201 protein-coding genes and 13 pseudogenes (1 of these 214 running past the window's edge) are annotated in these 230,686 nt (G+C 60.9%); 118 read left to right on the top strand and 96 right to left on the bottom strand.

Translation table 11 applies throughout. The features are described from left to right. Both IPP03_09690 and IPP03_09685 read right to left on the bottom strand, forming a co-directional pair. Positions 1–174: pseudogene (locus tag IPP03_09690) on the bottom strand (Na/Pi cotransporter family protein); it reaches 1,625 nt to the left of the window's first position. 28 nt (positions 175–202) lie between these two features. Further along, the gene (locus IPP03_09685; GenBank protein MBL0352909.1) at positions 203–667 is read right to left on the bottom strand and encodes a universal stress protein; all 465 of its coding nucleotides are present in this window, start codon (positions 665–667) and stop codon (positions 203–205) included. Between the two features lie 454 nt (positions 668–1,121). On the opposite strand from IPP03_09685, the gene IPP03_09680 reads away from it, so the two are divergent. Beyond that, complete coding sequence (locus IPP03_09680) at positions 1,122–2,891, top strand: DUF21 domain-containing protein (protein ID MBL0352908.1); 1,770 nt, start codon at positions 1,122–1,124, stop codon at positions 2,889–2,891. A gap of 15 nt (positions 2,892–2,906) precedes the next feature. Continuing rightward, positions 2,907–4,166 carry an HlyC/CorC family transporter gene (locus IPP03_09675; protein MBL0352907.1) on the top strand — a complete coding sequence of 420 codons (1,260 nt, stop codon included), beginning with the start codon at positions 2,907–2,909 and terminating at the stop codon, positions 4,164–4,166. Between the two features lie 251 nt (positions 4,167–4,417). Here IPP03_09675 and IPP03_09670 read toward each other — a convergent pair whose 3' ends face one another. From IPP03_09670 to IPP03_09660, 3 genes are all read right to left on the bottom strand, one after another. Beyond that, entirely contained in the window at positions 4,418–5,680 is a 1,263-nt protein-coding gene (locus tag IPP03_09670; GenBank protein MBL0352906.1) for a sodium:proton antiporter, read from the bottom strand. Between the two features lie 308 nt (positions 5,681–5,988). After that, positions 5,989–6,378, bottom strand: a complete 390-nt coding sequence (locus tag IPP03_09665) for a type II toxin-antitoxin system death-on-curing family toxin (GenBank protein MBL0352905.1) — start codon at positions 6,376–6,378, stop codon at positions 5,989–5,991. Then, positions 6,375–6,599, bottom strand: coding sequence for an AbrB/MazE/SpoVT family DNA-binding domain-containing protein (locus IPP03_09660; protein MBL0352904.1), 225 nt, complete (start codon positions 6,597–6,599; stop codon positions 6,375–6,377). Before IPP03_09660 ends, IPP03_09665 begins: the two co-directional genes overlap by 4 nt. Before the next feature lie 135 nt (positions 6,600–6,734). Here IPP03_09660 and IPP03_09655 point away from each other — a divergent pair, with 135 nt between their 5' ends. The 4 genes from IPP03_09655 (at position 6,735) to IPP03_09640 (ending at position 9,538) form a co-directional block, all read left to right on the top strand. Next, positions 6,735–7,889, top strand: coding sequence for a pyridoxal phosphate-dependent aminotransferase (locus tag IPP03_09655; protein ID MBL0352903.1), 1,155 nt, complete (start codon positions 6,735–6,737; stop codon positions 7,887–7,889). Between the two features lie 76 nt (positions 7,890–7,965). Further along, on the top strand, positions 7,966–8,394 hold the full coding sequence (gene mscL / locus IPP03_09650) for a large conductance mechanosensitive channel protein MscL (protein ID MBL0352902.1): 429 nt from the start codon (positions 7,966–7,968) through the stop codon (positions 8,392–8,394). Between the two features lie 314 nt (positions 8,395–8,708). Further along, complete coding sequence (locus IPP03_09645) at positions 8,709–9,104, top strand: IS630 family transposase (protein MBL0352901.1); 396 nt, start codon at positions 8,709–8,711, stop codon at positions 9,102–9,104. A 194-nt stretch (positions 9,105–9,298) separates the two neighbouring features. Further along, on the top strand, positions 9,299–9,538 hold the full coding sequence (locus IPP03_09640; GenBank protein ID MBL0352900.1) for a universal stress protein: 240 nt from the start codon (positions 9,299–9,301) through the stop codon (positions 9,536–9,538). A gap of 128 nt (positions 9,539–9,666) precedes the next feature. On the opposite strand, the gene IPP03_09635 is transcribed toward IPP03_09640, so the two are convergent. The 4 genes and pseudogenes from IPP03_09635 to IPP03_09620 all read right to left on the bottom strand — a co-directional run bounded on the left by IPP03_09635 (position 9,667) and on the right by IPP03_09620 (position 12,767). Next, positions 9,667–10,017: a hypothetical protein gene (locus tag IPP03_09635; GenBank protein ID MBL0352899.1), complete on the bottom strand. Its 351-nt coding sequence runs from the start codon at positions 10,015–10,017 to the stop codon at positions 9,667–9,669. A 7-nt stretch (positions 10,018–10,024) separates the two neighbouring features. Next, the gene (locus tag IPP03_09630; GenBank protein MBL0352898.1) at positions 10,025–10,405 is read right to left on the bottom strand and encodes a P-II family nitrogen regulator; all 381 of its coding nucleotides are present in this window, start codon (positions 10,403–10,405) and stop codon (positions 10,025–10,027) included. Further along, on the bottom strand, positions 10,405–12,111 hold the full coding sequence (locus tag IPP03_09625; protein ID MBL0352897.1) for a DUF1538 domain-containing protein: 1,707 nt from the start codon (positions 12,109–12,111) through the stop codon (positions 10,405–10,407). The genes IPP03_09630 and IPP03_09625 overlap by 1 nt, the downstream gene beginning before the upstream one ends. A 61-nt stretch (positions 12,112–12,172) precedes the next feature. Next, positions 12,173–12,767: pseudogene (locus IPP03_09620) on the bottom strand (class II aldolase/adducin family protein). 76 nt (positions 12,768–12,843) lie between these two features. Between IPP03_09620 and IPP03_09615 the strand changes: the two are divergent. Together IPP03_09615 and IPP03_09610 are read left to right on the top strand one after the other, a co-directional pair. Further along, the gene (locus IPP03_09615; GenBank protein ID MBL0352896.1) at positions 12,844–13,389 is read left to right on the top strand and encodes a winged helix-turn-helix domain-containing protein; all 546 of its coding nucleotides are present in this window, start codon (positions 12,844–12,846) and stop codon (positions 13,387–13,389) included. Continuing rightward, positions 13,317–13,658, top strand: a pseudogene (locus tag IPP03_09610) (transposase). The gene IPP03_09615 and the pseudogene IPP03_09610 overlap by 73 nt, the downstream one beginning before the upstream one ends. 255 nt (positions 13,659–13,913) lie before the next feature. Here the strand turns inward: IPP03_09610 and IPP03_09605 are convergent. Further along, on the bottom strand, positions 13,914–14,054 hold the full coding sequence (locus IPP03_09605; GenBank protein MBL0352895.1) for a hypothetical protein: 141 nt from the start codon (positions 14,052–14,054) through the stop codon (positions 13,914–13,916). A gap of 24 nt (positions 14,055–14,078) precedes the next feature. On the opposite strand from IPP03_09605, the pseudogene IPP03_09600 reads away from it, so the two are divergent. Continuing rightward, positions 14,079–14,372, top strand: a pseudogene (locus tag IPP03_09600) (aminotransferase class I/II-fold pyridoxal phosphate-dependent enzyme). A 517-nt stretch (positions 14,373–14,889) separates the two neighbouring features. Then, positions 14,890–15,249 (top strand): annotated as a pseudogene (locus IPP03_09595) (transposase). Between the two features lie 773 nt (positions 15,250–16,022). Here the strand turns inward: IPP03_09595 and IPP03_09590 are convergent. The 7 genes and pseudogenes from IPP03_09590 to IPP03_09560 form a co-directional block, all read right to left on the bottom strand. Next, positions 16,023–16,460, bottom strand: coding sequence for a hypothetical protein (locus IPP03_09590; protein ID MBL0352894.1), 438 nt, complete (start codon positions 16,458–16,460; stop codon positions 16,023–16,025). Positions 16,461–16,472: 12 nt separating this feature from the next. Next, on the bottom strand, positions 16,473–16,874 hold the full coding sequence (locus IPP03_09585; protein ID MBL0352893.1) for a CBS domain-containing protein: 402 nt from the start codon (positions 16,872–16,874) through the stop codon (positions 16,473–16,475). Between the two features lie 72 nt (positions 16,875–16,946). Beyond that, positions 16,947–17,294 carry a transcriptional regulator gene (locus IPP03_09580; GenBank protein ID MBL0352892.1) on the bottom strand — a complete coding sequence of 116 codons (348 nt, stop codon included), beginning with the start codon at positions 17,292–17,294 and terminating at the stop codon, positions 16,947–16,949. Beyond that, positions 17,291–18,793, bottom strand: coding sequence for a DUF1538 domain-containing protein (locus tag IPP03_09575; GenBank protein ID MBL0352891.1), 1,503 nt, complete (start codon positions 18,791–18,793; stop codon positions 17,291–17,293). Before IPP03_09575 ends, IPP03_09580 begins: the two co-directional genes overlap by 4 nt. Positions 18,794–19,098: 305 nt before the next feature. Next, positions 19,099–20,103, bottom strand: coding sequence for a hypothetical protein (locus IPP03_09570; protein ID MBL0352890.1), 1,005 nt, complete (start codon positions 20,101–20,103; stop codon positions 19,099–19,101). Between the two features lie 66 nt (positions 20,104–20,169). Further along, a complete protein-coding gene (locus IPP03_09565) occupies positions 20,170–21,372 on the bottom strand; it encodes a DUF2252 domain-containing protein (protein ID MBL0352889.1) in 1,203 nt (400 codons plus the stop codon). A 369-nt stretch (positions 21,373–21,741) separates the two neighbouring features. Further along, a pseudogene (locus IPP03_09560) lies at positions 21,742–22,968 on the bottom strand (integrase). A 57-nt stretch (positions 22,969–23,025) separates the two neighbouring features. On the opposite strand from IPP03_09560, the gene IPP03_09555 reads away from it, so the two are divergent. From IPP03_09555 to IPP03_09495, 13 genes and pseudogenes are all read left to right on the top strand, one after another. After that, a complete protein-coding gene (locus IPP03_09555; protein MBL0352888.1) occupies positions 23,026–24,558 on the top strand; it encodes a MarR family transcriptional regulator in 1,533 nt (510 codons plus the stop codon). A 193-nt stretch (positions 24,559–24,751) separates the two neighbouring features. Further along, positions 24,752–26,145: pseudogene (locus tag IPP03_09550) on the top strand (IS1380 family transposase). A 320-nt stretch (positions 26,146–26,465) separates the two neighbouring features. After that, positions 26,466–27,595, top strand: a protein-coding gene (locus tag IPP03_09545; GenBank protein MBL0352887.1) for an IS3 family transposase whose coding sequence is annotated in 2 segments (ribosomal slippage) — positions 26,466–26,715 and positions 26,715–27,595 — 1,131 coding nt in all. Because the reading frame shifts where the segments join, the coding sequence is not laid out codon by codon here. A 385-nt stretch (positions 27,596–27,980) separates the two neighbouring features. After that, positions 27,981–28,640, top strand: a complete 660-nt coding sequence (locus IPP03_09540) for a DUF47 family protein (GenBank protein MBL0352886.1) — start codon at positions 27,981–27,983, stop codon at positions 28,638–28,640. 21 nt (positions 28,641–28,661) lie between these two features. Further along, the gene (locus IPP03_09535; GenBank protein MBL0352885.1) at positions 28,662–30,149 is read left to right on the top strand and encodes an anion permease; all 1,488 of its coding nucleotides are present in this window, start codon (positions 28,662–28,664) and stop codon (positions 30,147–30,149) included. 406 nt (positions 30,150–30,555) lie between these two features. Next, complete coding sequence (locus IPP03_09530; GenBank protein MBL0352884.1) at positions 30,556–30,696, top strand: hypothetical protein; 141 nt, start codon at positions 30,556–30,558, stop codon at positions 30,694–30,696. A 137-nt stretch (positions 30,697–30,833) separates the two neighbouring features. Further along, positions 30,834–31,688, top strand: a complete 855-nt coding sequence (locus tag IPP03_09525; protein MBL0352883.1) for a transposase zinc-binding domain-containing protein — start codon at positions 30,834–30,836, stop codon at positions 31,686–31,688. 207 nt (positions 31,689–31,895) lie between these two features. After that, a complete protein-coding gene (locus tag IPP03_09520; protein MBL0352882.1) occupies positions 31,896–33,266 on the top strand; it encodes an HlyC/CorC family transporter in 1,371 nt (456 codons plus the stop codon). Next, positions 33,267–34,514: an HlyC/CorC family transporter gene (locus tag IPP03_09515; GenBank protein MBL0352881.1), complete on the top strand. Its 1,248-nt coding sequence runs from the start codon at positions 33,267–33,269 to the stop codon at positions 34,512–34,514. A gap of 275 nt (positions 34,515–34,789) precedes the next feature. Further along, a complete protein-coding gene (locus IPP03_09510) occupies positions 34,790–36,283 on the top strand; it encodes a TrkH family potassium uptake protein (protein MBL0352880.1) in 1,494 nt (497 codons plus the stop codon). A 459-nt stretch (positions 36,284–36,742) separates the two neighbouring features. Continuing rightward, entirely contained in the window at positions 36,743–37,015 is a 273-nt protein-coding gene (locus tag IPP03_09505; protein MBL0352879.1) for a DUF4212 domain-containing protein, read from the top strand. 78 nt (positions 37,016–37,093) lie between these two features. After that, positions 37,094–38,836 carry a cation acetate symporter gene (locus IPP03_09500; GenBank protein ID MBL0352878.1) on the top strand — a complete coding sequence of 581 codons (1,743 nt, stop codon included), beginning with the start codon at positions 37,094–37,096 and terminating at the stop codon, positions 38,834–38,836. Between the two features lie 134 nt (positions 38,837–38,970). Next, a complete protein-coding gene (locus IPP03_09495) occupies positions 38,971–39,408 on the top strand; it encodes a hypothetical protein (protein MBL0352877.1) in 438 nt (145 codons plus the stop codon). Positions 39,409–39,673: 265 nt separating this feature from the next. Here IPP03_09495 and IPP03_09490 read toward each other — a convergent pair whose 3' ends face one another. Continuing rightward, complete coding sequence (locus IPP03_09490) at positions 39,674–39,832, bottom strand: hypothetical protein (GenBank protein ID MBL0352876.1); 159 nt, start codon at positions 39,830–39,832, stop codon at positions 39,674–39,676. A 36-nt stretch (positions 39,833–39,868) separates the two neighbouring features. Here IPP03_09490 and IPP03_09485 point away from each other — a divergent pair, with 36 nt between their 5' ends. Next, complete coding sequence (locus tag IPP03_09485) at positions 39,869–40,348, top strand: hypothetical protein (GenBank protein MBL0352875.1); 480 nt, start codon at positions 39,869–39,871, stop codon at positions 40,346–40,348. Positions 40,349–40,773: 425 nt separating this feature from the next. Here the strand turns inward: IPP03_09485 and clpB are convergent, their stop codons facing one another. From clpB to IPP03_09440, 9 genes are all read right to left on the bottom strand, one after another. Next, complete coding sequence (gene clpB / locus IPP03_09480) at positions 40,774–43,368, bottom strand: ATP-dependent chaperone ClpB (GenBank protein MBL0352874.1); 2,595 nt, start codon at positions 43,366–43,368, stop codon at positions 40,774–40,776. Between the two features lie 107 nt (positions 43,369–43,475). Then, on the bottom strand, positions 43,476–43,931 hold the full coding sequence (gene moaE, locus IPP03_09475) for a molybdopterin synthase catalytic subunit MoaE (GenBank protein MBL0352873.1): 456 nt from the start codon (positions 43,929–43,931) through the stop codon (positions 43,476–43,478). A gap of 2 nt (positions 43,932–43,933) precedes the next feature. Further along, complete coding sequence (gene moaD / locus IPP03_09470; protein ID MBL0352872.1) at positions 43,934–44,182, bottom strand: molybdopterin converting factor subunit 1; 249 nt, start codon at positions 44,180–44,182, stop codon at positions 43,934–43,936. Further along, entirely contained in the window at positions 44,179–45,384 is a 1,206-nt protein-coding gene (locus tag IPP03_09465) for a molybdopterin molybdotransferase MoeA (GenBank protein MBL0352871.1), read from the bottom strand. The genes moaD and IPP03_09465 overlap by 4 nt, the downstream gene beginning before the upstream one ends. After that, positions 45,378–45,884, bottom strand: coding sequence for a molybdopterin-guanine dinucleotide biosynthesis protein B (mobB, locus tag IPP03_09460; protein ID MBL0352870.1), 507 nt, complete (start codon positions 45,882–45,884; stop codon positions 45,378–45,380). The genes IPP03_09465 and mobB overlap by 7 nt, the downstream gene beginning before the upstream one ends. Positions 45,885–45,901: 17 nt before the next feature. Next, the gene (locus tag IPP03_09455) at positions 45,902–47,035 is read right to left on the bottom strand and encodes a hypothetical protein (GenBank protein ID MBL0352869.1); all 1,134 of its coding nucleotides are present in this window, start codon (positions 47,033–47,035) and stop codon (positions 45,902–45,904) included. Next, the gene (locus IPP03_09450) at positions 47,032–48,867 is read right to left on the bottom strand and encodes an ATP-dependent DNA helicase (GenBank protein ID MBL0352868.1); all 1,836 of its coding nucleotides are present in this window, start codon (positions 48,865–48,867) and stop codon (positions 47,032–47,034) included. Before IPP03_09450 ends, IPP03_09455 begins: the two co-directional genes overlap by 4 nt. A gap of 262 nt (positions 48,868–49,129) precedes the next feature. Further along, entirely contained in the window at positions 49,130–49,591 is a 462-nt protein-coding gene (locus IPP03_09445; protein ID MBL0352867.1) for a hypothetical protein, read from the bottom strand. A gap of 140 nt (positions 49,592–49,731) precedes the next feature. Next, entirely contained in the window at positions 49,732–50,676 is a 945-nt protein-coding gene (locus IPP03_09440) for a TerB family tellurite resistance protein (GenBank protein MBL0352866.1), read from the bottom strand. A 226-nt stretch (positions 50,677–50,902) separates the two neighbouring features. On the opposite strand from IPP03_09440, the gene glpK reads away from it, so the two are divergent. Continuing rightward, positions 50,903–52,390: a glycerol kinase GlpK gene (gene glpK / locus IPP03_09435; protein MBL0352865.1), complete on the top strand. Its 1,488-nt coding sequence runs from the start codon at positions 50,903–50,905 to the stop codon at positions 52,388–52,390. An 84-nt stretch (positions 52,391–52,474) separates the two neighbouring features. On the opposite strand, the pseudogene IPP03_09430 reads toward glpK, so the two are convergent. Together IPP03_09430 and glnE are read right to left on the bottom strand one after the other, a co-directional pair. Further along, positions 52,475–53,626, bottom strand: a pseudogene (locus tag IPP03_09430) (MBL fold metallo-hydrolase). An 80-nt stretch (positions 53,627–53,706) separates the two neighbouring features. Further along, positions 53,707–56,403, bottom strand: a complete 2,697-nt coding sequence (gene glnE / locus IPP03_09425; protein ID MBL0352864.1) for a bifunctional [glutamate--ammonia ligase]-adenylyl-L-tyrosine phosphorylase/[glutamate--ammonia-ligase] adenylyltransferase — start codon at positions 56,401–56,403, stop codon at positions 53,707–53,709. Positions 56,404–56,505: 102 nt separating this feature from the next. On the opposite strand from glnE, the gene IPP03_09420 reads away from it, so the two are divergent. Genes IPP03_09420 through IPP03_09395 form a run of 6 tightly spaced genes read left to right on the top strand, consistent with a single transcriptional unit; the run spans position 56,506 to position 63,964 of the window. Beyond that, positions 56,506–60,384: a TIGR02099 family protein gene (locus IPP03_09420; protein MBL0352863.1), complete on the top strand. Its 3,879-nt coding sequence runs from the start codon at positions 56,506–56,508 to the stop codon at positions 60,382–60,384. Further along, a complete protein-coding gene (locus IPP03_09415; GenBank protein ID MBL0352862.1) occupies positions 60,381–61,187 on the top strand; it encodes a carbon-nitrogen hydrolase family protein in 807 nt (268 codons plus the stop codon). The genes IPP03_09420 and IPP03_09415 overlap by 4 nt, the downstream gene beginning before the upstream one ends. Positions 61,188–61,197: 10 nt before the next feature. Then, on the top strand, positions 61,198–62,643 hold the full coding sequence (gene tldD, locus IPP03_09410; protein MBL0352861.1) for a metalloprotease TldD: 1,446 nt from the start codon (positions 61,198–61,200) through the stop codon (positions 62,641–62,643). Positions 62,644–62,670: 27 nt separating this feature from the next. After that, the gene (locus tag IPP03_09405) at positions 62,671–62,904 is read left to right on the top strand and encodes a hypothetical protein (protein ID MBL0352860.1); all 234 of its coding nucleotides are present in this window, start codon (positions 62,671–62,673) and stop codon (positions 62,902–62,904) included. Positions 62,905–62,906: 2 nt separating this feature from the next. Next, positions 62,907–63,188, top strand: a complete 282-nt coding sequence (locus IPP03_09400) for a hypothetical protein (GenBank protein MBL0352859.1) — start codon at positions 62,907–62,909, stop codon at positions 63,186–63,188. After that, positions 63,185–63,964, top strand: coding sequence for a type IV pili methyl-accepting chemotaxis transducer N-terminal domain-containing protein (locus tag IPP03_09395; GenBank protein MBL0352858.1), 780 nt, complete (start codon positions 63,185–63,187; stop codon positions 63,962–63,964). The genes IPP03_09400 and IPP03_09395 overlap by 4 nt, the downstream gene beginning before the upstream one ends. Positions 63,965–64,029: 65 nt before the next feature. Here IPP03_09395 and IPP03_09390 read toward each other — a convergent pair whose 3' ends face one another. Both IPP03_09390 and IPP03_09385 read right to left on the bottom strand, forming a co-directional pair. Further along, positions 64,030–64,254: an alkylphosphonate utilization protein gene (locus tag IPP03_09390; GenBank protein MBL0352857.1), complete on the bottom strand. Its 225-nt coding sequence runs from the start codon at positions 64,252–64,254 to the stop codon at positions 64,030–64,032. An 11-nt stretch (positions 64,255–64,265) separates the two neighbouring features. Continuing rightward, the gene (locus IPP03_09385) at positions 64,266–65,954 is read right to left on the bottom strand and encodes an STAS domain-containing protein (GenBank protein MBL0352856.1); all 1,689 of its coding nucleotides are present in this window, start codon (positions 65,952–65,954) and stop codon (positions 64,266–64,268) included. Positions 65,955–66,048: 94 nt separating this feature from the next. Between IPP03_09385 and IPP03_09380 the strand changes: the two genes are divergently transcribed. Then, complete coding sequence (locus IPP03_09380; protein MBL0352855.1) at positions 66,049–66,243, top strand: CopG family transcriptional regulator; 195 nt, start codon at positions 66,049–66,051, stop codon at positions 66,241–66,243. Positions 66,244–66,249: 6 nt separating this feature from the next. Here IPP03_09380 and IPP03_09375 read toward each other — a convergent pair whose 3' ends face one another. Continuing rightward, complete coding sequence (locus IPP03_09375; protein ID MBL0352854.1) at positions 66,250–66,570, bottom strand: hypothetical protein; 321 nt, start codon at positions 66,568–66,570, stop codon at positions 66,250–66,252. A gap of 233 nt (positions 66,571–66,803) precedes the next feature. Here IPP03_09375 and IPP03_09370 point away from each other — a divergent pair, with 233 nt between their 5' ends. From IPP03_09370 to IPP03_09335, 8 genes and pseudogenes are all read left to right on the top strand, one after another. Next, entirely contained in the window at positions 66,804–67,151 is a 348-nt protein-coding gene (locus IPP03_09370; GenBank protein ID MBL0352853.1) for a hypothetical protein, read from the top strand. Further along, on the top strand, positions 67,148–67,303 hold the full coding sequence (locus IPP03_09365; GenBank protein MBL0352852.1) for a hypothetical protein: 156 nt from the start codon (positions 67,148–67,150) through the stop codon (positions 67,301–67,303). Before IPP03_09370 ends, IPP03_09365 begins: the two co-directional genes overlap by 4 nt. 88 nt (positions 67,304–67,391) lie before the next feature. Beyond that, positions 67,392–68,924 (top strand): MarR family transcriptional regulator, encoded by a 1,533-nt coding sequence (locus IPP03_09360; protein ID MBL0352851.1) that lies wholly within the window; start codon positions 67,392–67,394, stop codon positions 68,922–68,924. Positions 68,925–69,545: 621 nt separating this feature from the next. Continuing rightward, positions 69,546–69,773, top strand: a pseudogene (locus IPP03_09355) (sulfurtransferase TusA family protein). A gap of 34 nt (positions 69,774–69,807) precedes the next feature. Next, positions 69,808–70,275: a DsrE/DsrF/DrsH-like family protein gene (locus tag IPP03_09350; GenBank protein ID MBL0352850.1), complete on the top strand. Its 468-nt coding sequence runs from the start codon at positions 69,808–69,810 to the stop codon at positions 70,273–70,275. A 140-nt stretch (positions 70,276–70,415) separates the two neighbouring features. Continuing rightward, positions 70,416–71,018 (top strand): DUF4202 domain-containing protein, encoded by a 603-nt coding sequence (locus IPP03_09345; protein MBL0352849.1) that lies wholly within the window; start codon positions 70,416–70,418, stop codon positions 71,016–71,018. Beyond that, complete coding sequence (gene cobA, locus IPP03_09340) at positions 71,018–72,403, top strand: uroporphyrinogen-III C-methyltransferase (protein MBL0352848.1); 1,386 nt, start codon at positions 71,018–71,020, stop codon at positions 72,401–72,403. Before IPP03_09345 ends, cobA begins: the two co-directional genes overlap by 1 nt. An 875-nt stretch (positions 72,404–73,278) precedes the next feature. Then, positions 73,279–73,500 (top strand): hypothetical protein, encoded by a 222-nt coding sequence (locus IPP03_09335; protein MBL0352847.1) that lies wholly within the window; start codon positions 73,279–73,281, stop codon positions 73,498–73,500. 120 nt (positions 73,501–73,620) lie between these two features. Here IPP03_09335 and metG read toward each other — a convergent pair whose 3' ends face one another. Continuing rightward, entirely contained in the window at positions 73,621–75,711 is a 2,091-nt protein-coding gene (gene metG / locus IPP03_09330) for a methionine--tRNA ligase (protein ID MBL0352846.1), read from the bottom strand. A 126-nt stretch (positions 75,712–75,837) separates the two neighbouring features. Here metG and apbC point away from each other — a divergent pair, with 126 nt between their 5' ends. From apbC to IPP03_09310, 4 genes are all read left to right on the top strand, one after another. Continuing rightward, positions 75,838–76,929, top strand: coding sequence for an iron-sulfur cluster carrier protein ApbC (gene apbC / locus IPP03_09325; protein MBL0352845.1), 1,092 nt, complete (start codon positions 75,838–75,840; stop codon positions 76,927–76,929). Positions 76,930–77,350: 421 nt separating this feature from the next. Beyond that, positions 77,351–77,848 carry a hypothetical protein gene (locus IPP03_09320; GenBank protein ID MBL0352844.1) on the top strand — a complete coding sequence of 166 codons (498 nt, stop codon included), beginning with the start codon at positions 77,351–77,353 and terminating at the stop codon, positions 77,846–77,848. A 250-nt stretch (positions 77,849–78,098) separates the two neighbouring features. Continuing rightward, positions 78,099–78,665: a dCTP deaminase gene (locus IPP03_09315; protein ID MBL0352843.1), complete on the top strand. Its 567-nt coding sequence runs from the start codon at positions 78,099–78,101 to the stop codon at positions 78,663–78,665. A 73-nt stretch (positions 78,666–78,738) separates the two neighbouring features. Then, the gene (locus IPP03_09310; GenBank protein MBL0352842.1) at positions 78,739–80,967 is read left to right on the top strand and encodes an arginine/lysine/ornithine decarboxylase; all 2,229 of its coding nucleotides are present in this window, start codon (positions 78,739–78,741) and stop codon (positions 80,965–80,967) included. Between the two features lie 416 nt (positions 80,968–81,383). Here the strand turns inward: IPP03_09310 and IPP03_09305 are convergent, their stop codons facing one another. Continuing rightward, positions 81,384–82,598: an IS4 family transposase gene (locus tag IPP03_09305; GenBank protein MBL0352841.1), complete on the bottom strand. Its 1,215-nt coding sequence runs from the start codon at positions 82,596–82,598 to the stop codon at positions 81,384–81,386. Between the two features lie 577 nt (positions 82,599–83,175). On the opposite strand from IPP03_09305, the pseudogene IPP03_09300 reads away from it, so the two are divergent. The 3 genes and pseudogenes from IPP03_09300 (at position 83,176) to IPP03_09290 (ending at position 85,187) form a co-directional block, all read left to right on the top strand. Next, positions 83,176–83,535 (top strand): annotated as a pseudogene (locus IPP03_09300) (transposase). Between the two features lie 230 nt (positions 83,536–83,765). Further along, positions 83,766–84,080, top strand: coding sequence for a putative addiction module antidote protein (locus IPP03_09295; GenBank protein ID MBL0352840.1), 315 nt, complete (start codon positions 83,766–83,768; stop codon positions 84,078–84,080). 294 nt (positions 84,081–84,374) lie between these two features. After that, positions 84,375–85,187, top strand: coding sequence for an IS110 family transposase (locus tag IPP03_09290; protein ID MBL0352839.1), 813 nt, complete (start codon positions 84,375–84,377; stop codon positions 85,185–85,187). 439 nt (positions 85,188–85,626) lie between these two features. On the opposite strand, the gene IPP03_09285 is transcribed toward IPP03_09290, so the two are convergent. Beyond that, positions 85,627–87,720, bottom strand: a complete 2,094-nt coding sequence (locus IPP03_09285; protein MBL0352838.1) for a hypothetical protein — start codon at positions 87,718–87,720, stop codon at positions 85,627–85,629. Between the two features lie 297 nt (positions 87,721–88,017). Here IPP03_09285 and IPP03_09280 point away from each other — a divergent pair, with 297 nt between their 5' ends. The 4 genes and pseudogenes from IPP03_09280 (at position 88,018) to IPP03_09265 (ending at position 92,815) form a co-directional block, all read left to right on the top strand. Further along, complete coding sequence (locus tag IPP03_09280) at positions 88,018–89,403, top strand: IS4 family transposase (GenBank protein MBL0352837.1); 1,386 nt, start codon at positions 88,018–88,020, stop codon at positions 89,401–89,403. A gap of 11 nt (positions 89,404–89,414) precedes the next feature. Further along, positions 89,415–90,092, top strand: a pseudogene (locus tag IPP03_09275) (IS630 family transposase). Positions 90,093–90,703: 611 nt separating this feature from the next. Continuing rightward, positions 90,704–91,393 (top strand): DUF2939 domain-containing protein, encoded by a 690-nt coding sequence (locus IPP03_09270; GenBank protein ID MBL0352836.1) that lies wholly within the window; start codon positions 90,704–90,706, stop codon positions 91,391–91,393. Positions 91,394–92,113: 720 nt separating this feature from the next. Further along, positions 92,114–92,815, top strand: a complete 702-nt coding sequence (locus IPP03_09265; protein ID MBL0352835.1) for a zinc ribbon domain-containing protein — start codon at positions 92,114–92,116, stop codon at positions 92,813–92,815. Between the two features lie 215 nt (positions 92,816–93,030). Here the strand turns inward: IPP03_09265 and IPP03_09260 are convergent, their stop codons facing one another. Next, positions 93,031–94,221, bottom strand: coding sequence for a hypothetical protein (locus IPP03_09260; GenBank protein ID MBL0352834.1), 1,191 nt, complete (start codon positions 94,219–94,221; stop codon positions 93,031–93,033). A gap of 90 nt (positions 94,222–94,311) precedes the next feature. Between IPP03_09260 and IPP03_09255 the strand changes: the two genes are divergently transcribed. The 8 genes from IPP03_09255 to IPP03_09220 all read left to right on the top strand — a co-directional run bounded on the left by IPP03_09255 (position 94,312) and on the right by IPP03_09220 (position 106,123). Next, positions 94,312–95,427 carry a hypothetical protein gene (locus IPP03_09255; protein MBL0352833.1) on the top strand — a complete coding sequence of 372 codons (1,116 nt, stop codon included), beginning with the start codon at positions 94,312–94,314 and terminating at the stop codon, positions 95,425–95,427. A gap of 50 nt (positions 95,428–95,477) precedes the next feature. Then, the gene (locus IPP03_09250; protein MBL0352832.1) at positions 95,478–95,897 is read left to right on the top strand and encodes a zinc-ribbon domain-containing protein; all 420 of its coding nucleotides are present in this window, start codon (positions 95,478–95,480) and stop codon (positions 95,895–95,897) included. 193 nt (positions 95,898–96,090) lie between these two features. Next, positions 96,091–96,663 (top strand): aminodeoxychorismate/anthranilate synthase component II, encoded by a 573-nt coding sequence (locus IPP03_09245; protein ID MBL0352831.1) that lies wholly within the window; start codon positions 96,091–96,093, stop codon positions 96,661–96,663. Further along, positions 96,660–97,685 carry an anthranilate phosphoribosyltransferase gene (gene trpD / locus IPP03_09240; protein MBL0352830.1) on the top strand — a complete coding sequence of 342 codons (1,026 nt, stop codon included), beginning with the start codon at positions 96,660–96,662 and terminating at the stop codon, positions 97,683–97,685. The genes IPP03_09245 and trpD overlap by 4 nt, the downstream gene beginning before the upstream one ends. Beyond that, positions 97,685–98,476, top strand: a complete 792-nt coding sequence (gene trpC, locus IPP03_09235) for an indole-3-glycerol phosphate synthase TrpC (GenBank protein MBL0352829.1) — start codon at positions 97,685–97,687, stop codon at positions 98,474–98,476. Before trpD ends, trpC begins: the two co-directional genes overlap by 1 nt. Positions 98,477–98,688: 212 nt before the next feature. Beyond that, positions 98,689–100,752, top strand: coding sequence for a site-specific recombinase (locus IPP03_09230; protein MBL0352828.1), 2,064 nt, complete (start codon positions 98,689–98,691; stop codon positions 100,750–100,752). 18 nt (positions 100,753–100,770) lie between these two features. Further along, positions 100,771–102,465 (top strand): outer membrane protein assembly factor, encoded by a 1,695-nt coding sequence (locus tag IPP03_09225; protein ID MBL0352827.1) that lies wholly within the window; start codon positions 100,771–100,773, stop codon positions 102,463–102,465. Between the two features lies 1 nt (position 102,466). Further along, positions 102,467–106,123, top strand: a complete 3,657-nt coding sequence (locus tag IPP03_09220) for a translocation/assembly module TamB domain-containing protein (protein ID MBL0352826.1) — start codon at positions 102,467–102,469, stop codon at positions 106,121–106,123. On the opposite strand, the gene IPP03_09215 is transcribed toward IPP03_09220, so the two are convergent. The 8 genes from IPP03_09215 to IPP03_09180 all read right to left on the bottom strand — a co-directional run bounded on the left by IPP03_09215 (position 106,112) and on the right by IPP03_09180 (position 117,518). Further along, on the bottom strand, positions 106,112–108,466 hold the full coding sequence (locus IPP03_09215) for a mechanosensitive ion channel (GenBank protein ID MBL0352825.1): 2,355 nt from the start codon (positions 108,464–108,466) through the stop codon (positions 106,112–106,114). The two genes, IPP03_09220 and IPP03_09215, sit on opposite strands and share 12 nt — an antisense overlap. A gap of 226 nt (positions 108,467–108,692) precedes the next feature. Beyond that, the gene (locus IPP03_09210; protein MBL0352824.1) at positions 108,693–109,073 is read right to left on the bottom strand and encodes an NUDIX domain-containing protein; all 381 of its coding nucleotides are present in this window, start codon (positions 109,071–109,073) and stop codon (positions 108,693–108,695) included. Between the two features lie 5 nt (positions 109,074–109,078). After that, on the bottom strand, positions 109,079–109,426 hold the full coding sequence (locus IPP03_09205) for a hypothetical protein (GenBank protein MBL0352823.1): 348 nt from the start codon (positions 109,424–109,426) through the stop codon (positions 109,079–109,081). Between the two features lie 338 nt (positions 109,427–109,764). After that, entirely contained in the window at positions 109,765–111,183 is a 1,419-nt protein-coding gene (locus IPP03_09200) for an efflux transporter outer membrane subunit (GenBank protein ID MBL0352822.1), read from the bottom strand. Beyond that, complete coding sequence (locus tag IPP03_09195; protein ID MBL0352821.1) at positions 111,176–114,349, bottom strand: multidrug efflux RND transporter permease subunit; 3,174 nt, start codon at positions 114,347–114,349, stop codon at positions 111,176–111,178. Before IPP03_09195 ends, IPP03_09200 begins: the two co-directional genes overlap by 8 nt. Before the next feature lie 6 nt (positions 114,350–114,355). Further along, complete coding sequence (locus IPP03_09190) at positions 114,356–115,582, bottom strand: efflux RND transporter periplasmic adaptor subunit (protein ID MBL0352820.1); 1,227 nt, start codon at positions 115,580–115,582, stop codon at positions 114,356–114,358. 562 nt (positions 115,583–116,144) lie between these two features. Further along, complete coding sequence (locus IPP03_09185; protein MBL0352819.1) at positions 116,145–117,173, bottom strand: hypothetical protein; 1,029 nt, start codon at positions 117,171–117,173, stop codon at positions 116,145–116,147. A 96-nt stretch (positions 117,174–117,269) separates the two neighbouring features. Further along, the gene (locus tag IPP03_09180; GenBank protein ID MBL0352818.1) at positions 117,270–117,518 is read right to left on the bottom strand and encodes a hypothetical protein; all 249 of its coding nucleotides are present in this window, start codon (positions 117,516–117,518) and stop codon (positions 117,270–117,272) included. Positions 117,519–117,611: 93 nt separating this feature from the next. Here IPP03_09180 and IPP03_09175 point away from each other — a divergent pair, with 93 nt between their 5' ends. Then, positions 117,612–118,733 carry an AraC family transcriptional regulator gene (locus tag IPP03_09175; protein ID MBL0352817.1) on the top strand — a complete coding sequence of 374 codons (1,122 nt, stop codon included), beginning with the start codon at positions 117,612–117,614 and terminating at the stop codon, positions 118,731–118,733. 195 nt (positions 118,734–118,928) lie between these two features. On the opposite strand, the pseudogene IPP03_09170 reads toward IPP03_09175, so the two are convergent. The 3 genes and pseudogenes from IPP03_09170 to IPP03_09160 all read right to left on the bottom strand — a co-directional run bounded on the left by IPP03_09170 (position 118,929) and on the right by IPP03_09160 (position 121,124). After that, positions 118,929–119,126 (bottom strand): annotated as a pseudogene (locus tag IPP03_09170) (tyrosine-type recombinase/integrase). 52 nt (positions 119,127–119,178) lie between these two features. Then, the gene (locus tag IPP03_09165; protein ID MBL0352816.1) at positions 119,179–120,378 is read right to left on the bottom strand and encodes a hypothetical protein; all 1,200 of its coding nucleotides are present in this window, start codon (positions 120,376–120,378) and stop codon (positions 119,179–119,181) included. Positions 120,379–120,458: 80 nt separating this feature from the next. Then, entirely contained in the window at positions 120,459–121,124 is a 666-nt protein-coding gene (locus IPP03_09160) for an adenylate cyclase (GenBank protein MBL0352815.1), read from the bottom strand. On the opposite strand from IPP03_09160, the gene IPP03_09155 reads away from it, so the two are divergent. Further along, positions 121,123–121,434: a hypothetical protein gene (locus IPP03_09155; GenBank protein MBL0352814.1), complete on the top strand. Its 312-nt coding sequence runs from the start codon at positions 121,123–121,125 to the stop codon at positions 121,432–121,434. The two genes, IPP03_09160 and IPP03_09155, sit on opposite strands and share 2 nt — an antisense overlap. Here the strand turns inward: IPP03_09155 and IPP03_09150 are convergent. Next, positions 121,401–122,894 carry a Ppx/GppA family phosphatase gene (locus IPP03_09150; GenBank protein ID MBL0352813.1) on the bottom strand — a complete coding sequence of 498 codons (1,494 nt, stop codon included), beginning with the start codon at positions 122,892–122,894 and terminating at the stop codon, positions 121,401–121,403. The two genes, IPP03_09155 and IPP03_09150, sit on opposite strands and share 34 nt — an antisense overlap. 396 nt (positions 122,895–123,290) lie before the next feature. Here IPP03_09150 and IPP03_09145 point away from each other — a divergent pair, with 396 nt between their 5' ends. The 6 genes from IPP03_09145 (at position 123,291) to fabI (ending at position 131,049) form a co-directional block, all read left to right on the top strand. After that, the gene (locus IPP03_09145; protein ID MBL0352812.1) at positions 123,291–124,403 is read left to right on the top strand and encodes a hypothetical protein; all 1,113 of its coding nucleotides are present in this window, start codon (positions 123,291–123,293) and stop codon (positions 124,401–124,403) included. Between the two features lie 710 nt (positions 124,404–125,113). Then, the gene (locus IPP03_09140; GenBank protein ID MBL0352811.1) at positions 125,114–125,464 is read left to right on the top strand and encodes a carboxymuconolactone decarboxylase family protein; all 351 of its coding nucleotides are present in this window, start codon (positions 125,114–125,116) and stop codon (positions 125,462–125,464) included. A gap of 427 nt (positions 125,465–125,891) precedes the next feature. After that, positions 125,892–128,084: a DUF3141 domain-containing protein gene (locus IPP03_09135; GenBank protein MBL0352810.1), complete on the top strand. Its 2,193-nt coding sequence runs from the start codon at positions 125,892–125,894 to the stop codon at positions 128,082–128,084. A gap of 40 nt (positions 128,085–128,124) precedes the next feature. Then, positions 128,125–129,069, top strand: a complete 945-nt coding sequence (locus tag IPP03_09130; protein MBL0352809.1) for a phosphate acetyltransferase — start codon at positions 128,125–128,127, stop codon at positions 129,067–129,069. Beyond that, positions 129,066–130,250 (top strand): acetate/propionate family kinase, encoded by a 1,185-nt coding sequence (locus IPP03_09125; protein ID MBL0352808.1) that lies wholly within the window; start codon positions 129,066–129,068, stop codon positions 130,248–130,250. Before IPP03_09130 ends, IPP03_09125 begins: the two co-directional genes overlap by 4 nt. 16 nt (positions 130,251–130,266) lie before the next feature. After that, complete coding sequence (gene fabI, locus IPP03_09120) at positions 130,267–131,049, top strand: enoyl-ACP reductase FabI (GenBank protein ID MBL0352807.1); 783 nt, start codon at positions 130,267–130,269, stop codon at positions 131,047–131,049. 40 nt (positions 131,050–131,089) lie between these two features. On the opposite strand, the gene prmC is transcribed toward fabI, so the two are convergent. From prmC to IPP03_09105, 3 genes are read right to left on the bottom strand one after another with little or no spacing between them, the layout of a single operon-like run. Beyond that, positions 131,090–132,238, bottom strand: a complete 1,149-nt coding sequence (gene prmC, locus IPP03_09115) for a peptide chain release factor N(5)-glutamine methyltransferase (GenBank protein ID MBL0352806.1) — start codon at positions 132,236–132,238, stop codon at positions 131,090–131,092. Then, positions 132,235–133,317 (bottom strand): peptide chain release factor 1, encoded by a 1,083-nt coding sequence (gene prfA, locus IPP03_09110; protein ID MBL0352805.1) that lies wholly within the window; start codon positions 133,315–133,317, stop codon positions 132,235–132,237. Before prfA ends, prmC begins: the two co-directional genes overlap by 4 nt. A 33-nt stretch (positions 133,318–133,350) precedes the next feature. Then, the gene (locus tag IPP03_09105; GenBank protein ID MBL0352804.1) at positions 133,351–134,601 is read right to left on the bottom strand and encodes a glutamyl-tRNA reductase; all 1,251 of its coding nucleotides are present in this window, start codon (positions 134,599–134,601) and stop codon (positions 133,351–133,353) included. 377 nt (positions 134,602–134,978) lie between these two features. Between IPP03_09105 and IPP03_09100 the strand changes: the two genes are divergently transcribed. The 5 genes from IPP03_09100 to msrA all read left to right on the top strand — a co-directional run bounded on the left by IPP03_09100 (position 134,979) and on the right by msrA (position 139,226). Continuing rightward, complete coding sequence (locus IPP03_09100; protein MBL0352803.1) at positions 134,979–136,199, top strand: MFS transporter; 1,221 nt, start codon at positions 134,979–134,981, stop codon at positions 136,197–136,199. 2 nt (positions 136,200–136,201) lie between these two features. After that, positions 136,202–136,660, top strand: coding sequence for a single-stranded DNA-binding protein (gene ssb, locus IPP03_09095; GenBank protein MBL0352802.1), 459 nt, complete (start codon positions 136,202–136,204; stop codon positions 136,658–136,660). 128 nt (positions 136,661–136,788) lie between these two features. Continuing rightward, on the top strand, positions 136,789–137,796 hold the full coding sequence (arsS, locus tag IPP03_09090) for an arsenosugar biosynthesis radical SAM protein ArsS (GenBank protein MBL0352801.1): 1,008 nt from the start codon (positions 136,789–136,791) through the stop codon (positions 137,794–137,796). Between the two features lie 303 nt (positions 137,797–138,099). Then, positions 138,100–138,600 carry a peptide-methionine (R)-S-oxide reductase MsrB gene (msrB, locus tag IPP03_09085; protein ID MBL0352800.1) on the top strand — a complete coding sequence of 167 codons (501 nt, stop codon included), beginning with the start codon at positions 138,100–138,102 and terminating at the stop codon, positions 138,598–138,600. After that, positions 138,597–139,226, top strand: coding sequence for a peptide-methionine (S)-S-oxide reductase MsrA (gene msrA, locus IPP03_09080; protein MBL0352799.1), 630 nt, complete (start codon positions 138,597–138,599; stop codon positions 139,224–139,226). Before msrB ends, msrA begins: the two co-directional genes overlap by 4 nt. Before the next feature lie 272 nt (positions 139,227–139,498). Here msrA and IPP03_09075 read toward each other — a convergent pair whose 3' ends face one another. The 3 genes from IPP03_09075 to IPP03_09065 form a co-directional block, all read right to left on the bottom strand. Continuing rightward, positions 139,499–142,648: an SIR2 family protein gene (locus tag IPP03_09075; GenBank protein ID MBL0352798.1), complete on the bottom strand. Its 3,150-nt coding sequence runs from the start codon at positions 142,646–142,648 to the stop codon at positions 139,499–139,501. 384 nt (positions 142,649–143,032) lie between these two features. Then, on the bottom strand, positions 143,033–145,312 hold the full coding sequence (selD, locus tag IPP03_09070) for a selenide, water dikinase SelD (protein ID MBL0352797.1): 2,280 nt from the start codon (positions 145,310–145,312) through the stop codon (positions 143,033–143,035). A gap of 3 nt (positions 145,313–145,315) precedes the next feature. Then, a complete protein-coding gene (locus tag IPP03_09065; protein ID MBL0352796.1) occupies positions 145,316–146,305 on the bottom strand; it encodes a TIGR04348 family glycosyltransferase in 990 nt (329 codons plus the stop codon). A 16-nt stretch (positions 146,306–146,321) separates the two neighbouring features. On the opposite strand from IPP03_09065, the gene IPP03_09060 reads away from it, so the two are divergent. Next, the gene (locus IPP03_09060) at positions 146,322–147,470 is read left to right on the top strand and encodes an SUMF1/EgtB/PvdO family nonheme iron enzyme (GenBank protein MBL0352795.1); all 1,149 of its coding nucleotides are present in this window, start codon (positions 146,322–146,324) and stop codon (positions 147,468–147,470) included. 8 nt (positions 147,471–147,478) lie between these two features. On the opposite strand, the gene egtD is transcribed toward IPP03_09060, so the two are convergent. From egtD to IPP03_09040, 4 genes are read right to left on the bottom strand one after another with little or no spacing between them, the layout of a single operon-like run. Further along, positions 147,479–148,429 (bottom strand): L-histidine N(alpha)-methyltransferase, encoded by a 951-nt coding sequence (gene egtD / locus IPP03_09055; GenBank protein MBL0352794.1) that lies wholly within the window; start codon positions 148,427–148,429, stop codon positions 147,479–147,481. Beyond that, positions 148,426–149,025, bottom strand: coding sequence for a hypothetical protein (locus IPP03_09050; protein MBL0352793.1), 600 nt, complete (start codon positions 149,023–149,025; stop codon positions 148,426–148,428). Before IPP03_09050 ends, egtD begins: the two co-directional genes overlap by 4 nt. Further along, positions 149,025–150,365 carry an ATP-grasp domain-containing protein gene (locus IPP03_09045; protein MBL0352792.1) on the bottom strand — a complete coding sequence of 447 codons (1,341 nt, stop codon included), beginning with the start codon at positions 150,363–150,365 and terminating at the stop codon, positions 149,025–149,027. The genes IPP03_09050 and IPP03_09045 overlap by 1 nt, the downstream gene beginning before the upstream one ends. Next, positions 150,362–150,907 (bottom strand): hypothetical protein, encoded by a 546-nt coding sequence (locus tag IPP03_09040; protein MBL0352791.1) that lies wholly within the window; start codon positions 150,905–150,907, stop codon positions 150,362–150,364. The genes IPP03_09045 and IPP03_09040 overlap by 4 nt, the downstream gene beginning before the upstream one ends. 181 nt (positions 150,908–151,088) lie before the next feature. On the opposite strand from IPP03_09040, the gene IPP03_09035 reads away from it, so the two are divergent. The 7 genes from IPP03_09035 (at position 151,089) to IPP03_09005 (ending at position 159,190) form a co-directional block, all read left to right on the top strand. Then, on the top strand, positions 151,089–153,233 hold the full coding sequence (locus tag IPP03_09035; GenBank protein ID MBL0352790.1) for an FAD-dependent oxidoreductase: 2,145 nt from the start codon (positions 151,089–151,091) through the stop codon (positions 153,231–153,233). A gap of 4 nt (positions 153,234–153,237) precedes the next feature. After that, on the top strand, positions 153,238–154,062 hold the full coding sequence (locus IPP03_09030) for a DUF547 domain-containing protein (protein MBL0352789.1): 825 nt from the start codon (positions 153,238–153,240) through the stop codon (positions 154,060–154,062). A gap of 10 nt (positions 154,063–154,072) precedes the next feature. Then, positions 154,073–154,867, top strand: a complete 795-nt coding sequence (locus IPP03_09025) for a lipo-like protein (protein MBL0352788.1) — start codon at positions 154,073–154,075, stop codon at positions 154,865–154,867. A gap of 20 nt (positions 154,868–154,887) precedes the next feature. Next, a complete protein-coding gene (locus tag IPP03_09020) occupies positions 154,888–155,610 on the top strand; it encodes a DUF3047 domain-containing protein (protein MBL0352787.1) in 723 nt (240 codons plus the stop codon). 13 nt (positions 155,611–155,623) lie between these two features. Next, positions 155,624–156,334 carry a TIGR04283 family arsenosugar biosynthesis glycosyltransferase gene (locus IPP03_09015; protein ID MBL0352786.1) on the top strand — a complete coding sequence of 237 codons (711 nt, stop codon included), beginning with the start codon at positions 155,624–155,626 and terminating at the stop codon, positions 156,332–156,334. Continuing rightward, on the top strand, positions 156,315–156,959 hold the full coding sequence (locus IPP03_09010) for a TIGR04282 family arsenosugar biosynthesis glycosyltransferase (GenBank protein MBL0352785.1): 645 nt from the start codon (positions 156,315–156,317) through the stop codon (positions 156,957–156,959). Before IPP03_09015 ends, IPP03_09010 begins: the two co-directional genes overlap by 20 nt. 347 nt (positions 156,960–157,306) lie before the next feature. Further along, positions 157,307–159,190: a KUP/HAK/KT family potassium transporter gene (locus tag IPP03_09005; protein MBL0352784.1), complete on the top strand. Its 1,884-nt coding sequence runs from the start codon at positions 157,307–157,309 to the stop codon at positions 159,188–159,190. Between the two features lie 9 nt (positions 159,191–159,199). Here the strand turns inward: IPP03_09005 and IPP03_09000 are convergent, their stop codons facing one another. The 3 genes from IPP03_09000 to IPP03_08990 form a co-directional block, all read right to left on the bottom strand. Next, complete coding sequence (locus tag IPP03_09000; protein ID MBL0352783.1) at positions 159,200–160,306, bottom strand: diguanylate cyclase; 1,107 nt, start codon at positions 160,304–160,306, stop codon at positions 159,200–159,202. A 13-nt stretch (positions 160,307–160,319) separates the two neighbouring features. Continuing rightward, the gene (locus IPP03_08995; GenBank protein MBL0352782.1) at positions 160,320–160,820 is read right to left on the bottom strand and encodes a bifunctional heptose 7-phosphate kinase/heptose 1-phosphate adenyltransferase; all 501 of its coding nucleotides are present in this window, start codon (positions 160,818–160,820) and stop codon (positions 160,320–160,322) included. Between the two features lie 85 nt (positions 160,821–160,905). Then, the gene (locus tag IPP03_08990) at positions 160,906–161,814 is read right to left on the bottom strand and encodes a MerR family transcriptional regulator (GenBank protein ID MBL0352781.1); all 909 of its coding nucleotides are present in this window, start codon (positions 161,812–161,814) and stop codon (positions 160,906–160,908) included. A 131-nt stretch (positions 161,815–161,945) separates the two neighbouring features. Between IPP03_08990 and IPP03_08985 the strand changes: the two genes are divergently transcribed. From IPP03_08985 to IPP03_08940, 10 genes are read left to right on the top strand one after another with little or no spacing between them, the layout of a single operon-like run. Then, positions 161,946–162,479: a glutathione peroxidase gene (locus tag IPP03_08985; GenBank protein ID MBL0352780.1), complete on the top strand. Its 534-nt coding sequence runs from the start codon at positions 161,946–161,948 to the stop codon at positions 162,477–162,479. Between the two features lie 32 nt (positions 162,480–162,511). Further along, on the top strand, positions 162,512–163,312 hold the full coding sequence (locus tag IPP03_08980; GenBank protein MBL0352779.1) for a GTP cyclohydrolase I FolE2: 801 nt from the start codon (positions 162,512–162,514) through the stop codon (positions 163,310–163,312). A 9-nt stretch (positions 163,313–163,321) separates the two neighbouring features. Then, the gene (locus IPP03_08975) at positions 163,322–164,632 is read left to right on the top strand and encodes an FAD-dependent oxidoreductase (GenBank protein MBL0352778.1); all 1,311 of its coding nucleotides are present in this window, start codon (positions 163,322–163,324) and stop codon (positions 164,630–164,632) included. 7 nt (positions 164,633–164,639) lie between these two features. Next, positions 164,640–165,413 (top strand): DUF1365 domain-containing protein, encoded by a 774-nt coding sequence (locus IPP03_08970; protein MBL0352777.1) that lies wholly within the window; start codon positions 164,640–164,642, stop codon positions 165,411–165,413. Next, on the top strand, positions 165,410–166,594 hold the full coding sequence (locus IPP03_08965; GenBank protein MBL0352776.1) for a class I SAM-dependent methyltransferase: 1,185 nt from the start codon (positions 165,410–165,412) through the stop codon (positions 166,592–166,594). The genes IPP03_08970 and IPP03_08965 overlap by 4 nt, the downstream gene beginning before the upstream one ends. Then, the gene (locus tag IPP03_08960; GenBank protein ID MBL0352775.1) at positions 166,563–167,099 is read left to right on the top strand and encodes a chalcone isomerase family protein; all 537 of its coding nucleotides are present in this window, start codon (positions 166,563–166,565) and stop codon (positions 167,097–167,099) included. The genes IPP03_08965 and IPP03_08960 overlap by 32 nt, the downstream gene beginning before the upstream one ends. 1 nt (position 167,100) lies before the next feature. Continuing rightward, a complete protein-coding gene (locus IPP03_08955) occupies positions 167,101–168,321 on the top strand; it encodes an MFS transporter (protein ID MBL0352774.1) in 1,221 nt (406 codons plus the stop codon). 1 nt (position 168,322) lies between these two features. After that, on the top strand, positions 168,323–168,844 hold the full coding sequence (locus IPP03_08950) for a DUF3833 domain-containing protein (GenBank protein ID MBL0352773.1): 522 nt from the start codon (positions 168,323–168,325) through the stop codon (positions 168,842–168,844). After that, positions 168,841–169,596, top strand: coding sequence for an SDR family NAD(P)-dependent oxidoreductase (locus IPP03_08945; GenBank protein MBL0352772.1), 756 nt, complete (start codon positions 168,841–168,843; stop codon positions 169,594–169,596). Before IPP03_08950 ends, IPP03_08945 begins: the two co-directional genes overlap by 4 nt. Position 169,597: 1 nt before the next feature. After that, positions 169,598–170,020, top strand: coding sequence for a nuclear transport factor 2 family protein (locus IPP03_08940; protein MBL0352771.1), 423 nt, complete (start codon positions 169,598–169,600; stop codon positions 170,018–170,020). A 72-nt stretch (positions 170,021–170,092) separates the two neighbouring features. Here IPP03_08940 and IPP03_08935 read toward each other — a convergent pair whose 3' ends face one another. Both IPP03_08935 and IPP03_08930 read right to left on the bottom strand, forming a co-directional pair. Next, on the bottom strand, positions 170,093–170,560 hold the full coding sequence (locus tag IPP03_08935) for a DUF1499 domain-containing protein (protein MBL0352770.1): 468 nt from the start codon (positions 170,558–170,560) through the stop codon (positions 170,093–170,095). Positions 170,561–170,826: 266 nt separating this feature from the next. Next, positions 170,827–172,029, bottom strand: a complete 1,203-nt coding sequence (locus IPP03_08930) for an IS4 family transposase (protein ID MBL0352769.1) — start codon at positions 172,027–172,029, stop codon at positions 170,827–170,829. A 374-nt stretch (positions 172,030–172,403) separates the two neighbouring features. Here IPP03_08930 and IPP03_08925 point away from each other — a divergent pair, with 374 nt between their 5' ends. Continuing rightward, positions 172,404–172,871 (top strand): phosphate-starvation-inducible PsiE family protein, encoded by a 468-nt coding sequence (locus IPP03_08925; GenBank protein MBL0352768.1) that lies wholly within the window; start codon positions 172,404–172,406, stop codon positions 172,869–172,871. Between the two features lie 224 nt (positions 172,872–173,095). Beyond that, the gene (locus IPP03_08920) at positions 173,096–174,481 is read left to right on the top strand and encodes an IS4 family transposase (protein ID MBL0352767.1); all 1,386 of its coding nucleotides are present in this window, start codon (positions 173,096–173,098) and stop codon (positions 174,479–174,481) included. Between the two features lie 94 nt (positions 174,482–174,575). Here IPP03_08920 and IPP03_08915 read toward each other — a convergent pair. The 4 genes and pseudogenes from IPP03_08915 to IPP03_08900 all read right to left on the bottom strand — a co-directional run bounded on the left by IPP03_08915 (position 174,576) and on the right by IPP03_08900 (position 179,647). Next, positions 174,576–175,590, bottom strand: a pseudogene (locus tag IPP03_08915) (type I restriction enzyme HsdR N-terminal domain-containing protein). 330 nt (positions 175,591–175,920) lie between these two features. Further along, complete coding sequence (locus IPP03_08910; GenBank protein ID MBL0352766.1) at positions 175,921–177,519, bottom strand: malate synthase A; 1,599 nt, start codon at positions 177,517–177,519, stop codon at positions 175,921–175,923. Positions 177,520–177,561: 42 nt separating this feature from the next. Next, positions 177,562–178,743: an IS4 family transposase gene (locus IPP03_08905; GenBank protein MBL0352765.1), complete on the bottom strand. Its 1,182-nt coding sequence runs from the start codon at positions 178,741–178,743 to the stop codon at positions 177,562–177,564. Positions 178,744–178,810: 67 nt separating this feature from the next. Next, complete coding sequence (locus tag IPP03_08900; GenBank protein MBL0352764.1) at positions 178,811–179,647, bottom strand: sulfite exporter TauE/SafE family protein; 837 nt, start codon at positions 179,645–179,647, stop codon at positions 178,811–178,813. 111 nt (positions 179,648–179,758) lie between these two features. Here IPP03_08900 and IPP03_08895 point away from each other — a divergent pair, with 111 nt between their 5' ends. Together IPP03_08895 and IPP03_08890 are read left to right on the top strand one after the other, a co-directional pair. Beyond that, positions 179,759–180,661 (top strand): LysR family transcriptional regulator, encoded by a 903-nt coding sequence (locus IPP03_08895; GenBank protein MBL0352763.1) that lies wholly within the window; start codon positions 179,759–179,761, stop codon positions 180,659–180,661. Between the two features lie 7 nt (positions 180,662–180,668). Then, positions 180,669–181,022: a YbaN family protein gene (locus IPP03_08890; GenBank protein MBL0352762.1), complete on the top strand. Its 354-nt coding sequence runs from the start codon at positions 180,669–180,671 to the stop codon at positions 181,020–181,022. Positions 181,023–181,025: 3 nt separating this feature from the next. Here the strand turns inward: IPP03_08890 and IPP03_08885 are convergent, their stop codons facing one another. From IPP03_08885 to IPP03_08855, 7 genes are all read right to left on the bottom strand, one after another. Further along, positions 181,026–181,538, bottom strand: coding sequence for a DNA-deoxyinosine glycosylase (locus IPP03_08885; GenBank protein MBL0352761.1), 513 nt, complete (start codon positions 181,536–181,538; stop codon positions 181,026–181,028). 52 nt (positions 181,539–181,590) lie between these two features. Next, a complete protein-coding gene (locus IPP03_08880; protein ID MBL0352760.1) occupies positions 181,591–183,027 on the bottom strand; it encodes a hypothetical protein in 1,437 nt (478 codons plus the stop codon). A 425-nt stretch (positions 183,028–183,452) separates the two neighbouring features. Continuing rightward, a complete protein-coding gene (gene aceA, locus IPP03_08875) occupies positions 183,453–184,751 on the bottom strand; it encodes an isocitrate lyase (protein ID MBL0352759.1) in 1,299 nt (432 codons plus the stop codon). Between the two features lie 349 nt (positions 184,752–185,100). Further along, positions 185,101–185,397, bottom strand: coding sequence for a hypothetical protein (locus tag IPP03_08870; GenBank protein ID MBL0352758.1), 297 nt, complete (start codon positions 185,395–185,397; stop codon positions 185,101–185,103). Continuing rightward, positions 185,339–185,521, bottom strand: a complete 183-nt coding sequence (locus tag IPP03_08865) for a hypothetical protein (protein ID MBL0352757.1) — start codon at positions 185,519–185,521, stop codon at positions 185,339–185,341. Before IPP03_08865 ends, IPP03_08870 begins: the two co-directional genes overlap by 59 nt. A gap of 24 nt (positions 185,522–185,545) precedes the next feature. Then, positions 185,546–185,959 (bottom strand): nucleoside diphosphate kinase regulator, encoded by a 414-nt coding sequence (gene rnk, locus IPP03_08860; protein MBL0352756.1) that lies wholly within the window; start codon positions 185,957–185,959, stop codon positions 185,546–185,548. 132 nt (positions 185,960–186,091) lie between these two features. Beyond that, the gene (locus tag IPP03_08855; protein MBL0352755.1) at positions 186,092–187,624 is read right to left on the bottom strand and encodes a MarR family transcriptional regulator; all 1,533 of its coding nucleotides are present in this window, start codon (positions 187,622–187,624) and stop codon (positions 186,092–186,094) included. 57 nt (positions 187,625–187,681) lie between these two features. On the opposite strand from IPP03_08855, the gene IPP03_08850 reads away from it, so the two are divergent. Then, positions 187,682–187,960 carry a hypothetical protein gene (locus tag IPP03_08850; protein MBL0352754.1) on the top strand — a complete coding sequence of 93 codons (279 nt, stop codon included), beginning with the start codon at positions 187,682–187,684 and terminating at the stop codon, positions 187,958–187,960. A gap of 264 nt (positions 187,961–188,224) precedes the next feature. On the opposite strand, the gene IPP03_08845 is transcribed toward IPP03_08850, so the two are convergent. The 5 genes from IPP03_08845 to clpS all read right to left on the bottom strand — a co-directional run bounded on the left by IPP03_08845 (position 188,225) and on the right by clpS (position 195,810). Next, the gene (locus IPP03_08845; GenBank protein ID MBL0352753.1) at positions 188,225–189,619 is read right to left on the bottom strand and encodes an IS1380 family transposase; all 1,395 of its coding nucleotides are present in this window, start codon (positions 189,617–189,619) and stop codon (positions 188,225–188,227) included. Between the two features lie 114 nt (positions 189,620–189,733). Then, a complete protein-coding gene (gene mgtA / locus IPP03_08840) occupies positions 189,734–192,475 on the bottom strand; it encodes a magnesium-translocating P-type ATPase (protein MBL0352752.1) in 2,742 nt (913 codons plus the stop codon). A gap of 213 nt (positions 192,476–192,688) precedes the next feature. Next, a complete protein-coding gene (rraA, locus tag IPP03_08835) occupies positions 192,689–193,180 on the bottom strand; it encodes a ribonuclease E activity regulator RraA (GenBank protein ID MBL0352751.1) in 492 nt (163 codons plus the stop codon). Positions 193,181–193,243: 63 nt separating this feature from the next. Next, positions 193,244–195,502, bottom strand: coding sequence for an ATP-dependent Clp protease ATP-binding subunit ClpA (gene clpA, locus IPP03_08830; protein MBL0352750.1), 2,259 nt, complete (start codon positions 195,500–195,502; stop codon positions 193,244–193,246). Beyond that, positions 195,502–195,810 carry an ATP-dependent Clp protease adapter ClpS gene (gene clpS, locus IPP03_08825; protein ID MBL0352749.1) on the bottom strand — a complete coding sequence of 103 codons (309 nt, stop codon included), beginning with the start codon at positions 195,808–195,810 and terminating at the stop codon, positions 195,502–195,504. Before clpS ends, clpA begins: the two co-directional genes overlap by 1 nt. Before the next feature lie 261 nt (positions 195,811–196,071). Here clpS and IPP03_08820 point away from each other — a divergent pair, with 261 nt between their 5' ends. Then, positions 196,072–196,275: a cold-shock protein gene (locus IPP03_08820; protein MBL0352748.1), complete on the top strand. Its 204-nt coding sequence runs from the start codon at positions 196,072–196,074 to the stop codon at positions 196,273–196,275. 112 nt (positions 196,276–196,387) lie between these two features. On the opposite strand, the gene moaC is transcribed toward IPP03_08820, so the two are convergent. Further along, positions 196,388–196,897 (bottom strand): cyclic pyranopterin monophosphate synthase MoaC, encoded by a 510-nt coding sequence (gene moaC, locus IPP03_08815; GenBank protein MBL0352747.1) that lies wholly within the window; start codon positions 196,895–196,897, stop codon positions 196,388–196,390. 64 nt (positions 196,898–196,961) lie between these two features. On the opposite strand from moaC, the gene IPP03_08810 reads away from it, so the two are divergent. The 3 genes from IPP03_08810 (at position 196,962) to IPP03_08800 (ending at position 199,891) form a co-directional block, all read left to right on the top strand. Next, complete coding sequence (locus IPP03_08810; protein ID MBL0352746.1) at positions 196,962–198,410, top strand: M48 family metallopeptidase; 1,449 nt, start codon at positions 196,962–196,964, stop codon at positions 198,408–198,410. 37 nt (positions 198,411–198,447) lie between these two features. Further along, positions 198,448–198,675, top strand: a complete 228-nt coding sequence (locus tag IPP03_08805; protein ID MBL0352745.1) for a sulfurtransferase TusA family protein — start codon at positions 198,448–198,450, stop codon at positions 198,673–198,675. A gap of 361 nt (positions 198,676–199,036) precedes the next feature. After that, complete coding sequence (locus tag IPP03_08800; protein ID MBL0352744.1) at positions 199,037–199,891, top strand: aminotransferase class IV; 855 nt, start codon at positions 199,037–199,039, stop codon at positions 199,889–199,891. 237 nt (positions 199,892–200,128) lie between these two features. Here IPP03_08800 and IPP03_08795 read toward each other — a convergent pair whose 3' ends face one another. The 4 genes from IPP03_08795 to IPP03_08780 form a co-directional block, all read right to left on the bottom strand. Next, on the bottom strand, positions 200,129–203,053 hold the full coding sequence (locus IPP03_08795) for a valine--tRNA ligase (protein ID MBL0352743.1): 2,925 nt from the start codon (positions 203,051–203,053) through the stop codon (positions 200,129–200,131). Positions 203,054–203,118: 65 nt separating this feature from the next. Next, complete coding sequence (locus tag IPP03_08790) at positions 203,119–203,478, bottom strand: hypothetical protein (protein MBL0352742.1); 360 nt, start codon at positions 203,476–203,478, stop codon at positions 203,119–203,121. 10 nt (positions 203,479–203,488) lie between these two features. Next, positions 203,489–203,911, bottom strand: a complete 423-nt coding sequence (locus IPP03_08785) for a DNA polymerase III subunit chi (GenBank protein MBL0352741.1) — start codon at positions 203,909–203,911, stop codon at positions 203,489–203,491. Next, positions 203,908–205,404, bottom strand: a complete 1,497-nt coding sequence (locus IPP03_08780; GenBank protein MBL0352740.1) for a leucyl aminopeptidase — start codon at positions 205,402–205,404, stop codon at positions 203,908–203,910. Before IPP03_08780 ends, IPP03_08785 begins: the two co-directional genes overlap by 4 nt. A 71-nt stretch (positions 205,405–205,475) precedes the next feature. Here IPP03_08780 and lptF point away from each other — a divergent pair, with 71 nt between their 5' ends. Further along, positions 205,476–206,558, top strand: coding sequence for an LPS export ABC transporter permease LptF (gene lptF, locus IPP03_08775; protein MBL0352739.1), 1,083 nt, complete (start codon positions 205,476–205,478; stop codon positions 206,556–206,558). Further along, positions 206,558–207,643, top strand: a complete 1,086-nt coding sequence (gene lptG / locus IPP03_08770; protein MBL0352738.1) for an LPS export ABC transporter permease LptG — start codon at positions 206,558–206,560, stop codon at positions 207,641–207,643. The genes lptF and lptG overlap by 1 nt, the downstream gene beginning before the upstream one ends. 10 nt (positions 207,644–207,653) lie before the next feature. Here lptG and IPP03_08765 read toward each other — a convergent pair whose 3' ends face one another. The 4 genes from IPP03_08765 to IPP03_08750 are packed head-to-tail and all read right to left on the bottom strand — an operon-like array spanning position 207,654 to position 209,540. Beyond that, positions 207,654–208,073, bottom strand: coding sequence for an RDD family protein (locus IPP03_08765; protein MBL0352737.1), 420 nt, complete (start codon positions 208,071–208,073; stop codon positions 207,654–207,656). Beyond that, positions 208,073–208,627, bottom strand: coding sequence for a DUF3106 domain-containing protein (locus tag IPP03_08760; protein ID MBL0352736.1), 555 nt, complete (start codon positions 208,625–208,627; stop codon positions 208,073–208,075). Before IPP03_08760 ends, IPP03_08765 begins: the two co-directional genes overlap by 1 nt. Then, the gene (locus tag IPP03_08755) at positions 208,597–208,980 is read right to left on the bottom strand and encodes a DUF3619 family protein (protein ID MBL0352735.1); all 384 of its coding nucleotides are present in this window, start codon (positions 208,978–208,980) and stop codon (positions 208,597–208,599) included. Before IPP03_08755 ends, IPP03_08760 begins: the two co-directional genes overlap by 31 nt. Next, positions 208,977–209,540 carry an RNA polymerase sigma factor gene (locus IPP03_08750; protein MBL0352734.1) on the bottom strand — a complete coding sequence of 188 codons (564 nt, stop codon included), beginning with the start codon at positions 209,538–209,540 and terminating at the stop codon, positions 208,977–208,979. Before IPP03_08750 ends, IPP03_08755 begins: the two co-directional genes overlap by 4 nt. 122 nt (positions 209,541–209,662) lie before the next feature. On the opposite strand from IPP03_08750, the gene ilvB reads away from it, so the two are divergent. The 5 genes from ilvB (at position 209,663) to IPP03_08725 (ending at position 215,380) form a co-directional block, all read left to right on the top strand. After that, positions 209,663–211,363: a biosynthetic-type acetolactate synthase large subunit gene (gene ilvB, locus IPP03_08745; GenBank protein ID MBL0352733.1), complete on the top strand. Its 1,701-nt coding sequence runs from the start codon at positions 209,663–209,665 to the stop codon at positions 211,361–211,363. Between the two features lie 19 nt (positions 211,364–211,382). Continuing rightward, positions 211,383–211,874 (top strand): acetolactate synthase small subunit, encoded by a 492-nt coding sequence (ilvN, locus tag IPP03_08740; GenBank protein MBL0352732.1) that lies wholly within the window; start codon positions 211,383–211,385, stop codon positions 211,872–211,874. A gap of 23 nt (positions 211,875–211,897) precedes the next feature. After that, a complete protein-coding gene (gene ilvC, locus IPP03_08735) occupies positions 211,898–212,914 on the top strand; it encodes a ketol-acid reductoisomerase (protein ID MBL0352731.1) in 1,017 nt (338 codons plus the stop codon). A 155-nt stretch (positions 212,915–213,069) separates the two neighbouring features. Next, positions 213,070–213,822 (top strand): CDP-diacylglycerol--serine O-phosphatidyltransferase, encoded by a 753-nt coding sequence (gene pssA / locus IPP03_08730; protein ID MBL0352730.1) that lies wholly within the window; start codon positions 213,070–213,072, stop codon positions 213,820–213,822. Between the two features lie 16 nt (positions 213,823–213,838). Continuing rightward, positions 213,839–215,380 (top strand): 2-isopropylmalate synthase, encoded by a 1,542-nt coding sequence (locus IPP03_08725; GenBank protein ID MBL0352729.1) that lies wholly within the window; start codon positions 213,839–213,841, stop codon positions 215,378–215,380. A 24-nt stretch (positions 215,381–215,404) separates the two neighbouring features. Here the strand turns inward: IPP03_08725 and IPP03_08720 are convergent, their stop codons facing one another. Further along, entirely contained in the window at positions 215,405–215,773 is a 369-nt protein-coding gene (locus IPP03_08720; protein ID MBL0352728.1) for a DUF2069 domain-containing protein, read from the bottom strand. Beyond that, positions 215,770–216,366, bottom strand: coding sequence for an NAD(P)H:quinone oxidoreductase (gene wrbA, locus IPP03_08715; protein ID MBL0352727.1), 597 nt, complete (start codon positions 216,364–216,366; stop codon positions 215,770–215,772). The genes IPP03_08720 and wrbA overlap by 4 nt, the downstream gene beginning before the upstream one ends. Before the next feature lie 21 nt (positions 216,367–216,387). Here wrbA and IPP03_08710 point away from each other — a divergent pair, with 21 nt between their 5' ends. Continuing rightward, positions 216,388–217,248, top strand: a complete 861-nt coding sequence (locus IPP03_08710; protein MBL0352726.1) for a YihY family inner membrane protein — start codon at positions 216,388–216,390, stop codon at positions 217,246–217,248. Here the strand turns inward: IPP03_08710 and IPP03_08705 are convergent. Next, positions 217,193–218,722: a hypothetical protein gene (locus tag IPP03_08705; protein ID MBL0352725.1), complete on the bottom strand. Its 1,530-nt coding sequence runs from the start codon at positions 218,720–218,722 to the stop codon at positions 217,193–217,195. The genes IPP03_08710 and IPP03_08705 overlap by 56 nt on opposite strands. 187 nt (positions 218,723–218,909) lie before the next feature. Here IPP03_08705 and rpsP point away from each other — a divergent pair, with 187 nt between their 5' ends. From rpsP to rplS, 4 genes are read left to right on the top strand one after another with little or no spacing between them, the layout of a single operon-like run. Next, complete coding sequence (rpsP, locus tag IPP03_08700) at positions 218,910–219,164, top strand: 30S ribosomal protein S16 (protein MBL0352724.1); 255 nt, start codon at positions 218,910–218,912, stop codon at positions 219,162–219,164. 25 nt (positions 219,165–219,189) lie between these two features. Beyond that, positions 219,190–219,687, top strand: coding sequence for a ribosome maturation factor RimM (gene rimM, locus IPP03_08695; GenBank protein MBL0352723.1), 498 nt, complete (start codon positions 219,190–219,192; stop codon positions 219,685–219,687). Next, positions 219,687–220,448, top strand: coding sequence for a tRNA (guanosine(37)-N1)-methyltransferase TrmD (gene trmD / locus IPP03_08690; GenBank protein MBL0352722.1), 762 nt, complete (start codon positions 219,687–219,689; stop codon positions 220,446–220,448). Before rimM ends, trmD begins: the two co-directional genes overlap by 1 nt. 26 nt (positions 220,449–220,474) lie before the next feature. Beyond that, a complete protein-coding gene (gene rplS, locus IPP03_08685) occupies positions 220,475–220,852 on the top strand; it encodes a 50S ribosomal protein L19 (protein ID MBL0352721.1) in 378 nt (125 codons plus the stop codon). 105 nt (positions 220,853–220,957) lie between these two features. Here rplS and IPP03_08680 read toward each other — a convergent pair whose 3' ends face one another. Genes IPP03_08680 through IPP03_08665 form a run of 4 tightly spaced genes read right to left on the bottom strand, consistent with a single transcriptional unit; the run spans position 220,958 to position 224,770 of the window. Then, positions 220,958–221,758: a GTP cyclohydrolase I FolE2 gene (locus tag IPP03_08680; protein MBL0352720.1), complete on the bottom strand. Its 801-nt coding sequence runs from the start codon at positions 221,756–221,758 to the stop codon at positions 220,958–220,960. 17 nt (positions 221,759–221,775) lie between these two features. Continuing rightward, on the bottom strand, positions 221,776–223,632 hold the full coding sequence (gene dxs, locus IPP03_08675) for a 1-deoxy-D-xylulose-5-phosphate synthase (protein ID MBL0352719.1): 1,857 nt from the start codon (positions 223,630–223,632) through the stop codon (positions 221,776–221,778). Positions 223,633–223,640: 8 nt separating this feature from the next. Next, the gene (locus IPP03_08670) at positions 223,641–224,507 is read right to left on the bottom strand and encodes a polyprenyl synthetase family protein (protein ID MBL0352718.1); all 867 of its coding nucleotides are present in this window, start codon (positions 224,505–224,507) and stop codon (positions 223,641–223,643) included. A gap of 23 nt (positions 224,508–224,530) precedes the next feature. Further along, on the bottom strand, positions 224,531–224,770 hold the full coding sequence (locus IPP03_08665) for an exodeoxyribonuclease VII small subunit (protein MBL0352717.1): 240 nt from the start codon (positions 224,768–224,770) through the stop codon (positions 224,531–224,533). A gap of 189 nt (positions 224,771–224,959) precedes the next feature. Between IPP03_08665 and IPP03_08660 the strand changes: the two genes are divergently transcribed. Genes IPP03_08660 through IPP03_08640 form a run of 5 tightly spaced genes read left to right on the top strand, consistent with a single transcriptional unit; the run spans position 224,960 to position 227,578 of the window. Next, positions 224,960–225,100 carry a hypothetical protein gene (locus IPP03_08660; protein ID MBL0352716.1) on the top strand — a complete coding sequence of 47 codons (141 nt, stop codon included), beginning with the start codon at positions 224,960–224,962 and terminating at the stop codon, positions 225,098–225,100. A gap of 36 nt (positions 225,101–225,136) precedes the next feature. Further along, entirely contained in the window at positions 225,137–225,988 is an 852-nt protein-coding gene (locus IPP03_08655; GenBank protein ID MBL0352715.1) for a DMT family transporter, read from the top strand. 30 nt (positions 225,989–226,018) lie between these two features. Next, positions 226,019–226,369, top strand: coding sequence for an STAS/SEC14 domain-containing protein (locus tag IPP03_08650; GenBank protein MBL0352714.1), 351 nt, complete (start codon positions 226,019–226,021; stop codon positions 226,367–226,369). After that, positions 226,366–227,283 carry a sulfurtransferase gene (locus IPP03_08645; GenBank protein MBL0352713.1) on the top strand — a complete coding sequence of 306 codons (918 nt, stop codon included), beginning with the start codon at positions 226,366–226,368 and terminating at the stop codon, positions 227,281–227,283. Before IPP03_08650 ends, IPP03_08645 begins: the two co-directional genes overlap by 4 nt. A gap of 31 nt (positions 227,284–227,314) precedes the next feature. After that, positions 227,315–227,578 carry a hypothetical protein gene (locus IPP03_08640; protein ID MBL0352712.1) on the top strand — a complete coding sequence of 88 codons (264 nt, stop codon included), beginning with the start codon at positions 227,315–227,317 and terminating at the stop codon, positions 227,576–227,578. Positions 227,579–227,688: 110 nt separating this feature from the next. Here IPP03_08640 and queG read toward each other — a convergent pair whose 3' ends face one another. Next, complete coding sequence (queG, locus tag IPP03_08635) at positions 227,689–228,780, bottom strand: tRNA epoxyqueuosine(34) reductase QueG (GenBank protein ID MBL0352711.1); 1,092 nt, start codon at positions 228,778–228,780, stop codon at positions 227,689–227,691. On the opposite strand from queG, the gene tsaE reads away from it, so the two are divergent. Together tsaE and IPP03_08625 are read left to right on the top strand one after the other, a co-directional pair. Further along, positions 228,775–229,290: a tRNA (adenosine(37)-N6)-threonylcarbamoyltransferase complex ATPase subunit type 1 TsaE gene (gene tsaE / locus IPP03_08630; GenBank protein ID MBL0352710.1), complete on the top strand. Its 516-nt coding sequence runs from the start codon at positions 228,775–228,777 to the stop codon at positions 229,288–229,290. The genes queG and tsaE overlap by 6 nt on opposite strands. Continuing rightward, positions 229,224–230,561, top strand: coding sequence for an N-acetylmuramoyl-L-alanine amidase (locus IPP03_08625; protein ID MBL0352709.1), 1,338 nt, complete (start codon positions 229,224–229,226; stop codon positions 230,559–230,561). The genes tsaE and IPP03_08625 overlap by 67 nt, the downstream gene beginning before the upstream one ends. Positions 230,562–230,686 lie beyond the last annotated feature (125 nt).

Below are 230,686 nucleotides of genomic sequence, written 5' to 3'. Positions count from 1 at the left end.
CAGGGCGAGGCCGCCGAGCAACTCCGTCGTCATGCCACCCCAGTTCATTCCGGCAGCTTCCTCGCCAGCGGCGAGCGCCGGCCAGGCGATGACGCCAAGAACCGAGCCGACGATGCAGAGCGCGATCAGCGCGCCAGTGTTCGCGGGATATTGTTTCAGATACGTGTTCAGCATGACTCGGGGCTCCTCCGATTGTTTCGACTCAGCGTTTTGGTTGTTCCTTGACGATGGTGACCGGCAGCTTGGCGAGGCCAAGAACCTGCTCGGCGACTGATCCCAGCAGCAGATGCTTCAGGCCGGTGGCGCCCTGGCTGCCCATCACTATCATTCTCGCCTTCTCTTTCTCGGCCACCTGCAGAATGCGGGTGACCGGGATGCCCTTGACCAACAGGAGTTCCGGCTTTTGCAGCGCCTTCCGCTCAGGATTCCGCATGGCTACCTTGGTCATGAATTCGTCGAGCATTTCGGCGGCGATGTCTTCCATCAGGGTCAGCGTCTTCTTGCGCGTCATGCGGGCATAGTAGCCAGGCATGTTCAGCGGGTCGTGCACGACGTGCAGAACCACCAGCCGCGCCCCCAGCCCGTCTGCTAGATCGCTCGCCAGCAGCAGCGCCGCCTCCGAATAGGCGGAGAAATCGACCGGAACAAGTAGCGGCCTACCCGTCATCCTCACCCGACTACTACCACTCTTCTCTTCCTCTGACATCGGTAGATCTCCTTTCACGTAAATGCGGACATGCCCGGCCAAACGCCTCGCCCCCGCGACAGAGCGCCCCGGCCGTCATCTTGAATGCTGATCTTGCGTGCCGTCTACCCCAATTCTAAAAGCGATACAGCATCTTCCCCGCGAATAAGGAATTTTACCTTACCGAGAGAAGGGGCAAACCCTCGGCGGCATCGCGGAGTTCGCCGGTCGGCGCCGACGGAAATGCCCGGCGGCAGCGGGAGTAAAGTCGATGGAGTGCGGGAACCGGGCGCATGCCCCCTTGTTCCTTTATCTGATTGCACCTATCCTTCGCTTTTTGTGCCGCTGCAGGGGACCAAGGAGCGAAGGTGGCCCTGATGGCCGGCGCTTCCGAATTCTTGCTCGTCAACAGCAATTCCTGAGGTGGGGGGATTTCATGGACTGGGAATGGTTCAGCATATCGTCAATCAACTGGGAACTCACGATCCGCATTCTGGTTCAGTGCGTGCTCTTCGGCATGTCGGCGTTTTTCTCCGGTTCTGAAACCGCCCTGTTTTCGCTGAGTCGCGTCGATCTTCAGAAGTTGCGCAATTCGCGCAATCCCTATTCCGAGAGCATCCACGCCATGCTCGACGAGCCACGACGACTGATCGTCTCGCTGCTCTGCGGCAACGAACTGGTGAACATCGCGGCAGCGGCCAACATGACCATGATCCTCGTTCACGCGTTCGGCGAGGCGGATGCCGGCTGGATTAACATCGTCGTCATGGTGCCGCTTTTGCTGCTGTTCGGCGAAGTGACACCGAAAACGATAGCCGTCAATTTCCCGGTCAAGTATGCGACCCAGCTCTCGGCCCGTATCCTGCCGAAATGGATACTGATCGTCACCCCCCTGCGCAACGTGGTTCGCATGGTAGCCGACCGCGTCACGACCTTCGTCGTCGGCGAGCACGTCGGACGCGAGAACATCCTCAAGGCCGACGAACTGCGAACGCTGATGGCCGACAGCGAGGAGACGGGCGTCATACAAGCCTCGGAACGGGTACTGATCGACAAGGTGCTCGAGGCCGCCGAAACCGACGTCGCCCGGATCATGACCCCAGGCCCACAGATTCGCTCCCTTGACGGCGGTCTGCCCGTTAAAGACATGATCGAGGTGTTTCGCGGCTATCGTCATCCGCGCGTCCCCGTCTACCGTGGTCACTGGGACAATGTCATCGGCTTTCTGCATGCCGACGATCTACTGCGCCGGATCAATGCCGATGCCGACCGCTCCAAGATAAAGCTCAAGGAAATCCTCAAACCGGCGCACTTCGTCCCGCCAACGAAGAAAGTCGATGAGATGCTCGAGTACTTCCAACGTTTCAATACCCGCGCCGCCGTTGTCATCGGCGAGTATGGCGAGGTGCTCGGCATCGTCACCATGAAGGACGTGCTCAGCTTCATCTTCGGCGAAATCTCGGGCACGATGCGTGGGCAGCAGTACTACCGGGAAAAGGGCAGCAACAGCTTTACCGTCCCCGGTTACATGCGCCTGGCTGATCTGCGCACCCTTACCAATTTCGACATCGAGGATCCGCTGATGAATACCATCGGCGGCGTGGCCCTGGTCCTCTTCGGTCGCCTGCCGCGGGTCGGCGAGAAGGTCTTTTTCGCCGATTATGAGATCACAATCAAGGAGGTGAGCAGGACGCGCATCACCAAGGTCCGTGTCGCGCATGGTCGCACGCCGGATGAACCGGAGATCGTCGAAGACGAGCCGCTGGAATTGGAAAGCGTCGCCGAACCGATGCCTGAAGATTCGCCGGCAACGCAGGAACGGGAGCACGAGGTGTTCGACGAGTACGAACACGATCTTCTGAATGAACCGACCGAGGAATGTCAGAAACGGTCGGTGGATGACCCCGCGCTGAGTAATGCAGCGACCGACAAAACCGCGGACATCGTGGAACGGTCGGTGGATGACCCCGTGCCGAGCAATGCAGCGACCGACAAAGCCGCGGACATCGTGGAACAGTCGGTGGATGACCCCGTGTCCAGTGATGCAGCGACCGACAAAGCCGCGGACATCGCGGAACAGTCGGTGGATGACCCCGTGCCGAGCAATACAGCGACCGACAAAGCCGCGGACATCGTGGAACAGTCGGTGGATGACCCCGTGCCGAGCAATGCACCGACCGACAAAGCCGCGGACATCGCGGAATAGGCAAGGAGAAAAGCGATGGGACACATCTTTGAACTGCTGGTAATCCTGGTTTTCCTGGTGCTCAAGGGTTTCTTCTCGGGGTCTGAACTGGCAATGGTCAATTCCGACAAGATTCGTCTGCGCCATGAAGCCAGGAACGGAAATGCCGGAGCCAAACTGGTCCTGAGCCTGTTCCGCGCCCCGGACGTGATGCTCGGGACGACGCTTGTCGGCACCAATATCGCGACGGTAACGATCACCACCATGGGTACTCTGCTCTTCATAGACCTGCTTGGGGAAAGCGGCGATCTGGTTTCGGTGCTGGTGTTTACGCCGTTCCTGCTGATCTTCGGTGAAATCGTGCCCAAGAGCATCTTCCAGCAGAAGGCCGATACGATCGTCACCAGGGTCATCTACCCGCTGCGCTTCTTCTCCTATGCGTTCTATCCGGTGATTTTCGTCTTCAGCCGTATCGCGCGCGTTGCCGCTCGCCTCTTTGGCGGTGCGACGTCCGGGGCCAGCGGCTTCATAACCAAGGATGAGTTGCGCGTGCTGATCGATGTCTCGGAAACTTCCTCGGACAGTGCCGCCACGACCAAGCAGCGCATTCGTCGTATCTTCCGATTCGCCGACACCACCGTTGGCGAGGTAATGACGCCGCTGGCCGAGGTCACCGGTCTCAACGAACTTCGCGGGATGAGACAGGCGGTCCGCCGCGTCTGGGATTCCGGGTTCAATCGCCTGCCGGTTTTTCGCGGCAACATGACCAACGTGACCGGAGTGCTGACGCTGAGCACGTGGGATCTGCTGTTGCCCGACATTCTGCAGCGGCCGATCGCCGACTTCGTCAAGCCCGCTCTCTACCTGACACCCAAGCAGCGGCTGGACCAGGTGCTGCCGCTACTTCGCGCGCGCACGGATCACATGGCCATTGTCGTCGATGAATTCGGTTCGGCAACGGGCATCCTGTCGATGGAAGACATCTTCGAGGAGGTTGTCGGCACCGTGGATACGGGCTTTGACTTCGACTCCATGAAGCCGCCAAGCCGTTCGGCCATCGAGTCGGTGAATGAAGAGACCTACCTGGTCAGCGGGAGGGCGCCGATTTCGGAACTCAACGACTCGCTGAACCTCAACCTGCCGGCTGGCGAGGTGCATACGATCGCTGGCTTCCTCATCAGCCGCCTACGGCACATTCCAGCGGTGGGCAACGAGGTCGTGGAAAACGGTTATCGCTATACGGTAGCCGAAGCCGATGGGCGCACCGCGACCAAGGTGCGCATCGAGCGGGTCTAGGGGAGCCTTCGGGCAACACCGGCCATCGACAAGTTCAGGCCGACCGGCCTAAACCGGGCCTGTGCCGTTTCTTGTGCAGCGGCCAGGGAAAGGTGTGCAAATGGTTGAGCATTCCAGCCGCAAGACAGGCCATCGCGACGAAGTTTCGACGCAGCGATAGCCGCATGGGCGGGCGCATTGTCAGCAACTCCCAGGCACGGGATCCTTTCCAGAGTGGAGTGAATTTCCTATCCTTCGACGTATCCGCCAACCTATCTTTCCAGCAATCCGAGCCGGTCGCCCAGCCACTTGGTGGTGGTGGCCTGGATAATGATCGTCATCAGCACGGCGATGAAGGTCACCGAGGCGATCATGTCAGCCATCGGCGCCTTGAGGCCGACCAGGATGCCGGCCAGCGCGGCCGGAATGACCCCGGTTTCACGAGTCCAACACATGAAGAGTAGTTCGTTCAGCGTCCATTTGGCGCGCCAGTCGGGCGCAGCGCACAGAAACACGGTGAGCGGGCGCGCCACCAGCATGAAGAAGGTGACGATGATCACGCCGCTGGCCAGATACTTGTTCATCAGCGCGAAGTCCACTTGGCTGCCGAGCAGAATGAAGATGAACATACGCATGATGAAGGCGGTGGTGAGGATGAAATGTTCGAGCAATTCTTCCTCCTCGCCTTCCATCCGGAAGCCGAACATTTCCTTGTTGCCGAGCATGATGCCGAACACGAAGACCCCCATGAAGCCCGAGGCATGCATTCCATCGGCGCTCAAGTAGGCGCCGATCACCGCCATCAGGCTGACCACCGGCGCGTATTCGGCGAGGTAGTCGAACTTTTCATGCGCTATCAGCCAGGCCGCCAGGTAGCCCAGTACGCCGCCGGCCAGGATACCCAAAACTGATTCCTTGATCAGTTTTACGGCGGCGTCGGCCAGCGAGAATTCCCCCTGACCCATGGCGATCCCCAGGATGGTTAAGGTGATGATGGCGCCCATCGCGTCGTTGAAAGCCGATTCGCTCATCACGGTCTGCGCCACCTTGGCCTTGATCTTCACTTGCTTGAAGACAGGCACCAAGGTCGCCGGGTCGGTCGAGGCGATGGTCGCGGCCAGCAGGAGGGCGACAATCAGTGGTACGCCGAGCACGTAATGCGCGACCAGGCCGGTAGCGAAGGTGGTGATCAGCACGCCCAGCGTGGACATGACCAAAATGGTGATCCAGACTTCCTTGAGTACCTTGAGGCGCAGGGTGGCGCCGCCGTCGAACAGGATATAGCAGGAGCCGAAGATCAGTATCAACTGGTTGAGCGCCGAGTCCGCCTTGATGTTGATCACGCCGATGGTGTCGGTACCCAGCAGATGACCCGCGACTTCGGGGCCCATCAGCATGCCGGCGAGCAGAAAGGTCACCACGTCGGGAACCTTGATCTTCTGCGCCAGAAAAGCGCACAGAGTGCCGATGGAGAGGATTTCTCCGAATTCCACAAGCACGTGCTTGGCGATGTCGATCGAGTTACCAGCGTCCACTTCACTCTCCGCGCACGAAAAACAACTTGTGAGTCTAGCGATATCATGGCGCTGCCGCAATGTCGCCAACGAAGGCAAGAGCTCGAGCGGCCGCCGCTTCAGAGAATCCAGAACATTGACACGCCGGCAACCAGGGTTACAGGGTAGCGCTACGAGCACCGTCTCCATGCGCGCCGGCGCCCAGTGCGGAGACGCGCAGTCAGTTCAGTGCGTGCGGCAAGCGGGTCTGGTCGATGATGATGGTGATCGTCCCCTGCTCAGGGCCGGCGCGCAGGCTGCGGGTCCGGGATGCAGTCGATGTTCATTATTCAGACAGTCGCGGTATTCGTGCGCAGCCAGGCGGCGAATGCAGATTCAGGCAAGTCGCCGGCCGCCAGGGAGAGCATGGTACTGACGCAGTTGGCATCGTCAGCCTGCAACTGGTAGCCGTTGAGTGCAAGAAAAAGCTCGGTACAGACAAATGCGGTACGTTTATTGCCGTCGATGAAAGGATGATTGCGTGCGATACCGAAGCCATAGGCGGCCGCCAGCGCAGCAGCGTCGGCCTCACTATCGTAGGCGGCCAGGTTGAGCGGACGCGCCAAGGCTGAGGCCAGCAAGCCGGCGTCGCGCACGCCGGTCGCCCCGCCATGCCCGGCGAGTTGCGCTTCGTGAACTGCCCAGACGACGGATTCTTCAATCCACGTCCAGTTGTTCATTTAGCCAGCTCATGCAGCACGTTGCGCCGCGCTTTCATGATCTTGCGAGCGGCTTCCATCTGCTTTTCGAAGGCCGGGTCGAAGGGCGTCAGGCGCACTCCATCAGGTGATTCGGTCACATAGACGGTGTCACCTTTTTCTACATGCAGCTTGGCCAGCAGTTCCTTGGGCAGCACGACACCCACCGAATTGCCGATCTGTGTCAGTTTGAGCGCGAACATGGCAGCTTCTGTTTGTTATAACGTATGTAATACTACGGCACTTTCAAGCTTGTGGTTGCCTGCCGGGCTGGCTTGGCGCATGATTTTCACCTCTTTTTCACGGTCGACCGCGACCGTAGGGAGTGCAAGGCCAACATGCAAACCCCGATACATATCGACTCCCGCTTCCCTGCCATGGGGACGACCATTTTTACCGTGATGTCGCGCCTCGCCGCTGAGTGCGGGGCAATCAACCTGTCACAGGGCTTTCCCGATTTCCAGGCCGAACCGGCGCTGTTCGACGCCATGCACCACCACATGCTGGCCGGACGCAACCAGTACGCACCGATGGCCGGCATGCCGGAACTGCGCCAGGCTATCGTCGACAAGGTCGCCGGCCTGTATGGGGCGCGTTTCGATGTCGACAGCGAGGTGACAGTCACCGCCGGCGCGACGCAAGCGATCTTCACTGCAATCGCCGCCTTCGTGCGGCCGGGTGACGAAGTGATCGTTTTCGAGCCGGTTTACGATTCCTACGTGCCGGCCATCGAAACCGTGGGTGGCACGGCGGTTTTCGCACAACTGCAATTCCCCGATTACGCGCCGGACTGGGTTCAGGTGGCGCGGCTGATATCGCCGAAAACGCGGATGGTCATCGTCAATTCGCCACATAACCCGACCGGTAGCCTGCTGACTGCGGTCGACCTGGAAAAGCTGGCCGAATTGCTGCGTGGCACCGATATCGTTGTCCTTTCCGACGAGGTCTACGAACACATCGTATTTGATGGTGAGCGGCACGCTAGCCTGTGCGGCCATGCCGAACTGGCGCCGCGCAGCATCGTCGTTTCCAGCTTCGGCAAGACCTATCACATTACCGGCTGGAAGATCGGTTACGTCGTTGGCCCGGCAGCACTCATGGCCGAGTTCCGCAAGGTGCACCAGTTCAACGTCTTTACCGTGCACACGCCGTCGCAACTGGCGCTCGCCGACTACATGCAGGACGCCGCGCGCTACCTCGGGCTGGCGGCCTTCTACCAGGAAAAGCGCGATTTCTTCCGCCGCTTGCTGGCCGATACGCGGTTCGAGATCCTGCCCTGTCGCGGCACCTATTTCCAGCTGGCGCGCTACAGTGCAATTTCCAATCTTCCCGACTGCGCCTTTGCCGAATGGCTGACCCGCGAGATCGGGGTCGCAGTGATACCGGTTTCGGTGTTCAACGCCGATGGCCGGGATGATCGCGTCGTGCGCTTCTGCTTTGCCAAGCGTGAGGAAACCCTGGTCGTGGCCGGGGAGCGTCTGCGGCGGCTGTGAAAGGGTGTTGACGCAGGACGGTGACGCGTCAATAATCCAGCCACCATAAAACTAGCAAGGCAGAAAGGAATCCGTCATGAGTATGCTTCAGGAATTCAAGGAGTTCGCGGTCAAGGGCAATGCGATGGATCTCGCGGTCGGCGTCATCATCGGCGGCGCCTTCGGCAAGATCGTGGACTCGATCGTCGGCGACCTGATCATGCCGCTGATCTCGCGCGTCACCGGCCGGCTGGATTTTTCCAACCTGTTTTTCGTACTCAGCGACAACCCAAATAAACTGACAACGCTGGCCGACATCAAGACCGCTGGAATTCCGGTATTCGCCTACGGTTCATTCCTGACCATCCTGGTCAATTTCATCATCCTCGCCTTCGTCATTTTCATGATGGTCAAGCAGCTCAATCGCCTACGCAACGCAGAACCGCCGGCGCCGGAACCCGAAGCCCCGGCCACGCCGGAAGACGTCATCCTGCTGCGCGAGATTCGCGATTCGCTGAAGAAGTAATCGGTTGCCGGAATCACAGGAAAGCCGCTTTCAGCGGCTTTTTTTGTGCCCCGGCGCTACGGATATCCACCGCCTCGGAATGCTCGCTTCGGGGCGGTATTGACGAAATAATTCCATTTCCAGGTTGGCGCAAGCTGGCGCCAGACAAGCGACATCCGCAAAGTGATCCGACCGCGCAGGAGGCGCGGAAAAAAACTCCCCGACACCCTTGGCGAACTCCGGAGAGATTTCGCTCAAGGAACCCCGATCTGTCTGATGTTTCAGGACGAAGCGCGCTTCGGGCACCCCAACCCATTCGACCGTTGTGCCGGGCCATGCTCACCCACCAATACACCTACGCCTACGCGGCCGTCGATGTGGATACGGGCGAGCTTGACTCGCTGATCTTGCCGCACGTCAATACGCCGTGCATGCAGCTATTCCTCGACGAAGTGGCGGCACGCCATCCGATGGATCGGATCGTCATGGTCCTTGACGGTGCGGGCTGGCATGCCAGCCAAGCACTCAGAACACCCGAAAACATACACCTGTTACCGTTGCCTCCCTATGCCCCTGAACTCAACCCGGTCGAGCATCTCTGGGATGAACTGCGCGAGAAGTTCTTCCACAACCTGGCCTTCGATAGCATCGATGCACTTGAAGATCAGCTCGAATCGAGCCTCAAAATCCTTGAATCAGAGCACCAGCGTGTCCGCTCAATCGGACACTAGCCGTGGATCGCTAATGCATTAAGGAAGCGCTGATTTATTCCAAAATTGTCATTCCGGCGAAGGCCGGAATCCAGAAAAATCAACGGCCTGGACCCCGGCCTTCGCCGGGGTGACGAATAAATCGGCGTTTCCTTAACGAATTAGAAACGGAATCACGTGCCGGAACGCGAGATCGAAAGCCATGCAGGAAACACGTGGCGGCGAAGCCCCTGCGCTCGGCGCGCGCCTTGCTCGACCAGGCTGGCGTTCCTGATACCGCTGCGCTGCTTATTGGACCGATTACCGAGACGGCCGCCCGCTACGCCAAGGAAAATGGCTGTGACAAGGTATTCATCGGCAGGCGTGGCCTGGCCGGCATTAAAGGCGCCTTGATGGGGTCGGTGACGACGCGCCTGCTGCAGCTGACCGGCCTGCCAGTAACACTGATCAAGTAATCTCGCTCCCCTACGGCATTGTCACGGTGGCCATGCCAGCGAACAGGCGGCACCAATCGACGCGGCGCCAAGCCAGAGAGAGCGTTCGTGTTCCCGGATTGACGGCTTGATTGCTGTGGCCAGGGTTGCTACCAATCGGCCAGGTCTAGCGGCATCATCGGGTGTCCGCGCAAGATCTTTTCCATGAAAACCATTCCGGTCCCCAGTTCGCCGATATGACCCTCACTGAAGACGCGGTCAAAGACGCTGTCGGCATGTTCGGCCTCGGTGAGCACGATGAGAACGTCGCGTTCACTGGAAAAAAGCTGTCCCGTGCGCATTCGACGTTTGCCCACGCCGCGCGCATGATGGTGCGACACCGACAACACGCCGGGGGCCTCGGCCAGCGCCTTGAGTAGTTTCAGGCCGCTGCCCGGCTTTACGATCGCCGTGATCAGGCTCTTCTCTATTTCGCGTCCGATGTGACCGAGTGCGCTCATCGCCGCATCACTTCCGCGAATCGAAATGAAGGCCGAAGCGGGCGGCAACCTCGTGCGGAACATAGGTGGCCATCTTTTCGATCGGCGACATCCACAGGATGCCCATACCCGGAGTGTCGATCTTGGCGGCGACGAAAATACGCTCAAAAATATTGTCTGCCTGATCGGTGGGTACGACAATGTAGATGACTTCCTTCTGGGCATTGATTGCCAGGCCGAGAATGCCGAGGCGTTTCTGGCGTACGCCCGTCCCTTGGGCGTGAAAGATGGTCGCTCCCTGAGCGCCGGCATCCTGGGCTACCTGAACGACCTTTTCGGCACTGCCACGCTGGACAATCGCGGTGATCAATACCGCATCGGTCAGAACGATCATTTCACTCTGGCTCATCAACTTCCCTTTGCGTTGCTGTAAACCGGTTCGCGGTTGCGCCAGTCGATCCAGAGACCGGCGGCAAGCACGCTGATGATTGGTCCCGCCGAGCACATGGCGAGGATGCCGAAACCTTCCGGAGCGCCGACCGCTTCAGCCAGGCCAATGCCGAGGGCCAGAAGCAGCGGGACGGTGATCGGGCCGGTAGTCACACCGGCGCTGTCCCAGGCGAGATTGACGACCTCCTCGCGTGAAAAAACCGTCAGGCCGAGAGCGACGGTGTAGGCGCCAACGACCAGCCAGGCCAGCGGCAGGTCGAAGAGGATCCGTGCCACGCCCAGGGCGGCTCCGAGGCCGACGCCGATGGCAACCGATCGCAGCAGAAGGCGTTTCTTGAAAGCGCCGTTGGTCAGGTTTTCGACGGTGATTCCCATCGCGTTCAGTGCCGGTTCGGCAATGGTCGCGCCGTAGCCGATGCAGAAGGCGAACACCAAGGTCATGGTCAGCCCGAGGAAACGCGGGTAGAGCGCCGGTGCCCCCGTTTTGCGGTTTGGCGAAAATGCCCAGGGCACGTTGTTGCCAGCTTGGTTGCCGAGTTCGACCAAGCCTGCAGTCAGGCCGATGTTGAAGAACATCATGCCGATCAAGGCGAAGCTGATGCCATAGATAACGATCTGCCGGCGCTTGATCGGCGTCCGCAATAGATAGTGCTGGACGATGAAGAGCAGCAGGACCAGCGGCAGAATCGAGCGGGCGGCGCCGAGCAGATCGGTGACCGGCGGCTCCTCATACCAAGCCTTCGCCACCTGGGTGACTGCGGTGACCGGAGGCAGACTCTCGCCGGAGAGGTAGATTGCGGTGCTGAGAACGAAGATGATCGGGAACAGCGATGCCAGCGTGACGATACCGAAGCCCGACAGCGGGTTCTCGCCACGCCCGGCCGAGGCTGCGACGCCGATGCCTATGGCAAGGACAAGAGGGACGGTTACCGGCCCGGTGGTGATTGCCCCGCAATCCCAGGCCAGCCCGAGCACGCGCTCGAGCCCGGGCTGCCCGGCGGCGTAGGCGGTCAGCCCAAGGCAGACCGGAACGATGATCAAGACGAGGGTTTTCATCTGCCAGCCGAACATGAGGCGTAGCAGCCCGAGAGCGACGGCGCACCCGACGCCGACGGCGACGGCCAGCACCAAGGCGCCGGCCCAGTCGCCCAGCAGGGCCTTGAGAAGGGCGGCGCGCGCCTCGGAGACGGACGCTCCGGCCACCTGCAACGCACCGATTGCCGGTTCGGCAAAGGTTGCGGCGGTGCCGAGCATCGCCCCGAAAGCCAGGATCGTCGCGGCGCTCGACCGCCCGGGCATCAGGAAGCCGATATTTTCGGCAAATGGCATCAGGCCCAGCTTGACACCTTCCATGAACAGCATCAGACCGATCATCACGGCACTGATGCCGAGAGCGATCATCTCCGCCTCTTCCGGCGTGGTACGCAACGCCAGGGCCTGAAAGCCGACCAGCATCAGCGCCAGCGGTATTACCGACCGCATCTGCTCGGCGAAACGCACCGTTACGTAAGGCGTTACCAGACGGTGGATATCCAGTGGCCGCAACGTGGCGCGCCGGCTCGGCAAGGAGCGTTCGGCAGAAATGACCTCGCTGTAACTGATATGCCGGTGATGGCGGCGAACCGCCCCAAGATACTGGCCGTAACGGATATTCTTGTTGGACATGCACGACCCTGACGTGAATCGAACCCCATTCTGCCACAAGCGCCGGTATTGGTCTTGCACCCTATTGTTGGCCGTACCGCGAAAATGCTTCCCGCACCGGGTGCATTTCGTCCGGCGTCAGCAGCACTGGCTCGCCCGTATTGCTTGCAAAGGTCTTCGAGTTCGCAGGCCAGCACCAGTGTCGCGTCGGGATCGCTCCCGGCGACCAGCAGGCCATGATTGGCGAGCAGGCAGCCCTTGCGTCCTGCGAGAGCGGTCATTGCTGCGGTCGACAGCGCCTGCGAGCCAAAAATGGCGTAACCGGCGCAGCGCTTGGTGTCGCCGCCGAAGCGCGTGATCAGTTAATGGAAGGGCGGGATGTCGTGGCGCAGGCAGGGGAGGCTGACGGCGAACGGCGCGTGCGCGTGCAGTACGGCACCGACTTCCGGTCGCGTGGCGTAGAGGTCCCGATGGAAGCGCCATTCCGAAGACGGGTTGCGCCGGCCGCGATGGGTGCCGTCGAGTGCCATCAGCGGTATGTCTTCGGCCACCAATGTTGCGTAGGGTATGCCGGTCGGCGTGATGAAAAAGCCTTCGCCAGTGCGCACGCTGACATTGCCTGCGGTGCCGCGGCCAAGTCCGTTGGAGCCGATGGTGCGCAAGGCAGTGGCGATCAAGGCGGTGCACGGGTCATTCCATTTTCACACCAATTAAGCAATAATAAGTGCATCTCAATGAGATCTGAGGTGTGGCATGGGAAGGCCGTTCAAGGGAGAGGGGTCGGTAGCGGAGGCGCTGAAGATTGTCAAAGAAGCCAAGAGTGTGGAACAACTGCGCCAGGCCCAAGCGGTTGTTCTGCCGTTGTGCTACGGTTTGAATCTTGAGCAGACCGCCGCGGTGATCGGTGTTTCGCTCAGTTGGGCCTCACGATTACGCAACGCGTTTCTGGCTGGACATCGGGTAGGCGGTGAATCGGAACCTGCACGAGGCGGACGCCACCGGGAGAATTTCACCCGAGCGCAAGAAGCCGAACTGTTGAAACCCTTTTTCGACCAAGCGGCCAAGGGCGGTATATTGGTCGTCAGTCAGATCAAGCCGGCCCTGGAGAAAGCGCTGGGACGCCCGATGGCGCTGTCCTCCGCCTACAACGTGCTGCATCGCAACGGTTGGCGCAAGCTGGCGCCAGACAAGCGACATCCGCAAAGTGATCCGACCGCGCAGGAGGCGTGGAAAAAAAACTCCCCGACACCCTTGCCGAACTCCGGAGAGATTTCGCTCAAGGAACCCCGATCCGTCTGATGTTTCAGGACGAAGCGCGCTTCGGGCGCATCAACGATGTGCGTCGTGCCTGGGCGCCCCAACCCATTCGACCGTTGTGCCGGGCCATGCTCACCCACCAATACACCTACGCCTACGCGGCCGTCGATGTGGATACGGGCGCGCTTGACTCGCTGATCTTGCCGCACGTCAATACGCCGTGCATGCAGCTATTCCTCGACGAAGTGGCGGCACGCCATCCGATGGATCGGATCGTCATGGTCCTTGACGGTGCGGGCTGGCATGCCAGCCAAGCACTCAGAACACCCGAAAACATACACCTGCTACCGTTGCCTCCCTATGCCCCTGAACTCAACCCGGTCGAGCATCTCTGGGATGAACTGCGCGAGAAGTTCTTCCACAACCTGGCCTTCGATAGCATCGATGCACTTGAAGATCAACTCGAATCGAGCCTCAAAACCCTTGAATCAGAGCACCAGCGTGTCCGCTCAATCGTACACTGGCCGTGGATAGTTAATGCATTAACGAATTAGAAACGGAATCAGTCATGAGCGGCCTCCGGATAGAAGCACCGCCAATCCGTTGTCGCTCGCCGGGCCGGCGCCGAGTTCGGTGATGACCGCCTTGGTCAGCCAGCCGGGTGTGACGTCAAGGGCCGGGTTGGCGACATCATCACTGCCAGGCAACTGGCGCAGCAGCGACGGTTGGTGATGTCGCGCCTGGCGGCCGAGTGCGGGGCGATCAACCTGTCGCAGGGCTTTGCCGATTTCCAGGCCGAACCGGCTCTGTTCGATTCCATGCACCGTCACATGCTGGCCGGGCGCAACTCGTACGCGCCGATGGCCGGCATGCCCGGGCTGTACCAGGCTATCGTCGACAATGTCGCCAGCCTGTATGGGGCGCATTTCGATGTCGACAGCGAGGTGACAGTCACCGCCGGCGCGACGCAGGCGATCTTCACGGCGATCACCGTATTCGTCAGGCCGGGTGACGAAGTGATCGTCTAATTCAATTTCCACACCAATTAAGCAATAATAAGTGCATCTCAATGAGATCTGAGGTGTGGCATGGGAAGGCTGTTCAAGGGAGAGGGGTCGGTAGCGGAGGCGCTGAAGATTGTCAAAGAAGCCAAGAGTGTGGAACAACTGCGCCAGGCCCAAGCGGTTGTTCTGCCGTTGTGCTACGGGTTGAATCTTGAGCAGACCGCCGCGGTGATCGGCGTTTCGCTCAGTTGGGCCTCACGATTACGCAACGCGTTTCTGGCTGGACATCGGGTAGGCGGTGAATCGGAACCTGCACGAGGCGGGCGCCACCGGGAGAATTTCACCCGAGCGCAAGAAGCCGAACTGTTGAAACCCTTTTTCGACCAAGCGGCCAAGGGCGGTATATTGGTCATCAGTCAGATCAAGCCGGCCCTGGAGAAAGCGCTGGGACGCCCGATGGCGCTGTCCTCCGCCTACAACGTGCTGCATCGCAACGGTTGGCGCAAGCTGGCGCCAGACAAGCGACATCCGCAAAGTGATCCGACCGCGCAGGAGGCGTGGAAAAAAACTCCCCGACACCCTTGCCGAACTCCGGAGAGATTTCGCTCAAGGAACCCCGATCCGTCTGATGTTTCAGGACGAAGCGCGCTTCGGGCGCATCAACGATGTGCGTCGTGCCTGGGCGCCCCAACCCATTCGACCGTTGTGCCGGGCCATGCTCACCCACCAATACACCTACGCCTACGCGGCCGTCGATGTGGATACGGGCGCGCTTGACTCGCTGATCTTGCCGCACGTCAATACGCCGTGCATGCAGCTATTCCTCGACGAAGTGGCGGCACGCCATCCGATGGATCGGATCGTCATGGTCCTTGACGGTGCGGGCTGGCATGCCAGCCAAGCACTCAGAACACCCGAAAACATACACCTGCTACCGTTGCCTCCCTATGCCCCTGAACTCAACCCGGTCGAGCATCTCTGGGATGAACTGCGCGAGAAGTTCTTCCACAACCTGGCCTTCGATAGCATCGATGCACTTGAAGATCAACTCGAATCGAGCCTCAAAACCCTTGAATCAGAGCACCAGCGTGTCCGCTCAATCGTACACTGGCCGTGGATCGTTAATGCATTAACGAATTAGAAACGGAATAACAGAATAAATCGCGTCATCACGCTGCAAAACATCCTCGGTGAAGTGGCGCGGGGAAATTTGAGCCGGACCCTCAACGAGCCAGGGAACAACCCGCTGTTCGTGCCACCCAGCCAGCCAGTGGACGGGCTGCTGGATATCCTGCGGGCGAACAGGGATCGACTGATTGTCGTGGTCGAAGAGTTTTGGTGACCTGCTTGGCATCTTCACCCTGGAGGACGTGCTCGAGGAGCTGGTCGCCGAGATCCATGATGACCAGGAAGCCGTGCGAGGGTGATGTCCACCGCTGACCGGGGGCCGAGCGTGATTCATCTGATGCCGAGCTTGAACGCGAAGAGCGTTTGGCAGGGAGGGATTGAGCGTCCCGGTCGCGCTGGATCGGGCAGCCCACCCAAACCATGGATGATGGTTATGACCGGCCGGCCTGGTGCGTTGTCGGGTGACGCCACTTCTCTCACTGCCGCGCCTGCACGGAGGGTGAGGAGCGGCCAGACGGAGACGACGACGAGCAGGATCCGCCCTTACTCGCCGACGCTGACTCGCAGTGGAGCGGTTTCCTTGTAGATCAGCGTCTGCGGCCCCTTGCTCGAGACCGTGATGATCCGCGTTCCGGGCGGATAGATCAGGTGGTAAGTCAGGAACATGTGCACCGTTTCGGCGTTAACCAGGAGGTCGAGTAGCGCGGCGTAGCCGGGGTGCCCGCAAACCTCGGCGTCGCGGTATTCCAGTTCGCCCAGACGTGCCGCTCCTTGCCGGACGATCACCCGGTGTTTCCTGGAGCCGAACAGCTCGCGGATCAGCATGTTGCGGATCTCGGGCGCGGCGATCGCGCCGACGCAGCGCTCCCCGAGCAGCCACTCGACCGCCCGCCCTTCGCCGCCCTGATCGGGCACGTGATCGCCAAAGGTCTGGCACCAGCTTGGAAAGTAGGATCGGTAGCGGCGGACTTCCCTGTCCATAAACTTGGCCTCCTAGTGATCCTGCTCGCGCAACGCCCGGTCGATGAGGCTGCTAACCACATCGGTGATCGAGACGAAGCCCTGCAATTCGTTGTTGTCGATGACCAGCACCCTTTTCGCCGAGTACTGGATCATCAGTCGTGCCAGATAACGGATTTCGAGATACTGCGAGACCTGGAGCGCCGGCTTCTGGGCGATGTCGTAAACATTGAGCAGATCGATGTCGCCGTCGTCGGCGATTACCGCCTTGGCGATGTCACGATAGGAGATCAGGCCGTAGGCGTCGCCGGTATGGCGCTTTTCGACGACCAGCGACTTGACGCCGTACTCCTTCATCTGCATCAGTGCCTCGCGCACCGTGGCTAGCGGGCTGATGGTGACGACATCCGTTTTCATGATTCCGGCAACCAGCATGGGACAACTCCTTCAGTCAACAAGCATTTTCAGAACGGGCAACACGGTCCCAAAGGGGCGGGCGCGAAGCGCTCATAGTGTATCCGCGACTTCGCGCCGGAAGCTCTCCATCTGCGCCAGCCCGATGCCGATCACGCTGCCCAGCGGCAGCGAAAAGGCCAGCCCGCCACCCGACAGGTCCAGCTTCATCTCGATCTTGACCGCCTTGAGCATACGCATCGCCAGCTGTTTCTCGACGACGCACAGCAGCAACGATTCACGGCGTTCGAGGCCGAGGCCGAGAAAGGTCTTGCGCTCATTCTGGCGCAACCCCTTGCCCTTGATGATGGTGATGCCGGTGGCGCCGGCCTCCTTGAGAATCCTGACCGCCGGGTTCTCGTCTTCTTCCGGAACAATCAGCACCACAGCAGAGAATTTCATGAATGTTTCTCCTTGACAGGTTTCCTCGAGCGCAGCCACCAAGTGGCAAGCATGCCATAGGACATGACGATGATCATCGGCAGCAGCGAGGCGAAGGCGATCAAACCGAAACCGTCGATCATCGGGTCGCGACCCGGCGTGCGTTCGGCCAGGCCGACCCCGAGCGCGGTGACCAGCGGTACGGTCACCGTCGACGTCGTCACGCCGCCGCAGTCATAGGCAATCGGCACAATGAATTTTGGCGCGAACGGAGTCATCGCAAGCACCAGCAGGTAGCCGGGAATCAGCCACCAGGCGATGTTGGCCCCGTCGATGATGCGCGCGCAGCCGATGACGATGCCGATGCCGACGCCGATAGACACCAGCGCGCGCAGCCACAGGCCCTTCAGCTGGCCCAGGCTGACCTCGTCTGCCTTGATCGACAGCGCGATCAGCGCTGGCTCAGCCATCGTCGTCGCGAAGCCGATCAGGAAGCCGTAAAGGTAGACCGCCCACATCGGAATGCCGTCGCGCATCAAGCCGTTGGTCATCTCGTCGCCGAGCGGGAAGAGCCCGACCTGCAGCCCTTCGTCGAACAGGAAGAGACCGACGGCCACCAGGGCCATGCCCACCGCAAGTCCCTTCGGGTCGGCCAGCGGCCGGCGCAGGATGACGAAGCTCGAAAAGAGGACCACGGCGATGATCGGCAGCAGGTTCCTGACCATGATCAGGAAATCGATTAGCATCGCGACCACCGCGTAGCGGTGCTGATCGTCGGTCGGCATCAGCAGCACGGCGGTCCCGTACTCGTCCGGCACGAAGAACAGAATGCCGTAGATCTGGATGATGATTATCGGCGCCAGTGCCCCGAAGGCAATCAGGCCGAAGCCATCGAGCAGGGGATTTCGGCCACGGATGCTGGTGGCCAGACCGACGCCGAGGGCGGTCAGTAGCGGCGCGGTGACGGTCGACGCGACGACGCCACCGGAATCGAAAGCGAGGCCGACCAGTTGCGGCGGCGAGAACGCTGTCAGGGTGATGACGGTCAGGTAACCGGGAATCAGATAGTTGCCGATCGGATAACCGAGAACGATGCGCCAGACCCCGACCACTACCGCCAGGCCGACCCCGAGCGCTGCCACCATGCGCAGGGTCAGCGCACCCATGCTGCCGCCCGAAACTGCCTCCGCCTTGTAGGCGACGGCCATGAGCGCCGGTTCGGCGGCGACCGATGCGAAGCTGATGCAGAAGGCAAACAGCATCAACCACAGGAACGAACCGCGGCGGGCGAAGTCGAAGGCCATCGTCTCGCCGGCAGGAAAGATCGCGGCGTCGAGACCCTTGACGAACAGCGCCAGGCCGAGGAGGACGACGGCGAACCCGCCGATCAGCGCGGCCGGGCTGTCCGGCATGCGCTGGATGAAGAACGCCTGGAAGATGACCACCACGATCAGGGTCGGGGCGAGGTCGCGCGCCGCTTCGTGCAGAAGTTCGCGAATGACGCGAAGCAGCGATCCCATGCCTTCCCGCTCAGTCCGGCGGCCGGCAGCGCTTGCCCGGCATCAGGTCAGGGTGCTGGCATTCGGGTCTCGCCGACCCGATGGCACAAGCGTGTGGGGAGTGGGGGAGAGTGACCAGGGTCGCCATAGGAAAGAATCATGGCGGAGATCGCCGATTGCCGCAAGGCCAGGTGCCCGATTTTCCGCTGCATTTCCGGGCTGCTGCCGGCCGCGTGCAAGAATGCTCGCGCGTTGTGGTAAGGACATGATCGCCCTGCTGCGCATGGGCAGCATCCACGAGACTTCAGAACCGTGATCTGGCGAATCTAGACAAGCTCCGCCCGCATCAGTTCTGCCCGCATGTAGGCATAGAACACCGGTGCGACGGCAATTCCCGGGATGCCAAACGCCGCTTCCATGACCAGCATGGCGAGCAGCATTTCCCAAGCCCTGGCGCTGACCTGATGACCGAGAATCTTGGCTGACAGGAAGTATTCGCCCTTGTGCAGGACGACCAGGAATGCCAGTGAAGCGAGCGCGGCGCTGAACGACACCGAGGCGCTGACCAGGACGATGATGGTGTTGGAGATCAGGTTCCCGACGACCGGGAGAATCCCGACGATCAGGGTGACGGCTAGCATCGTCTTGACGAAGGGTAGATGAATCCCGGCCGTGGGCAGGATAATCGCCAGATAGATGCCGGTCAGGATGGTGTTGATCAGGGAGATCTTGCCCTGGCCGATCACCACGCGGCCAAAGGCGTTATGGAAGATCGTTGCGCGCTCGCGCAGGGCTTTCGCCAGCGGCTTGCGGTCGGGCACTTCCCCGGCTCCGCTGACCGCGATCATGGCGCCGAGGATGCCACCGATCAGGATGTGCACAAAGGCCACGCCAAGTTCCCGGCCGACGCCCTGCACCTCGGTGCTGTGCACATGGAGCCATGCAACAACCGCGACCTTGATCTCGTCGTTGGAAGCTGGCAGCCGTTCGGTGATCCAGGCCGGGAGCGCCGCATTGGCCCCGTCGATGATTTCCGCCAGCTTCGCCCACAACTGCGGCAGCCCCGCCGTGTCGCCGCTCTTCAGGTGATAGAGCAAGGCAAAGGCGGCGCCGCTGACCGCCGCCACGACCACTGCGGCGACGATGGCGGTCGCTGCGATCCGTGCCATCCGACCGGAGAACAATCGGGCCAGCAGCGGCGCGAGCTTGTTGATCAGCGTATGGACCAGCATGCCGGCAAACAGGGCGGAAACGAGTTTGAACTGGACGGCGCCAATAAGGATCGCCGCGGCGATCACGTAGCTGGCGATCTGGACAGGGGTGGGTTTCATCGGTCGCTGCATAGTCATGAAGTCAATGGTCGCCGGCGCGCCATTCCTCGCTGTTGAATTGGCCGATCAAAGCTTGAAAGCGCCACTATCGAACGCGTGGATATAGGTATTCCAGTCCCTTTCCACAAGTTCGGCGCAATGCTCGGCCGCGTCCAGCAGCTCGCCACGCCAGTTGTGACGCTCGCCGAAATCAATCAGTTCATCGGCAATCGCCGATCCGTCACGGCCGCTGCTGCGCAGTTGCCCCCAAGCGACGATTTCCCCCATCGTCTTGATGACCGCTTGCAGACGAGCGATCTGTCGGTTCCAGTGATCCAGCGCAACGCGGTCCTCCGAAGGCTGCAATCCGCGCAGGACGTAGGACGTCCGGCCGATGCTGACCGGTTGCAGAAACGCCATCGAGGTTGCCTGCACCTGTCGCTGTATCGCAACAATACGTTGCGCTTCGGACTTCCAGCGGGGCTGTTTGGCTTTCAGATGTGGTGTGAGAGCCGAGGGCCGGGATTCTTTCAAATCGAGCAGATAATTGCCGTCGGGTGAACCCTTCCCCTCGACCACAATTATGTAGCGATCGACGCCGAGACTGCCGTTCCCTGCGATGCGCCGGGCAATATCGATGGTTTTGTAGAACCCCGGGTTTGGCTGGGTGGCGGCAAATTCCTTCATGAAGCGAGAAATCTTTTCTCGCTGCCTGTCATTCGCAGGGAGGGCTTTCCGGCCATCCAGCCGGATCGGACGTTTCGCTCCCCGGCGCTCGGTCCGGCTGTCGAGAAATGCGGGACGCGGTCGATTCTGCACGCTTTCGAGCAGTTGCAAGACCATGCCGTCGGCAGTTTCACGCTCGACCCAGCGCGCCTTTCCCTCAGTCAGTGCGGTAGCGTAGGCATCAACAAATACTTTGCAAAGGGTAATCGCCTGTGGTCGCGAGACCTGCAAACACTTCGCCCAGATCAGGATGCTGGCGAGAAAGCGCACCAATTCCCACGTCGCCGGAGCGAGTGCGCCTTCGTCGAAGTCATTGAAGTCGAAATAGACGAGGCGGTTGTCTCCCTTGTAACTGCCGAAGTTCTCAAGATGCAGATCGCCGCATACCCACGTGAGTGGCGCGCGCTCGAACAAGCGGCCACCGGGCAGCCGGTTATAAAAAAGATGGCAGGTCGCCCGCAGGAACACGAACGAATTGCTCCGCATGTTGGTGTACTTCATGGCCAGCCGTTCCGGATCGCGTCCGGTGTTGAATTTCTGAATGGTGCGAACGATATCCATGATGGCATTTCTTCAAGTTGGCAAGGAGACAAACCAAGTCAGCAATCGCCATCTTAACGACTTTGGTCAACTGCGGTGATGATGCGCAGCCTTGAAGCAGCACTGCCAAGCCAGGCGTGAAACCCGAGGTTGAATCCCCTGTCGCGCAGCAGGTTGGTCGAGAGCGAGCATCTGACGAGGCGGACTGCGTTCGCGCGGTCGATACGACATAGTAGTTTCCAATCCGGGTTTGAGTCTGGGCGCTCGGTTTTGACTTTGAATCCCAAGTAAAAAGATCTGGCATTTGGCGGGGCAGTGGGTATGTGTGAAGGTCGCCGACAGGCGAGCTATCCACATATCCACTGCCCCCCGGCTTGATGCTTTTATCGTCAGTCAGGCAGCCGATTTCGGTCGGTTGAAAATGGTTTTGAAGAGTACCGAACGCGCTTTGTTCATGCGCTCTACGGCCTCATTGTCGGTTATCGCGCACGCCTGTGTGTCCAGATTCTTGAACGTAAGCCTTGGCTTCAGATAGCCCTCGGCATTCGGTAGCGATTTGAACTTCTCGTAGGGTGTCATCATCAGCTTGTACGGATAGCGTTTGCGCTGCTTGCCCTTGGCATCGGTGATGGTTTCGGCGAACAGGCAGGGGCGGTGAAAGTTGTTGTAGGGATTCAGGTAATCGCGGCAGAAGTCATCCACGAGTGCGGCGAAGTGCTGCGGGATGTGGCTGTCCCTCAAGGGGGCTTCCTTCGGGGCGAACCCCAGATGCTTGCGCACGGTGGCGCCGTTCTTCGACTCGGCCCGAGCATTATCGTTACTGGGCCGGGAACGCGACTTGGTCTGCTCCTCAATCAGCAGTTTATTGAGCAGTTTGGCGACGTCCCGCTTGATGTACTCGGAGCCGTTGTCGGTATGGAATCCCTGGATGACGAATGGCAAGCCCTGGAGCAGGGCTTCGAGCACCGGGATGAGGAAGGCTTCGCTGATGCGCTCGCAGGTGGCGACGCCCTCGTACTGGGTGATGCAATCGACGGCATTGATGTGATACACCCCCTTCACGTGGTCCTGATCGCCCTGGTGCACACTGTCGACTCGCAGGTAGCCGGGGTGGTTGTTCGGCGCCGGCGCCCGGCGTTCGCCGATCGGCACGGTGACCGCTCGGGTCTTGGTCCACACCTGCCGCTGCTGCACATGGCGGGGGCGCTGGCGCAGGTTGTATAGGTGCGCTACCGAGATCGTCGCCAGGCGCTGGTACCGTGCATCGCCAAACAGGTGACAGGCGCGCTCCATGAGCTTCTTGGTTGCCGGACCCGAGAGCGTGCCATGCAGCGTGTCGGTCTGTGCCAACAGCAGTACACCGGCGCTGCTGTAGATCGAGGCAGAGCGGGTGCGCGACCCTTGGTAGCGTTTGGCCAGTTTGCCCCGCTCGCCGCCACGCTTCACCAGTCGGGCGATCTATTGGCGAGAGTAGCCGCTGACACGCTCCAGAAAGCGCAGAACAATCGCTTTGTCGGCTCGCTTCAGCCGGCCGTAGCCAAACCGCTTGACGGGCCGCGCGATGATGTCGTATCGCTCGTCTGCCACCGCCGCAAAACCCATCGCCACGGTGCCTGCCAATAGCCCCTAAGCCGGACGAGCCGGAACCAAACAGGTATTACGATAGAAGCCTGACGAATGACCGAGGAGGCGATCATGTTGGCGATGGCTCTGGCGGAACGATACGCGACGAACATGCATGGTGTGCTTTCGTGCTTTGACCGGATCATTATCACCGGCACGCTGCCTGGTGCGTGCTACGCGGCAGGAATGACGAGTTATTTGTACACGCACGGAATTCGGGTATTCGACTACCCGCGATTTGCCGAGCCGCTGCGAGATCGCATTCGTGAGCGTGCGCAGGAGGTGTGTCTGGCGGCGGGTATTGAAATCGAGCACGTCAGCAAAAGCCATATTCGCAAGGAAGAGTTGGTCGCGCGAGTGCTCGCCGGTCGCGGCGACGCACCGGGTTTGGTGCATGTGCTCTCGGCCATGGAAGCCTGTCCGAGCTACAAACCGTGGCATGACAAAGGCAGTGGCAAGACTTACCTGCGCCCCGATCAAGGCAAGTGCCTGCACGACTACTTCTATTTCATCGACGAGGAACTGGGGTTGTGCTACCTGCGTGTGCCGACGTGGGCACCGTTCGGGTTGCAGTTCTACTGTAATGGTCACAGCGCTCTGGCAAGAACTCTGACGCGAGAAAGGATCGACTTCCTCCAGCAGGACAACGCCTTCCTGCGTGTCGCCGACATCGCGCAGGCGCAGGCGCTGGCGGATGCGTTCAGTCCCGACGTACTTCACCCGCGACTGGATCGCTATGCGCAGTGGTTGTGCCCAGTGCTTGACGTCTTTGGATCCTCGTATCACTGGAGCCTGCGCCAAGTCGAATACTCCACCGACCTGATGTTTCGCAGTGAGCAGATATGGGTTCCACTGTATGACGCCATTTCGCGCCAAGCGGTCTTGGCCGCCAACGCAGAACGCGTCTCCAGCTTTCTGGGCAAGAAGGTCACGCCACAACTGGCCCAGGAGATCGGTTCCCGGTTGTCCACCCGTATCGAGGGGCGCTGCATCAAGCACACCATGGGCGCCGCTGGCGTCAAGGTGTATGACAAATTCTCCCGCGTACTGCGGGTCGAAACGACCGTCAATGACGTGAGTTTCTTCAAACACCACCGCAAGGTGGAACACAAGGACAGGCACGCCACCCGAGAATTGGCGCCCCTGAAGAAGACAATCTATAGCCTGATCGACCTGCGCGACATCCTGCTCGGCTGCAACCAACGTTACCTGGCGTTCCTCTCCAGCCTCGATGACCCCAGTGCCGGCGAGCGTGACTTGGAGCGATTGAGCATGCCACGGTTGGGGGCGGCTCCCGGTGTCAAAGGGGTGAACTTCTTTGATCCTGCCGAGAAAGCCTTGCTGCAAACCATGCAACGCGGCGAGTTCAACATTCACGGTTGGCGTCGTGCCGATCTTCTCAGCTATCTGAAGCTCACTCCGTCCGCCATGTCGCGCCAACTTGCCCGACTGCGTACGCTCGGCTTGATCAAGAAAGTCACTCATACCTATCGCTACTACCTCACTCGATTGGGACGTTCAGTCGTCGCTGCGGCCTGCTCATTGACCCGCTTCAACATAGTGCCAACCATGGCTTGCGCATCCTGAATTCTTCTCATGATTTGTGATGATTGAACTGGTTAGTGACTAAGTCCCCCAGGGTGCGCAACTGCTTATCGTTCATATCGATCACCATGCTTAGCCCGAATTTTTCATAAAAGCAGGCGAATCTCGTTTAACCCATTGATATAATTGGGGTTACGCCAATAACGCTTCGTAAGAAGCCTAAACGAGACCGCCCATGGACAATTCTATCCCAACCCAGCTTCGCTTTCCCGCCAGCGCCGGATTTACGATCCGGGCAGAGTTTGACGGCGGGGCGATGTCCTCCGACTTTGGCGCACTCCTGTTGCGTGGCATCGACCTGCAAATCGGCCTGATTCCCCGCCTGGTCAGCGCGATTCACGACAAACGCCACGCCTCGTACATTGACCATCCGCTGGCCGACCTGCTTCGTCAGCGGATATTCCAGACCGCCAGCGGCTACGCCGACGGTAATGACGCCAACACGCTGCGGCGCGATCCGCTGTTCAAACTGGCGGTCGGTCGTGCCCCGCTGGGCGAGGGAAATGACCTGGCCTCCGGCCCCACGCTCTCCCGGCTCGAGAACAGCGTATCGCGCAAAGACATTTACCGCCTGGCCAAAAGCTTCGTCGACGCCTTCATCGCCAGCTACGCCCAAGCGCCTGCCGTGATCGTGCTGGATATGGATCACTCTGAGGATGCCACTCACGGGCAGCAGGAACTGGCGTTCTACAACCACCACTACGGCAATCATTGCTACCTGCCGTTGTTCCTCTTCGAAGGACTCTCCGGGAAGCTGATCACCGCCGTCCTGCGTCCGGGCAAGCGTCCCACCGGTAAAGAGAATGCGGTCATCATCAAGCGCGTGCTGCACCTGCTCCGCCAGGCCTGGCCCGAGACCCACATCCTGCTGCGCGGGGATGGTCACTTCGCGAATCCCGAACTGATGACCTTGTGCGAGTCCGATCCGCATCTGGACTTTCTCTTCGGCCTGGCCGGCAACCAGGTGCTCTCGCCCAAGGCCGAGCCGCTGCTGAAGAAAGCCCGTGCGCTGCACCAGACACACAGCGCCAACGCCCAGCGCCTGGGGAACGCCGAGCCTGCGGCGACACGACTGTACGACGATATCGAGTATCAGGCGGGCTCGTGGCCCAAGGCTTACCGCGTGGTGGTCAAGGCCGAGGTGATGGCCTTGGGTGACAACCCGCGGTACGTGGTGACCTCGCTGTCCGACCCGACGCCTGATGTGCTTTACAAAGAGCTGTACTGTGCTCGAGGGCAGGACGAGAACTTCATCAAGGCGGTGAAGAACGACTTGGCCAGTGACCGGACCTCCGATCATGCCTTCCTCGCCAATCACCTGCGGCTGTTCTATTCGTGTGCGGCGTATGGGTTGATTCACGGCTTGCGCGAGAACACGCTGGTGCATACGGAACTGGCCAAGGCGCAACCGCTGTCGATTATCCTGAAACTCTTTAAGTTGGCGGTGCGCGTGGTGCAGTACAAGGATCGGATCAAGCTGTCCTTGCCTACGTCGTGTCCGATGAAGGGGTGCTGGCGCGGGTGACCGAGTTGCTTTACCTCGTCCCGCGCCCGCCGGCGCCGGCCTGATCGACTCGGCGACGCCGTCTCATGCTGCCGACTCGAATCCGCTTGAGCGGAGGTGAGGTCTCGCCAGCGCTCTGTCCAGGGATCGATGGCGGCAGGGTGTGATGCCCAAAAGTTGGGGTATTTGGCCGATCGTGGCGGGTTGGCAGCAAAATTCGCAGCAAGCTGACTCGCATCACGGCTGGAATGGCACGACATTGACATCGCGCGGCGGGTTTATGAAACATCCGGGTTAGAGCCGGCCCCAGAAATTCGGACAGTGGGATAAGTGATAGCCTTGCTCAATCGCAGGCCGGATAGCGGCCGAAAAGAGGAGCAAGAAGATGACGAGAAGGAAGCGGCGGAATCACTCGCCGGAGTTCAAGGCGAAGGTGGCGATGGCGGCCATCAAGGGCGACAAGACGCTGGCCGAGATGGCGCAGCAGTTCGATGTTCACCCCAACCAGATTACCGACTGGAAGACACAGTTGATGGAGCGTTCGTCAGTCGTGTTTGGCGACACGACCGCCAAGGAGAAAGACCCGGACATTCTGGCCATGGAAGCAAAGATTGGTCGCCTGAGTCTGGAAAATGATTTTTTAGAAGGCGCGCTCACCAAGGCGGGACTGCTGAGCGCAAGACGATGATTGACCGCAGCCACACCCTGCCGGTAGTCCGGCAATGCCGGATTCTCGGGCTTGCCCGGTCGACCGCCTACTACACCCCGGAACCTGTCTCGTCCGCCGATCTGGCGCTGATGCGCCGCATTGATGAATTGCATCTGGAGCACCCGTTCGCTGGCAGCCGGATGCTGCGCGACCTGCTGCGCCTGGAAGGCCATTCCATCGGCCGCAAGCACGTGCGCACGCTGATGAAAAAGATGGGGATCGAAGCACTTTACCGGAAACCGAACCTTTCCAAACGGCATGATGCCCACCTGATCCATCCCTATCTGCTCAGGGACCTGGTCATCGACCGCCCCAATCAGGTTTGGGCCACCGACATCACGTACATTCCGATGCGCCGGGGCTTCGTCTATCTGGTCGCCGTTATCGACTGGTGCAGCCGGAAAGTCCTCTCCTGGCGGTTATCCAACACGCTGACCACGGATTTCTGTCTGGAGGCGGTCAGCGAAGCCATCTTGCATTTCGGCAAGCCGGATATCTTCAACACCGATCAGGGGAGCCAGTTCACCAGCAGCGATTTCACCGGGTTGCTGAAGGATAACGGAATCCGGATCAGCATGGATGGCAAGGGCTGCTGGCGTGACAACGTCTTTGTCGAACGACTCTGGAAAAGCGTCAAGTACGAGGAGGTCTATCTCAAGGCTTACGACACGGTGGCCGATGCCAAGGCCAACCTGGGGCGCTACCTGGATTTCTACAACGCCCGCCGACCGCATCAAACCCTTGACGGTAAAATGCCGGATACGGTCTACGTCGAAAACCTGCCAAAAGAGACGTTCGCAGCATGACCACCGCGTTACCCACCGCGCCGTCAGCCTACGGTCTAAACGGACCTTCGGCCGCCGTCACCGTGGATAACGCTACCCCGCAGGGCTCCACCTATCTCCGTCGAAAAACTGTCCAAGCAAACGGGACCAGCTCTCTTCGCAGTTTGATCGATCTTAGCTGCCTGCTCAGCCTCAAGCCCCGTTGGAATCACGTCCCCCGTTCAGACTCATGCCCCAATTGGATAACGCGCAAGATTGACCATGGCTGAAACACAAGACATACTGCGGAAGTGGCCTTGAATTTCCTATCCTTCCTTATCATCTGGAATGTGAGGCAACGGAGACACTTCGAGGGCGAATTTAAATTATCCGGGCATTTTCCCGCGTACAACAAAAGGAGAACCTGATGGACAAAAGCAAGCTTCGCCTATTCCACTCCACCAAAGAAGTGGAAGCGCACTTTGATTCGTTTTTGGACACGATCTCCCAAGGGGGGCTCTCGTTCCGCTCAGGGATAGCAGCGTTTCTGGAGTCGGCAGGGAACGGCGACATGGCGGCCAAGGTGAGGCAGATCAATGACCTGGAGCACCAAGGGGACGAACTGCGCCGCCAGGTCGAGCACGAACTCTATACCCTGGCGCTGATCCCCGATTTCCGTGGCGACGTGCTGAGCCTGCTCGAGGATCTGGACGGTCTGCTCAATGTCATGAAGGAGACGATGGGGTCGATCGACATCGAAAGGCCCGCTTTTCCCGAGGAACTGCACGCCGATCTGCGGCAACTTGCCGAAAGCGTCATGTTGGCGGTGGAGAGTGCGGTACTGGCGTCCCGCGCCTTCCTGCGCGACATTCAGTCGGTTCGTGATCACCTGCACAAGGTAATGTTCTATGAAAAGGAAGCGGATCGCCAATCGGACAAGCTGAAACGCGCCGTCTTCGCCTCTTCGCTGCCGCTGGTCGAGAAGTTACACCTGCGCCGCTTCATCGACACGATCGACCATATCGCGGATGAAGCCGAGGACGTCGCCGACTGGCTGGCGATCTACACCATCAAGCGCTTGGACTAAGGTCAGGGAGAAGCCCAAATCATGGATCCTACGATATTTCTCTACCTGTCCAGCGGCTTGTTCCTGGGTTGGTCGCTGGGGGCCAACGATGCCGCCAACGTGTTCGGTACGGCGGTCGCTTCGCGGATGGTCAAGTTCCGTACGGCGGCGATTATCCTGACCATCGGCGTGATTCTCGGCGCCATCGTCAGTGGCGCCGGGGCGGCGCACACCTTGTCGAAGCTCGGTTCGATCAATGCGCTGGGCGGCGCCTTCATGGTCGCATTTTCGGCCGCGGCAGTCGTCGCCTGGATGACCATCGTCGGGTTGCCGGTATCGACCACCCAGGCTGTTGTCGGAGCGATCATCGGCTGGAACCTGTTCACCGGTTCGGTCACTGACTACAGCGTCTTGAATACCATTGCTGCCACCTGGATCGCCAGCCCGCTGCTCACCGGCTTTTTCAGCTACTTCATCTACAAGGGGGTGATGAAGCTGCTCGAGCGGACGAAGATTCATATCATCCGCCTCGACGCCATGACCCGCATCGGACTGGTCATCGCCGGCGCCTTGGGCTCCTACTCGCTGGGCGCCAACAACATTGCCAACGTTATGGGCGTGTTCATCGGCGCGAATCCTTTCGTCGATTTGCGCGCCGGGGCATTCGAGTTCTCCGGTCTGCAGCAGCTGTTCCTGCTCGGCGGCTTGGCGATCTCGGTCGGCGTCTTCAGCTATGCCAAAAGGGTGATGATGACCGTGGGAACGTCAATCGTCCCGCTGACGCCGGTCGGTGCTTTTGTCGTGATCATCGCCACCTCCTTGGTGCTTTTTCTCTTCGCCTCGGAAGACCTGGAGTATGCCTTGGCGTCAATTGGCCTGCCGACCATCCCTCTGGTGCCGGTATCGAGTTCGCAGGCGGTCGTCGGCGGCGTCATCGGGATCGGGCTGATCAAGAACGCCAAAAACATCAAGTGGAGCGTCGTCGGCCGCATTACCATCGCCTGGGTTCAGACGCCGGTCATCGCGGCACTAGTTTGCTACGTCTTCCTCTTCTTTCTGCAAAACGTCTTTGGCCAAACGGTCTACAACCCGTCGGAATACCGTCTCTCGGAACCGGTGCTGGTCCATCGCGGCGATGCTGGCGACACCAAGGCGCTTTCCGAGGTTGTGGGCAAGAGCTTTTCCACGTCGGGCGCACTCAAGAGCGCGATCAACAAGGCGAAGCCCGATCTGGATTCTCAGACCGTGCTGAAGATTGTCGACGACTCGCTGGTCGAGGTAATCACCGTCGATCCAGCCAAATTCAAGGATCTGGAAAAGCTGAACGTGATTGACGCCGAGCGCCTGGACGCCTTGCGCACGCTGAGCGGCAAGACCTTCACTTACCGTTGGCAACTGATTGAGGCCTTGGCAGATGCGTCGCCCGAGTGGAAGCTGAAGGAAAAAACAGTCGTCAACAAGCCATACAACAGGGAGATCCAGAAAGACCTCGACCTGGTGATGGATGCCTACGTCGCCAAGATGAAATAGGCCGCCTCTACGGCAAGCAGCAGGGGGCCGGACATCGGCTCCCTGCTGCTTTTCCTGATGGTCGCCGGAACGAATGCTTCTCACGCACCTTGTCGCGTCGCTTACGCGTCGTCGTCTCTGGCCAGGGGAGAACATGTTTGTTGTCGCAACTTCAGTATCGCTCCCCGACATTGCCAAGGCCATTGACAAGACCGGCCCGCGTCTGGAGAGCGCGCGCGGACGTCTCGGACACGGGCCCCGCGCTGCCGGCTGCATCACGTGCAGCCTTCGCTGCTGGCAGCGCCGCGCTCGCGGGATCGCGCAACCTTCCTGATTGATGGCCACTGAACCGCACCGGCCAACAGCAGCCTTGAACTCCGGCGCCGCTCGGGCGCGGCTGGAGGCCCCAAGCGCAGGGCAGGTCACCTTGGACCTGTTGCTGCGCTCGCCGAGCGACGATGTTCACAGCCCCTTCGTAACGCTGGATCGTGCTTACGCCTATGTGCCCACATCACTCTGCGAACGGAACGGCGACGAGAATGAGGAAAAAGCTGCCAAGGACGGATGAGGCGTCATTGTCGGGATACACCTCGCCAGACGATCTATCTCGACGATCCCGTCGCAGCGAACCCCTCGCGTTTGTCGCAGAATCGAACCTCACTGCGCTTGCGCACCAGAAGCACGCCCACGTTGGCGGTCGCCTGGATGCCTGCTCAGCCGCCTAGCCATTGGCGCCGACTGCTGTTTGCCGACGACAGCAAGCGCAAGTTCAGGGCCGACTACCTGACCCGGCAGGTATGGGTGTGGAATGGCCACTCGCCTGCGGCCACCCCTAGCACCTTCTGGTACGCAGAGCAATTGACGGCGCGACGTTCCGGTTCTGCCTGGCCAACGCCAAACCTGACCTGCGGCATCCTCGCCCATGGCTTTGCCCGCGGCCGTTGTGCCGAGTGTGACCAGGATTTTCTCGTTGCCTACTCCTGCAAGGGACGCGGTATCTGTCCGTCCTGCAATACCCGGCGCATGGTGGAGACCGCCGCCCATCTGGCCGACCACGTCATCCCGCCACCACGCAAACATCGTCATCGCTACGTCGGGGTGCTGGCACCGAACTCGCCACTACGGGCAGCAGTCACTACACTGGCGCAGTCGGCCGGAATCGGCAGCACCCCGGTTGCTGCCGGTTCCGGCGTGCACACTGGGCCAATTGCGCCACTCGCTGCATCGACCGACGAACCGCTGCATCGCAAAGTGGCGCGCTACGCATGGGCGCTGGTATTGGCGCGTATCTGTGAGGTGTTGCCGCTGGGGTGCCCGAAGTGCGGCGGCCAGATGAAGATCATCGCCTTCATCACCGAGGCGGTGGTGATCCAGGAGATTCTCGGTCATCTGGGTGAGCCGACCTCATTGCCACGCCTGCTACCGGTCCGCGGGCCGCCGCAGTGGGAGATCGCGGGCGTCGCGCCGCACGAGAGCGATCCGCAAGTGCAACCGGCACCGCACCATGCCGCGAAGCAAATCCCCTGGCGGGGCGAGTTCGATCAGCGCATCGCGTGGTAGGGCAACAGACGAACAGACGTCGCTCGTCGGAGGGCAACTCGCGCCTGAGGCCACCTGCGCGGCAAATTTCCGCCGCCCAAGTGGCCTCAGGCACAGACAGCGGGCATGCAGTGGCGGGTTTTTCAGGTTTATTTGACTTCAGACTCATACCCCATTGGATAATGCTGGCATTTGACCCAGTCCGTGCTCTACCACATAATCTGACACATGGATGCTGCACTCTGGATCGAACTGGCCGTTTTTGTCGTCCTGCTCTGTTTTTCGGGTTTTTTCTCGAGCACCGAAACATCGCTGTTCTCTTTGAGTTCGTTCCAGCTCGATCAGATGCGCGCCGCCAAGCATCCGCGCATCGGCCTGATTGAGCGGCTGCGCAGCGAGCCGCGACGACTGATCGTCACCATCCTGATCGGCAACGAATTTGTCAACGTCTCGGCATCGGTGATCTCGGCGGCAATGATCATCCACCTGTTCGGCGCCGAGAACGAGATGATCAATCTGCTGGTCATGGTGCCGATACTCCTGCTGTTCGGCGAAATTACCCCGAAGGTGCTGGCGATCCGTAACAATGTCGCCTTCGCCAGCTTCGAAGCACGGCCGATCGATCTCTTTGCCCGTCTCATAACGCCATTGCGTGAGGTCATCCGCTACGTCTCCGACTTCTTCATTACCCTCATCGTCGGCAAGCAGCGCTCGCAGGGCAACCTGGTCACCAAGGACATGCTGCGCACGCTGGTGCATGATGCGCTCGGCGAAGGCGCCCTCGACAGCGACGAAGCGCAATACATCGAGAAGATCTTCGAGTTCGGGAACAAATCGCTGCGCGACATCATGCGGCCGCGCTCCGACATCCAGTTTCTCTCCGCCGAGGTGCCAATGGCCGATCTGCTCGTCAAGATCAAGGCCGCCCGCCAGTCGCGTTACCCGGTTTTCAAGGGGCGTCGCGATGCCATCCTCGGCATCCTCTACACGCGCGACTTGCTCGGCGTCGATCTCGCCAAGCTCGAGCGCGACCCGCAGGGGGTACGCAAGCTGTTGCGGCAGCCGCATTTCTTCCCCGAGTCGAAGCCGGCGCTGGAACTGTTCCACACCTTTCGCCAGCGCAAGCTGTCATTCGCGCTGTGCGTGGACGAGTACGGCGGCGTCACCGGCCTGGTGACCATGGAGGATCTGCTCGAGTGCGTCTTTGGCGAGATCGCCAGCCCGTCCGACTCCGCAGTCGTCAGCCCGCAGGCTGTCAGCGAACTCGCCGATGGGCGCCGATTGATCGACACCAGCATCTCGCTCGCGGACTTCAACCGTGAGTTCGCGGTCAGCCTCGCCAGCGAGGAAGTTGAAACCCTCGCCGGGGCGCTGCTCGAGGCTTTCGGCGAACTTCCGGCGGGAGGCGCGACGATAGACCTCTGCGGGCTCAGTTTCACCGTCGACGGCGTCGAGCACAACCGCATCACCCGCGTCCTTGTCGAGCGCCCGCCGGAAGAGGTTGCCAGCCCCGGCATCGCCGTCGCCTGGGAGACGGTCAACGCGGCCGCCGCGGAAGATGTTGCGGCCGAGGCGCCGCGCACGAAGGATGGCGCCTAGATGTCGGATATCTGGATCACGGTCCTGCTGATGGTCGTTTTCCTGATCACCGAAGCATTCTTCTCGGGATCGGAACTCGGTGTTGTCAGCGCCGACCGCATGAAGCTTCGCCACGCCGCCGCCAAGGGCTCGCGCGGCGCGCGCCTGGCCCTGGAGATGCTCGAGAAGAGGCCGGAGTGGCTGCTGTCGACGACCCTGGTCGGAACCAATATTGCGGTGGTCGCCAACTCGACGATCGCCACCTCGCTGATGATCGAGATCTTCGGCGAGGCCGGCGGCTGGCTCGCGGTGGTGCTCGTTGCCCCGCTGATCTGGGTTTTCGGCGAGATTGTCCCGAAAAGCGTCTTCCAGCAGCGTGCCGATACGATCACGCCCTACGTGATCTACGTCTTACGCTTCTTCTCGATCATTTTCTCGCCGATCCTGATCGTCTTCGTCACGCTGTCGAAATTCCTCTCGCGACTCGCCGGCGCGCGCGATGACCACAATCCCTTCACCCTGCGCGAGCAGATCCAGAGCATGGTGCAGATGCCGCCGCAGGAGGGCGGCGACATTCAGGCGACCGAAAAAACGATGATCAGGCGCATGTTCAATTTCTCGGAAACCACGGTTTACAAGGTCATGGTGCCACTGATCGACGTCACCGCCGTCGACCGGAAATGTACCGTCGGCCAGGCAGTACGCCTGGCGGTGGACAGTTCGCATGCCCGCCTGCCGGTCTACGATGGCCGGATCGACCGTGTCATCGGCGTCCTCAACACGATGGACCTGCTCGGCGTGGATGCAGCCGCGCCGATCGAACCCTTCATCTGCCCGACGCGCTACGTTCCGATGAGCAAAAGCGCCGAGTCGATGCTCGTTGAACTGCGCAAGGACGGTGACGCGATGGCAGTGGTCATGGACGAATTCGGCGGGGCCGAGGGCATCGTCACGATCGAGGACATCATCGAGGAGGTGGTCGAGGATATCGAGGACGAATACGACCGCCAGGAAAAACCGGCCGGCTGGCTGAAAAGGCTTGGCCATCATGACTACCTGGTCAGCGCTCGCGCCCACCCGGCGATGCTGAACGAAAAGCTCGGGCTGAAGCTGCCCGGCCAGGGCAGCTACGACACGCTCTCCGGCTTCATCCTCGAGTTCGCCCACGAGATCCCGGCGCCCGGCACGACGATCGAAGTCGAAGGCATCAAATTTACTGTCCAGCGCGCGACGCCGCAGGTCATCCAGGAAGTGCAGATCCGCTGGTAGTGGCGGCTTGTCGTGTTGAACAGCCGCCGACCCTGCCGGCGGCCCCGTGCAGGACCCGTAGTGCGCGGTGGCGCGGGGCAATGGCGGGTTCGTGCCCGCCGCCAATCAGCTTTCTGATTGACTGTGACGGGGGCACGGTAATATCCTTCTGCTTCGGCAGGCAGCCCGATGAGGGGGGGGCTCAGCCGTTGGCAGAGATCCGTTGCGTCCCGCTTGCCGTAATGTCTTCTCGTGCCGTGAGGTTTCCAGGCTTTTTCGAGCACCGCGCTCCGCGCATGCGGGTTCGTTCGTACGGTAAAGGGGGGCGCGTGATCAGCCGCTTTGCGTCCGTATTCTACATACTTGGCATTCTGATCGCCGGCTTCGGCGCCCTGATGCTGATTCCGCTCGCCATTTCCTGGTTGACCGCCGATGGCGCCCACAGCGCTTACGACGAGGCCGTGCTGATCACCTTCGCGACGGGAGCGCTCCTGGCGCTTTCGGTCCGCGGGAAAAGACGCGAAATGCAAGTGCGCGAGAGCTTCCTTCTGGTCGCGCTGATCTGGTCGTTGCTCCCGGCTTTCGGCGCGCTGCCGCTCTATCTGCACATCGACGGCCTGTCGTGGACCGACGCCTATTTCGAGGCGGTTTCGGGGTTGACCGCAACCGGAGCGACGGTGCTTTCCGGGCTCGACGCATTGCCGGTGTCGATCAACTTCTGGCGTACCTTCATGCATTGGGTTGGCGGCCTCGGCGTCGTCGTTCTCGCGGTGGCCATCCTGCCGCTGCTGGGTATCGGCGGACGCAGCATGTTCAAGGCCGAAACGCCGGGGCCAATGAAGGATTCACGGGTCACGCCACGTATTACCGAAGCCGCCAAGGGGCTCTGGGTGGTCTACGTGATCCTCACGGCCGCATGCGCCGTGGCACTTCTCCACGCCGGGATGGACCCCTGGGATGCGTTGATGCATGCCTTCTCGGTCATGGGACTCGGCGGTTTCTCGACAAAGGATGCCAGCCTGGGCCACTTCAACAGCCTGGAGATAGAACTGGTGGTGATTTTCTTCGCACTGCTCGCCGGCATCAACTACACCACCCACTTTCTCGTTTTCACGAAACGCTCCCTGCACCCCTACCGTGTGGACGTCGAGGCGCATTATTTTCTTGCTGTCCTGGCGCTGAGTTCTGTCCTGCTGTCGCTCTGGCTGATGCCGGACGCAATCTACGGCGATTTCCTGACAACGCTGCGTTATGTTGCCTTTCATTCGGTTTCCGTGGCCACCTCGCTCGGCTTTGCCACCACCGACTACGGACAGTGGCCCATTTTCGCGCAGATGTGGATCCTGTTTCTCTGTACTTTCGCCGCCTGCTCGGGTTCAGCCGGCGGCGGAATCAAGATGATCCGTGCGGTGATCCTCTACAAGCAGGTGTTCCGCGAGCTGATGCGCGCCATGCATCCACGCAGCGTGCTGAACGTGCGCTTCGGCAGGATGACGATTCCCGATACTGTCCTGCACTCCATCCTCGGCTTCATGTTCATCTACGTGGTCACCACCGTTTCGCTGACGCTGCTGCTGATGGCGACCCGTCTCGACCCCGTCACCTCTCTCTCGGCGGTCGTCGCCTGTCTCAACAACACCGGACCCGGCCTTAACCTGGTCGGGCCGTCCACGACCTATGCCGTGCTGACCGACTTCCAGACCTGGGTATGTACCTGGGCGATGCTGCTCGGACGCCTCGAGATCTTCACCCTGCTCGTCGTCCTGATGCCCGCATTCTGGCGGCGCTAGAAAGCAGCCTCCGCTATCGCCAATGTCGGGTTTGCCATGCCCGCGCCGGACGGCGGGCCGGAAGCCGCCGCTGTCGTTCCGGTGCGCCGCCGATTGTCGCTCCACCCGGCTCCGCGTCCAGAATTTCCTCAAAAACCGCAATGGGGTTCCGAAAGATCAAGAAACCGCAGATCTTGTAAGGGTATTGTAAGAATCATCGTCCACTCTGATTCTGAAGCGTCTCGCCGAGACCGCAAAAATCACCTAATCAACGACCCTGGCGGGAACTTCGATAGCGAAGTGCTGAGCAGTCCGGAGACTGGAACATCCGGTCAGCGACAAGAGAAACAGTCGTTCGTGGGAAGTGCCCCTCGATTACGGATTTCGCAGTAGCTTTTTGCGAAACAGGCGTCGTGCCTCGGGTCTCCCCTCCACGCGCGGTCATGAGTCTTTCATTGCACACCAGAAGGAGGAGTCACCATGTCTAATTCCATTCATGCAACAAAGGAACTACAGGCGTACTGGAAGGAAAACCTGACCTTGATCAGTATTCTTCTGATCATCTGGTTCGCGGTGTCGTACGGGTGCGGCATCCTGATCGCCAATCAACTCGATGCCTATCACATCGGCGGCTTCCCGCTCGGTTTCTGGTTCGCCAATCAGGGATCGCTGATCACCTTCGTCGTTCTGATCTGGGTTTACGTGTGGAAAATGGACCGGCTCGACATCAAATACGGCGTCGAAGAAAAATGAATCCATCCTCGCCGCGCACCGCGCACCGCGCGCTGTGACGGTCTTGCATGATTTACGAATCGATGAGGGGACAATGAAATGAGTATTCTTACCTGGACATGGATCCTTACCGGCGCCAGTTTCGCCGTGTATATCTACATCGCCTACTGGGCGCGGGCAAAATCGACCGGCGATTTCTATGTCGCCGAAAAATCGGTTCCGCCGCTGCTGAACGGAATGGCGACCGGCGCCGACTGGATGTCGGCGGCGTCGTTCATCTCGATGGCGGGCCTGATCTCCTTCCTCGGACGCGACGGCTCGTATTACCTGATGGGCTGGACCGGCGGTTACGTTCTGCTGGCGATGCTGTTCGGTCCCTACCTGCGCAAGTACGGCAAATTCACGGTACCCCAGTTCATCGGCGACCGTTACTATTCCGATACGGCGCGCGTCATTGCGCTGGTCTGCGCCATCTTCGTTTCATTCACCTATGTCGCCGGCCAGATGCGCGGCGTCGGTGTGGTCTTCTCGCGCTTCATGGACGTCAGCATCAACACTGGCGTCATCATCGGCATGGCTCTGGTCTTCTTCTATGCCACGCTGGGAGGAATGAAAGGCATCACCTATACGCAGGTTGCGCAGTACGTGGTGCTGATCTTCGCCTACCTCATTCCGGCGATCTTCATCTCCATGCAGTTCACCGGCAATCCGATTCCGCAAATAGGCTACGGGTCGGCCATAACGGCCGAGGGCGCGAAACTGCTGGGCAACCCCGCGGACCAGGGGCGATACCTGCTCGATGTCCTGAACCACCTGAACACCGATCTCGGCTTTGCCGCGTACACCAGTGGTCAACGGCCGATGATCGACGTCTTCTTCATCACCTTCTCGCTGATGATCGGGACCGCCGGCCTGCCGCATATCCTGATCCGCTTCTTCACCGTTCCCAAAATGCGTGACGCCCGTTCATCCGCGGGCTGGGCACTGATCTTCATCGCCCTGCTGTACACGACTGCGCCGGCGGTTGCCGCCTTCGCCCGGACCAACTTCATCAAGACCATCAACAACGTCGAGTATGTGCAGGCACCTTCCTGGTTCAAGAACTGGGAAAAGACCGGGCTGGTTGGCTGGAAGGACAAGAATGGCGACGGCATCATGCAGTATCGCCCCGGCAAGTGGGACGATCCGAAGAGCGCCAACGAAGTCAAGATCGACCAGGACATCATGGTGCTGGCCAATCCGGAAATCGCCAACCTACCGAACTGGGTCGTCGGTCTGATCGGCGCCGGCGGCCTGGCTGCCGCCCTGTCGACCGCGGCGGGCCTGCTGCTGGTGATATCGGCGGCGATCTCGCACGATCTGATGAAGAATATCGTCAAGCCCAGCATGTCGGAACGAGAAGAACTGTGGTGGGCGCGCGGCGGTGCCGGCGTGGCGGTTGTCATCGCCGGTCTGTTCGGCATCTACCCGCCAGGATTCGTCGCCCAGGTGGTCGCCTTCGCCTTCGGTCTGGCGGCAGCGTCGTTCTTCCCGGCAATCCTCATGGGCATCTTCAACAAGAAGATGAACAAGGAGGGCGCGATTTCGGGCATGGTCGTCGGCATTGTCGTTACTGCGGGCTATATCTACTACTACAAGTACGGGAATCCGGCCGCCAACAACGCCGCCGGCTGGTGGATGGGTATCTCGCCCGAAGGCTTCGGCACCGTCGGTGCGGCGCTAAATTTCGTTGTCGCTTACGTCGTCAGCAAGTTCACACCGGCTCCGGCGGAGGACATCCAGGAACTGGTAGGAAGTCTCCGTTACCCGGGCAAGCTGGTAGTCCCACCAACCAGCCATTGATCGACGTTACCACCTGAAGTGTGACGATGGCGGCAGCCGGAAGCGGCGGCCGCCATTTTTTCTGGTACCGAATGAGCCATCAAAGGAGTTGCGCAATGCGTGTGACCGCGGATCCGCTTCAAGGCAGGGATAACATGATCAAGCGTCTGAACAAATACGTCCTCAAGGCGATTTTCGGCATACGCTTCCGTTCGGTCGCCGCCGTCTTTCTCGGCGCCAGCGCCGGCTTGAGCCTGACGTCGACGGTACTCCCGACGGTTATCGAACTCGCGGGAGCGAGCGACAGTTTTTCAGCGCGCCTGGAACTGTCTGGCCTTGCCGTATACGCCATCATGCTGTGGGGGGTCGGGGGCTGGGCCGCGCGGAAAGCGGGGGGCGTCCTCGGAGGGGCGATCGTCCTTGGCCTGGTGGGGTTGATCAGCGCGGCCGTGTTCTCCGCCATGGCCTTGGGCACCGGGGCACAATTGCTGCTGCTCTGTGCGGCGGCGGGAATGGCCTATGGAACCTTTGGCGGGATGCTGATTGCCGCCGCCCTTCGCGAACCGAATGTCGCCGTATCCCGGACTGAGTAGCGACCAGATCATGCGGGTGCGCTGAGATATTCGTCACCCCGACGAAAGCCGGGTCCAATTGGTTGTCGTTCCGGATTCCGGCCCGCGCGGAAATGACGATTCCGCATTGAATCGCACATTCCCGGCGGCCACATCCACCAATTTGGCCACAGCATCATGATCGTCATCGTAGCTCCGCGCATGATCTTCATCGAGACGGGCTTCGGCTCCTTGACCGCGACGCCGGGGGGCAAGTCATGACGGCGCTCCTTCCGCCGCTGCTCCGCTACGGGGCGTCAGCGAAGCCTGCCGGCCGCTGCTGGCCAGGGAACTCGATCGCATCGCCGCGACAGCTCCGTTCGATGAAACCCCGGCGAGCCGCCTGACCGGGATTTTCGCCGAGGCCGACATTCTCTTCTTCCGTCACGGCAAGATCATTTGCCACCTGGAGATCGCCGAGAACGGGACCAGACTCTGGGTCGTGCGCCAAGGCAGCGTTCACGCAACACCCCACGACGATGGGCAGTCCCAGGCATCGGCCACGGAACTGCTGCGTGCCGGAGCGATCTTCCCGTTCGAGTACGCACTGTCCGGAGCCCCCGCACTGCGCGTCTATTCCGCCGCCGAGGACAGTTCCCTGTGGGAGATCAGCGGCGAAGTCCTGCAAGCACTGCTTTCCGAACCCGCCGTACTGCGCTGGATCGTGCAGCGGCTGCAGGAAGCGAAGGTCAGTCTCCGCCAAACCGGCGCCGAAGTGCGGCGCGGCCGTCAGGCAAGCGATCAGGCGCTGGCTCTCCCGGCGTCGACGGCGGGCAGCGAGGAAATTGTCTGCATCCCGACACGGACTGTCGTCAGTGAGGTCGCCGCTTTGATGGGCGCGCAGAGGGTCGGTGCCGTTGCCGTTGGTTCACCAAAGGCCATCACCGGTAGGGCCGCTGGGTTGATCTCGCGGCGGTGCTGAACGGCGCCATCGGCAAAGAGATGGGCGAGGTTGCTTCGCTGAATCGTTGGGAGAAGCGCCTGATGGTCGACGTCGTCGGGGGACACTCGGCGGTGCGCGACGTGTTCGTAATGACGCAGCTTCTCGAGATCGCCCTGGCGGTTGCCGAGGAACGCGACATCCCGACGCTCGACGGTCTGCTTGCCGAACACCGCTCCCGCGTCTGGCTGTACGGAGAGTATTCCCGGCGACAAGGAGTAACCGGTTCGATTGTTTCCGCGCCGGCCCACGACTGCCTTGTTGCCGGCCCCACAATTCCGGAATCAGGAACGAACCCGCCTGGCAGTCAGAGCCTGTCGCAAATGACGTCCGCCGGCATGCCCGTCGCTGCCGGAGCTGGCGAGGGCGACCCGTGCCGGTGGTCACCGGCCGTGGTCATCCTCGCGTCAGACCTTCGCGAAGCGCATGATCCCGCCCGTAGCCGGGTCGCAACTGACGCGAATCGTATCCCTGGCGGCAAACCTGCCTTCGAGGATGGCCTTGGCCAGCGGATTCTCGATCTGCTGCTGAATGGCGCGCTTGAGCGGCCGGGCACCGAACACCGGGTCGAAACCGGCCTGGGCCAGTTCGGCCAGCGCGCTGTCGTCGACCACCAGCCCCATTTCGAGCTGGCCCAGCCGCTTTTTGAGATAACCAAGCTGGATCCTGGCGATGCCGGCGATGTGCTTTTCGTCCAGCGCGTGGAAGACCACCACCTCGTCGATACGGTTGATGAACTCCGGCCGGAAGTAGCTCTTGACCTCGGCCATCACCGCCATCTTGATCACGCCGTAATCGTCGCCGGCCATCTGCTGAATCATCTGGCTGCCGAGGTTGGAGGTCATGACGATCACCGTGTTCTTGAAATCGACGGTGCGCCCCTGGCCATCGGTCATCCGCCCGTCATCCAATACCTGCAACAGCACGTTGAAGACGTCCGGGTGCGCCTTCTCGACCTCATCGAGCAGGATCACGGAATAAGGCTTGCGGCGCACGGCTTCGGTCAGGTAGCCACCCTCCTCGTAGCCGACATAGCCCGGCGGCGCGCCGATCAGGCGGGCGACCGAATGCTTCTCCATGAACTCGCTCATGTCGATGCGGATCAGGTGATCCTCGGCATCGAACATGAACTCGGCCAGCGCCTTGCACAGCTCGGTCTTGCCGACGCCGGTCGGGCCAAGGAAGAGGAAGGAACCGTAAGGCCGGTTGGGGTCGGACAGGCCGGCGCGCGAGCGGCGAATGGCATCGCCGACCAGGCGCACCGCTTCGTCCTGGCCGACCACCCGCTTGTGCAGACGCTCTTCCATGTGCAGCAGCTTTTCACGCTCGCCCTGCATCATCTTGCTGACTGGAATTCCGGTGGCGCGTGAGACCACCTCGGCAATTTCCTCAGCACCGACATGGGTGCGCAGCAACTTGTTTTTTGGCGAATTTTCGCTGTTGACCGCCGAATCGGCCGCCTTCAACTGGGCGTCGAGCTGCGGCAGTTTGCCGTATTGAAGTTCTGCGACCTTGTCGAGCTTGCCTTCGCGCTGCAGTTTGACGATCTCGGCTTTGACCCGGTCGATCTCTTCCTTGATCAGCGCCGAGCCGAGCACCGCCGATTTCTCCGATTTCCAGACTTCTTCGAGGTCGGAATATTCCTTTTGCAGCTTGATAAGCTCTTCCTCGATAAGCGCCAGACGCTTCTTCGAGGCTTCATCCTTCTCGCGTTTCACCGCCTCACGCTCGATCTTCAACTGGATCATGCGCCGCTCGAGCTTGTCCATCGACTCCGGCTTGGAGTCGATTTCCATCTTGATGCGCGCCGCCGCCTCGTCGATCAGGTCGATCGCCTTGTCCGGCAAAAAGCGGTCGGTAATGTAGCGGTGCGACAGCTCGGCAGCGGCAACGATGGCCGGGTCGGTGATGTCGACGCCGTGGTGCAGTTCGTACTTTTCCTGCAGGCCGCGCAGGATGGCGATGGTCGACTCGACGCTTGGCTCCTCGACCAGCACTTTCTGGAAACGGCGTTCGAGCGCCGCATCCTTCTCGATGTACTTGCGATACTCGTTGAGTGTCGTGGCGCCGATGCAGTGCAGTTCTCCGCGCGCCAGCGCCGGCTTCAACATGTTTCCGGCATCGATCGCGCCTTCGGCCTTGCCGGCGCCGACCATGGTGTGCAGTTCGTCGATAAACAGGATGATCTTGCCTTCTTCCTGCGAAACTTCCTTCAACACCGCCTTCAGCCGCTCCTCGAATTCGCCGCGATACTTGGCGCCGGCCAGCAGGCCGGCCATGTCGAGGACCAACACCTTCTTGCCCTTCAGTGTATCCGGCACCTCGTCATTGACGATGCGCTGGGCCAGGCCTTCGACGATGGCGGTCTTGCCGACACCCGGTTCGCCGATCAGCACCGGATTGTTCTTGGTGCGGCGTTGCAGGATCTGCATGGCGCGGCGGATTTCGTCGTCGCGGCCGATCACCGGGTCGAGCTTGCCCTGCGCGGCGCGCTCGGTGAGGTCGATACAGTATTTTTTCAGGGCCTCGCGCTGGCCTTCTGCTTCCTGCGAATCGACACCCTGGCCGCCGCGCACGGCCATGATCGCTGCCTCGATGGACTTGCGGCTGAGGCCGTGTTGCCTGGCGATGCGACCGGTTTCGCCCTTGTCGTCGGTCAGCGCGAGCAGGAACATCTCGCTGGCGATGAACTGGTCGCCGCGCTTTTGCGCTTCCTTGTCGGTCAGGTTGAGCAGGTTGCCGAGGTCGCGACCGATCGACACCTCGCCGCCATGACCTTCGACCTTGGGCAGCCGGGTCAGCGCCTGACCCAGATCCTTCTTGAGGGCCGGCACATTGACACCGGCGCGGGCCAGCAGCGACGAAGTGCCGCCATCGTCCTGGTTGATCAGCGCCAGCAACAGGTGCTGCGCTTCGATGAACTGCTGGTCGCCGCCAACGGCCAAGCTCTGGGCATCGGCCAGCGCCTGCTGGAACTTGGTGGTGAATTTGTCGATACGCATGAAGTTCTCCGGGTAAGGATATTCTGATGCCCTTCAGATGAGGCCGCTCACGCGAATTTCAATGTTTGAATTTAGGCGCGCCATTCAAACATCATGGCGCCGGACGGCTATTGTTTCTGCCAGCGCGCCGCCGCCGTATCATCGCTGTCGCGGGCGTCCACCCAGTGCGCGCCATCGGCCGTTGCCTCGCGCTTCCAGAACGGGGCGCGCGTCTTCAGGTAATCCATGATGAATTCGCAGGCAGCGAAAGCATCGCCGCGGTGGGCGCTGGTAACGGCGACCAGCACGATCTGATCGCACGGCTGCAGGCGGCCGACGCGATGGATGACCAGCGCGCCGTAGAGGTCCCAGCGCGATTTCGCCTCGTCGACGATGGCGGCGAGCGCATTCTCGGTCATGCCGGGATAGTGCTCCAGCGTCATTTCGGAAACGCCGGTGCCGTGACTGACGTCGCGCACCAGCCCGATAAAGCTGGCCAGCGCACCGATCCGGGTATCACCGGCGCGCAGCGCCGCCAGTTCGGCGCCGACGTCGAAATCTGCTTCCTGGACGCGGATTGTCACGGTCAACCGCCGGTTACCGGTGGGAAAAAGGCGACCTCGTCGCCATCGGCGACCACCGCATCAAGCGCCGCTATATCCTGATTGACCGCGCAGCGCAGGTTCGTGGCACTGCCCAGCCGCGCGTGGCCCTGCCCGGCCAGCCAGTCGCGCAGGCCACCGACCGTGCTGACGCCGGCCGGCAACTCCACCGTCTCGCTGCCGGTGCCGAGCGCTTCCTTGAGGCTGGCGAAGTAAAGAACCTTGACGCTCACGACAGCAGTTCCGCAAACGGCACGAAGCGCACGCTATCGCCGCACTTGAAGGCCAGCGCCGGCGGGTTCATGACCAGGCCGTCGCCCCAGCATAGCGAGGTGGCAATACCGGAACCCTGATACGGGTAGAGCTCGACGCCGCCTTGATCGTTGATCCGGCCACGCAGGAACTCGGTGCGCATGTCGGGACGCAGCCAGTCGGAATCGGCACGCATGGCGTAGGAACGCAGCGCCACGTCGCTGACGCCCTGCAGGCGCAGGACGAAGGGACGAACCATAACCATGAAGGTGACGAAGGCCGAGACCGGGTTACCCGGCAGGCCGATGAACCACGCCTTGCCGCCCTCACGGCGCACCTCGCCGAAAGCCAGCGGCTTGCCCGGCTTGATGGAGATTTTCCACATGTCGATCTGGCCCTCAGCCTCGACCGCCGGCCGGACGTAATCTTCCTCGCCGACCGAAACGCCACCGCTGGTAACGATCAGGTCGTTGTCGACTGCCGCGCGACGCAGCGCGCCGCGCGTCGCGGCGAGCGTGTCGGGCACGATGCCAAGGTCGCGCACCTCGCAGCCGATGCCTTCAAGCAGGGCGCGCAGGGCATAGCGGTTCGAGTTGTAAATGGCGCCCGGCGGCAAGGGCTCGCCCGGCTGCACCAGCTCGTCGCCGGTGAAGAAGACGCCGACCCGAATCCGGCGATAGACCGGCAGTTCCGGCAGCCCGGCCGCCGCCGCCAGCGCAATGTCCTGCGGGCGCAGCTTGATGCCGGCCTGAAGGATCTCGGCACCGATGGCGATATCCTCGCCGGCGCGGCGGATGTTTGCCCCGGCGCGCGGCACCTGGTTGATGACCACGCCAGCATCGCCATGCGCGCACAGCTCCTGCATGACTACGGCGTCGGCGCCGGCTGGTACGGGTGCACCGGTAAAGATGCGCGCCGCGGTACCCGGCTGCAAGGCGGTGCCGACGGTGCCGGCAGGGATGCGCTGGCTAACTGGCAGGCAGACGCCGGCAGCGGTGACGTCAGCGGTACGTACGGCGTAGCCATCCATCGCCGAATTGTCGAGCGGCGGGACCGCCACGGTCGACCGCTGGGCGACGGCCAAAACGCGGCCGGCGGTGGCCGTCAGTGGCTGCGAGCGGATTTCCTCGACCGGCTGGGCGGCGGCGAGCAGTTTTTCCAGGGCTTGTTCATAACTCAGCATGGGCGCTCCTGCAGTTGGAGAGTGGTCATCACGAAGCCGGCGATGGCAGCAACGTCGTCGAGCGCCAGGCGCGGCAGGCTGGTGGCGATCTCGGCATCGGTCGCCACGGCGACGATGTCGCGGCGTTCGGGAAACAAGGGCGGCTTGCCGTTCTCCGGACGATAGACTTCGAGTTTGGGTATCGGTTCCTGCTTGAAACCCTCGATCAGCACCAGATCGCAGGGTGCCAGGCGAGCCAGCAGTTCGTCGAGGGATACGTCGGATTCGGCGCGCCGCTCGTGCATCAGCGCCCAGCGGTCGTTGCACGAGAGCAGCACCTCGCTCGCCCCGGCCTCGCGGTGACGATAGGAATCCTTGCCCGGACGGTCGATGTCGAAACCGTGATGGGCGTGCTTGATCACCGAGACACTGAGGCCGTGCGCCGTGAATTGCGGGATCAGTTTTTCCAGCAGGGTCGTCTTGCCGGAGCCGGAGTAACCGGCGATGCCAAATACTTTCATGGTCGGATTCTACCCGTTCAGGCGACGAATACTGGCGCAAAGCCGCCGCCCGGCGTGCGGAAATTGGTCGTCTGGCCCTGGTAGAGGCGGGCGGAAACCAACTGGATGCGCCGGTCGTAAACGACACAACGGAGGTCCGCCTTCATGCGCTGTTCGGTCGCGTCGACTATCACGACATGTTCCGACGGTGGGGCGATTTCCTGCGCGATGTAGCCGCCGTGCAGGATTTCCTCGAAGACCCGCCGCGTCAGCTTGTCACCGCGATATGCAGCGCGGCTGCCGAAACCGGTGGGCGGCTTGAAGAACCAGCGTTTGCGCCCGGCCCAGAAAATGGCCTCTTTTTCCGGGTCGACCGCGACAGTCCGCGGAATGCCGGCCAGCAGGGTGCGCTGCGTTTCTTCGGCGACACCAAGATGGCGTAGCGCGGTGGCGTCGGACAACAGCATCAGGTTGCGCTTGTCGGCGTAGAGGGCATGCGCCGGCGGATGCGGTGTGAGCACGACACCGCCGGCCTCGAAAACCGCCCGCAAATCGGCGTTGACCGTGGCATCCAGCGCAAAATCGGTGAGCCGGTTGTAGATCAAGTCGACCGGCTCGTCAGCGTGCAACAGGCGGTTGTCGTCGCGCACCAGGTCGCGCGGGTCGGCGATCACGGCGGCGATGCCGTGCTCCTCGAACAGTTCGACGAAAAGCGCAAATTCCGTCGCAAGAAACTGCTCGGACGGGGTTTCGTCGACGATGGCGATGCGCCGCAACGGTGCGTTGCCCCGCTCGAGCCGCCATTCCTCACGAAACATCGCAACGAATGCCTCCTTGACCCGCCGGCCCTCGGCGGCTCGCCCGTGCGCCGCGAGCAGGTAGGCGTTGATCAGCCCGCCGCCGGCGTTGGTGTTGATCTCGATCAGCTTGGGGCCGTCTGCCGCCAGATGGAAGTCGTAGCCGAGAAAGACGCCGCGTGCCGCGACCGGGCAGCGGGCGACTTGCGGCGCCCAGGCGAGGACGCGCGAGCGCCAGGCTGGCAAGGCGACAACCGATTCGATGGCGGCGATGATCTCGGCCATCGCGTTCACCGTCGCCGCATCGATGGTGATGGCGGCGTCGGCGAAGAGTTGCGGCTGCTCAGCGCGCAGCTTGTCGAAGATCGATTTCATCGGCCGGCAAGAAAATCGATGACGTCGGAGAGTTCCCTGGTGCGCCGCATCGGCGGCAGACTTTGCCAAATGCGGCGGCCATAGGGCTTCGACAGAAGTCGCGGATCGCAGATCATCAGCACGCCGCGGTCGGCTTCGTCGCGGATCAGCCGGCCGGCACCCTGTTTGACATTGATGACGGCGCGCGGTAACTGGTATTCCATGAAGGGATTGCGCCCCTGCTGCCGCATCTGCTCGATGCGCGCCGCGAGCACCGGGTCGTCGGGCGGCGCGAACGGGATCTTGTCGATGACGACCAGCGACAGCGCCTCGCCGCGCACGTCGACGCCCTCCCAGAAGCTCTGGCTGCCGACGAGGACGGCATTGCCGAGGTGGCGAAAGCGTCGCAGCAGATCGTTCTTGCTGCCTTCGCCCTGCAACAGCAGCGGCAGTTCGTGGCCCTCGTCCTCGAAGCGCGCCTTGAGGAGTTCGTGGGTGCGGCGCATCGCGCGCAGGCTGGTGCACAGGAAGAAGGCCCGGCCGCCCGAGGCGAGCAGCGCTGGAAATGCGGCGTCGACGATGGCATCGGTATACCCGAAGGAATTCGGCTCGGGCATGCCGAGCGGCGCGTAAAGCACCGCCTGCCTGGCGTAATCGAAGGGGCTTTCCCAGCACGCCGTTTCCGGCTCGCCGAGACCGAGTTCGCTGCAGTAGTGCTGGAACCTGCCCTGCACGGCGAGCGTCGCCGAGGTGAAAATCCAGGCGCGCGGGTGGCCGCCCATCTGCTTCTTGAAAATCTCGGCGACATCAAGTGGCGTCGAATTGAGTTGCAGCGAATGAGTGTAGGCCTCCCCCCAGCGCACGTAGCCGTCGCTGGTCTTCTGCCATTCGGCAATGCGCGCCACAAGTTCGAGCGCGCGCTGCCAGCACTTCTCCAGCCCTTCGGCGCGCTGGGCCTGGGTTTCCAGGATGGCGGCGAACTTCGCGATCTCCTCCTCCAGCGATTTGAGGGCCGGGGCAAATTCTGGACTTTCCAGCAGTTGACCGCAGGCGAAGCGCCCGGCATCGATGCCGACCGCCAGCCGCAGATCCCTGGCGACCTTTTCCACATCGCGGCTGCCCGTTTGCAGTTCGAGGCAGTCACGGGCATTGGCCAGCCCTTCGGAGCGCGCGTCGCGCACCAGATCGAGAACCTGCGCGGTCGACACGGTGTCGCCGAAGAACAGCGTGGCGACTTCCGGCAACTGGTGCGCCTCGTCGAAGATCACCGTGTTGCAGGCCGGTAGCAGTTCGGCCATGCCCTCGTCGCGCAGCATGACGTCGGCGAAAAACAGGTGGTGATTGACGACGACCAGATCGGCGGCCATCGCCTCACGCCGCGCCTGCATGACGAAGCAACCCTTGTAGTCGGGGCAATCCTGGCCGAGGCAGTTTTCACGGGTCGAGGTGGCGTGGTTCCAGACCGGCGAGTTCTCCGGGACGTCCGGACATTCGGCCTTGTCGCCACTGCGCGTGACCTTGGCGAAAACCGCGATGCGGCGCGCGTTGGCGGCATCCTCGCGGGTCAGGAAGCGGCCATCGGCGAGCGCGCGCCCGAGATGATAGGGGCAGACGTAGTTGGCGCGCCCCTTGAGCAGCGCGATGCGGACCGGCGCCTTGAGCGCTGCGCGCACCATCGGCAGATCCTTGTTGAACAACTGGTCCTGCAGGGTCTTGGTGCCGGTCGAGACGATGACCTTGCCGCCCGATTGCAGCGCTGGCACCAGGTAGGCAAAGGTCTTGCCCGTGCCGGTGCCGGCCTCGGCGATGAAAACCGAACAGCTATTGATGGCGGCGGCGATGCGCTCGGCCATGTCGACCTGCTGCGCGCGAACGCGGTAGCCGTTGATGGCCCGCGCCAGCGGGCCGTCGGGAGAGAATGTTTGCTGGAGGGAGGACAAGTGGGGTGCACCGGAAAAGTCCGGGAGAATCTTAGCAGATCGGCCTCCCCGCGGTTGGGCATTCCCGCTTCGTGATCCCCGTGTCGTCAGCGCGGGATTCGCATCGGCCGGGGGTCAGGCGCATCGCCCGCCCTGAGACGGACGATGGTTGACCAACTGAGCGGCAGCCGGATTCTCAGGCGGGAAGGGCGTGCCACGAGTTGTGCGCAGCGATGCGGTTGCCGCCCGCCGCCGCCGCGGAGATCCGATCCGGGTCGATAGACCAGTGCTTCAGTGTCCGCGCAATCAACTCGGCCTCGCCTGGGGCGAGATGGCGGTCGGCATGAACGATATCCATCATCGCGCGCAGCGTCTTCTTCCGCAGGAGAGGATTCCGGACTTCGTCCAGCATGCGGTCAATGGTGTCGTCATCGATGTCGAGCTCCTCGGTAGTCATGCGCCGTCCGGTGCGTAGCATGTCGGCGCAGAAGCCGTGGAAGACGTCGTCGAAGCGCCGGGAATCGAGACCGAGGCTGGCGACGGTCCGCTTGTCGTCGAGCAGGCTCAGCTCGCTGGTGTCGATGATTCCGTCGGCCAACAAGGCAAGCACGACCAGCCGACCCATGGCTTGCGGGCTGTCGAAAGGGTAGTGGCGCATGATGAGTGTCCTTTGCGGTGGGTGGTCGAGGCTTGCCGTGTCACGGTGCGGACAGGCGGGCCCATGGTGTCGGTGAATGGTTTGATCGAAGCGGATGTGTCGCTATTCTGAGCGACTGACGGAATTCCCGGACACTGGTTTCAGATGCCCTTGCCGCCAACCATGGCCATGATCTGACCCGCGTCGAGCGTCTTCGCCTTCTGCTGGATCTGCGGCAGATACTGGCTCTGCAATTGCTTGGCCGGGCCGAGCAGGTTCTGGAAACTTTCCTGCAACAACTGCGCGCTCATCTCGCGGCCGCCAGCATAGTAGCGTTTCGCGACCTGGCCGAGGGCATAGGTGCTGGCGAAGGAAAAGGCGATACCGGTGGCCGCGCTGCCGATCCTGCCGACAGTCTTTCCGGCGACCTTGCCGAGCAGGCCGCCGAGCAACTTGCGACCGAACTGTTCAAGGTATTGCGAGGTCAGGCCGACGCCAACGGTGGCGAGAAACTCCCTGATGTGCCCCTGATCGAGTTCGTGACCATGGGCTTTGCCGATGCGATAGACCATCTTGATCTGCAACGGGATGATGGCGACCGAGGCCCACGACTGCGGTAGCAGTTCGAGGGCGCCGTTGAGGATGGCGTAGTTCAGGATGGTTTTGTCGAGTTCCGCGTCGTTGACCGCGGCCGCCGCCGTGATAACCGGGTCGGCTGCAAGCACCGACGTGGCGGCGCTCACGGCCACGCTGTCGGCCTGGAGTTCCGCTGCGGCGCATTGCGCATCGCCGGAGAGGCCGAGCAGGGTCTTCAAGTCGGTAAGAAAGCGTTTCTCGCTGTCGCCCTGCACGCCATCGGCATCGCAGACGCAGACGGCCATTTCATAGGCGAACTGGCGTTGCCCGAGGTCATCGAGCGCCTTGGTGGCATCGGCCAGGGTGATGCGTTTGAGGAGAATATCCTGATAGAGCCTGGGCAAGTCGGGAGTGTCGGCACCCATGGTTTCGGCGAAGCGTCGAATGTGCTCGCGTTCGCGGTCGTCGTTGCTTCCATCCGCGAAGGCGGCGAACAGGCTGATTGCGAGAATGGCGTTGTCGGAATTCATGGGTTTTCCTTCAGGAGCGGGCGGGGAGTATTGTCGCGGTGTGCCGCCCGCGAATGTTAGGTCTTTATGTAACGATCTGAATCCTTTCGTGTTTGCGCGACCGTCACGAAAGTTGGCGAGTTCGCCAGGACAATGAGCGACGGCTGCTTTTGCGGCGGTTCCCCGTGCAAGGTCTCCATGGTGAATAATGCACCCATCGCAACGAACCGAGACGGAAGACATGACGATGAAATACGTGCTTGCCCTCGACCAGGGCACCACCAGTTCGCGTGCCATCCTGTTCGACGCCGGAGGCAAGCCCGTTTCCACCGCGTGGCGCGAACTGACCCAGCATTTTCCGCAGCCGGGTTGGGTCGAGCACGATCCTGACGAGATCTGGCAGACGCAGCTTGCCTGCGGGCGCGAGGCGCTGGCCGGGGCCGGGATCGCGCCGGGCGATGTGGTGGCCATCGGCATCACCAATCAGCGCGAGACCACCTTGCTGTGGGACCGTGCCAGTGGTCGCCCGCTGGCGCGCGCCATCGTCTGGCAGGACCGGCGCACGGCCGGGCGTTGCGCGGAATTGAAAGCTGCCGGCCACGAGGCGCTGTTCCGCGAGCGAACCGGGCTGCTGCTCGACCCCTATTTCTCGGGAACCAAGCTTGCCTGGCTGCTCGCCGCGATTCCCGGGGCGCGCCAGCGCGCCGAACGCGGCGAGCTAGCCTTCGGCACGGTCGATAGCTGGTTGGTGTGGCAGCTCACCGGCGGGCGCCGGCATGTCACCGATCCCTCTAACGCATCGCGCTCGCTGCTCTTCGAAATCCGCCGCGGCGCATGGGACGACGAACTGCTCGGACTGCTCGACATTCCACGCGCGCTGCTGCCCGAGGTGGTTCCCGGTAGCGGGGCGATTGCCGTTTGCGATCGTGAATTTTTCAGCGCGGAAATTCCCATCGCCGGGATTGCCGGCGATCAGCAGGCGGCCACTTTCGGCCAGGCCTGCTTCACCCCGGGCATGGTCAAGAATACCTATGGCACCGGCTGCTTCATGCTGATGAACACGGGGGTCACCGCGACACCCTCGACCCGCGGCTTGCTGACGACGGTCGCCTGGAGCAACGGTGGCGGGACAACTTTCGCGCTCGAGGGCAGCATCTTCATGGCTGGCGCCATCACCCAGTGGCTGCGCGACGGCCTCGGCATCATCAAGAGTGCAGGGGAAATCGAGGCGTTGGCCGCCAGCGTCCCCGATAGCGGCGGTGTGTATATGGTGCCGGCCTTTTCCGGGCTTGGCGCACCGTGGTGGGACCCCGGCGCGCGCGGCACCTTGCTCGGCATGACGCGCGGCACCACCCGCGCCCACATCGCCCGCGCCGCACTCGATGCCATCGCCTTGCAAAGCGCCGACCTGGTCGGCGCCATGGTTGCCGATTCGGGAATCGCCTTGGCCGAACTGCGCGTCGACGGGGGCGCCGCGCGCAACGACCTGCTGATGCAACTGCAGGCCGATCTGCTCGGGGTGCCCGTCGCCCGCCCCCGGGTTACCGAAACCACGGCGCTCGGCGCCGCCTATCTCGCCGGGATCGGGGTCGGCCTGTGGGCCGGCGAGGAAGAAGTTGCCGCGCAATGGCGGCTGGAAAGACGTTTCGAACCCGGAATCGCCGCTGCCGAGCGCGCCGAGAGAAGCGAGCGCTGGCGTACCGCAGTTGCCGTGGCCCGGCGCTGGCAAGCCTGACCGGTCAACGTTGCGGTCAGTGAGGCCTGCGCAAACAGCCGATTGTTCGCTTCAGATGGTGACGCGCTCGCCGGGGTGTGGCGGTCACACGTCTAACCAGCCCAGCTGGTCGCGGATAGCCGCCGCGAAATTGGCCGACGCCGCCGCCTCGCCGTGGACGACGAAGGTTTGCCGCGGCGGCTTGTGGAAGCCGCGCAGCCAGGTAAACAGCGCCCCTGGTCGGCATGTGCCGACAACCCGCCGATGGTGTAGATACGCGCCCTGACCGGAACTGGTTCGCCGAAGGTGCGCACCAGCCGCGCTCCGTCGACCAGGCGGCGCCCGAGCGTGCCCGCCGCCTGGAAGCCGGCGATCAGGATGCTGCATTCGCCGCGTGGCAGGCTTTCGCGCAGGTGATACTTGATCCGTCCGGCCTCGCACATGCCGCTGGCCGAAATGATTACCGCGTCGCCGCATTGGCCATCGGCTAGTCGACATTGACCTTGAGCCGCGAGAGACGCGTGCGGCGCGGGTACGCGCGGGGGCGGCAACGATTTCATCCTCGGTTTCCGGCAGCGAACGATGCTGGCGGTCGCCGTACGTGGACTCGATGAGTAGCTGGTCGGCTTCCGGCACCACCGGGTCAGGGTCGCACAGCACCGGGCGACCGGACATGCCGAGGTCGCCGGAGAATACCAGCGTGCGCGGGCGCCCTTCGTCGCCGTCCGTTATCTCCAGCCAGGCAGAACCGAGAATGTGACCGGCGTCATGGAAGCAGACCTTGACCGCCTCCGCCGGGGCAAGCGTTTCGCGATAGGCGACGGGGCGCAGCAGTTTGAGTGCCGACAGTGCCTCGGCCGCCGTGTTCAGCGGCGCCGGGATGCCGCGTTCGCTCTTGCCGCGGCGGTGGTGGTGGCGCAACTGCCACTCGGTCTCCATTTCCTGAATGTGCGCGCTGTCCGGCAGCAGCACTTCGAGCAGATTGATGGTGGCCGGCGTCGCCTAGATCGGACCGCGGAACCCGAGGACCGCCAGGCGCGGCAGCAGGCCGGAATGGTCGATATGGGCTTGTGTGAGGAGGACGAAATCAATTTCCCGCACGTTGCAGCCGAAATTCAACGTCCACAGGTTCTTGCTACGCGCTTCCGCCCCACCCTGAAACATGCCGCAGTCGACCAGAAACCGGGTATTTCCCGTTTCCACCAGGGTGCATGAACCGGTCACTTCGCCGGCCGCACCGAAAATGCTCACACGCATGCTTGTTTCCTCCTGTTCTTGCCAAGCATGAACTTCACATATTGGAAACGCAACGCCCGAAGCGGACACGCGACTCTCGGCTACTTGCCGAAAACGGTCTGCCACAGCATGCTGACCGCGGCAATGTGCCTAGCGATTCCGTTCCGATCGACACAGCCCCTGCGGTTGGCGCTGAGACGCTTGATGTGTTGCAGGCGGCGGAATTCGCGGTAGGCGTCGCCGGCGGCCGTCGCCTGGTCGGCGGGGATCAGGCCAAGCTCGGCGGCGATCCGCAGCAGGGCGATGTTGCCGAGGTTGCCGGTCAGGCGCTGATGTTGGTGGGCGTGGCCGAGCACCAGATACTGGACGACGAACTCGACGTCGATGAGGCCGCCGGAATCATGCTTGAGGTTGAACTCCGTCTCGCTCTCCGAGGCGTGGGCGTCAACCATCTTCCGGCGCATGGCGACGACTTCTTCCTTGAGCTTGGCCAGATCGCGCCGTTGGCAGAGGATTTCGCAGCGGATTTCCTCGAAGCGGGCGCCGACCGCCGGGTCGCCGGCACAGAAGCGGGCGCGGGTCAGTGCCTGGTGTTCCCAGACCCAGGCATTCCTGAGCTGGTAGTTGCGGAAGGAGTCGACCGAGACGGCAAGCAGGCCCGAATCGCCATTGGGACGCAGACGGACGTCGGTCTCGAACAGGATGCCGGCCGAGGTCTGGCTCGCCAGCCAGGTGTTGAGGCGCTGGCCGAGGCGGGCATAGTTCTCGCCGGCCTCGGGGTCAGGGTCGTCGTAGAGGTAGACGAGATCGAGGTCGGAGGCGTAGCCGAGTTCCTTGCCGCCGAGCTTGCCATAGCCGATGACGGCGAACCTGGGCGTTTCGCAATGGCGGTTCCTGAGCTTGCTCCAGACCAGCGGCAGCGTTTCCTGAACGATGGTGTCGGCCAGTTCGGTCAGGTGGTCGGAGAGCCTCTCGATGGTCTGCAGACCTGCGAGATCCTGGGCCAGCAGGCGGAAGATCTGCGCATGATGCATTTCGCGCAAGATGTCCATTTCCCGTTCGGTGTCGCCGGCATGGGCGGCCAGATTGTGCCTGAGATTCTCGCGGAAGGCGTCCCAGTCGGTCGCCATGTCGTAAAGGCGCGGGTCGAGCAGTTCGTCGAGCAGCAGCGGGTGGCGCCCTAGGTAGTCGGCGGCCCACGACGAGGCGCAGACCATGTCGGCGACACGACGCAGCGCCATCGGGTACTGCTGCAGCAGTGCCAGGTAGGCGCCGCGGCGGCTCACGGTTTCGACAAAATTCAGGCAGCGGACCAAGGTCGTGTCGGGGTCGCTGGTCGTTGCTGCCGCCTCGATCAGTCGCGGCCCGATGGCATCGAGGCGCGAGCGGTTGGCCGAGGCGAGTTGCACGTAGCGGCTCGAGGCGCGTAACGCGGCGAGGCGGAAAATGGTGTCCCGCGGTTGACGATAGCCGAGTTCACCAAGTGATTCGATGGCCGTGTCGTCGTCGATCTGGCCCAGCCAGAGGCCGGTCAAGGGGTGTTCGCCGGCTTCCGGATCCGAGAATATCTCCTCGAAATGGCGGTTGACCCTGTCGCGATGGTCATCGAGCACGGCCAGCAGCGAAGGCCAGTCGGGAAATTCCATGCTGCGGGCGACGCTCGCGCGGTCGGCGGGATTTGCCGGAAGCATGTGCGTCTGCCGATCCTCGATGTACTGCAGGCGGTGTTCGAGCCGACGCAGGAAGATGTAGGCGGCGCGCAATTCGTCCTCGGCGGTGGCGGGGATCAGCTGGCGTTCCGCCAGCAGCGCGAGGACCTGCAGTGTCGGGCGGATCTGCAGCGCCGGGTCGCGTCCGCCGCGAATGAGCTGGAAAACCTGGGCGATGAACTCGATCTCGCGAATCCCGCCGCGCCCGAGCTTGATGTGGTCGGCCATGTCCTTGCGCGCCACCTCGCGGCGAATCTGCGCGTGCAGGTCGCGCATCGCGTTGATGGCGCCGAAATCGAGGTACTTGCGGAAGACGAACGGGCGGGCGATCTTCTGCATTGCTGCCACCCACTCCGGCTGCAGGTTGTCGCCCGCGTTCATGGTGCGACCCTTGATCCAAGCGTAGCGCTCCCATTCGCGGCCCTGGGTGATGAAGTAGTTTTCCAGTGCATCCAGTGAGCAGACCAGCGGGCCGGAATCACCATTCGGGCGCAGGCGCATGTCGACGCGGAAGACCTGGCCGTCGCCGGTGATCTCGCCGAGGGCGGCAATCACCCGCTTGCCGAGGCGGGTGAAGAAATCGTAGTTCTCGATGCGCCGTGGGCCGGCGGTGTCGCCTTCGTTGGGGTAAACGAAGATGTAATCGACGTCCGACGAAACGTTCAGTTCGCGTCCGCCCAGTTTGCCCATGCCGATGATCAGCAGGCGTTGCGGCTGGCCGGCCCCGTCCAGCGGCTCGCCATAAGTTGCGGCGAGCTGGCGGTGGTAATGGTTGAGCGCAAAGTTGGTCGTCACGTCGGCGAGCAGGGTCATGCATTCGACGACTTCGGACAGCGGCGCCAGTCCGCACAGATCACGCAGGGCGATGTGCGCCATCGCGCGCTGGCGCAGGCGACGCAGCTGCGACTTGAGAGCGTCGTCGTCCGCTGCTGGCGGTTCCAGCGCGGCCAGCAACCGGTCGGCGGAAAGAGGTGCGGTCCACGCGGCTGCCAGTTCGGCGATAAGCGCTGGCCGCGCGGCGAACAGGCTGGCCAGGTAGTGGCTATGATCGAGGGCGGCTTGCCAGCGTGGGTCGGGAAGGTTGTCCATGATTGCTCGGTCGGTAACGAAGCCGAAAAGGATAGAATGCAATTTTTGATCGACTGTTGATTGTAGTGATCTATCCCTCCATCTGGCAAAGCGGTTTACTGAGTGGCTGATGCGGAAACCCGCACGGCAATGCGCCGGGGTCTCCATCACCGCCTGCGCTGGCTATGGCTCCTGTTCGATTCGGCCTTGCTGCGCGGCACGCTGCGTCTCGCCTGGTGGAGCCTGCTCGTCGCGTGGCTGATCTTTGCCAGCCTCATTCTCGCCTTGCGCTACGTGGTCCTGCCCAATGTCGGCATCTATCACGGGCAGATTGAGGAGGCGATGAGCCGGGCCATTGGCCAGCCGGTGACGATCGGCAGCATCGAGGCGCGCTGGCAACGGCTCAATCCAGACCTGCTGCTCGATAATGTGGTGATATTCGACCACCAGGGCGCCCACGCTTTTTCACTGGAGCAGGTGGAGGCTGTCCTCTCGTGGAACAGCCTGTGGCGCGGCCAGCTTACGTTGGCGCTGCTGGCCTTCGAGCGGCCGGTCCTCCATGTCCGCCGCGAAGCCAGTGGCCGCATCACGGTGGCCGGTATCGATACCGAGGGCGAAAGCGACCCGGCGTTCGCCGAATGGGTGCTCGACCAGAAACACATCCGCATCCGAAACGCCACCGTCCTCTGGGAAGACCGCCTGCGGAGTGCTCCGCCGCTGGCACTTGAGGATCTGCAGTTCGGGCTCGACAACAGCGGACGCAGACACCGCTTTGGACTCTCGGCGGCGCCGCCCTCAGAACTGGCAGCACGCATTGACATTCGCGGCGAAATCAATGGCGATCTTGGCGAGGCGCTTGAACGCCTGTCAGGGCGAGTTTTCGTACAGATGGATTATGCCGATCTCGCCGGCTGGCGGGCCTGGGTGGACTACCCTGTCTACCTTCCGCAGGGGCATGGCGCCGTCCGTCTGTGGGGCGATCTGGCTGAGGGGCAAGGCAAGCTAACCGTTGATGTCGCGCTTGAGGATCTGCGCGTCCGCCTCGGTCACAAGGTGCCCGAACTGGCGCTGAACAACTTGCGCGGTCGCCTGATGGGGCGCTACAAGGAGAGCGACTGGGCGTTGTCAGGCAGTAAGGTGGAACTTCTGGCGGCTGACGGAACGCGCGTGGCGCCGACTGATTTTCAAGCGGAGTGGAAACAGGATGGCCCGGGCGGCCGGATCAGCGGTTCCGCAACAGCCAGCTTTCTCGATTTTGCCGCCCTCGGCAAGCTGGCTTCCTATTTGCCACTGGATCCCCACAGCCGCGAACTGCTTGAGCGCCACCAGCCGCAAGGCCGGATTTCCGAGTTGCGGGCGAGCTGGAACAGGGTCGGCGATGATCTCGAACGCTATGCGCTGATGGCGAATTTCAGCGATCTCGGATTGCTGGCCGGTAATTATTTCCCGGGGGCAAGCGGGCTTTCCGGGGTGGTCGATTTTACGGAGAAGGGCGGCTCGCTTTCGCTTGATGCGGGGCGCTCGGGCATTTCGCTGCCGGCGGTTTTTCCTGAGCCTGACATTGCGTTCGATCTGCTGCGCGCCCGCGCCAACTGGAAGGTGGCCGCTGCGGAGGTGGACATCAAGCTGGAACGCCTGCAGTTCGAGGGCGCTGATGCCGCCGGGGCGGCCAGCGGCAGCTACCGGTACACGGGTGAGGGCCCAGGCGTGATCGACCTCGCGGCAACCATTTCGCGCGCCGATGGGCGCGCTGTGTGGCGCTACCTGCCGCACGCCGTGAGTGCCGGAGTGCGCGACTGGGTGCGGCACGGCATCGTTGACGGACAAGCTCATGACGGCAAGCTGGTGCTCAAGGGAAATCTCGTCGATTTTCCGTTCCGCGATGCGAGCAAGGGGAAGTTCCTGATTACTGCCATGGCGAGTGGTGCCAAGGTTGACTACGTGCGCGGCTGGCCAGCCATCGAGAACATCGATGCCGACATGAGTTTCGGTGCCGGCATGCGTATTACCTCGGACAAGGCGAGCGTCCTCGGTACCAGGCTGTCGGGGGTGGTGGTCGAAATCCCTGACTTCGAAGCGGCCGACAACATGCTGCTGGTGCGTGGCGATGTCAGCGGGCCGACTGGCGAATTCCTGCGTTTTATCGAGCAGAGTCCGGTCAGCGCGATGATCGACAATTTTACGACGGGCATCAAAGCCAGTGGCAACGGCAGACTCGATCTGGCACTCGACATCCCGCTGGGGAGCCCGCAGGAAACCCGGTTGCGCGGCAACTACAATTTTCAGAACAACCAGATCGAGCTGTTTGCCGGGATGCCGCCAATGACCCAGGTTAATGGCAAGCTGGCGCTGAGCGAAGCAAGTATTTCGACGTCGGACATCAAGGGTCAGGCGTTTGGCGGGCCATTCAAGGTCAATATCAGGAGTCGTGATGGTCGGGTGAGCGTTGCGGCGAGCGGGACAGCGAGCGCGACCGAACTGGTCAAGCAGTTGAACTTGCCGCTGGGTGACCGCCTGGCCGGCAGCGCGGCGTGGAAGTCTACCGTCGACATCCGCCACCTCCAGACCGATCTCGTCATCGACTCTGATCTGGTCGGCGTCAGCTCGCTCCTGCCCGAGCCACTGGCCAAAGCGGCGGAAACGCCGCTGGCGCTGCGCGTTGAGAAGACAAATACCGAGGCCGGGCGCGAACAATACCGGGCAAGCTTGGGTAATGTCGCGCAGGCGGTAATCGTCAAAGGTGCCGCCGGCTTGGAACGTGCAGTCGCGGCGATCGGTTCCGGCGAGGCGCGGCTGCCGGACCGCGGCGTGGCCGTGCGCGTCGCCGTTCCGCGGTTCGACGCCGATGCCTGGAAAGCGCTGGCCGCTGGCGACAGCAGTGGCCGGGGCGGCATGGCCCTGCCGGCGCTTGATGTGGTGTCGATCAGGACACCGCGGTTGCGCCTGTTCGGCCGCGACCTCACCGACGTGGATAGCGAGCTGCGGCCGCGCGATGACGGCTGGCAGATAACGCTCAACATGCAGGAGGCGGCTGGCGACCTGTTCTGGCGAAACGCTGGCGAAGGCTCGCTGGACGGCCGGCTACGGCGACTGGTGGTGCGTCCGGCAGCGGAAATAACGGCCAGTGCCGGCACGACGCTGATCAACAGCCTGCCCGCCATGAACCTCAGGGTGGACGATTTCAGGATCGGTGACCGGGCGCTCGGAGGCCTCAATCTCCAGGCACACAACGATAAGGGTGCATGGCACCTGGAGACGTTGAATCTGCGGAATCCAGACGCTGCGTTGAACGGCAAGGCCGTGTGGCGTAATGACGGGGAGGGTGGCCATCAGACCCGCCTCGACTTCGATCTTGTGGCCAGCGATGTCGGCCGCTTGCTCAGCCGCCTCGGCTACGTCGATGCCATCCGGCGCGGGAGCGCGAAGCTGGCTGGCAACATACAGTGGAGCGGCCCGTTGACCGGCATCCACTATCCTTCGCTGACCGGCGAGATGACGGTGAATGCCGAAAATGGCCAGTTCAACAAGCTGGAGCCGGGCGTCGGCCGGCTGCTCGGGCTGATTTCGCTGCAATCGCTGCCACGCCGCCTGACCCTCGATTTTCGCGATATTTTCAGCGAGGGTCTGGCTTTCGACCGTATTGCCGGCCGGGTGATCGTCACTGCGGGCGTGATGCGAACGGTGGAGCCGCTGCGCATCAACAGTCCGGCGGCGCAGATCGAGATTTCTGGCGAGGCCAACCTCAAAGACGAAACACAGGATTTGCAGGTGATGGTGCAGCCCTACGTCGGCAGCGTCGCGGCGGCCGGCGCCGCCGCACTGGTCAACCCGGTGCTGGGGGCAGCAGCACTGGTGGCCGGCGCCATTCTGCAGAATCCGATCGGTCGCCTGTTCGCCTACAGCTATCATGTCACCGGCAGCTGGTCCGACCCCCGGGTCGAAAGGGTCGGCGCCGAGGCGGTGCAGCCAGCATCAGGAGCAGCGGGGGGAGTCAAGCAATGAGCAAACAGAACTGCCGCATGGCGGCCATTCAGATGGTTTCCGGGCCGCGAGTGGCCGACAACCTGGCCGTGGCCGGCCACCTGATCGCCGATGCCGTCGGCCAGGGGGCGCAACTGGTTGCGCTGCCCGAGTATTTTCCGATCATCGGCGCCGATGGTGACCGCGTACAGGCGTGCGAGGATTTCGGCGATGGCCCGATCCAGGACTGGCTGGCGGCAACCGCGCGACGCCACGGCGTCTGGATCTTTGCCGGCACCATCCCGTTGACCGCAAGCGTTGCCGACAGGATGCGCAACTCGACGCTGGTGTTCGACCCTTCCGGTGAGTGCGTCGAACGCTATGACAAGGTGCACCTGTTTGGCTTCACCAGCGGCGAGGAAAGCTACGACGAGTCGGCGTTCATCGAGGCCGGGACAGAACTCGTCGCCGTCGATACCCCCTTTGGCCGCATCGCGCTGTCGATCTGCTACGACCTGCGTTTTCCCGAACTTTATCGCGCACTGGGCAGCGTCGACCTGATCCTGATGCCGGCTGCCTTCACCGAGACCACTGGCCGCGCGCACTGGGAAATCCTGCTGCGCGCCCGGGCCATCGAGAACCAATGCTACCTGCTGGCGGTCGGACAGGGCGGGCGCCATGAAAATGGCCGGCTGACCCACGGCAACAGCATGATCGTCGACCCCTGGGGCGAGATTCTCGACCGCAAGATGAAAGGGCCGGGCGTCGTTATCGCCGATCTCGACCACGCCCGCATCGCCGAAATTCGCGAGAGCCTGCCGGCACTAGCGCACCGCAAACTTTGAGGAAGTATTCATGATACGAGACAGCGCCCTGGCGCAAGCCGAATCCCTTTTGCTGACCCCCTTCTCGCTCACCGAGAGCGACCTGTCGCGGACCTTCGGCCAGATTCTGGCGCATCAGGTCGATTATTCCGACCTCTATTTCCAGTATTCCCGTTCGGAGGCGTGGAGCCTCGATGAGGGCATCGTCAAATCAGGCAGTTTCAATATCGACCAGGGTGTCGGCGTGCGGGCAATTTCCGGCGAAAAGACCGCCTTCGCCTACTCCGACGACATCAGTTCGCGCGCCCTCGGCGACGCGGCGAGCGCCGTGCGCGCCATTGCGGCGGCTGGCCAGAATGGAATTTTGCCGGCTTTTTCGCCGTCGACCGTGACAAAAGCGCTCTACGTGCCCAACGACCCGATCGCTTCGCTGCCGGCTGAAGCCAAGGTCAAGTTACTGGAGCGTCTCGAAGGCTTCGCGCGGGCGCTTGACCCGCGCGTGATCCAGGTCATGGCCTCACTGGCTGGCGAATACGAAGTGATTCTGGTGGCCGGTTCGGATGGTCGCCTGGCCGCCGACATCAGGCCGCTGGTGCGTTGCTCGGTCTCGGTCATCATCGAAGAGAGCGGCAAGCGTGAGCAGGGCAGTGCGGGCGGCGGCGGGCGTTTTGATTTCGGCTATTTCGACGATGAGTTGCTGCAGCGTTATGCCAAGGAGGCCGTCCATCAGGCGGCCATCAACCTCAATGCCGAAGCGGCGCCGGCCGGGCAGATGACCGTTGTGCTCGGCGCGGGCTGGCCGGGTATCCTGCTGCACGAAGCGGTCGGTCATGGTCTTGAAGGTGATTTCAACCGCAAGGGCAGCTCAACTTTCAGCGGGCGCATCGGCCAGCGCGTCGCATCAAAGGGCGTCACCGTAATCGACGACGGCACCATCGTCGACCGCCGTGGTTCGCTGAACATCGATGACGAAGGCAACCCGACGCAACGCAATGTGCTGATCGAGGACGGTATTCTCAAGGGCTACATGCAGGACAGCCTCAACGCTCGCCTGATGGGCGTCGCGCCGACCGGCAACGGGCGCCGCGAATCGTTCGCCCACCTGCCGCTGCCGCGCATGACCAACACCATGATGCTGGCCGGCGAACACGATCCGCAGGAGATCATCAAGTCGGTCAAGAAGGGTATTTACGCCGCCAATTTCGGCGGTGGCCAGGTCGACATCACCAGCGGCAAGTTCGTCTTCTCGATGAGCGAGGCCTACCTGATCGAGGACGGCAAGGTGACGCGGCCGATCAAGGGCGCGACGCTGATTGGCAACGGCCCGGACGCCATGAACCGGGTCTCGATGATCGGCAACGACCTGCAACTTGACCCCGGTGTCGGTACCTGCGGCAAGGACGGGCAGAGCGTGCCGGTCGGCGTTGGTCAGCCGACACTGCGCATTGATGGACTAACGGTGGGGGGTACTGCATGATTCCTGACCATTTTGGTTGAGGCGTTCATGCGCGCATGGATTTGGGTGTTGGGCGTCATGGCATTCGCTGGCACTGTATTTGCCCAGAACATGGAGCCTGTCACGGTGCTCAAGGATGAGGGGCATATCCAGGTCACGCTGTTCCATGGTAGCGGGACGCTCAAGCCGGCTAAAGCCGATGCCGCGGAAGTGGCGCTCGGCGTGGAATCGTTCCCAAGCCGTGCTTGCTCCGCCATGCTCAGGCGGCTCATGGAGACGTGACCGTGCCGCGCCTCGCCGGCCAGCAGACTCCCTTCCCGCGGACTTTGATTGCCCGCTACCGCGACGATACCGGCATCCGCAGCAATCAACGGATATCGATCGCCACGTCGAAATTGAAGAACGTAGACATCAAGGCAATTGCCAACGACCATGGCCGGTTACCCCGTTACAAGGCTGAATTTGCCGTGCGGCGGTCGGTAAAATTGACCGATGTCATGGCTCCATCCGGCTACCAACAGTTAGCTTTGCGTTTCGGGGATAACAACACATTGGAGGAATCATGAAAGCCCTTTTCGGACTGCTGCTCGCTCTTGTCCTGAGCGTTTCCGGCGCTGATGCGCTGGCGCAGATTACCGATCTCAATTCGGCGATCAACAAGGCTGGCCGGCAGCGCATGCTCTCGCAGCGCATGGCGAAGACCTATTTTCAGATTGGTCAGCAGGTCGAGGTCGACCGCAGCAAGAAGATCCTCGACGCTTCGGTGGCGCAGTTCGACCGCCAGTTGGTCGAGTTGAAGAACTTCGCCCCGACTCCCGAGATCAAGGACAGCTACCTGAAGCTCGAGAAGTCCTGGCTCGAATACAAGGATCTTCTGGTGGGCGCCCAACCCTCCCAGGACAATGGGCGCAAGGTTCTCGATCTCTCTGAACAGGTGCTGTCGCTCGCGCACCAGGGGACGGTCCAACTCGAGAAGCAGTCAGCCTCATCCGCTGCTCCTCTGCTCAATGTTTCGGGTCGCCAGCGCATGTTGTCGCAGCGCATGGCCAAGCTCTACCAGGCGATTGCCTGGGGCGTCGGCAATGAAAGGAGTCCCGGCGAACTTGAGAAATCCCGCAAGGAGTTCGTGGCGGCCCACAAGGAACTCGTCGCATCGTCGTCCAATACCCAGCAGATCAAGGAAAGCCTCGATCTCATCCAGCAGCAGTGGATATTCTTCGAGAGCGCGCTGAACCAGAAGGCTGGTTCCGACAAGCGGCCGCAGACAGCGGTGGCGACGACGAGCGAACGCATCCTTGCCGAAATGGAAACGGTTGTCGGGCTTTACGAAAAACTCAGGTAGCTGCTACCCGGCCGGTGGTCGCCGGGAGCTGAGACCGGCCAGCCCGGCCGCTGCCGTCTCAGTCATCAGGCCTTTTTCAGGAAGCAGGTCTTCAGCACCAGGCCCTTCACCTTGTCGGCGTTGCACTCGATTTCTTCCACGTCGTCGGTCAGGCGGATGTTCTTGACCAGCGTGCCGCGCTTCAGCGTGACCGAGGTGCCCTTGACCTTGAGGTCCTTGATCAGGGTGACCGAGTCGCCGTTGTTGAGGATGGTGCCGTTGCTGTCCTTGACGATGATGTCGTCGCTCATGATGCTCCCTTTCAGTAATCGTCTTCGCCGCCCATCAGGTGGGGCAGCAGGATCCAGGCGCGCCGGAGGGCGCCGGACAGGTCTTCGCAGACATTGTCGTCGCCGAGATGGTCGATGAAGCCGGAGCGGAAAAGCAACGAGCCGGGCTGTGAATTGGTGCCACAGATGATCAGCGCGCAGCCGCGCTTGTGCAGCTTGTCGCGCAGATTTTCGAGGCCTTCGAGACCGGTGGTGTCGAGCTGGATCAGCCGCGTCATGTCGAGGATGACGACTTCCGGGTGGCCGACAGCGGGGTCAAGCAGTTCCTCCAGCTTGTTGACCGCGCCGAAGAACAGCGAGCCGAACAGTTGCCAGGCGGCGACGCGCATCGTCCCGTCCGGGTAAAGGAAAGTGGGCTCGTCGGCTTCCTCGGTGAGCGGCAGGCGTTCGATGCGCGTCAGTTCCGACATGCGGTAGATGAAGAACAGGCTGGACAGCACCATGCCGAGTTCGACGGCGATCGTCAGGTCGAAGACGACGGTGACGAAGAAGGTGACGAGCAGGATAGTCTGGTAGTTCATCGAGTAGCGCCGCAACTCAAGGAATTCGTGCCATTCACCCATGTTGACCGCAACCACCATGACGATCGCTGACAGTGTGGCGAGCGGCACGTAGGAGGCGAGCGGCGCGGCGACGAGGACGATGGCGAGCAGGACTAGCGCGTGGATGATGCCGGCGATCGGCGTCCGGCCGCCCGACTTGACGTTGGTCGAGGTGCGGGCGATGGCGCCGGTCGCGGCAAAGCCGCCGAACAGCGGGGCGGCGATGTTGGAAAGACCTTGGGCGATCAGTTCCTGGTTGGGGTCGTGGCGGTCGTCGATCAGGCTGTCGGCGACGCGCGCCGAGAGCAGCGATTCGATGGCGCCGAGCAGGGCGATCGTGATCGCTGGCGAGATCAGCTTGCCGAAATCGTGAACCGAGAGGCTGGGCAGGCCGAAATCGGGGAGTTCCTGAGGAATGCCATGAAAGCGGCTGCCAATGGTTTCGACTGGCAGATCGAAGACGAAGGCGACCAGTGTGCCGATGATCAACACCACCAGCGGACCCGGCGCGTGGCGCAGCAGGGTGAAACGCTCGGTCAGCCGGTCGTAGGAGAACAGGAAAACGAAGCAGGCGGTGGCCAGAGCCAAGGTCGGTGGATCGATGGTATGCGCGTTGGCGGCCAGGGTATTGATGCGGGCGAAGAACTCGGCCGGCAGGTTGTCGATCTGCAGCCCGAAAAAATCCTTGAGTTGGGCAAGAAAGATGACGACGGCGATGCCGTTAGTGAAGCCGATGACTACCGTCACCGGAATGAAACGGATCAGTTGCCCCATGCGGGCGATGCCCATGGCCAGCAGGAAGATACCGGCGAGGATAGTGGCGCCCATCAGGTTGGCGAAGCCATGCATGGCAACGATGCCGTAGATGATCGGGATGAAGGCGCCGGTCGGGCCGCCGATCTGTACCCGCGAACCGCCAAAGGCCGAGGTGATGAGGCCGGCGACGATGGCGGTCCAGATGCCGGCCGCCGGCGAGCAGCCCGAGGCGATGGCGAAGGCCATGGCCAGCGGCAGGGCGAGGACGCCGACGGTGATTCCGGAGGCGAGATCCTTGCCGAACTGGGCGCGGTTGTAAGTCGGCAGGCAATCCAGTAGCTTCGGGTGGAAGACAAATTTCATGATGCGTGCTCGGTGAATGAGGCAAACATTATATGTGAGTTATATTTTTTTTAAATGTTAATATGATTCCATCAAAGCTTATTGGGAGTTATCCATGGAAAAGAGGACCGCGCGTCTGACGATCCTCATCGATCCGCGCAAGAAGGAGATATTCGAGGAAATCTGCGCCGCGCACGACCTGACGCCATCGCAGGTGGTGCGCAAACTGGTGCGCCAGTACATCATCGACAATGCCGGCGGGCGCGAGTTGCCCGAATGGTTAAAGCCGGCCGGCAAGGCTACAGATTAGCGCTCGCTAGCCAGATTCAGGCGGGCGCACCTTGTCCGAATGCCGGGCAGCGATATAGGCATCGTATTTGGCATGCATTTCTGGCGCCTGCCGGGCGATTTCACGCAGAATGCGCGCTACCGCCCAGATCATCACCACGACGCCACCCGCCGTGCAGGCAACGGCTTCCACGGTCGACCTCGGAAAATTGGCAAAAATAGCCCCCTTGCCGGTGGCAAACCAACTGGCGCCGATGGCGACGCACATCAGACCGAAGGCGTCGGCCAGCGCGTAGGCGAAGATGCGGCCGGTCAGGCGGGGGCGGGGCGGGCGGGTCGTCGGTAACATTTGGTGGGCCTTGTAATGGGGTATCGTCAGTTTGCCCGAACCCGAGCCGCCATGCTGCGTTCCTTCCTTGTCTTTGTTGCTGTCTCGGGTTGCTGCCTGCCTGCTTGCTCCCGAGCCGCCGAAGACGTGCAGCTGGTCGAGTCTACATGCCGTTGCCCTGCCTGGCCTGCATCGACTAGGGGAGTTATCTGGTCGATCGCGGCTTCCGCATTGCTTAGAAGAAGACGGCCGGCATGGCCGCGGTAAGACGGCGCTTGGGGGTGCCAGCTGTCGAGTCAGGCCATACGGCAGCGGTTGGCGGCTATTTTGCCGAGAGCCACGCCTGCGCCGAGGACATTGAGGAACTGTTGCGCGACAGGCTGCTGGCGCAGTCGGCTTTTGCGTCTGCCCTGTTCGCCGTGCTGATGCGCGGTGCTTCGCTGCTGCGCAACGCCAGGCTGAATCCGTTGCAGAGCGCTCTCGGCATTCGTCTTCCGCGGATCGTTCAGAAGGCGCAAGGCGCGATGGGAGGGAGTTCAACACCCGCGAGTTCTTCCGCGGCAGGAGTGTCTCGTTCGTACGCGGCATTCCGCCCACGATGATCCTGAGGGTGTTTGTCCTTCCCTCGGTGCTCGCCCTGACGCTGCCATTGCTGGCCTTCCTCGTGCAATATGCCGGCTTGCTGGGCGAACGCTGGTATTTCTTCGGCGAAGCGCGGCATCCTCAGAATCTGTATTACCAGGGCGTGTCCTGATGCTGAGAGAGGAGGCCCGGCAATCTGGGACTATTCCCTAAGCCGGACGAGCCGGAACCAAACAGGTATTACGATAGAAGCCTGACGAATGACCGAGGAGGCGATCATGTTGGCGATGGCTCTGGCGGAACGATACGCGACGAACATGCATGGCGTGCTTTCGTGCTTTGACCGGATCATTATCACCGGCACGCTGCCTGGTGCGTGCTACGCGGCAGGAATGACGAGTTATTTGTACACGCACGGAATTCGGGTATTCGACTACCCGCGATTTGCCGAGCCGCTGCGAGATCGCATTCGTGAGCGTGCGCAGGAGGTGTGTCTGGCGGCGGGTATTGAAATCGAGCACGTCAGCAAAAGCCATATTCGCAAGGAAGAGTTGGTCGCGCGAGTGCTCGCCGGTCGCGGCGACGCACCGGGTTTGGTGCATGTGCTCTCGGCCATGGAAGCCTGTCCGAGCTACAAACCGTGGCATGACAAAGGCAGTGGCAAGACTTACCTGCGCCCCGATCAAGGCAAGTGCCTGCACTACTACTTCTATTTCATCGACGAGGAACTGGGGTTGTGCTACCTGCGTGTGCCGACGTGGGCACCGTTCGGGTTGCAGTTCTACTGTAATGGTCACAGCGCTCTGGCAAGAACTCTGACGCGAGAAAGGATCGACTTCCTCCAGCAGGACAACGCCTTCCTGCGTGTCGCCGACATCGCGCAGGCGCAGGCGCTGGCGGATGCGTTCAGTCCCGACGTACTTCACCCGCGACTGGATCGCTATGCGCAGTGGTTGTGCCCAGTGCTTGACGTCTTTGGATCCTCGTATCACTGGAGCTTGCGCCAAGTCGAATACTCCACCGACCTGATGTTTCGCAGTGAGCAGATATTGGTTCCACTGTATGACGCCATTTCGCGCCAAGCGGTCTTGGCCGCCAACGCAGAACGCGTCTCCAGCTTTCTGGGCAAGAAGGTCACGCCACAACTGGCCCAGGAGATCGGTTCCCGGTTGTCCACCCGTATCGAGGGGCGCTGCATCAAGCACACCATGGGCGCCGCTGGCGTCAAGGTGTATGACAAATTCTCCCGCGTACTGCGGGTCGAAACGACCGTCAATGACGTGAGTTTCTTCAAACACCACCGCAAGGTGGAACACAAGGACAGGCACGCCACCCGAGAATTGGCGCCCCTGAAGAAGACAATCTATAGCCTGATCGACCTGCGCGACATCCTGCTCGGCTGCAACCAACGTTACCTGGCGTTCCTCTCCAGCCTCGATGACCCCAGTGCCGGCGAGCGTGACTTGGAGCGATTGAGCATGCCACGGTTGGGGGCGGCTCCCGGTGTCAAAGGGGTGAACTTCTTTGATCCTGCCGAGAAAGCCTTGCTGCAAACCATGCAACGCGGCGAGTTCAACATTCACGGTTGGCGTCGTGCCGATCTTCTCAGCTATCTGAAGCTCACTCCGTCCGCCATGTCGCGCCAACTTGCCCGACTGCGTACGCTCGGCTTGATCAAGAAAGTCACTCATACCTATCGCTACTACCTCACTCGATTGGGACGTTCAGTCGTCGCTGCGGCCTGCTCATTGACCCGCTTCAACATAGTGCCAACCATGGCTTGCGCATCCTGAATTCTTCTCATGATTTGTGATGATTGAACTGGTTAGTGATTAAATGCAACGCGCAAGTGATCTTTCTGACCTTGGCGTTTTTCGCGGCCAGTGTTCTGGCTGTCGAGAGCATTCCGCCGGCGAGTTCCATGCCGTGGTGGGGATGGCCGCTGGGCCTGTTTGTCACCTGTTTTCTCCTTGGCATCGTCGCGGTGCCGTCTGGCGTTGGCGGCGGGGTCCTTACGTACCGATCATCGGCGGCTTTTTCCCTTTCATCTTGACTTTGTGCGCGGCGCCGGGCTGCTGGTCGCGCTTGGCCAGCGCCCTGGTGGCCGGAGACGGCAGCCGACCTCGTGGCCATCGGCCGTCAGCGCTATCGAAGGTTTCCCTTCGGCAAGGCAGGGAATATGCGGGACATCGTGGGATCGACCGATGTGCCAACGCTGATCGTTCCGCAAAGCTGATACGGCCGATCGCGGGTGCCATGCCGGCATGGCGACTGGCGCAAACATAACCCGATCGGGATATCTGCTTCACCCGTCGTGGGTATGCACGGAACCTGCCTGTGCGTTCCTGATGATGCAGCGCAAGCTTCAGTTCATAATGGCTCATTTTGTATATCCGGACAGTGGGAGATGAATTATGAATTTTGACAAGGAACTCAACGTGCGTGGCTCTTCCTGCCCCTTGCCGATCGTGAGGACCAAGTAATCGCCGGCGGACATGACCAGCGGCCAGGTGCGCAAGATGATTGCCACCGATCGTGGCGCGATAACGGACATGCAGGCGTTCGCCGACCCGACGGGCAATACCCTGATGTCTGCCGCCGAGGAAAACGGCGAATACCTCTTCTTGATGAAGAAGAAATAAGCGTCAATTGAATCAGAAAGCAAAGGAGGAAAGCATGACCAAGAAAATGGCGATCATCGCCACCAAGGGCACCCTGGACATGGCGTATCCGCCATTCATCCTGGCGTCGACCGCCGCCGCTCTGGGCTACGACGTTCAGATCTTCTTCACCTTCTATGGGCTGCAATTGCTGCGCAAGGACCTTTCCGCCGTCAAGATCAGTCCGTTGGCCAATCCGGCGATGCCGATGCCCGTTCCGATGCCGGTGATGGTGCAAATGCTGCCCGGAATGGAAACCATGGCCACCATGATGATGAAGCAGAAACTCAAGAAGCATGGCGTCGCCACGCTGGAGGAGTTGCGCGGTCTCTGCCTCGAAGCCGACGTCAAGTTCATCGCTTGCCAGATGACCGTAGACCTGTTCGAGTTTGACAAGAGCGAATTCATCGATAATGTCGAATACGGCGGCGCGGCAACGTTCTTCGGATTTGCAGGAGAAACGGATATCTGCCTGTTCATCTAGGGCCGGCGCTACCAACCGGGCCATTCCCGAACCATGAAAAGCACTCCAAGAAAACTGGACCACGCGCTTCGCCACCTTCATCAGGCGGCAGAGATTAAGGACCAGCAGGCCGGAAATTACTCAGTAAACGCGGGAGCACCATGACCCAGTCCTCCTTCCAGGCGGCAATCGCGGCCTTTGACCAGGCTAACGGCGAAGATCCGAACAAGGAACAGCATCAGGGCGAGGCAGTTCCCAAGGAACTCCTCTATTCACTACGCATGGGCGAGATGCAGGAGCGTTATGTGCCGGAAGCCTCGGAAGCCGTCAAGCTGGCAGTGCGCGCCCAGCATATCCAGCGCTGGAAGATCGCGCGCAGCGAATTTCCGATGGACCGCCAGGGCTACCTGCAATGGCGCACGCGCCTGTACGGATTTCACGCCCGGACCGCCGGGGACCTGATGCGCCAGGCCGGCTACGATGAGGGAATGGTCGAGCGCGTGATGGCGATCGTCAGCAAGAAGGGACTCAAGGTCAATCCGGAAACGCAGACGATGGAAGACGTCGGCGATCTGGTCTTCATCGAGCATTACATGAACAATTTCGCCGCGAAGCACCCGGAATACAGCGAGGAAAAGTGGTTGCAGATCATCAACAAGACCTGGCGGAAGATGTCGCGGCGCGCGCATGAATTCGCGCTGTCCGGCGGGATCTGCCTGCCCGAGGCGCTGGTGCCGCTGATACTCAAGGCGGTGCAAGGCTGATGGACTACCTGCCGGCGTTTCACGACATCAGGGGCAGGTTGTGCCTGGTGGTCGGCGGTGGTGAGGTGGCCGCACGCAAGAGCGGCGTGCTGCTCGAAGCGGGCGCCCGCGTGCGTGTCGTTGCCCCCGAGATCGAGCCGGAACTGGCCGGGCAGCCCGGGGTCGAGGCCATCGTTGCCGACTTCGCGCCCGAGTACCTGGACGGCGCCGTGCTGGTCATCGCCGCCACCAACGACCGCGACGTCAATCGTCAGGTCTCCGAACTGGCGCGGGCGCGCAATCTTCCGGTCAACGTCGTTGACGACCCGGAATTGTGCAGCTTCATCATGCCTTCGATTCTTGACCGTTCGCCGCTGATGGTGGCCTTCTCGAGCGGCGGCGGTTCCCCGGTGCTGACGCGCATGATGCGCGGCAAGCTGGAAGCCGTTATCCCGCAGAACTACAGCCGCCTGGCTGCCTTTGCCGTGCGCTTCCGCGAACTGGTCAAGGAGCACGTGACCAATCCGCCCAAACGCCGCATCTTCTGGGAAAACGCGCTGGACGGCGCAGTGGCCGAGAAGGTCCTGGCCGGCGACGACAGCGGTGCCGAGGCCATGCTGCGGCAGATGCTCGCGGACGAGGACAACACCTTGGCCGGTGAGGTCTACCTGGTTGGCGCCGGCCCTGGCGACCCCGACCTGCTTACCTTCCGCGCCCTGCGCCTGATGCAGAAGGCCGATGTGGTGGTGTACGATAATCTGGTGGCAAAGACCATCGTCGACATGACGCGGCGTGATGCGCAGCGCATTTTTGTCGGCAAGCAGCGCGCCAGCCACACCATGCGCCAGGAGGAGATAAACGAACTGCTCGTCCGCCTGGCCAGGGAAGGCAAGCGCGTAGTCCGCCTCAAGGGTGGCGACCCCTTCATCTTCGGACGCGGCGGCGAGGAAATCGAGACGCTGGCGGCGCAGAATATCCCCTTCCAGGTCGTGCCCGGCATCACCGCGGCGGCCGGTGTCGCCTCCTATGCTGGCATTCCGCTCACCCACCGCGACCATGCCCAGTGCTGCCTGTTCGTTACCGGCCACCTCAAGGACGGCAAGATGAACCTGGACTGGAGCGCGCTGGCCAGACCGAACCAGACCGTCGTGGTCTACATGGGCCTGCACGGACTTGACACGCTGTGTGAAGAACTCGTCCGGCACGGCATGCCCGAGACCACCCCGATCGCTATCGTCCAGCAAGGCACGACGCAGAACCAGCGCGTCTTCACCGGCACGCTGGCGACGCTACCCGGCATCGCCGAGCGCGAAAAGCCGCAGGCGCCGACCCTGATCATCGTTGGCGGCGTTGTCACCTTGCATGAAAAGCTGGCCTGGTTCCATCCCCAGACGGTCGAGAAATAGCCGTTGTCGAGGTAGGTTCAATGTTCACCGGACTGGTTGACGCAGCACAGACCGGCGACCTTGCTGTCGCGCAGCGACTGTTGAGCAAAGGCTCTGATGTTTCGCTGGCATGAAAATGGCGCGCCCCCGCCGATGCTGGCTTCGAGCGCCGGTGAGTGTGGCGATGCTTGTACTGCTTGTCGCGCAGGCTCACGAAACCCTCGGGGCCAGCGCTGTTGAACTGGATCAGGTGCGTCATGTCGGGGATGACGACTTCGGGGTTCCGTCGTGCTGCGGGGCAGCCCAGAGACGCCGAGGATGGCGGTGAGCAGGGTTCCGCGCATCGTCCAGGAAAGTTGCCCGAAAGAGAGCAAAAACCGTTGACAAGCCCGCCCTTCTGTTCCGATTTACTCACAGAACTTCTCTCATGCCGATTTTCGGAAATTTGCTGCGCAGTTTGCCGGACCGCTTTGCCGAGAATCAAATGTTACGGGATAAATATACATTTAATCAATGAGTTGTAGAGTAGCTCAAAACTCGTGCAGGAGAGAGAAAGTGCTTGTGGGACGCCAACTTACGGGTAATCGTCGGGAATCATTCACAGACTTATCCACAGATTTTGTGGATAGATTGGAAAGTCGACAACAGGGCATCGGATTGGGTATCAAAGTTAATGTGATCTCTCAGGTTTTCAGGCTGATAGTTGCTGCTGCGGAGTAACTGTTTCGCCAGAAACAGGAGTTGCCACACAAGGTCGCAGGTCGCCTTGTAAAGGCAACGATCGTTACTAAACTGGAATTGGCGGTCCGCTCTGATTTGCAACACTTCCGGTCAGGCTCTATCCATCCAATGACCGGGCGACACGGACCGGTGTCATCAGCGGATCGGTCACCAACATGATGACCGGGAAGGGCCGCTTCGTGGTCGAGTACGAAGGTCAGGTCTTGAGTGGTGAAGCGACTCGCGTAGTGGAGGACGAAAAGCGGGGTGTGGCGAGTGCCTACAGCCCGGGGGGAATCTTCATGTCCTGCGAGTACCAGTTGAACACGCCGTATCAGGGAGCCGGAACCTGCACGTTTTCCAATGGTGCGAAGTACCAGATGCACATAGGTGGCTGAAGGCACGACTCTGACTGGCGGTCGGCGATGCTGCGCCGGTCCCGTCGGTCCGCGAGCGACGGGAAGCAGAGCGAATCCCGCGAACGGGGGTATTTTGCTGAACTCGGCGTTATGCCGTTGCTACTTGACGCGCATCCCCGGCTGGGCGCCCGCGTCGGGTGACAGGAGGAAGATGCCCGGAGTTTCGCCGGCGGTGTCCGAAGCAGCCAGCACCATGCCTTCCGAAAGACCGAACTTCATCTTGCGCGGCGCCAGGTTGGCGACCATTACGGTCAGCCGGCCGACCAGTTGCGCCGGATCGTAAGCCGATTTGATGCCGGCGAAGACGTTGCGCGTCTCGTTGTTACCGACATCGAGCGTCAGGCGTACCAGCTTGTCGGCACCGTCCACCTGCTCGGCATTGGCGATGCGGACGATGCGCAGATCGACCTTCATGAAGTCGTCGATGTTGCAGAACGGTTCCCACGGGCTGGCCGGCGGCACTTCGGCTTGCTGGTGCTGGGCGTGGCGCTGCGGTGATTGCTGCTCCGGCGTCGGCGCCAGCGACTCCGTGTTGGCCGCGACCAGCTTTTCGATCAACTTGGGATCGACGCGCGTCATCAGGTGTTCGTAGGTATTGATGCCGTGGCCGGCGGCGAGCAGGGTCCGGGCGTCGGCCCAGGTCAGCGGGGCGATGTTGAGGAAGGTCTCGACCTTTGCCGCCACTGCGGGCAGGACCGGCTTCAGCAGCACAGTGAGCAGGCGGAACAGGTTGAGCGCATTGCTGCAGGCGGCGTGCAGTTCGCCTTCCTTGCCTTCCTGCTTGGCCAGTTCCCAGGGCTTGACGCTGTCTACGTACTGGTTGGCGCCATCGGCCAGTAGCATGATTTCACGCATGGCTTTGGCGAACTCGCGTGCCTCGTACAGCTCGGCGATGCGCTCGGCGGCTTCCTGAATAGCCCGGATGGCAGGCAGGTCGGCAGTGGCCGGCGCGAGTTGACCGTTGAAGCGCTTGCTGATGAAACCGGCCGAGCGGCTGGCGATATTGACGTATTTGCCGACTAGGTCGGAATTGACGCGCGCGGCGAAGTCCCCAAGATTGAGGTCGATGTCTTCCATGCTTGCCGACAGCTTGGCTGCATAATAATAACGCAGCCATTCCGGGTTGAGGCCGGTGTCGAGGTAACTCTGGGCGGTGATGAAAGTGCCGCGCGATTTCGACATTTTTGCGCCGTCGACCGTCAGGAAGCCGTGCGCGAAGATCTTGGTCGGCGTCCGGTAGCCGGCGTGCTGCAGTTCGGCCGGCCAGAACAGGGCGTGGAAATAGAGAATGTCCTTGCCGATGAAGTGAACCATCTCAGTCGTCGAATCCGCCTTGAAATACTCGTCGAAATCGAGCCCGTTCTTGCTGCACAGATTCTTGAATGAACCCATGTAGCCGATCGGCGCATCAAGCCAGACGTAGAAATACTTGCCCGGCGCATCGGGAATCTCGAAACCGAAATAGGGCGCGTCGCGCGAAATGTCCCAGTCAGTCAGCTTGTTTTCGCCCGGCGCGCCCAGCCATTCCTGCATCTTGTTGGCGGCTTCGTTCTGCAGCACACCGTTTTCCTTGCTGGTGTACTGGCGCAGGAAGGCCTCACAGCGGGGATCGGAGAGCTTGAAAAAATAATGTTCGGAACTGCGCAGTTCCGGCTTGGCGCCGGAAACGGCCGAGTACGGCTCGATCAGGTCGGTCGGCGCATAGGCTGCACCGCAGACTTCGCAGTTGTCGCCGTACTGGTCCTTGGCGTTGCACTTCGGGCATTCGCCCTTGATGAAGCGGTCGGGCAGGAACAGTTGCTTGACCGGGTCGTAAAACTGCTCGATGGTGCGCGTCTCGATCAGACCGGCGGCACGTAATTTCAGATAAATGTCGTTGGCGCAGTCGCGCGTTTCGTCGGAGTGGGTCGTGTGGTAGTTGTCGAAACCGACATGAAAGCCGGCGAAGTCGCGAGCATGTTCGGCATGGACGCGGGCAATTAACTGTTCCGGCGTGATCCCTTCCGTTTCGGCGCGCAGCATGATCGGCGTGCCGTGCGTGTCGTCGGCGCAGACGTACCAGCATTCGTTGCCGGCCATCTTCTGGTAACGCACCCAGATGTCGGTCTGGATATATTCGACCAGATGGCCAAGGTGGATGGCGCCGTTGGCGTATGGAAGTGCGGAGGTGACGAGAATCTTGCGCGACATGGGTGGGCGGCCGGAACGAAAATAAGCTGCGATTTTACCGCGAGCCTCTCGCCAAACGGGCTTTGCAGTATACTTTAGCAAAATGCTCGGGTATTTCCCGGCTATACATCCCAAACCGGAGTTTCCATGAGTCTTACAGAACAGCAGATCAAAACCGCCCTCGCTGCTGCGGTCGATCCCAATACTGGCAAGGATTTCGTCGCCGGCAAGTCGCTGAAGAACATCAAGGTCGATGGCGACGACGTTTCCTTTGACATCGAGCTCGGATACCCGGCCAAAACCCAGATCGGCGTTATCCGCAAGCAGGTGATAGCCGCCGTGCGCACGCTGCCGGGAGTCGGCAACGTTTCGGCCAACGTCTATGCGAAAATCGTAGCCCACTCCGTACAGCTTGGCGTCAAGCTGGTGCCAGGTGTCAAGAACATCATCGCTATCGCTTCTGGCAAGGGCGGCGTCGGCAAGAGCACGACGGCGGTCAACCTGGCCCTGGCGCTGGCTCAGGAAGGCGCCAGCGTTGGTATCCTCGACGCCGACATCTACGGCCCGTCGCAACCGCAGATGCTCGGTCTCGTCGGCCAGCAGCCGGAATCGAAGGACGGCCAGAGCATGGAGCCACTGGAAGCCTACGGCGTGCAGGCGATGTCGATCGGTTTCATGGTCGATGTCGAGACGCCGATGGTGTGGCGTGGCCCGATGGTGGCGCAGGCCCTTGACCAGCTGATCAGCCAGACCAACTGGCACGATGTCGATTACCTGATCGTCGATATGCCGCCGGGTACCGGCGACATCCAGTTGTCGCTGGCGCAGAAGGTACCGGTGACCGGCGCGGTGATCGTCACCACGCCGCAGGACATCGCGCTGATCGACGCGCGCAAGGGCCTCAAGATGTTCGAGAAGGTGAATGTCCCGATCCTCGGCATTGTCGAGAACATGAGCATCCACATCTGCTCCAAGTGCGGGCACGAAGAGCACATCTTCGGCGAGGGCGGCGGCGAGCGCATGTGCCAGGATTACGACGTCGATTTCCTCGGCAGCCTGCCGCTCGAAATGGCCATCCGCGAGATGACCGACAGCGGCAAGCCGACCGTGGTCGGCGCGCCCGATTCGCGCACGGCGGAGATCTACCGCGGAATCGCCCGCCGCATAGCGGTCAAGATCGCCCAGAAAGCCAAGGACATGACGTCCAAGTTCCCGAATATCGTCGTGCAGAACACCTGATGAAGTGGTGATTTCCTTTTTGTCACCGCGCCTTGTCGCATCAAGCTGAAATGAGCCTGCCGGGCGTTGCTGCGGTCAACCGGAAAAAGTAGCCAAAATCGTCGGCGGCCCAGACAGGAACATCAGCCTGCCCCATCCGAAATTGAGCTTTGGGCGCGGTGCGTGTCGATCTGGTGGCGCTATCTGGCAAGGTGAATATGACGGCTGACTCGCGGGGGCTGTACCGGATCGATGCTTCCGTCAAGGGGGTTGGTGAGCCCCTTCGTGATTCATCGCCAAAACGGCATTGACGGCTTGGAGGCTGGGGTATTCGGCAAGCCAGGACGTAAGCCATTGAGTAGGGTGGAGAAAAATTGTGCTGACCACCAAAGCGCGATATATTATTTGCTACTATTTGAAGGCACTTGAGGAAAGGTCGATCATGCGAGTCATTGCCCCCCTGATCCTGCTCATCGCGCTCTTCGGCTGCGCCTCCTACGATGGCAGAGGCCTGAAACCCGGAATCAGCACCACGGCAGATGTTGTCCAACTGATGGGGACACCGGCCATGCGCTGGAACGAGCCCGGTGGTGGCGAACTGCTGGCCTTTCCACGCGGCCCCAGTGGAACCCAAACCTTCATGGTCAGGATTGCCGCCAACGGCACGCTCGCGAACAAGGAGAATGTGCTTGACATGCGTCATTTTGCGCAGATACAGGCGGGTATGACCGAGCAGGAGGTATTACGCGTCATCGGTCCCCCGTTCCCTGGGTGGACAGCGTCCTACCCGGCGCGCAGCGAACTGGTCTGGGAGTGGAGGTATTGCAGCGAGTACAGTGAAGCGTCCCGGTTCGACGTGATTTTCGACTCCGCGACGGGCAAGGTGAAGACCACTCAGAGCTATGTCGAATCGATCGGTCGCGGACACCCGACGTGCTGAATATCCGCGCCAAGGCCGCCACGGAGCAAGGTCCGGCCCGCTGAAGTCATCGCCGGGACGCGCGAACGTGAAGCGCTGTAAAGGGTCGGAGTAAGTTGTTTTTCCCCTGTTTCTGCGGTCGACCGCAGAAATCGCCCGAAATCGGCTTGTGTCCCCCGCCGTCGTGCACAACCCCTAATTTTTCCACCAAAGCCCTGCTCTAAGGCGGGTAAAATCCTGCCTTAGCTTTTTGCAGCGCGGACGAGAAAAAATGGCCATCAAATCAGACAAATGGATACGCCGCATGGCAGCGGAACACGGCATGATCGAGCCGTTTTCACCGGAGATGGTGCGTGAGCAGAATGGCCAGAAGATCGTCTCCTACGGTACATCCAGCTACGGTTACGATATCCGCTGCGCGCGTGAATTCAAGATATTCACCAACATCAACTCGACCGTGGTGGACCCCAAGGCCTTCGATCCCAAATCGTTCGTCGAGATCGAGTCCGACGTCTGCATCATTCCGCCCAATTCGTTCGCGCTGGCGCGGACCATGGAGTATTTCCGCATTCCGCGCTCGGTGCTGACCATTTGCCTCGGCAAGAGTACTTACGCACGCTGCGGCATCATCGTCAATGTGACACCTTTCGAGCCGGAATGGGAAGGCTACGTGACGCTGGAATTCTCCAATACCACGCCGCTGCCGGCCAAGATCTATGCCGGCGAGGGTTGCGCCCAGGTTCTGTTCTTCGAGTCCGACGAGATTTGTGAGACCTCGTACAAGGATCGGGGCGGCAAGTATCAGGGCCAGGTCGGCGTGACGCTGCCCAAGATCTGATGCCGGGGGGCGCGGCCAGAAGGTTTCATTCCGTGACCCGATGCGGCGGGTTACTGCTTATCAAGGATTCAACATGCGCTTCCACTTTCCCGTCATCATCATCGATGAAAATTACCGTTCCGAGAACACCTACGGACTCAGCATTCGCGCCCTCGCCGCGGCGCTTGAGAAGGAGCGGCTGGAAGTACTGGGCGTCACCAGCTTTGGTGACCTGACCTCGTTCGCACAGCAGCAATCGCGCGCCTGCGCCTTCATCATGTCGATCGGCGATGAGGAACTGGCGCTCGCACCTGACCAGACCCTCGCCAAGTTGCGCGCCTTCGTCACCGCGATCCGCAACCGCAACGCCGAAATCCCGATCTTCCTGCACGGTGAAACGCGCACCTCGCGCCACGTTCCGAACGACGTGCTGCGCGAACTGCACGGCTTCATCCACATGTTCGAGGACACCCCGGAGTTCATCGCGCGCAACGTCAAGCGCGAAGCCCGCGCCTATCTCGATTCGCTGCCACCGCCGTTCTTCCGGGCACTCACGCACTACGCGGCCGACGGCTCGTATTCGTGGCACTGCCCCGGCCACTCGGGCGGCGTCGCCTTCCTGAAATCGCCGGTCGGCCAGATGTTTCACCAATTTTTCGGCGAGAATATGCTGCGCGCCGACGTCTGCAATGCCGTCGAGGAACTCGGCCAGTTGCTCGACCACACCGGGCCGGTCGCCGCCTCCGAGCGCAACGCGGCGCGCATCTTCAATGCCGACCACCTGTATTTCGTCACCAACGGCACGTCGACCTCGAACAAGATCGTCTGGCACTCGACGGTGGCGCCCGGTGACATCGTCGTCGTCGACCGCAACTGTCACAAGTCGGTGTTGCATTCGATCATGATGACCGGCGCCGTGCCGGTGTTCCTGATGCCGACGCGTAACAACTTCGGCATCATCGGGCCGATCCCGAAGAGCGAGTTCGCCTGGGAGAGCATCCAGAAGAAGATCGCCGCCAACCCCTTCGCCACCGACAAGAACGCCAAGCCGCGGGTGCTCACCATCACCCAGTCGACCTATGACGGGATTATCTACAACGTCGAGGAAATCAAGAAGGAACTCGACGGCAAGATCGATACCCTGCATTTCGACGAAGCCTGGCTGCCGCATGCCGCCTTCCACGATTTCTATGGCGACTATCACGCCATCGGCGCCGACCGCCCGCGTTGCAAGGAGTCGATGGTTTTCGCCACGCAATCAACGCACAAGCTGCTCGCCGGCCTCAGTCAGGCGTCGCAGATCCTGGTCCAGGACTGCGAGACGCGCAAGCTCGACCGCGTTATCTTCAACGAGGCCTACCTGATGCATACATCGACCTCACCGCAATACGCGATCATCGCCTCGTGCGACGTCGCGGCGGCGATGATGGAAGCGCCGGGCGGCACCGCGCTGGTCGAGGAATCGATTTCCGAAGCTCTCGATTTCCGACGCGCCATGCGCAAGGTGGACGAGGAGTGGGGCGCCGACTGGTGGTTCAAGGTCTGGGGCCCCGACGTCTTTTCCGAGGAGGGCGTCGAAGACCGCGAAGCGTGGATGCTCAAGCCGGGCGATCGCTGGCACGGCTTCGGCCAGTTGGCTGATGGTTTCAACATGCTCGACCCGATCAAGGCGACCATCATCACGCCGGGCCTTGACGTCGAAGGGAATTTCGCCGCCGACATCGGCATCCCCGCAGCCATCGTCACCAAGTACCTGGCCGAGCACGGCATCATCGTCGAAAAGTGCGGTCTCTACAGCTTCTTCATCATGTTCACCATCGGCATCACCAAGGGCCGCTGGAACACGCTGGTGACCGAGTTGCAGCAATTCAAGGATGACTATGACAGGAACCAGCCGCTGTGGAAGGTCCTGCCAGAGTTCGTCCAGAAGAATCCGCGCTACGAAACGGTCGGCCTGCGTGACCTGTGCGCCCAGATTCACGGGATCTACAGGCAGAACGACGTGGCTCGCCTGACCACCGAAATGTACCTGTCCGACATGGTGCCGGCGATGCGCCCGACCGATGCCTTTGCGCGGATGGCGCACCGCGAGATCGAGCGCGTGCCGGTCGATGCGCTCGAAGGCCGGGTCACCGCCGTGCTGCTGACCCCGTACCCGCCGGGCATCCCGCTGCTGATCCCAGGCGAGCGCTTCAACCGCACGATCTGCAGCTACCTGAAGTTCGCCCGTGAATTCAACGCCCGCTTCCCCGGTTTCGAGACCGACATCCATGGCCTGGTCAAGGGCGAGGACGGCACCTACTACGTCGATTGCGTGCGCTGAGGGTGACACTTCGATTTTTGCCACTTTTTGGCGGTCGACCGCCAGGTTGGCGATGTCAGACCAGTGCGTGAGGGTGTCAGTGAAATGTGAATCGACTACGGCCCTGGCTATCGTCGCTACTTCATCCAGAGTGGGTCGGCGCTGATCGTATTGCTGGTCGGGGGCGACAAGAGTACGCAGGATGGCGACATCAAGCACGCTATTGATGTTGCAAAGGAGTGGAAGCCGAGACTCAAAAATTCACGCGTTGGGACCTGGTCGATCACCTCAATAGTAACGAGGACGTGGCCTTATTCCATTTCCACACCAATTAAGCAATAATAAGTGCATCTCAATGAGATCTGAGGTGTGGCATGGGAAGGCCGTTCAAGGGAGAGGGGTCGGTAGCGGAGCAATCCTCTCAACTTAGTCCATAGTCATACGGCGGGTTTGTAAGCAAAGGACAGGTGAGGCTTTCGCTGGTTTGGCCGAGGTCGAGCACGATCAGGGATAAATTTCTGAAGGTTTTTGACGATTTCCGAGAAGATTTCCTTGGTAACTCGGGTGGTGATTTGCTGCACACCCGCCAAGACTCGGGGCAAGATACGACGTACGGTATTGAAGGCCATCGTCCGATTCACTCGCCATGGCGAATCGCTGGGCAGCCGCTCTTCCGCAGCCAGGTAGGTGGCCAGGGCATTGAGATTGTCACACACCATCTTGGCCCCAACATCCTGGCAGGCGGCCAGCCAAGTCAGGCCGGACGTGTGCTCCAGATTGAGCCGGTGTTTGATGCGCTTGAACGCCTCCTCGATACGCCAACGGCTGTGATAAAGGGCTGAGAAGCTTGTGGCCGGATACCGCGCGGTATCAAGCAAGGAGGTCATCAAGACCCGTACCTTGCCAGTCGGCGTCACCTGACGAATCAGGCGAACCATAGAAGGCAGACGCGGACACTCGTAATCAATGGCATCCTGACGATGCGGTGGCGGCAATGTCACCTGCGCCTCATCTTCTCCGGATCGCATGAACTGGGTGATGGCAGAAAAGGAAGCGGACGAATCACAGCGTATGCAAAAGGGGATACCTCGATGCAACAGCGCCGCGACCAACCAGGCACCCGGATACCCGCGATCAAGCACCAGCATGTCCTGAGCACCGAGTCGGTCAAGCCGCTCAAACAACATCTGACGTTCGCCGACCAGCGAACTGTGCAAAATCAGCGAGTCGAACAATTCGATCCCTGGCCGAAACAAACCGAAGATGGCCGCTTCTCGAATATGGCGGCGCCCTTCCAGGTCAAGCAAGGTCAGACGTACCTTCGATGCATCCGCCGCCAAGACCCGCAAGCCTTGCCAGTCCGGCTGCTGCGGAACGACCTCATCGACCAGGCGCAGCAATTCTGTATTGAGCGGCTCAAAGAGATTGGCGACCAGATGGCTGCGCGCCTTTGAGAAGGCACTGGCCGTGATCGCCCGACAAAGGCGGGTTCTTCCGGCAAGCAGGGCAAAGCAGGAATCAAGCTCCGCCTGAACTGCGCCGCGAATGCCGGTGAGCAGGAAAGCGATCAGATTCGTGAATGGCAATTCACGGTTTCGGGTGAAAAACCGAGGCTCGCGGCGGGCGGCGGCAAGGAAATTGGCGCCATGAATGTAGTCCGTTAGCCGTGAAACGATATTGGCATATTTAGGCCGTCATATAACGCCTATTTATATCAATTGGTTACATGCTCGATTATATCTTGGCGCGGCCAGATGGCAAAGTTGCCAAAATTAGATGACAGACCGCTAAGTCAAGAGGATTGGGTAGCGGAGGCGCTGAAGATTGTCAAAGAAGCCAAGAGTGTGGAACAACTGCGCCAGGCCCAAGCGGTTGTTCTGCCGTTGTGCTACGGTTTGAATCTTGAGCAGACCGCCGCGGTGATCGGCGTTTCGCTCAGTTGGGTCTCACGATTACGCAACGCGTTTCTGGCTGGACATCGGGTAGGCGGTGAATCGGAACCTGCACGAGGCGGACGCCACCGGGAGAATTTCACCCGAGCGCAAGAAGCCGAACTGTTGAAACCCTTTTTCGACCAAGCGGCCAAGGGCGGTATATTGGTCGTCAGTCAGATCAAGCCGGCCCTGGAGAAAGCGCTGGGACGCCCGATGGCGCTGTCCTCCGCCTACAACGTGCTGCATCGCAACGGTTGGCGCAAGCTGGCGCCAGACAAGCGACATCCGCAAAGTGATCCGACCGCGCAGGAGGCGTGGAAAAAAACTCCCCGACACCCTTGCCGAACTCCGGAGAGATTTCGCTCAAGGAACCCCGATCCGTCTGATGTTTCAGGACGAAGCGCGCTTCGGGCGCATCAACGATGTGCGTCGTGCCTGGGCGCCCCAACCCATTCGACCGTTGTGCCGGGCCATGCTCACCCACGAATACACCTACGCCTACGCGGCCGTCGATGTGGATACGGGCGCGCTTGACTCGCTGATCTTGCTGCACGTCAATACGCCGTGCATGCAGCTATTCCTCGACGAAGTGGCGGCACGCCATCCGATGGATCGGATCGTCATGGTCCTTGACGGTGCGGGCTGGCATGCCAGCCAAGCACTCAGAACACCCGAAAACATACACCTGCTACCGTTGCCTCCCTATGCCCCTGAACTCAACCCGGTCGAGCATCTCTGGGATGAACTGCGCGAGAAGTTCTTCCACAACCTGGCCTTCGATAGCATCGATGCACTTGAAGATCAACTCGAATCGAGCCTCAAAACCCTTGAATCAGAGCACCAGCGTGTCCGCTCAATCGTACACTGGCCGTGGATAGTTAATGCATTAACGAATTAGAAACGGAATTATACCTTGATGCCTGCCTTGACGAAGACCCCGGCGATGGCATGCTGGTTCGTGCCGCGTTCAGCGACATTGCACGGGCGCAAGGCATGGCGGAACTTGCCCGTGCTATGGGCATCACCCACGAGGGGTTGTACAAAGCGCTGTCGCCTGCCGGGAATCCGGAGTTCTCGACGATTCTGAAGGTGATCAAGGGACTCAAGATCAAGCGGCACGCAGCACCTGAGCGGGTCGCGGCGCAATCGGCTTGGTGTGAGTTACCTTGCACGTCTTGGGAATCGCTGGTTTATTCGTGACGCCGGCGAAGACAGGTGTTCAGCTCCTTGAGTTTTCTGGATTCCGGCTTTCACCGGAATGACGGATCGGGAGTGGATCAGCGCCGCCCTTGGTCATTTCGTGAGGTTTCTTGCGGTCGACCGGAAAAATGTAGTCAAAAAGGGAAATGACTCTGGTTCGTTGATTCAGTATTGAGTCAATCCGTCGGCCTGAGGCATGCCCATTAGATTCAAGACGTAGCAAGCAACTGACCAATCAATTGCCCGAAAACCGTGGTCTGAAAATCATCTAGCCGGTCTCACGCCGCCGCAGTTGTGGCGGGCTTCACGGTGCATCTGGCGAACACCACGGCGATCAAGAAATACGCAGGACTCAAGCACAGCGGCGACGAAACCGATGCGCGTTACCTCGCCCACCTGTTGCGACTGGGCATCCTGCCGACCGGAACGATTCTGCCACCGGAGCAACGCGCCGTGCGTGATCTGGCGCGCAAGCGCATGCAACTGGTGCGTAGTCGCACCGCGCATATCCTTGCCGTCGAGAACATCACGGCACGCCAGCAGGGTGCGCGGATCAGCAGCAACCAGGTCAAGCGCCTGACGGCCGAAACCGTCGATCAGATGCCGCTGCCCGGCGATGTGGCGTTGGCGATCAAGGCCAACGTCGCGGTCATCACGATACTTTCCGCGCAGATCGAGCTGCTGGAAAAGCGTCTGCAGGAAAAAGTCGGCGGGCGACCCGAGTACGGACTCCTCACCAGCGTGCCGGGTATCGGCCAGGTGCTGGCGACCACGATCCTGCTGGAAAGCGGGCCGATCGACCGCTTTGCCGCCGTCGGCAACTTCGCCTCCTATGCGCGCTGCGTCGATAGTGTGCGCACCAGCAACGGCAAGAAGAAGGGGGAAGGAAACACCAAGAACGGCAACAAGTACCTGGCCTGGGCCTTCGTCGAGGCGGCCAACTTCGCGCTGCGCTACTGCGCCGAAGCGAAACGGTTCTACGAACGGAAGAAGGCGAAGACGAACAACGTGGTGGCGATCAAGGCGCTGGCACACAAGCTGGCGCGGGCGTGCTTCCACATTTTGAAGGAGCGCAAACCGTTTGACGTGACGCGCTGCTTCGCATGAGTCATGACGGCGACCGCCGAGCCCGGATTTGGGGACTGGAGGAACAGCCATTTGGTCTGAATGGGCTGCCAAGTCGCCGTCACCGATTTGCGGTAACAACGGATCGCCCGCAACGCGAGCCAGCCAGGGATCGGCGCCGAGTTTTCGACAGCCACGGGTCTGTGATGAACCCATTGGACACGGTGCGGCACCAACGTTCTTCTTGGGCGGCGAAGCCGCCAGGGCGACAGGCCGCGTCATCGCCGCTCGCTTGATCCTGATGGGTGTCCCCCAAGAGGACTTCCTTCGGGGCGTCTGGCGCGATTCGTCGCAGCCATGATTTGAGAAAACGGGCGCGGTCGGCAACTACAAACGGGAGAAGAAATTGATACATGGCGGCTGGCGCCGCCATGTATTTGTTTGCTCGCTTGACATGGACCGGCTAATGGGTGTCCTCTGCTTACCCTTTTGCCTTTTTGCAGAAGGCCATCATGTCCCAATCGGTCGCGTCGGAAATCAGCCCCCAACCCTGAGTCAGGTTCACCGTCGCGGACATCCACAAGACGTACGCGCACGGCTTCAACGTGCTTAGATCGAAGTCGTGACCAACTGCACCGGATACTGCTGCGTCGACCGCGACGGGCGGAACGAACGAGAACGGCGCCGGTGGAACGGGAACGGGCGGTATGCCGAGACCGGTAGGGATGCCAGGCCCCTGCAACCAGAGCAGTACGCTGCCGAGGTAGGGGTGATAGCAGGTATAGAGTGCGTGGACGTGATCATCCTGTCCGTCGCAACCGCCGGCACCTGGCGCAATCATCTCGGCAATGTCAAGAGAACACACGCTGCGGGTCGTAAACGGGCCACCATCCCATTCAGAGTGACGAATATACTTGTAAGCCGTATTGCTGAATGCGATTTTGCTGAGGTTATTCGCCCAGACTGGTGTCACCGTGCTCTGCTTGCGCGCCTCGAAGAAAATCTGATAGGTTGGCTTTTCAGAGTGCGGAGGGATGCCCGCCGGAATCGCATTACCCGCCTCCAGACCTGGCGCAGGCAAGGTGAGATCGAAAGATTCGTTGGTGAATCGCCTCGTATCGAGGTTAGCCAGACCACCTTGCGGAATAAATCGCCCGCCACCGCCATTCGTCAGGTCGTTTTCGTGCGGCACCTTGATCCACCCGCCAGCCTGAACATCGGTGTTTACCGATACGCTTAGAGAGATTGCCGGAGGGGGCTGAGGGATTGAGTGGGTGGCGCCCGGGTTGTTGGCATAGTATTCAGTTGAACCCGTCGCCCAGTCTCCGCTTACTCCGAGCGATGGATTCCAATAACGGTACTCGAGCTGCCCAATCGGGGTCGCCTCAATCATTGTAGCGTCCACGTCAACCGGAACGAGTCCTGGATACTTGGCAATCTGGAAGCGATACTCGTAGGTGTTGCTGGACTCCCAGCCTGGAAGTATCCCTCTCAGCGGAATCGTTCTAGTAAACGCATAGCCTCCGGCCGTTGTCGTGCCGTCGGCCTGGAAGTCGCCGTAGATCGAGTCCACATGGTAGACGCCGACGTGTGTGAATAGAGGAATGGTGTCGCTTGGCGGGCAAACGCAGCGGCAAAAACGCCTGCAGCTCAAACGGCATAGCCAATAGCACAATTGGTGGCAGTAGCGCTCGAAGCCTAATTTCTTGACCAGTTCCGCGTAGGCTCCAGCATTTTCAGTTTCAACAGCATCAATCAGTTTCGCTAGCAGATCGGGGAGTGCGGCGAGGCCGGCCACCACTTTAGCGAATTCATACATTTCCACAAGCTCATGCTCAATCTGGGCAGATGGGTATGGACGACACAGCAAAATGCACACACGGACACAACGCCAAGTGCAGATCCAGTGACAGATCCAGTGGCAGTCACCCTGGAATCCTGCGCGCTCAAGGGCACTACGCACAATGTCGCAATTGCGCGCCAGCACACCTTTTTCTACAACGGCAAGTGTGTTCGTGTCTGCCACAAACCGGGTAATGGCCGCGCCAGCCTGTTGCATGGCCGCTATCAGATGAGCGCAGCCGATAACGTAATAGGGCTTGTCCGGCGCGCACAGAATCTCGCATATCAGCCTGCACCGGATCGAGCAGATCCAATGACAAATATAGTGACAATTCTGCTGCAAACCCAGCTCTTTGACGGTGACCTGGAATGTCTTTTCGTCGCGCTCAGTCACGGCGCCAACCAAACGGGCCAGTACTTCGTGGTTCGCTGTGATCTTGGCAGTCAGCTCACCAAACTCACGCAGATCAATGGGCGTAAGATCCTTTGGCGGTGGTCCGCACAGATCAAGGCAAATGAGCGCGCACTCCTTCGAGCAGAGCCAGTGACATACGAGGTGGCAACGTTCGAGCAAATCGAAACGGCTCAGGAGTTCGCGAAATTCCTCGTAATCCTGCGCCCGAAACGACTCGACCAATAGCCGGAATGTGGTTTCATCCTGGGTGATTTTACCCAGCGCCTCAGCTATCTGGGTGACGTCTTGCGTCATCCCTTGATTTCCAATTTCATCCATTTCTCTTCTCCTTTATAGTGGATTCAACCTCTATGACAGATATCAGCATGGTTTGAGCTGTACTTTCAGGCCGGCACGCGACCGTATAACGCCACCCCGCTTGTACCTATAGAGGACGCCTAAGTCAAGAAATTAATTGCCAGACAATAATTGCCTGGGTTTGAATAATTGGGGTCTGTCCCGAATGGCACTTACTTAACGTTCAACTCTTTGATGCAAATGATGAAACAGGCTGGATCGACGCGTGATAAGTTGGCGTCGCCAAACACCCAACCCGCCCACGATGAGCCAGCCCAAATGCATCCTATCCGCAGTACACGCGCACAGCAACACCGAACGGTCAAGGCCCACGCTGCCCAGAGCGACGCCTATGCGTTTTTCAACCTGTTGATGGGGCCGGAATTGTTCGATGCCGTGGAATCTGAACTGCAGCCCCACCGAGAAAGGCAATATCCCCCGACGGAGACGTTGTCGATGTTTCTGGCCCAAGCGCTGAGCACCGATCGTTCCTGCCAGAAGGCAGTCAATGACCGTGCGGTCAAATGCCTGGTTGGCGGCCTGGTGCCGGGCAGCACCCACACGGGCGCCTATTGCCGGGCGCGAAAGCGCTTGCCTTTGAAGATGCTCAGTACACTGGCGTGCCACGTGGGGCAAAGAGTCGCCACGCAGGCGCCGACAGCTTGGCATTGGCGGGGTCGTCCCGTCCGTCTGGTGGACGGGACGACCGTCGTAATGCCCGACACCTCAGACAATCAGGTCGTCTACCCGCAACCGACGAGCCAGAAGCCGGGGTTGGGTTTCCCGCAGTGCCGGATCGTTGGGCTCGTTTGTTTGGGTAGCGGGGCGGTCCTCAATGCCGCGACCGGCTCCTGTCGGGGCAAGGGCAGCGATGAGCAGTCGTTGCTGCGTTCGATATTCGATTCCCTGGAGCAGGGTGATTTACTGTTGGGCAACGCCTTCTACGCCACCTACTTTCTCCTCTGCTCATTACGCGAGCGGTGCATTGATGCGGTGTTTGAACAAAATGGCGCGCGGCAACGCACCACCGATTTTTGCCGAGGTCGGCTGTTGGGGCAGCGCGATCATCTGATCGTGCTGCCAAAACCCGCCAGCAAACCCGACTGGATGCCTCAGGCCGACTACGATCAGTCCCCCGAGAGTCTGACCGTACGCGAGCTTCGGGTCGGCGGCAAGACACTGGTGACGACATTGCTTTGCCCAAAACAAACCGACAAGACGGCCTTGAAATCGCTCTATCGGGATCGCTGGCACGTTGAACTCGATCTGCGCAACATCAAGACCACGCTCGGCATGGAACGACTGAGTTGCCTGACGCCTGCGATGGCGATCAAGGAAATCTGGGTCTATCTGCTCGCCTACAATCTGATTCGGTTAATGATGGCTCAGGCTGCGATGCTCTCCCACAGATTGCCGCGCCAACTGAGCTTCAAGCATACCGTGCAAATCTGGCTCGCCTGGGCACCCTTTGCGAGCCGTAGCCATCACAACATACACAGCGAACTATTCGTTTTAATCGCCCAACAACAGGTCGGTAACCGACCGGGCCGGATCGAGCCTCGCGCCGTCAAACGACGACCTAAACCCTATCCAATGCTCACCAAACCACGTAATCTCGCCAAAGCTATCGTCATGAAAAATGGACATCCCAAAAAGCTTAAGTAAGTGCCATTCAACTCAAACCCCACAAGATCACCTACTACCTGGAGAAACGGGATCCCGACTTCGACCGGAAGATGCATGAGGTGCTGATGGTCTACCGGGACGTTTCCCTCTACACCGAAGGCGCCGTTCATGATGGACGGCCGAACCCGATTTACACGGTCAGTGTCGATGAAAAGCCCGGCGTTCAAGCGATTGGCTTGACGGCGCCTGACCGGCCACCGGTTCCCGGCAAAGCGCCGACGGTGAGTCGGGATTACGAGTACGTCCGCCATGGAACCGTATCGATCCTGGCCGGCATCGACTTGCACGCCGGCCATGTGTTTGCCCAAGTCGAAGACCGGCACCGCAGCTGCGAATTCATCGGTTTGCTCCGTTCGATCGATGCGTACTACCCGCCGGAGGCCATTATCCGTGTCGTCCTCGACAATCACTCGGCCCACATCTCGAAAGAGACGATGGCTTACTTGGCGACGCGACCCGGACGTTTCGAGTATGTTCATACACCCAAGCATGGTTCTTGGCTCAACTTGATCGAATGCGCTTTCTCGAAAATGGCCCGGACCTTCCTCCGCCATATCCGCGTCGCCTCGATTCATGAACTCAAAGCGCGCATCCTGAAAGGTATCGATGAGATGAACGCCACCCCAGTTGTCTTTCGCTGGAAGAAATTTGACCTTGAAATCGCATAATACGTAATTATATTGATGGAACGATATACTAGAGCGAAGCTGGGTCAGTAATCAGCCGCAGCGGGCGCGTGACCAGCCGCAGCCGATTCAACCGCGGCAAGCCCCGAACTGGCCGCAGGCAAATCAACCGCGGCAGGCGCCTGACCGGCCTCAGGCAACCCAGCCGCAGCATAGGAAACGCCAGGATGAACGAGATGCTCAATGAGGTTCCAGAGCCTCCGCGCTCGGACATCATACTGGATGAAGGCCCGGCATGTTATTATGTATATCGCATTATCTCGAGCCGACTGCTTGCACGTCTGGCGCGAGCCGCAATTGATTCCATGAGTCGTATTCAACCGAATGAGATGAGAATTCCCGTGCCGGGAACCTTGCGAGGATACCGTTTGGGGACATTCCGGTTCGCTGTGACCGCACGATCGCATCGCCGTTCGCCGGAGCCGCAAATGGACACAGCGGAATCATTTCGGTGCCTGAGGAGAGCGTACTAAATGACCACTGCCCTGTTCTGCGACCAATGTGGAGCGCGCCTGCCGACATCGTCGGTGAAATTCTGCCCATCGTGCGGTGAGGCGCTGGAGCAGCCACCTGCAGCCGCCCCGTCCGGGAAATTGAGCTTCGCCCCGGCGGCTAATTTCACGTCCGAAGAGGAGTCGGAAATCGTTGACGAGTGGCGCGCCGTTCCCTCGGGGAGTTCGCCTCTTGGCCGCAGGGTTGAATCGGCTCCGCACGCTGCCTCGGAAGCCGAGGCGCAGGCATCTGTTGCCGTTGCCGAGAGGAGCGCATCGAGAAAGGTGTTCGCTTATGTCGCGGCCTCGGTAGTCGCGGCTTTTTGCGTCTGGTTCTATTTCACTCCGCACATCGCGGTCAACAACATGAAGTCAGCTGCCGAAGCGCGCGACGCCGCCAAGTTCTCCCTGTACATCGACTATACGGAATTGAGGGACAGCCTGAAGCGCGTGCTGACCTCCAAGCTCGTCAGCGAGACCAGCGGAAGAAACGCGGACCCGTTCGCCGCCTTGGGAGCCTCGATGGCTGCGGCATTCATCGATCCGGCAGTCGACAAACTAATGACCCCTGAGGGACTCGTGATGCTCATGGCAGGCGGGATGGTGCCGTCCGCCAAGCGGAATAACAAAGCGCCTGGCCTGAAGGCTGAGATCGACATGGCGATGGCTTACGAGAGCTTCAACAAATTCGTCGTTACCATCTGGGAGAAGGATAAGAAGGATGATACGGTCGGCCTAGTCTTCAATCGCGACGGCTTGTTCTCGTGGAAGCTGGCGGCGGTCCGCATGTAACTCCCGGCGGATCGTTCGCGGCGTGGTATTTGCCGCAGCCGCGCGCTTTTTCCGGCCCGTTTTTAAACAAATTGCATGACGCGTGTGATTGGTTTCGCTATAAACTCGTCACAATTCACGGGGTCAGAGAAATTTGCCTAAATTGCACGGATATCAATTTGTCTCTGCTCTCGATGGCACTACGCTAAGCTTCTGACATCTGATGTTTTCCATTTCACAACAAACAGTTGCCAACGCACAAGAAGGAGAGGCGTTGTCCCGGCGGAAGCCGGGACCCAGTATCGGTGCGTGATTCTGAACACCGGCTTTTGCCGGTGTGACATACGCCGGGGAATGGGCAGCGGAATGATTTCTCGATGCCTATGGCTTAAGGTGGTGCCATTGGTCTCTGCCCTCTTTGGTGAGCCGTCTTTGGAGGAAGTATTGACGAAAATTTCAGGTACCTTGCGCGACAGCATCGGTGCTGCGGGTATGGTCAGTAGACAAGGGATCAACGCCTCTCACCGCTTTGGTTGTTGGATGGTGCCAGGTAGTGCGTCCTCAACACGCGCACACGGCAACTGCCAAAGTGCGGTGCTTGCCGAAGGGTCTGCCGAAAGATAACTTGTTGATCACGACGATTCAGGACGGGAGCATCGCGAGAGCTGCAAAGACGCCGTTCGCCGTTGTCTGAATTGTCGTATAAATTATGTCCGTGTGTACAAACAAGGGGGGTTAACTGTGGAATATGTAATCAAGGAATGGTTTGTAGATGAGACACCCAATTCCGAGGGGGTGTATGTCAAGATAAAGGGACGCGAGGGTGGCATTATCTCCTTCCTATTGTCTTGGGTCGGGATTGATCCGACGGTAATGATGATCGTGGACACGGGAAGTATTCGCTTTGAAAAAGGCTCCTGGTCCGGGTTCTTCCGACGAATTACACCAATGGATAAGTTGTGCGCCGGCGGCTATGGTTATCAAAAGCCTTGGAAAACCGCGCTGGTTATGGCGCTTATCGGCTTTCCACTGATCGGGTTATTCGGGCTTGGGCTATTGGTAATTATCGGTGCCGTTGCCTATTATTACCTCAACAAGCAACTGAGGCTGGAATTCTCCGACATTGGGGGATACACAGACGGAATCGTTTTCAAGCGATCTGTCATCGAGGGAATCAAGGTAGACGAGGCCGACGCAGCACGCGTTATCCGAATACTTGAAGCGCTGATGCAAGGGAAAACGCCACAAAGGGAAATGCCTTCCCCGGCTGCGAGCCCGTCTTCAACCCAGAATTCGTTCGTGAGCCCGGCATCCGGTCCGGAGCCATTGACTCCAGTCGATAGGCCTTCCGCTACAGGACTTTTCTGTCCCGAGTGTGGAGCAAAGAACACCAATTCGCAGGCGATTTGTGCAAGTTGCGGGGCATCGCTGACCCAAGGCTGAATGCGCTAACCGATGTGTCCCAAATAGGCACTTGGAGGCACATGAAAGTAAATGGCATTGTTCAAGTGGCGCGGTATCAGCTCTATTGATTTGCTCAAAGTAAGCGCTGGGAAAAAGGGCAGGTGTTGCTTTATCGCGGGCTCATGGCCTACTTGGGTTAAGCGAATCGATTGAGGGAAGATGGAATGAAGACCTTTGCTATGAGAACAGTTGCCTTAACCCTGACGCTGGCGTTCTCGGGAGCCTATGCGGCTGTGGATCCCGCTGTTGAACAGGAAAACCGGCGGGCCAAGCAGCAACAGGAGCAGCAGCGGGCCAGGCAGCAGCAGGACCAGCAGCGTGCGCAGCAACAGCAGCAGGAGCAGCAGCGTGCGCAGCAACAGCAGCAGGAGCAGCAGCGGGCCAGGCAGCAGCAGGACCAGCAGCGTGGGCAGCAACAGCAACAGGAGCAGCAGCGAGCCAGGCAGCAGCAGGAACAGCAGCGTGGGCAGCAACAGCAGCAGGAGCAGCAACGGGCCAGGCAGCAACAGGAGCAGCAGCGGGCCAGGCAGCAGCAGGACCAGCAGCGTGCGCAGCAACAGCAGCAGGAGCAGCAGCGTGCGCAGCAACAGCAGCAGGAGCAGCAGCGGGCCAGGCAGCAGCAGGACCAGCAGCGTGGGCAGCAACAGCAACAGGAGCAGCAGCGAGCCAGGCAGCAGCAGGAACAGCAGCGTGGGCAGCAACAGCAGCAGGAGCAGCAACGGGCCAGGCAGCAGCAGGAGCAGCAACGGGCCAGGCAGCAGCAGGAGCAGCAACGGGCCAGGCAGCAGCAGGACCAGCAGCGTGCGCAGCAGGGCCAGCCCCAACAACCCGGCGTGACCCGCCAACCCGGTCAGCCAGGGCAACCGCCCGCTACCGCGCAAGGGCAACAGCCGCCCCGTGACGAACGCCGACCCGGCCAGCAAGGGCAGTTCGGGCAAGCGCCGGCGACTGCGCTGCAAGGCCAGCCGCAACAACCTGGCGTGACCCGCCAGTCTGGCCAGTCGGGGCAACCGCCTGCTACCGCGCAAGGCCAACAGCCGCCCCGTGACGGACGCCGACCCGGCCAGCAAAGGCAGTTCGGGCAAACCCCGGCGACTGCGCAGCAGGGTCAGCCGCAACAACCCGGCGTGACCCGCCAACCTGGCCAGCCGGGGCAGCCACCAGCTACCGCACAAGGCCAACAGCCGTCCCCTGACGGACGCCGACCCGGCCAGCAAGGGCAGTTCGGGCAAACGCCGGCGACTGCGCAGCAGGGGCAACGGCGGCACGATGGCGGTCGGCCCGGCCCGGATGGGCGTAGCCCGACGCCAGCACAACCGATCGCCGTCAGTGAAACTACCAGCGTGGTACCACGCGGAAATCGCGGCAGCTTCGACATTCGCCACAAGAACCCCGATGGTTCACAGATGGTGATATCGCAAAAGCTCATGCCGGATGGGACAAAGAAGGTAAGTGGTTTCCAACAGTCTGAGGATTTGCGCAAGGGGACGACCAACCGCGTTTACGCAGATGGCCGCCGCGTGACCGTGGGCAAGGACTTTGAACGCCTCTCCGTGGGTAGTGGCCCGGCTTTCGTGACGAAAGGGAACGGTCTGCGGGAGGAGGTATTGCCGAACGGTCGGCCTGCGTTTCAGGATCGCTTTACGTCATTTCGCGATCGGGATGGCAGCGAACGGCGCGTGATCGAGCGTACGCATTACGCACACTGGTCTTACGGCAGGCCGCAATACGTGGATCGGCCTTATATTCGCCTGTACGACGTGGGTCAGATATACGGTGCGCCGGTTGCGTACTACCGGCCGGATCGCTTCGCTTATGCTACGTACCGCCCCTTTTATCAGCGCTTCGCGGTGCCCTTGGCGCTCGCGTCCGTGGTGACCGTGGGCGCAGTGGCGGCGGTGGCCTTTGCTTCGCAAAACACGGGCTATGACGACCCTATGGCATTGATGGGAGATATGCAGATCGCGTCTGGGTTTGAAGAGGGCTATGGATATTCACCATCCTACGGGGCGACGCAGGACTATGACACGCCCGAATCGGCGGCCCTTCGCAGCCAGATGGCCGAGGTGCAGCAGCAGGTAAAGACCAGTGTCAAAAGCAATCCGCCACTTGCGCAGCAATTGGGAGAGGTGGATTTGCAAGCGTCTTCCGCGCAGGTGCAGCAGGAGGTGGGAAGCGCGGTGCCGGTGCAGATTCCCGAGGAGGTCCGTCAACAGGTGCGCAAGCAAGTACGCCTCAGTGTCGCCATGCATCAAAACGGTCGGGCCTTGGTGCTGGACGATGTACTGGCTTCCGGCTATGCAAAGATTTACCTGTTTCAGACTGCACATCCCCTCAACGTGGGGGATCTATCTACAGGTGGCGAATGTTTCCTGATGACCGGCGACCTGATTGGCTTCTCGAGCCTGCCGGCTGCCAACAGTCCGTTCGCTGAAATGAAGGTGGTTGCCAGCGGTGCCAACAGTTGCCAGACGGGTGGCGTGGTAGAGGTTCGCCTGACGGACTTGCAGGAGATGCTCAATGGCTTTAGCGAGCGCGTGGAAGACAATATGAAGCGGGTAAGCGCCTGTGCCCCATCCGGGCGCTGCTAAAGGTATTCCGCTCAGCCCGATATCACAGCCTGTCGAGAGGGAAAATCAACATGTTTTGCACGAATTGTGGCAAGACCATAGCGCCTGATGCAAAGTTCTGCACGCACTGCGGCGCGCATCAAACTGCCGAACCGTCGCAACCGACCATGGCTGTTCCTGCATCGGGGTTGCCGACAGCCTCACCGTCTGGAAGCAAACGAGCGATGTGGACCGGCGCTGTGGCTCTGGCCGTGGCATTGGTGGGCGGTGTGGGCTATTGGGGCTGGAGTAACATGGAGGCCAGCAACGAAGATGGCGCACGTAAGCTGAGCGATGCAGAGCAGCGCCGTATCGCCGCAGAAAGAACAGCTGAGGCCGCCGAGATCGTGGTCGCCCACGAACTTCTGGATAAACACATAGCCGCTGAGGAAGCTCAAGCGGAAGCGGCAGCCAGAAGTAAGGGCTCCGCGAGTACAACGCTTAAGCGGTGAGATAATGCCAAGTGATGTGGACCAAGCCGGACTTTGCCGATCGCTGCCACCTCGGCAAATCCCCAGCCGCTGCGTTCCCTTCGCTTGGCCGACGTTTATTGTGGATCAGGAAGTAAGTCGAGGCTACTTATGAGGGGTGTCAATTGAGAATCCCGACCAATAGTTCAAGAAGAAACAAGAGGATAGCCGCAACATGTTGCTGATGATCGACAATTACGACAGCTTCACCTACAACATCGTCCAGTATTTCGGCGAATTGGGGCAGGAGGTGAAGGTTTTCCGTAACGATGCCATCGCCGTCAGTGAGATTGCCCAGCTGAAGCCCGATTATCTGGTGATTTCTCCCGGTCCCTGTGCGCCGGGCCAGGCAGGGATCTCACTGGCCGCGATTCGTGAATTCGCCGGCAAGATCCCTTTGCTCGGCGTCTGCCTTGGCCACCAGGCTATCGGCGAGGCCTTCGGTGGCAAGGTCGTCCACGCCAAGCAACTGATGCATGGCAAGGTTTCCGCGGTCCACCATGAAAATAGGGGTGTTTTCGAGGGTTTGCCCAATCCGCTGACCTGCACCCGCTATCACTCGCTGGCGATCGAGCGCGCAAGCCTGCCCGAATGCCTGGAAATCACCGCGTGGACTGACGATGGCGAAATCATGGGGGTCCGCCACAAGACCTTGGCTGTCGAAGGCGTGCAGTTCCACCCCGAATCGATCCTGACCGAACGCGGTCATGACCTGCTCAAGAACTTCCTGGACGAACACAAGAAATGACGCCACAAGCCGCCCTCCAGCGCGTGATCGAACACCGCGAAATCTTCCACGACGAAATGGTTTCATTGATGCAGCAGATCATGAGTGGTCAAGTGACGCCGGTCATGATCGCCGCCATCATTACCGGGCTGCGGGTCAAGAAGGAAACCATCGGTGAAATTGCCGCCGCTGCTAGCGTCATGCGCAAGCTGGCGACGCCGGTCACGGTGCCCTACGACCGGCGTTTCGTCGACATCGTCGGTACCGGGGGCGACTCGGCGCACAGCTTCAACATCTCGACGGCGTCGATCTTCGTTGCCGCGGCGGCCGGCGCCAAGGTGGCCAAGCACGGCGGCCGCAGCGTCTCGTCCAATTCCGGCAGCGCCGACGTGCTGGAGGCTCTGGGGGCTAACATCATGCTGTCGCCCGAGCAGGTTGCCGCCTGCATCGCGGAAACCGGCATTGGCTTCATGTTCGCGCCCAACCACCACAGCGCCATGAAGCACGTGGCGCCGGTGCGCCGCGAAATGGGCGTGCGCACTCTCTTCAACATCCTCGGCCCGCTCACCAATCCGGCGAGCGCCCCGAACACGCTGATGGGCGTCTTCCACCCAGACCTCGTCGGTATCCAGGTGCGCGTCATGCAGCGCCTGGGCGCCGAGCGCGTGCTGGTCGTGCACGGCCGGGACAATCTCGACGAGATTTCGCTCGGTGCAGCGACGCTGGTTGGTGAACTGAGGGACGGCGAGGTCCGCGAGTACGAGGTGCATCCCGAGGATTTCGGTTTGCAGATGCTGTCGCTGCGCAACCTGCGCGTCGACGGCGCCGAGGAGTCGAAGGCTGTGCTGCTGGGCGCGCTGGACAACACGCCGGGCGCCGCGCGCGAGATCGTTTGCTTGAACGCTGGCGCCGCGCTCTACGTCGCCAATGTCGCGGACAGCATCGGCGACGGCATCGCCAAGGCACGCGAAGCCATCGCCAGTGGTGCGGCGCGGGCCAGTCTGGCGCAGTTCGTCGAATGCACGCAACGACTGGCACGGTAATGGCCAGCGACATCCTCGAACGGATTATCGCCACCAAGCGCGACGAAATCGTCGCTGCCGCTGCGGCCAGACCACTGGCCGTCCTTGACGCCGAGGCGTTGGCACAAGATGCGCCGCGCGACTTCGTCGGAGCCATCCGTAGTCGGATTGTCGGCGGTCGACCGGCAGTTATTGCCGAAATCAAGAAGGCTAGCCCGTCGAAAGGTGTCATTCGCCCGGATTTTCAGCCGGCCGAGATCGCCCGCAGCTATGCGCAGCATGGTGCCGCCTGCCTGTCGGTGCTGACCGACCGCCAGTATTTCCAGGGCGCGCCGGAATACCTGCAGGCCGCCCGCGCGGCCTGCGCGTTGCCGGTGCTGCGCAAGGATTTCATGGTCGACCGCTATCAGGTCGCCGAAGCGCGCGCCATGGGGGCCGACTGCATCCTGCTCATCGCCGCCGCGCTGAGCCTCCCCGAGATGCAGGCGCTGGAAGCGCAGGCCCACGGCTACCACATGGCGGTGCTGGTCGAGGTCCACAACGGCGAAGAACTCGACGCCGCACTGCAACTGAAAACACCGCTGCTCGGCATCAACAATCGCAACCTGCGCACTTTCGAGGTGTCGCTCGACACGACGCTAAGCCTGCTCGGGCGCATTCCGGCGGATCGTATCGTTGTCACCGAAAGTGGAATTCTCGGACCGGAAGACGTGGCCCGGATGCGCGCCAGTGGCGTCCATGCCTTCCTGGTTGGCGAAGCGTTCATGCGGGCGCCGTCGCCTGGCGAAAAACTGGCGCGCCTCTTTGCCTGAAGCCGGAGTGTTCCCCATATTGCTGGCTCATTGGCCACGACAACCGCATGAGTGGCATTATCGTCGCCCATTCGGAATGCTCGTTTTCGCTCAAGGTTTAGCCGTTGGGCTGTTCTCTGTATTTTGGGAGTTGTCATGGACATTGTTGTGCTACCGCTGCGGCTGGCGATGAATCCGGCAAGGGTCCCGTCCGCAAGCGGAACCGCAGTCTGATGTCAATGATCGAGAAGCTGACCGGCTGGTTCCGGGGTCGTCGGAAATCCCCGGAAGATCGCCTGGCTGTCACGCTCGAAGCGTTTCGCGACCCCGCCGCCGATACACTTGATCTGATCCGCCGGCTGATTGCCTATATCCGCCCGAGAGGCCGCCGCGATACCGGGGCGGGTGAGCGCTACGGGGCGATTCTGGCCCGCATCGAGGGCGATACCGACCTGCTTCTGGCGTTTCGCGGCCATTTCGTGCATTTCATCGCTAGCCGCCGTCTCGTCACATTTTTCACCGACAGCGGCATCCTGCCCGGTACGGGTTTCTTTTCCGAATGGTGGCGCATTCTGGGTGACCGGCTGTTACCGGAAGCGCCCGACGAGCGGCGGCTTAAGGACTGTCTGCACGTTATTTACGACCGGCCCGATGACTGGCGCTGGCAGACACAGATTCCGCCCGAATATTCGCAGCGTCTATGGGCGCTGCTGGCGCCCGAGGACGCTGCGCGCAGCATCGACTGGCGGGGAATCGAGGAGCAGGTTCTCGATGCGGTATTGCTCCTCGCCCATCGCATAAGCGGCCTCGGGGTCGAGGCGGAGCTGATGCGCGCTTCACCTGGCTTCGAAGATGATCTGCCGCGCTTCGTCGCGCTGTCTGCCGAGGCCCTGGTTTTCGTCAATGCCCTGCGCGCGGCGCTCGACGACCCGGCGAGCGCGGCCGACAACGGTAGCCAGTTGCTGGTCATCGCCGACCAGTGCCAGAGTACGCTGCAAGGTATCCGCAAGCGGGCACTGACGGTTGGCACCAGCTTGCATCTCAGTTATCTGCTCGCGCGCAGCGAACAATGCCTGGAGCGGCTGCGCAAACTGGTGGCGATTCTGGCGGCCGCCAATGGGTCGACCGCGCCCAGCGCCGCCATTGCGGCTTGGGCGGGGTTCGCGCACGATGCCTTCCTCGCCGAGAACCGCCGTAACAGCCTGGGCCGTTATATGACGCAGCTCTCCGGCCTGCTGGCGGTCAGGGTGACCGAGAACGCGGCACGTTCCGGCGAACATTACATCTGCGAAACCGCGGGCGATTACCGGCAGATGTGGCGTTCAGCGGCCGGGGCCGGCGTACTGATCGGCGCCATGGCGTTGCTGAAGATCTTCGCGGCGGGCCTGCACGCGCCGCTGTTTGTCGAGGCCTTCCTGTTCAGCATGATCTATGGTCTTGGCTTCGTTCTCATCTACCTGCTCGGGATGACCGTCGCCACCAAGCAGCCGGCGATGACCGCCCAGACGCTGGCCGGCCTGCTCGGCGAGGTCCACCCGAACCGCCAGGCCGAGCTCGACGGGCTGGTCGACGTGGTTGCGGCGGTCTGCCGCAGCCAGTTGGCGGCGATGGCCGGCAACGTCGTCATGGCGCTGCCGGTGGCCATCGCCATCGGTTTCTGGCTCGGCCAGATCGAAGGCCAGCCGGTGGTCACGCTGGAGAAGGGCGCCCACCTGATCGGCGACCTTGATCCATTGGGCTGGGCGCTTCCGCATGCGGCGATCGCCGGCTTCTACCTCTTCCTGTCCGGCCTGATCACCGGCTATTTCGACAATCGCGCGGCCTACAGCGACATCGGCACCCGCATCGCCCGCCTGCGCTGGCTGCGGCGGTTGGTGGGCAGGGAGCGGGCTGCCAGCATCGGTGCCTACATCCACGGCCACCTGGGCGGTATCATGGGCAACTTCCTGTTCGGCTGCATGCTCGGGTCGACCGGCGTCGTCGGCATCATTCTCGGCCTGCCGCTGGATATCCGGCACATCGCCTTCTCGTCGGCCAACCTCGGCTACGCATTGATCGGATTCGATTTCGCCCTGCCGTTCAAGGCAATTCTCTGGGCGGTACTCGGCGTCGCGCTGATCGGACTGACCAATCTGGCGGTCAGTTTTGCGCTGGCGCTGCGTACCGCGCTCGGCGCCCGTGGCGTTCGCTTCGGGCACTGGGGCGCGTTGATCAAGGCGATCTGGGCGCGTTTCCGCAGCGCCCCGCGGAGTTTCGTAATGCCACCTCAGGGCGCGACAACCGGCGGTCACGGTTAAAATAGCCGGGTGTCCATCCTGTCGCACGTCGTCCGACGTCTGCTCCCGCTTGTCCTGATCGTTCTTGCTCCGCTGGTGTCGGCGGGTGGGCCTGACTTGCGCGCGCCTGAAGAAATTGCCGACCTGCTGACGCCTTTCCTGCCCGATGAAACGGCGCCCGGGGCTGGCGGACAGGCCAGACTGAAAGGGCTCATCAGCGGGATACTGTCCACCGAAGGCTATTTCTCACCGCAAATCGAATTCGTCGAGGTCGATGGCGATTTACGCATCGATGTCGACCCCGGCCCACGTACCCTGATCAGTGCCGTCGATGTTGCGGTCGACGGGCCACTGGAGGCAAAAACACGGCAGGAACTGATCGCCGGCTGGGGGCTTCCGGTCGGCCAGCCGTTTCGCCAGCAGGACTGGAACAATGCCAAGCAACGGGTGCTCTCCAGCCTGCTGGCCGAGAACCATGCCGGCGCTCGCCTCGTGGACAGCGAGGCGGTGATTGACCCGGCAACCCGTGAAGCGCGCCTGATGGCCCGCTATGACAGCGGCCCGCCCTTCCGCTTCGGCGAGTTGCGGATCGAGGGGCTGGAGCGCTACCCGGCATCGCTGGTCGAGCGCCATAACCTGACGGTCCGCCCGGGCGCACCCTTTCGCGAAGCCGATCTCAATGCTTTGCAGACGGCACTGCAGTCGACGCCCCAGTTCAGATCGGTTCTGGTCAGCATTGATCGTGACACGCCGCCAGATGCCGAAGGGATCGTGACCGCGCCGGTTATCGTGCGCTTGAGCGAGCGTCCGGCGCACCGTCTGTCCTTCGGCGCCGGTGTCAGCTCCAACACCGGCTTCCGGGTCGAAACAAATTTTCAGACGGCCGATCTCTTCGGGCAGGCCTGGGAGCTAAATTCGGGTCTGCGCATCGAGCAGAAAAAGCAGACTGCCTATGCCGATGTTCTCTTCCCGCCCGATGCCGGGCAGCGGCGCGATAGTGTCGGCGCCATGGCGCAGGCCACCAATATCGAGGGCTTGCGCACCGAGCGCATCGCTGTCGGCGGCCAGCGACTGTGGCGGCGGGATGAACTGGAATACCGTCTCTCGCTGACCTGGCAACTCGAACGACTGATGCCGGATGGCGCGGCGGAAAGTCTCAGCCGGGCCCTGGTCCCGAACCTCGCGCTGGTCTGGCGCCGTCTCGACGATCCCTTCAACACGCGCGACGGCATCGTGCTGCAAGGTGAGATCGGTGCGGCGAGCAAGGCGCTGATGTCGGACCAGAACTTCGTTCGCCTGTACGGGCGCTATCAGCAGTTCTTTCCGCTCGGCCGACTGGATACCCTGACCTTGCGTGGCGAAATCGGCTACACCATCGCCGAATCGCGCGACGGCATTCCGCAGGAATATGTATTCCGCACCGGCGGCACCGGCACGGTGCGTGGCTACAGCTTCCAGAGCCTCGGGGTCAGTGAGGGCTCGGCCACCGTCGGCGGCCGCTATATGGCGACAGCCAGTGCGGAATATACCCACTGGCTGGACGAACAATGGGGGATCGCCGCCTTCGTGGATGCCGGCAATGCCGTCGACGAACTGAGCAATGTCAGCCTTGCGGTCGGCTATGGCGTTGGCGGCCGCTGGCGAACTCCGGCCGGACCGATTGGTATCGATCTCGCCTACGGCCAGCGCGACCAGTCGTTCCAGGTGCACTTCTCGCTGGCGATTCCGTTCTGAAATGAAGCGCCTCATCCCGCTCCTCGTCACGACCGTCTTGCTCGCTGTCACGGCCACCGGCGGCATCTGGCTGGGTTTCAGTGAAGGCGGGCTGGGTATGCTCGCCCACCTTGCCGCTTCCGCGAGCGGCGGCCGGTTGAGCCTCGAACAGCCGTCAGGCCGTCTCGTTGGCCCGCTGGCATTTGCGCGCATCATCTGGAGCGAGCCGGGGACAGAAGCCGTCATCGAACACCTGCAGATCGACTGGTCGCCCGCCGCGCTGCTGGAAGGGCGGCTGTCCATCGCGCAAGTGGCCGCCGCCCGGGTGGCGATCGAGATCGCCGGTTCGGACGAAGCAAGCGCACCACCGGCCGGATTGCGCCTGCCGCTCGCGGTCGACGTCAACAATATCGCCATTTCCCGCCTTGATTACAGCAAGCTGTTCAGCATTGACGACTTGCAGGCCGCTTATCTCAGCGATGGCACGCATCACCGGCTGACAGGAGTGCGCGGCCAGTTCGACAAGACTGCCATTACCGGCGAGATGACGCTGGGCGTCGATGCGCCGTTTCCCGTGCAGTTGAGCGCGACGCTTTCCGGTCAGATCGACGAACAGCCGATGCGCCTGATCGTGGAGGCTGCCGGCCCGCTCGACCGCATTGTCTTGAAGGCAATGGCAGAGGAAGGATTGCGCGGCGACGGGCAGGTCACGCTGACCCCGTTCGCCCGCCATTCCTTCGCCGAGGCGCAACTCGCGCTGACCGATGTCGATCCCGCTGCCTGGATTGCCGGCGCGCCGCTTGCCCGCCTGACGCTGGGCGCCCAGATCAAGCCGGACGAGCGGCGGAATGGCGCACTGGGCGGTAATTTCAATGTGAGCAACAGCATGGCCGGCCCGCTCGATCGCCAGCGCCTGCCGCTGGAAGGCCTGAGTGGCCGTTTCGACTGGGCGGATGACGACGTCCGTCTCACAGGCCTCGTCGCCCGCCTGCCGGGTCAGGGCCAGCTGAACGGCAGTGGCAACTGGCGGAACGGCAGCCTTGCTCTTGATCTCGAAGCCAGCGCCATCGATGCCGTGCAACTGGCGAGCGTGTTGCGGTCGACCCGTCTGAACGGGCCGATTTCAGCCCGCATCGGCGCCGATCATCAGCAGTTGTCAGTCAGGCTGAGCGACACCCGCTTCGTGCTCGATGCCAAGGCCAGTCATGAACACGGCCGGGTGAGTCTGTCACGTCTCGAACTGGCGGCCGGTGAGGCGCGGCTGACGGCACACGGCGAACTGGATACTGCGCAAGACATGACGTTTTCGGTTGCTGGCGAACTGGTGCGCTTCGATCCCAGTCGCTTTGCGCGGGTACCGGCAGCGACGATCAATGGCACCCTTTCTGCTACCGGCCGCCTGCGGCCCCATCCCGTCGTCGAGGCGCGGTTTGCCCTGCGTGACAGCCGGTTTGCCGGCCAGCCGCTGGCCGGGCGCGGCGATCTCGTCATCGACTGGCCGCGCATTCCGCGCGCCGATGTGCAACTGGCAGGCGGACCGAACACGCTGACCGCGCGTGGTGCCTTCGGCCAGCCCGGCGACAGCCTGCAGGTCGACATCGACGCCCCGGCGCTGGCGCCCTACGGGCTGGACGGCAGCCTTGCCGGCCATCTCCGACTGGCCGGCACGCCGGCGCAGCTGACGCTGGCCGTCGACTTGGCGACGCCGCGCCTTGGTATTCCGGGTGTCGGACGCATCAAGGAGGCCAGCCTGCTGGCCGATCTCGGCAGCCTGCCGGACAGTCCGCTCAGGATCGATGTGCGGGTGGCGAATTTCGATGGTGTCGACCGGCCGGGACTGATCAGGAAGCTTGACGCGCATGCCGAGGGCACGCGCCGCCAGCATCGTCTGCGGGTCGCGGGAGACATCGCCGGCGGCAATGTCCTGAAGATGGTCATCGAAGGGGGAGTTGTCGCTGATGCCAGGGAGTGGCAGTGGTCGGGCCGGCTGCTCGAAGGCAGCCTGGAGGCCAGGGAGCGCTTTCGTTCGTTCGCGCTGACCCAGCCTGCGGCGATCGAGTTGGGCGCCGCAGCCTGGCGCGTCGGTCCGCTGCTGCTCGCCGGCGACGCCTGGCAAATGCGCCTGCAAGCCGATGCCGGCACGCAGCGCCTGCATGCTGACGTCAGCGGTCACGGCTCGCGCCTGGGCAACATCACCGGCCAGTTGGAGGCGACGATGCTGGATGCCTGGACGCTCAATCGGCGAGCCTCCTGGCAAGGCGCGTTGCGCGCTGAAATCCCCGATCTTGCGTGGGTCGCCGAGTTGCTGGGTGAAACCTGGAGGAGCGGTGGCCGCTTCAACGGTGATCTGAAGCTGGGCGGCACCCCCGAACATCCGCTGACATCCGGGAAATTCCGCGGCGAGGAACTGGCCCTGACGATGCCGGAGCAGGGAATGCGCCTGACCAACGGGGTGCTCGATGCAAGGCTCGACGACAACCTGTTGCGCGTCAGCCAACTGGCTTTCGACAGTCAGATCCAGCCGGCGCCACCTACCCTGCAAAGACAGGCCGGCGAGGTGTTGGCGGAGAAAACGGCGCGCCCTGGACGCCTTGAAATTACCGGTCAAATGCGTGTTGACCGCAGCAGTGACGGAGCCACTCTGGATCTGCGCCTGGACCGCGTCGGTGTCTTCCAGCTCCCCGGTCAGTGGATTCTCGTTTCCGGGGATGGCAATATTTCCTTGATTGAGGATGCGCTGCGCGTTCGCGGGCGCCTGGCGGTCGATGCCGCCTTCTGGCAGTTGGCGCCGATGGGCGTCCCACGGCTTTCCGACGATGTCGTGGTCAAGACTGCAGATAATGCGCCGGCGCCGGCTGCATTCCGGCCACGGCTCGATCTTGACGTGGAGACTGATCTTGGCAGGAATTTCCACTTCACTGGCCTCGGCCTCGAAGCCCGTCTTGCCGGTAGTGTCCGCTTGCGCGCCGAGGGCCGCGACCTGCCACGGGCGAGCGGCAGGATACGCACGCAGGGTGGGCGCTACGATGCTTACGGCCAGCGACTCGAGATCGAGCGCGGCATCCTGACCTTCCAGGGCCTGCTCGACAATCCGGCGATTGACGCGCTGGCGGTCCGTCGCGGGCTGGCGGTGGAAGCCGGCGTCCAGATCAGCGGTACGGCACAAAGGCCCATCGTCCGGCTGTTTTCCGACCCCGATGTACCGGATGTCGAAAAGTTGAGTTGGCTGGTCCTCGGCCACGGCCCGGAGCAGGGGGGCGCCGGTACCGCCGGGCTCCTGCTTTCGGCGGCCGGCAGCATGTTCGGCAACGACTCGGGCGGCCTCATGCGGCAAATCAAGCAAGGCTTCGGCATCGACGAATTCAGCGTGCGCCAGGGAGGGCTCGGCGACAGCGGCGGGCGCCAGATCGGCAGCCGGGTCGTTGGTGGCAGCTTCAACACGGCGTCGAGTACCGGCGATCAAATAGTCAGCGTCGGCCGGCGCTTGTCGAGGGATGTTCTGCTTTCCTACGATCAGGCGCTGGGCCGCGCTGGCAGTGTGGTCAAACTGACTGTCAATCTCAATCGCCAGGTATCGCTGGTCGCTCGCGCCGGCACCGATAACGCCCTGGACATGCTGTACACGATCACCTTCGGCGGGCCGGCGCCGCGCGCGAAGCGGGACGGCTCACCCAGGTAGCGGTTCCGTGTTGGTCTCGGGCCCCGTGTCGGACGTTGGCATCACGCGTACCGGAACCGACTCCGCGATGCTGAGATGTACATCGCGTTGCGGGAAGGGGATCGAAATCCCGGCAGCCGCCAGGCGCTTTTCCATCATGAAGCGCAAGTCGCTGTCGACGCGACGCCTCGACATGTTCGGGCCCAGCTCGACCCAGAAGACCAAAGACATCAGCAGTGCGTTGTCGGCGAAATCATCGAAAAAGACTTCAGGCGCGGGATCCTTGATGACCTCTCCATGCTCCTCGGCGCAGCCGGTAATGATCTCGGCGGCCTTGTGCACGGGTGATCCGTAGGCGATGCCGATGCGGATCTCACGGCGAATGCGCGAATTCGAGTAAGTCCAGTTGACGACTTGGTTTTCCAGGAACGTGGAATTCGGCACCAGTGCCTCGATGCCGTCAAAACTGCGCACCGTCGAGGCGCGCAGGTCGACGGCGGTGACGTGGCCGGTCGTGCCGCCGATTGCGACGATGTCGCCGACGCGGATCTTGCGCTCAAAGAGAATGATGATGCCGCTGATCACGTTCTTGATGATGGTCTGGGTGCCGAAGCCGATGCCGATGGCCAGTGCGCCGCCCATGAAGGCGAATACGGTCAATGGGATACGCGCCAGATTGAGAACCAGGACAATCAGGACGACGGAGACGGCGATCATGATCCAGCGGCGAGTGACGCTGGCCAGTTGCTCATCGAACGCGAAACGCCTCACCATGAGGCGCTCCAGGCGGCGCGAGAGCACGGAGCACAACCAGTAGGCGAAAACGTAGAGGAGCAGAATGCCGATGCTCTTGCCGATGGTCACTCCATAGGATGTCGTGACCGTCTTGCCTTCGACGACCGTCGAATCCTCGACCGCAAACAACTCGAAGTTCCAGACCTGCTTCATTAGCGCGGCGCCGCGCGCCGCGATGAGCTTCCAGTCGCGCGGCACGCCCGGCGTGCCGGAAAACCCGAAATCGTCAAGCCAGCGTGCGACCAGCCGATTGAGCCGCTCGCCAGCCACGTCGACACGCTGGATAGCCCGCAGACGCTGTTTCAGTGTCTCGAGAATGGCCGACTCGCGGGCTGTCGCCTCGGAGTCGAGCAAGGCTTCCTTCAGGCGTAGTTCCTGTTGATCGATCGCTGCCTGCCCCGCTGATGCAAGTTCCCGGACTAGCGGCGTCCTGGTATCAACTTCCGTCTTAATCGCGCCCAAGGCGGAGAGGGCGGATGCCCTCGCTGCCGCGTCGTCACCGTTGAGGGCGACGTAGCGATCCGTCCAGCCGTCGATGCCGTATTGGAGGATGCTTTGCAGCCAGTGCAGCGCCATCATCTCGACGCGGTCGGTTTCAAGTGTTTCGTCCGCCAGCTTCAGTTCACGGTTGTCGGTGACATCCTCTCCCTTGTTGGCAAGGTATTTCACCAGTTGCTCGCGCTCGGTCACCCGTCGCGTGTTGGCGGCAACCCGACGATCGAGTTCCGTGGTCAGCTTGCTCAAGGCCGCGCGCAGATTCGCCTGGCGCTCCTCAAGATCCTCCTTGTCCAGTTTCTGCTGCGGCAGCACGCGTGCGACCAGGCTCTCGGTCTCCTTCATGAAGCGCCCCAAAGCCTGGATCTCGTCCTGGGTGGTCTGGAGTCCGATGCCGATATTGATTAATTCGGCCTCGGTCAGTTGCAGACGCAGCGCCGCGAGTTCCCGGTTTCCACGCCCCTTTTCGATATCCTGCTCGTCCTTGGCCCGTGCCAGTTGGTCTTCGGCCAGGCGCAGCGCTTCGCCGGCGCGCCGCTGCGCCTCGATCAACGACTGCTTCTGGGTTTCCAGAATGCGCTTGTTCGACTTCCGGTGCTTGAGGCGGTCGTTTATCAGATCGAGCTCGTCGCGCAGCGCATCGATACGCCGCGTCGGGTAGGGGGGCGAGCCGGAAAATTCGGCGACCTGCTCTGACCTGTCCTCCAGTTTGAGTGCTGATTTCCTGAGGCTGTCGGCTTCGTCGATCAGGTTCAGGCGTTCGCCATAAGCGGCAACCAGGCGATCGAGCAGGCGCTGGCGCTCGGTGGTCGGCAGTTCCTCGGCTTCCGGCGCCGTGCCGCTTTCGCGCCGCCCGGCCTCCTGCTGGCCACGCGCCTCGGCCAGTTGTTTCTCTGCCTCGGCCCTTGGGTCGACCGGCGCGGGTGCGTCTGCGCCCTTGGCCGCTTCGATCTTGGGCTTTGTGGTAAGAAAGTTGGCAATCTGCGCCTGTCCCGGGCCGGCAAGGAGCAGGAGCGCCAGGGTGATGAGGAGACGGATTTTGAGGGGGCGGCAGACGGGAGAGTTGGGAGTCACTGGGATGAACGGTCTTGTCGGGTTGTTCAAATTGTTGCTTGCAATCAAGACATCCGGGCCGGCTCCGGATATCGGAGGCAGCAAATGACGGCAGTCCAGAGCGGCATTGCCGATGTTCGAGATGCCAGAATCCAGGGCTTGGCCATCGGCAGCCTGCGGCTTGGTAAAGACCGTCGATCCGACAGCAAGTGTCAGTCTGCGCCGCCTCCCGGCAGCTCAAGCCAAATCATCGAATCGACGGCCGCAGGGTCTCGAACTTCGTCAGTATCGTCCTTGTTGCCAGCGACAAATTGAAGTCTGAGGCGATGGCGGCACCCTTCAGGAAAACCAGACTCTGAGCGTCATCGGCTGCAATCGGATCACCTTCCGCGACGGCGAAAAATACCTGATGAATATTGGATGGCGACTCATGGGAAAACAGAAAAGTCAGAGCCCCGGCGACCAGGCCTGTCTCTTCATGAAGTTCGCGGGCAGCCGCGGCAATGGGCAGTTCCTCGCGATTGATCCCTCCTCCCGGAAGCAGAACCAGGCCGTCCTTGTTGATCGCGAGCAGGATGGCGTCTTCAAACTCGACAATGACCGTAGCCCGGCACCGCTTCTGCTTCACGGGGTTCAGTCTTTCCTGGTGCCCTGGTTCTCGTCTGCAGCGGCGATTTCTCTGGCTTGCTCGGCCTCATCCTTCTGCTCTTCCGCGCTCATTTCCCTGACGCTATCGACAAACGTCGCATTGGCAATTGCGCTACCAATTCCCTTGGCCGCGCCATCTGCCTCGCTCGCCAGCTCCCTGGCTTTTTCAACCGTCTTGCTGGCGCCTTCAGCCACCGTCGCGCCGGCTTCCTGAGCCAGTTCCTTTGCCTTGACGCCGGCTTCTTCCACGGCCTCGGCCGCAGAACTTGCCAATTCCCTGGTCTTTTCGAACGCTGCCGCTGCCGCTTCTTTTGCTTTGTCCAGAATAGTCATCGTAATCGCTCCACTGAAAGAAAGTTAAGTACGGTCGTGGCTGCTGCAAGCAGCCCGAACCATTAAAGCCATTCTCTTTTCCCCGACCCCAAGGCTCTTTTCCAAGATGCAGGAGAACCGGGGCTCGCCGGTTGCTGTGGCAACCTTCACATTGGGAGGCTGTCCACTCATTATAGGCAAGTCTTCTGACGTGATGTGGTGCGCGCGCGAATTGGCTTATTGATAAGCAGTCGTCAGTTGAGCAGCGGTGCAAAGCAGCCACGACAGACCTATCGTCGATCACGCGACGACCACTGTGTTGCGTTTCCCTGGTGCCGACTGTCAGGAGTACACGAAGCTCAATGAGGACTGTTCGCGCTGGTCATTTTGTCGGCCTCGACGACCCAGCCGCCTCCCATGGCCTTATAGACGTTGATCATCGCCTGGAGTTGGACCTGCTGACTCTGCGTGTACTGCAACTGGGAGTTGAACAGGCTGCGTTCGGCGTCGAGGACTTCGATGAAACTCGTGTAGCCGTTCTCGTAGCGCAGGCGGGCCGTCCCGGCATATGTCTCCAGCGACGCGACCTGGCGCTTCTGCGCCTGCAGTTGCTCGCGCGTCCGGTCCTGATCGACAAGGGCATCATCGACCTCGCGAAAAGCTTGCTGGATCGCTTTCTCGTAGGCGAACAGCGCCTGCTGCTGGCCTGCCTCCGCAGCCTGCACCTGACCCGCGATGGCGCCGGCGGTGAAGATCGGCATGGTGATCGGCGCCGAGTATTGCCAGACCTTGGACTGGCTGTCGAAGAGATTACTCAGGCTGGTGCTGGAGAAACCGAACAGGCCGGTCAGCGAGATGGTCGGGAAGTAGGCTGCCTTGGCCGCCCCGATCAGGGCATTGGCAGCGATCAGGTTCTGCTCGGCCTGCTGGATGTCGGGCCTGCGCTCAAGAATACCCGAGGGCAGATCAGCCGGAATCGCCGGCAGGGTCAATTGATCTATGTCCCTGCCCCGAGCGATCGGGCCCGGATTGCGCCCGAGCAGGACGCTCAGTCCGTTCTCCTGCTGGGCGATCGATTTCTCGATTGCCGGGATGGTCGCCAGGGCTTCTTCGTATTGCGACTGGTTCTGGCTCAGTTCGAGCAGCGAGATGATTCCGCCCTCGTAGCGGAGCTTGAATATCTCGTAGGAATCCCCTCGGCTTTTTGCTGTCGATTTGGCGATCTCGAGCTGACGATCGAGATTGCGCAGGTTGATGTAGGCACCGGAAACGCTGCCGACCAGCGACAGGATGACCGCGCGTCGTCCATCCTCGCTGGCCAGCAGTTGCGCCCGCGCCGCTTCGCTCTGGCGGCGGATACGGCCCCAGATGTCGATCTCCCAGCTGGCATTCAGAAGGGCGGAGTAGGTGTTGTAGGTTTTGGCGTCTCCTGCCCCAACTACCACCGAGGAGATGTCGCGTTGCCGTCTTGGTTCGTAGCTGGCGCCGACCTGCGGAAACAGCGGCGCGCGAACGATGCCGTAGCGTCCGGCGAACTCTTCGATGCGCGCCGTGGCAATCAGCAGATCCTTGTTCTCACGCAGGGCGGTGGCGAGCAGATCGTTGAGCACCGGATCGCCGAACTGTTCCCACCAAGCGCTATTGGCCAAGTCCCGCGCATCCTTGTCGCTCAGGCGCCAGGCAGTCGGGGTATCGACCGGCGGCCGCACGTAATCGGGGCCGACCATGCAGCCGCTGGCCAGCAGCGCCAGCAGGGCGGTGGCGATGGGCTTACGCATGATCGTCTCCTCCCTTGACGGCCGACTCGGTGGTGGCCGCGTCGTCAACGTCGGCCTTGCCCTTGTGACTAAGCTTCTCGACGACGTAGAAGGTTACCGGGATGATGAAGATGGCCAGGCAGGTCGCCGCCAGCATGCCGCCGATCACCGTGCTGCCCATAACTTGGCGCGAAATCGCGCCGGCGCCGCTGGCGATGGCCAGCGGCACGCAGCCGAGGATGAAGGCGAAGGAAGTCATCAGAATCGGCCGGAGGCGTAGTTGCGCACCCTTGAGCGTCGCCTCGGCCAGCGACAACTCGCCCTTTTGGAATTCCATTTTGGCGAACTCGACGATCAGGATTGCATTCTTGGCCGCTAGGCCGATCAGCATCACCAGGCCGATCTGCGCATAGATGTTGTTGTCCTGACCGCGCAGGAGCAGCGCGGCGAAGGCCCCGGCGATGGCGATGGGTGTACCGAGCAGGACCGAGAACGGCAGCGACCAGCTCTCGTACTGCGCCGCCAGAATCAGGAACACGCAGAGCAGCGAGAAGCCGAAAATGACCATCGGCGAGACGCCCTGCTGGGCTTTCTGCTCCTGGAAGGACATTCCCAGGTAGTCATAGCCCATCTCGCTCGGCATCGTTTCGGCGAATACCTCCTCCAGGGCGCGCATGACCTGCGCCGAGCTATAGCCCGGCGCGGCCGAGGCATTGATCTGGGCGCTTCGGTAGAGGTTGTAGCGCATCGTGAATTCCGGCCCGGAGATGTTGCGGACCGAGGTCAGCGCCGACAGCGGTACCTGTTCGCCCTTGCTGTTGCGCACATAGAACTGACTGATATTCTCGATATTGGTACGGTATTCGCCCTCGGCCTGGATGTAGACCTGCCACTGCCGTCCGAAGCGGTTGAAGTAATTGATGAAGCCGCTGCCCAGGAAACTCTGCAGGGTCTTGTACACGTCGCTGATGTTGACCCCCTGCTTGAGCACCTTGTCGCGGTCGACGTCGATGAACATCTGCGGCACGATCGGCAGGAAGGTCGTAGATACGCCGGCCAGTTCCGGTCGCTTCTTCGCGGCTTCGATGAACTTGTTGGTGTTTTCCGCGAGGAAGGCAACGTCCCTGCCGGCCCGGTCCTCGAGGATGAATGTTGCCCCGCCCGAGACGCCGACCCCCGGGATCGCCGGTGGCGGAAAGGCGAAGCCGATGGCGCCGCTGATGCCGCTCAGCTTTTTCGTCAGCTCAGCCTTGATCGCGGCGTACTGTTCTTCCGGCTTCTTGCGCAGTGCCCAGTCTTCCAGCGTGATGAAGAAAAAGGCGCTGTAGGTGTTCTGGACCTGGCTGAGCATGCTGTAGCCAATTACCGTCGACGTATATTTGACCCCAGGGACCTGCATGATCAGATCTTCTGCCTGACGGGCAATTTCCGAGGTGCGTTGTAGCGATGCGGCATTGGGGAGTTGGACTCCGGCGTAGACATAGCCCTGATCCTCGTCGGGCAGGAAGGCGGCGGGGACCGCTTTGCCAAAGATGCCGGCGGTGACGGCCAGACCGACCAAAAACAGAAGGCTGATCGCGCTCTTGCGGATGGCGAACCGGCAAACCCCGACGTAGCCGCCGGTCACGCGACCGAAAACGCCATTGAACCAGTCGTAGAATTTCTGCAGCGGGCCGCTGCCCTTGACCTTGGGCCTGAGCAGCAGGGCACAAAGGGCGGGGCTGAGGGTCAGCGCGTTGAACGCCGAGATGATCACCGAGATGGCGATGGTGACCGCGAACTGCTGGTAGAGCTGGCCAGTGATGCCGGGAATGAAGGCTGTCGGTACAAAAACGGCAGCCAAAATGACGGCGATGGCGATCACCGGCCCGGTGACTTCTTCCATTGCCCGCAGGGTCGCGTCTTTCGGTGACAGGCCGTGCTCGATATGGTGCTCGACGGCCTCGACGACCACGATGGCGTCATCAACAACGAGTCCGATCGCCAGCACCAGGCCGAACAGCGACAGGGTGTTGATCGAAAAGCCGAACATCGGGAAGAGCATGAAGGTGCCGACCAGCGAGACCGGGACTGCCAGCAGCGGGATCAGCGTCGCGCGCCAGCCCTGCAGGAAGACGAAGACAACGATCATCACTAGCACCAGCGCTTCGATCAGGGTGTGCTGGATTTCCTTGATGCCTTCGGTGACCGACAGCGTGGTATCGAGGGCGACGGCGTAATCAAGGTCGGGCGGGAAGCTCTCCTTGATCTTCTCCATCAGCTTCTTGGCCCCATCAGCCGCGTCGAGTGCATTGGCGCCCGGCATCTGGTAGAGCGCCACCAAGGCTGCGGGTTTGCCGTTGAGCCGTCCCTCGATGTTGTAGGTCTGGGCGCCGAGTTCGATGCGCGCAACATCCCTGACTCGCACGATCGAGCCGTCTACATTGGCTCGCAGCACCACGTTGCCGAATTCTTCTTCACTCTGCAGTCGCCCCTGCGCGCGTACGGCATAGGTGTACTCCTGCCCTGGTGGCACCGGCTCGGATCCGATCTGTCCCGCCGGATTGACCGTGTTCTGGGCGTTTACGGCGTTGACGATCTCGGGAATCGTGATGTTCAGTTTGGCGAGTTGATCTGGCTTGACCCACAGCCGCATCGCGTACTGTCCGGCGCCGAAGATCGTCACGCTGGCGATCCCCGCGACGCGTGTCATCTGATCATTGATGTTGATGTAGGCGTAATTGGCGAGAAAAATGTTGTCGTAAGTGCCTTTCGGCGAGTAAAGCGCGAACATGACCAGGGGCGAGGAGGTCGATTTCTGCACCGTCACGCCGAAATTGCGCACGTCGGCCGGCAGTTGCGCCTGGGCCTGGCTCTGCCGCATCTGCGTGAGGATCTGGTCGGTATTGGCGTTGGTGGAAATGTCGAAGTTCACCGTCAGCGTCGAGATACCGTTGTTGCCGTTGATCGAGAACATGTAGTTCATGTTGTCTACACCCGACATCTGCTGCTCGGTCGGGGTGGCCACCGCCTGCTCAACGGTCAGCGCGTCAGCGCCGGTATAGGTGCTGGTGACCTTGATTTCCGGCGGCACGATGTTGGGAAACTGGGCGATCGGCAGCCCCGACATGGCGACCAGGCCGATGATGGTCATCAGGATCGAGATGACCATGGCGACGATCGGCCGGTTGATGAAGAACTTGGACATGGCCGCTTATCCCTTGCTGGCAGGTGCAGGCGCCGCCGGCTTTGCGTCGGGTATAGCCGGGTCTGCGGCAGCCGCGGGCGTGGCCGGGACAAAGGGCGTCGGATTCACTATCATCCCCGGCCTGACTTTCTGGGTACCTTCGGCGATCACCTTTTCGCCGGGCTGTAGCCCAGTTCTGATGATCCAGTCGCTGCCGATGCGTTCACCAACGGTTACCGGCCGGATCTCGGCTTTGTTGTCGGCGCCGATGACGGCAACCAAGTACTTGCCTTGCATTTCGGTGATGGCGCGTTGTGGGAGCAGCAGTGCCCCTTTGTCTACCGACATCGTCGCCCTGATCCTGCCGTACTGGCCGGGGCGAAGCAGATTGTTCGGATTCGGAAACAGCGCAGCGACCTTGAAGGTGCCGGTGGTCGGGTCAACCTGCCGGTTGAGCGTGGCTACCTTCCCCTGATGAGGATAAAACGATCCATCAACCAGAATCAGGTTGAGTGGGATATTCTCGGTCCTCTTGCCGACGGCTGCGGCTGCCGCGGCCACCTTGAGGTATTCGCGCTCGCTGACGTTGAAATAGACCTTGATCGGATCGACGGTGGAGACGGTGGTCAGTTCCGTCGCCATGTTCGGGCTGAGCAGATCGCCGATCTGGGCCTTGGCGATGCCGGCGATGCCGGTGATCGGCGAGGTGATGTGGGTAAAGCCCAGATTGAGTTTAGCCGTCCTGAGCGAGGCGTCAGCAGCTTCGATTTCGGCCTTGGCCGACTGATTGGCTCCGGTAGCGTCGTCGAGATCCTTCTGGCTGACCGCATTCTGGGCCGCTAGCGGTTTGATGCGCGCAAGGTTGGCCGAGGTGGTCTCGTAGCGCGCAAGCTTCTGGGCGCGGATGCCCTTGGCCTCGTCGACCGCGGCTTCAAAGGTGCGCGGATCGATCTCGAACAGCGCCTGACCCTTCTTGACCAGATCGCCTTCGCGGTAGTTCTGCTTGATCAGGTATCCGGTGACCTGCGGACGGATGACGGCATTGACATCGCCGTCCAGTGCGCCGACCCATTCCATGTAGATTGGCACGTCGCGCTGCGCGATACTCACCACCTCGACGACCGGCACCGTTGGCGACGCTGCCTGCTCCTTGCCGCAGCCAGCGGTGACCAACAGGACGATACCGGTCAGCCCGGCCACAGCCCACTTGAAGTCACGGCTGGCGGAAGAATTTAGGGATGGGTTGAGTATCATGACTGCTCCTGCTCTGGGCAATTCGGTTCAGGTGTCAGCGGGTTTCCCAATCGAAGACAGGGTGGCTGATGCGCGATTCTACTGTACTGTGAGACATTCATTTTGCTTTGGATCCTTCTGAATCCGATAGTTCCGAGTCGCTTGCCAGGTAATCCCCGCGCGGCAAACGCCGTACACATAAACAGACCTGATATACACGCTTATCGACATTGCGATAGATTCCTGATTCGATAACCGAGCCTGACCCTCTGGCCAGATCATCTTTAGCGGTGATCCAGATCGGCCTTGCTGACTCGAGTCTCAGGCTTCACTGCGTGTCAAGCGCCTGTGAAGCCTTGGGGTCATCGCGTACGGATAACAAATGTAGGCTAGCGTTGACAGCCTGTAACTCCAGCGCCCTGGATGCCGAGCGCTCCGGATGCTGCGCAATCATGGCCGCCTGTTAGTAGCCGATCAGATAGCGGGTGTTGTTCTCACTACCGAGCATGTAGATCATCAGCGGCATCAGCACGACCAGCGGTCGCAGGACGACGATAGATTGCATTGCTTCACCACGTAGCACTTAAAGATAGCGCATTGCTTCGTAGTAGTTCATCGATTGGGCTGGCGGCAAGTCGGCCCGGGCGAGACGCGCCAGGATGAATGCACGATATGCCGGCATCGCGCCCTTTAGTTCGATGACGGCAAAGTCGATTTCAGCCGCTGAATCGGTACTTGTCTCGCCGAGCACCACATTCATTGAGCTGACGCGCAAATGCTTCGGCTCGATCGACAGGTAGTCCTGCGGGTTGGCGAGTACTCTCTTGAGGGTTTCGAGATCGTTCTCCAGTATCGCCTCGCCGCCGCCCATCGTTTCCAGTTGTTGCTCATTAGCGAGCAGGTCCGCCTCCAGTCGGGCCTGCTTAGTGGCTTCCGCCGGCGCTTCGCCCAGTATCGATCCCATGCCTGGCCCGTGTTGCTGCAGCAAGCGAAGGCGTGTCCGGATCAGCGCACGGTTTGCCTGCAGTTCCTGCCGCTCGTTGCGCTCTGCGCCAATATCCGACAAGGCCCGTGAAATGAGATATTCGAAAATCTCGACACCGATGACGCGGCGCAAACCCGTTTCATCGCGCCCGCAAAGTCGCGTCTTGTGGTCGGAAAAGTTGACGGTCGTCTGGGCGACATCGCGCTGGAGCATCTCTCCCTGCAACCCCAAACCGAATACCCGCTGTTCGGTGAATTCCATGCCAAGAACCAGATAGGCCTCATCGAGTTCCGGTAACTTCTCGAACAAGGCGCGCAGGTTGTCCGCGCGGGTGAGCACGGACTTCATGTCAGACGGCGAGACGAAAAAAGCCCGTAACGCCGGATCGCTGGACCAGATCGCGACCGATATGGGCCGGACGGCTGGCAATTGCTTGACCAGTCCCTGCAGGAACTTGATCGTTGTCTCGACCGCAGGCGCCAGACGCTTGTTGCAGTTTGGCAGGAGTTTCAGGCGGGGGTTGGTCAGCGCGATGGCTTTGTCGCAGGCCCATTGCACCATTTCCCCGGAGAGCCGATCCGTTTCGAACTGCCCAGCCCGATTCTTGAACCAGTCGAGAATACCCAAGATTAACCCCTCCGTTCACAAACGCTTGATCAAACTGCTGCCTGCTGATTACGGCGTTGCTAAGGCCGCAACCGCCAGTCTCGTCCGATAGGCAGCTCAGTATATTGCCGGCACATATTTGTACGGATAATCCGGTTCCTTGTATTTGCCTGGACTTTGTCGCTTGAGCAGGACGACCTTCGCCCGCTTGATTTCCTGGTAGGGGATCAGGCGAAGCAGGTGCGTGATGATGTTGAGGCGTACCTTCTTCTCGTCGCTTGGAACTGCTTGTTTTTTGCTGTCTTCTTCTTGCTCATCGCCATCTCCTTTATTCAACTCGCGGCACGCCGTTGATGTCTTCATCATGGGTCGCGCTTCGAAAATCGGCAAGCTGAATTCGATATCGACGTTTCCATGAAACCATGGGTCAAGTTGAAACGGCTTGCTTGTCCTTGCCAGATGATTCTATCCCTCGCACTGTGCTTGCTATACGCGCGGGACGACAATCGCTACACTATTCACGACGTTATCTGGCTTGTTATCGACATGACGACCATCTCTTCAGCCATTTTGTATTCACCGCCGCCAAGCGGAATGGTTCGTGTCGGGCCGTTCCTCCTTGTTCCGGGCATGTTGCGGGAGTTCGGCGTCGCGCCTGACCGGGTTCTGAAAAAGTTTGGGCTTTGCGAAAGCACCTTTGCCGACCCGGAAAACCGGATGGCAGCCGAGATCAGGGCGCCGATATTGGCGGCTTGCGCACGCGAAACCGGGTGTTCCCATTTTGGTCTGCTATTGGGGGAGCGCAACAATGCTTCGGCTCTGGGCGCCATCGGATTCCTGATGCGCAATGCGCCGGACGTCCAGACGGCGCTCAAGGATCTTGCCGAAAATTTGCATCTGCACAATCGTGTGGCAGTGCCCTACCTTGAAATGGCCGGGAGGCAGGCCATTTTTGGTTACCAGACGCTTTACCCTTACGCGGAAGGGTGGGAACAGCTTGACGATGGTGCGATGGCACTTCTGTGTAACATCATGCGTACCATGTGTGGTCCTGGATGGTTGCCCAGCGAAGTGCGCTTCCGCCGCGACAAGCCCGACAACATCGACCCCTATCGGCGCTTTTTTGCTGCACCCTTGCAGTTTGGCGCCGAACAGACAGCGCTGATCTTCAGTGCAGCGTGGCTCTCGGAGAAGGTTCGGTTGGCCGATGCCGGTTTGCGAACGTATTTCGAGCAGCACGTCCGCATGATGCGGGATTTCTGCGATGATGATTTCATAGTCCAGGCCCAGAAGCAACTGGTTCGCCTGCTTGGGACGCCGGGCTGTTCGCTTCAGGGTATCGCCAGTTGCTTGGGTCTTCATCCGCGGACGCTCAATCGGCGACTCAGGGAGGCAGGAAGCAGTTTTCGTGAACTGCACAAGAACGCACGACACCAACTGGCGTGTCAATTGCTGCGTGACACGGTGAGCAGCATTCCGACGATTGCCGCAGCGCTTGGCTATTCGGGAAGCAATGCTTTCGTCAGGGCATTCGCCCAATGGGAATCGGTCCCGCCGGCCACCTGGCGCAAGCGGCGCTGATCAGCAGGGTAATGCCGGGCCGTGCCTTGCGGATCATCATGTGGCTCGGCGGTGGCATCTAGGGGTTCGCCACGCTCAACATTCGTTGAAGCCTGATTATGGGCCATTTTTGCCGGTCGACCGCAGCATGCGCTTGAAGGAACCGGTCGCTCGATCATCCTCGCCGGGACTGCACAAACTTGGGGTAACCATCAACTAGAGTTTGGCGCGCGGGTGACCGGCGCCGAACACCTTAGCCAGATGCTGGAAATCGAGATACGTATAGACCTGCGTCGAGGCAATGCTGGCGTGACCGCGCAATTTCTGCACCGCCCGCAGATTGCCGGAAGATTGCAGTATGGGCGAGGCGAACGAATGGCGCAGCACGTGCGGATGGACGTGGCGCGTCAGTCCGGCACCGGGAAGCCCGAGCCGTGCTCCTTGCGCGACATCGAGTAATTTCATTCTAGAATACTATTCCAAACAGCTTTCTCAGCAGTTCTTCCAGCGACATCATCGTGAGCAGCAGCGGCACCATCGGCACGAGAGTGGCAGCCGCCAACTGGAGGACGGCGTCCTTCGTAAACAGTGCCAAGCGCATACCCCGCACCACCTCGAAACTATTACCCAAGTCGGCAAGCGACTGGATGTCGGCGCTGCCCACCAAGGGTTCATCGGGCGGCGCGCCGCTGCGCAGCCATTTGGCATCGAACTCGCGCACGTAACGCTCGGCCAGCGTGCCATACTCGCGTAGGCCCGTCCGCTTCGCCTCAGCAAGCTGTGCTGCGAAAAGGAAGAGCGGGGCAAACACCAGGCACTGCATAAATATGACCACGAGGGCGATCTCAACCTTGAACTCAGTGAGTGCGGCCCCGAGATGCAAGACGCGATTGGCGATCATTGCGGAAAGCAGCGCGCCGTGCGCCACCGCCAACGGCATGAAGGCGTAGGCCGTCTGGGAAAGAAACCCCAGGCCGCCGACGCGGTCCGGGTGCAGGGGCGCCAGGCTCAAGTCAATACGTGATACCTGCCAGAGAAAGCGCGCCCAGATGAACAGCCGGAAATACCAGCGTAGCATCAGGAACTGGAAGATCGGCAGGCTCACGTAGCCATACCATATCCCGGCCAAGGAGAGCGACGAGCCCGTACCGGTAGGCACCATGTACCACGAGGTCGTGTTGAGTGCCGTGTACAGGCGCCAGAAAACGAGGACCCCCACACCATAGACGAAAGCGATCAGCAGCACCTCGGCGAGCAGCGAGTTGCGTAGCCGGAAGGCCGCCGCGATGGCGGCATCAAACCGTGTCCTGTCGCCTTCTGGAATGACCTTACGCTCCAGGAACTGCTTTGCCACAAGACGCATGCGCTGGTGGACCACCAACTCTGCAGAGATCAACAGCGGCAGCGCCACCAGAAAACGAACATGAACTTCCATGTCCAGCAGGAAGGGAACGGCCGCGGTCACACCCAGCAGCTTCCCTTCAAGAGCCGAGAGTACCAGCAGCGGCACCCAAGCAAGCAGTACGCCCGCGATGACCCTTCGCCGGACCAGTTCAAGCGTATTTCCTGACAGATGTACGCGTCGAAAAAGCTGGTACAGCGGCCCGCCGAGCACCAGCGAGAAGTCGGTCTGCTCCGTCGTCAGATTTTCAGGCGGTGTCATCATGTCGTTATCTCAAGTAATTTGTCAGGATTCGACGATCGCTTCGAGTCGCCCTTTTTTGCCTATCCGCCAATGCGTCGATTTTATTCGCTGAGGCGGGCCTGGAAGTACTCCAGCGCGAATCTTGTTTTCGGTTCCTGGGCTCCGCTGAGCGCAATTCCGCACCTGGCGAGGTAACCCTTGAACTCGGCGGTGGCCTGAAAGGCCTGGTTCGGCAGGCACTTGGTGGAAATCTCGAGGATGTGCGAGCCGTCCGGATAGAGCCACAGTTCCACGACGACGTCACTATCGTAGTCCTTGGGCCGTTGCTTGGCCTTGAGCATGAGCACGGGCCCCAATGTAACCAGGGTATCCATATCGCGGTTCGCCGGAGGGTGCGCTTGGTAGAACGCCCGCTGACCCTTCGACAACAGTGAACTGAGCGGCATCTTGCCAGCGGTGATGTCGAGCACCTCCTTGCCGGTGCAAACGCCCTTGAATGATGCCGAGCACACGAAGCCGCCTGGCATCATGTCCAGCTCGATCTTGAAGCTCGCCGAGTGCCGCAGCTTCGGGTCGATCTGGTCCGGATCCACCGGACGCAGCTTGACGACAGTGTCACCGCCGCCACCCTGGATACGCCGGGCCCGGACCACCACACCGGCCTTGAACAAGTCCAGGTTGGGGGTATCGAAAAAGAACGCCTGCCGCGGCTGCGCCTCGACCGGGTCGAGTTTCAGGCGCTTCATCGTCCCACGGTGCGCCGTCATGGGCACGGATACCTTCAATTCGATGCTGGTCGACCCCTTGCTAAGTTGGAAAGCCTTCGCCAGGCCCTCGGCTGAGACGACCGGTACTTCACCTGCCGGCATGGCCTTCCTGGGCTCCGAAGTCCTCCTGGTTGCGGGAACACTCGCGGCCTTCGTGGTCTTCGCCATTGTCGTGGTCTTAGTGCTTTTAGCGGTGGTAATGGCTTATTTTCCTTCTTCTCTTCAACGTCAAAATCACTCGGTTCTAGCAGTTTTCCTGCCGAAACCCCATGCACCTCAAGAATCGAAGCGCTCGGCCAGCACGCCGTGACGCAGGCCGCGATCGCTCACCGTGATGCTCTCCTTGCCCAGCATCGCCATCACCGTCCGGACGATGCATGCACCGGCGAGAATGACTTCTGCCCGCTTCGGCTGCAGGCCGATGATGGCGCGGCGAGCATCCGCATCCTGCGACCGGTAGAGTTCGATCTGGCGATCGATCTCGGCGCGATCGAGGACCGTGCCCTGAACGATTGCCGGATCGTAGGTGGCGAGCCCGTGCTTGACCGCGGTCATGTTGGTCACGACGCCCCCCATCGCCACCAGTTTTTCGGGAACCGGGCGTCCTTCGATGCGCGACAGGTCAGCCGTAATCGCCGCCATGGCCTCGTGCAGTGCATCGAGCGACACGGCACCATCAAGCTTGTAGCGCTCGGTGTAGCGCACGGCGCCAACTTCGACGCTGAAACGGTCATCCACACTTGAGTCGTGCCCGAAGGTGAACTGGGAGCTGCCGCCGCCGGTGTCGAACACGACGAGCGAGCCCGTCTTCAACCCGAGGCCGGACTTGGCTGCCAGGTACGCCAGCCGGCCCTCTTCCTCACCGGAAATAACTTCGATATTGACGCCGGTGCGCGCCCGGATGGCGACGACGACTTCGTTGCCGTTCGCGGCGATCCGCAGGCCGGCCGTGCCCACTGCGGCGATCGCCCGCACACCGTGCCGCTTCGCTTCATCGGCCATGCCCGCGATCGCGGTGACCGTTCGTTCAAGTGCGGTGTCGATGATCACGCCCTGCTGCGCGAGGCCCTCTCCGAGGCGTGTCAGTTCCGCGCGGTCGATGACGGTGCGCCAACGTCCTTCGACGTCAAGTTCGCCGATGTGGAACTTGATCGAATTGGTGCCCGCGTCGATGACGGCGTAGCGTTCCGGTTCATCGTCGATCAGGGCCGCCAGCCCGCGGGGATAGCTGGTGTTCGTGTAGCCGCCCAAGCCAAGTCCGCGGACGGCACGAATGACCGCTTCCGCATCCGTCGACTCGACGGCGATCGTACGGGTGGGCTTGCCGTTCGCAACCACATCGGAGAATTCAGCGGTGCAGCCGCCGACCGTATAGCGGATCCGCCGCTTGTGGACGTTCACCATGCCAATCGCACCGCCCGGCTGGGCGAACGCTTTGATGAACTCGTTGAATGCGTAGTTCGCGCGGGACAGCGCAGGCACCGGGAGCCGGAGCGATTCGAACACCCTTGTCGCTTCGGGCGCTGGTAGCGGAAACTCCGCTTTCATGACCGGCGTCCACTGCTCAAGACCGTCTGCATTGACCTGCTGCAGCATCTTGATGTCCATCAGGTCTGCTCGGACCTTCACATTACCGCCGGCACCAGATAGCAGATAGACTTCGTCGCTCTCCTGCACCCCCTCCGGCGTCAGTCCCGCTAGCTGCGCCTCAGCCTCTCCGAAGCTCCGACCGAATGAGCGCCATTCCCAGCGCGGCGTAATTTTGTCCATGATGGGTTGTTCTTTCTCGAAAAGTTCGTTATCGGGATAGGCGTCTACACACCACAAACCGAATAATCCTGTCACCCTCCATCTAGCACTGGTCTGATTCATGCCACATTTTTCATGGCCGTGTGTTGATCTGTCTCAAATGTTATTAACGATTCGTGCATTTGCAGACTTATTGGCTGTTGGTGGAAGATTGAAACCCCATATCAATTCCGGCCGGCCTCATTATCAACTCGCTACACTTCGAACTTGAAACCGCCAAGATATTACGATGTCACGCCTGCGTGACGGCCGGACCAAAGGCTTGAGCCATCAAGGGAGTCACCCCGGGTATTCCGACATCGGTAACAGTCGGTCGCGGAACGGGGCAAGGCGCTGTTACGAAACGGGGAGAACGAAATGCCGTGGCTAGGTGAACTGAGGAAGCAGTTACGACTTATCCTGCCCGTGTTGATTCTGGCGCTGCTGTCGGCCTGCGCGAGCATCGGAGCGGGTTCCATGAACCGGGATCGCCTGGATTACGCTGAAGCGCTGGCGACGTCGTGGAAGGATCAGATGCTGCTGAACATCGTGAAGCTGCGCTACGGCGACACCCCGATGTTCCTTGAGGTCTCGTCGGTGATCAGTTCGTATCAACTGCAAAGTCAGGTTAATCTGGCTGGCACGTTTTCATCGGGTCTGACTCCCGGTCTTCCCGACACCTGGGGAAAGGGCGCTACCATCGGGGCAGGTGCCCTCTATAGCGATCGGCCCACCATCAGCTATACGCCGTTACAGGGAGACAGATTCACCCGGGGACTCATGCGACCGATTGCACCGTCAGCCTTGTTCCAGTTGGTGCAGGCAGGCTACCCGGTGGATCTGATCTTTCAACTGACGACGCGTGCGATCAACGGCGTCTACAATCGCTCCAACCGGTCGAGCGGAATCCGTGACGCCGACCCGGAGTTCTATCGGATTCTCGACGCGCTGCGCCGGATGCAGTTGTCCGAGGCGATAGGTTTTCGGCTCGAAAAACGCGGCTCCGATGAAATGTCGTTGATCACCTTTCGTGGCAGCAAGCTGACGCCAGCGGTCGAACAGGATATTCGGTTCCTGCGCACGGCGCTCGGCATCCAGATCGAGGCGAGCGAACTCTCATTGACCTTTGGGGCCGTGCCGCGTAATGACCGGGAACTGGCGGTGCTCACTCGTTCCATACTCGAGATGCTGATCGAATTGGGCGCCCGGGTGGAGGTGCCGACCAAGGACATCGAGGAGGGGCACACCTTTTCCATCCCACCACCCGACCCGAACAGCGGACCTCGCGACCTGCCCCTCGTGAGAATCCATGCCGGCACCGAACGGCCGACGGACGCCTTCGTCGCCGTGCGTTATCAGCGCCACTGGTTCTGGATCGATAACCGCGATTTCCGATCCAAGAGCATTTTCAGCTTCCTGTTGTTCCTTACCTCGCTCGCCGAGACCGGAGTGGCGCCGCAGGCGCCGGTACTGACCGTGCCCGCGAACTGAACGGAAGAGCGCGTTCCTTTGCGAGACAACAGGGGAAAGCATGCATGGATAACAAGCGGTCAACATTCTGCCGTTCGGTACTCGCTAAGGCTGGGCGGCTTGGGGCGCTTCGGCGTAGAGTAAATCGGATTACAACACAGTGAGGGATGACGGGCCAGCAATAGCGACCATCAGGTCCGTTGGCCGGTGATTGATTTCCTCCCTCCTTGGTCAGCCATAACGAAGCGCTGATTGATTCCTTTCTTGCGTCGAAAACGCAACGTAAGCTATTGATTGCATTGGGGCGGAAATTTCGTAAACCGAGTAGATCAGCGCTTCCTTAGCGCCGCAGCTAAATTTGCCAGCGCCCCCGCCCGGAAAAAATCGAAATTCGGCAACAGCAATTCGTCCATTTGCCCAGGCAGGATGCCGAAGAGTGTTCCGAAACCAACGCGTTCGCCAAGGCCTTCGCGCAATGGGAATCAGTCCCGCCAGCCACCTGGCACAAGCGGTTGCGGTCCGTCCCGCCGTTGGGGCGCAAGTAACCGGCAAGAATGCAAGATCATCGAGGCGCCATCGTATCGGGCATCTGGCCGACGGGAGGCTTGCCATGACCGACGGCATTCGGGTAAAGGGCGAATGCCGGATGGTTGGCGCGAGCTTTGGGTCCTGGTTGCCAACCACGCTCCCAGCAAGTAGAGTGGGAAATCGCTTATATAGGAAAATTGACCATGTCCAGCAAATCCTTCGTCACCATAACTTCTGATCTTGCCAAAGCCATGGGTACCCTGCGCAAGGAAATTCCCGACACCATGCAGGGCTTCAGTGCCATGCACAACGGAGCAATGAAAGGCGGCGTTCTCAGCGAACTGGACAAGGAATTGCTGGCGCTGGCGATTGGGGTCGCGCAGCACTGCGACGGCTGCATCGGCTTTCACGTCAAGGCGCTGATCCGCTTGAAGGTCACCCGCGAGCAGTTGATGGAAACGCTGGGTGTCTGCGTTTACATGGGGGGCGGACCGGCCCTGATGTACGCCGCCGAAGCAGTCCGCGCCTATGAGGAATTCACCGCACCAAACTAGGCGCGTCCATCAGGAGTCCGGCACTCGGCAGGCTTCTTGTCGGGACAGGGAACTTCTTCGCGTGATGTCGAAAGCAGTGTATGGATTGTCGTGTAATGTGCATGACAATTATGGCGCATGGAGTAGGATAGTGAACCCTAGAGCACGCGTCGTGTATGCGTTTGGCCATGGGTTCAGTGAAATATCGATGTCGCGTTCGGACTGCCGATGGTCGGGTCGTGGCCTGTGATGGAACCGCCGTCGCGGCGAATTGAATCAAAGAGTTTGCTTACAGAATAACCGATAGGATGATAATCACTCTCTGGACGGCGACAAGGCAGGAACTTCAGCGTGAAATGTCGCGTGAAGCGGCGGATTTGCTGGAGAAACCGAGCGCGCTGTCAAGGGAAATCCGTCTTGATTTTTTGAATGCTGAAGAGGTTTCTTGATGACTGACCCCTCCCAATCCCGCTTTCCCTTTTCCAGCCAACAAGCCATTCCCGTTCCTGGCCAACAGGCTCTTGATTACTGGATTGATGGCTGGCAGCGCACCATCCTGTTCTGGGACGTGCTGCGCCAGCGTAGCGATCAGTACTACGCGCAAAAGGCGAAGGAGGTGCCGAACGTGCTCAGTTTCGACGCCGAACTGGTGCTGGACGGGCGGACCTTCGAGCGGCCGGCCAATTACCTGCTGGTGCGCGTCAAACCGCCGAAAGGCGTGGTGATCGACCCCAAGAAACGCCCGTTCGTCGTGGTCGACCCGCGCGCCGGGCACGGGCCGGGCATCGGCGGTTTCAAGGCTGACAGCGAACTTGGCGTGGCGATGCGCGCCGGCCATCCCAGCTATTTCGTCGGCTTCACGCCGGAGCCGATGTCGGGCCAGACCATCGAAGACATCATGCGCGTGGAAGCCGTGTTTCTTGAGAAGGTCATCGAACTCCACCCGCAAGCCGACGGCAAGCCCTGCGTGATCGGCAACTGCCAGGCCGGCTGGGCGGTGATGATGCTGGCGGCGACGCGGCCGGAACTCTTCGGGCCGCTGATCATACCCGGCTCGCCGCTGTCTTACTGGGCCGGGGTGGAGGGCGAGAACCCGATGCGCTACACGGGCGGCCTGGCCGGTGGCAGTTGGGTCACCGCGCTCACCAGCGACCTCGGCGGCGGCAAGTTCGACGGCGCCCATCTGGTCGAAAACTTCGAAAATCTCAACCCCGCCAACACGCTGTGGACCAAGAACTTCGACCTGTGGAAAAAGGTCGACACCGAGGGAGCGCGCTTTCTCGAATTCGAGAAGTGGTGGGGCGGTCACGTCAGCCTCAACGCCGAAGAAATGCAGTGGATTGTCGACCAGTTGTTTGTCGGCAACCGGCTGGCCACCGCCGAAATCGTTACCAGCGAAGGCGTGCGCGTCGACCTGCGCAATATCCGTTCGCCGATCCTCTGTTTCTGCTCCAAGGGCGACAACATCACGCCGCCGCAGCAGGCGCTGGGCTGGATCGTCGACCTCTACGGCAAGGACGACGACCTCCGCGCCTGTGGCCAGACCATCGTCTACGCCATCCACGAAACCATCGGCCATCTCGGCATCTTCGTTTCAGGCGGCGTCGCCAGGAAAGAACATCAGGAGTTCTCGTCCAACATCGATCTGATCGACGTCCTGCCGCCGGGCCTGTACGAGGCGGTGATGACCCCCAAGGCCACCGCCACGGTCAACGCCGATCTGGTCGGCGGCGACTGGATCGTGCGCTTCGAGCCGCGCACGCTGGACGACGTCCGGGCCATCGTCCAGCCCGACCCCGAGAACGAACGACGCTTCGCCACCGTGAGGCAGATTTCGGAGATCAATCTCGGCCTCTATCGCACGCTGTTTCAGCCCTTTGTTCAGGCTCTTGCCAACAACCAGACCGCCGAATGGCTGCCCAAGCTGAACACTGCCGAACTGCCCTATCAACTTTTTTCGGAGCGCAACCCGCTGATGCGGCAGATTGCCCTGCTCGCCGAGCAGGTGCGCGAGCAGCGCCGGCCCGCTTCACCCGACAATCCGATGCTCCAGGTACAGGCTGCGATCTCGGACGGAATCATCGCCGCCCTCGACGGCTATCGCGACTTGCGCGATCACTCCATGGAGCAGATCTTCCTTGGCCTCTACAGCTCGCCGGTTTTGCAGGCATTGGTCGGAATACGCGCCGCGGATGAACCCGTGCGCCGGCATCCCGGCATCGAACCGGAGCGTGTCGCCTTCATCGAGCAGCGTATCGCCGAACTCAAGGCCCGCCTTGCCGAAGGCGGGTTGCGCGAGGCGACGATTCGCAGTCTGGTCTACATCGGTTTGGCTGGAGCGGGCGTAGACGAGCGCGCTTTCGAAGTGTTGCGCCAGATGCGCGCCGAGCACGGCGGCCTGACTCTGGAAGAATTCAAACAGCTGTTGCGCGAACAGTTCTTCGCCTTGCTGCTTGACCGCGACGGCGCGCTGGCAGCGATTCCGCAAATGCTTCCTGGCGATGTTGACGTCCGGAACGAGGCGCTCGACAAGATTCGCCAGGTTGTTTCGGCGGCCGGCGAGGTCGCCGGCGAACAGGCCGAACGGCTGATGCGGATCGAGAAACTGTTCGCTGCGGCCGAACCGGGTGCGGCGGGCTAAGACAAGGCTGACGCATAGGCAACGATACGAGGAGCAAGCGATGGAACGCAAACACGAGAAATATGAACAGCTTATCGCCCGCTGTCAAACCCTGAAGCCAGTCCCGACTGCCGTCGCCCACCCTTGCGACGAGAGTTCGCTCAGGGGCGCGGTCGAGGCGGCCGAACTCGGCATCCTGCAGCCGATCCTGGTCGGGCCACGGGCCAGGATCGAAGCAGTCGCGGGACAGTTCGGCCTCGACATCTCCAGATATGAAATCGTCGATACCCCGCACAGTCACGCCTCCGCCGACCTGGCAGTGCAACTGGCGCGCGAAGGCAAGGCCGAGATGCTGATGAAGGGTAGCCTGCACACCGACGAACTGATGGGTGCGGTGGTGCGCAGCGGGACCGGTTTGCGTACCGAGCGCCGCATCAGCCACGCCTTCATCATGGACGTGCCGAGTCAGGACCGGCCGATCATCGTCACCGACGCGGCGATCAATATCTTCCCGACGCTGGAAGACAAGATGCACATCGTCCAGAACGCCATCGACCTCGCCCACGCCTTGGGCATGACCCAGCCGAAGGTGGCGATCCTGTCGGCGATGGAGACGGTGACCCCCAAGATACCGTCCACGGTGGAGGCCGCCGCCCTGTGCAAGATGGCCGACCGCAAGCAGATCACCGGCGGCATCCTCGACGGCCCGCTGGCGCTGGATAACGCCATCGACCTCGCGGCGGCCCGGATCAAGCAGATTGACTCGCCGGTTGCCGGGTTCGCCGACATCCTGGTGGTGCCGGACCTCGAGGCGGGCAACATGCTGGCCAAGAGCCTCAGCTTCATGGCCGGCGCGGACGCCGCCGGCATCGTGCTTGGCGCGCGGGTGCCGATCATCCTCACCAGCCGCGCCGATTCGGTAATGACCCGGCTCGCCTCCTGCGCGGTGGCAGCCTTGGTCGCCCAGGCACGGCGGGAGAGCGCCAGCAAGGCCGTGAAGGCATGAGCGACGCGATTCTGGTAGTCAACGCGGGCTCGTCCAGCATCAAGTTCTCGCTGTTTCTGGAACGGGGTGAGGCGCTTGATCTGTTGCTTGGCGGGCAGATCGAGGGGCTCTACAGCGCACCCCGGTTCAAGGCCAGGGACGCGGCGGGCGCCGTCGTCGGTGAACGGCAGTGGGCGGACGGTGAGCCGCTTGGTCACGATGGCGCCATCGCCCATCTGGCCGGCTTCCTCCGTGAGCAACTGGGCGAACACCGGCTGGCCGCCGTCGGCCATCGGGTGGTGCATGGCGGCTCTGCCTACGCCGCGCCGGTGCGACTGACTGCCGAGATCGTCGAACACCTGGAGCAATTCATCCCGCTGGCGCCCTTGCACCAGCCGCATAACCTCAAGCCTATCCGCTTGCTGCTGGACAACCAGCCGCAATTGCCGCAGGTGGCCTGTTTCGACACCGCCTTCCATCGTAATCAGCCGGAGGTCGCCCAGGCCTTCGCACTGCCGCCCGCGATCACCGACCGTGGCGTGCTCCGCTACGGATTCCACGGCCTTTCCTATGAATACATCGCCTCGGTCCTGCCCGAGGTCGACCCGCGCGCGGCGGCGGGACGCAGCGTCGTGCTGCACCTGGGCAATGGCGCCAGCATGTGCGCGATCCACGCTGGCCGGAGCGTCGCCAGCACCATGGGCTTTACCGCCGTCGACGGGCTGCCGATGGGCACCCGCAGCGGCAATCTCGACCCCGGCGTGGTTCTCTATCTGATGGACGAACTGAAGATGGATGCTCGCGCCATCGAAAAGCTGCTTTACCAGCAGTCGGGGCTGCTCGGGGTTTCCGGCGTCTCCAGCGACATGCGCACCCTGCTCACTTCCGACGAACCACGGGCCAAATTCGCGGTGGAATTGTTCGTCTACCGCATCGGTCGGGAACTCGGTTCGCTAGCCGCCGCGCTCGGCGGACTCGACGCCCTGGTGTTCACCGCCGGCATCGGCGAGCACGCCGCCGCGATCCGGGAACGGGTCTGCCGCGCCGCCGCCTGGCTCGGGGTTGAACTCGATCTTGCCGCCAACGCGGCGGGTGGTCCGCGCCTGAGCATGGCGGGCAGCCGGGTTGCAGCCTGGGTGATTCCGACCAACGAAGAACTGATGATCGCCCGCCATACCCGGCGCCTCCTCAACCCAGCCTGACAAGGAGCACAACATCATGGCTTTTGATATCCCCAGTCCCCCGCTCAAGGGCAAGAAGGCCCTGGTTGTCGGCATCGCCAACCAGAATTCCATTGCCTATGGTTGTGCCAAGGCGTTTCACGAACTGCAGGCTGACCTGGCGATCACATACCTCAACGAAAAGTCGAAACAGTATGTCGAACCGTTAGCGACGGCCCTCGAGGCTCCGATCTTCATGCCCCTCGATGTCAGTCAGCCCGGCCAGCTCGAAGTGCTGTTCGAGGAAATCACCCGGAAGTGGGGCCGCCTCGACATCCTGGTTCATTCGATCGCCTTCGCCCCGAAGGCGGATCTGCAGGGTGGCCTGATCAACTGTTCGGCGGAAGGTTTCGCCAAGGCGATGGATATTTCGTGCCACTCCTTCATCCGCATGGCCAAGCTGGCCGCACCGCTGATGGATCAGGGCGGAGCGATGTTCGCGATGAGCTACCACGGCGCCAATGAAGTGGCACCGAACTATAACGTGATGGGGCCGGTGAAGGCGGCGCTGGAATCCGCCTGCCGCTACCTGGCCTACGAGCTGGGACCGCAGGACATCCGGGTGCATGCCATCTCGCCGGGGCCGCTCAAGACCCGGGCCGCCTCCGGGCTCAAGGACTTCAACCTGCTGCTCAACGAGGCGGCGCAGCGGGCACCGCTCGGGGAACTGGTCGACATCATGGACGTCGGTTTCACCTGCGCCTTCCTGGCCACCCCCTACGCCCGCCGCCTGACCGGCAGCACGGTGCACGTCGATGGCGGCTTGAATATCATGGCTTGAGGCAGCCAGGCAGGTTCGGGGCTGGGATGCAGTCGCTGGATCAGACTTGGGCGAGGTCTTCCAGCATCTTCTGCAGTTCGCCCGTCTGGTACATCTCTTTCATGATATCGCAGCCGCCGACGAACTCGCCGTTGATGTAGAGCTGCGGAATCGTCGGCCAGTTGGCGTACTCCTTGATACCGTTGCGGATTTCCTCATCGGCCAGCACGTTGACCGTGACGAGGTCGCTGACCCCGCAGGCCTTGAGGATCTGCACGGAAGTTGCCGAAAAGCCGCACTGCGGAAAACGTGCGTCGCCTTTCATGTAAAGTACGACCGGGTTGTTGGTCACGGTTGAGTGGATGCGTTGCTGAACGTCGGACATGCTTGCTCCAGATTGAAAAAAAGTGATGGTGACCCGGTCACTGCCGGCCAGGTCGGGAAAAGTTGCGGCGAATTGGAACGCGGTAGCGGTCAATAAGTTCCGGCTTGCCGCGCCCTGCTCGTGGCCGTGCTCGAAGAGCAGCCAACCGCCCGGTTTCAGATGTCCGGGTGCGCCGGCGACGATACGGCGGATACATCCCAGCCCGTCGGCGCCGCCGGTCAGCGCCAGTTGTGGCTCGAAAGGCAGGCCGTCGTGCGCCAGATGCGGGTCGCCGGCGGCCACATAAGGCGGGTTGGCGACGATGAGGTCGAAGGATTCTCCGGCCACCGGCGCAAACCAGTCTCCCTCGCGAAAATCGACACGCGCCCCGAGCCGCCCGGCATTGTTGCGTGCCACGGATATTGCCCCGGGCGCGAGGTCGACCGCGACAACGGCCGCCGTCGGGCATTCCAGCGCCAGCGAGATGGCAACGATGCCCGAACCGGTGCCGAGATCGAGTATCCGCGGTGCCGTCCAGCCGTGCAGTCTTTCGAGTGCAAGGTCGATCAGGACCTCGGTTTCCGGCCGCGGAATCAGCACATCCGGCGAAACCTCGAAGACACGACCACGGAATTCGGCCTCGCCGATCAGATAGGCCAGCGGCTCGCCGCTTGTCCGGCGCGCGACCCAGGCCATGAACAGTTCGCCTGCCGCCGTGGCGACCGGAGTTTCCGGCCGTACCAGCAGGTCGGTGTGCGAACAGCCGGTGGCATGTTGCAGCAGCAGTCGCGCATCGAGCCGGTCGATTTTCCGCCGTGCTGCGGTCAACGCCTCCAAGAGCGTCATTGCTGCTCGCCGAGTTCCGCCAGCAGGTCGGCCTGATGCTCGGCGGCGAGCGCGTCGAGGAGTTCGTCCATGTCGCCTTCAATGATCGTCGCGATCTTGTACAGCGTCAGGTTGATGCGGTGGTCGGTGATCCGTCCCTGTGGGAAGTTGTAGGTACGGATACGCTCGGAACGGTCGCCCGAGCCAATCAGTCGCTTGCGCGTGCTGGCGATGTGGCTCTGCTGGGCGCGTACCTGGATGTCCCTGATGCGCGCGGTCAGCACGCGCAGCGCGGAAGCACGGTTGGCGTGCTGCGAACGGCCGTCCTGACATTCGGCGACGATGCCGGTCGGGAGGTGCGTGATGCGCACGGCCGAATCGGTCTTGTTGATGTGCTGACCGCCGGCTCCCGAGGCACGGAAGGTGTCGATGCGTAAATCGGCCGGGTTGAGGGCGACCTCGTCGACCTCGTCGGCTTCCGGCATGACCGCCACGGTGCACGCCGAGGTATGGATGCGGCCCTGGGTTTCGGTTTCCGGGACGCGCTGCACGCGATGGGCGCCGGACTCGAATTTCAGGCGCGAATAGGCGCCGGTGCCGGCGATACGGCAGATGATTTCGCGATAGCCGCCGAGATCCGATTCGCTGGCCGAGATGACCTCGACCTGCCAGCGCTGGCGCTCGGCATAGCGGGAATACATGCGGAAGAGGTCGCCGGAGAACAGCGCCGATTCGTCGCCGCCGGTGCCGGCGCGGATTTCGAAGATGACGCTCTTGTCGTCGTCGGGGTCGCGCGGCAGCAGCAGCGTCTGCAGTCCGAGTTCCAGCGCCGGCAGGCGCGCCGTGGCGGCGGCGATTTCCTCGTCGGCGAATTCGCGCATTTCGGGGTCGGCACGCATCGCCTCGGCTTCGGCGATGTCGTTTTCGGCCTGGCGGAAGGCGTTGAAGTGGATGATGAGCGGCTCCAGTTCCGCGCGCTCGCGGGCGAGCCGGCGGAAATGGTCCATGTCGCTGGCGGCGTCCGGGGCCGACAGCATGCGGTCGATCTCGTCGAGGCGGTCGACCAGCAGGTCAAGTTTCTGGCGGATCGAGGGTTTCATGATGGCTATCTGCGCTGGCGCCCGGGGTGAGCGCTACTCACCGGAATGGAGGTGAAAGAGACGCTCGGTCAGAGTCTGCAGGTCGGCGCGATCGGCGCCATCGGCGAAATTGAGGGTCTGCGTCGGGGCATGCAGGAACTTGTTGGTGAGCCGCTGCGACAGTTGCTCGATGACCTTTTCCGGCGCTTCGCCACGGGTCAGCAGCTTCAGCGCATGGGCGATCTCGTGGCGGCGCATGCGCTCGGCGGAATCGCGCAGCGAGCGAATGACCGGCACCGTGTCGCGCGCTTCCAGCCAGCCGAGAAAGTCACGGACGCGGTTGGTGACGATTGTCTCCGCCTCGACCACGGCCGCCTGCCGCGACTCAAGTCCGCTCTCGACGACGTTGGCGAGATCGTCGACGGTATAGAGGAAGACGTCGTCCAGTTCGCCGACTTCTTCCTCGATGTCGCGCGGCACGGCGAGGTCGACCATCAACATCGGCCGGTGGCGGCGCGCCTTGACCGCCCGTTCGATCATGCCGAGGCCGATGATCGGCAGCGGGCTGGCGGTGCAGGAAACGACGATGTCGTGCTGCGCCATGTGCTCGGCCAGTTCGTCGAGGCGGATGGCGGTGCCGTTGTAGCGCTCGGCGAGCACCCGGCCGCGCTCGACGGTGCGGTTGGCAATGGTCACCAGTTTCGGCTGCCTGGCGCAGAAGTGGGATGCGCACAGTTCGATCATCGCGCCGGCACCGATGAACAGGATGTGCTGCGCCGCGATAGATTCGAAAATGCGCTCGGCGAGATGGACGCCGGCGGCGGCCATCGAGACGACGTTGGCGCCGATCGCCGTCGTGCTGCGCACTTCCTTGGCCACCGAGAACGAGCGCTGGAACAGCTTGTGCAGTTGTGTTCCGAGCGTGCCGCTCTCCTCGGCGACGCGCACCGCTTCCTTCATCTGGCCGAGGATCTGCGGCTCGCCGATGACCATCGAGTCGAGGCCGCTGGCGACGCGGAAGGCATGGCGAATCGCTTCCGGCTGATCGTGCAGGAAGAGGTAGGGCGCGATTTCGCCGCGTTCGACCTGATGGTAGCGCGTCAGCCAGTCGACGATCATGTCGGGTGTCTCGGCGGCGCAGTAGATCTCGGTACGGTTGCAGGTCGACAGGATTGCTGCCTCCCTGACCCTGCTGCTGTGCGTCAGGTCGGCCAGCGCCTGATGTAGATTCTCGGCATGGAACGCCACGCGCTCGCGAATGGCGAGTGGCGCGGAGTGATGGTTGATGCCGAGGGTGTAGATCACCGGGGTTGGGCTGGCCGCACGAAATGGAGGCCGATTATAGCATCCGGCCCGGTCCGGCCCTTTGCGGCCAGGAAGCGCCGCAGCGCCGTGGCTCTTCGGGACGCGCTACAAACCGGGCCGGTGAAAGGTGTTGGCAGCAACCGTCGCTCAGCCGCACCAGATCGGCCTCGCTGGCCAGACGGGCAACGGCATGGACGAAATCGGGTGGTTTTTCGGGGTCGACCGCAAACAAGGCATTGGGGCAGGCACCGGTCGCGCTATCCCGCCCCAGCCCGATCCCTCCGGCAGTACGTCAGGAGTTCGGGGCCGCGCGGGGAAGGGCGACAAACCTGCTAGAATTTCGCCTTTCGCTGCATTGCACCAAAGGCTTTGTCCCGATGTCCATTCCCGCTGTTGACCGGATGAGTCCGCAAGAACGCCGTGCCGGCGTATCGCTGGCCGCCATCTTCGGCCTGCGCATGCTGGGACTGTTTCTCATCCTGCCGGTTTTCTCGGTCTACGCGAAAACACTTCCCGGCGGCGACAACCTGGCGCTGGTCGGTTTCGCGCTCGGTGCCTATGGCCTGACCCAGACAATTTTCCAGATTCCCTACGGGATTGCCTCCGATCTCTGGGGGCGCAAGCGGGTCATTGTCATTGGTCTCCTGATCTTCGCCTTCGGCAGCTTCGTCGCCGCCCGGGCGCCGGACATGCACTGGATCATCGTCGGCCGGGTGCTGCAGGGGGCGGGGGCGATCTCGGCGGCGGTCACCGCGCTGGCCGCCGATCTGACCCGCGAGGAGCACCGAACCAAGGTGATGGCGATGATCGGTTCGGCGATCGGGTTCGTATTCGCGCTGTCGCTGGTTGGCGCGCCGATACTTTACGGCTGGATCGGGATGGGTGGGCTGTTCGTTCTGACCGGCGTTCTCGCCCTGCTGGCGATTGTCCTCCTGCTCAAGGCCGTGCCCCCGGCGCCGCCACGCCATGGTCACGAAAAGCTGCCTCTGCGCCGGGTGCTCCTCGACGCCGACCTTTTCCGTCTCAACGTCGGCATCTTCGTGCTGCACATGGCGCAAATGGCGATGTTCGTCGTCTTGCCGCGCGCGCTGGTCGATCATGGCGGTCTGGCGCCACAAGAGCACTGGAAAGTCTATCTGCCAGCCGTGCTGGCGTCGTTCGTCATCATGGTGCCGGCGATTATCGTCGCCGAACGCAGGGACAAGATGGCGCCGGTTTTCCGTGGCGCCATCGCGCTGCTGGTCTTTGTCCAGATGGGCCTGCTATTTTTCGGCGAGGGCTTGTGGATGCTGGCCTTGTGGCTGATGCTTTTCTTTGTTGCCTTCAATGTGCTCGAAGCCTCGCTGCCGTCGCTGGTCTCGCGCACCGCGCCGGCGGCCGCCAAGGGTGCGGCGCTCGGTGTTTACAACACGACCCAGGCGCTGGGGCTTTTCGTCGGCGGTGCGGCGGGCGGATATATCGCGCAGAATTTCGGCGATAATGCTGTTTTCGCTGCCTGTGCCGGAGTGGCGCTGCTCTGGCTGGCGGTGGCTGGCTCAATGAATTTTCCGCGACGGCGCGAGGCGACGGTCGTGAATCAATCTATCTCGGAGGCATAGGCATGGCATCGGTTAATAAGGCGATCATCATCGGCAATCTCGGCAGGGATCCCGAAGTCCGCTACACCGCAAGTGGCGAGGCGCTGTGCAACATCACCGTTGCCACCAGCGAGACATGGAAGGACAAGGCCACCGGCGAGAAGAAGGAGGCGACCGAATGGCATCGGATTTCCTTCTTCGGCAAACTGGCGGAAATCGCCGGCCAGTATCTGAAGAAGGGCTCGCAAGTCTATGTCGAGGGGAGCATCCGCACCCGCAAGTGGACCGACAAGGAAGGCCAGGAACGTTACACCACGGAGATTCGCGGTGACGAAATGAGAATGCTCGGCTCTCGTCAGGGGATGGGCGCGCCAGCGTCATCAGGCGGTTACGACAGCGAGCCGGCCGATTTCGCGCCATCGCCCGCCAAGAACAAGCCGAAGCCGGCATTCGATGACCTGGGCGACGACATTCCATTCTGAGATCCGCCTTGAAATTCCTTGCAGTCAAGTCCCCGGCAAGCTTCTGACTGCCGGGGATTTTTTCTTGCGGGGTGTAACAAATCCCGGACTGGCGCGACTAAGGAACATGGCTTTCCAAGAGAACGAAGATGCTTGATACCTTCCCGCTGCTGCTCAGGACAGACTTCCCCGCTATCGCGCGCAGAAAGCCGGAAACGCTCCAGGCCAACCTTGGCTACCGCTGCAACCAGTCCTGCCTCCATTGCCATGTCGCGGCCGGCCCGAAGCGCACCGAGGAAATGAGCTGGGAGACCATGGAGATGTTGCTGGCGTTTGCCGGCAGGCACGACATCCGGACCCTCGACCTCACCGGTGGCGCGCCGGAGATGAATCCGAACTTCCGGCGCCTGGTGACTAAAGCGCGGGCGCTGGGCCTGCGCGTCATCGATCGCTGCAACCTGACAATTCTGGGCGAGCCTGGCTACGAGACGCTGGCGGCCTTTCTGGCCGACAGCGCGGTCGAGATCACGGCTTCGCTGCCCTGCTATCTTGAGGAAAACGTCGATAAACAGCGCGGCGAGGGGGTTTTCCAGGACAGTCTCGAAGGTCTGCGCCGCCTGAATTCCCTGGGCTACGGCCTGCCGGAAAGCGGCCGTATCCTGAATCTGGTCTATAACCCGAGCGGCTCCAGCCTGCCCCCCGACCAGACGCAGCTGGAACAGGCCTACAAGGAACAACTGGCCAGCCGTCATGGCATCGTCTTCAATCGCTTGTATGTCCTCACCAACATGCCGATCCAGCGCTTTGGCAGCCAGCTGTTGTCACGCAACGAATTTGGCGACTACATGCAGTTGCTGAGGAGCGCCGCGAAACCCGAAAATCTCGATGGCGTGATGTGCAGGACACTGCTTTCCGTCAGTTGGCAAGGCCAGGTGTTCGATTGCGATTTCAATCAGATGCTTGGACTGCAACTTGGTGGAAGCAAGGCGGCAAGGCCGGTCTACCTCTCGGACCTCCTTGACGCGGACCTGTCCGGTCGCCGGATCAGGGTCGCCGATCACTGCTACGGCTGCACGGCGGGTCAGGGCAGCAGTTGCGGGGGCGCCCTCGTGCCGGAACAGGCCGCTGGCCAGCCAAAGCCAGTGGCAATGCCGTGATCCGGCATTTCCAGGGGTGGCAGCAACAGTGAGATCCTGCTCCCGCGTGATCGCCATCCTTGCCTCCGCGGCCGGCGGACAGTCGCGACATACCGCGTCGGCGTCGAGTACGAGCGTAGGGCGCTGATTGCGTGGGGGCTGATCAAGGCCGGGAAGCATAGGGAACCGATCAGCCTGGAAGTTGCCTGATGACGAAGCGCGCATTTCCTGTAAGGAATGCCGTGGCTGGTCCGACTAATCACCAGGAACCACCCGCTACCGGACTCGCCGCAAAGCGCGCCACGCATTGCCAAGGAGAAAAAAATGAACCGTCGCAACTGGATTTTCCGTATTTCCGGCCTGCTGGTCGCCAGCGCGCTGCCTTTCGGCATGGCCGGCGCGGCCCAAACCTTCCCGCTGACCAAATCCCGCGATGAGTGGCGCAAGCTGCTATCGCCGGAAGCCTATCGCGTGCTCTTCGAGAATGGCACCGAGCCGTCCGGCAGCAGCCCGCTGAACGCCGAAAAACGCGCCGGCACCTTCATCTGTGCCGCCTGTAACAATCCTCTTTTCGATAGCGCCCACAAATTCGAAAGCGGCACCGGCTGGCCCAGCTTCTGGCAGCCACTGGCCGGCGCCGTCGGCACTTCGACCGATTTCAAGCTGATCTACCCGCGCACCGAGTATCACTGTGCGCACTGCGGCGGCCATCAGGGACACATCTTCAACGACGGCCCCCAGCCGACCGGCAAACGCTACTGCAACAACGGCGTCGCCCTCGCGTTCGTGCCGGAAGGGAGCCCGCTGCCGGCGCTGCGCACATGAAAAAACACACTTTTTCCGGGTTGACCGCAACAGTTCTCCTGGCCGCGCTTGCCGCGTGCACGCAGCCGGCCAAGACAGCCATGCCCGTCACTCCGCCGGCCGGCGCCGCCACGGCGATCTTTGCTGGCGGCTGTTTCTGGTGCATGGAACAGGATTTCGAAAAAGTACCTGGCGTCCTTGAAGTCGAATCGGGCTATACCGCCGGACAAACGGAATACCCGACCTACGAGTCGGTCAGCTACGGAAGCACCGGCCATACCGAAGCTGTGCGGGTGATCTATGACCCGCAGAAAGTCAGCTACCCGCAACTGGTCGACTACTTCTGGCATCACATCGACCCGACCGTCAAGGATCGCCAGTTCTGCGACATCGGCGACCAATACCGCAGCGGCATCTACTGGCAAAACGAAACCGAGCGCGAAGTCGCCGAAGCCAGCCGCGACGCATTGCTGAAAAGCGGTCAGTTCAAGAACATCTACACCGAACTGGCGCCGGCTTCGACCTTCTGGCGCGCCGAGGAATACCACCAGGAGTATTACAAGAAAAATCCGCTGCGTTACGGCTACTACCGCGCCGCCTGCGGCCGCGATGCGCGGGTGGCCCAGGTCTGGGGCGAGCGAAGGTAGCCAAAACGAGTCTTGTGTGCTGATGAAAAGTTATCAACAGGCGGGGAACAGTTTCGTTTGTCATCAGGCACAGATCGGCCAGGAACTGCCAGTCATCAAAACGGCATAGCCGTCATTCAATCGGCCGGTTCACTCTAAAACCGGCCTGACAGTCCACGCGAGCAACTCTGCCCTAGTGGTCGGTCTCCCACGAGTTTGGGAACGTCTGCCCATTTAGGATGCCAACTTAGAATCGTCGCTGTGATATTCCGCACAGACGACGCCGAATACTCTCACACCGTTACCGTTGCATTTGCTCCGACCGGTCCTCGGAGCGAGAAGCCGACCTCGAACTTGATTCTTGATCCAACCTGCAGGTGCTCCCAGGCATTCTCACTGAATGCACTTTCCCTAATATGGACATCGAAACGCAATTCGGCAGTCGATGCAAAGCAATAGGCATGTCCAATAGCTTTGACGTATCCCGAAAACGTAACTACAGCGCCATCTTCTGACACCACTGTGCCCCTAATCCTATTCCTGTACACGGGCGCAGTTCTCCGGTCGGCCAGCTTCGTGAATTGCGTTAGGCCCTGTTCGATCTCTCCGTACAGAAGTTGATGTCGTGCGTACCAGAACTGCGCATCAAAATTTGCATCGCCCTCTGTAAAGCTGCGCTTAAGGTGGTGCTGAATCTCCGCTCGATGTGCAAACTCGCTCTGGTCCATAAGAACGTGAGCAATTTCCAAATGACACTCTTTGCTCGAAGGAGACAACTGCAAGCAAGCCTGTAGGACCCTTAACGCATCTTCCGTTCGATTCTTTCTTCGGTAGGTAGCTGCGAGCCTTACCGCGACAAATGGACGACCGGGACTTGCTCGTACGGCTGCTTCTAATGACGCCACAGCTCTAGGTTCGTCTTCGAGAACGTGCGCCAAGTCCGCTTCGAGCGCGAACAGATGCTCACCACCTGGAAATAGCTGAAGTCCTTTCGAAAGACATTCCTCGATTTGTCGAATTATGTCAGCGAGGCTTCGGTTAGTCAGATCATCATTGTCCGAGGCATTGACTTCAGCAGTTGGCAACACTCGCTCCTTAAGCTCATCAAGTAGCAGCCGGCCAAACGTATCGTACGGATGCGACATGCGCGCAGTATCCATCAGTTTTCGAAGGATTAGCTTCGCTTCAGTCCGGTACTTGTCTCGTTCAAGTTGATGATCGCTCTCATGAGCCAATCGTCGAAGAATCATTGACTTGGTATGTTGAATCGAGCGGTCACGCCCACTTGAATGCTTTTCCGCTTCCAGTATTGCTTGCATGGCTGCCCGCATCGAGCCCCGAGGGTGATGCAATTCAAAAACTGCATTCTGATGATTTATGTAATCCGCTGCGGCGCCACTATCCAGAGCAGCATCAAAGATTTGTCTGACGAGCATCTTGTCTGCAAAGAGATCCGACAAAACCCGCCCTCGGATAAGTTGGCCGAAGGCAATTGAATCAGACTCGTAATCCGTATCCATGTGTCGAATTATTCTTATGATCTGCGCTGCCCGCTCAATAGGATCCGGTAAGGCTTGCCTAAAGACGAACTCCGCTATTAGCGCATGGCGTGAGCGATAGACATAGTCCCGCGACGCAGAATCAAAGTATGTTCTAACCACGTGCTCGAGCGGGCGAAAGAACTCGTTAGAGAAAGTCTCAAATGTGACGCCCGATACTCGCGAAACCAGACCTGCGCGAACTGAGACCCCCAGTCGATGAAGTGTGCAGATGTCTAAGTAGAGAATTTGTGCCTCGATCGGCACCACATGGGCATACTCGCTGAAGGCAATTTCCTCAAACGGCTTTCCACTCGTTGCTTCATGCAATGCAACCATAAGCTGTCGTTCTGAATGAAGCTTGAAGTGCGCAAACTGTTCTGGGCGTGACATCTTAGATAGCTCGCCGAGTGCATCATGCTGACCCAACTTATCAAGAAGCGAGCCAATATCTCGTTCCGACAGGTCCTTGAGCTCGTATTCTTCGAAAATCGGCGGAATTTTAGTGTCTGCTGGCACCGAGTTCCATTCATTTGTTCGAGCCGCAATAACAATCTGTAGCTCTATGTGCTTGGCAGAGGCTTCGCTGTACAGCCTAGCAATGTCAGTCAGGTGTTTCAAGGCGTCATCAATAACGAGAACTATGCGTTCTTGCGCCAATTCACCTATTTCTGCAACAAGCGAACTGCGCAATACACCACCTTCCTTCAGAAATAAAACGCGGGCTCCGAAGTCCTTCGCTGCATCCCAAGCAAATCTTCGCAATGCGACGCTGATTCCAGCTCCCGCATGACCTTTGACAAGATAGATACTTGGAGCCTTCTTCCTATTGTCGGCAAGAACGCATTCCAATATTAGGTCGTCAGTAACGGCGCGCTTAACATCCAGCTCTTGCTGAAATACCGACCAATCTACATTTACTCCGGAATAGAAAACTTTGGGGATGACGCCCTTCGAAACCATGCCTGGACGCACATGTTCCAATTCTTCATTTAGGTACCTTCTCAAATTGCTTGAGGGCGGCAAATTGGTCTGGAACCAGGAACTAATGCTTAGCGCACTCTCATCTCGCAGAGAAGCAAGCATTCGATTGCTTTCCGGTATCGCGTTATTGACTTGACGCAAGAACTCTTCGAGAGTGATCGATACTGGAACAAATCTATGAGCCCCCCAATACCGACATGCAATTTCGTCTAAGGCTGGATCAATGACGGCATAGGTGGGCCGCTGCATCCCCATATCTGTAAGATCAAATAGTATTTGCTGAATATTGGGATCTGAAATGTCGTATCCGGCAAATATCACCGGCCTCTCGCGAGCCCAATCTGCGAAATGACTAAACAAGCGCTTGCGATTCCTTTGATGCTTCGCGTACTCCTCACTGCCTAGAATGAGCGGCAATGCCTCATCATTTATCGTATTGATACAGCCATGAAGCTTGAGATAGGGTAACGAATTCTGGTCTTTCAACACGCCAGAAAAGTTATCGCCGTCTCGAATTATTGGGCGCAATTGCTGTTGGCGTTTAACTACCGACTCATAAGCGCGCTCCACAATTAGGTCGTAGTTCGTCGTAACGATGGCAAACCAACGAAACAGTGGGATTGCCTTATGGAAGCTCGCCGGCTGAAGTGGATGAAATGCGGCTCTAATGCAATTCTGAACGTCTGGTATGCTGCTTTCATACTTGGCAAATTCGGCCACGCGCGGCAATGACTTGTCTTTGTACTTCCCGCCCAAGAACTTATCACACAGCAAGTCTCGCAGTTTTTCACCAGATAGTGGCTTTTCTCCGTTTGGGCCCAAGCTTCCCATGGCCGCTCCGGCACCAAGAAACAGTATGCAGTCACCATTCTGTAGTTTGTCCAGTAACCATGGACTTAGCACCTCCGCAATTTCAGCCATCTCCTATCTCCGATGTATGTCGAAGGGTGTAATCCTTCGTCTTTGGGTACCCAATGCCAGTGCATTTCCATAATACGCCGCGTCGCCAGTTCGCGCCCATTCTGCATGGACTGGCGTGGAGAATCTGCAAGGTCACTTCAGATGGAATAGGTGCCAGTAGGATGACAGTTTCCTACCACCAGACGTTCGCGAATGGATAGTAGGTATGAATGGTTGTCTGCTTTGACCGAGGGCATGCCAGTGAGAAGGCACTTTGGAGGATCTGCTGTACTTCGATACCTGCCTCTCAGTTCCTGACGACGTGAACGGCAGCTCCGGGTCGATCTCCGCCAATCGGTTCCCAACTGACAACCAATTTCGAGCCGGAACAGAAGGTCGTACAAATTAGCCGATCAGCGTGATCGGCTCAAGCGCCTCGCCATGCGCCAGAATGCGGCCGATGCGGGCCGCTTTGTCGTAGCCAAGCGCACGCAACGCCGTAAGGCAAGCCTCGACGGATTCGGCAGGCACGCTGGCCAGCAGGCCGCCGGCGGTCTGCGGGTCGAACAGCAACGAATGGCGCGGATTGTCGACGAAGCCTTCCGGATTACGCAGCGCCCGGCGCAGGCGCACATTGGCCGGCTGCAAGGAACTGAAAATACCGGCTTTTATCGTGTCGACCGCACCATCGAGCAGCGGCAGCGCGGCCAGTTCCAGTTCGGCATCGACACCGGAAGCGCGGGTCATTTCGACCAGATGGCCGAGCAGGCCGAAGCCGGTCAGATCGGTACAGGCCGTCGCGCCATACGCGATCAGGCAGTGCACGGCGGCGCGGTTGGAAACCTGCATCGATTCCAACGCCGCGTCGATCCAGCGTCCCGCCGCCTGCAGGCGGGCATGGGCGGCGAACAAGGTACCAGTACCGATCGGCTTGGTCAGGATCAGCACATTCCCCGGCCGCATACCGCCTTTCGCGAGCACGCCGCTGAGTGCCTCGTCGATCAGGCCGTTGATCGCAAAGCCAAGCGCCAGCTCGCGACCTTCGCCGGTGTGGCCGCCAACCAGCGCGCAGCCGGCTTCGTTGAGCACCGAAACGGCGCCGCTCATCATCTGGAATACGGTGTCCTCGACCTTGTCTTCCAGCCCCGGTGGCACGGTGGCAATCGCCGTTGCCGTCTGCGCCTCGCCGCCCATCGCAAACACATCGCCGAGCGCATGATTGGCGGCAATACGGCCGAAAATCCACGGGTCGTCGATGAAAGCGCGGAAGAAATCGACCGTCTGCACGCTCGCTTTACCTGGCGGAATGCGCACGATGGCAGCGTCGTCCGGCGCATGCAGGCCGATCAGCACATCGTCACGCTCGACCGGATGCACCTTGGCCAGCGCTCGGGAAAGCACAGTTGCGCCAACCTTCGCGCCGCAACCGCCACAACGCATGGCGATGGCTGAGATAGCCTGGGTTTGCTCGCGCTCGTCGAGCGGGATGGCCTGGTCCGAGGCCAGCGCGGTTTTCATCGGGCGCGCTGCCAATTCGGTAAATTTGCGCATGAAACGGCGGTCGATCCAGTCCTTCCAGCGCCAGATCAGATCGCCCTGCGCATAAAAACCGCCGCGCGACGCGATGGCGTGTTGGTCGCCGGTGCTGATCAGGGCCAGCCAGCGTTGCTGCGGGCGATAGTGGATCAGCGACTGACGTAGCAGCATGCGCCGCAGGTTTTCGGTCAGCGGCTTGCCCATGCGCACGGCGAAGACGCCAGCCTTTTCCAGCGGATGATCGATCATCGCCGCGCAATCGCCAGCCGCGAAGATCAGCGGGTCAGTTTCCGTCTGCAGGGTATTGAGCACGCGGATGAAGCCCTTGTCGTCGAGCGCCAGCCCGGTATCGCGCAACCAGGCGGCGCCGCCGGCCTGCGTGACCCAGACGATTTCATCGGCCTCCAGCATTTCGCCGTTTCGAGTTTGCAACTGCCGCTCGGCAACCTGCGTCACTTCTGCCGAGCGGTGCACGACAACGCCGCGTTCGGCCAGCACCTGCTCGAAGGCTTGCCGTACCCGGGCGTTGTGCGTGGTGAGAATTTGCGGATCGGCGGAAAAAAGGTGGAAATGCAGTTCGTCCGGATCGCGCCCGAGCGCCTGCAGTTCATTGCGCAGCCGGTATTGCATGGCCAGCGTCAGCTCGACCCCGCCGGCGCCGGCACCGACCACGGCAATCGTCGTCGCCCCCGGGTGCTGGATGACCCGTTCCCGCAATGCCAGCCAGCGTTCGTTGAAGCGGCGGATCGGCTTGACCGGCACGGCGTATTCAGCCGCCCCGGCCACCCGGGCGAGCTGCGGCGTCGAGCCGATATTGATCGACAGGGTATCGTAAGGCACCGACGGCCGGTTGCGGCAGAGTACCTTGCGTGCGGTGCGGTCAATGCCAACCACCTCATCGCGGTAATAGCGCGCGCCGGCAAACTCGGACAGCCGGCGCAGGTCGATATGCACGTCATCGAAGCTGTAATGGCCGGCGATATAGCCTGGCAGCATGCCCGAATACGGTGTGTCGGTATCGGTGCAGATCACCGTCAGGCGGGCGCCGGGCAGCGGGTTCATGGCGAACATGTGGAGCACACCGACGTGGCTGTGCCCGCCGCCGATCAGCACGATGTCTCTCAAAATGGGTGCGGCGTCAGTTTGCATGCGTCAGTTTTCCAGCAATTCGTTGACCAGCCGGTGCAGCGCGGCGCGTTCGGCGGCTGGCTCGAACAGCGGTGCGCGTAGAGCACATTGGGCAGTCAAGGCGTCCAGCAAGGCATCTTCGCCAGCACGGTTCTGGCAGCGGCGGATTAACGCGGCCAGTGCCAGCGCATCGCCACAGGGAAAATAGCCGGCGTAATTCGCCCCCAGCATGCCGATGTTGCCGGCGATATCCGAGGCGAGCACAGGGGTGCCGCTGGCAATTGCCTCCATGACGACATGCGCGCCGCCCTCCATCCGGCTCGGATGGACCAGCAGATGGGCGCGCTGGATGCGTCGGCGGGTCGCCTCGTGCGGCAGCCCGCCCAGCCAGCGGTAATTCGGCGCGAACCGCATCGTTGCCCGCGCCGCTTCGGCCAGCGCTGGATCGAGCCCAGCGCCGATGTGGTCGATATGGATGGCCGGCTCGCGGGCCAGCAGACGCGCTGCAGCGAACAGGGTTTCCGGTGATTTCTCCTCCCGCAGATGGCCGACCGCGATAACGCGCAGCCGGACCGGCGATTTGGGCAAAACCTGCCTTGTTGCGGTCGACTGGAAAATCACGCGAATTTTTTCATGCAGATCAGGCGGCAATTCGGCCGGTCCTTCGGCCTGCAAAACAACCAGCAATTGCGCCCGCCGCAGCGACGCCTGCGCGGCGGCATCGGTCCGGATATCGCGATAAAGATCAGTGCCAGTCAGCACCACGGCCAGCCTGTGTGTGCCATGGCGCGCGTGCCAGGCGGCGATGGCAGCGGCCGAACGCCGCGCATGTAGCGCCAGCATGACCTGATCGTCGGCCGCTTCGTCATCCGGCCATTCCCTGACTATGCGCGTGCGAAACACCGGTGACAGGTAGCGTTGCCAGCGCCACGCTGTCTGCCAGTTGCCGTTGTTGGCCTCGCGCAAGGCGGGGCTGACGATGACGACTTGAGGCATACTTTCCCGCTTAGCCATTTTGACCAGCCAGCCCATGACGAACAGCCCATCCAGCGCCGCCCGCAGCGGCGGCCGCGCCGTCCTTGCCGAGGCCCTGCGCGCCAGCCGCCAGCGCACGCTTGATCTGCTCGAAGCCTACGCCGCCCATCTCGGCGACGCGCTGCACATTGCCTACTCGCCGCAACTCAACCCGCCGTGCTGGGAAGCCGGCCATATCGCATGGTTTCAGGATTACTGGATCGCCCGCAACCGGCAGCGTGCGCTCGGGTGCGCTGCCGACCCCGACCACCAACGCCCGGTCGGCCGGCTGGCCGAGGCCGATGACTGGTACAACTCCAGCCTGGTTGCCCACTCCACGCGCTGGACCTTGCCGCTGCCCAACCTGGCCGCGACGCGTGCCTATCTCGCTGCGGTGCTTGCCGACACTCTGGCCCTGCTGGCCGATGCGCCGGAAAGCGACGACGCGCTTTACTTCTACCGGCTGGTGCTGTTCCACGAAGACATGCACGGCGAGGCTGCCACCTACATGGCACAAGCGCTCGACATCCCCTTGCCCGAAACGCTGCGGCCAGCCCGTGCTGCGCTGCCCGAAAATACCGAACTGCATCTGCCGGCGCAGAACTGGCGACTTGGTTATGACGAACCCGGTTTTGCCTTCGACAACGAATTGCCCGCCCATCCGGTCGCGCTGGCGCCCTTCACCATCGACAGCGAAGTCGTCAGTTGGGCGCGCTACCTGCCCTTTCTCGACGCCACCGGCCATGCCCTGCCGCGCTATCTGTGCCGTGAAAACGGCGTGTGGCAAACAAAATTTTTCGGCGAATGGCAGGCGCTTGATCTCGCTGCCCCGGTCACACATCTCAGCTGGTTCGAGGCCGAGGCCTGGTGTCGCTGGGCGGGCCGCCGGCTGCCGACCGAAGCGGAATGGGAAGCTGCAGCATTGACGCAACCCGGGTTTCACTGGGGCCAGGCCTGGGAATGGACGGCCAGCCGCTTTCTGCCATTTGCCGGTTTCGTCGCTCACCCCTACCGCGATTATTCCGCGCCGTGGTTCGGCGAACGCTATGTACTGCGCGGCGCCGGCCCCGCCACTTCGCCGCGCATGGCTCACGCGCGCTACCGCAACTACTTCACTCCGGAACGCAACGACATCCACGCCGGATTTCGCAGTTGCGCGTTGTAATCGCACTTTCAGGCCCGGGCGAGGAACACGGCGAACCAGCCGCGCTCGTCGGTCCACCGTCGCAGGCGCGAAAAACCGGCTGCTTCAAGTAACGCGGCGAAATCGTCGGCCTGCCATTTGTACGAGTTTTCAGTATGGATGCGCTCACCGGCGGCAAAGCGGCGCTCGCCGCCCGGCCAGCGCACTAACGCTTCGCGCACGGCTTCAAGGTGCATTTCGATCCGTGAATCCGTGGTGTTGAAGAAGGCGATATGGCGCCAGTCCTCAATCGCAAAATCGCTGCCGACCAGCGTATTGAGGTGGCGCAGCAGGTTGCGATTGAAGGCTGCGGTGATGCCCAGGGGATCGTCGTAAGCCTTTTCCAGTACGGCAATCGGCTTGACCAGATCGACACCGATCAGCAGCGCGCCGCCGGCACTGGTGGCATGGGCCTGGCAGAGGAAAGCCAGCGCCTCGGCGGGCGTGAAATTGCCGATGCTGGAGCCGGGGTAGAACAGCGTATGCGGCCCGGCACCGATTTCCGCCGGCAGGCTCAGGGATTGCGAGAAATCGAGGCCGACGCCGAGCAGACTCATCGTCGGATGCTCGCGTTGCAGGCGCTCCAGCGAAACGCGCAGATAGTCGGCCGAAATATCGATCGCCGCATAACGCTGCACCTGCAACGGGTCGAACAGGCGCGCCGCCTTTTCGCAATTGCCAGCGCCAAGATCGACCAGCGAAGCCACCGGCGCCAGCACCCTCGCCATCTCGGTCACATAGCGGGAAAAAATGGCTGCTTCGGTGCGCGTCGGGTAGTACTCCGGCAAGTCGGTGATCGCGGAAAACAGCCGCGAGCCCAGCGCATCGTAGAAATACTTGGGTGCGACTGTTGCGGTCGACGCCGAAAAACCGGCAAAAATCTCGGCCCGCGTTGCCGCCGGATCATCATGCGCAATCTGCAGCAGGCGCGGCGCGTTCACTGGCCGGACGCCTTAGCTGCGGCAACCGCTTTGGCCAGTTCGTCGCCGCTCTTGTAATGCGGTACGCGAACCACCAGGCGCCAGGCGCGCTGCAGAAAACTGTTGCTGCCCGCGATTTCGTCCTGCCAGTACTTTTGGGCAAGGGCCAGGTTGTTTTGCTCATCGAGCTCAAACGCATCCTTGGAACCCTGGCCACCGAAGATATACAGCTTGCCATCAATCATCTTCCAGGTATTGGCGTCGCCGCCCCACGGAATGGCGTAGTCAATGCCGTTGGCGCAATAGCCGCCGAACTGCGGCAGGTAGTCGGTCGGCGCCTTGTCGAACAGCGCCTTGTGCTCGGCGCTGGCGAAGCGGAAGGTGATCGTTTCATACTGACTGCTGAATTTCGGGTCGCCTTGCAGGTATTGCCCATCGACGAAATACGCCACCACATCGGCGCCCTTCAGCATCAGGCGCTCAGTATCGCCTTCAGCCACGGCATTGACCGGAGTGTATTTGCCTGATGGGTTCTGCGCCGAGATGGCGCCACAACCGGCCAGCGCGAACGCGGTAATCAGCATCAGGAACCAGGCGTGCAGTGAACGAATTTTCATCAGGGCGTCTCCAGGGAAAATATGGGGTTGGCAGCCGGGGCATCGGCAGTTTTTGGCAGACGTCCGGCGTAGGGTGTCGGCCAGCCGAGCAACTTGCTGGCAGCTTCGCAGCGCGCCTCAAGGTCGGCCGCATCGCGCCCGCCCAGATGCAGTATCCCGTAACGATAGCTGCCCAGCCACTTGAAGTCACGGGCAATCTGGCCGTGATCCTTTGGGAAGCTGAACAGCATGGCGTCGGGAAAATCCTTGGCCAGCGCCGCCTGCCGCCTGCGCGAAGGCATCGGCGTCTGGGTTGCCAATTCGAAACTGCGATAGACGAAGCTGGCCGTTGCCCCGGCGGTCGGCACGCTGCGCGGCAGCAGGGCCGGGTCGCGGCCAAAGGCCAGTTCCAGCGCCACCCGGTGCAGGTCGATGCCGTCGACGCGCAAGTAGAGGTCGGAAAACTGCGCCGCCATGCGTGGGTTGAATTCGATGACCGTTAGCCGGTCACGCGCCGCATCGTAGAAAAATTCCATATTGAACAGGCCGTGCGTGAAGCCGGCCGCCTGCAGAAAACGCCGCGCCACATTGAACGCCCGCGCCCGCCCGGCCACGGGAATCCGGCACGGGTAGCCAAAGCGCATGAAGGCCTGGGTGCCGGGATACATCACCGATTCAACGATGCCCAGCGGGCGCAACTCACCGTCAAACACATAGCCGTCGAGGTTGTATTGCAGCGCATCGACCGGCACCTCCAGCAACATGCGATGGGTGCTGCCGGCGGCTGGCAACCGTTTCTGTACGACGCGCTCAAACGGCTCGACCAGATGGCGGATCACCCACAGCTCCCAGAAACCGAACCGGGTCAGCGCCATCAGTTCGTTACGGTTGTGCACCACCCGCGCCAGCACCGAGAAGGCGGCCTTGACCGGCTTGACGAAGACCGGATAGTCGATATCTTCCGGCACCGCTTCGCCGTAGTGCGAGGCGAGCAGCGAAAACGGCGTGTTAGCCTCCGGCGCCACCTCTTCCAGCAACTGCCGGGCATGAAACTTGTGTTGGCAGGCGAGTACTGCGTTCACCGGCGTCCCCGGCCAGCCCATTTTTTCGGCCAGCAGCGCCGCAGCCAGGGCGCCGAACTGTTCGTGGTTCGAAATCACCGCCTGCCAGCCGGTCGATCCGACCTTCTTTGCCAGCCGTTCGACGAAACGTTCGAGATCAAAATTGACCAGGCGCGTATTACTCGGGAAGCTGAACAGGTCGAAACCGGCGCTATCGACAGGAAACTCGGGCGCCCAGCGGTCAAAACCCAGCTGGTCCCAGTCGTAGTTGAAGAGAACGAGCGTACGCGGCGAACTCATACGACTGCCCCGACCCGGCTCTGCCAGGCACGATGCCCCAGCTTGAGCGCCCAGGGCAGCAAGCCCAGCGCGGCAAGCGACAGCAGCACGCGTGGCGAGTAGATGTCACCCACCGTCTCGATGGCGGCCAGACGAGCGCCCATTTTGCGCCTTAGCACAGGCTGCAGAAAGTGACGTACCGCCAGCATCGACAGGCTGGTGCCGGCGGTGCATGCCGTCAGGCAAAGCAGCGTTCCGGCAAGTGGACCCAGCCCGGCGCCGGCGACCAGCATCAGCAGCGACGCGCCGGGCATGGCCAGCATCGCCAGCAAAACATGCAGCACGAACAGCATCACCGTTGCGACAAGGGGATTGCTGCGCACGAAGTCAAGGAGAGGATCGTGCCAGGCGCGCCAGCCCTGCAGCGTCAGGCACTCCGGACAGGCCGCCGCCACTAGGCGCCAAAGCAGGAAAGCGGTCCCCGCGACCGCTGCCAGCAGCAGCGCGGAGCAAACAGGGCGCCAAAGTGATGGCCTGCCGGTCAATGCGTCTCTGGATGTCATCAGTCGGACTCAGGAGTTTGCCGAATCATGTTAAACGGACAATTATGCCATCCGCAGGCCAGAAGTGCGGAACGCGCTACACTGCACAGCGCGCTGCCGTGTAAGAAATCCGGATAGTCAGCCGACCAACGAATACGCTGGGCAGTTACTTCTCACTGAATCATTCAACGAAAAGATCCTCATGCAATTGCGCAAACTGGCATTGATCCTCGCGGCGGGCGGACTTATCGTTGCCTTCTTTGCCTTCGATCTCGGACGCTATCTCAACCTGCAGACGCTCAAGGAGCAGCAGGCGGCGATTGCCGCGTTTTATGCCGAAAAACCGCTGTTGACCGTGGCTATTTACTTTGTTGTCTATGTCATCAGCACGGCGCTCTCGCTGCCCGGCGCAACTTTGCTGACGCTGGCCGGTGGTGCGGTGTTCGGGCTGCTCTGGGGCCTGGTGATCGTTTCCTTCGCCTCGACACTGGGGGCGACGCTGGCTTTCCTGATGGCGCGCTTTTTGTTACGCGACTGGGTGGAAAGCCGTTTTGGCCAACGCCTCGCCACCATTGACGCCGGGGTGAAGGGTGAAGGTGCGTTTTATTTATTTACGCTGCGCCTGGTGCCGGTCTTCCCCTTCTTCCTGATTAACCTGCTGTTCGGCCTGACGGCGATGAAGGCGCGTACCTTTTACTGGGTCAGCCAACTCGGCATGCTGGCCGGCACCGTCGTCTACGTCAATGCCGGCACACAACTGGGCAAGCTCGAATCGCTCTCCGGCATCCTGTCGCCGGGGCTGCTCGGCTCCTTTGTTCTGCTCGGCGTCTTTCCGCTGCTTGCCCGCAAAATCGTCGAGGCAATCCATAGCAACAAGGTCTTCGCCGGCTGGAAGAAGCCGGCGCGTTTCGAGCGCAATATCGTCGTCATCGGCGGTGGTAGCGCCGGGCTGGTCACGGCCTATATCGGTGCGGCGGTCAAGGCGAAAGTGACGCTGGTTGAAAAACACAAGCTCGGTGGTGACTGCCTGAATACCGGTTGCGTGCCCTCCAAGGCGCTGATCCGCTCGGCCAAACTGCTGGCGCAGATGGCGAGGTCGAAGGAGTTTGGCATCGCCTCGGCGCGGGCCGAGTTCGATTTCGCCACGGTTATGGAGCGGGTGCAGTCGGTCATCAAGACCATCGAACCGCATGACTCGGCCAAGCGTTACAGCGGGCTGGGCGTTGATGTCGTGGCGGGCACTGCGAAAATCGTTTCGCCGTGGGAAGTCGAGATCACCCGTGACGACGGCAGCCGGCAATCCCTGACGACGCGCAGCATCGTCATCGCCACCGGGGCACGCCCCTTTGTGCCGCCGATTCCCGGCATCGAGCAGGTCGCTTACCTGACTTCGGATAATCTTTGGGCGCTGCGCGAGTTGCCGAAAAGGCTGGTCGTGCTTGGCGGCGGGCCGATCGGCTGCGAGCTGACCCAGGCCTTTGCCCGCTTCGGTTCGCAGGTCAGCCAGGTCGAGATGGGGCCGCGCCTGCTGTCGCGCGAAGATCCGGAAGTTTCTGAATTGGTTGCCGAACGCTTTCGCACCGAGGGTGTGGCGGTGCTGGTCAATCACCGTGCCAAGGAATTCGTGATCGAAAACGGCGAAAAAATCCTGATTGCGGAACATGATGGCAAGGATGTGCGCCTTCCTTTCGATGCTGTGCTGGTCGCCGTCGGCCGCGCGGCCAACCTGAAAGGCTACGGACTGGAAGAGTTGGGCGTACCAACCGGCAAGACGGTCGACACCAACGAATTCCTGCAAACCAAATATCCCAACATCTACGCCGCCGGCGATGTCGCCGGGCCCTTCCAGTTCACCCACACCGCCGCGCATCAGGCCTGGTATGCCGCGGTCAACGCGCTTTTTGACCCATTAAAGAAATTCAAGGCAGATTACTCGGTGATTCCGTGGGCCACCTTCATCGAGCCGGAAGTGGCGCGGGTCGGCCTCAACGAACTGGAAGCGAAAGAAAAAGGAATCGCCTACGAAGTGACGACCTACGGCATTGACGACCTCGACCGCGCCATTGCCGACAGCGTTGCGCATGGCTTCATCAAGGTGCTGACGGTACCGGGCAAGGACAAAATCCTCGGCGTGACGCTGGTTGGCGAGCATGCCGGCGACCTGATCGCCGAATACGTGCTGGCGATGAAACAGGGTATCGGCCTCAACAAGATCCTCGGCACCATCCACATTTACCCGACGCTGGCCGAGGCCAACAAGTTTGTCGCTGGGAACTGGAAGCGGGCGCACGCGCCGGAAAAACTGCTGGCCTGGGTCGAACGTTTTCACGCCTGGCGGCGAGGCTAATACAATGTTTTCATTGCAAAAATACTGCCTGGCGGCAGCACTGATCCTGACGACTTTGCCATCGTGGGCATTCGATCATACCTACCGCGACTGGAGCGCACTGCTGGTCAAGCACGTCAGGGTAGCCGCAGATGGTCATTCGAGCCGAGTGGATTACCAGGGCATGGCGACCGACAAAGTGCCGCTAAAAGCCTACCTGGAATCGGTTTCAGCAGTCTCCGAGAGCGAATACAGACAATGGACCAAGCCCCAGCGCCTCGCTTTCCTGATCAATGCTTACAACGCGTGGACCATCGATCTGGTACTGAGCAAATATCCTGACCTCAAGTCGATCAAGGACATTGGAACGATTTTCCAGTCGCCCTGGAAGAAGAAATTCATCCCCCTGTTCGGCCAGGAGCGCAGTCTTGATGATATCGAACACGGCATGATCCGTACCCCAGGGGCCTTTGACGATCCGCGTATCCACGTCGCCGTGGTCTGCGCCTCGATCGGTTGTCCGATGTTACGCGCCGAAGCCTTCACGGCGGAAAAGCTGGATTCGCAACTGGCTGATAGCCTGCGTCGTTTTCTGGCCGACCCGTCACGCAACCGCTTCGCTGCCGCCAGCGGGCAATTGCAGGTATCGAAGATCTTCGACTGGTACGGCAAGGACTTCGAGCAGGGCCATCAGGGCTTCGACTCGCTGAAGACGACCTTTGCCCGCAATGCTGAACAACTGGCCAAAGCGCCGCAAGACCGGGAGCGCATTCGCCAGGGAAGCTACAAACTGGAGTTCCTCGATTACGATTGGCGCCTGAATGATGTAGCGCGCGGAGGTAGTCGCTAAAGGTGGACGTATGAACGGTATGACGCGAAAACTGGGCAATTGGCTCGGCCGCTGGCTGACGCAGCCTACCCATGTCCATGACAGTTCGCCGGTAACGCCCTCCGAACTGCTGGAAGCCACCTTGCAACCAGGCGATGTGCTGCTGGTTGAAGGGCATTCCCGGGTGAGCGTGGCGATCAAATACCTGACTCAATCCACCTGGTCCCATGCGGCACTCTACATTGGCACACCACCAAGCGATTACCGCGCGGGTTGCCCGAATCATTGCTTTGTCGAAGCTGACATTGTCGAAGGCGTTCGCCTGGTCGGGCTTGCCCAATTCGCCGGCCTGCACAGCCGCATTTGTCGGCCGGTGAGTCTGACGGCCGACGACGTGCAGCACATCATCGACTATGCGCTGGCCCAGGTGGGCCATCAGTACGACCTGCAAAACGTTGTCGACCTGGTTCGTTTTCTGATCCCGACTCCGCCAGTGCCACATCGCTGGCGGCGACGCATGCTGGCCCTGGGCAGCGGCGACCCGACCCAGGCCATTTGTTCGACTCTGATCGCTCAGTGCTTTCAATCGGTGCATTACCCCATCCTGCCGGACATCGAAACCCCTTCGGCCTATCGGGTGGACTGTTCGGGCTGTGTCGACGAAATTCTGAGGATTCGTGATCACAGCTTGTTCGTCCCCCGGGATTTCGATGTCTCGCCCTATTTTCAGGTGGTCAAGCCGACCCTGGAGCAGGGATTCGATTATCGTCGGTTAACTTGGGGCGACCAGACGCCCAATGCATCGCTAAACAAGGAGGTGACTTGAATTTCAGCTTCTTGTTCGGCATGGTCGGCCTGATTCTGCCCCTGGTAGGCGTTGCGGATCCGCTCTGGGTCGGGCGCTTCAGCGAATCCGATGCCGCCGTTCCGGTGCCGTGGAAGATCGAGCGCCTCAGCGAAAAATTTCCGCCCACCCGTTACGCCGTACGGCGCTGGGACGGGGTGGTCGGTATCGAGGCGCAGGCGAAGAAGAGCATGGCGCTGTTCGGGCGAAGCGTTACGGTCGACCTGAAAAAGACGCCGATTTTGTGCTGGCAATGGCGTGTCGATGCGCCGGTTGCCTCGGCGGACATGAGTACGAAAGCCGGCGACGATTACGCGGCGCGAGTCTATCTGACTTTTTCGCTGCCGCGCGACGAGCTGAGTTTCGGCACACGCGCCAAACTGGCGCTGGCCCGCTCGATCTACGGCGATCAGGTGCCGGATGCGGCGCTCAACTACGTCTGGGACAACAAGCACCCGGTCGGTACGCTGCAAGACAACGCCTACACCGACCGCACCCGCATGCTGGTGCTGCGTACCGGTGCCGGCCAGGCGGGCGCCTGGGTGCAGGAGCGCCGCGATGTCGGCAAGGATTTACAGCGTGCCTTTCCCGGCAGCAAGGGACAGTTGACCGGCCTCGCTCTCGCCACGGACACCGACAACACCGGTGAGGAGGCGCATGCCGGCTTCGCCGATTTCCGCTTCGTGGCCAGCGCGCAGGAATGCCCCGCACCATCGGGGGACTGAGGCAACAGTGAACATGACAGCCCAGCCCAAGCCGCCGCGACTCTCGATCATCATCCCGGTCCTCGACGAGGCCGTCGGGATCGTGGACTTGCTGCAGTCGTTGCAGGATTTTCGTCGGCTCGGCACCGAGATCATCGTCGTCGACGGCGGCAGCAGTGATGACACCGTGCAACTGGCGGCTCCCCATGTCGACCAGATGGTCAACGCGCCCCGAGGCCGTGGCTGCCAGATGAATGCCGGCGCCGCAGTCGCCAACGGTCAGGTTCTGCTGTTCCTCCATGCCGACACCCGCCTGCCGTCACCGGCACCACTGCTGATTACCGGGGCCATCGACCAGGGTGCGACGTGGGGCCGCTTCGATATCAAAATCGAGGGCCAGACGACCGGCCTCGGCCTCGTCGCGTTCATGATGAACTGGCGCTCCCGCCTGACCGGCATCGCCACCGGCGACCAGGCCATTTTCGTGACCAAAACGGCGTTCACCGCAACAGGTGGCTTCGCCGACATTCCGCTGATGGAAGACATCGATTTCTCGCGCCGAATGCGCGCCCTCACCCGTCCCGCCTGCCTGGCGGAGAAGGTCGTCACCTCCGGCCGGCGCTGGGAAAAACATGGCGTGCTGCGCACCATCCTGACGATGTGGTGGCTCCGCCTGCGTTTCTTCCTTGGCGCCAACCCGAACGATCTGGCCCACGAGTACGGCTATGTCCCACGCCAACAATAATGCCAGCGTCGCTATCGCGATCCTCGCCAAAGCGCCGATTCCCGGCCTGACCAAGACCCGCCTGATTCCTTACCTCGGTGCCGACGGCGCCGCCACGCTGCAAGACTGGCTGCTGCGGCGCACGGTGGCAACAGCGCTGGATTCCAATCTCGGCCCGGTCACGCTGTGGTGCGCACCTGATACCGCCCACCCAGCATTCGTCGACCTCGCTGTCGGCGGGAGGATCGCCCTGCGCCAGCAAAGCGAAGGCAACCTCGGGGAACGCATGCATCAGGCGCTCGCCGAGTCACCGGTGACCGGCGGCACGCTGGTCATTGGCACCGATTGCCCGGCGCTCGGCCCCGCGCATTTGCAGGCAGCGGCTGCAGCGCTCGCCGCGTATCAGGCCGTCGTCATTCCGGCCGAAGACGGCGGCTATGTGCTGATCGGCATGCGCCAGCCGTCGCGGCGAGTGTTCGCCGGCATCAACTGGGGTAGCGCGAAGGTGATGACCCAGACCCGCAAGCGTCTGTTGGAAACTGGCTGGCAGTGGAGCGAGTTGCCATCTTTGTGGGATGTCGACCGCGAGGAGGATTTTGAGCGCCTGGGCGCTCTCCTTCCGGATGATTTTCTACCGGGGAGATAGCTGGATTCGAGAAAGTGTTGGTCGTGGCGTGATCATGCCTCGCCGCACCCTGGCTTTTTAAGCGGAGCCGGGCCGAGGCAGCGGTTGAGGGCGGGATGCGAACGATCGATCCGCGGGCGCGGGCTTTTTGGCACCGGAGTGTTTTGCGATCGCGGGTTTGATGACCCGGAGCGAGGCGAGCGGGTACAATCGCCGCGTCGCCCTTGAGGGGCCCGGCTGGAATGGCAAGGCCATGGGTTTATCGCATATCCGTTTGCTCGCACAGGGTTTCCAGGCAGCACCTGGTGATGGCTGGCGCGTCCGGATTGCGTATGGCGTTCCGGGTGCCGTTGATTCAGGGGGGATTGATGAGCAGCAGTGACTTGGAGTCCGGCGATGCAACCGGCAAGCAGACAGCCTTGCTGGCACTGGCTGCCCTGGGCGGCGTTTTCGGCAACATCGGCACGGCCCCGCTCTATGCGCTGAAGGCGGTGTTTGCCGGGAACCACCCGATTCCGGTCAATGAAGCGAACATCCTCGGCAGCCTGTCGATGTTTTTCTGGGTACTGATCATCATCGTTTCGCTCAAGTATGCGACCTTCGTCATGCGCGCGGATAACTCCGGAGAGGGCGGCATCATGGTATTGATCACGCTGGCGCTGCGCGCCGTCCACAGCAAAACCAGGGAGGGGAGGGCGGTCGTGGTCACCGGCATCGTTGGCGCGGCGATGTTCTTCGCCAGCGGGATGGTCACGCCGGCGATTTCGGTTCTCTCCGCGGTCGAGGGTCTGCAGGTGGCAACCCCGGCCCTCGAACCCCTCGTGATCCCGGTCGCGCTGGCGGTGTTGTTTATCCTGTTCTATGTTCAGCGCCACGGCACAGCCGTGGTCGACGGATTCTTCGGGCCGGTGATGCTGCTCTGGTTCGTTTCCCTGGCGCTGCTTGGCGTGAACGATATCGTCGCGCACCCGGCCATCCTGAGTGCATTGAACCCGGTGCATGCGCTCGGATTCCTGATCGATCACCAGTTGCTGGCCCTGGGTGCGCTGGGCAGCGTGGTGCTCGTCGTCGCCGGCGCCGAAGCGCTCCATGCAGGGATGGGCCAGTTCGGCCACAAGCCTGTCCGCGGCGCATGGTTCCTTCTTGTCCTGCCGGCACTCGTGCTCAACTACCTTGGCCAGGGCGCGTCGATGCTGGATGATGCGGCGGCGGCCAGGAATCCCTTCTTCCTTTCGGCGCCCGGCTGGGCGCTCTACCCGCTGATCGCCCTGGCCACGGCGGCTTCCGCGATTGCCTCGCAGGCGGTCATTTCCGCCGCCTCCTCGCTGACCCGGCAGGCGATGATGCTAGGGTTCATGCCCCGCATGGAGGTTCAGCACACCGCGAACGAGGGGCAATTCTATCTGCCGGCGGTGAACTGGGGGTTGTTGCTGGCAGTGACGATTCTCGTCCTCGGTTTCGGGAGATCGGAGAACCTCGTCGCGCCCTACGCAATTGTGGTGAGCGGAGAACTGATGGTCACCTCCCTTCTCGCTGCCGCAGTGCTTGCTCGCCATTCGGGATGGGCCAGGGCCGGCGGAATTTTCGGAAGCTTCCTGGCGATCGAACTGCTCTTCCTGGTCGCGAACATTGGCCATGTTTCTCGGGGCGGCTGGCTCCCGCTGATTGCTGGCATCGCGATCTTCATCGCCATGGCGACCTGGAAACAGGGGCGTCTGCTGCACTCGGTGCGCATCAGGAGTGAACGCCTCGAGCTTTCGATGTTTCTGGAATCGCTCGCGGCATCGATGCCGAACCGGGTTTCCGGAACCTCGGTGTTCCTCAATGCCGATGTCAAAGCCGTGCCGCATGCGCTGCTGCATAACCTGATGCACAACAAGGTGCTGCACGAGCGGGTGGTGGTCGTTGCCGCCCATTTCTCCGATGTTCCCCGGGTGCCGGTTAGCAGCCGCGTCAAGGTCAGGAAACTGCGCGACAACTTCTGGAGCGTGAGCGTTTACTTCGGTTTCAAGGACGAGCCGGACATTCCGCTGGCGCTGGCGCTGTGCGCGAATTCCGGCCTCGAGTTCAACGCGCTTGATACCACCTATTTCATCGGGCGCGAGACGCTGCTGCCCAAATTCCATTCGGAAATGCCCTTCTGGCGGGAGCGGATATTTGTCGCCATGTACCGCAATGCCGGCTCGCCGACAGCCTTCTTCCGGATTCCGTGCAACCGGGTCGTCGAACTGGGTGCCCAGGTCACCCTTTAGGGCGGCACCCTAGCGCTGGCAGTGGCGGTTGCGGCCGCTGTTCTTGGCTGTATACAGGGCTTCGTCGGCTCGCTGGATCGCCGTGTCGATGGTGTCGTCGCCGAGGATTTCGGTGCTGCCGATGCTGGCCGTGAAATGCAGCGGCGTTCCGTCTGCAAGGAGGGCGGTGGTTTCCCGAATCCGGTCGAGGAGACGTTCGATGACCGGTTGCCCCATTTCGGCATTGGTTTCGACCAGCACGACGGCAAATTCCTCGCCGCCGATGCGGCCGACGATGTCCACGTTGCGCAGGCTGCTGTTGAGCAGATGCCCGAGGTGCGCAAGTACGGTATCTCCCGCCGGGTGGCCATGGCGGTCATTGATCTTCTTGAAGTGATCGATTTCGAGGATGAGCAATGTCGGCGCCGGGCCGTGGCGCCGGCTGCGCAGCAGTTCGTGGGAGAACCGGTCCATGAAGGCGCGCCGGTTGATGAGGCCGGTCAGAGGGTCGGTCGAGGCGAGCACGCGCAAGTCGACCTCGAGCGAGACGCGCCGCGTGATTTCCGCTTTCAGGCGAGTGCTTTCGGACTCGATGGCGCTCCTCCGTGCGCCCGTTTCTTCCTGGTAGCGACGCAGCGCGACCTCCGACCAGAACATGCCGCCCGTAATCAGGATGGCGGTGATCGCGAAACGGGCGGTGAAGGCTCCGGAGTAGGCACTGGTCCCGGTCTCGGGACCGCCCAGAACCATGATGGCGGTGGCGGACGCGATACTCAGGCATGACCAGACAATGCCTTCACGCGGCGGCAGGAGCATGACCGAGACAACCGGGAACGAGAAGAACCACAGGGCATGGCTGTGCTCTTCACCGGAATGCGCAACCAGGTAGATGACCAGCGCCGCGAAAGCTGCCATCCCGGGGCGGACCATCCATGTCCGGAGATACCCGAGCAGCAATGCCATATAGCTTCCGCAGATGACCACGATGTTGACAACGATCAGTCCTAGCAGAGGCCAGCTTCCGCTGCGCAGCGCGGCAACCCCGTAGGCGGTCATGATCGGAATCCCGATGACGAGAAATATCTTGGCGCGTTCATGCGGCTGCAACAGATGCTCGGCCGGTGTTTCGCTGAACATGGTCGTCAGGGAGTCACCCCATTGGCTCGCTGCGGCGCACTTTTTCCAGCAGCGCCGTCGTGGACCGTTGATGGATGAAGGGGATCGAATGCACCGTACCACCCCAGCCCGCTACTTCCTTGCTGCCGACGATCTTCTCCGGTGGCCAGTCACCGCCCTTGACCAGAATATCGGGGTGGCATTCGATGATGCGTCGCAGCGGCGTGTCCTCGTCGAACCAGGTGACCAGTGAAACGCAGCCGAGCGCGGCGATCACCGCCAGGCGGTCGGCGAGCGTGTTGACCGGCCTCTCGTCGCCCTTGCCCTGACGTTTGACCGAGGCATCGGAGTTGAGCGCGACCACCATGCCGCAGCCAAGGGCGGCCGCCTGCGCCAGATAGGTGACGTGGCCGCGGTGCACGATGTCGAAGCAGCCGTTGGTGAACACGAGAGGGCGCGCCAGGTCGACGACGCGCGCGGTCAACTGCTCGGGAGGGCAGATTTTCGATTCGAACTCGGGTGCGGGATAGTCCACTTCAACCAGATCGCGGGTAGCTTCGGAAAAGCTTGCATTCTATAGGGTCTTTTCCCCACCTTGGTGTTTTCGCAATTGGGGAGGATTACATCCGCTTCCGTCGCCAAGATTCGAGGGCCGCAAGGGAATGCTCGAGTGAATCAAGCAACTCCACCCCCGCGACAGAAGGTAGGCGCCTGACGCCGCCACCGCCGGCCCACAGCGCCACCGTCTCTGGCAAGACCATGCGCAGCTGTTGCAGCAGGCCGGGAATCTGGCGTTTCGGGAAGGCGACCGAGAACGAGAGGGCAACGATTTCGGCGCGATGGGCGGCGGCGGCGCGAGCAATTTCGAGCAGCGGCATCTGCGTGCCGAGCGGGATGCACTCGGCGCCTTCCAGCGCGAACAAGGCTTCGGCCATCAGCAACCCGAGGACATGCGGTTCTTCCGGCACGCTGGTGAGGACGATGCGCGGGCCGCGCATGCCGCCGGGCAGGCTGGCGATCGCCTGGCGCAGGACGCGCTTGGTCATCTCGGTGAATAGATGCTCCTCGAAGACCTCGACGCTGCCGTCCTCCCAGGCTTCGCCGACGCGGCGGGCGAGCGGGGCGACAGTGTCCTGGACAAAGCGGTCCAGCCCTTGCCGGGCCAGCCGCTGCTGCATCGCCTGCTGGTACGCCGCGCCATCATGTTGCTTGATCAAGGCCAGCAGATCCCCGAGGTCCGCCGGGTTGGTGGCACCGGAGATCACCGCAGGCGGTTCCGGGCGCCGTGGAGCCAGCGCGTTCAACTCCTCGGGGGGGGTGGAAAGCAGTTTTCCGGGCCGGTGCCCGGCATCCATCAGGCGCTTGACCAGCCGCAGACGTTCAACCTGTTCGGCGGGATAGCTACGTTCGCCGTGGTCATCGCGATCGGGGGCGGGAAAGCCGTAGCGGCGCTCCCAGACGCGCAAAACGTCCTTGGACAGACCCGTATCGCGTTCGACAGCGGCAATGTTGAAATTTGGATTATTCATTTTTGTCCTGAACAAATGTTAGACAAACCGTTGACAATCAGGTCATTGGTGCTTATAGTAGCCATGAAACGTGTAATTGTCTAGGACAAAATTAGGAAATGTTCAACGTGATCAAAGAACTGAAACATTCCATGCTGGTCGCGGGATTGCTGACGCTGGGAGTCGTGCCGGTGTCTTCCGCTACAGAGTGCCCGGCTTTGCTCAACCACTCCTTCCCCCCATTGCAGGACGCGAAGCCGGTTTCACTCTGTCAGTACGCCGGGAAAGTGATCCTGGTCGTCAATACGGCGAGTTTCTGCGGATTTACGTCGCAATACGAGGGGCTGGAAAAGCTCTACGCGCGGCTCAAGGACAAGGGGCTGGTCGTTCTCGGCTTTCCGTCGAACGACTTCGGCGATCAGGAGCCGGGCAGCGACAAGGAAATCGCCGATTTCTGTCGCCTGACCTACGGCGTCGAGTTTCCGATGATGGCCAAGACGACAGTCAAGGGCGGCGCGGCCAACCCACTGTACCGGCAACTGGCCGAGATCACCGGCAGCACGCCGAAATGGAATTTCCACAAGTACCTGATCAATCGGGATGGCACGCAGGTCGCCGCGTATTCCAGCTTCACGAAACCGGATGACCGGGATCTGCTGAAGAAGATCGACGAATTTCTCAAATAGAACGATCGCCTGAACCTTAAGGAGTCACCGCCATGAACGCACCCGAACACTTTTTCCTCCCTGACGTCCAGTCGGCCGCCGATAGCCGCCGCCTGGTGATCCAGAACGTTGGCGTCAAGGGGCTGCGCTACCCGCTGCACCTTGAAACGGCCAGTGGCGAGACACTGAATACCGTCGCCAGCCTGACGATGACGGTCGGTTTGCCGCCCGAGGTCAAGGGCACCCACATGTCGCGCTTCGTCGAACTGCTCGAAGGGCGTCGCGGTGCGCTGACGCAGGAAGGCCTGTTCGCAATGCTCGAGGAAATGCTGCTGCGCCTCGACGCGTCGAGCGGCCGCATCGAACTCGCCTTTCCCTTCTTCATCCGCAAGACGGCGCCCGTGTCCGGAGTCGTGAGTCTGCTCGACTACGATGTCACGTTGATCATCGACAGGCCGGAAGGGCGACACTCCGTGCTGACTCTGCGTGTGACGGCGCCGGTGACCAGCCTCTGCCCCTGTTCGAAGGAGATTTCCGACTACGGCGCCCACAACCAGCGCTCGCACATTACGCTGGAAGCGAAGCTGCGGTCGTCGATGGCGATTGAGGAACTGGTGCGCCTGGCCGAGGAGGAGGCGTCCTGCGAAGTTTTCGGCCTGCTCAAGCGCCCTGACGAAAAGTGGGTGACCGAACGCGCCTACGACAATCCGAAGTTCGTCGAGGATCTGGTGCGCGACATCGCGCTGCGCCTGATGAAAGAGCCGCGCATCGCCGAGTGGAAAGTCGCTTCGGAAAACTTCGAGTCGATTCACAACCATTCCGCCTATGCCGAAATTGTCGGCTCCAACGAATAGGAGGCCATCATGAAAGACAGGCAACGTATTGCAGTCATCGGCGCCGGTATCTCGGGTCTCGTCACCGCCTGGCTGATTGGCCGCCAGCATGACGTGACACTCTTCGAGGCCGCCAATTACCTCGGCGGTCACACCAACACCGTGGACGTCACGCTCGAAGGCAAGACGCACCCGGTCGATACCGGCTTCCTCGTCTTCAACGAGAAGACCTATCCGAACCTGATTGCGCTGTTCGCCCTGCTCGGTGTCGACAGCGTCGAGACCGAAATGTCTTTCGCGGTCAGCCTCGAGAACCCCGACATCGAATGGTCGGGCAGCAACCTCGCCACCGTCTTCGGACAGAAGCGCAACCTGGTGCGTCCGCAGTTCTGGACCATGCTTTCCGAGATCCTGCGTTTCAACCGCGAAAGTGTCGCCTGGCTGCTTTCGCACCCCGAGGACAACCGCAGTCTGCGCGATTTCCTGAGCGCGGGCCGCTATTCTTCCGCATTCTCCGAGTGGTACCTGCTGCCGATGGCCGCCGCGATCTGGTCCTGCCCCACCGGGCAGATGCTCGCCACGCCGCTCGCCACGTTTGTCCGCTTTTGCCAGAACCACGGCCTGCTGCAGGTTTTCGATCGTCCGCTGTGGCGTACCGTCAAGGGCGGTGGCCGCGAGTACGTGCGCAGGATCGCCCACCAGCTCGCTGACATCCGTCTCGCCTGCCCGGTGAGCGCGGTGACCCGCGAGTCTGCCGGATTGCGCGTGACTCATGGTGGTGGCAGCGAGCATTTCGATCAGGTGGTGTTGGCGTGCCACAGCGACCAAGCACTCGCCATCCTCGGCTTCACGGCCAGCGACGCGCAGCGCGATGTGCTGGCGGCGATCCGCTATCAGGCCAACCGCGCCGTCCTGCATACCGACCGCGCCCTGCTGCCACGTGACGAGAAACTCTGGTCGGCTTGGAACTACGCGGCCGGCAGCGGTGCGCCGGGCGCGCAACCGGTTGCGGTTTCTTACCTGATAAACCGCCTGCAGCCGCTGCCTTTCACGACGCCGGTCGTCGTCACCCTCAATCCGGTGCGCGAGCCCGATCCGGCTAGCGTCATCGCCGAATTCGACTACGCCCACCCGATCTTCGACGGTGCGGCCATCGCCGCCCAGCAAAAACTTGCCGATGCGCAGGGTGAGGGCGGCATCTGGCTGGCCGGCGCCTGGGGCAGTTATGGGTTCCACGAAGACGGCCTCAAGTCGGCGTTGCGCGTCGCCAACGGCATGGGCATCGACGCGCCGTGGCAGGGTGCCGTCACGCCGCGCGCCCGCGAACTGGCGAGTGCCTGAGATCACGATGCCTACTCTTCCCCGCCTTCTGATTGGTCAGGTGTTTCACCGCCGGCTACGCCCGGTGGTCAATGCCTTCAGCTATCCGGTCTTTTTCGTCCAGTTGCCGGTGGCTGATCTGGCTTCCGCAAATGGCCCGTTTTTCTCGGTCGACCGCAACAACCTGCTCAGTTTCCACCAGAAGGACCACGGGCCACGCGACGGTTCGCCGCTGTTGCCGTGGATCCGGTCGCTGCTGCGCCGGCACGGTCTGCCGGACGATGGAGACATCGTGCTGCAGTGCTTCCCGCGGGTGTTCGGCTTCGTCTTCAATCCGGTCACCTTCTGGTTTTGCCGCAACCGCGACGGCGAACTGATCGCCGTACTCGCCGAGGTCAGCAATACATTCGGTGGTCGCCACAGTTATCTACTGCACAGTCCGGATGGCGCGCCGCTGCGCGACGGGCAGGTCTTGGCAGCGAGCAAGACCTTTCATGTTTCGCCCTTCTGCGAGATCGAGGGTGGCTATCGCTTCCGTTTTTATTTGCAAAGAGAATGTCCGGTCGCCCGCATCGACTACGACGATGCAGAAGGTGAGTTGCTGTTGACCTCGGTCTCGGGCAAGTCCACCGCCTGGTCCACCCGCGCCCTGCTCGGCGCTTTCCTGCGTATGCCTCTGCTGACTGCCGGCATTGTCTTCCGCATCCACTGGCAGGCTCTCAAGCTCTGGATCAAGGGCGTACCTTTCATCGGCGCGCACTCTTCCCATGAACACCAACCCCTTCGGGAATCACAAAAATGAATGACACGATGATTCTGCGCGGCGGCGATAGCCCAGCCCGCGATACCCGCCTGGTTCTCGCCCTCCTCGAACGGATCGTCGGCGGGATGCTCGAAGTGCGCCTGCCCGACGGTTCCAGCCGCCTGTTCGGGTCGGGAGAGCACGGCGTCACCCTGCAGGTGCATGACGAAGCGATGTTCAGTCAGGTTCTGGCCCGTGGCGACATCGGTCTCGCCGAAGCCTATCTCGACGGCCACTGGGATTCACCCGACGTCAGCGGATTGCTGACGCTGCTGACCCGGAACCGGGAGGTGTTGAAGGAGGCGGTCTACGGTTCCTGGCGCAACCTCGTTGCGGCGCGCCTGCGCCACTGGCTCAACCGCAACAGCCGGACCGGCAGCAAACGCAACATCATGGCTCATTATGACCTTGGCAACGACTTCTACAAGCTGTGGCTCGATCCCGGCATGAGCTATTCGAGCGCTCTCTACCGCAATGTCGATTCGGGCGATCTGGAGACGGCGCAGCGCGCCAAGTACCACCGCATCCTGCGCCGCCTGCATGCCGGCCCGGGGCATAGCGTGCTGGAAATCGGCTGCGGCTGGGGCGGATTCGCCGAGATTGCCGCTCGGGAAGGTCTCCATGTCACCGGCCTCACCCTGTCGCCGGCGCAGCTCGAATGGGCGCGCAAGCGGGTGCCGCAAGCCGATCTCCGGCTGCAGGATTACCGCGACACGAGCGAGCAGTTCGACAACATCGTTTCGATCGAAATGTTCGAAGCGGTCGGTGAGCGCTGGTGGCCGACCTACTTCCAGACCATCGCCAAGGCGCTCAAGCCGGGCGGCCGGGCGGTGATCCAGAGCATCACCATCCGCGACGACCTGTTCGCCGATTACCGCAGGGGCACCGACTTCATCCAGCAGTACGTCTTCCCCGGCGGCATGCTGCCGTCGCGCCCCGCCTTCCGCGCCGCCGCTGCCAGGCAGGGGCTGGCGGTCTGTTCGGAATATGCGTTCGGCGCCGATTACGCGCGGACGCTGGGCGAATGGCGCCGTGCCTTCGAGGCCAACTGGCCGCAAATCGCCGCGCTCGGTTTCGACGAGCACTTCCGCCGCCTCTGGCGCCTTTATCTCTGCTATTGCGAGGCAGGCTTCCTCGCCGGGAACATCGATGTCGTCCATTTTGAACTCGCCCATCACTAGGCGCCGCCTGCTGCTTGGCCTCGCCGCGTGGCCGCTGGCCAGTCTTGCGATGAGCGCGGCAGAGGCGCCGACCGCCGGCTTCCGGCGCTGGGGTAGCGGCGAATTCCGCCGCTTGGGCTTCCTGGTGTACGAGGCGACGCTGTGGGCCAGTGGCGATGACCCGCTGCGCCCGCCGCTGGCGCTCAAGCTGACCTACAAGCGGAACATCAGTGGTCGCGACATCGCCGAGGCCAGCGTCAAGGAGATTCGCAACCTCGGCGTTGCCGACGAGGCCAGACTCAGGGGCTGGGGCGAACAGATGCTCAGGATTTTTCCCGATGTCCGTCCCGGCGACCATATCCTCGGCATACAGCTTCCGGATGAGGCGCGTTTCTTCTTCAACGACCGCAGCATCGGGACGATCGAAGACCCTGCCTTCGCCCGGGCCTTCTTCGCTATCTGGCTCGACGCCAAAACCAGCGCGCCCGATCTGCGCGCCGCGTTGCTCAAGCGTCAGGACTCCTGAGGTGACGACTGCCGTACGCACCTTCTCTTACGGATTGCTCGGTCTCCCACTGGCCTTCGCGGCGCTGCCCATCTATGTTCATGTGCCGCGCTTCTATGCCGAGGTAGCCGGCATGCAACTCGCACTGCTCGGCGCCATCCTGCTCGGCACGCGGCTGCTCGATGCCGGAATCGACCCGTGGCTGGGCTGGCTCGCCGATCGCGTGCCGCGCCCAACCATGGTGGCGCTCGCCCTCGTCCCCTTTGCCGCTGGCTTCGTCGCCCTGCTCAACCCGCCAGCCAACCATGCGGCTTCGTGGCTGGCCGGCTCGCTGGCACTGACCTACCTCGGCTTCTCGGCGGCGTCGGTCGCCTATCAGGCCTGGGGCGCCGATGTCGGCAACACTTCCGCCCAGCGTACCCGGTTGACCGCGGCACGCGAGGGTTTCGGGCTGCTCGGTGTCGTCCTCGCCGCCGCCCTGCCCGGGTTGCTGGCCAGTGATCTCGACGAGGGTATCAGGCGTCTTTCCTGGGTCTTGCCGCCGTTGCTGCTGATCGCGGCCGCCACGACGTTTAGCCGGGTCGGCGCCGGGCAGCCGGTGCAGGCGCCGAGTCAGCCCCTGCTGCCCAGCCTGCGCCAGGTAATAAACGACCTTGCCTTCCGTCGCCTGCTTGGCGTCTTCGTCGCCAACGGCATCGCCGCCGCGCTGCCGGCGACGCTTTTCCTTTTTTTCGTCGCCGACGTGCTGCACCTGGAGAAGGCGAGCGGCCCGCTGCTGGCCCTGTACTTCGTCGCCGGCGCCGCCTCGCTGCCGCTCTGGGTCAAGCTTTCAGCGCACTACGGCCGCGTCACCGCCTGGTTGGGGGCGATGCTCCTGGCGATCATCGCCTTCGCCGGCGCCACGCTGCTCGGGAGCGGCGACCTCTGGCCCTTCGCCGCCATCTGCATCGCTTCCGGCCTGGCGCTCGGCGCCGATCTGGCGTTGCCCGCCGCGATTGCCGCCGATCTCGGCGAGCGCCAGGGGCAGGCGGGCGCCTGCTTCGGCGTCTGGAATTTCTTTGCCAAGCTCAACCTGGCACTGGCCGCCGGGCTGGCTTTGCCGTTTCTGGCGCTGCTCGGCTACGTACCGGGCAGCGGCGGTGGGCTGGCTGCGCTCACTTTTGCCTATGCCTTGTTGCCCCTTGGCTTCAAGGCGCTCGCCGGCCTGCTGCTCTGGCGCTGGCGCCATTCCCTGGAGATCTGACATGAAATTTCTGCTTGCCGCTGCCTTCACCCTCGGCCTGAGCGCCTGCGCCTCGTCCGGGGTCGAACAGTACCGCGCCGAACAACCGGCCCTCGACCTCAAGACCTACCTCAATGGCACGCTCGACGCCTGGGGAATGTTCCAAGGGCGCTCCGGTGAAGTACAGAAGCGCTTCCATGTCGTCATCGACGCCAAGTGGACGGGCGATACCGGCGTCCTCGACGAGCATTTCAAATGGTCGGACGGCACCACATCGCGCCGCGTCTGGACCCTCACCAAGCAGGCGGACGGCACCTTCCGCGGCAAGGCCGACGATGTCGTCGGCGAGGCCATTGGCGAGGTCGCCGGCAATGCGCTGCGCTGGCGTTATGTGCTGGCGCTGCCGGTCGACGGCAAGGTGTACAACGTCGATTTGGACGACTGGATGTTCCTGATGGACGACAAGGTGATGCTCAACCGCTCCTACATGAGCAAGTGGGGCTTCGATCTCGGCGAAGTGACCCTGACCTTCGTTAAGCGATGAATCCGAAAATCACTGACTGGTCAGGCAAGCGCGTCTGGTTGGTCGGCGCGTCGAGCGGGATCGGCGCCGCACTGGCGCGGGAACTGGCCGGGCGCGGCGCCCGCCTGGCGCTGTCGGCGCGCAGTGTCGACAAGTTGCGGGCACTGGCCATCGAAAATGCCTTGCTGTTGCTTTGCGACGCGACCGACACGGCCAGTCTTGCCGCTGCTCGTGCGAGCCTGCTTGCGGCCTGGCGCGGCATCGACCTGGTGATCTATCTGGCCGGCGATTACGTGCCGATGCGCGCTGCGGACTTCGACCTGGCGGTTGCCGAGAGGGTGGTCACCGTCAATTTCAACGGCGCCATGCGCCTCGCCGCGACGGTCCTGCCCGACCTGCGGGCCGGCGGCGGCATCGTCTTCGTCGCCAGTGTCGCCGGCTACCGCGGCCTGCCCAAGGCGCTCGCCTACGGGCCGGGCAAGGCGGCGCTGATCCACTTCGCCGAATGCCTGCACCTCGATCTCGCGCCGCAAGGGATCGGCGTCTGGGTCGTCAACCCCGGCTTCGTTGCGACCCAGCTCACCGCGAAAAACGATTTCGCCATGCCCGCCCTGCTGACTCCCGGAGAGGCGGCGCTGGCCACGGTCGACGGCCTGAAAACGGGCAAATTCGAGATCCACTTTCCGAAGCGTTTCACGCGCGTCATGAAGTTTCTCGCGCTCCTGCCCTATGGCCTGTATTTCCCCCTTGTCCGCCGCCTGACCGGAAATTGAGATGAACCCCGATGCACTGATCGATTTCTTCCACGGACTGTCGCCGGAAAGCGTCGTCCGCTTCCCCGAGTTCTACAGCGCCGATGCCTACTTCAAGGACCCGTTCAACGAAGTGCGCGGCGTCGCGGCCGTCCAGCGCATCTTCAGCCACATGTTCAAACAAGTCGCCGAGCCACGCTTTATCGTCACTGAGAAAGTGGTCGATGAACACGGCGCCATGCTGATCTGGGAATTCAGTTTCCGGGTAAAGCTGTGGGGCAAGGGCGAAACGCAAGGCATGCGCGGGGTCTCGCACCTCAAATTCGCTGCCGACGGCAAGGTCAATTACCACCGCGATTACTGGGATACGGGCGAAGAGCTATACATGAAACTCCCCGCCATCGGCACCCTGATGCGTGGTTTGCGGCGAGTGCTGGCAGCATAACCCGAAATTTGCCGTTTTTTGCCGTCGACCGCAGGGCCAGCCGTTGTTTCTATGGTCGCAGCAATGCCGGATTCAATGCCCTGGCATGCCCTCCAGCGTCTTCTCGAAGCGGGTCGTAAATTCCTTCATCCGCGAACGGTTTTTGCCAAAGTCGTACAGGCCGAAGTTCGAGCTCGAGCGGAAATCTATGCGTTGCCCGGCAGCGTCAATCCGGAACAACACCGTATCGCGGAACCCCACCTGTGTCGTGAAAATGGCTTCTACCTGTAAAGGCTCGTCAAGGTGCACCGTCGCCTCCGGGAAAGCCGCCAGCGTCGCCAGCAATTCAGCTTTCCCTTCAGCCGCCGTGCCGTTAAATCGCAAGGGTGGCAAACTGCTCAAATCATCCAGAGAGTTGACACAGTTACTCGGGGAAAGACAAGAGAGAGCCTCCGCAACCGGTAGCAGTGACCCAGTCACCGCGCTTTCCAACGCCTGCGCCACGCCCAAAAAACTGGTCAGACTGCCTAGCAATAAATACACCCGCGTGCAGCACTTCATCGGGAATCCAGTGCGTTCATTTATTGCTCCTGTCGCGGCATATTTGGCGTAAGGCGTGGAGTGAATTCCCGTGGCGTTACGGCAACGCTGTAGAGACAGCGGATTTGCTGCAGGGTTGCATGGTCGGCTGTTGCTTGTGCGGCAATCTCGAAAAAAGGGGACAGCCTTAACTTGGTGCCATTCGGGACAGACCAAAATTTCTACTCATTGCCACGGTCAACCGCGCAAAACAGCCAAAAACCTTGGTCTGTTCCTGAGGTTTCCCCTCATATAAATGCCATATGAGAAGCCTGTTGAGCTTGGTGCCGGAGAATCGGAACAGCGTCTTTCGGGCGAATTTGGTTAAGCCAGGAGGGCCCGGCATCGATGACTCGACGAGCCAATGTGATGGCTGAAATCTCTTTGTGCTTTAGACCGGGCACACTCTGGAAGAACCTCTGTATCCCGCTCTGCTGGGCGCACTCGCCGATCAGGCGCATCAGCCAGTGGGTCAAGTGAGCAATCAACAGCAGAATCTCAAGTCGCTTGCCCGAGCGTGATCGCGAAGCGCTAAAGCCAAGACCAAGCCGCTCGTTCTTGAGATCACGAAAGGATTCCTCAATGGTCATTCGTCGGGAGTACTGGTCAATAATCGTCTCTGGGCTCGCTTTTGGAAATGCTGGAGAACAGGCCAGCAGCCATGGCTCTCTGGCACCACGAGCCGCCTTGATCGAGCTATGGGAGCGCGAATGTTTGCCCGTCCGCGTGTGATGGTGGCGCCTTTTGGCTTCGCGTTTAACCAGCACCAACCGACAGTCTGTCGGATGGCTACGAACGTATCGGGCATTGTCGAAGGCTTGGGCGCACGGCGTGGCATCCGGAAAAACCTCGGTGCAGCGCTTCCATGGACCTTCGGTAATACTGACCCTGTCTTTGCCACGGATGCGTCCGATCCACGGCCAATGATGTTCCGTGACCAAGTCGAACCAGGTCGAGTGAAAACCGGCATCGGTGATGAGGGTCGGAGTGCACCCGTCGGGCAGCAGCTTCGCCAAACAATCCAGAAACCGACGATGCACCGCCTGATTACCATACCGTCGTTGCGCGTGAATTTCCTCGTACAGCGTCACACTGCGGCCCTTGACGGCGATGCTGGCACGCAGCAGATGCCAGCGTTGATCGGTCGTGGCGTCCGACCAATCGATCACCACCCGCACATTATCGAGATCGGTCAGCCAACGTGACGCCACCTCACGATAAATCTCGGTCCTTGTGATGTGCAACGAGGTATTTCCCAGCAGACGGTCAATGCGCTTGACTCGATGACGCATCGACGTCGCCGACTGCACAGACCGCGCAAGCTGACTCAAGCTCAAGCGACCACCTCGCAGCGCACTGCCTACAGCCGCCTCAACCGCACAGGCCAATTTGACATGCAGGCTCGACAGACACCCCGCCAGCATTCCGACTATCATCTTCTTCGCACTCATGATCCGCCAACCCTTGACGATTTACCCAAAGCAACGAGTCTACTCCTCATTCTCCGCGTGAATATTTGTCTTCAACCTATTGAATAAGTGCCAAACTATGAGGGGAAACCTCAGGGTCTGTCCCTGGATGCTCCTGCAAGCGGTATCAGCAGAGCAGTGATCGTCGAGCACGAGTCAACTCAGAAAACTCAAGAGAGGATGGAACGTCGCAAAAAAACTGGCTTCCTCCCGCTTGCGCCATCGCCGTCAAAAACCTTCGGCCAGGAAAGTCTGTAGATTGACTTCGGCTATTGCGGTTAAGGATACTTCCGGGTGAGACTCTGAGGTTCCCATTCTCCCATCAGCATTCAATCAACGGTAAAGAGGTCATGAGTATGTCAGAGGAAAACGGGTCATCGCTTCACGACGATCATTTGTCGGAGAAAAACGACGACCCACTGGTACGGGGATTGCATCGAGTTATCCGTCAAGCCATTCGCTTGCTGGCCGTCCTGATGACGCTGGTAATCCTGTGGTGCGTTGCCGATGTGGTGCTGGTGCTCTACGAGGCGCTGTCGAAACCGCCGGTGCTGCTTCTTGACCTCAACCAAATTTTCGTCGTCTTTGCGGCTTTTCTGGCGGTGCTGATCGCCATCGAAATTCTGGTCAATATCACCCTCTATCTGCGCGACGACGTCATCCATGTCCAGCTTGTCGTAGCGACGGCACTGATGGCCATAGCCCGGAAGGTGATCGTGCTTGACCTGACTACCTTACAACCAGAATATCTCTACGGCATCGCCGTAATCTTGTTGGCGCTCGGTCTGACCTACTGGCTGGTCTCTTCGCAGACCAAGAAGTGAGTGAACGGGTTCAGGGGCTTCCCGACGGGTCGCGGACGTCCAGAACAACAGCAGAACAACAGAGCAGAACAACAGGGAACAACAGCGAAAAACATCCGGGGACAGACCCGAATGGCACTTACTTAACGTTCAACTCTTTGATGCAAATGATGAAACAGGCTGGATCGACGCGTGATAAGTTGGCGTCGCCAAACACCCAACCCGCCCACGATGAGCCAGCCCAAATGCATCCTATCCGCAGTACACGCGCACAGCAACACCGAACGGTCAAGGCCTACGCTGCCCAGAGCGACGCCTATGCGTTTTTCAACCTGTTGATGGGGCCGGAATTGTTCGATGCCGTGGAATCTGAACTGCCGCCCCACCGAGAAAGGCAATTTCCCCCGACGGAGACGTTGTCGATGTTTCTGGCCCAAGCGCTGAGCACCGATCGTTCCTGCCAGAAGGCAGTCAATGACCGTGCGGTCAAATGCCTGGTTGGCGGCCTGGTGCCGGGCAGCACCCACACGGGCGCCTATTGCCGGGCGCGAAAGCGCTTGCCTTTGAAGATGCTCAGTACACTGGCGTGCCACGTGGGGCAAAGAGTCGCCACGCAGGCGCCGACAGCTTGGCATTGGCGGGGTCGTCCCGTCCGTCTGGTGGACGGGACGACCGTCGTAATGCCCGACACCTCAGACAATCAGGTCGTCTACCCGCAACCGACGAGCCAGAAGCCGGGACTGGGTTTCCCGCAGTGCCGGATCGTTGGGCTCGTTTGTTTGGGTAGCGGGGCGGTCCTCAATGCCACGACCGGCTCCTGTCGGGGCAAGGGCAGCGATGAGCAGTCGTTGCTGCGTTCGATATTCGATTCCCTGGAGCAGGGTGATTTACTGTTGGGCGACGCCTTCTACGCCACCTATTTTCTCCTCTGCTCATTACGCGAGCGGTGCATTGATGCGGTGTTTGAACAAAATGGCGCGCGGCAACGCACCACCGATTTTTGCCGAGGTCGGCAGTTGGGGCAGTGCGATCATCTGATCGTGCTGCCAAAACCCGCCAGCAAACCCGACTGGATGCCTCAGGCCGACTACGATCAGGCCCCCGAGAGTCTGACCGTACGCGAGCTTCGGGTCGGCGGCAAGACACGGGTGACGACATTGCTTTGCCCAAAACAAACCGACAAGACTGCCTTGAAATCGCTCTATCGGGATCGCTGGCACGTTGAACTCGATCTGCGCAACATCAAGACCACGCTCGGCATGGAACGACTGAGTTGCCTGACGCCTGCGATGGCGATCAAGGAAATCTGGGTCTATCTGCTCGCCTACAATCTGATTCGGTTAATGATGGCTCAGGCTGCAATGCTCTCCCACAGATTGCCGCGCCAACTGAGCTTCAAGCATACCGTGCAAATCTGGCTCGCCTGGGCACCCTTTGCGAGCCGCAGCCATCACAACATACACAGCGAACTATTCGTTTTAATCGCCCAACAACAGGTCGGTAACCGACCGGGCCGGATCGAGCCTCGCGCCGTCAAACGACGACCTAAACCCTATCCAATGCTCACCAAACCACGTAATCTCGCCAAAGCTATCGTCATGAAAAATGGACATCCCAAAAAGCTTAAGTAAGTGCCATTCGGGTCAGCGACATCTTGTCGAAGATGACGGAAAGCTAATCGTAGCTCTTGGTGTCGAGATATCGAGCGCAGACGCAGAGCAGGCTTTACTGCGTCAAGGCGAACCGGCTGATGGCGCTGGTGTCATCTGCAGCGACGGTCAATAAATTCAGCTCAACCGACTCGTCACGTACTTCGACAAACGCTTTGAAGCGTTTACTGTCATCCTCGGACGGGGCTTCGGTAGAAACCGACGCAGACTTGCAGGTGTTCCGGGCTGAGCTTGAGTTTATCGTCACCCTGGAAAACGCCGGGCCATTGGTTCTTGGCGTCGTCGAACAGGCTCTGGATGTTGGCTTTGAGTTGGGCGGCGGTGTTGCTGTTGCGGAAACGCAGGTATTTTTGGCGGCCGCGGTAGCAATACATTTCGTCGTAGAGCTTGGTGAAAATGAGCTTGAAGACTTCCTCGAAGGCGTCGACGCCGGCATTGGCGAGAACTTCGTCTTCCATGTCTTCAATGAGTTGCTTGAGGCTACGGGCGCCCTTGCCTTCGGCCATGCGCTTGTTTTCGATGTCGATCAGGACATCGATGGTCCACGGCTGGCCGGCGATGTCGTCGATGGTTTGCGTGACCTTGGGCAGGTCGGGGATTTCGACGAAATAGTTGGGGTTCTTGCGGTGCCAGATAACGGCCAGCGCGCCATTGCTCCACAGCGCAAGCGGGGCGTCTTTAGCGTGAGTGTAGGAGCGCAGCTGCTCCTTGCCGTCCTTGAGCTTGGTGGCTTTGACTTCGACAATGATGTAGGGGGTGTCGGCGTGGTCGGCATCCATGACCACAATGTCGGCGCGCTTGGAGGTATCGCGGCCAAAGGCGATCGGGTATTCGATATGAATGCGGCTGAGCGGGTAGCCGTAGGTTTCAGTGAGTTCGAGAAGCCAGAGCTGGCGGACGATTTCTTCCGGCTTGGCGAGTTTTTCCTTGCCGGTCGCCAGACATTTGAGCATGGTTTTTCCGTTCTTTTCGAACAGGCTGCTTTCAAGGCGTGCGATGTGCACGTCGGTGAATTGAACCAGGCTGCTGCGGACATTTACGTCCTTGAAAATTTCACTTAAGTTTTGCATGTCGTCGAAAGGTATGCCGCAAAGCAGCGATTCTGACATGCCGCTGGATTCCGTGGCCTACGAGTTCTGTATTTCAGTGTGACAATTGTTTTCGCTTCGGAAGATAATGCCCCCAATGGCTTTCCAAACTGTGACGCATTGCGTCACGAATTGATCCGGGGGCGCTACTGCATTTTGTTGCGGGTGGAGGGAGTGCAGAGTAAGCCGCACGAACCTTCTCACAGGTATTCTGTTTTTTCCTTTTTTGGCGGTCGACCGCAGCAGTCATTCCGTAAACAAAAAAACGCCGAGTTTCCCCGGCGCTTCGGTCTTTCCGCCTCGTCGTGCGGCTTATTCCATCGCCTCGTACAGCGGCAGGGTCAGGAACTCCGGGTATTCCGGGGTCAGCGACATCTTGTCGAAGATGACTGCGGCTTCATCGTAACTGGCGGTTTCTTCGCCCTGGGCGGTGACGGAGGCTTTTACCTTGGCCAGTTCCTCGGCGATCATCGGGCGGACCATTTCGACGGTGACCTTGCGCCCGTCGTCGAGGATGCCCTTGGGCGACACCACCCACTGCCAGACCTGCGAGCGGGAGATTTCGGCGGTGGCCGCGTCTTCCATCAGGTTGTGGATCGGCACGCAGCCGTTACCGGCTAGCCAGCTGCCCAGATAGTGGATGCCGACGTTGATGTTGTTGCGCAGGCCGGCTTCGGTGATCGGGGTTTCCGGCTGGAAATTTAACCAGTCAGCCGGGCCGAACTTGCCTTCAACCGGCTTGCCGAACTGGTTCGGCTTGTCGCCGAGCACCTTGACGAACTCTTCCATGGCGATGGGCACCAGGCCCGGATGCGCCACCCAGCCGCCGTCGTAGCCGTCGTTGGCGTCGCGCGTCTTGTCGTGGCGGATGCCGGCCAGCGCCTTTTCATTGGCGACCGGATCGTTCTTGATCGGGATCAGGGCCGACATGCCGCCCATCGCCGGCGCGCCACGCTTGTGGCAGGCCTGCACCAAAGCCAGCGCGTAGGAGCGCATGAACGGCACTTCCATGGTGATGGCGCCGCGCTGTGCCAGGCAGAAATCCGTGTTTTTCTTGAACTTCTTGATGCACGAGAAGATGTAGTCCCAGCGACCGGCATTGAGGCCGGCTGAATGGTTGCGTAATTCGTAGAGGATTTCTTCCATCTCGAAGGTGGCGAGGATGGTTTCGACCAGAACGGTGGCCTTGATCGTGCCTTGCGGCAGGCCGATGTGGTCCTGGGCCATGACGAAGATGTCGTTCCACAGGCGGGCTTCGAGATGGCTTTCCATCTTCGGCAGGTAGAAGAACGGGCCGGCGCCGCGCGCGATCTGTTCCTTGGCGTTGTGGAAGAAGAACACTGCGAAGTCGAAAATGCCGCCGCCGACGCGCTGACCGTCAACGGTTACATGCTTCTCGTCGAGATGCCAGCCACGCGGACGAATCTGCAGCGTGGCGATCTTGTCGTTGAGCTTGTATTCCTTGCCGGCTTCGTTCTTGAACGCCAGTTCGCGGCGGATGGCCTTGTACATGTTGACCTGGCCCTGGATCTGGTTGTTCCAGTTCGGGGAGTTGGAATCCTCGAAGTCGGCCATGTAAGAATCGGCGCCCGAGTTGAAGGCGTTGATGATCATCTTGGCTTCGACCGGGCCGGTGATTTCGACGCGGCGGCAGTGCAGGGTCGGCGGCACTGGCGCAACCTTCCAGTCGCCTTCGCGAACGGATTTGGTTTCGGGCAGGAAATCGGGCATTTCGCCGCCGTCGATGCGCGCCTGGCGCACGACGCGCGCTTTCAGCAGTTCTTGGCGACGGCTTTCGAAGGCGCGGTGCAGCTTGGCGACGAGGGCCAGCGCATCGTGGGTGAGGATGGTTTCAAAACCCGGCTTGATCGGGCCGGTGATTTGCACGCCCTGGGGCAGGTTCAGACTCATGGTAGCTCCTTTGAATGAAAGAGGATTAGAAATAGGTCTTCACTACTGTCCGGAGATTTTCGTGAATAAATTCAATTGGTTAGTCATTTGTGGTTCCTCCTGATTGGATTTGATATTTGTAATCAGTTGATTGATTGGTGTTTTCTCGAACAGAGTCAGGCTCAGAATCTGTAGGATTGTGTAGAGCGATGCCATGGATTTCAGCCGTTTTTTGAGGATGGCGACGAGCACATAAACGGCGATTGCGATCCAGACCTGAGTCTTGACTGAGTTCTCTGAAGTCCCGAAGAATGCCTTGATTCGCAGATGCTGCTTGATCCATTTGAAAAAGAGTTCCACCTGCCAGCGACAGCGGTACAACTCGGCGATGGTCAGGGCAGGAAGGTCGAAATTGTTGGTGAGGAAAACGAGCAACTTGTCGTGCTTGGCATCGTAGAACTTCACCCGACGCAAATGGATTGGGTAACCCTGGCTGGGCCGTGGCCCGGTCAGCATGATGGTTTGGTCGCAACGCAGACCGGTCGTTTTGTCGACTGGATGCGAATAGACCCGCCGGTATTGAAGGTTGGATTTGGCGCGCGTGACAAAGAAAGCTTGGGTCAGATGCAGGGCGTGGAGTCGGGCGAAATCGATATAACCCCGATCCATGACGTAGAAACTGCCAGCCTCGAAAATGATCTGATCGAGGATATTGACATCGTGGAGCTTGCCGTCCGAGATGTGAATGAAAGTCGGGATGTTGCCCCGCAGATCGAGGAGCGTATGGAGTTTGACAGCCCCTTTGCGTTTGCGAAAACGCGCCCAGGGAAAGAGCGCCAGGCACAAGTCGATCGTGGTCGAGTCGAGGGCATAGACTGTATGCGTCAATTCCAAGCCGAAGCTGTCCTCGGCATAGAGTTTGCGCGCCGTCTGGATCAGGCTGAGGGCGAAATCCTGATAGATGCGCCAGTCGCGGTTCTCGTTGGCGTCCGCCAAGGTACTGCGGGCGATGCCGCCGCGAATGCCCAGATGATAGAGCTTGGCTTCGTGGGCACGCAGGCAGGTCTCGATGTCGCGCAGGCTTTCCCGGTAGGTCAGTTGCGCGAAGGCCATGCACAGAAACTGATCGAGGTGAGAGAAAGTGAGCGTCGGGTAACGGCCAGGGTACTTGGCCACGCAGCGCCAGAAGGTGTGCAGTGGCAGATGATCCATCACTTGGGCGAATACCAGCTTCCCTGTATGCATTGAACCACCCCCGGAAAAATCCGTTAGTTTCCAACACATTGAAATCGGCAACACCTACGAACATCGTTTATGTGCTTTCTTTCAAGCAGTTAAAACTCATCACCCCGGACATCTCCGGACAGTAGTGATAGGTCTTGATGAAATAGATGACGGTCAGGCTGGCGCCGACGGCGATCACTACCCGCTTGAGCCAGATGGCCGGCAGGCGGCGGGCGAAATTGGCCCCGAGATAGCCGCCGAACATGGCGGCGACGAGAATCACCATTGTGTGCGGCCAGCTGATGGCGCCGGCGATGATGAAGGTGGAGGACGAAACGAAGTAATTGACGCCTGAAGTCAGGTTCTTGAGCGCATTGACTTCCTGAATGTCCTCGAAGCCCTGGATGGAGAGCGCGGCGAGGGTGAGAATTCCCATGCCGGCGCCGAAAAATCCCCCATAGATGGCGACGATGAGCTGAAACAAGGCGCCGCCGGGGCCACCCGGGTTGCGTTTGTTCACATCGCCGCCGAGCTTCCCCTTGCTCCAACTGACCAGTCGCGAGACCTGGCCGCTGAAGGCGAACAAGACCGTGGCGGTCAGCAGCAGCCAGGGAATCAGCATCGAGAATGCCGCGTTGGAGGTCGCCAGCAGCAGCAAGCCGCCGGCGATGCCGCCGACCAGCGAAACGGCAACCAGCAGTAGCGCCCACTTGCCATGGCGCAACGCTTCGCGGCGATAGGCCCAGGCGCTGATCAGACTGGCCGGGCAGAGGCCGACGGTGTTGCTGGCGTTGGCCATCACCGGCGGCACGCCGGCCGCGAGCAGGGCCGGGAAGGAGAAAAAGGTGCCGCCGCCGGCCATGGCGTTCATGCCGCCGGCCAGAAAGCCCCCACCGGCGACGAGGAGGATCTCGGCGATGTTCATGATCAGCGGACAGCGCAGGGTAAATTGAGCATGTGACGGATTCTATCGGTACATGAAAGATAAAATAAGACCCAATTCTAGCGAAGATTCTTTTACTAAAAGTATAAGGTTATGGATGCCTTCAAGCAGATTTCAGCTTTCGTGAATGTCGCGACGCGCGGCAGTCTGTCGGCGGCGGCGCGTGACGAGGCGGTGACCCCTGCGATCATCGGTCGGCGCATCGACGCGCTGGAGGCGCGCCTCGGCGTGCGCCTGATGGTGCGGACGACGCGCAAGCTGACGCTGACCTTCGAGGGCCAGGCCTTCCTCGAGGATTGCCAGCGCGTCTTGAACGATCTCGCCAATGCGGAGGCGGCGGTGTCGCTCGGCGGCATCCGGGCCAGCGGCCAGTTGCGCGTCTCGGCGCCGGCCGGCTTCGGGCGCAGCCATGTCGCGCCGCTGGTCGGCCGTTACATGCGCGACAACCCGGAAGTAACGGTCAACCTCGATCTGTCGGACCGTCTGGTCGATCTGGTCAATGAACACATCGACTGCGCCATCCGCATCGGCGAACTGACCGATTCGAGCCTGGTCAGCGTGCGCCTCGGCGAAATGCGGCGCATGGTGGTTGCCAGCCCGGCCTATCTAGTGGCCCATGGTATCCCGCGTTCGCCCGATGATCTGATGCGTTTCAACTGCCTGTCGCTCGGCCAGCAGCGCGGCTGGGTGTTTCGCGATCCGGTGACCGGCGAGGTCGATACGCGCAAGGTCAGCGGCACTTTCGAATGCAACGATGGGGCGGTGCTGCACGAATGGGCGCTGGCCGGGCTCGGGCTGGCCTGGCGCTCGCTGTGGGAGGTCGGGCTCGATCTCAAGGAAGGCCGGCTGACCTCGGTGCTCGATGCCTGGCAAACGCCGCCGATGGGCATCTACGCGGTCTTTCCGCAGCGCCGTCACCTGCCAATGCGGGTGCGGCTGTTCATCGACCTGGTCAAGGAAATCTACGGTCGGCCGGGTTATTGGGAACTGGAGTGAAAATGGCATGAAAAAGCCGGTTTACCGCATCCTCGGCCTGATGTCGGTCGCCCTTGGCGTGGTCGGCGCCATTTTGCCCATTCTGCCGACGACGCCATTCCTGCTTCTGGCCGCCTATTTCTTCGCTCGCTCGCACCCGGAGTGGGAGGTCAGGTTACTGGAACACCCCAGCGCGGGACCCGCTATCCGCGCCTGGCGCGACCATGGCGCGATTCCATTGGCCGCCAAACGTCTGGCGACGCTGTTGCTGGCGATCAGCGCCGTGGGTGGCTGGCTCACGTTATCCGAACCGTGGGCCTTCGTGCCGCTCGGCACCGGCATCATTGTCCTCGCCTGGATATGGTCGCGGCCCAGCATCTGAATGCTATGCCGCCGGTACATGGGTGAACGCCCGCCAGGCTTCGAGCTTCCTTGCGAAGGGCAGGCCGGCGTGGGCCGGGCTGGTCGACGGCAGTCGAGTGAATCCGATCCTCCGCTCCGCCATGGTAAACCTGATGTGTCGTCGGAAGCAGCTTTCCGCCTTGGCGCCGTTGAAAAAGACGTGGTGGATCGCGGTGTGGGCGGCGAGGAATCCGGCAAGGTCGTTGGCTACCAGCGATTCGTCTTCAATGGCGGAATCGAGGCTACCTCGACGGTGACAGGAAGCGAGAACGTCCCACACGGCAATCCCCGCGACCTTCAGGGCGTCGACCCTGGTCGGGTAATCCCGGGATGCGTCGAAGCCGAGCAGGTGTCCCATGATCGGCCAGAAGGCATTGCGCGGATGGGCGTAATACTGTCCGGCGGCGAGCGACGCCTGACCCGGCATGCTGCCGAGGATCAGGAGGCGGGCATCGGGTGTGGCGATGGGGGGAAAGCAGTACGCCTGGTCGGACATTTCTCAGCCGAAACCGAAAAACGCCCGACGCCCGTCATGCATTGAAGCCCGTTCAGCGCAAGGAATCCTGTACCGACTGGAACTGGCGCACCCACGGCCGGTTGGTGCGCAACTCGGGTGGCAGCGTGGCGATGGCGGCGCGCGCCTGGGTGATCGTCGGGAAGACGCCGAAGAACAGGTTGTAGCTCTCGCGCTGACCTTGCTCGGTCACGGAAAAGGCCAGCGAGCCCAGAGCCAGTCGCTCGACGTTGCGGTCGATGAAGCGCGCCATGTCGCCCTGGCTGGGTGAGGTCACCAGTTGAACCGTGTACGCCTTGGGGTTCTGCTGGAGCAACCAGCGGCTGTCATGGAGGACCCTGGCGCCGGCGGCGCTCTGCATGCCCAGCCTGCGCACCGTGGCGCGCAGGTCGCCGAGGCTCTTTTCCAGACCGGAAACCTTGCCCGAAACCTGGTCGATGCGCGCCTGCTGCTGCGTATCGGTTGTCTGCTGGACGGTTTCTCGCGCCGAGAGGCCGGCTACCTGGCCGTTGATCTCGGTGATCCGCGCCTCATTCCGCGCTATTGCCGATTCGGTGCTGGCAGGGGCGAAGGCTGGCTGCCACTTGACCATGGCGAAGCCAAAAATGGTAAGCAGCAGCAAGGCGGCGATGGCGAGATGGGTCCGCTTGAACCTGTCGTGGGTGTCAACCCGGTGGTCCGCCAGCCCCGTGGCGACATTGCCGATGGCCCCGTCGAGGCGCCGCGTCTCTGTTTGCAATACCCAGACCAGGCGTTGCACGTCCTGAAACTCGGCATAGTGTTCACGCTGCAGGGCGCCCAAACCTTCGACGCGCGCCTCGACGATTGCGTGTTGTCTCTCCGCTTCCTCGCGCACTGCCTCGATACGGGTCTTGTTGCCGCGCGTCGCGGTATCCAGCAACTCGCAGGTGATGTCGAACTGATCCAGACGCGCGTGCTGCTCGGCGAGAATCCGCTCTTGCGTCCTGAACAGACCTTCCAGCGAATCGATACCGGAATCGAGTCGCGCCACGTCCGCGCTGATGCGTGCGTTGTTGCTCGCAAGTCGAGCGTCCCAACGCTGCTCGCTGTCGGCCAGCAACTCACGGGTTTCGCCGCGAATCGTCTCGATCCGTTGTTCCGCGGTGGCGGCATGCCCGGCCAAGGCCAGGGTCTGCTGCTCCAAATCAGCGCCGAGCCGATTCACCTGACTCGATATCGCGGCGCCGGACTGGCGCATTTCAGCCAACTCGCTTTCAATACGGCGGTTGTTCTCGGCGTAGAGCGCGGTCAACTCGTCGTAGTCGCGCAGCACGCGGTCAAGCTGAGCGTTGATCTCCTTCGGTGTCACGCTGGAGCCATTTGCCTGGGTGAGTTCCAGCAGCCGGGCCATCTTCGGTTTGATGACCGGGATCGGTGTCAGCAGCGGATCGGCGGACAAGTTTTCAAGCTGGTCAGTGGCCGGAATTGGCAGTTCTGCGGTCTTGGTCATGGTCGACCTCCTTGTGGTGGATTCACGAGTTTGCTCCTGCCGTGGCAGAAGCAACAGCGGACTTAGGCGCATCCTAGCGGACGAACTCCGCTTTGGTGCTCCTTTCATCGGGGGATCAGTCGCCGGGTGTTGTATGTGCGCAACCGTCACTATTCCCTATCAGGCAAGCGGATCGGCGAATAATTCAGTCTCGCGAGAGGCGTTCCGGATAACTGATCGCTACTGGCGGCACCATCTGACAACAACCGTTGTCTCAGTCGTTCGGGAGGTGGCGGCTCGTGTAAATGCGGCTGGCCAGGCTCTCAGGCACACATCTCGGGCCCCGGATAATCTTTTTTCGTGGGCGTTTTTAGATGAGCAGATGAGAAGGGCCGGCACCTTGTGAGTGCCGGCCCTGGTGCTACCGGTTGAGGTAGCGATGAAGCTTAGTGGAACTGCTCTTCTTCGGTCGAGCCGGTCAGCGCGGTGACGCTGGACTTGCCACCCTGAATGACGGTGGTGACTTCGTCGAAGTAACCGGTGCCGACTTCCTGCTGATGGGAGACGAAGGAGTAGCCACGGTCGCGCGCGGCGAATTCCGGCTCCTGAACCTTCTCGATGTAGGCCGTCATGCCCCGGGCCACGTAATCCTGGGCCAGATCGAACATGTTGTACCACATGGAATGGATGCCGGCGAGGGTGATGAACTGGTACTTGTAGCCCATGGCGCCGAGTTCCTTCTGGAATTTGGCGATGGTCGCATCATCCAGGTTCTTCTTCCAGTTGAAGGAAGGCGAGCAGTTGTAGGCCAGCATCTTGCCCGGGTGAACCTTATGCACGGCTTCGGCGAACTTGCGGGCAAATTCCAGATCCGGCGTGCCGGTTTCGCACCACACCAGGTCGGCGTAGTCAGCGTAGGCGATGGCGCGGGAGATGGCTTGGTCGAGACCCTTCTTGGTCTTGTAGAAGCCTTCTGCGGTGCGCTCACCGGTCAGGAACGGCTTGTCGTTGTCGTCGTAGTCGGAAGTCAGCAGGTCAGCCGCTTCAGCATCAGTACGGGCGATAACCAGGGTCGGCACACCATAGACGTCGGCAGCCATACGGGCAGCGATCAGCTTCTGGCAGGCTTCGGTGGTCGGCACCAGCACCTTGCCACCCATATGGCCGCACTTCTTGACCGAAGCCAACTGGTCTTCCCAGTGCACGCCGGCGGCGCCGGCGCGGATCATCGACTTCATCAGCTCGTACGCGTTCAGGACGCCGCCGAACCCGGCTTCGGCGTCGGCGACGATCGGTGCGTGGTATTCAACATAACCAGGATCGCCCGGGTTGATGTTCTTGGACCACTGGATTTCATCGGCGCGGTTGAAAGTGTTGTTGATGCGCTCGACGACCTTGGGCACGGAGTCAACCGGATACAGCGACTGGTCGGGATACATGGCGGAGTATTCGTTGTTGTCGGCGGCAACCTGCCAGCCGGACAGGTAGATGGCCTTGACGCCTGCCTTGACCTGCTGCATCGCCTGGCCGCCGGTCAGGGCGCCCAGACAGTTGACGTACGGCGTGTTGTTGACCAGGTTCCACAGCTTCTCGGCGCCACGGTGGGCCAGGGTGTGCTCGACCTGGAAGGAGCCGCGCAGACGGACCACGTCAGCGGCGGAGTAGCCGCGCTTGATGCCCTTCCAGCGTGGGTTTTCAGCCCAGTCTTTTTCGAGGGCGGCGATTTGCTGTTCGCGAGTGCTCATGTTTATTCCTCAAGAGTTTGGATTTTTGATTGGTTCCGCGACGTCCGCCGGTCAGATGACGAGGCATCGATGGGGCGAAAGTATAGAGATTTTTTTGTGGGAAAGCAACAGTCTTATATAAGACATAAGACCTTTTCTTTCTAAGTTAAAACAGCGTATTACGATCGTGGGTTCACGATGCAGAACGCTGTTCATATCTATGAAATGGCTTTGTGCCGTCAGCACAACGGCTTGCTGCTTGACCAACCCACTATCCTCATCGGCGTAGATGAGTTCGCTCAGTCAATGGTGGCGGGGTCAGATACTGCCTCGACTTTCTTGGTCAGGTGAAAGTCTCCGAGCGCCTATTTCAATGAAGGGCGGATTTGCTCTGGCTGCCAACCAGCAATGCCTTGGATGTTGGAAGCCAAGCCATCGCCGTGGCGTTGGCGGGGAGATCGATCGTTGCTGCCTGAGTCAAGCGAAGTTCTTCGGCCTTGGCAATTGATGTCGTAAGGCCCAAGAAAACAAACAACAGGAACAAATTGCCGACGCCCCTTGTTTTAATCGATTTTCCCCGTCGACCGCAGCGGTGATCTTGTTCTGGTTCAGCACAACGGCTTGCTGCTGACCAGCACACCATCCGCGTCGGAATACGGATATTCACCTGGATTGAAGGTGATGCCGCCGAAGGTTACGGCGATGTCGCGGTCGCCGACACCTTTCTCAATGCTTTTCCGGAGTACGTGCCGAGGAGCGCGGCAACGAAGATGGCCACCTCTTGGGGCAATTGTTAAGCGATTACAAAGGACAAACTACCGCAGGAACTCGCCCGAACGCTCCGGTTGAAATACTACATTCAAGATACGAACCAGGAGCAATCCACCGCCGGGTTTGGGCCAGGAGATTGTGTCGCCTTCTCGCAAGCCAAGCAGCGCGCTACCAACGGGGGCAAGAATTGAAATCTTTCTCGTACTGTCGTCGGCATCGTTTGGATAGACAAGCGTCAGGGAAAACTCCCTGTCTGACGATTCAACCCTGAACGTTACCGTTGAGTTCATTGTGACGACATCTGGAGGCACTTTCTGCGGTTCAACAATGTTAGCCCGGCCCAACTCGGCCTGAAGTTCGTCCCCGTCGGGAAAATCTTTGCTGCTGAGGGAGTCGAGCATTCGTTCGAGTCGCGCGGCATCGAGTGTCGATATGGTGATGGGTGGTCTTTGTTCCATGGTGAATCTACCTTTTAACGTAATGGTTTTTAGTAGTGACCAACATTCCGGTTCAGTGGCCCGCACAGCGAATCTGCTTCAACCGGACGTTAGTCACTAACCAGTTCAATCATCACAAATCATGAGAAGAATTCAGGATGCGCAAGCCATGGTTGGCACTATGTTGAAGCGGGTCAATGAGCAGGCCGCAGCGACGACTGAACGTCCCAATCGAGTGAGGTAGTAGCGATAGGTATGAGTGACTTTCTTGATCAAGCCGAGCGTACGCAGTCGGGCAAGTTGGCGCGACATGGCGGACGGAGTGAGCTTCAGATAGCTGAGAAGATCGGCACGACGCCAACCGTGAATGTTGAACTCGCCGCGTTGCATGGTTTGCAGCAAGGCTTTCTCGGCAGGATCAAAGAAGTTCACCCCTTTGACACCGGGAGCCGCCCCCAACCGTGGCATGCTCAATCGCTCCAAGTCACGCTCGCCGGCACTGGGGTCATCGAGGCTGGAGAGGAACGCCAGGTAACGTTGGTTGCAGCCGAGCAGGATGTCGCGCAGGTCGATCAGGCTATAGATTGTCTTCTTCAGGGGCGCCAATTCTCGGGTGGCGTGCCTGTCCTTGTGTTCCACCTTGCGGTGGTGTTTGAAGAAACTCACGTCATTGACGGTCGTTTCGACCCGCAGTACGCGGGAGAATTTGTCATACACCTTGACGCCAGCGGCGCCCATGGTGTGCTTGATGCAGCGCCCCTCGATACGGGTGGACAACCGGGAACCGATCTCCTGGGCCAGTTGTGGCGTGACCTTCTTGCCCAGAAAGCTGGAGACGCGTTCTGCGTTGGCGGCCAAGACCGCTTGGCGCGAAATGGCGTCATACAGTGGAACCAATATCTGCTCACTGCGAAACATCAGGTCGGTGGAGTATTCGACTTGGCGCAAGCTCCAGTGATACGAGGATCCAAAGACGTCAAGCACTGGGCACAACCACTGCGCATAGCGATCCAGTCGCGGGTGAAGTACGTCGGGACTGAACGCATCCGCCAGCGCCTGCGCCTGCGCGATGTCGGCGACACGCAGGAAGGCGTTGTCCTGCTGGAGGAAGTCGATCCTTTCTCGCGTCAGAGTTCTTGCCAGAGCGCTGTGACCATTACAGTAGAACTGCAACCCGAACGGTGCCCACGTCGGCACACGCAGGTAGCACAACCCCAGTTCCTCGTCGATGAAATAGAAGTAGTAGTGCAGGCACTTGCCTTGATCGGGGCGCAGGTAAGTCTTGCCACTGCCTTTGTCATGCCACGGTTTGTAGCTCGGACAGGCTTCCATGGCCGAGAGCACATGCACCAAACCCGGTGCGTCGCCGCGACCGGCGAGCACTCGCGCGACCAACTCTTCCTTGCGAATATGGCTTTTGCTGACGTGCTCGATTTCAATACCCGCCGCCAGACACACCTCCTGCGCACGCTCACGAATGCGATCTCGCAGCGGCTCGGCAAATCGCGGGTAGTCGAATACCCGAATTCCGTGCGTGTACAAATAACTCGTCATTCCTGCCGCGTAGCACGCACCAGGCAGCGTGCCGGTGATAATGATCCGGTCAAAGCACGAAAGCACGCCATGCATGTTCGTCGCGTATCGTTCCGCCAGAGCCATCGCCAACATGATCGCCTCCTCGGTCATTCGTCAGGCTTCTATCGTAATACCTGTTTGGTTCCGGCTCGTCCGGCTTAGGTTCAGATGATTGTCGATATGTCCTCCACCCTCTTACCCTTTGTTGGCTTTCTCTACTCTACATCATGTTCTATTTTGGCAGGGTGTATCGAGCCTCGATCAGATTTGTATCAATTTGCCGGTATCAACAGGCGCAAGGTCTTGCCGTTGCTCGATCCACTCGACCTGATCCGCCAGGTAGCTGTCTTTCACGGCGGCTCGGAACCAGCGCGAATAGTCACCGCGTCGCAAATGAAACAACCATGTCTCTTCATCGAGTCCTATTCAACACGCGCCAACAGCTGATTGATTCTGGCGGATTTATTTCCGCTTTCATTTAACCCGGATGTTTCATAAACCCGCCGCGTGATGTCAATGTCGTGCCATTCCAGCCGTGATGCGAGTCAGCTTGCTGCGAATTTTTCTGGCAACCCGCCATGATGGGCCACATAGTCCTACGTTTGGGCGTCACACCCTGCCGCCATCGATCCCTGGACAGGGTGCAGGCGAGACTTCACCTCCGCTCAAGCGGATTCGAGCCGGCAGCATGAGACGGCGTCGCCGAGTCGATCAGGCCGGTGCCGGCGGGCGCGGGACGAGGTAAAGCAACTCGGTCACCCGCGCCAGCACCCCCTTCATCGGACACGAGGTGGGCAAGGACAGCTTGATCCGATCCTTGTACTGCACCACGCGCACCGCCAACTTAAAGAGTTTCAGGATAATCGACAGCGGTTGCGCCTTGGCCAGTTCCGTATGCACCAGCGTGTTCTCGCGCAAGCCGTGAATCAACCCATACGCCGCACACGAATAGATCAGCCGCAGGTGATTGGCGAGGAAGGCATGATCGGAGGTCCGGTCACTGGCCAAGTCGTTCTTCACCGCCTTGATGAAGTTCTCGTCCTGCCCTCGAGCACAGTACAGCTCTTTGTAAAGCACCTCAGGCGTCGGGTCGGACAGCGAGGTCACCAGGTACCGCGGGTTGTCACCCAAGGCCATCACCTCGGCCTTGACCACCACGCGGTAAGCCTTGGGCCACGAGCCCGCCTGATACTCGATATCGTCGTACAGTCGTGTCGCCGCCGGGGCTGGATTCCCCAGGCGCTGGGCGTTGGCGCTGTGTGTCTGGTGCAGCGCACGGGCTTTCTCCAGCAGCGGCTCGGCCTTGGGCGAGAGCACCTGGTTGCCGGCCAGGCCGAAGAGGAAGTCCAGATGCGGATCGGACGCGCACAAGGCCATCAGTTCGGGATTCGAGAAGTGGCCATCCCCGCGCAGAATGATGTGGGTCTCGGGCCAAGCCTGGCGGAGCAAGCGCAGCACGCGCTTGATGATGGCCGCGTTCTCCTTGCCAGTCGGGCGTTTGCCCGGACGCAGGACGGCAGTAATGAACTTCCCGGAAAGTCCTTCGAAGAGAAACAGCGGCAGGTAGCAGTGATTCCCGTAGTGGGGGTTATAGAACGCCAGTTCCTGCTGCCCGTGAGTGGCATCCTCCGAGTGATCCATATCGAGCACGATCACGGCAGGCGCTTGGGCGTAGCTGGCGATGAAGGCGTCGACGAAGCTTTTGGCCAGGCGGTAAATGTCTTTGCGCGATACGCTGTTTTCGAGCCGGGAGAGCGTGGGGCCGGAGGCCAGGTCATTTCCCTCGTCCAGCGGGGCACGACCGACCGCCAGTTTGAACAGCGGATCGCGCCGCAGCGTGTTGGCGTCATTACCGTCGGCGTAACCGCTGGCGGTCTGGAATATCCGCTGACGAAGCAGGTCGGCCAGGGGATGGTCAATGTACGAGGCGTGGCGTTTGTCGTGAATCGCGCTGACCAGGCGGGGAATCAGGCCGATTTGCAGGTCGATGCCACGCAACAGGAGTGCGCCAAAGTCGGAGGACATCGCCCCGCCGTCAAACTCTGCCCGGATCGTAAATCCGGCGCTGGCGGGAAAGCGAAGCTGGGTTGGGATAGAATAGTCCATAGGCGGTCTCGTTTAGGCTTCTTACAAAGCGTTATTGGCGTAACCCCAATTATATCAATGGGTTAAACGAGATTCGCCTGCTTTTATGAAAAATTCGGGTTAATTTCTCTTTCATTACCAGCCGAAGCGGCGGATGTAGTAGCGCTTCATCATTGAGGTCAGCAGGGCGTAGCTGAACAAGATCCCGAGCAGCCACACAAAATAGGACCAGGGTAGCGGCTGCAGCTTGAAGTAGTCGGCCAGCGGCCCCATCGGCAGGAAAATGCCGACGGCCATGATGAGCAGCGTCATTCCCAGCAGCGGCCAGGCGGCACGGCTTTCGATGAAGGGGATTTTGGGCGTGCGGATCATGTGCACGATCAGCGTCTGCGTCAGCAGACCAACGACGAACCAACCCGACTGAAACAGAGCCTGATGTTCGACGGTGTTGGCCTTGAACACAAACCACATCAGGCCAAACGTGAAGATGTCGAAGATCGAACTGAGCGGCCCGAAGAAAAGCATGAAGCGACCGATGCTGTCGGGATTCCACGTCAGCGGTCGGCTGACCAGTTCCGTATCCACGTTGTCGAATGGGATGGCGATCTGCGAAATACTGTACAGCAGGTTCTGGACCAGCAGTTGCAGCGGCAACATCGGCAGGAAGGGCAGGAAAATGCTGGCAATCAACACCGAGAAGACGTTGCCGAAGTTGGAGCTGGCCGCCATGCGGATGTACTTGAGCATGTTGCTGAAGGTCTTGCGACCCTCGATGACACCCTCTTCGAGCACCATCAGACTGCGCTCGAGCAGGATGATGTCGGCCGCCTCCTTGGCGATGTCGACGCCACCATCGACCGAAATGCCGATATCGGCGGCACGCAGCGCCGGTGCGTCGTTGATGCCGTCACCCATGAAGCCGACGACATGGCCGTTGCCGCGCAGGCTGCGCACGATGCGCTCCTTGTTGAGCGGCGAGAGCTTGGCAAAGACCGTGTTACGTTCGACTGCCACGGCCAGTGCCTGGTCGTCCATGGCATCGATCTGCGGACCGAGTACAAGGCCGTCGACGACGAGTCCGACCTGACGGCAGACTTCGGCCGTAACCAGTTCATTGTCGCCGGTGAGCACTTTGACGACGACGCCGTGCGCAGCCAGCGCTTTGAGCGCCGGCGCGGTCGACTCCTTGGGCGGGTCAAGAAAAGCGATATAGCCGATCAGCGTCAGCCCCGCTTCGTCGGCCTTGGAGTAAACCACATGATCGGGCGGTATCTCTTTCATGGCGACCGCTACCACGCGCAAACCGTCCTCGTTCAACTCGCGTGTGACCTTCTGCAAGCGTTCCTGTACGCTGGCGTCGAGCGGATAGGTCTGTCCCTCATAGCGCACATGGCTGCACACGGCGAACATTTCTTCCACCGCGCCCTTGCAGATCAACTCGTGGTGATGCGCGCGCTCCGACACCACCACAGACATGCGGCGACGCTCGAAGTCGAACGGGATCTCGTCGATCTTTTTATAGTTCCGGGCAACGTCCAGCTCGGTTTTCAGCTCGACATGCTCCAGAACCGCGCGGTCGAGAAGGTTTTTCAGGCCGGTCTGGTAGTAGCTGTTGAGATAGGCAAAGCCGAGCACCTCGTCAGATTCGTGGCCAGCGATATCTGTGTGGCGTGCCAGCGCAATCTTGTCCTGGGTCAGCGTGCCGGTTTTGTCGGTACACAGCAGATTCATGGCGCCGAAGCTCTGAATCGCGTCCAGTCGCTTGACAATCACTTTCTTGCGCGACAGCATCACTGCGCCGCGAGCGAGGGTCGAGGTGACGATCATCGGCAGCATTTCAGGCGTCAGGCCGACCGCCACCGACAGGGCGAACAGGAAGGCTTCGGGCCAGTCACCCTTGGTAAAACCGTTGATCAGCAGCACCAGGGGCACCATGATCAGCGCGAAGCGGATCAGCAACCAGCTGACCTTGTTCACGCCGACCTGAAAGGCGTTCGCTTCAGCCCCGCCGCTGACACCCGTAACGCGCCGCGCCAGGGTGCCGAAATAAGTGTCGTTGCCGGTCGCCAGCACGACCGCACTGGCCGCACCCGAAATGACGTTGGTGCCCATGAACACCAGGTTGGCCATGTCCAGCGCGGACGGGGATTCGGATCTTGCGGCGGGGAACTTCTCCACTGGCAGGGACTCGCCCGTCATCGCCGATTGGCCGACGAACAGGTCGGTCGCGGTCATAATGCGACAGTCCGCCGGGATCATGTCGCCAGCCGACAGCATTACGATATCTCCGGGCACAAGTTGCCTGATCGGAATCTCGATCGTGCCCCCAGCCGCTTGGGCGACACTGGTGGCTGCCTCGACTTCGGCCGGATCGACGCGCCTTCTCACGCTGGCGGTGTTGCTCACCTGCTCCTTGAGCGACAGGGCCGCCTGATTGGAGCGCCGCTCCTGGACAAAGCGTATCAAGGTTGCCAGCAGCACCATGCTGCTGATCACTACCGCCGCCTGGGTGTCCCGGGTGAAACCCGAAACAGCCGCGAGCAGGGTCAGGAGCAGGTTGAAGGGGTTGTTGTAGCTCAGCCAGAGATGCCGCCACCAGCACACGGGGCGCTCGTGCTCAACCTCGTTGAGGCCATGTTGCGCACGCAGGTTGTCGGCTTGTGCATCGCTCAGTCCGTGCACCGACGAGTCCATCTGCGCCAGCAAACCCGCCAGTTCGCAGCTTGCCTGATCGACCAAGCGGCGGTTCAAGGTTTCGGAGAGGCGCTCGGCCCGCCTGCCGCGCGACAGCGAATCGAGGATGGCCCGACGCCGGAACAGGCTGCTGCTCTGACGCAATGCCAAGAATCGGCCAAAGTACTGACTGAAAATGTTCATGTTGTCTTGCTCAACGATCAGTCAATCACATACAACGATGGCACCATTTTCGGCCACAACGGGTAGTCAATCAAGGAGAGGGCAGGGCAGATCAGAGCTTGAAGGGCTTTGAACACAAACGTCGGGTGACAGGGGATGAAGTCGCGAACAAATGGGGATAGCCCGCGTTTTCATCGATTTTTCCCGTCGACCGCAACGGTGATGTTTCCTGCCTCAGCACAAAGCCTTGTTGCTGACCAGAACGCCATCTTTATCGGCATAGAGGAATTCGCCGGGATTGAAGGTGACTGCGCCGAAGGTTACGGCTATGTCGCGGTCGCCGACGCCTTTCTTGATGCTTTTCTGGGGATGCGTGTTGAGGGCACAGACGCCGATGTCGATGCCGTTGATGTCGGCGGAGTCGCGGATACAGCCATAGGCGATTACGCCTTCCCAGCCATTTTTTTGCGCCAGAATGGCCAGTTGGTCGCCGATCAGGGCGCAGCGCAGCGAGCCGCCGCCGTCAATGACCAGAACCTTGCCGGTGCCGTTTTCGGCGAAGGCCTCGCGCACCAGCGAGTTGTCCTCAAAAACCTTGAGCGTGACGATCTCTCCGGAAAAGCGCTGGCGCTTGCCGTAGCGTTGGAACATCGGGGTCACGATGCGAACGGTCTTGCCGAGTTCGGCTTCGAATTCGTCACAAAGATCGGCGGTCTTGAAGGTCATGGCGGTCTCCCTGGCAGAAAAAAAGCCACGCATCGCATGGCTTGATTGAATGAAAGTGGAATTTTATACGACGGCTTCGGCTTTTTCTTCCTCGAAATCGAGCCTGATTTTTCCATCCTTGTCGAGGTCGACCGTGACATGCCCACCGTTCGCCAGTTTGCCGAACAGCAGTTCGTCGGCGAGCGCCGAGCGGATAGTGTCCTGGATCAGGCGGCCCATCGGGCGGGCACCCATCAGCGGGTCGAAGCCCTTGGTGGCGAGCATTTCCTTGACCGCATCGCTGAAGTGCGCTTCCACCTTCTTCTCGTGGAGTTGCTCTTCGAGTTGAATCAGGAACTTGTCGACGACACGAATGATGACGTCGTGATCGAGCGACGCAAAGGAAATGGTGGCGTCCAGGCGGTTGCGGAACTCCGGCGTGAACAGGCGCTTGATTTCGACCATTTCGTCACCGGTTTGCCTCGAGTTGGTGAAGCCCATGCTCGACTTGTGCAGATCGGCGGCGCCGGCGTTGGTCGTCATGATGATGACGACATTGCGGAAGTCGGCCTTGCGCCCGTTGTTGTCGGTCAGCGTACCGTGATCCATGACCTGCAGCAGGATGTTGAAGATGTCCGGATGCGCCTTTTCGATTTCGTCGAGCAGCAACACGCAGTAAGGTTTCTTGGTAATTGCTTCGGTCAGCAAGCCGCCCTGGTCGAAGCCGACATAACCTGGCGGGGCGCCGATCAGCCGCGAAACGGCATGGCGCTCCATATATTCGCTCATGTCGAAGCGCGTCAGCTCGATTCCCAGGGCATAGGCGAGCTGCTTGGCGACTTCGGTCTTGCCGACGCCGGTTGGGCCACTGAACAGGAAGGAGCCAATCGGCTTGTCCGGATTGCCGAGGCCCGAACGCGCCATCTTGATCGCCCGGGCCAGCGCGTCGATCGCCTTGTCCTGGCCGAAAACGACAGCCTTCAAATCGCGATCGAGATTCTTCAGTGCGCCGCGGTCGTCGGTCGTGACATGCTGCGACGGAATACGCGCGATCTTGGCGACGATCTCCTCAATGTCGGTTTTGTTGATGACTTTTTTCTGCTTCGATTTCGGCAGGATTCGCTGCGCTGCACCAGCCTCGTCGATGACGTCGATTGCCTTGTCCGGCAGGTGGCGGTCGGTGATATAGCGGGCGGACAATTCGGCGGCCGAACTGATCGCGGTGGCCGAATATTTGATGCCGTGGTGCGCTTCGAAACGGGCTTTTAGACCCTTGAGGATATCCACGGTTTCGGCAACCGACGGTTCGTTGACGTCGATCTTCTGGAAGCGTCGCGACAAGGCGCTGTCCTTCTCGAAAATACCGCGGAATTCGGTGTAGGTCGTCGCGCCAATGCACTTCAAGGCACCCGACGATAGCGCCGGCTTGAGCAGGTTGGAGGCGTCCAGCGTGCCGCCCGAAGCAGATCCGGCGCCGATCAGCGTATGGATTTCATCGATGAACAGGATGGCGTGCGGATTGTCGCTCAACTGCTTGATGACGCCCTTGAGGCGCTGCTCGAAATCGCCGCGATATTTGGTGCCGGCGAGCAGCGAGCCCATGTCCAGAGAATAGACGTTGGCCTTGGCGAGAATTTCCGGGATGTTGCATTCGACGATGCGCCGCGCCAGGCCTTCGGCGATGGCGGTCTTGCCGACACCGGCTTCGCCGACCAGCAACGGATTGTTCTTGCGCCGCCGGCACAGCGTCTGGATGACGCGCTCCAGTTCGCGGTCACGGCCGATCAGCGGGTCGATCTTGCCCTGCAGCGCCAGCGCGTTGAGGTTGATCGTGTATTGCTCGAGCGGACCGGCCTGTTCCTTTTCGCCTTCGGTTTCCACTTCGCCTTCTGGTGAATTCTTCTGCTGCGGAACCTTGGCGATGCCATGCGAGATGAAATTCACCACATCAAGGCGCGTGATGCCCTGTTTCTGCAGGAAATAGACGGCGTGCGAGTCCTTCTCGCCGTAGATGGCGACGAGCACATTGGCGCCATTGACTTCCTTCTTGCCGGACGACTGGACGTGCAGGATGGCGCGCTGGATGACGCGCTGGAAACCGAGCGTCGGCTGGGTGTCGATGTCGTCCTCGCCGGAAACCGTCGGCGTGTGTTCGTTGATGAAATTGGTCAGATCCTTGCGCAGCGACTCGGGCTTGGCGCCGCAGGAGCGCAGCGCCTCGGCCGCCGACGGATTATCGATCAGCGCCAGCAGCAGGTGCTCGACGGTGATGAACTCGTGACGCTTCTGCCGTGCTTCGACAAAAGCCATGTGCAGGCTGACTTCGAGTTCCTGGGCAATCATCAGTTTTCCTCCATGATGCAAGCTAGCGGGTGCTGGTGCTGACGGGCGAACGCACCTACCTGTTCAACCTTGGTAGCGGCGATGTCGCGCGGGAACAGCCCGCACACGCCGCGACCTTCATTGTGAACTTTGAGCATGATTCTTGTCGCCTGTTCAGTGTCCATGGCAAAAAAACGCTGAAGGACAACGATCACGAACTCCATCGGCGTGTAATCGTCGTTCAGCAACAGCACCTTGTACATCTTTGGAGGCATCGCCTTGGCACGTTGTGCTTCCAGCAGACTCCCTTCCTGAGACTTCGTAGCCATGAAACAGATTCTATACAGTCCATTCCATTGTGCAACTGTTACCGCAGGAACAAAAAAATTCCCGGAAAGTGCTGCATTTTCCGTAGCTTATGCTGCGCCGCGTCAATTAAATTTGTTGACGCTGTGAGACGACGGGGGTAGAAAGCGCTTGTGTTTGGATTCACGTTGCATCAAGGTTGCCGTGTGAGCCGGGTCACTGAACTCAAACAGGGAGTCGGGGAGACCCGTAATTTATTCGCTTATTGTAAGAAAGTTGCAAACATGGCAATCGGTACTGTCAAGTGGTTCAATGATTCCAAGGGCTTTGGCTTCATCACTCCTGACGATGGCAGCGAAGATCTTTTCGCACATTTTTCCGCCATCAACATGAGCGGTTTCAAGACACTTAAAGAAGGTCAAAAAGTTTCCTTCGACGTTGTGCAAGGCCCCAAAGGCAAGCAGGCTTCCAACATCCAGGCAGCCTGAGCAACGGGTAGGCAGCTAATTCAAGCCCGTCTGAACACCAGGCGGGCTATTTGTTTTCCGGCTCCATGACCTCGCAGTTTCATGTCGTCAGATCGGCGGACTGCGGCGAATGTCAAACGCTCGCAGTTGCGTTTGTCACTTCGCTGGTGGCCCAGTGGCCGGACTTTCCTCCCGATTTCTCCAGCAGGCGAACGTTCTCGATACGCATGCCGCGGTCGACTGCCTTGCACATGTCGTATACGGTCAGGAGGGCGACGGCCGTGGCGGTCAGCGCCTCCATCTCGACGCCGGTGCGTCCAAGGCATTCGGCGGTGACAGAGCAGTGCACTGCATTCTGCGCGACGTCGATTGCGAACTCGGCGCTGACCTGGGTCAAGGCGACCGGATGGCAGAGCGGGATCAGTTCGCTGGCCCGCTTGGACGCCTGAATTGCGGCAATCCTGGCGATTCCCAGAACGTCTCCCTTGCTCGCCGACCCGGAGTGGATGAGCGCCAGCGTCGCCGACTGCATGAAGATGCTGCCGGCGGCGCGAGCGACGCGGACCGTTTCGGCCTTGCCGCCGACATCGATCATGTGCGCCTGTCCGGACGTGTCGAAATGGGTAAGTATTTGATCAGTCACGATTTGTTACGTTTGGTTACGAGTGGGCAGCGGGGTCAAACACCGCCCAGTGTATCATGGCATGATGTCTGTCTCGCATCGTCTGCTCTCCGGATTCCTGGCCTTTGCCCTGATCGCGCAGCCATTGTACGCCGACGATCTTCCCGAACTGGGCGACGTGGCGAGTAACGATCTCTCGCTGGCGACCGAGAGGAAGATCGGCCAGAAGATCATGGACGAGATTCGCTGGCACGAGGCGTCTTATCTCGACGATCCGGACGTCGAAAATTATCTGAATCAGCTCGGCGAGCGTCTCGTTGCCGTCAGCAATGATCCCGGATTGGGCTTCCAGTTCTTCGCGATCGATGATACGAGCATTAACGCGTTCGCGATGCCGGGCGGCTTCATCGGTGTCCATGTCGGACTGTTGTTGGCGGCGCAGACCGAATCGGAGCTTGCCGGCGTTCTCGCCCACGAAATATCGCACGTGACGCAGCGCCACATCGCGCGCCAAATGTATCAGTCGAAACAGCTCACGATGGCTTCGATGGTAGCCATGGGGCTCGCGCTGCTTGCCGCGCGCTCCAGCCCGCAGGGGGCCATGGCGGCGATCAGCACCACGCAGGCGGGGGCCATGTCGGCACAACTGGCTTTCTCGCGTGATTTCGAACGCGAAGCCGACCGCCTGGGTTTCGAGAGCCTGCGCCGCGCCGGCTACGATGTGCGCGGAATGGCCGCGTTCTTCGAACGTCTGCAGCAGTCGACGCGCCAGTATGAGAATAATGCCACCGCCTACCTGCGGACCCATCCGCTGTCCGGCGAGCGCATGTCCGACATGCAGAATCGCGAACGGCCCATCGCCTACCGTCAGGTTGCCGACAGTCCGGAATTTCAACTGGTGCGGGCCAGGGTGCGGGCGTTGCAGGGGCGTCCCGTGGACGCGGTCAAGGAGTTCGAGACATTGTTGCGCGAGCGCAAGTACGCTTCCGAGGCAAGTACGCGCTATGGACTGGCGGTGGCTCTCGCGCGCAACCGGGACTGGGCGGCTGCCGAACAGGAGCTTGTCGTTGTGCGCAAGCTCAAGATGGCGTCACCGATGGTCGACCGGCAACTTGCCGAGGTCAAGATCGGCCGTGGCCAGAAGGATGCGGGCCTGACGCTTTACCGCGAGGCGATAGTACGCTACCCGTTAAACATGCCGTTGCTCTATGGCTACGGCAGCACCCTGCTCGCCGAGAAGCAGTTTGCCGCTGCTCTCAGGTTTGCCGACGACCAGTTGCAGAACCACCCTCAGGATGCGCGTTTCCTCAAGTTGCGGGCAGATTCTCATGCCGGTCTCGGGCATCGTTCGCAGTATCATCTTGCACTGGCGGAACTGACCGCTCTCAAGGGACAGACAGCCGGGGCAATCGAACAACTGCAACTGGCGCAGCAGGCCGGTGATGCCAACTTCTATGAGATGTCGATGATCGACGGTCGTCTGCGCGAGATGAGGAAGCGGCAGATCGAGGAGATGAAGGAACGGCGGAATTAGGGGTAGAATCCGCTGTCGTCATATTGGGTGACCCGCCATGGAAATTGATCGCGATCTTGATGTAAAGGGGCTCAACTGCCCGCTTCCCATTCTCCGTACCAAGAAGGCGCTGGCTGAAATGGAAACTGGCCAGGTGCTTCGCGTGCAGGCTACCGACCCCGGTTCGGTCAAGGATTTTGCCGCCTTTGCCAAGCAGACCGGGAATGAGTTGCTGGAACAGAAGGAAAAAAACCGCGTTTTCGAGTTCTACCTCAAGCGCAAATAGATCCAGCGTTTCTCGCGCTTTTCGAAAATCGGCGGGCACTGCGGGGGTAGCTCAGTCGCTTGGCGTTTCGAAGACTCTGTCGACTGTGTGACGGTTTGCGACGAAGCCAGTCTGACCGCAACGCTGGAGGCTGTCGAAAGCGGCCGCTCGCGCGCTTCTGGCGCTTCAGGCATCGCTTCGTCATGGATGCTGCCACGGTCGAGACCTGGCTTGGCGAGGACGGGTCGGCGCGCTACGCGCGGGCATCGACGAAAATTGCCATGCAGCAGCGGTCGACCGTATCCGGGATTAGATTTCCGCTGGCGACTGCTATCAGGCCAACTTCACCTTTCAGCTGATATTTGAATAGGTTGGCCACCCTCTGGCAGTCTACGCCCCGGCAGACAGTCAGCTATGGAGGCTTCCTTGGCGATGCCGCGGGCGGCGTCGTTTCGCTTTCTCCGAAGCTTTTCCTGGAACGGGCAGGCGCACGTCTGGTAACCCGATCGATGACGCCCTGCGCTGTCTTCCGGCAGGCTCTTCGCTCTTCGACCCGGTGTTTCTGAATGAACGGGGCGAGGTGGCCGAAGGCGCTCGCAGCAATGTCTTCGTTGGCCGCGACGGAACATTGCTGACACCGTCGCTCTCCAGCAGCGGCTGCCTTCCCGGTGTTCTGCGCGCCGAACTGCTAGCAGCCTGTCGGACTTTCTCGGAAAACCATGCCAAATGGGATTTACGCTCAGAAATTAGGCGGAATTTTCAGTTTTACAACAGTTTCGAACGCGCTTTCGCCCAAAGCACCTCTGAAAATCTCCGTAGCGGTCGTGCATTTCCTAAGTCCGACAGGCTCCTAGCCAGCGGCCGGGCGAGAGAGGCGGTACCGATGCCGGATGACCTGGAATCGGATTTCTGGCTGGGCAACGCCCTGCGTGGCCTGCTCAGTGTCCGCTTGCCCGGCCCGGAAGCGCCTCAAAGGGAAGGGGAATCAACCGCGCAGACGGCGCAGGTAGAGGCCGATCAATGTAAACAGGGCAGCGGCCACACCGAAATAGAACGCCTTTGCCGCTACGTCCTGATACTCTATCAGAATCGGGGTGTCGTCTTCCACCTTGTAGCGGATGGTCGTCTGAAAATGCCAGGAGGAGGCCTTGGCTTCGATGATTCCCTTGTCAACTTTCCATTTCAGCCAGTTCTGCGCTTCCTCGATGTCGCCTGCCGGTTCGGCAGGTGTCAGTGAGGTGAAGAGACCCTTGGCCTTGGCATCGGCCAGGTCGCCATAGGCGAAGCCGCAGGGCTCATTGTTGGAGCAGACGGCAACGACCCGGAACTCGGGCTTCCAGACGTCACTTTTCTCCCACGGCCAGGAAATGATGAAGGCTACGGTCCACACCCAAACCAGGCCGGTGAAGATCATCATGGCCAGGAAAATCTTGGCAAGAAAACTGCGGTGGTCGCCGGGCATATTTTTCCTTGTTCAGTGTCCCAGCCGGGCAAGCTGGGGTTTGATCTGTTCCAGCGTCGCCGTGAAATTGGCCATGCGCTGCTTTTCCTGATCGACCACGGCAGTTGGAGCGCGGGCGACGAAACTTTCGTTGTCGAGTTTGCTCCGGGCGATGGCGATCTGCTTTTCGAGCTTGTCAATTTCCTTTTTCAGGCGCTCGCGTTCGGCGGCGGCGTCGATTTCAAGCTTGAGCATCAGCTTCGTTTCACCGACCACGGCGACCGGCGCCATCGCGTCGGCCGGCATGTCGCTGACAATCTGTACTTCGGACAGCTTGGCCAGCGCCTGCAGGATCGGCGCGAACTCGGCAATTTCCTCACCGCCACCGGCGACCAGCAGCGGCATGCGCTGGGCGGGCGAGACATTCATTTCGCCGCGCAGGTTGCGGCAGGCGTAGGTCAGGGCCTTGAGGCGCTCGACCTTGGCTTCCGAGGCTTCGTCGAGGCGACTCAGGTCGGCCTGCGGATAGGGGGCGAGCATGATCGAGTCGTGCGTCTTGCGCCCGGCGATCGGGGCCACGGTCTGCCACAGATCTTCAGTTATGAAAGGGATCAGCGGGTGGGCCAGACGCAGGATCGCTTCAAGCGTGCGCACCACGGTGCGGCGGGCGCCGCGTTGTTGCGCCTCGTTGCCGGTCTGGATCTCGACCTTGGAAATTTCAAGATACCAGTCGCAGAACTCGTCCCAGACGAGCTTGTAAATGGCTTGGGCGAGCAGGTCGAAGCGGTAATCGACGAAATGCTGTTCGACTTCCTTCTCAACGCGTTGCAACTGGCTGACGATCCAGCGGTCGGCGAAGCTGAACTTGAGGCGCGGTTCCCCGGTCGGCACGACGCAGACACCAGTGCTCGGTTGCTGTTGGTGGTCGAGCGCCAGGTCGTGGCCTTCGACGTTCATTAGCACGAAGCGTGTGGCGTTCCACAGCTTGTTGCAGAAATTGCGGTAGCCATCGCAGCGGTTGAGGTCGAACTTGATGTCGCGGCCTGGCGAGGCAAGTGAGGCGAAGGTGAAACGCAGGGCATCGGTGCCAAAGGCGGCAATGCCGTCCGGGAATTCCTTCTTCGTTTTTTTGGCGATGCTCTCGGCTTGCTTCGGGTTCATCAGGCCGGTCGTACGCTTTTCGATCAGCGCCTCGAGGCCGATGCCGTCGATCAGGTCGATCGGGTCAAGCACATTGCCTTTCGATTTGGACATCTTCTGGCCTTCACCGTCGCGGATCAGGCCATGCACGTAGACGTGCTTGAACGGGATCTTGCCGGTGATGTGCCTGGTCATCATGACCATACGGGCGACCCAGAAGAAGATGATGTCGAAACCGGTGACCAGCACGGTCGACGGCAAATATTGCTGCAAAATTGGGTTGACCGCGTCAGTTGCCGTATCACCAGTCCAGTCCAGCGTCGAGAACGGCCACAGGGCGGAGGAGTACCAGGTGTCGAGGACATCCGGGTCGCGGGTCAGAGCGCCGTTGTAACCGGCCTTGGTCGCTTCCACCTTGGCTTCTTCCGCGTTGTGGGCGACAAAAATCTCCCCGTTGTCACCGTACCAGGCAGGAATCTGGTGGCCCCACCACAACTGGCGTGAGATGCACCAGTCCTGGATATTGTTTAGCCACTGGTTGTAGGTATTGACCCAGTTTTCCGGATAGAACTTGATCTCGCCGGAATGGACGACATCGAGCGCTTTTTCGGTGATCGACTTGCCGTCATCGCCAGGCTTGGACATGGCGACGAACCACTGGTCAGTGAGCATCGGTTCGATGACGACACCGGTACGGTCGCCGCGCGGTACCTTGAGTTTGTGCTTGTCGGTCTTGAGTAGGAGGCCTTGTTCTTCGAGGTCGACAACGATGGCCTTGCGGGCGTCAAAGCGGTCAAGGCCACGATATTTCTTGGGAATGTAGTCAGTGGTGCTTTTGCCAACCAATTCTGAATCAGCCAAGCCACCCACACGATGTCCCCAAGAAAAATCGTCGATTGGGGATGATTTGATCTTACCGTCCAGCGTCAGGATGGAAATCATCGGCAGGTTATGGCGCTGGCCAACGGCATAGTCGTTGAAGTCATGTGCCGGCGTGACCTTGACGCAACCGGTGCCGAATGTGAGATCGACGTAAGAATCCGCAATGATCGGGATTTCGCGATCGGTCAGCGGCAGTTTTACCATCTTGCCGATCAGGTGCTTGTAGCGCTCGTCTTCCGGATGCACCATGACGGCGGTGTCGCCAAGCATGGTTTCCGGGCGCGTTGTGGCGACGACCAGGCTATCGCTGCCATCGGCCAGCGGATAGCGGATGTGCCACATGAAGCCGTCTTCTTCTTCCTGCACCACTTCCAGATCGGAGACGGCGGTGTGCAGCTTCGGATCCCAGTTGACCAGGCGCTTGCCGCGGTAGATCAGGCCTTCGTTGTAGAGGCGAACGAAGGTTTCGGTGACGACCTTGTTGAGGCCGGCGTCCATCGTGAAACGTTCGCGCTTCCAGTCTGGGCTGGTGCCCATGCGGCGCATTTGTTTGGTGATGGTGTTGCCGGAGTATTCCTTCCATTCCCAGACTTTTTCCAAGAACTTTTCGCGGCCGAGATCGTGGCGCGAGATGCCCTGCGCATCCAGTTGGCGCTCGACGACGATCTGCGTCGCAATACCGGCGTGGTCGGTGCCCGGTTGCCACAGCGTGTTGTGGCCGCGCATCCGGTAATAGCGGGTGAGCGCATCCATCAGCGTCTGGTTGAAGCCATGGCCCATGTGCAGCGTGCCGGTAACGTTCGGCGGCGGCAGCAGGATGCAGAAATTATCCGATTTGTTGCGGTCGACCCCGGCGGCGAAGTAATTCTTGGCTTCCCACTCGGGGTACCAGCGGCGTTCGATGTCGGCGGGTTCGAAGGCTTTGGCGAGTTCCATGAGCTTGGCATAAAAGGGGAAAACCCATGATTATACCGGAGCGCGGCGAAGGCCTTGCCGCGATCTCAGTCGCGCGGACGGATCAGGGCCACGATCTCCGGCTCGCTAAGGAATTCGCGGATGGTGGTCTCGACAATGGCCGGGAGTTCGGCCGCCATGCGATCATGGACGCGCCGGGCGAGTTCATGGGCGAAGATGTCGAGCATTTCTCCATCAAGCGCGATACCGGCTTGTGGCTCTGCGCCGCGCTTCATTTCGGGATTTGCTCTGGATGCCGCAAGGGCAGGCTCGGCATCGAGCAGAACCGGGATATCCGTGTCCGGGTCGATGGCGTCGACAAGAACCGGCACGTCGTCGCTATCCGCGCTTCGCGATCTTTTCCGCCGCATCAGCTTGTCGGCACGGGCGAGGACGGGACTGCTCATTGGGTATCTCCTAACGTTCGCCGAGGTCGAAATAGCGGACCTCGTACCCACGATCCTTGTAAAACTTCACGCGATCGCGGGCGCTGCCGCGATCTGTCTCCTCCCGACCGACTACCTCGATCAGGCTGTGGAAGCGGGAGAAACCAGGCGGGACGACCTCACTGAGATTCATCAGGCGGTCATCCTGCGGCAGTTGATCAAGATTGTCGGTGATCAGGATCGGTGTTTCGGCGGCGAGGGGCGATCCGCTCCGGCAGTGCGGCACAAAACTCAGCGCGGAGTGGGTCCACAGCATGCGGTCGACGTCGTTGGCGACGTCGTTGTCGGGAGCGTAGACCAGCACCGGCTTGTTCTTGGCGTAGGCGCCGCCAAGCAACGCACAGGCTGCGGCAATCTTGTCCGACGCGCCATGGTAGAAAAAGACTTGCGTCAATTCAGCTGGCCGACACGGTGCAGCAGGTAGTGGGTAAGGAGGGCAACAGGTCGCCCGGTAGCGCCCTTGTCGACTCCCGACTTCCACGCGGTGCCGGCGATGTCGAGGTGCGCCCACTTGAACTTCTTGGTGAAGCGCGACAGGAAGCAGGCGGCGGTGATGGCCCCGGCCCAGCGGCCACCGATGTTGCTCATGTCGGCGAACGGGCTCTTCAGCAAATCCTGATAGTCGTCCCACAGCGGCATGTGCCAGGCGCGGTCGTGCGCCTCGTCGCCGGCGGCGAGCAGTTCTCGGGCCAGCGCGTCGCAGTTGGCGAAGAGGCCGCTGGCGGCACTGCCCAAGGCGACGACACAGGCGCCAGTCAGCGTCGCGACGTCGATGACGGTGTCTGGTTCGAAACGTTCGGCGTAGGTCAGCGCGTCGCAGAGTATCAGGCGACCTTCGGCGTCGGTATTGAGTATCTCGACGGTTTGGCCGGACATCGAGGTGACGATGTCTCCCGGGCGGGTGGCCCCGCCACCGGGCATGTTTTCGGTAGCTGGCACAATTACCGTCAGGTTGATGCGCAACTTCAGGCGCGCGACGGCTTGCAGGGTACCCAGCACACCAGCGGCGCCACACATGTCATACTTCATTTCGTCCATTTCGGCCGCCGGCTTGAGCGATATGCCGCCAGTGTCGAAGGTGACGCCCTTGCCGACCAGGACGACAGGCTTCGTACCAGCCGTGGCGCCCCGGTAGCTGAGCACGATCAACTTGGGCGGCTGGTGCGAACCGGCGGCAACCGCGAGCAGCGAGTGCATGCCGAGCTTCTCCATGTCGGCGCGCTCGAGAACCTCGCATTCCAGGTTGAATTCCCGCGCCATTGCCTGGGCCTGCTCGGCCACATGCGCCGGGTGACAGATGTTCGGTGGCAGGTTGCCAAGATTTTTCGCCACGGCCATCCCCTCGGCGATCGCAATTCCCTGGGCCAAGCCTCGTTCGGCCTGCCCATGCTCGTTGCGCCGCTCCACCGCCAGCGTCAGCTTGCGCAATGGGCGGCGCACCTCGTCCTTTTTGGTCTTGAACCTGTCGAAACGGTAGGTGGCCTCGAGCGCGATCATCGCTGTCTGGCGTACGCGCCAGGCGACCCCCCTTTTCCTGACGGGCAATTCGGTCAGGAAGAAAGACGCGTCGAAAGCGCCGGTCGCGTCGACTGTCTTGACGGCGATGCGGATGGCGCCGAGGAATTCCTTTTCGTTAAACTCCTTTTCCTTCCCGAGGCCAACCAGCAGGATACGATCGCAGAGTGTGCCGGGTACATTGTGCAGCAAAAGGGTGGTCGCGGCCTTGCCTTCCATATCGCCCCGCCGGACGACGTCGGAAATATAGCCGCCGGCGGCCTTGTCCAGCAATTCGGCGGGCAGGGTAAGCTTTCTTGATTCGAAAATCCCCACTACGACGCAAGCACTTCTCTGTTTCTCCGGACTGCCACTTTTTATGCTAAATTCCACTCGCTGCTCCAGTTGATGGACATCTCAATATCCGTGGGATTATCCCCGCATTTTTTTGGTTTCGTCAAAGCATGATATTCGAGCGCGCCGCCCGGCGCGAATTGGCCCAGGCAGCATCCGGCATCGGTGTCGTACTGCTGGCGATCCTCCTCTCAACGCAACTCATCCGCTTGTTGAAAGAGGCCGCCGGTGGAAAGATCGCGCCCGAGGCGGTGGCTTCGCTGCTCGGTTTCGCGACCCTGAATTTCATGCCGGTACTACTCTCCCTGACGCTGTTCGTAGCGATTCTGCTCAAGCTCTCACGCGCTTACCGTGATTCGGAAATGGTGGTCTGGTTTTCCTGCGGCCAGCCGTTGACGGCATGGATTCGCCCGGTACTAAGGTTTGCCTTGCCGATCGTGCTGGCCATTGCCGCACTGTCCGGCTTCCTGTCGCCATGGGCGCAATACAACGCGGATGAATACAAGCAGCGGCTCTCGGCGCGCAGCGACGTCTCGCAGGTGACGCCTGGCCTGTTCCGCGAAGCCAAGCGCGGAAACCGCGTCATCTTCGTCGAGTCGCTGGCAGACGATGCGAGCAGGGTCGGCAATGTCTTTGTCGCGTCCATGCAGGAGGGCAAACTGGGCGTGGTGATGTCGGATACGGGTTATCAGGAAATCGCGCCAAACGGCGATCGCTTCGTGGTTCTGGAACATGGCCGACGTTACGAGGTCGAGCCGGGAACGCCGCGGTTCAAGGTCATGGACTTCGAGCGCTACAAGGTTCGCACGGAGGATGGCGAGGTCAAGCCGGAGGAGCGTTCTCCGAGCCGCCTGCCGCTCACCGAACTGGTGCGCGAGACCAGCAATCAAGCCCGGGGGGAGTTGTTGTGGCGGATCGGAATGCCCGTTTCCGCCATCATCCTCGCGCTGATGGCAATTCCCCTTTCCTATGTGAATCCGCGCGCCGGTCGTTCCGCCAACATGCTGATCGCCATTCTGATCTACGCCATCTACAATAACCTTATGTCACTCAGTCAGGCTTGGGTGGCGCAGGGCAAGCTGTCGTTCTCGATCGGCGTCTGGGCCGTTCATGCCCTGATGACACTCCCGTTGCTGTTGCTGTTCTACAGGCGGATCGCGGTATCGATGCCGTGGCAGAGAAGAGGCGCGTGATGTTTCGCCTACGTCTCTATCAGCGTTACCTGATGCGCGAAACATTCGCGGCCATTTTCCTTGTGCTTGCGGCATTCCTCGCGCTCTTCAGTTTCTTTAACCTGGTCAACGAGTTGCCCAGCGTCGGAAAAGCCGGGTATCAATTTGGCCATGCGGTCATTTTCGTGGCCTTGGGCCTTCCGGGGCTGGTTTACGAACTGATTCCCATCGCCGCGCTGATTGGAACTCTTTATGCGCTTTCCACGCTGGCCCGGCATTCTGAAATCACGGTGCTTCGCGCTTCCGGATTGGCGACCCGCGATTTGCTGCTGACCCTGTTCCGGGTCGCCGGACTGCTGGCCTTGCTCACCATACTCGTCGGCGAGGTACTGGTGCCGGTGTCCGAACGTCATGCCCAGGAACTGAGAGCGCGGGCGTTGAGCAGGATTATCGCCCAGCATGGCTTTACGACCGGCCTCTGGCTGAAGGACGGACGAAATTTCATTAATGTTCTTTATGCAACTCCGGATGCGCGCCTGCAATCTGTCCGCATATACAAGTTCGACTCGGCGAACGCGCTCGAGTCGGTCACCGAAGCCCGCGAGGCAACTTTCAGTCCGCCTGAACACTGGCTCTTGCATGGTGTAGTGCGCACGATTCTGGAAGGCGACACGGCACGGGTCGAACGGACCGAGACTGACGAGTGGCGGTCGGGAGTCACACCAGAATTGTTGTCGACACTGATGGTGTCGCCGGACCGGATGTCTCTCGTCGGGCTGTCGGGTTACCTGCAGCATTTGTCGGAGAATCGGCAGAAGACTGGCCGCTATGAGATCGCGATCTGGAAAAAGCTGGTATATCCTTTGACCACCTTCGTGATGGTTGCCTTAGCATTGCCCTTTGGTTACTCGCACAGCAGGGTTGGCGGAATCAGCCTGAAGCTTTTCGTCGGTGTGATGTTCGGCATCCTTTTCTACATGCTGAATGGTCTTTTTTCAAATCTCGGCGCGATCAACTCGTGGCCACCTTTTGCCAGTGCCGTAGCGCCCTCGGCCGTATTTCTGCTGGCAGCCATCGTGATGCTGTGGTGGGTCGAGCGTCGCTGAGGCGGCGCACTCATTGCCCTTCGGCGAAGACGATGCAAGTGCCGGCGATACGGTCGTGCAGGAATTGCCGGTCCTTGTCGAACAACGCCCAGAACAGTCCGATGCCGCACAACAGGATGCTAGGCCACGCAGCCAGATAGCGCAGCAGGGCTTGCATTGGTCTCGGTGGTCGCCCATCGGCACCGGTGAGACGGAGTTTCCAGGTCTTCATGGGCAGCGTCTGCCCACCGTTTAGCCAGAACCATACGAAATAAACCATCAGCAGCAGCAGCATGTGCAGCCACAGCAACCTGCTCGTCATGGCAAGACCAAAGCCGGAGAGTAATATCTGCGGCAGAAGGAACCCGATCAGCAGCACAGCAAATACGACCAGGCTCTCGTACAGCATGCTCGCAAGCCGGCGCCCGATGCCGGGCACAGCACAGGTCATCAATTCTTCCCGGGCTCGACAGGTTGCTGGGTGGTTGCCGTATTTTCAGCGTCCGCAGCAAACTGCTCCTGAGGAGTGGGCGCTAGCTCGGCACCCGGTGGTGGCGCGAGAAGACTGGATGACTTGCCTTCGTGGCGCAATCGCTGCTGCTCCTCGGGAGGCAGGCTCGAAAAGGCTTCCCACTTCTGCTTGACCGTCTGCTTCTGATCCGACGGCAGTTGGTTGAACTCCTTGTAGGTGTCCCTGACCTTGGCGCGCTGCTCAGGGGTCAGATTTGCCCACTCTCGCATGCGCTCCTGCATCCGCCGTTGTTCGTCCGGCTTCATGGCGGGATAGCGCTCGGCAATGCCCAGCCACTTCTTGCGGCGGATATTGTCGAGATCGTCCCAATCCCTCGCAAGTGGCGCGAGGGTTGCCTTCTGCTGCGCGCTGAGCAGGCTCCAGCCCGGTTGCGGCGGGGTGCCTATGACTGCGGTGGTCGGTGGCTGGGCAGCGAGCGGGGCGGCCAGGACCAGCCCAAGGATTACTGCGCTGATGTGTCGTCTTTTAACCATTCGAAGAAATCGTTATCCAGGAGGGCTTCGGGAGGCAGGTCATCGGAAAGTAGCGCGCTGTCAACCTCTTCAATTGCGCTGACGTACTTCACGCTGTCCAGGTAGAAGGAAATCCACATTCCAAGCAACAGCGCGACGACGGCAAGTATCTGCCGCACATAGCGATTGTTCGGTGCGAAACGGAATGGGGAAGCCTTGTGACCCACCAGAACCATCTGCGGCGCGACTTGTTTCTGGCGCGACAGCGCGATGTGGCGGGCAGCCTCCAATCGCCGCGAGGGGGCTGTGGGGATGTCCTTCAGTCCATGGTTCAGCGCCTGCCGAACTCGCGATGCATAACGTTCTTCGTTCATAAATTTATCCCTCTTGCCGACAGGGCGGCTGCTAGCGCGTGGGTGGCGCGCGAACAATGAGTTTTTACGCTGCCTTCTGAGCAGCCCATCGTCGCTGCGGTCTCAGCGACGTCCATGTCCTCCCAGTAACGCATGAGAAAGGCTTCCCGTTGACGTGCCGGCAATTTTTTTATCTCGTCTTCGATTGCAGTAAGGGTCTGGGCCTGCAGAAGGTGGCTTTCCGGCGTATGCGGCCCATGCGGGCCCTCATCTGCGGCCAGGGTTTCCAGCGGGTCGCGATCGTCATCGTCGTCAGGCGAAAATGCCGACAGAACGGTCGTCCACATCGAGCGAACCTTGCTGCGGCGATAGAAATCGCGAATCGTGTTCTGCAGGATGCGCTGAAAGAGCATCGGAAACTCGTCGACCGGACGGTCGCCGTATTTTTCGGCCAGCTTGAGCATGCTGTCCTGGACGATGTCGAGCGCATTTTCCTGTTCGCGCACGGCAAACATTGCCTGCTTGAATGCGCGCCGTTCAACGGATTCAAGAAAATAAGCCAGTTCGTTGGGTGATGCCAGGGTTGTCTCTTCCGGTGGAAAGGCCTTGGGGAGCCTGTGGTCATGCTGTAACGCCTTGACCGAACAGGGTCACTGCTTTAAGGTTACACGTTTTTCAGGCAACAGCTTTATTGGGCTCAAGAATGATGATCAGCGGTGCGGAAATTGTAATCAGGTGTTTGCAGGAAGAAAAGGTCGACTGTGTATTCGGTTACCCAGGCGGGTCCGTTTTGCACATATACGATGCACTCTTCAAACAGGATCAGGTGAAACACGTCCTGGTCCGCCACGAACAGGCTGCCATCCATGCCGCCGACGCTTACTCGCGCTCCTCGCGGAAGGTCGGTGTCGCACTCGTGACTTCAGGTCCCGGCGTGACCAATACCGTTACGGGCATCGCCACCGCCTACATGGATTCGATTCCCGTGGTCGTCATCACCGGTCAGGTGCCGACGGCCTACATCGGCCAGGATGCCTTCCAGGAGTGCGATACGGTCGGCATCACCCGGCCGTGCGTCAAGCACAATTTCCTGGTCAAGGATGTCAAGGATCTGGCGCTGACGCTAAGGAAGGCCTTTCACATCGCGGCTACGGGCCGTCCCGGTCCTGTTGTCGTCGATATTCCGAAGGACATCACCGCACAGGTGTGCGATTTCGAGTATCCCAAGTCTATCCACATGCGCTCTTACAACCCGGTGGTCAAGGGGCACCTTGGGCAGATCAAGAAGGCAGTGCAGATCCTTCAGGAGGCGAGGCGTCCGATCATCTATACGGGGGGTGGCGTCATCCTCTCGGACGCGGCGCGGCAACTGACGGAACTTGCGCGCCGGCTGAATTTCCCGGTGACCAATACGCTGATGGGGCTTGGCGGCTATCCGGCCACCGATCCGCAGTTCGTGGGCATGCTCGGTATGCATGGTACCTATGAAGCCAACAACGCGATGCACTACGCCGATGTGATCCTCGCGGTCGGCGCGCGCTTCGACGACCGCGTCATCGGCAATCTGGAGCATTTCGGCGAGGAAAAGCGACGTGTGATCCACATCGACATCGACCCGTCGTCGATATCCAAGCGCGTCAAGGTCGACGTGCCCATCGTCGGCAATGTGGCGGATGTGCTCGGGGAAATGATCAAGCTGGCCGCCGCCGGGTTCAAGGCCAATCCGGAACTTGCCAACTGGTGGAAGCAGATCGCTGAGTGGCGCGGTCGCGACAGCCTGCGCTACAAGCAGGACCAGATGATCATGCCGCAGTACGTGATGGAAAAGCTCTACGAGGTAACCGGTGGTAATGCCTTCGTCACTTCTGACGTGGGTCAGCACCAGATGTTTGCCGCCCAGTACTACCATTTCGATCAGCCGCGTCGCTGGATCAATTCCGGCGGTCTGGGCACCATGGGGGTCGGCCTGCCTTATGGCATGGGTGTGCTGATGGCCAATCCGGGTGCTCAAGTGGCTTGTGTCACTGGCGAAGGTTCGATCCAGATGTGCATCCAGGAATTGTCGACCTGCAAGCAGTACGGCTTTCCGATCAAGATCATCAACCTGAACAACGGCATGCTGGGCATGGTCCGTCAATGGCAGGAAATGTTCTACTCGAAGCGCTATTCGGAATCCTATGTGACTTCGCTTCCCGATTTCGTCAAGCTGGCCGAGGCCTATGGTCACGTTGGCATGAAGATCGAGAAGCCGGAAGACGTCGAACCGGCCTTGCGCAAGGCCTTCACCGAGCACAAGGATGACCTGGTGTTCATGGATTTCATTATCGACCCGGTGGCCAACGTCTTCCCGATGATTGCGGCTGGCAAGGGCCTGACCGAAATGATCCTCGCTGAAGAACTGTAGGCGGGGGAGGGAAGAGAATATGCGACACATCATTTCCATCCTGATCGAAAACGAATCGGGTGCACTCTCACGCGTGGCCGGGCTATTCTCGGCCCGCGGCTACAACATCGAATCGTTGACCGTTGCGCCGACGGAAGACCCCTCGCTGTCCCGGATGACCATCCTGACCCGGGGTTCGGACGACGTGCTCGAACAGATCACCAAGCAGCTCAACAAGCTGATTGACGTGGTCAAGGTGGTCGACCTTTCCGAAGCAGCCCACGTCGAGCGCGAGCTGATGCTGATCAAGGTCCGCGCCACCGGCAAGGATCGCGAGGAGATGAAGCGCATGGCCGACATCTTTCGTGGCCGCATCATCGATGTCACGGAAACAACCTACGTTGTCGAATTGACCGGATCCAGTTCCAAACTCGACTCGTTCATCGCCGCTCTCGATACCGGCCTGATCCTCGAAACGGTTCGTACCGGAGTCTGCGGCATCGGCCGCGGCGATCGTATTCTCAAAGTCTGACCATCGCACATCAAGAGGATTTCATGAAAGTTTATTACGACAAGGACGCTGACCTTTCGCTGATCAAGGGCAAGAAGGTCACCATCGTCGGTTACGGCTCCCAGGGCCATGCCCACGCGCAGAACCTGAATGATTCGGGCGTCAAGGTCACGGTCGGCCTGCGCAAGGGTGGCGCTTCGTGGAAGAAGGCAGAAGCCGCCGGCCTCAAGGTCGAAGAAATCGCGAAAGCCGTCAAGGCGGCCGATGTCGTCATGATGCTCTTGCCGGATGAGAACATTCCGCATGTGTACACCGAGGAGGTCGCACCCAACCTGAAGAAGGGCGCGGCACTGGCCTTCGCACACGGTTTCAACGTCCATTACAACCAGGTCACTCCGCGCGACGACGTCGATGTGATTATGGTTGCCCCGAAGGGACCGGGCCATACCGTGCGTTCCGAATACCTGAAGGGGGGTGGCGTGCCGTCGCTGATCGCCGTCCATCAGGACCGGACCGGCAAGGCCAGGGACATCGCCCTGTCGTACGCCGCCGCCAACGGCGGCACCAAAGGTGGCGTTATCGAGACCAACTTCCGCGAAGAAACCGAGACTGACCTCTTCGGCGAACAGGCAGTGCTCTGCGGCGGTGCTGTCGAGTTGGTCAAGATGGGCTTCGAGACGCTGGTTGAAGCTGGCTATGCGCCGGAGATGGCCTACTTCGAGTGCCTGCACGAGTTGAAGCTGATTGTTGACCTGATGTACGAGGGCGGCATCGCCAACATGAACTACTCGATCTCCAACAACGCGGAGTATGGCGAGTACGTTACCGGTCCCGAGGTCATCAACGAGCAGTCCCGTGCGGCCATGCGTACTGCCCTTAAGCGCATCCAGCAAGGCGACTACGCCAAGATGTTCATCCTTGAAGGCCGCACCAATTATCCGGCCATGACCGCTCGCCGACGCCTGACCGCTGCTCATCCGATAGAGACGGTGGGCGAGAAGCTACGCGACATGATGCCCTGGATCAAGAAGAACAAGCTCGTCGACCAGTCCAGGAACTGATCCAGGTAGCCGCAGGCTCGAGAGACGCCGTCACTCGCGCTTGTGCTGGCCTCGTCCTGGCATGGGCGGTGTGGAAGTCTGCACCGCCCTTGTTGTTTGCGGATTTGGGCGGAGCACGGTGTATCCTCTTCCTGTTGCCGATTCTGTAGTGACCCATGACCGAACTGAAGCCCCGTAAAACCCTGTTCAATCCGGAACTCAAGCGCCGTGGTATCTACGTGTTGCCCAACCTGTTCACCACGGCAGCGCTGTTCGCGGGCTTCTTCGCGATCGTCCAGGCGATGCAGGGAGACTTCGAGCGGGCGGCGATGGCCATTTTCATCGCCATGGTACTCGACGGCCTCGACGGACGCGTGGCGCGCCTGACGCATACGCAGTCAGCCTTCGGTGCCGAGTACGACTCGCTGTCAGACATGGTCAGCTTCGGCGCGGCGCCGGCGCTGGTAATCTATGAATGGGCCTTGCGCGATCTTGGCCGACTGGGCTGGATCGCCGCCTTCATTTACTGCGCCGGCGCAGCCTTGCGCCTGGCGCGCTTCAATACGACGCTGGAAGTCACCGACAAGCGTTATTTCCAGGGTCTGCCGTCGCCTGCCGCGGCGGCGCTGGTGGCCGGTCTGGTCTGGGTGATGATCGAAACCGGCTTCTCGGGCAGCGATGTGCGCTGGTTCGCTTGTTTGCTGACGGTCTTTGCCGGCCTGACGATGATTTCCAATATTCGCTATTACAGTTTCAAGGACGTCAATCTCAAGAAGAGCGTGCCGTTTTTCGTGATCGCCGGCATTGCGCTGGGCTTCGCGCTGGTGGCCTACAGCCCGGAGATCGCCCTGTTCGGATTTTTTGTCCTTTACGGTTTGTCTGGTTACGTGCTGGCCGTGGTCGGCATTTTCAAACGCAGAAGCGTTTGACGTTTCGGAGCGCAAAATGAAGCATCATCTGGTTATTTTCGACACGACCCTGCGCGATGGCGAACAGAGTCCGGGCGCCTCGATGACCAAGGAAGAGAAGCTCCGGGTTGCCCGCCAGCTCGAAAAAATGCGGGTCGACGTGATCGAGGCCGGGTTTGCAGCCGCTTCACCCGGCGATTTCGAGGCTATTCAGGCGATCGCGCGCGCGATCAAGGAGTCGACCGTCTGCTCGCTGGCGCGGGCGAGCGAGAGCGACATCCGCCGGGCAGGTGAGGCGATCAAGCCGGCAAAATCGGGACGTGTCCATACTTTTATTGCCACTTCGCCGATCCATATGGAAAAGAAGTTGCGCATGAGCCCGGATCAGGTCGTCGAACAGGCGATCAGGGCCATCGGCTGGGCTCGCGAGTACACCGACGATATCGAGTTTTCCGCCGAGGATGCCGGCCGCTCGGAACTCGACTTTTTGTGCCGAATTTTCGAGGAAGTGATCAAGGCCGGCGCGACCACGATCAATGTTCCGGACACCGTGGGTTACAACATTCCGTTCCAGTACGCTGAAACCATGCGCCAGTTGATCGAGCGCGTGCCCAATTCGGACCGGGTGATCTGGTCGGTGCATTGTCATAATGATCTCGGGCTGGCGGTTTCCAATTCGCTGGCCGCCGTCCTGGCCGGTGCCCGCCAGGTCGAGTGCACGATTAACGGCCTCGGCGAACGGGCCGGCAATGCCTCGCTGGAAGAGGTGGTGATGGCCGTGCGCACGCGCGGCGACGTCTTCCCGGTGGAGACGCGGATCGACACGACGCAGATCGTCCCCGCCTCGAGGCTGGTATCGCAGATCACCGGTTATCCCGTCCAGCCGAACAAGGCGGTCGTCGGCGCCAACGCCTTCGCTCACGAAGCCGGTATTCATCAGGATGGCGTGCTCAAGCATCGGGAAACCTACGAGATCATGCGCGCCGAGGACGTCGGCTGGGCCCAGAACAAACTCGTTCTCGGCAAGCATTCGGGGCGTAACGCCTTCAAGGCCCGCCTGCAGGAACTCGGTATCGATCTGGAAAGCGACGAAGCGCTGAATGCCGCCTTTGCGCGCTTCAAGGAACTGGCCGATCGCAAGCACGAGATTTTCGACGAAGACCTGCATGCACTGGTTTCGGATGGACTAGTGGCGCCGGAACACGAACAGTACAAGCTGATTTATTCGCATGTATGTTCCGAGACCGGCGAGATGCCGCATGCCAAGGTGATCCTGAGTGTCGGTGGCGTCGAACGCAAGGGCGAGGCTGGTGGTGGCGGTCCGGTCGATGCCACGTTCAAGGCGATCGAAAGCATCGCCGGGAGTGGTGCGGAGCTTCTTCTCTACTCAGTCAATGCCATTACCACAGGAACGGACGCCCAGGGCGAAGTGACGACCCGTCTGGCCAAGGCTGGCCGGATCGTCAATGGCAATGGCGCGGATACCGACATAGTCATTGCCTCGGCGCGGTCCTACCTGAATGCCTTGAACAAACTGCACTACAGTCTCGACCGGGTGCGTGCTCAGGGCGACGTCTGATCGACCCTTCCGCGACCGGGCTTCTCAGCCTGTCCGGGCGACTTTTTTCGCTTGAAGAGGGCGTGTGACGCGGACGTAGAGAATCGTCGTAACGAACACGATCGTCGCCAGAAGTGTTTCGGCTATTGCCAGTTTTTGTGAAAGCCCGCTGTCGCTGGTGGCGCGTACCAGCCCTTCGAGCAAGTAGAACTGGATGAGTAGCGACATCCATTTATACGTGTAGCGCTTGCCACGAAGGATGCCGAACAGCGGCGCCAGCAGGAGCACCGCCTTGAGGGTCAGCCAGGAGCCGCCCGGCTTTAGCGGCGCCCACCAGAGTTCCCATCCGAGGCAGAGGAAAATCAGGGCGATCAGGCTGGCGCTGGCTATGAACTGATAGCGTCCTGCTGTCACGGTCGACACAGTTTCAGGGCAATATTTGCCAGCCGCTTGCCTTGGGCGAATGCGAGCCGGCTTTCGGCGTCGGAAAGCAGCGGGTTGCCACCGGTGCCGGCGACATGGCTGGCGCCATAGGGTGTCCCGCCTTGTTGGGTATGGCTGACATCCGGCTCGGTGAACGGCAGGCCCATGAGCAGCATCCCGTGGTGGAGCAGTGGCAGCGTCATCGACAACAGGGTCGATTCGTTGCCGCCGTGCTGGCTGCTGCTGGAAGTAAACACGCAGGCCGGTTTACCGACCAGCGTGCCGTTCTGCCAGGCGGCGATAGTCCCATCCCAGAAATACTTCATCGGTGCCGCCATGTTGCCGAAGCGCACCGGGCTGCCAAGCGCCAGGCCGACGCATTCTTCAAGATCGGCCGCCTCGACGTAGGGTGCGCCGGAGTCCGGAACGGCGGCTTCCGCCACTTCGCAGACGGTCGACAACCGGGGTACCGTGCGCAACCGCGCCTGGACGCCGGGAACTGATTCGACCCCGCGCGCTATCCGCTCGGCGAGGGCGCGCACCGACCCGCGGTGGCTGTAATAGAGTACGAGGATGTCATCCATGGTCGACTATTATACGGCCCCATGCAGACCCACTCCCGATATCGCCGGTCGGCGCCCAAGCCAGGCGTACCGTGGACGATCTTCCGCCGCTTTCGCACCGAGAACATGATGCAGACCAGTTCCGCCCTGGCACTCACGACGCTGATGGCGCTGGTGCCGCTGGTCACGCTCATCTTGTCGGTGGCCGATGCCATACCCTACCTTAATCTGCTACTGACCAGGCTCGAAGTGCTGATTCAGGGCTCATTGCTGCCGAGCGGGGCGGCGAGCACCATTTCCGGCAGCATTTCCCGCTTCTCGCACCGTGCGCAGCAGTTGACCGTAGCCGGCATCGCTTTCCTGAGCATCACCGCCTTCATCCTGATGCACACCATCGAACGCGCGTTCAATCACGTCTGGCAGGTCAAGCCGCGGCCCTTCCTCGCCCGTCTCAAGCTCTATATGTTGGCGATAGTGGTGTGGCCATTCGTTCTGGCCGCGGTGGCCGCCGCCATCTCGTTTGCAGTGACCACTTCACTCGGTTTCATCGAGGATGTGGAGTGGGCGCGTCGTGCCTCTCTCAAAGCAATATCGGTGACAGTCCTTGGCATGTTCTTTTCGTTCTTGTACCACGCGGTGCCGAATGCTCCGGTGTCGTGGCGCAGCGCATTGCTCGGCGGTCTTTTCGCCTCACTGGCCTTCGCCATCATGCAGAAGCTTTTTGAATGGTACCTGGCAAGTTCCGCAATCCTGAAGAGCGTTTACGGCGCCTTCGCTGCGTTCCCGGTCTTCCTGGCCTGGCTGCACCTGAGCTGGGCGGTCGTTCTCTTCGGGGGCCTGATCGCCGCTACGAATTCTCGCCCTGTTCGCCAGATTCGTCCGACTCATCCGGCTCGACGCTGAAGACGTCGATACTCGAGGTCTGCTCGGTCAGAACCGTCGGGCGGACCTCGCGAATCTCGATATTGCCCTGCTCGACCAAGACGATCAGCCGAACTTCCTGTTCTTTCAGTTGCCCCGTCGGGGCCACCAGGGTCTGCCCGGTACGCAACGGAAGCATTTCAGGGAGGATGAGTGCCGAGAGCCTGCCTGCCTGGAGTTCGACTGGCCTGATGATCTGTGCGGCAATGGCGCCTGAGGCAAGTTGTTGTATCCCGAGTTCGATATGCTCCGGATTCTCGGAGATCGCCCAGCGCACGATGCCCACATGCCAGTTGTGAATCGGCTCGGTGACATGTTCGCCGGTGGGTCGAACGGCGACAATGTCGCCAACCCGCAGATGCGATGTCTTGCCCGACATGTGCATCAGCGAGTAGCCGTCGGGACTTTCGTTGGTCACCATCCATTCGCTGATCTGGCCATCCGTCTCCGGGTCCCGGATCAATTGCCAGAGTTGTTCCAGCCCGGCGCAGAGACTAACCCGGTATGACCGGTGCCGGCGCTGGAACCGGCGCCTTGCTGGTCTGCCCCAGAGCAGACCGAGGCGGCGCAAAACCCCACGGCCGGCCGGGGTATCCGCGAAATCCGGGAGACCCAGGCTGGAAGCTGGCGCCCCTTTGGCCAAGGCGGCAAGTTGCTCGCGGGTATCGCGGGCGACCATATCGCACGCAAAATAGAGGGCGAACGTGTCACCGGGCGGCAGGCGTCGTGTCATGGCTTGGGCTGGAAAATCCCTGTCCAGTGCTACCCAGAAGATGCCTTTGTGATCCCGCGGTGGATTTTCAAGGATGTCGACGGGCCGTATGCACGACGCGATGTATTCGGTAATGAATTCGAGTTCGGTCGGACAGAACGACGCCGGCTGGGCAATTGCAGCCAGCAGGACATGGAGATAGGAATTCTGGATCGTGGGTTCCCCGTCCGGACCCGGCATCTCGGCGACGCCGAGCCGGCGCGAGGCGCGGTAAGCCGCATGGAGTTGTTGCCAGATTCCAACACTGCTGGGCGAAGCAACCAGGTGACTGATGCGGATGTGCCAGGCTACGCAGGTCATGATACGCCGCAAGGTTTCCCGCGGGGGGCGCACTGGCGCAGGGGCTAGCGAATCGAACAACTCGGAGATTGTGCTGAAATACTCTTGGATCAGCGCATCCAGAAATTCCTGGATGATGCCGGCGCGATGCCGGACCTTGCGCGAAACAGGTAGCGTGACGTCATGCAGCAATGGTAACTGGGCCATGACGATCCTCTCGGCCTGCTCGAAAAGCAGGTCGATAAGCCGTGTGCGCTGTCCGGCAGGAATTGCCGCCTCGCGCAACAGTATTATCTGCCTGAGAAGCTGATCGGCATCGTCCGCGCCGGTTCTGCCGTTTGCGAGGGCGAGCCACTCCATGATGGCCTTGCTTCTGCCATTGGCGGAGCCACGGTAACGATTCATGGTGTCGTGCGACATCTTCGGCGCTCAGAATAACCAATCGTGGCGATTTTTGCGATGTCGGGACTACCAACGGTTGCCACGTCCCGCCATCTCGGGCGGAGTGGCCCGGAATTGCCATTATGGATCTTGTATTTCCTTGATTAGGCGATATAATCTTCGGTCTTTTTAAAGCAACGAAAGAGTTTCCATGGTTGTCATCCGCCTTGCCCGCAGCGGCGCCAAACAGCGTCCCTTCTTCAACATGGTCGTGGCCGATTCGCGCAGCCGCCGCGATGGGCGCTTCGTCGAGCGCATCGGATTCTACAATCCGGTTGCCGCCGGTAGCGCAGAAGGTCTGCGCGTCGCCGTTGATCGTCTGACCTACTGGCAGCAGAACGGCGCCCGGCTGTCGCCGACCGTCGCCCGCCTGGTCAAGCAACACGCCGCCCAGCAGGCCGCTTAAGCAGTCAGCTTTGACTGGCGGCGATATCGTCGTTCTGGGGCGGCTGGCCGACCCCTACGGGATGCGGGGCTGGCTCAGGTTATACCCCTTTGCCGACGATCCTCTGGCTTGGGGCGGAATGCCGGTCTGGTGGGTCGGTACCGAAGGCGGGGCGTGGCGCGAGTTTGGACTGAAGTCCTTGAAGGCGCACGGTGAAGGTCTGGTGGTCCTGCTTGACGGCGTTCCCGACCGCACGGCTGCCGAGACGATGAAGGGTCTTCTGGTCGGGGCGCCGCGCGCTGTGTTGCCGAAGACCGAGGAGGACGAGTACTACTGGGTCGATCTGGTCGGCCTTGAGGTCATCAATACCGCAGGCGAACGACTTGGCAAGGTTGCGGGGTTGATTGAAACGGGGGCAAACGCGGTGTTGCGCGTGGTTGCGGACAACGATGCCGAGCGCCTGTTGCCGTTTGTCTCGGCGGTGGTGCTGGCGGTGGAGAAGGAAGCGGAACGGATCCGCGTGGAGTGGGACAGCGACTGGTGATCCGGTTCGACTGCATTACGATCTTCCCGGAGATGTTTTCCGCAGTGACGCAGAGCGGCATTACCCGCCGGGCGCTGGAAGAGCGGCGCTGGGACTGGCAAGGCTGGAATCCGAGGGATTTTGCCGAGAATGCGTGGGGTCGGGTCGATGATCGCCCCTTCGGTGGCGGGCCGGGCATGGTCATGCAGCCGGGACCGCTTGAAAAAGCGATAGCGGCGGCGAAGGCGCGGCAGCGTGAAGCGGGCCTGGGCAGCAATCGGGTGATATGCCTGTCGCCGCAGGGTGCGCCGCTGACCCATGAAAGAGTGATGCGACTGGCGACGGGTGACGAGGGGCTGATCCTTCTTTGCGGTCGTTACGAAGGAATCGACGAGCGTCTGATCGAGCACTACGTCGATGAGGAAATTTCGATTGGGGATTTTGTTGTTTCCGGCGGCGAGTTGCCGGCAATGGTCTTGATCGATGCCGTTGTCCGCCAGTTGCCGGGAGTATTGGGTGATGCCGCTTCGGCGGTGGAGGATTCGTTTGTATCGGGTCTGCTGGATTGTCCGCACTACACGCGGCCCGAAGTTTACGAAGGTCGGGCAGTCCCGGAAGTATTGGTTTCGGGCGACCACAAGAGAATTCGTCGCTGGCGACTGAAGCAGTCGCTGGCGCGAACCCGGAAGCGCCGGCCGGATTTGCTGGCGAACCGCGGGTTGACCGCGGAAGAAGCGCAACTCCTCACGGAAATCGTCGGAGAGGAGCTATGCGGTGAGTAGATGTTCATAATTTTCAAGGATCTCACATGAACCTGATTCAACAACTGGAACAAGAAGAAATCGCCCGACTGGGCAAGACCATTCCTGAATTCGCGCCGGGCGACACCGTCGTCGTTCAGGTCAAGGTCAAGGAAGGGACTCGCGAGCGTCTCCAGGCCTACGAAGGTGTCGTCATCGCCAAGCGTAACCGTGGTCTGAACTCTTCCTTCATCGTCCGCAAGATTTCGTCCGGCGAAGGCGTCGAACGTACCTTCCAGACCCACTCGCCGCTGGTTGCGGCGATTGAAGTCAAGCGTCGCGGCGATGTTCGTCGCGCCAAGCTCTACTACCTGCGTGAGCGTTCCGGCAAGTCGGCACGCATCAAGGAAAAGTTGGTCCGCAAGGCCCCCAAGACGGCGGCCTGAGCGGTTTTCTGCAGAAACGACAAACGGGGCGCTGTGGCGCCCCGTTTGTCGTTTCTTCCTTCCGGTTTCTAGCCGGAAATGCGTGTCGACCGCAGCAGGCGCTCCTTAGCCGAGTGCCTTGTCCTTCTCGATCAGCGCATAGGCTGAATGGTTGTGGATCGACTCGAAATTCTCCGACTCGACGATGTAGGCGTCGATGCGTCCTTCCCCGTTGAGTCTCGCGGCAACGTCGCGGACCATGTCTTCGACAAATTTCGGGTTGTCATAGGCGCGTTCGGTGACGAATTTCTCATCGGGGCGCTTGAGCAGGCCGAACAGTTCGCAGGACGCTTCGGCCTCGACCAGTTGCACGAGTTCCTCGATCCACACGAAATCGTTGGTGCGGGCGGTGACGGTGACGTGCGAGCGCTGGTTATGCGCGCCATATTCGGAAATCTTCTTGGAGCAGGGGCAGAGGCTGGTCACCGGCACGACAACCTTGACCGAAGTCGCGATCTCGCCGTGGCAGATGTCGCCGATGAAGGTGACGTCGTAATCCATCAGACTGTTAACGCCGGAAACCGGGGCGGTCTTGTTGATGAAGTAGGGGAAGTTCATCTCAATGTGACCGGTTTCGGCTTCCAGCTTGGCGACCATATCGCGCAGCATGACCGGGAAGCTCTCGACCGAAATCTCGCGTTCGTGGCTGTTGAGAATCTCCACGAAGCGTGACATGTGGGTGCCCTTGAAGTTGTGCGGCAGCCCGACGTACATGTTGAAGACAGCGATCGTGTGCTGGCTGCCGGCTGACTTGTCCTGGACCATGACCGGGTGGCGGATGGCCTTGATGCCGACCTTGTTGATCGCAATCTGGCGCGTGTCGGCCGAACTCTGGACATCCGGGATGTTTGGGGTGGGCATGCTCATCATTGTTCTTCGATTGGTTATCGTGGCCGGTTTCGCTCGTGAACCGCTCGAACGATCCCTGCCTTGTCGAGGCCGAGGTCGGCAAGAAGCTGTTTCTGCTCGCCATGGCCGATGAATCGGTCGGGCAGACCAAGCCTGATCAGGGGTACTTGAAGCCCACGTTCACGGAGGAGGCGTTCGACCTCGGAGCCAGCGCCACCGATCACCGTGTTCTCTTCGATGCTGACCAGCAGTGAATGGTTCCCCGCCAGTTCCACAATGAGTCCGGCATCGATTGGCTTGACGAAGCGCATGTTTACCACCGTGGCGTCGAGTTCCTCGCCGGCGGTGCGCGCCGCCGCTAGCAGACTGCCAAAGGCGAGCAGGGCAACCCCCTTGCCGTGACGGACAATTTCACCCTTGCCGAGTGGGAGCGTGTCGAGGTTCTCAGACGGAACCGTGCCGGTGCCACCACCGCGCGGGTAGCGGACCATGCTCGGGCAATCTAGTGCATAAGCGGTGGACAGCATTGCGCGGCATTCCGCTTCGTCGGCCGGCGTCATGACGACCAGGTTGGGGATGCAGGTGACGAAGGAGAGGTCGAAGGTGCCGTGGTGCGTCGGGCCGTCGGCGCCGACCAGACCGCCGCGGTCGACCGCGAAAACGACCGGCAGATTCTGCAGCGCGACGTCGTGGATCAACTGGTCATAGGCGCGCTGCAGGAAACTCGAGTAGATGGCGACGACCGGTTTCAACCCCTCGCAGGCCAGGCCGGCGGCGAAAGTTACCGCATGCTGCTCGGCGATGCCGACATCGAAGTAGCGATCGGGGTATTCGCCGGAGAAACGCAACAGCCCGGACCCTTCGCGCATGGCCGGGGTAATGCCGACGAGGCGCGAATCGGCCCTGGCCATGTCGCACAGCCAGTCGCCGAAAACCTGGGTATAGGTCAGCTTGCCCGGACCCGTGGGGGGCTTGATTCCTTCTTCAGGCGCGAATTTGGCAACACCGTGGTAAAGAATAGGGTCGGCCTCGGCCAGCCTGTAGCCTTGGCCTTTCTTGGTGATGACGTGAAGGAACTTCGGCCCTTTCAGCTTGCGCAGGTTTTCCAGCGTCGGGATCAGCACATCGAGGTCATGGCCATCGATCGGGCCGTAGTAGTGAAATCCGAATTCCTCGAAAAGCGTGCCGGGCGCGATCATGCCCTTGACGTGCTCCTCGGCGCGCCGGACCAGTTCGAGCAGTGGCGGCGCTAGTTCGAGCATGTGGCGGGCGCCCTCGCGGGCGGCGTTGAAGGTCGTTCCCGACATCAGGCGGGTCAGGATGTTGTTCAGCGCGCCGACCGGTGGCGAGATCGACATCTCGTTGTCATTTAGGATGACCAGCATGTCGGCATCGGCGACACCGGCATTGTTGAGCGCCTCAAACGCAATCCCGGCTGACATCGCTCCGTCACCGATGATGGCGATGGCCTTGCGGGTCTCGCCCTTGTGCTTGGCGGCCAGTGCCATGCCGAGGGCGGCCGAGATGGAAGTCGACGAGTGACCGACACCAAAAGTGTCATAGCGGCTCTCGCTGCGCTTGGGGAATCCGGAAACGCCGCCCTGCATGCGCAGTGCGCCCATACCCTGGCGTCGCCCGGTCAGGATCTTGTGCGCATAGCACTGGTGGCCGACGTCCCAGACGAGCCTGTCTTCTGGTGTCTTGAAGACGAAGTGCAGGGCGATGGTAAGTTCGACGGTACCCAGGTTGGAAGAAAGATGGCCGCCGGTCTGTGATACCGAGTCGATCAGGAAGGCGCGCAGTTCGGTCGCCAGTTGCTGCAGCTGCTTGCGCTCCAGGCGGCGTAGGTCGGCCGGGCTGTTGATGGTTTCAAGTAGGGAGAGTGCGCTCATTTCAGGACTCAGAATTGCCGGTGGCAGATGAAATCTGCCAGTTGGGTCAGGCGGCGGGCGCGCTGGCCGAAGATGGACAGGGCCCCGATGGCATCGCCGCGCAGTTCTTCCGCGTAAGCGCGGGCGTTTTCGAGGCCGAGCAGCCTGACATAGGTCGGCTTCTCGGCGGCCTTATCCTTGCCGGCAGTCTTGCCCAGCGTGGCGGTGCTCGCCGTGCAGTCGAGAATGTCGTCAACCACCTGGAACATGAGGCCGATGCGCTTGGCGAAGCGCTCAAGGTTGCCGCGTTCGTCGACGGCAAGTGCCCGCCCGCCCAGGGCGCCGAGCAGAACGGCAGCACGGATCAAGGCGCCGGTCTTGAGCGCGTGCATCAGTTCCAGTTGCGGCTGATCAAGTTCTAGGCCAACCGCCGCCAGGTCGATGGCCTGGCCGCCGGCCATGCCGCGCGAGCCGCTGGCGCGGGCGAGCAGGGCGACCATTTCGAGCTGGCGCGCCGGCTTGGTATCGGGCTCGTTGGCGAGTATCTCGAAGGCCAGGGTTTGCAGGCTGTCGCCGACGAGCAGGGCGGTTGCCTCGTCGAACTCGACGTGACAGGTCGGGCGGCCGCGCCGCAGCACGTCGTTGTCCATGCACGGGAGGTCGTCATGCACCAGCGAATAGGCATGGATCAGCTCGACGGCGCAGGCAATGCGGTCGAGCTTGTCCGGGGTGGCGCCGGTCAGTTCGCCGGCCGCGCAGACGAGCAGCGGGCGGATACGCTTGCCGCCGCCGAGCGTGGCATAGCGCATGGCGTCGTGGAGGCGGGCGGGGATTCCGTCGGCAACCGGGAGGAAATGGCTCAGCGCCAATTCGACACGGGCCTGCGTGGCCGCCATCCAGTCCGTAAGGGCAAGGGTACTCACCGATCCTCCAGACTGTCGGGGTCGACGTCCTTGAGTTGGCCATTTTCAAAGATGCGAACTTGCTGCTCGGCGTCGGCCAGTTGGCCCTGGCAGTACTTCATCAGATCCATTCCACGACGATAGGCCGCAATCGAGGCTTCAAGCTCAAGCTTGCCGTCTTCCATGCCGTGGACGATGGCTTCGAGCTCGGCGAGGGCAGCCTCGAATTTCATGTCTGTGATGGGGAGGTGATCCATGGCAACCGGGTTCCGGGAAACACGCAAAAATACTCCATGAGAGGGCTTAAGGTCAAACCGGGGGGAGCGGAATCGCCTTTCTGGCTCTGCTGCGGGTATTGAATGTCCGCCGTGGCAACCTGATCTGGGTCAGGCATTTCCCGCGGAGTCCAGCCCTTGACCTGGACTGGGCGAAGCAGGCAAGCTGAAATGCCCTGTTCTTCAAGCACCCGCGCTCGGCCATGTCGGGACGTGCGAGTGCTCCCACAACAGGACGTCGCTGACATCAACCGCGGGATGATGCAGACCAGCGTCGAGGTTGTTACCGCAATGCACGAGTTGCTGCGGTAAAATCCGCCGCCTTTTCCATTTTCGGGTCGCCCACGAATGCAATCCCTCTGGATGCTGGTCGCCAGCCTTCTTTTTGCCAGCATGGGGGTTTGTGTCAAGCTGGCCGCGGAGACGCATTCGGCGGTCGAGATCACCTTTTACCGCAGCTTCGTCTCGCTGCTCCTCATGTTCGGGCTGGTGCGCCTGCGCGGGGTGCGCCTGGCGACACCGGAATGGCGCTGGCAGATCAGCCGTGGTTTCGTCGGGTTCTCGGCGCTGTTCGCCTATTTCCATGCGATTGCCCTGCTGCCGCTGGCGACAGCGGTGACGCTCAATTACACGTCGGCGATTTTCCTCGCCATCTACCTGGCCCTGACCGGTATGCGCCTGCGCGTCGGAATGCTCGGCGCGCTGTTGGTCGGTCTCGCCGGGGTGGCGCTGCTGCTCAAGCCGAGCCTGCATGCCGATCAACTCACCGCGGGCCTGATCGGTCTCGGCTCCGGGGTGCTCGCCGGCATGGCATATTTCAGCGTGCGCGAACTGGGCGCCCGCGGCGAACCCGAGGTGCGCACGGTTTTCTATTTTTCGCTCGTTTCCTCGTGTTGTGCCGCGCTCTGGCTGCTGTTCAGTGACCTGCATGCGGTCGACCCGCGCAGTGGCTTGATTCTGCTCGGCGTCGCCATCTTCGCGACGCTCGCCCAACTGGCCATGACGCGGGCCTACACGCGCGGCAAGACGCTGCTTTCGGCGGCGCTGGCCTACAGCACGGTGATATTTTCCAGCCTGGCGGGCGTGCTCTTCTGGGGTGAGGTGCTGCACGCTACATCCTGGCTCGCCATCGCCCTGATCATCCTCTCGGGAATTGCGGCGACGCATTTTTCCCGCGCCAGCCCCAGCGAACAGGATTAAACTGGCAACAAACAACTTCGGAGATCTGCAATGATTGTCGTCGACCAAAAACCTCAGCGCGTCAGCGTTTCCGTCTTCGGCGAATTCACGCTGGCCGACTACAAGGAGTTTGAGGAGGTCGTCAATTTCAAGGTCAGGTTCGAAGGGCCAGTCGACCTCTATTTCGACCTCAGCCAGATGGCCGACCTGACCATCGATGTCGCGTGGGAGGAGATCAAGTTCTCGCGGGCCCATCCCGACGACTTCAAGCGGGTTGCGGTGGTCACCGACAGTCAGTGGGTCACCTGGAGTGCGTGGCTGTCGCAGACCTTCGTCAGTGCCGATGTCGAGGTCTTCGACAATGCCGACGAAGCCAATTCCTGGCTGGATTCCGGGCAATGAGCTTCACTACGCTGGTCGATGTCGCCACGCTGGCGGCACATGTCGACGACAAGGGCTGGCGCGTCATCGACGTACGACATCAGTTGTCCGACGCCAGCTACGGTGAGCGCGTGTATGCCGAGAGCCATATTCCGGGGGCAATCTTTCTGCATTGTGACCGCGACCTCTCGGGGCCGCTGAGCGGGAGCAATGGTCGCCATCCCTGGCCCGAGCGCGATCGTCTGACAGCACGTCTGGGAGAGATTGGCATCGGGCCGCAGACCCAGGTTGTCGTCTATGACGACGCGCAGGGCATGATCGCCGGGCGCCTGTGGGTGTTGCTGCGTTGGCTGGGCCATGAACGGGTGGCTTTGCTCGATGGCGGGTTGCAGGCCTGGCAGTCGGCAGGTGGGGCGATGACGGCACGGCCGGCGAGCGTGGCCGCGGTTGCGTTCAAGGCGAACAAGGGAGTCGGGCCGGTAACCGCCGACGACTTGCTGGAGCGCCTTGAGGCGCCCGGCATGTGTCTGGTCGATGCGCGCAGTCCGGACCGTTACAGTGGCGAGAACGAAACCATCGATCCGGTTGCCGGCCACATCCCTGGCGCGGTCAACCGCTTTTTCCATGACAATCTTCAGGCCGACGGACGCTGCAAACCAGCCGCCGATTTGCGCGCCGAATGGCTTGCCGTGCTCGCCGGCACGTCGCCGGAGCAGGTCATTCATCAGTGCGGTTCCGGAGTCTCGGCCTGCCACAACATGCTGGCCATGGAAATCGCCGGTTTACCCGGCTCGCGTCTGTATGCCGGTTCATGGAGCGAATGGTGTGCCGATCCGGGGCGACCGGTTGCGTATTGGATGGGTGAAAGCGGGCCTTTCTCGACAGACATTGTCGCAGGTCAATGCAACGCCCGGAAACCTGCGATAGACTACTAGGCGAGGCAATCCAAGTGAGGAAAGGCGAACCATGTTGACACTGCAAGACTGCATTGAACTGTCCGAACTGACCGAGGAAGAAATTCTCGCCATCTCGGAGCACGAGCACATACCGGAAATGGTGGCCCTCGAGATGGGCAACTATCTCGTTCATACGAAAGCCGGCGAAAAGCGGATCAAGGCGATGATCGTAGACGACATCAAGCATGCGCAGGACACCGGCAATACCGGGCATGCCGTGCTTCTCAAGAGCGTTCTGAAGCACTATCTCGAGCATCACTCCGGCTCTTCCTGAAGGCTGCCTCGGCAGCAGGGTCGGCATGGACAGATTGTTGCATTGTTGCAACTTGGTCGGCGAGATCCAAGATAGCCGCCTACCAAGCTGTCAGGAAGTTGTGACGACGATCAACGTGGTCTGGCGCTCGACAAGGCCGGCACTGCCTCCGGTCGGATAGACGTTGATCGTGCCAGCGCCCAGGCGACGTGTTCGCGTACGATTGGGGAGCGGTGGTCGGCGCGGCTGGCCAACGCCGAACGGGTTTCGGCTGAATCGCCGGCATTGCCCAGCGCTACGGCGATATTGCGCAACCAGCGTTCATGGCCGATGCGGCGGATCGGGTTGCCGGCGAGGCGTTCGTTGAATTCCGTCTCCGTCCAGGAAAAAAGTGCGGCCAGGCGGGCTTCGTCAAGCCCGTGGCGTGGCGCGAATTCGGGGTCGCCGGACTGCGCGAAGCGGTTCCACGGGCAACAGATCTGGCAGTCGTCGCAGCCGTAGATGCGGTTGCCGATCAGCGGCCGGAATTCCTCGGGAATGCTGCCGGCCAGTTCGATGGTCAGGTAGGAAATGCAGCGCCGTGCGTCGACACGATAGGGCGCGGTGATTGCTCGTGTCGGGCAGGTGTCGATGCAGGCGGTGCACGTGCCGCAGTGTTCCTCAACTGGCGCGTCGGGGGCCAACGGCAGGTCGCAGTAGATCTCGCCGAGAAAGCGCCAGGAGCCTTGCTGCGACAGCAGCAGCGTATGCTTGCCGCGCCAGCCGAGACCCGCCTGCTGCGCAAAATGCACTTCCATGACCGGCGCCGAATCCGAAAAGACTCGATGGCCGAACGGCCCAGCCAGCGCGTCGATGGCATCGGCCAGCCGTCGCAGCCGGTGGCGCACGACCTTGTGGTAGTCGCGGCCCTGCGCATAGCGTGAAATTGCCGCCTGTCCGGGCTCATCGGCGATTTTGCCGTGGGGCAGGTAGTCGACCGCGGCAGAGATCACGGTCACCGTGCCGGCATGGAGCAGTTGGGGGGCAGCGCGCAATTCGGCATGACGCGCCATATAATCCATCTCGCCGTGACAGCCGGCGGCCAGCCAGTCGCGCAGGTGCTCCGCAGCGCCTGTGGCATTGGCCCTCGCGAAGCCAAGCGCAGCGAAACCCAGTTCCTTGCCGGCCTGACGGATAGCTTCCTTTAACGCCGCATCTTCCAGCATGGAGTTCTGATCGTGCATAGCCCCGATGTTAACGCTGTTTTTTCCTTGCCAGACGAGGCAGCAACGCAGCTACTGGGCCAATTGCTGGCGCCAGCGGTGCGGCCAGGAATGGTCATTTTTCTCGAAGGTGACCTTGGCGTCGGGAAAACGACGCTGGTTCGCGCATTGATCCGGGCGCTCGGATATCAGGGGCCGGTGAAAAGTCCGACGTATTCTCTGGTTGAAGTTTACGTGATTTCGAGCTTATACTTATATCACTTTGATTTCTATCGTTTCGAGTTACCAGAGGAGTTTCTCGATGCGGGCTTTGACGAATATTTCAACGACAACACAGTGTGCTTGGTCGAATGGCCGGAGCGGGCTCGAGGCTGCGTGCCAGCGCCCGACCTGCGGCTGCGTCTCGGGCATGCGGATTCCGGACGCGTCCTCGAAGCCGTCGCACAGTCACTGGAAGGGCAGCAATGCATAAGGGCCATCAACACAGCCGCGGGCGACGGCAGCTTCTGCGCTATGCCGGAGCCTCGCTGATCCTTTCCGTATCGTCGCTGGCTGGCGCCGCGGCGAAGCAGGCGTCAGTTCTGTCGGTGCGTATCTGGCCGGCCGCCGATTACACGCGCGTCACGCTCGAGCACAACGCGCCGTTGAAATTCACGCATTTCACGGTCGAGAATCCCGACCGGCTGGTCGTCGATATCGAGGGCGTCGAGCTCAACAGTGTGCTCGACAGTATCTCGCGCAAGGTGGCCACCGACGATCCGTACATCAAGCTGTTGCGGGCCGGGCGCTACAAGCCGGATGTCGTGCGTCTGGTCATGGAACTAAAGGCCAAGGTTACGCCGCAGATTTTCGAAGTCAAGCCGGTCGGCGAATACGGTTATCGACTGGTTCTTGACGTGTACCCGGTGACACCTGTCGATCCGCTGATGTCGCTGGTCGAGGGGCGCAAGGATGCCGTCGAACCGTTGCAACTCGATACCGAGTCCAAGGCTCGTGAGGCGCCGACCCGGAAGGTCGAGACCACACCGGCGCCCGAAGCCCCAGAAATCCAGACGACCCGCAAGTCAGGTAAGTCGATTGTCGACCGGATGGTCATCATCACACTTGATCCCGGGCACGGCGGCGAAGACCCGGGCGCAGTCGGGAGCGGTGGAACTTACGAGAAAACCGTCACGCTGGCCGTCGCCAAGCGTCTCAAGGCGCGTCTTGATGCCGAGCCGAACATGCGCGCCGTGCTGACGCGCGACTCGGATTTCTTCGTGCCCCTGCAGATGCGCGTCCAGAAGGCGCGCCGGTTGCAATCCGACCTCTTCCTGTCGATCCATGCCGATGCCTGGGTCAAGCCCGATGCCCGCGGGTCGTCGGTATTCGTTTTGTCCGAGCGCGGGGCGTCGAGCACGCAGGCCCGCATGCTCGCCCAGCGCGAGAATGATGCCGACTTGGTCGGTGGCGTCAATCTCAGCGCCAAGGATCTGTTCCTGGCCCGCACGCTGCTCGATCTGTCGCAGACGGCGACGATCAACGACAGCCTCAAGCTCGGCAAATACCTGCTCGGGGAACTCGGTTCGGTCAATACGCTGCACAAGACTAGCGTCGAGCAGGCCGGCTTCGCGGTCCTCAAGGCACCGGATATTCCTTCGGCCTTGATCGAGACGGCCTTCATCTCCAATCCCGACGAGGAGCGCCGCCTGAATGACGATGCATATCAGAACAAGCTGGCCGATGCCATCGTCCGTGGCGTAAAACAGTACTTCATCAAGCATCCGCCTGGCCCGAAGGCCAAACTCGCCAGTATCGCCTGACGAGCGACCGAAATATCGCTGTCGCTGGCAACTTCCGGAAAAAAGAAGCCCGCACGAGGCGGGCTTAAATCCATCCAGAGGACTGGAGGAGGAGACGAGTTCACTATACACATGGGATTGCTGCG

Origin of the sequence: Candidatus Dechloromonas phosphoritropha, assembly GCA_016722705.1 — a bacterium.
Taxonomy (GTDB): Bacteria; Pseudomonadota; Gammaproteobacteria; order Burkholderiales; family Rhodocyclaceae; genus Azonexus; species Azonexus phosphoritrophus.
The sequence above is the reverse complement of the archived record's forward strand: the minus strand, read 5'-3'. Positions and strand labels throughout refer to the sequence as shown.

What these genes read in the sequence shown, in the direction of transcription:
- IPP03_09320 (MBL0352844.1), top strand. Translation starts at nt 77,351, where the DNA reads ATGCGAGTCATTGCCCCCCTGATCCTGCTCATCGCGCTCTTCGGCTGC.
- IPP03_09130 (MBL0352809.1), top strand. Translation starts at nt 128,125, where the DNA reads ATGGAACGCAAACACGAGAAATATGAACAGCTTATCGCCCGCTGTCAA.
- IPP03_09345 (MBL0352849.1), top strand. Translation starts at nt 70,416, where the DNA reads ATGACCCAGTCCTCCTTCCAGGCGGCAATCGCGGCCTTTGACCAGGCT.
- IPP03_09050 (MBL0352793.1), bottom strand. Translation starts at nt 149,025, where the DNA reads ATGAAAATTCGTTCACTGCACGCCTGGTTCCTGATGCTGATTACCGCG.
- IPP03_09655 (MBL0352903.1), top strand. Translation starts at nt 6,735, where the DNA reads ATGCAAACCCCGATACATATCGACTCCCGCTTCCCTGCCATGGGGACG.
- IPP03_09500 (MBL0352878.1), top strand. Translation starts at nt 37,094, where the DNA reads ATGAGTATTCTTACCTGGACATGGATCCTTACCGGCGCCAGTTTCGCC.
- IPP03_08985 (MBL0352780.1), top strand. Translation starts at nt 161,946, where the DNA reads ATGCTGGTCGCGGGATTGCTGACGCTGGGAGTCGTGCCGGTGTCTTCC.
- IPP03_08665 (MBL0352717.1), bottom strand. Translation starts at nt 224,770, where the DNA reads ATGGATCACCTCCCCATCACAGACATGAAATTCGAGGCTGCCCTCGCC.
- fabI (MBL0352807.1), top strand. Translation starts at nt 130,267, where the DNA reads ATGGCTTTTGATATCCCCAGTCCCCCGCTCAAGGGCAAGAAGGCCCTG.
- IPP03_09580 (MBL0352892.1), bottom strand. Translation starts at nt 17,294, where the DNA reads ATGAAATTCTCTGCTGTGGTGCTGATTGTTCCGGAAGAAGACGAGAAC.
- IPP03_08725 (MBL0352729.1), top strand. Translation starts at nt 213,839, where the DNA reads ATGAAGCATCATCTGGTTATTTTCGACACGACCCTGCGCGATGGCGAA.
- IPP03_08660 (MBL0352716.1), top strand. Translation starts at nt 224,960, where the DNA reads ATGCCCTGTTCTTCAAGCACCCGCGCTCGGCCATGTCGGGACGTGCGA.
- IPP03_09555 (MBL0352888.1), top strand. Translation starts at nt 23,026, where the DNA reads ATGACCGAGGAGGCGATCATGTTGGCGATGGCTCTGGCGGAACGATAC.
- prfA (MBL0352805.1), bottom strand. Translation starts at nt 133,317, where the DNA reads ATGAAACCCTCGATCCGCCAGAAACTTGACCTGCTGGTCGACCGCCTC.
- IPP03_09370 (MBL0352853.1), top strand. Translation starts at nt 66,804, where the DNA reads ATGGCCGCGGTAAGACGGCGCTTGGGGGTGCCAGCTGTCGAGTCAGGC.
- aceA (MBL0352759.1), bottom strand. Translation starts at nt 184,751, where the DNA reads ATGAGCACTCGCGAACAGCAAATCGCCGCCCTCGAAAAAGACTGGGCT.
- IPP03_08760 (MBL0352736.1), bottom strand. Translation starts at nt 208,627, where the DNA reads ATGGTTAAAAGACGACACATCAGCGCAGTAATCCTTGGGCTGGTCCTG.
- metG (MBL0352846.1), bottom strand. Translation starts at nt 75,711, where the DNA reads ATGTCGCGCAAGATTCTCGTCACCTCCGCACTTCCATACGCCAACGGC.
- IPP03_09495 (MBL0352877.1), top strand. Translation starts at nt 38,971, where the DNA reads ATGATCAAGCGTCTGAACAAATACGTCCTCAAGGCGATTTTCGGCATA.
- dxs (MBL0352719.1), bottom strand. Translation starts at nt 223,632, where the DNA reads ATGAGCGCACTCTCCCTACTTGAAACCATCAACAGCCCGGCCGACCTA.
- IPP03_08790 (MBL0352742.1), bottom strand. Translation starts at nt 203,478, where the DNA reads ATGAGCAGTCCCGTCCTCGCCCGTGCCGACAAGCTGATGCGGCGGAAA.
- msrB (MBL0352800.1), top strand. Translation starts at nt 138,100, where the DNA reads ATGAACCGTCGCAACTGGATTTTCCGTATTTCCGGCCTGCTGGTCGCC.
- ssb (MBL0352802.1), top strand. Translation starts at nt 136,202, where the DNA reads ATGGCATCGGTTAATAAGGCGATCATCATCGGCAATCTCGGCAGGGAT.
- IPP03_08925 (MBL0352768.1), top strand. Translation starts at nt 172,404, where the DNA reads ATGTCAGAGGAAAACGGGTCATCGCTTCACGACGATCATTTGTCGGAG.
- pssA (MBL0352730.1), top strand. Translation starts at nt 213,070, where the DNA reads ATGACCGAACTGAAGCCCCGTAAAACCCTGTTCAATCCGGAACTCAAG.
- IPP03_09445 (MBL0352867.1), bottom strand. Translation starts at nt 49,591, where the DNA reads ATGCGCCACTACCCTTTCGACAGCCCGCAAGCCATGGGTCGGCTGGTC.
- IPP03_09635 (MBL0352899.1), bottom strand. Translation starts at nt 10,017, where the DNA reads ATGAGCGCACTCGGTCACATCGGACGCGAAATAGAGAAGAGCCTGATC.
- mgtA (MBL0352752.1), bottom strand. Translation starts at nt 192,475, where the DNA reads ATGAACATTTTCAGTCAGTACTTTGGCCGATTCTTGGCATTGCGTCAG.
- IPP03_08705 (MBL0352725.1), bottom strand. Translation starts at nt 218,722, where the DNA reads ATGAATCGTTACCGTGGCTCCGCCAATGGCAGAAGCAAGGCCATCATG.
- IPP03_09075 (MBL0352798.1), bottom strand. Translation starts at nt 142,648, where the DNA reads ATGGCTGAAATTGCGGAGGTGCTAAGTCCATGGTTACTGGACAAACTA.
- msrA (MBL0352799.1), top strand. Translation starts at nt 138,597, where the DNA reads ATGAAAAAACACACTTTTTCCGGGTTGACCGCAACAGTTCTCCTGGCC.
- lptG (MBL0352738.1), top strand. Translation starts at nt 206,558, where the DNA reads ATGTTTCGCCTACGTCTCTATCAGCGTTACCTGATGCGCGAAACATTC.
- IPP03_09160 (MBL0352815.1), bottom strand. Translation starts at nt 121,124, where the DNA reads ATGACGGCGCACCGTGGGACGATGAAGCGCCTGAAACTCGACCCGGTC.
- cobA (MBL0352848.1), top strand. Translation starts at nt 71,018, where the DNA reads ATGGACTACCTGCCGGCGTTTCACGACATCAGGGGCAGGTTGTGCCTG.
- rnk (MBL0352756.1), bottom strand. Translation starts at nt 185,959, where the DNA reads ATGGAACAAAGACCACCCATCACCATATCGACACTCGATGCCGCGCGA.
- IPP03_09030 (MBL0352789.1), top strand. Translation starts at nt 153,238, where the DNA reads ATGTTTTCATTGCAAAAATACTGCCTGGCGGCAGCACTGATCCTGACG.
- IPP03_09250 (MBL0352832.1), top strand. Translation starts at nt 95,478, where the DNA reads ATGTTTTGCACGAATTGTGGCAAGACCATAGCGCCTGATGCAAAGTTC.
- IPP03_09660 (MBL0352904.1), bottom strand. Translation starts at nt 6,599, where the DNA reads ATGTTCGCGCTCAAACTGACACAGATCGGCAATTCGGTGGGTGTCGTG.
- IPP03_08940 (MBL0352771.1), top strand. Translation starts at nt 169,598, where the DNA reads ATGAACCCCGATGCACTGATCGATTTCTTCCACGGACTGTCGCCGGAA.
- IPP03_09465 (MBL0352871.1), bottom strand. Translation starts at nt 45,384, where the DNA reads ATGCTGAGTTATGAACAAGCCCTGGAAAAACTGCTCGCCGCCGCCCAG.
- IPP03_09665 (MBL0352905.1), bottom strand. Translation starts at nt 6,378, where the DNA reads ATGAACAACTGGACGTGGATTGAAGAATCCGTCGTCTGGGCAGTTCAC.
- IPP03_09220 (MBL0352826.1), top strand. Translation starts at nt 102,467, where the DNA reads ATGAAGCGCCTCATCCCGCTCCTCGTCACGACCGTCTTGCTCGCTGTC.
- ilvB (MBL0352733.1), top strand. Translation starts at nt 209,663, where the DNA reads ATGATGATCAGCGGTGCGGAAATTGTAATCAGGTGTTTGCAGGAAGAA.
- glpK (MBL0352865.1), top strand. Translation starts at nt 50,903, where the DNA reads ATGAAATACGTGCTTGCCCTCGACCAGGGCACCACCAGTTCGCGTGCC.
- IPP03_09615 (MBL0352896.1), top strand. Translation starts at nt 12,844, where the DNA reads ATGGGAAGGCCGTTCAAGGGAGAGGGGTCGGTAGCGGAGGCGCTGAAG.
- IPP03_08670 (MBL0352718.1), bottom strand. Translation starts at nt 224,507, where the DNA reads ATGGCGGCCACGCAGGCCCGTGTCGAATTGGCGCTGAGCCATTTCCTC.
- IPP03_08920 (MBL0352767.1), top strand. Translation starts at nt 173,096, where the DNA reads ATGCATCCTATCCGCAGTACACGCGCACAGCAACACCGAACGGTCAAG.
- IPP03_09010 (MBL0352785.1), top strand. Translation starts at nt 156,315, where the DNA reads ATGTCCCACGCCAACAATAATGCCAGCGTCGCTATCGCGATCCTCGCC.
- IPP03_09645 (MBL0352901.1), top strand. Translation starts at nt 8,709, where the DNA reads ATGCTCACCCACCAATACACCTACGCCTACGCGGCCGTCGATGTGGAT.
- IPP03_09180 (MBL0352818.1), bottom strand. Translation starts at nt 117,518, where the DNA reads ATGATGAAGACATCAACGGCGTGCCGCGAGTTGAATAAAGGAGATGGC.
- IPP03_09155 (MBL0352814.1), top strand. Translation starts at nt 121,123, where the DNA reads ATGGGCACGGATACCTTCAATTCGATGCTGGTCGACCCCTTGCTAAGT.
- mscL (MBL0352902.1), top strand. Translation starts at nt 7,966, where the DNA reads ATGAGTATGCTTCAGGAATTCAAGGAGTTCGCGGTCAAGGGCAATGCG.
- IPP03_09060 (MBL0352795.1), top strand. Translation starts at nt 146,322, where the DNA reads ATGACGAACAGCCCATCCAGCGCCGCCCGCAGCGGCGGCCGCGCCGTC.
- clpA (MBL0352750.1), bottom strand. Translation starts at nt 195,502, where the DNA reads ATGATTGCCCAGGAACTCGAAGTCAGCCTGCACATGGCTTTTGTCGAA.
- IPP03_09520 (MBL0352882.1), top strand. Translation starts at nt 31,896, where the DNA reads ATGGATGCTGCACTCTGGATCGAACTGGCCGTTTTTGTCGTCCTGCTC.
- IPP03_09015 (MBL0352786.1), top strand. Translation starts at nt 155,624, where the DNA reads ATGACAGCCCAGCCCAAGCCGCCGCGACTCTCGATCATCATCCCGGTC.
- IPP03_09165 (MBL0352816.1), bottom strand. Translation starts at nt 120,378, where the DNA reads ATGATGACACCGCCTGAAAATCTGACGACGGAGCAGACCGACTTCTCG.
- IPP03_08890 (MBL0352762.1), top strand. Translation starts at nt 180,669, where the DNA reads ATGAAAAAGCCGGTTTACCGCATCCTCGGCCTGATGTCGGTCGCCCTT.
- IPP03_08680 (MBL0352720.1), bottom strand. Translation starts at nt 221,758, where the DNA reads ATGAGCATGCCCACCCCAAACATCCCGGATGTCCAGAGTTCGGCCGAC.
- IPP03_08820 (MBL0352748.1), top strand. Translation starts at nt 196,072, where the DNA reads ATGGCAATCGGTACTGTCAAGTGGTTCAATGATTCCAAGGGCTTTGGC.
- selD (MBL0352797.1), bottom strand. Translation starts at nt 145,312, where the DNA reads ATGCAAACTGACGCCGCACCCATTTTGAGAGACATCGTGCTGATCGGC.
- trpC (MBL0352829.1), top strand. Translation starts at nt 97,685, where the DNA reads ATGGCCAGCGACATCCTCGAACGGATTATCGCCACCAAGCGCGACGAA.
- IPP03_09175 (MBL0352817.1), top strand. Translation starts at nt 117,612, where the DNA reads ATGATTCTATCCCTCGCACTGTGCTTGCTATACGCGCGGGACGACAAT.
- IPP03_08625 (MBL0352709.1), top strand. Translation starts at nt 229,224, where the DNA reads ATGCATAAGGGCCATCAACACAGCCGCGGGCGACGGCAGCTTCTGCGC.
- IPP03_09135 (MBL0352810.1), top strand. Translation starts at nt 125,892, where the DNA reads ATGACTGACCCCTCCCAATCCCGCTTTCCCTTTTCCAGCCAACAAGCC.
- IPP03_09200 (MBL0352822.1), bottom strand. Translation starts at nt 111,183, where the DNA reads ATGCGTAAGCCCATCGCCACCGCCCTGCTGGCGCTGCTGGCCAGCGGC.
- IPP03_08980 (MBL0352779.1), top strand. Translation starts at nt 162,512, where the DNA reads ATGAACGCACCCGAACACTTTTTCCTCCCTGACGTCCAGTCGGCCGCC.
- IPP03_09395 (MBL0352858.1), top strand. Translation starts at nt 63,185, where the DNA reads ATGAAAGCCCTTTTCGGACTGCTGCTCGCTCTTGTCCTGAGCGTTTCC.
- IPP03_08900 (MBL0352764.1), bottom strand. Translation starts at nt 179,647, where the DNA reads ATGAACATCGCCGAGATCCTCCTCGTCGCCGGTGGGGGCTTTCTGGCC.
- IPP03_09525 (MBL0352883.1), top strand. Translation starts at nt 30,834, where the DNA reads ATGCCTGCTCAGCCGCCTAGCCATTGGCGCCGACTGCTGTTTGCCGAC.
- IPP03_09000 (MBL0352783.1), bottom strand. Translation starts at nt 160,306, where the DNA reads ATGTTCAGCGAAACACCGGCCGAGCATCTGTTGCAGCCGCATGAACGC.
- queG (MBL0352711.1), bottom strand. Translation starts at nt 228,780, where the DNA reads ATGCACGATCAGAACTCCATGCTGGAAGATGCGGCGTTAAAGGAAGCT.
- IPP03_09505 (MBL0352879.1), top strand. Translation starts at nt 36,743, where the DNA reads ATGTCTAATTCCATTCATGCAACAAAGGAACTACAGGCGTACTGGAAG.
- IPP03_08880 (MBL0352760.1), bottom strand. Translation starts at nt 183,027, where the DNA reads ATGACCAAGACCGCAGAACTGCCAATTCCGGCCACTGACCAGCTTGAA.
- IPP03_09205 (MBL0352823.1), bottom strand. Translation starts at nt 109,426, where the DNA reads ATGACTATTCTGGACAAAGCAAAAGAAGCGGCAGCGGCAGCGTTCGAA.
- IPP03_08710 (MBL0352726.1), top strand. Translation starts at nt 216,388, where the DNA reads ATGCAGACCCACTCCCGATATCGCCGGTCGGCGCCCAAGCCAGGCGTA.
- ilvN (MBL0352732.1), top strand. Translation starts at nt 211,383, where the DNA reads ATGCGACACATCATTTCCATCCTGATCGAAAACGAATCGGGTGCACTC.
- IPP03_09535 (MBL0352885.1), top strand. Translation starts at nt 28,662, where the DNA reads ATGGATCCTACGATATTTCTCTACCTGTCCAGCGGCTTGTTCCTGGGT.
- IPP03_08885 (MBL0352761.1), bottom strand. Translation starts at nt 181,538, where the DNA reads ATGTCCGACCAGGCGTACTGCTTTCCCCCCATCGCCACACCCGATGCC.
- IPP03_09190 (MBL0352820.1), bottom strand. Translation starts at nt 115,582, where the DNA reads ATGATACTCAACCCATCCCTAAATTCTTCCGCCAGCCGTGACTTCAAG.
- tldD (MBL0352861.1), top strand. Translation starts at nt 61,198, where the DNA reads ATGATACGAGACAGCGCCCTGGCGCAAGCCGAATCCCTTTTGCTGACC.
- IPP03_09125 (MBL0352808.1), top strand. Translation starts at nt 129,066, where the DNA reads ATGAGCGACGCGATTCTGGTAGTCAACGCGGGCTCGTCCAGCATCAAG.
- ilvC (MBL0352731.1), top strand. Translation starts at nt 211,898, where the DNA reads ATGAAAGTTTATTACGACAAGGACGCTGACCTTTCGCTGATCAAGGGC.
- arsS (MBL0352801.1), top strand. Translation starts at nt 136,789, where the DNA reads ATGCTTGATACCTTCCCGCTGCTGCTCAGGACAGACTTCCCCGCTATC.
- IPP03_08850 (MBL0352754.1), top strand. Translation starts at nt 187,682, where the DNA reads ATGATTGTCGATATGTCCTCCACCCTCTTACCCTTTGTTGGCTTTCTC.
- IPP03_09145 (MBL0352812.1), top strand. Translation starts at nt 123,291, where the DNA reads ATGCCGTGGCTAGGTGAACTGAGGAAGCAGTTACGACTTATCCTGCCC.
- IPP03_09385 (MBL0352856.1), bottom strand. Translation starts at nt 65,954, where the DNA reads ATGAAATTTGTCTTCCACCCGAAGCTACTGGATTGCCTGCCGACTTAC.
- IPP03_09315 (MBL0352843.1), top strand. Translation starts at nt 78,099, where the DNA reads ATGGCCATCAAATCAGACAAATGGATACGCCGCATGGCAGCGGAACAC.
- IPP03_08895 (MBL0352763.1), top strand. Translation starts at nt 179,759, where the DNA reads ATGGATGCCTTCAAGCAGATTTCAGCTTTCGTGAATGTCGCGACGCGC.
- IPP03_09285 (MBL0352838.1), bottom strand. Translation starts at nt 87,720, where the DNA reads ATGGATGAAATTGGAAATCAAGGGATGACGCAAGACGTCACCCAGATA.
- IPP03_09680 (MBL0352908.1), top strand. Translation starts at nt 1,122, where the DNA reads ATGGACTGGGAATGGTTCAGCATATCGTCAATCAACTGGGAACTCACG.
- IPP03_08990 (MBL0352781.1), bottom strand. Translation starts at nt 161,814, where the DNA reads ATGAATAATCCAAATTTCAACATTGCCGCTGTCGAACGCGATACGGGT.
- IPP03_09570 (MBL0352890.1), bottom strand. Translation starts at nt 20,103, where the DNA reads ATGAAACCCACCCCTGTCCAGATCGCCAGCTACGTGATCGCCGCGGCG.
- IPP03_08910 (MBL0352766.1), bottom strand. Translation starts at nt 177,519, where the DNA reads ATGAGTCTGAACCTGCCCCAGGGCGTGCAAATCACCGGCCCGATCAAG.
- clpS (MBL0352749.1), bottom strand. Translation starts at nt 195,810, where the DNA reads ATGGCTACGAAGTCTCAGGAAGGGAGTCTGCTGGAAGCACAACGTGCC.
- IPP03_09040 (MBL0352791.1), bottom strand. Translation starts at nt 150,907, where the DNA reads ATGACATCCAGAGACGCATTGACCGGCAGGCCATCACTTTGGCGCCCT.
- IPP03_09540 (MBL0352886.1), top strand. Translation starts at nt 27,981, where the DNA reads ATGGACAAAAGCAAGCTTCGCCTATTCCACTCCACCAAAGAAGTGGAA.
- IPP03_09455 (MBL0352869.1), bottom strand. Translation starts at nt 47,035, where the DNA reads ATGAAATCGATCTTCGACAAGCTGCGCGCTGAGCAGCCGCAACTCTTC.
- IPP03_08640 (MBL0352712.1), top strand. Translation starts at nt 227,315, where the DNA reads ATGTTGACACTGCAAGACTGCATTGAACTGTCCGAACTGACCGAGGAA.
- IPP03_08845 (MBL0352753.1), bottom strand. Translation starts at nt 189,619, where the DNA reads ATGGACTATTCTATCCCAACCCAGCTTCGCTTTCCCGCCAGCGCCGGA.
- IPP03_08970 (MBL0352777.1), top strand. Translation starts at nt 164,640, where the DNA reads ATGCCTACTCTTCCCCGCCTTCTGATTGGTCAGGTGTTTCACCGCCGG.
- IPP03_09390 (MBL0352857.1), bottom strand. Translation starts at nt 64,254, where the DNA reads ATGAGCGACGACATCATCGTCAAGGACAGCAACGGCACCATCCTCAAC.
- IPP03_09510 (MBL0352880.1), top strand. Translation starts at nt 34,790, where the DNA reads ATGCGGGTTCGTTCGTACGGTAAAGGGGGGCGCGTGATCAGCCGCTTT.
- IPP03_08950 (MBL0352773.1), top strand. Translation starts at nt 168,323, where the DNA reads ATGAAATTTCTGCTTGCCGCTGCCTTCACCCTCGGCCTGAGCGCCTGC.
- IPP03_09280 (MBL0352837.1), top strand. Translation starts at nt 88,018, where the DNA reads ATGCATCCTATCCGCAGTACACGCGCACAGCAACACCGAACGGTCAAG.
- IPP03_09630 (MBL0352898.1), bottom strand. Translation starts at nt 10,405, where the DNA reads ATGAGCCAGAGTGAAATGATCGTTCTGACCGATGCGGTATTGATCACC.
- IPP03_08960 (MBL0352775.1), top strand. Translation starts at nt 166,563, where the DNA reads ATGTCGTCCATTTTGAACTCGCCCATCACTAGGCGCCGCCTGCTGCTT.
- IPP03_09405 (MBL0352860.1), top strand. Translation starts at nt 62,671, where the DNA reads ATGCGCGCATGGATTTGGGTGTTGGGCGTCATGGCATTCGCTGGCACT.
- IPP03_09365 (MBL0352852.1), top strand. Translation starts at nt 67,148, where the DNA reads ATGATCCTGAGGGTGTTTGTCCTTCCCTCGGTGCTCGCCCTGACGCTG.
- IPP03_08930 (MBL0352769.1), bottom strand. Translation starts at nt 172,029, where the DNA reads ATGAGTGCGAAGAAGATGATAGTCGGAATGCTGGCGGGGTGTCTGTCG.
- IPP03_08975 (MBL0352778.1), top strand. Translation starts at nt 163,322, where the DNA reads ATGAAAGACAGGCAACGTATTGCAGTCATCGGCGCCGGTATCTCGGGT.
- IPP03_09440 (MBL0352866.1), bottom strand. Translation starts at nt 50,676, where the DNA reads ATGAATTCCGACAACGCCATTCTCGCAATCAGCCTGTTCGCCGCCTTC.
- IPP03_09140 (MBL0352811.1), top strand. Translation starts at nt 125,114, where the DNA reads ATGTCCAGCAAATCCTTCGTCACCATAACTTCTGATCTTGCCAAAGCC.
- IPP03_08965 (MBL0352776.1), top strand. Translation starts at nt 165,410, where the DNA reads ATGAATGACACGATGATTCTGCGCGGCGGCGATAGCCCAGCCCGCGAT.
- IPP03_08765 (MBL0352737.1), bottom strand. Translation starts at nt 208,073, where the DNA reads ATGACCTGTGCTGTGCCCGGCATCGGGCGCCGGCTTGCGAGCATGCTG.
- IPP03_08645 (MBL0352713.1), top strand. Translation starts at nt 226,366, where the DNA reads ATGAGCTTCACTACGCTGGTCGATGTCGCCACGCTGGCGGCACATGTC.
- IPP03_09005 (MBL0352784.1), top strand. Translation starts at nt 157,307, where the DNA reads ATGAGCAGCAGTGACTTGGAGTCCGGCGATGCAACCGGCAAGCAGACA.
- IPP03_09045 (MBL0352792.1), bottom strand. Translation starts at nt 150,365, where the DNA reads ATGAGTTCGCCGCGTACGCTCGTTCTCTTCAACTACGACTGGGACCAG.
- IPP03_09020 (MBL0352787.1), top strand. Translation starts at nt 154,888, where the DNA reads ATGGTCGGCCTGATTCTGCCCCTGGTAGGCGTTGCGGATCCGCTCTGG.
- IPP03_09230 (MBL0352828.1), top strand. Translation starts at nt 98,689, where the DNA reads ATGTCAATGATCGAGAAGCTGACCGGCTGGTTCCGGGGTCGTCGGAAA.
- IPP03_08755 (MBL0352735.1), bottom strand. Translation starts at nt 208,980, where the DNA reads ATGAACGAAGAACGTTATGCATCGCGAGTTCGGCAGGCGCTGAACCAT.
- IPP03_09685 (MBL0352909.1), bottom strand. Translation starts at nt 667, where the DNA reads ATGACGGGTAGGCCGCTACTTGTTCCGGTCGATTTCTCCGCCTATTCG.
- IPP03_09150 (MBL0352813.1), bottom strand. Translation starts at nt 122,894, where the DNA reads ATGGACAAAATTACGCCGCGCTGGGAATGGCGCTCATTCGGTCGGAGC.
- IPP03_09350 (MBL0352850.1), top strand. Translation starts at nt 69,808, where the DNA reads ATGACCAAGAAAATGGCGATCATCGCCACCAAGGGCACCCTGGACATG.
- IPP03_09335 (MBL0352847.1), top strand. Translation starts at nt 73,279, where the DNA reads ATGATGACCGGGAAGGGCCGCTTCGTGGTCGAGTACGAAGGTCAGGTC.
- IPP03_09415 (MBL0352862.1), top strand. Translation starts at nt 60,381, where the DNA reads ATGAGCAAACAGAACTGCCGCATGGCGGCCATTCAGATGGTTTCCGGG.
- IPP03_08855 (MBL0352755.1), bottom strand. Translation starts at nt 187,624, where the DNA reads ATGACCGAGGAGGCGATCATGTTGGCGATGGCTCTGGCGGAACGATAC.
- rraA (MBL0352751.1), bottom strand. Translation starts at nt 193,180, where the DNA reads ATGACCTTCAAGACCGCCGATCTTTGTGACGAATTCGAAGCCGAACTC.
- glnE (MBL0352864.1), bottom strand. Translation starts at nt 56,403, where the DNA reads ATGGACAACCTTCCCGACCCACGCTGGCAAGCCGCCCTCGATCATAGC.
- IPP03_09310 (MBL0352842.1), top strand. Translation starts at nt 78,739, where the DNA reads ATGCGCTTCCACTTTCCCGTCATCATCATCGATGAAAATTACCGTTCC.
- IPP03_09245 (MBL0352831.1), top strand. Translation starts at nt 96,091, where the DNA reads ATGTTGCTGATGATCGACAATTACGACAGCTTCACCTACAACATCGTC.
- rpsP (MBL0352724.1), top strand. Translation starts at nt 218,910, where the DNA reads ATGGTTGTCATCCGCCTTGCCCGCAGCGGCGCCAAACAGCGTCCCTTC.
- clpB (MBL0352874.1), bottom strand. Translation starts at nt 43,368, where the DNA reads ATGCGTATCGACAAATTCACCACCAAGTTCCAGCAGGCGCTGGCCGAT.
- IPP03_09360 (MBL0352851.1), top strand. Translation starts at nt 67,392, where the DNA reads ATGACCGAGGAGGCGATCATGTTGGCGATGGCTCTGGCGGAACGATAC.
- IPP03_09195 (MBL0352821.1), bottom strand. Translation starts at nt 114,349, where the DNA reads ATGTCCAAGTTCTTCATCAACCGGCCGATCGTCGCCATGGTCATCTCG.
- IPP03_08655 (MBL0352715.1), top strand. Translation starts at nt 225,137, where the DNA reads ATGCAATCCCTCTGGATGCTGGTCGCCAGCCTTCTTTTTGCCAGCATG.
- IPP03_09100 (MBL0352803.1), top strand. Translation starts at nt 134,979, where the DNA reads ATGTCCATTCCCGCTGTTGACCGGATGAGTCCGCAAGAACGCCGTGCC.
- IPP03_09065 (MBL0352796.1), bottom strand. Translation starts at nt 146,305, where the DNA reads ATGGCTAAGCGGGAAAGTATGCCTCAAGTCGTCATCGTCAGCCCCGCC.
- mobB (MBL0352870.1), bottom strand. Translation starts at nt 45,884, where the DNA reads ATGAAAGTATTTGGCATCGCCGGTTACTCCGGCTCCGGCAAGACGACC.
- IPP03_09375 (MBL0352854.1), bottom strand. Translation starts at nt 66,570, where the DNA reads ATGTTACCGACGACCCGCCCGCCCCGCCCCCGCCTGACCGGCCGCATC.
- IPP03_09515 (MBL0352881.1), top strand. Translation starts at nt 33,267, where the DNA reads ATGTCGGATATCTGGATCACGGTCCTGCTGATGGTCGTTTTCCTGATC.
- IPP03_08810 (MBL0352746.1), top strand. Translation starts at nt 196,962, where the DNA reads ATGTCTGTCTCGCATCGTCTGCTCTCCGGATTCCTGGCCTTTGCCCTG.
- IPP03_09590 (MBL0352894.1), bottom strand. Translation starts at nt 16,460, where the DNA reads ATGGACAGGGAAGTCCGCCGCTACCGATCCTACTTTCCAAGCTGGTGC.
- IPP03_09025 (MBL0352788.1), top strand. Translation starts at nt 154,073, where the DNA reads ATGAACGGTATGACGCGAAAACTGGGCAATTGGCTCGGCCGCTGGCTG.
- IPP03_08795 (MBL0352743.1), bottom strand. Translation starts at nt 203,053, where the DNA reads ATGGAACTCGCCAAAGCCTTCGAACCCGCCGACATCGAACGCCGCTGG.
- trpD (MBL0352830.1), top strand. Translation starts at nt 96,660, where the DNA reads ATGACGCCACAAGCCGCCCTCCAGCGCGTGATCGAACACCGCGAAATC.
- IPP03_08650 (MBL0352714.1), top strand. Translation starts at nt 226,019, where the DNA reads ATGATTGTCGTCGACCAAAAACCTCAGCGCGTCAGCGTTTCCGTCTTC.
- IPP03_09450 (MBL0352868.1), bottom strand. Translation starts at nt 48,867, where the DNA reads ATGGCCGAGCGCATCGCCGCCGCCATCAATAGCTGTTCGGTTTTCATC.
- IPP03_09625 (MBL0352897.1), bottom strand. Translation starts at nt 12,111, where the DNA reads ATGTCCAACAAGAATATCCGTTACGGCCAGTATCTTGGGGCGGTTCGC.
- IPP03_09575 (MBL0352891.1), bottom strand. Translation starts at nt 18,793, where the DNA reads ATGGGATCGCTGCTTCGCGTCATTCGCGAACTTCTGCACGAAGCGGCG.
- IPP03_09675 (MBL0352907.1), top strand. Translation starts at nt 2,907, where the DNA reads ATGGGACACATCTTTGAACTGCTGGTAATCCTGGTTTTCCTGGTGCTC.
- wrbA (MBL0352727.1), bottom strand. Translation starts at nt 216,366, where the DNA reads ATGGATGACATCCTCGTACTCTATTACAGCCACCGCGGGTCGGTGCGC.
- IPP03_08945 (MBL0352772.1), top strand. Translation starts at nt 168,841, where the DNA reads ATGAATCCGAAAATCACTGACTGGTCAGGCAAGCGCGTCTGGTTGGTC.
- IPP03_08935 (MBL0352770.1), bottom strand. Translation starts at nt 170,560, where the DNA reads ATGAAGTGCTGCACGCGGGTGTATTTATTGCTAGGCAGTCTGACCAGT.
- IPP03_08805 (MBL0352745.1), top strand. Translation starts at nt 198,448, where the DNA reads ATGGAAATTGATCGCGATCTTGATGTAAAGGGGCTCAACTGCCCGCTT.
- IPP03_09380 (MBL0352855.1), top strand. Translation starts at nt 66,049, where the DNA reads ATGGAAAAGAGGACCGCGCGTCTGACGATCCTCATCGATCCGCGCAAG.
- apbC (MBL0352845.1), top strand. Translation starts at nt 75,838, where the DNA reads ATGAGTCTTACAGAACAGCAGATCAAAACCGCCCTCGCTGCTGCGGTC.
- IPP03_08905 (MBL0352765.1), bottom strand. Translation starts at nt 178,743, where the DNA reads ATGCATACAGGGAAGCTGGTATTCGCCCAAGTGATGGATCATCTGCCA.
- IPP03_09035 (MBL0352790.1), top strand. Translation starts at nt 151,089, where the DNA reads ATGCAATTGCGCAAACTGGCATTGATCCTCGCGGCGGGCGGACTTATC.
- IPP03_09585 (MBL0352893.1), bottom strand. Translation starts at nt 16,874, where the DNA reads ATGCTGGTTGCCGGAATCATGAAAACGGATGTCGTCACCATCAGCCCG.
- rplS (MBL0352721.1), top strand. Translation starts at nt 220,475, where the DNA reads ATGAACCTGATTCAACAACTGGAACAAGAAGAAATCGCCCGACTGGGC.
- prmC (MBL0352806.1), bottom strand. Translation starts at nt 132,238, where the DNA reads ATGACGCTCTTGGAGGCGTTGACCGCAGCACGGCGGAAAATCGACCGG.
- lptF (MBL0352739.1), top strand. Translation starts at nt 205,476, where the DNA reads ATGATATTCGAGCGCGCCGCCCGGCGCGAATTGGCCCAGGCAGCATCC.